This is a genomic window from Pseudomonas sp. Irchel s3a10 (assembly GCF_900187525.1).
Lineage (GTDB): Bacteria > Pseudomonadota > Gammaproteobacteria > Pseudomonadales > Pseudomonadaceae > Aquipseudomonas > Aquipseudomonas koreensis_G.
The window spans coordinates 1-230,686 of sequence record NZ_FYDR01000004.1 but is presented as its reverse complement, the minus strand read 5'-3'; the positions used below and the strand labels follow the sequence as shown (position 1 = coordinate 230,686).

Here is a 230,686-nt window from a genome sequence, read left to right as displayed (position 1 = left end):
CTTGCCTTTGGCTTCTTCCCATTGCCAGTCGGCGGTCAGGCAGCGATTGAGCACATCGACATTGCCGTCCGGTCTGAGCGAGTAATGGGCTTCGGACTGCGCGCAGTTACGCTGGAAGTACATCGGCAGGCGCGCCAGTTCATACCAGGTGCCCTGATAACGCTTGAGGTTGACACTATGAGCCGTCTTGGGCGCCAGCGGATCTTCACCGTGGGTGGCGCAGCCGGCCAGTACCAGGCCGGCAAAAAGGACGAACAATAACCGCTTCATTATTTTTCTCCCGTGGGCGCGTAGCCCCGGTTTACTTCAGGCCTTGGCCGGAAAACATCAGCACTTTGTCACCGGCGTACTGCACGCTGATAAAGCTGTTTTTGTCGCCCCAGGTGCAACTGGACATGCCGAGCGCGCCCGAACAGTCGGTGGGTTTGCCGAGCAGCGTCTCAACCTCGGCCTTGGCCATGCCGGCCGAAAGCTTGGAATAGTTTTCCTGATTGACCTTGCTGCACGCGGCCAACAGCACGCAAAAAGTCAGAAGGGCGATAGATCGCAGCGACATGAAGTAACTCCTGGAGCGGAAGGGGGATGGCATGGTGCCAACCAGAAGCTTAGAAGAGAAAACCCTCATCTGGTTCCCTTCAGAAAGGCCTATTTATTGCTCCGCTCGTCTGGCATTTACCGGTAAATCAGACACTTTCTGCGGCTAATGAGCATTTCGTCGCATTTCATCCAAGACGCCTAATCTTTGGCGCGTTGCGGTCGAAATAAGAGCAGCGCAAAGCCCCCGAGTGTGGCAAATTGCCGCCCTTTCTCGACCAGCCCCTTCGCGGTAGTTCATTCGATGACCAGAAACATGAAATTCAGCCACAAGATCTTGTTGGCTGCCGCCCTCGTGGTGGCCGTTGCATTCGCCTGTTTCATTTTGTTCAACGACTATCGACAACGCGAAGCCCTGAGCAGCAGCACCGAAGCCTCGATGCAGGAACTGGGCAGCCTGACCACCAGCAACATCCAGACCTGGCTGGAAAGCCGTATTCAGTTGCTGCAATCGCTGTCGCAGCAGGTCGCCGCCGACGGCAGCGCCCCGGCCAGCCTGAAGCGCATCATCGACCTGCCCGCCTACACCGGCAATTTCCAGCTCAGCTACTTCGGCGGCGCTGACGGCGTGATGTTCTCGGTACCCGCCGGCAATCGCGCACCGGACTACGACCCGCGCGCCCGTGGCTGGTACAAGGCGGCCAACAGTGCCCAACAGACCATCGTCACCGAACCCTACATCGCCGCTTCGTCGGGCAAACTGGTGATCACCGTCGCCACCCCGGTGCAGCGTCAGGGCCAGATGATCGGTGTGGCCGGCGCGGACATCGATCTGACCAGCGTCAGCGCGATCATCAACTCGCTCAACTTTGGTGGCCACGGCCATGCGTTCATCGTCAGCGCCGATGGCAAGATCCTGATTCATCCGGACAGCAAACTGGTGCTGAAAACCCTTGCCGAGGCCTATCCGAACGGCGCACCAAAAGTCAGCCCGGGCCTGAAAGAAGTCGATTTCGACGGCAAGACGCAGTTGATCTCCTTCACCCGCGTCAACGGCGTGCCATCGGCCGACTGGTACGTGGCGCTGGTGCTGGACAAGGACACCGCATTCTCGATGCTCAGCGAATTCCGCACCTCGGCGCTGATCGCCATGGTGATCGCCGTGGTGATCATCATCGCCCTGCTTGGGATGCTGATCCGCGTGCTGATGCAACCGCTGCTGACCATGGGCCGCGCCATGCACGACATCGCCGAAGGTGAAGGCGACCTGACCAAGCGTCTGGTGATCCACGGCCACGACGAGTTCGGCGCGCTGGGCCTGTCGTTCAACCGCTTCGTCGAGCGCATTCACACTTCGATCCGCGAGGTGTCCTCGGCCACCGGCCAGGTCAACGAAGTCGCCCTGCGTGTGGTCGCCGCATCGAATTCGTCGATGTACAACTCCGATCAGCAGGCCAGCCGCACCAACAGCGTGGCCGCGGCGATCAACCAGCTCGGCGCCGCCGCCCAGGAAATCGCCCAGAACGCCGCCCTCGCCTCGCAGCATTCCAGCGATGCGCGCAGCCTGGCGGTCGACGGCCAGCAGGTTGTGGATAAAACCATTCACGCGATGCAGCAGTTGTCGGCAAAAATCAGCGACTCCTGCGGCAACATTGAAACCCTCAACAGCAACACGGTGAACATCGGGCAGATTCTGGAAGTGATCACCAGCATCTCGCAGCAGACCAACCTGCTGGCGCTCAACGCCGCCATCGAAGCGGCCCGCGCCGGTGAGGCTGGCCGTGGTTTCGCCGTGGTCGCTGACGAGGTGCGCAACCTCGCCCACCGCACTCAGGATTCGGCGCAGCAAGTGCAGAAGATGATCGAAGAACTGCAAATCGGCGCACGCCAGGCAGTGAGCATCATGACCGAGAGCCAGCGCGAGAGCGAAAGCAGCGTCGGCATCGCCAACCAGGCCGGCGAACGCCTGGGCAGCGTGACCCAGCGCATCGGCGAGATCGACGGGATGAACCAGTCGGTGGCTACCGCGACTGAGGAGCAGACGGCTGTGGTCGAGTCGATCAACGTCGACATCAACGAGATCAACACGCTGAACCAGGAAGGTGTCGAGAACCTGCAGGCAACCTTGCGCGCTTGTTCGGATCTGGAGCAGCAGGCGGCACGCTTGAAGCAGTTGGTAGGCAGCTTCAGGATCTAAGGCGCGGCCACTGGCCTCTTCGCGAGCAAGCCCGCTCCCACAGGGATCTTCGGTGTTAACACAATGTGTGTTCCACCATGAGGCACTGTGGGAGCGGGCTTGCTCGCGAAGACGGCAGCAGCCTTAACGCAAGTTTAGAATCGGGAACCTGGCCCGGCGAGGAACTCAAGTTCCTCCGCCGTCGACTCCCGCCCCAACACCGCATTGCGATGCGGAAACCGTCCAAACCGCGCAATCACTTTCTGATGCCGCTCGGCATAGTCCAGATTGTTGGCAAACACCGCCCGCTCGGCTTCCGGCTGTTCAGCCACCAGATCGATAAAGCGCGAAACGGCTTCGTTCTGCACCGCGAGGTTTTCGCAGTGTTCGAACACCAGATAAATGAATACCCGCTGAATCGGCTTCAGTTGCCGGTCGAAGTCCGCCGCAATGCCCTGCGCGACGAGTTTCTGCGCGCGCAGATCACCGGAAAAGGCTTTGGGAGTGTCGCGAAAGATCATTCGCGGCAATTGATCGAGCAGCAACACCACCGCCAGCCAACCTTCGGGACGTTGCGTCCACTCGGTCAATTCGCCGGCGAGGGCCTGATCGACAAAGACCCCGAAACGCTCACGCGCTTCGAGGTCCTGGCTGTCTTTCTTGCCGAACCACAACTTGCCCTTGTCAGCCGCAATCTCGTCCGGTGATTCGGCATGTCCGAACCACCAATCTAGCAACGGCTGCCAGGGCGCAGTCATGGTTTATTCCTTGTGGTAAGCCGTGGCGCGGGCGACTTCTTCTTTCGAGCCGAGGAACACCGCTACGCGCTGGTGCAGGCCTTCCGGCTGGATGTCGAGGATGCGCTGGTGACCGTCGGTGGACGCGCCGCCGGCCTGTTCCACCAGGAACGACATCGGGTTGGCTTCGTACATCAGACGCAGTTTGCCCGGCTTCGACGGCTCACGGCTGTCGCGTGGGTACATGAACAGACCGCCACGGGTCAGGATGCGGTGCACGTCGGCCACCATCGCCGCGACCCAACGCATGTTGTAGTTCTTCTTCAGCGGGCCTTCTTCGCCGGCCAGCAGTTCGCTGACATAGCGTTGTACCGGGGCTTCCCAGTGGCGCTGGTTGGACATGTTGATCGCGAATTCCTGGGTGGTTTCAGGAATGGTGATGTCTTCGTGGGTCAGCACGAAGCTGCCCATCTCGCGATCGAGGGTGAAGCCTTTGACGCCGTCGCCCAGGGTCAGCACCAGCATGGTCTGCGGGCCGTAGATCGCGTAACCGGCAGCAACCTGCTGGGTGCCTGGCTGCAGGAAGGCTTTTTCGTTCAGCGGCTCGTTCTGGCTCAGGTATTCGTTCGGGCAACGCAGTACCGAGAAGATGGTGCCGACCGGGGCGTTGATGTCGATGTTCGACGAGCCGTCCAGTGGGTCGAACACCAGCAGATAGGCGCCTTTCGGGTATTTGCCCGGGATCTGGTAGGCATTGTCCATTTCTTCGGACGCCATGCCGGCCAGGTGACCGCCCCACTCGTTGGCTTCGAGCAGGATCTCGTTCGACAGCACGTCGAGCTTCTTCTGCACTTCGCCTTGGACGTTTTCAGTGCCCATGCTGCCCAGAACACCACCCAGGGCGCCTTTGGACACGGCGTGGCTGATCTCTTTGCAGGCACGCGCCACCACTTCGATCAGGAAGCGCAGATCGGCAGGAGTGTTATTGCTGCGGGTCTGCTCAATCAAATAGCGACTCAGGGTAACGCGGGACATGGACGGCTCCGGTGGAATGGGGGGCTAAAAACCCGCGCAGTTTACAGGGAGTCTGAAAACCTAGCGAGCGATGACGCCCGGTAACGTGCATTGGGGCGCAATTGCTTGTATCAGACGTGATCGGGTCGAGAGAGTTCAGGTGCCGGATTGAGCGTAGTTCGAAACGGGACGGGTGGTGCGTGGCGCAAACGTCCGGACAGAAATTTTTGTCGGCTGACCGGACGCCTTCGCGAGCAAGCCCGCTCCCACAGTGATCGCATCCATCAAGGCTACTCGGTCAACTGTGGGAGCGGGCTTGCTCGCGAATGGCGCGCAGCGCCAGCCATTCTCAGGAATTGGTGGGCGGCTTGCGCAACAGACTCGCCGCCATCATCCCCAGGAACACCACACTCACCAGCAGCACCGCCCACAGGCCAATCTTCTTCCAGTTGGTCTCGGCTACCGCCGTCGTGGTTGCTGGTGCAGCCTGCGTGGCAACCACCTCACCCTGCACAGTCGCCTTGCCCAGCGTCGCGAGTTTTTCCGGCTTGAAATCCGGAATCAGCGTACTCAGCGGCAGGTTCGCGGTTTTCACCGTCGGATTGCCCAGCGCCAGGCTGTAAGGCCCGTCACCGCGCGCAAGGAAAATCACCTGCGTCGCTCGCACCGCGTATTTCAGGCTCGGTGCCTGCTCGCCCAGACCACCGCCGCGCTCGTCCACGCTCAGTTTCAATTGCTGCACAGTCTGCCCGTACAACTGCAATTCGTTTTGCACCACGTCCTGACCGTTCTGGGTCAGGCGATACAGCAAACCGTTGCTCAGTGTCTGCCACGGCAGGCTGCTTTCGCGCCGGCCCGCGAGCGTGACCGGAGCCAGACTGTTCGGTTGTTTCAGCTCGACCTGCACGCGCTCGACATTCAGGCCCATCGGCAACTGCCAGGTGTACTCGCCGGACTTGGTGCTACTGCCCACCAGCGCTTGCGACCAGACCAACGGCAGCGGCACGTTGCGTGGGTCGCTGCTTTTCAGTTGCGCCGACGTGAGGATTGGTGCCGAGGTTGGCGCATCCCACAGCAGACGCAGATAGCGAGCGGATTGCCCCGGCAGCGTCACTTCGTGCTGTTCGATGCGTTCGTCGGAAAAGGTCAGCCGCGCGACCTGCCCCTCGCCCCACGCCTGCCAATGCTGCAAGTCATCACTGGCCTCGATGCTGAAACGCTGGAAGCCGTCACGCTCGCTGGTCCAGTCAAGAATCAGTTGCTGCAGCGGCGCCTTGATCGCACTGGCATCGAGCAGCCAACCACGCAGCACTTCTTCACCAGCCTCCAGCTGAGTCGACGGCTGCACTTCCACCAGGGTGCCGGTGGTGGTCGATTGCACGCGCACGTTCGGCGCGCGCTCGCTGGCATCGGCAGCGTTGTACAACGGAAACCACTTCACCTCATGCAACTGCCCGTCGTCGCGGGTCTGCGCCGATTCCCGAGCCAGGGCGTAGGCCTGCGGCTCGCCAGCAGCGTTGAACACGCGCAGATCACTGAGATCGGTCTGGCGAGCCTGCAATTGCGCGCTCAGCGGAAGATCGAGGCGATACCACGGGCCGTTGCCGCTCACCGTCAGCGGCACCTGCGTGGCGAAGTCCGCCGGTTTTTCCTGGGCGCCGGCAGCCATCACCACGCCCAGCGCCAACCACCCCAGATTCAGCATGCGACTCAAGATGAAACTCCTTCGGTATCCGGCACGGGTTTGTCCGCCGCCGGTTCGGCTTCGACACGTTTAGGCGGCAGCGGCGCAAAGTAGCCCACCACCAACAGCAACACGCCGACCCCGATAAACGAGACGATCCGGGCGAGGCCGCCACGGTTGCTCAATTCGACAAAAATCAGTTTGGCCACCACCAGCGCAATCAGCGCCGCGCCGATCAGCCAGACTTCGCGACGATGGCGCAGATGACCACCGATCATCAGACCCAATGCCATCAGGGTCCAGACGATGGACAACCCGGCCTGCACCAGCATCGATTCGAGCAGCAGATCCAGCTCGAACGGAATCCCTGCCCAATGGTGCGCAGCGCGGGTCACCAGCGCGGTGCAGAAAGCGAACAGCGAAACCCCGGCGACCAGTTGCGTGGTGTACTCGGCGTAATCCTTGCGCAGGGCAAACTGCGTCACCGCATGACGCGACCATACATACACCCCGAACAGAGCGAACAGCAGGCCCAGCTCCAGCGGGTTGAGCAGTGGCACGTACGGCAGCGGTTCGGCGTTACCGTCGCTGAAGCCGTTGGCCAGCCAGAACCACGCCAGCATCAGCACTGCCAAGGGCGCCGCGGCGTACAAACGATATTCGCGCGGGAATGCCGCCACCGGCCATGGCCAGTTGCGCGGAGCCGCCGCCAGCAACAGGTACAGGCTCGGCAGGATCGCCCAGCCCAGCCAGCGCCACGCGTTGTATTGCTCGGACAACAGCAGCAAGCCGTAGCGCAACTCCAGCGCCAGCACGCCGATCAGCAGCCAGCAACCCAGCACGTGCGCCGCGCTCAAGGCGCGTGCCGGCAGCATCGGCGCCAGACGCCGCAAGCTGAAGAAGTGCACGACGAACACCAATACCCACGCCAGCCAGCCGAAGTTCGCCGCCGGGTGATAACGCGTATGCCACGCCGCCAGCAGCACCAGCCCCGCCGCCGGAATCAGCAAGGTGCAGAGCAGGCCCAGCGCCGGCCATTTCAGGCGCAGCGCCAACAGCGTCCACAACGCCACACTCAGCGCAGCGACCAGCAGCAACAGCGTCGCCTGCAGATTCAGCGGCGCAAAACGCAGCACCTCACTGACCCACGCCAACGCCCACCAACCGGCGCCCCACACCAGCAGTACTTCAGACAGGCGTTGCAAACTCAGCGCATCGAAGGCCGAGGCGTGATTGCCCAATTGCAGGCGCCAGGCACCGACCAGCGCGGCCAGCCCCAGCACCAGCGGCGTCCAGAAGCCGCCATGGGCCAACGGCCGCAGACCTTCGCTGGACAGCAGCCCGAGCAACTCGGGGCCGGCCAACAAGAACGCCGCGCCACCGATCAACTGCAACAACAGGCCGAAGACAAAACTCACGCGCTGCTTGAGGTACAGGCTCAGCCAGATGATCAGCAGACCACTCGCCGCCCACACCGCACTCGCGGTTTGCCACGGCAGCACGAACAGCACCGCCAGATTGATCAGCACCAACCCCGCCAGCAACACCACCGACAAGCCACGCAGCAGCCGCACATCGCCGCGCACCATCTCGTCGCGCGCCGCCAGCAGCATCCCGCCGATCAATGCCAGACCGATCACGGATGCGCTGAGCAAACCGCTCCACCCGGCGCTGAACACGGCCGCCGAATCCTCACCTGCACCTTGCAGACGCAACAGGAACAACGCACCACCGAGCAACTGCACAGCGAATGCGGTGAACAGGAACGTGCGCGATTGCAGGCGCAGGCCGACAAACAGGGTCACCAGCCCGGCCAAGGCCCAACTGATCGCTGTCGCCTGAACCAGGAAAAACAGCGGCGCCAGCAGGTACAGGAACGTCAGGCCTAGTGCCGCCAGCACCGGCAAACTCTGGCGCTCCCACGGCGAAGCCTGTTCCGCCGCGGCTTTGCGCAATTGATAGAAGCTGAACAGCAGCGCGATGCCGAGCATCAACGCCCCCAGCGGTGCGCCGTCGAGCAGGCTACTTTCGCCGACACGCAACTGACTGAGGAACGCCAACGCCGAACCCAGTTGCAGCAGCAGGGCAAACGCTCGGGCGAACGGCCGCTGCTGACGCAGGCCGAGCCAGAAAATCCCCGCGCCCTCCACTGCCCAGGCCGCTGAAGTCCAGCGCGCATCGAGGCCCAGCGGGATCGCCAGACTGGCGAAAATCACCCCCAGCGCCAGACAGGTTTCGCCCAGCAACAAAGCGCGACCGCCCATCAACACCCGGGCCAGGCACATGTAGATCACGCCCAGTGCGAGTGCGCTGAACGCGGCGGCGAACTCCAGGTGCTGCACCAGCGCAAACTGCAAGCCGAAGCCAACGATCGGCGGGCCGAACAGCATCGTGCCGTCGACGTAGTCGCCCTTGCGCGCCGACCAGTGCAGCAGCGCCTCGCGATCGGCGTCCGCCGGCGCATCGGGTATGTCGAGCAACTTGCGCCGGGCAAACAACAGGCCGATGCCCAGGTACATTAGGAAGAACAGAATCAGGAACGGTTCGGTACTCCACAGCAGCTCGGGCGCATACGAACGCAGGCCCCAAGCGAAACCGATGCCGAAGGTACCGACAAAACCGATCAGGTTAAGCAGGCGCCAGGCCTTGAACCAGGCAATGGCGAGGATGCCGGCATTGAGCAACGCGAAATAGCTGAACAGCGCGACATGGTTGCCGGCACCGGTCGAGGTCAGGATCGGCGCGGCGAAACCGCCGAGCGCAGCGGCGGCGGCCAGTCCAAGAGCATCCTGAGAGATGGCGAGAATCGCCGAGAACACCGTGACCGCCACCAGCAAACCCAGCGCGGCGGACGGATCGAGCAACGGATGCAGACGCATCGCCGCAAACACCGTCAGGTACAGCACCGCGATCCCGGTGCCCTGCAAGATCAGCGCATAACTGCTGTTGCGCGTACGCAGCCACCAGCCCAGCGCCAGCAGGGCCAACGCCGCCGCCGCGACGCCGGCATAACGCAATTCGATTGGCACCACCATGCCCTCGGTGGCGTAGCGCAGCAGGAACGCCAAACCGAAAAACAGCAGCACTACGCCAACCCGCAGTACGGTGTTGCCGCCGAACAGCCAATTGCGAGCAGCATTGATGCCACGCTCGATCAGGTTCGGGCCACGGGGTTCGGCAGGTTGTGCCGGGGCTGCTGGCTCGTCGGTGACTGCATCCAGACGCCAGACATCGGCCGGCAGCGGCTGACTGGTTTCGCTGGCGACGGCAGAGATCGGTTCGAGTTCGGGCGGCAGTTCCCAGACCAGATCCGGCGGGGGGGTGGATGATTGTTCGGCAACGATGACGGGGTCGACGATGGCGTCCGGGGTCGGTGCCACGCTAGGTGGTGTGGTGCGCACGTCGGCACCTTCCAGCAGAAACAGACGCTGCTCGACGGCTTGCAAGGCGACCTTGGCCTGTTCCAGTTGACGCTGTTGTTCGGTGGCCTGCGAGCCAAGACGGGCGATGCGCAGCGTTTGCCCGATCGCCAGCCCGAGCAGTGCACCAAGCAGCGCGGCACTGAACGACTCATCGAACAGCCAGCCGAGCAGCAGCCCGATCAACATGAACATCCATTGCATGGTCGATATCCCTAAGCGGCCCCAAGGCGGGGCGAGTCCGGCGATTGCTTCAGTCTAGGCACAAACCCTTGTAGGAGTGAGCCTGCTCGCGATAGCGATTTGTCAGTCAACGAAGCTGTTGAATGTGACGGCGCTATCGCGAGCAGGCTCACTCCTACATTGGATCAGTGGTGACTGAACAGCCCGGTAACCGGCGCTCAGTATATCGATCCGGCCCAACAAACGTTGGGCCTTACGCACATTTGTTGCAGAAAATCACTCCAGTGCCTTCCAGATATCCGTGGCGTACTCGCGAATCGTCCGGTCGGACGAGAACCAGCCCATCCGTGCCGTGTTGAGCACCGCCGAACGCCACCAGTTGTTGGCGTCGTGCCAGTGCGCGTCGACGCGTTTTTGCGCTTCCCAGTAGGAATCGAAGTCCGCGCAGACCAGGAAGCGGTCGTAGTCCACCAGCGAGTCGATCAGTCCGGTGTAACGCGAGGTATCGTCCGGCGAGAACACACCACTGCGGATCGCTTGCAGCACATCGTTCAGACGATGAGACGCAGCGATGTCCGGTACGGCGCTGAACTCGTGGTTCTGTTTGCGCGCCTCGACCTGCTGTGCGCTGAGGCCGAAGATGAACATGTGCTCGGCACCGATGCGCTCGCACATCTCCACGTTGGCACCGTCGAGGGTGCCGATGGTCAGCGCACCGTTGAGGCCGAACTTCATGTTGCTGGTGCCCGAGGCTTCGAAACCGGCGGTGGAAATCTGCTCGGACAAGTCCGCCGCCGGAATGATGCTCTCGGCCAGGCTGACGTTGTAGTTGGGCAGGAACACCACTTTGAGCAGGCCGCGCACCGTTGGGTCGTTGTTCACCACCCGGGCGATGTCGTTGGTCAGCTTGATGATCAATTTGGCCTGGTGATAACTGGCCGCCGCTTTACCGGCGAAGATTTTCACCCGGGGTACCCAGTCGACTTCCGGCTCGGCACGGATTGCCTGATACAGCGCCACGGTGTGCATCAGGTTGAGCAACTGGCGCTTGTATTCGTGGATACGTTTGACCTGCACGTCGAACATCGCCGCCGGGTTGACCGCGATCCCCAGCCGCTCGTGAATCAGATAGGCCAAGGCCTTTTTGCTGTGCAGGCGCTGTTCGGCGAAGGCTTTGCGGAAGGCGGGTTTCTCGGCGAACGGTTCCAGATCGAGCAAGCGCTCTTCCGGGTTATCCAGCACCTCCGGGCCGAGGGAGTCGACCAGCATCGAGGTCAGTTCGGAGTTGGCCTGGAACAGCCAGCGGCGGAAGGTGATGCCGTTGGTTTTGTTGTTGATCCGCTCCGGGTAGAGCTTGTGCAATTCGGCGAACACGGTCTTGCGCATCAACTGCGTGTGCAGCCCGGACACGCCGTTGACGCTGTGCGAACCGAGGAACGCGAGGTTACCCATGCGCACCCTGCGACCGTTGTCCTCTTCGATCAACGACACCGCGCGCAGCACGTCGAAATCATGAATGCCTTTGGCGCGCAGCGAGTCGATGTGCTGCGCATTGATCAGATAAATGATCTGCATGTGCCGCGGCAGCATGCGTTCCATCAGGCCGACCGGCCAGGTTTCCAGCGCTTCGGGCAGCAGCGTGTGGTTGGTGTACGACAGCGTGTCGACGGTGACTTGCCACGCGGCATCCCAGGCCACGTCGTAGACGTCGACCAGTTGGCGCATCAGTTCGGCGACGGCAATCGAAGGGTGGGTGTCGTTGAGCTGGATCGCCGCGTGATCGCCCAGGGTCAGCACCGAGGTGTGCATGTTGCGATGGCGACGCAGCAAGTCCTGCAAGGACGCGGCAACGAAGAAGTATTCCTGACGCAGGCGCAGTTCCTGGCCCGCCTCGGTGCTGTCGGCGGGATAGAGAACCCGGGAGATACTTTCAGCCCGGGCCACTTCGGCGACGGCACCCAGGTGGTCACCGGCGTTGAAACGCTCCAGGTGCAGATCTTCCATGGCGCGCGCGCGCCACAGGCGCAAGGTGTTGACGCTCGCCCCGCGCCAGCCGACCACCGGCGTGTCGTAGGCAATCGCCCGTACGGTTTCTGCTGGCGACCAGACCTGTTTGGTTTTGCCGCTGGCATCGGTGACGGTTTCGACACTGCCGCCGAAGCCGATGGTGTACACCACCTCCGGACGTTCAAATTCCCACGGGTTGCCGAAGTCCAGCCAGTGCTCGGTCTGCTCCTGCTGCCAGCCATCGACGATGGCCTGCCGGAACAGCCCGTGCTCGTAGCGAATGCCATAGCCGTGCCCGGCGATGCCGAGGGTCGACATGCTTTCCATGAAGCACGCCGCCAGGCGTCCGAGGCCGCCGTTGCCGAGAGCCGCATCGGGTTCCAGCAGACGGATGCGTTCCAGATCGACACCGAGTTCGGTCAGCGCTTCACGGGCGACGTCGAGCAGGCCGAGGTTGCTCAGGCTGTCGTAGAGCAAACGGCCGATGAGAAATTCCAGCGAGAGGTAATACACCCGCTTCTGGCCTTTGCGGTAGATCTGCCGGGTGTGGTCCATCCAGTGTTCGACCATGTGGTCGCGCGCAGCCAGGGCAATGGCTTCGAACCAGTCATGGTCGAAGGCGTGATCCGGGTCTTTGCCCACCGCGTAGGTGAGTTTGGTCAGGACGGCATCGCGGAATGCGGCCACCTCTGCTTCGCGAACTAGTGGTTCTTGAGTCATCGATAGGACCTCGAGCGAGCGGGGAAATGTCTGAGCCTAGACGGTCTGACCGACGGTAGAGGCGCAGGTTCGGCAGTTTTTCCGAAGACGTTGAGATAGCCCGGCATTACCTTGGCGAGTGGGCTAATGAATGCAGGGGCCGTGCCGGACTGAATGGCATTTGCGTGGCGTTTGCAAAAATCTGGCGAAAGGTTGTTCAAAAATCCACCAGTCCCGGTATGATCGCGCGCCCTGATGCACACACGCCTGGTAACCCCCGATGATGAAGCCCAACCTGATTGCCGCCGCCGAGATCGACCGTCTCGATACGTGGGCCAAATATTCGGCCCCGATGTGCGGCTCTTGTGTCTCCAGCTGCTGCACCCTGCCGGTCGAGGTCAAGATCAAGGACCTGGTACGCATCGGTGTGGTCGACGAGTTCGAGCTGGGCGATCCGCCGAAGAACATCGCCAAGCGCCTGCAAAAGGAAGGTCTGGTCGAGCGCTTCAATCAGAAGTCGGGGATCTTCACCCTGCAGCGCATGAGCAACAACGATTGCTACTACCTGGATCGTAAAAGCCGCCTGTGCACCATTTATGACAAGCGCCCGGACACCTGCCGCAACCACCCGAAGATCGGCCCGCGTCCAGGGTATTGCGCGTACAAGCCGAAAGAAGTCGAGCGGGTGCAGAATTCGCGGTCGATCGAGAAGTTTTGATCTTTCCTGAAATTTGTGGCGCCTGTTAGGCCGCCTTCGCGAGCAAGCCCGCTCCCACAGGGAATAGATGGCGTACACAAGAGTTGTGTTCACCAAAGATCTACTGTGGGAGCGGGCTTGCTCGCGAATAGGCCAGCACCAACACCGCACAACCCTCAGTTGAACCCCAGACAAACAAAAACGCCCCCGGTCTCGCGACCGGGGGCGTTTTTTTCAAGCTCGGGCTAAATTACGCCTTGGCTTTCTTGGCAGCGCGGGTACGCTCGCTTTCGTCCAGGATCTTCTTGCGAAGACGGATGGACTTAGGAGTCACTTCGCACAGCTCGTCTTCCTGGATGTATTCCAGAGCCTGTTCCAGAGTGAAGCGAACAGGTGGTACCAGAGCGATGGTTTCGTCTTTACCCGAAGCACGCATGTTGTCGAGCTTCTTGCCTTTGGTAGGGTTCACACCCAGGTCGTTGTCGCGGCTGTTCTGACCAACGATCTGACCGTTGTAGATCTCCTGGCCGTGTTCTACGAACAGCTTGCCACGAGCCTGCAGGGTTTCCAGCGAGTAGGTCAGTGCCTTGCCGGTTTCAACCGAAACCAGAACGCCGTTCTGACGGCCGGACATGTGGCCCGACTTCACTGGAGCGTAACGATCGAAGATCGAGGTCAGGATGCCAGCACCGTTGGTCAGGGTCAGGAACTGGTTACGGAAACCGATCAGACCGCGAGCAGGGATGTTGTATTCCAGACGAACACGGCCCTTGCCATCCGGCACCATGTTGCTCAGGTCGCCCTTACGCAGACCCATCTCTTCCATGACCTTGCCCTGCGATTCTTCAGGGATGTCGATGGTGACGTTTTCGAACGGTTCCTGCTTCACGCCGTCAACTTCACGGATGATCACTTCAGGACGGCCCAGGGCCAGCTCGAAGCCTTCGCGACGCATGGTTTCGATCAGTACCGAGAGGTGCAGCTCACCACGGCCGGAAACCTTGAACTTGTCAGCCGAGTCGCCTTCTTCAACGCGCAGTGCAACGTTGTACAGCAGCTCTTTGTCCAGACGATCCTTGATGTTACGGGAGGTCACGAACTTGCCTTCTTTACCGCAGAATGGCGAGTCGTTTACCTGGAAGGTCATGGAAACGGTTGGCTCGTCAACGGTCAGCGGCTTCATGGCCTCGACGGTGTTGATGTCGCACAGGGTGTCGGAGATGAACAGCTCGTCGAAGCCGCTGATGCAGACGATGTCGCCAGCTGCTGCTTCTTCAACGTCAATGCGGTGCAGACCGTGGTGACCCATCAGCTTCAGGATACGACCGTTGCGGCGCTTGCCGTCGGCGCTGATAGCGACAACCGGGGTGTTCGGCTTGACGCGACCACGAGCGATACGGCCAACACCGATAACACCCAGGAAGCTGTTGTAGTCCAGAGCGGAGATCTGCATCTGGAACGGACCGTCACGGTCAACGGCCGGAGGCGGAACGTGGTCGACAACTGCCTGGTACAGCGCAGTCATGTCTTCGCCCATGGCGGTGTGATCCAGACCGGCGATGCCGTTCAGGGCCGAGGCGTAAACAACCTGGAAGTCCAGTTGTTCTTCGGTAGCACCGAGGTTGTCGAACAGGTCGAAGATCTGATCCAGAACCCAGTCCGGACGCGCGCCTGGACGGTCAACCTTGTTGATAACCACGATTGGACGCAGGCCGGCTTCGAACGCCTTCTTGGTCACGAAACGGGTTTGCGGCATAGGGCCGTCTTGAGCGTCAACCAGCAGCAGAACGGAGTCAACCATCGACATTACGCGTTCTACTTCACCGCCGAAGTCGGCGTGGCCCGGGGTGTCCACGATGTTGATGTGGTAGCCGTTCCAGTTGATGGCGGTGTTTTTCGCCAGAATGGTAATACCGCGCTCTTTTTCCTGGTCGTTGGAGTCCATCACGCGCTCGTCGTTGAGCTCGTTGCGCTCCAGGGTGCCGGATTGACGCAGGAGTTTGTCTACCAGGGTGGTCTTACCATGGTCAACGTGGGCAATGATGGCGATGTTACGTAGATTTTCGATCACTTGTGTATCTCGATCAGAGGATTCGGTTTGCTGACAAGTCTTGGCAGCGATTAACAGTAGTGTCCGGCATGGCCGTTACAGCTTGACGGCGGTGTCGGGGGGCCGGTGACGCAGGCCACAGGCAAACAGCCCCGGGCACTTAGCTCGGTCGATAAACGCGCACATTGGCATGCCCCTCACTGAGCAAATGGTGAGCATGCAGGCGACTCATCACGCCTTTGTCGCAATACAGCAGGTACTGGCGAGTCGGATCCAGCTCCTTGAAACGAGCGTTCACTGCGTAGAACGGCATCGTCTGTACTTCTATGCCGGCGAGTTCCAGCGGGTCATCCTCGGCCGCATCCGGGTGACGGATGTCGATGACGATCTGACCGGCCAGCGCTTCGCCGACTTCTTCGATCTGCAAATCCTGGCCCAATTCGTCGATCACTCGATCGATCGGCACCAGCTTGGCGTTTTCGAGCGCACGCTCGAGAACCGCCATGTCGAATTCTTTCTCTTCGTGCTCAACACGGTGGCGCTTGGCGGCGGTCTTCGGATTGACCGAGATGACCCCGCAGTACTCCGGCATGTGCCGGGCGAAATCGGCGGTGCCGATCTCGTTGGCCGTGTCGATGATGTCCTGCTTGTGCGCGACGATCAGTGGGCGCAGGACCAGTTTGTCGGTCACGCAGTCGATCACCGACAGGTTCGGCAGCGTCTGGCTCGATACCTGGGAGATCGCTTCGCCGGTGACCAGCGCATCGATGTGCAGCCGGTCGGCGATGGCCGACGATGCGCGCAACATCATACGCTTCAATACGACGCCCATATGACTGTTATCGACTTTGCCGAGAATTTCGCCCAACACTTCTTCGAACGGAACACTGACAAATAGCACGCGTTGCGAGCTGCCGTACTTCTTCCAGATGAAATGCGCGACTTCCATCACGCCCAATTCGTGGGCACGCCCGCCGAGATTGAAGAAGCAGAAATGCGCCATCAGGCCGCGACGCATGATCTGGTACGCGGCAACCGTCGAGTCAAAGCCGCCGGACATCAATACCAGCGTCTGCTCCAGGGCGCCGAGCGGGTAACCGCCGATGCCGTTGTGCTGGCTGTGGATGACAAACAACCGTTGGTCGCGAACTTCGATGCGAACTTCGATTTCCGGGTCTTTGAGGTCGATTCCGGCCGCACCGCACTCACGACGCAGCTTGCTGCCGACGTATTTTTCAACGTCCATCGAGCTGAACGGATGCTTGCCGGCACGCTTGCAGCGCACCGAGAAAATCTTCCCGGCCAGCACATCGCCGTAGTGCTGTTTGCACTTCTCGGTGATGTCGTCGAAGTCGCCCAGCGGGTACTCGTCGATCTGCAGAAAGTGCGCGACACCCGGGGTGCAGGTCAGGCGCTCCCCCATCTCTTTCAAGGCTTTGGGGTCGGTAACGCGGGTTTCCAGCTCGAGATTGTCCCACACACCGTTCACCACCACGGCCGGGTCCAGATCGCGGAGCACGGCGCGGATGTTCTTGGCCAGCTGGCGGATGAAACGCATCCGGACAGGGCGGCTCTTGATGGTGATCTCGGGGAAGACTTTTACGATTAGTTTCATGAAAACAGCGCGCGCAGGGCCAGCCGAAAAAGGGGGGCGCGGATTATAGCGGAAATTGCTCAAGGTTTAACCAGTTAATATGCAGAAGGTTTCACATGCACCAAAACGGGTCATTTCTGATTTGAAGCGCTACATTAAGGGGCGAGATTTTCGCCTTTATGGCGCTTTGCAGTGCTGCAAGCGTGAATTTGGGGCAAAAAACCCATGCTGGGGCACTGGCATGCAATTTGCTCCCTTGTGAGGCAGGTTGCCTTGGCAGAGTATCTGCGCCGGCATCACCCCTATTAAGGGCATCCACTACCAAGCCCTAAGCCACCCGGAGGACACTATGTCGAAGTCGGTTCAACTCATCAAAGATCATGACGTCAAGTGGATTGATCTGCGCTTCACGGACACCAAAGGCACTCAGCACCACGTGACCATGCCGGCTCGCGATGCGCTGGAAGACGACTTCTTCGAAGTCGGCAAGATGTTCGACGGTTCCTCCATCGCTGGCTGGAAAGGCATCGAAGCCTCCGACATGATCCTGCTGCCGGACGACGATACTGCCGTTCTCGACCCGTTCACCGAAGACGCGACCCTGATTCTGGTTTGCGACATCATCGAACCTTCGACCATGCAAGGTTACGATCGCGACCCGCGCGCCATCGCTCACCGTGCCGAGGAATACCTGAAGACCACCGGTATCGGTGACACCGTCTTCGCCGGTCCAGAACCAGAATTCTTCATCTTCGACGAAGTGAAGTTCAAGTCGGACATCTCCGGCTCGATGTTCAAGATCTACTCCGAACAAGGCTCGTGGATGTCCGACCAGGACATCGAAGGCGGCAACAAAGGTCACCGTCCAGGCGTCAAAGGTGGCTACTTCCCGGTTCCGCCGTTCGACCACGACCACGAAATCCGTACTGCCATGTGCAACGCACTGGAAGAAATGGGTCAGACCGTTGAAGTTCACCACCACGAAGTGGCGACTGCCGGTCAGAACGAAATCGGTGTCAAGTTCAACACCCTGGTGAAGAAAGCTGACGAAGTTCAGACTCTGAAATACGTTGTCCACAACGTTGCCGACGCTTACGGCCGCACCGCGACCTTCATGCCGAAGCCACTGTACGGCGACAACGGCTCGGGCATGCACGTGCACATGTCCATCGCCAAAGACGGCAAGAACACCTTCGCTGGTGAAGGCTATGCCGGCCTGTCCGAAACCGCCCTGTACTTCATCGGCGGTATCATCAAGCACGGTAAGGCCCTGAACGGCTTCACCAACCCGGCCACCAACTCCTACAAGCGTCTGGTGCCAGGCTTCGAAGCCCCGGTAATGCTGGCCTACTCGGCGCGCAACCGTTCCGCCTCGATCCGTATTCCTTACGTCAACAGCCCACGCGGCCGTCGTATCGAAGCCCGTTTCCCGGATCCAGCTGCCAACCCGTACCTGGCTTTCGCAGCACTGCTGATGGCCGGCCTGGACGGTATCCAGAACAAGATCCACCCAGGCGATGCCGCTGACAAAAACCTGTACGACCTGCCGCCTGAAGAGGCGAAAGAGATCCCGCAAGTTTGCGGCAGCCTGAAAGAAGCCCTGGAAGAGCTGGACAAGGGCCGTGCGTTCCTGACCAAGGGCGGCGTGTTCTCCGACGACTTCATCGACGCTTACATCGCGCTGAAATCCGAAGAAGAAATCAAGGTGCGCACCTTCGTACACCCACTGGAATATGAGCTGTACTACAGCTGCTGATCCGGTAGCGCCGCACCACGCGGCGTGACAAAAAGAGGCCTCCTTCGGGAGGCCTTTTTTATTGCCCCCGATTTATGAAGCTACGCAAACCCCCTGTGGGAGCGGGCTTGCTCGCGAATGCGGCGTATCAGTCGCCATCTCTGTCAATGACCCACCGCATTCGCGAGCAAGCCCGCTCCCACAGGGAATTTTTGGCATCTGAATGATCTCCGGATATGGCCCGGGTTGGGCCAACCGCCGCACCTGGCCTATGCTGCACTCCATCGTTTTCTTTCCCGGTCGATTTCATGGGTCGCACCTTTCTCTACATCCTGCTGCTGCTCGCCCTGCCCGCCGCCGCGCAGATTTACAAGTACACCGACGCCAACGGCAACACGGTTTACAGCGATCACTCGCCGGACGGTGTTCAGGCGCAGCCGGTCGAGTTGCCGCCACTCAACCGCGTCGAGCCACAGGCACCGAGCGCGCCAGCGCCCTCCAGCACCGACACACGCCCCGCGGCACGCAGTGTTTATGAAGTGCTGGAACTGACCGGCCTGCCCGACGAGGAAGCGCTGCGTGCCAACAATGGCACTTTCACTGTCAACGTGCTGATCAAGCCGCGCCTGCAGGCGCCGCACCAATTAAGGCTGGTTCTGGACGACGCGCCTTATGGCCAGCCGAGCAACGTGCCGATCCTGCAACTGGTAAATGTCGATCGCGGCGAACATCGTCTAGCGGTACAGGTGATCGACGGCGAAGCGATCATCCAGCAGAGCCCGGCGGTGGTGTTCACCGTGCAGCGGGTGCACAAACCATGAGAGTTGCCTGGCTGATCCTATGTGCGCTGGCACTGCCCGTTTCAGCGGAGGTATTCACCTACGTCGATGCGCAGGGCAATCGCGTCTACACCGACCAGCCGCGCGGCAACGCCAAGCGTGTACCTGTTGCGACCAGCAATCGCATGTCGGCCAACCCCACATCTGCTGCACCGATCAGCGCTGCAAAAAAGGTCGCGGAACAACCGCTGTTCCACTACGACATGCTGCGCATCCTGATCCCCGAGCCGGACGCGACCCTTCGCAGCAGCGCGGGCGAGGTGATCGTCAGCGTCACCAGCGAGCCCGGCCTGCAGCAGGGCCATCGCTATCGCCTGCTGCTGGACGGCCAAGCCACTGGCGAGCCGAGCCTGAGTCCGGTATTCCCGCTGAGCAACATCGACCGGGGCAGTCACAACCTGTCGGTGGAAATCCTTGATGAACAGGGTCGCACTGTCGAGCGCACCGCCAACCAGCCATTCCACATGCTGCGCATCTCGCTGGCGCAGAAACGCCAGGTCAAACCCTGCGTCAGCGAGGACTACGGCGTGCGCCCGGAATGTCCGCTGAAAGACAAACCCGCCGAAGAAAAAAACCCCTTCCTGCGCTTCTTCTAACGCCATTCAGCTTTACGCACTATATTGGTGCAATAGACTGCACCGTACCCAGATTCCAACCCATTTTGGTTCGAAACTTCCCGTTCGAGCTGGCACCCTGCCACTCAAACGAGCGTCAAACGCCTGTTTCACGGGTTGAACGCTTCTTTTCGGAGCCTTGGTTTGGTTTTTGCATTTTCCGTTTAACGACGCCTGCTTCTTGCGCACGCTCCGCCCCCAAAAGAGGCTCCGATGACTATTAGCGACGCAATCCACCGTTTGCTGCTCGACAACCTGACCACCGCTACCATTCTGCTCGATGCCGAACTGCGCCTTGAGTACATGAACCCGGCGGCCGAGATGCTGCTGGCCATCAGCGGTCAGCGCAGCCATGGACAGTTCATCAGCGAGTTGTTCACCGAGTCCACGGAGGCGCTCAACTCGCTGCGCCAGGCGGTCGAACAGGCACACCCGTTCACCAAGCGCGAAGCGATGCTCACCGCCCTCACCGGCCAGACCCTGACCGTGGACTACGCGGTGACGCCGATCCTCAGCAACGGCGCGACCATGCTCCTGCTGGAAGTGCACCCGCGTGACCGTCTGCTGCGGATCACCAAGGAAGAGGCGCAACTGTCCAAGCAGGAAACCAGCAAAATGCTGGTGCGCGGCCTCGCCCACGAGATCAAGAATCCGCTCGGCGGGATCCGGGGCGCCGCGCAGTTGCTGGCCCGCGAACTGCCGGAAGACAGCCTGCGCGACTACACCAACGTGATCATTGAAGAGGCCGACCGCCTGCGCAATCTGGTCGACCGCATGCTCGGCTCGAACAAGCTGCCGTCGCTGGCGCTGTGCAACGTCCACGAAGTGCTGGAGCGCGTCTGCCAACTGGTCGAAGCGGAAAGCCAGGGTTGCATCACCTTGGTGCGCGACTACGACCCGAGCATTCCCGACGTATTGATCGACCGCGAACAAATGATTCAGGCCGTGCTGAACATCGTGCGCAACGCGATGCAGGCGATCAGCAGCCAGAACGAGCTGCGTCTGGGCCGCATCAGCCTGCGCACCCGGACCATGCGCCAGTTCACCATTGGCCACGTCCGCCATCGTCTGGTGACCAAAATCGAGATCATCGACAACGGTCCGGGGATCCCTGCAGAACTTCAGGAAACCATCTTCTTTCCCATGGTCAGCGGCCGCCCGGACGGTACCGGGTTGGGCCTGGCCATTACCCAGAACATCATCAGCCAGCACCAGGGCCTGATCGAGTGTGACAGCCACCCCGGCCACACCACGTTCTCGATCTTTCTGCCACTGGAACAAGGAGCCACATCGACATGAGCCGTAGTGAAACCGTGTGGATCGTCGATGACGACCGTTCTATCCGTTGGGTTCTGGAAAAAGCCTTGCAGCAGGAAGGCATGACCACGCAGAGCTTCGACAGCGCCGATGGCGTGATGAGTCGTCTGGCCCGTCAGCAGCCCGATGTGATCATTTCCGACATCCGCATGCCGGGCGCCAGTGGCCTCGACCTGCTGGCACGCATCCGCGAACAGCACCCACGGTTGCCGGTCATCATAATGACCGCTCACTCCGACCTGGACAGCGCCGTCGCGTCCTATCAGGGCGGCGCGTTCGAGTACCTGCCCAAGCCGTTCGACGTCGACGAGGCGGTATCGCTGGTCAAACGCGCCAATCAGCATGCGCAGGAACAGCAAGGCCTGGAAGTGGTGCCGGCGCTGACCCGCACCCCGGAAATCATCGGCGAAGCGCCGGCGATGCAGGAAGTGTTTCGCGCCATCGGCCGCTTGAGCCACTCCAACATTACCGTGCTGATCAACGGCGAATCCGGTACCGGTAAAGAACTGGTGGCCCACGCCCTGCACCGCCACAGCCCGCGCGCGGCCTCGCCATTCATCGCGCTGAACATGGCGGCGATTCCCAAGGACCTGATGGAATCCGAGCTGTTCGGCCACGAGAAAGGCGCATTCACTGGCGCGGCCAACCTGCGTCGCGGCCGCTTCGAGCAGGCGGACGGCGGCACGCTGTTCCTCGACGAAATCGGCGACATGCCGGCCGACACCCAGACCCGTTTGCTGCGGGTGCTGGCCGACGGCGAGTTCTATCGCGTCGGCGGGCATGTGCCGGTCAAGGTCGATGTGCGGATCATTGCCGCGACTCACCAGAATCTGGAAACCCTGGTGCACGCGGGGAAATTCCGTGAGGACTTGTTCCACCGCCTCAACGTGATCCGCATCCACATTCCGCGCCTGTCGGACCGTCGCGAAGACATCCCGACCCTGGCCAAGCACTTCCTCAGCCGCGCCGCGCAAGAACTGGCGGTGGAGCCGAAGCTGCTGAAAAGCGAAACCGAGGAATACCTGAAGAACCTGCCATGGCCGGGCAACGTGCGGCAGTTGGAGAACACCTGCCGCTGGATCACCGTGATGGCCTCCGGGCGCGAAGTGCACATCAGTGACCTGCCACCGGAACTGCTGAGCCTGCCGCAGGATTCGGCGCCAGTGACCAACTGGGAGCAGGCGCTACGCCAGTGGGCCGATCAGGCGTTGGCCCGTGGCCAGTCGAGCCTGCTCGACAGCGCGGTGCCGGCGTTCGAGCGGATCATGATCGAGACTGCACTGAAGCACACGGCCGGTCGTCGTCGCGATGCGGCGGTATTGCTCGGCTGGGGGCGTAATACCCTGACGCGCAAGATCAAGGAACTGGGGATGAAAGTGGATGGCGGGGATGACGATGAGGGGGATGAGGGCTGATCAACGCCCCCTGTGGGAGTGGGCTTGCTCACGAAAGCGCTGTTCATGAAACGTATCAGTGACTGACGCGACGCCTTCGCGAGCAAGCCCGCTCCCACAGTGGCCCCGCCGTGCACCAACCTAATGCACTTGACCCGTGATCGGGCATCGCAGCCTGTGCAAAAACCATCCAGGCAAGACTGAAAAAACCAGCCAGTAAAAACACGAAAGCCCCGATTTACGGGGCTTTCGTGCATCTGAAGCTTTTTTCTGTTTCCAAATACTAAAACTGGCACGCCCCCTGCAATAACCTTCACAGGTAATTCGATTCACCACCCGTTTCGGGGACCTTGGTACAGGCAGGCCGGGGATTCCCCTCTTTACACCGGGTTCAAACCGCAACGCGGCGAACCCACCCTTTTGGGATCCTTGGTACAGGCAGGCCGGGGGTTCCCTCTTTACACCGGACCGACGCTCTCAGCGAAGTCCACCCCGTTTTGGGAACCCTGGTACAGGCAGGCCGGGGATTCCCGCTTTTATTGCTCCCGGAGATGGATCTCCAGCCGCCAGCGGTCATCGACCTGGCTGCCGGCCCAGTCCCCCCGCAGCGGCCGCGCCGCCAGCACCGTCAACAACAGCCCACCGTCACTCACTCGAGTACGCCAGTTCACATCCTTGCCATTGAGCTTGAGCTGGCCCTTTTGCGCGCGGCCTTCTGCCTGGAACAACAGGGCCACGGTGCCATCGATGATTTCGCCATGCAGCTTCGGCTCGTTGTTGAACCACACCACCAGGCCGTCATCGGTAACCTCGACCTGCTGCAGCACACTGGGGTCCGGCATGGTCAGGCGACCGATCATCAAACCGACCATCAAGCCGACAATCGCCAGCGAACCGATCACCCGCGGGAATAGTTTCGAACGGTTGTCCACAGGCGGCGTAGAATGCCGCTCATCTTTACCTTCGGAGCCGTGCATGTTTCACGTCATCCTTTTTCAACCAGAAATTCCGCCGAACACCGGCAACGTTATCAGGCTGTGCGCCAACAGCGGCTGCCACCTGCATTTGATCGAACCGCTGGGTTTCGAGATGGACGACAAGCGCTTGCGCCGGGCCGGTCTCGACTACCACGAATATGCCACGTTGCAGCGCCACGCCGACCTCGCCAGTTGCCTTGAGAGTCTAGGCAACCCTCGGCTGTTCGCATTTACCACCAAAGGCTCGCGGCCGTTTCACGATGCCGCATTCGTCCCGGGCGATGCATTCATCTTCGGCCCGGAAAGCCGTGGCCTGCCGCCGGAAGTGCTCGACGCGCTGCACGCCGAACAGCGCCTGCGCCTGCCGATGCGTGAAGGCTGCCGCAGCCTGAACCTGTCCAACACCGTGGCGGTGGCCGTTTACGAAGCGTGGCGGCAGAACGACTTTAAATAACACCGAATAACAAATGTGGGAGCGGGCTTGCTCGCGAAGGCGTCGGATCAGATGACATTGATGTCGCCTGACACTGCGCTTTCGCGAGCAAGCCCGCTCCCACATTGGACTTGCGTCGTCGCTCAGATACTTACTGAACGGTCGGCGTCTCGCCCGCAGCCTGCATGCGCTGCAGCTCTTGCGCGTACAGGGCGTCGAAGTTTACCGGAGCAAGCATCAGGGCCGGGAACGAACCACGGGTCACCAGGCTGTCCAGGGTCTCGCGAGCGTACGGGAACAGGATGTTCGGGCAGAACGCACCCAGAGTGTGGCTCATCGAAGCCGCGTCCAGGTTCTTGATCAGGAAGATACCGGCCTGTTGCACTTCAGCGATGAAGGCCACTTCGTCACCGTTTTTCACGGTCACCGACAGGGTCAGCACGACTTCGTAGAAATCGCCTTCCAGCTCTTTCTGGCGAGTGTTCAGATCCAGACCGACGGTCGGGTCCCACTGCTGGCGGAAGATCGCCGGGCTTTTCGGGGCTTCGAAGGACAGATCGCGTACGTAGATGCGCTGCAAGGAGAATTGCGGTGCGGTTTCTTCTTCGCTGGCTGCAGTGTTCTGTTGGTCAGTCATCTCAGATCCTTTCTGATCTTGGGTCTTTTAGGGATTGCTGTACGTGGGTGCAGCCGTTCAGGCCTTGAGCAACGCGTCGAGCTTGCCCGCGCGCTCCAGGGCATACAAATCATCACAACCGCCGATGTGCTTTTCGCCGATCCAGATCTGCGGCACCGACGTGCGTCCGGCCTTCTGGCTCATGGCAGCACGAATCTGCGGCTTGCCATCGACCTTGATCTCTTCGAAGGCCACACCTTTGTTCGCGAGCAATTGCTTGGCTCGCATGCAATAAGGGCAGTAGTCGCTGGAGTAGACGATGACTTCGCTCATATCACTTCACCAGCGGCAGGTTGTCGCCTTTCCAGCTGGAGATCCCGCCGGACAGCTTGGCAGCGGTGAAGCCGGATTTCATCAGCTCGCGAGCGTGGGTACCAGCAGTCTGGCCCAGGGCATCGACCAGAATGATGGTCTTGGCCTTGTGCTTTTCCAGCTCGCCGGTACGCGCAGCCAGTTTGTCTTGAGGAATGTTGATCGCGCCAACGATATGGCCGGCGGCGTAATCTTTCGCCGGACGGATGTCCACCACCACGCCTGCGTCCTTGTTGACCAGTGCGGTCAGCTCGCCGGTGCTCAGGCTTTTACCGCCGCCCTGCATCGTGTGCGCCAGCAGCAGAGCCAGCAGTACGACGAAGATACCGACAAGAATGTAGTGGTTAGTGGCAAATTCAATCAGGTGAGCAACCATCGAAGGAGGTTCCAGGGCGTTAAAATGTCGGCCAGTATACACAGCCACTATGGTGGGCCAAACCCCGTCCGGCGGTGACGTGATCGGAACTAAGCATTAAACTCGCCACTCCCTTTTCCATCGCCCTCTTCTTTATTAGCCACGAGTGGATTCCATGACTACCACGCCTAAACCTTTGGTCCTGATGATTCTCGACGGCTTCGGTCACAGTGACAGCCACGAATCCAATGCCGTGTATGCGGCGAAGAAGCCTGTGCTCGATCGTCTGTGGGCCACGGTGCCGAACGGCCTGATCTCGGGCAGCGGCATGGACGTTGGTCTGCCGGACGGCCAAATGGGCAACTCCGAAGTCGGCCACATGAACCTCGGCGCCGGGCGCGTGGTGTATCAGGACTTCACTCGCGTGACCAAAGCGATCCGCGACGGTGAGTTCTTCGACAACCCGACCATCTGCGCGGCGGTGGATAAAGCCGTGGCCGCCGACAAAGCCGTGCACTTCATGGGTCTGCTGTCCGATGGCGGCGTGCACAGCCACCAGGATCACCTGATCGCCATGGCCGAACTGGCCTTCAAGCGCGGCGCCGAGAAAATCTACCTGCACGCTTTCCTCGATGGCCGCGACACGCCGCCGAAAAGCGCTGCTTCGTCGATCGAACTGCTCGACGCGACCTTCCAGGCGCTCGGCAAGGGCCGTATCGCCAGCATCGTCGGTCGCTACTACGCGATGGACCGTGACAACCGTTGGGACCGCGTATCCCAGGCCTATAACCTGATCGTCGACGGCAATGCCGAATTCAACGCGGCCACCGCCCAGGAAGGCCTCGACGCCGCCTACGCCCGTGGCGAGAGTGACGAATTCGTCAAAGCCACCACCATCGGCGAGCCGGTCAAGGTCGAAGACGGCGACGCCGTGGTGTTCATGAACTTCCGCGCCGACCGCGCCCGCGAGCTGACCCGCGTATTCGTCGAAGACGACTTCAAGGAATTCGAACGTGCGCGCCAGCCGAAACTGGCCGGTTTCGTCATGCTGACCCAGTACGCCGCCAGCATCCCTGCGCCATCGGCCTTCGCCGCCGGCAGCCTGGAAAACGTGCTCGGCGACTATCTGGCGAAAAACGGCAAGACCCAGCTGCGTATCGCTGAAACCGAAAAATATGCACACGTGACCTTCTTCTTCTCCGGTGGCCGCGAAGAGCCGTTCCCGGGTGAAGAGCGCATCCTGATTCCGTCGCCGAAAGTCGCCACTTACGACCTGCAACCGGAAATGAGCGCGCCGGAAGTCACCGACCGCATCGTCGACGCCATCGAGCATCAGCGTTACGACGTAATCGTGGTCAACTACGCCAACGGCGACATGGTCGGCCACAGCGGCGTGTTCGACGCTGCGGTGAAAGCCGTGGAATGCCTGGACACCTGCGTCGGGCGCATCGTCGAGGCGCTGGAAAAGGTGGGCGGCGAAGCGCTGATCACCGCCGACCACGGCAATGTCGAGCAGATGTCCGACGCCTCCACTGGCCAGGCGCACACTGCGCACACCACCGAGCCGGTGCCGTTCATTTATGTCGGCAAGCGCGACCTCAAGGTCCGTGCAGGCGGCGTACTGGCGGACGTGGCACCGACCATGCTGATGCTGCTGGGCCTGGAAAAACCGGCGGAAATGACTGGTACCTCGATTCTGGTCTGACCGAATCCATAAAACGCCGCAAAACCCTGTAGGAGTGAGCCTGCTCGCGATAGCAATCTGACAGTCAACTACTCTGTTGAATGTGAGAACACCATCGCGAGCAGGCTCACTCCTACATTGGTTTATGGTGGCTTCATAGATTATTTTCAGCTGTATCTCCAGCCAGTTATCACACAAGCCCAATTGGGCGTTTTTTTTGCAGCCCCGGGCGGGCATACTAGGCCGTCCATTACCCTGGTGCCGCCCGCCTCTATGCTCCGCGTCCTGATCGCCCTCGCTCTGACCTGCCTGCTCCAACCGGCCTTCGCTGACGAGCGCGCGCAAACCCAACAGCAGCTGGATGCCACGCGTCAGGACATTGCCGAGCTGAAAAAGCTGCTGGGCAAGCTGCAGGAAGAAAAATCCGGTGTGCAGAAAGAGCTCAAGGGCACTGAAACCGAGATGGGCAAGCTCGAGAAGCAGGTCGATGCCCTGCAGAAAGAGCTGAAGAAAAGCGAATCCGAGCTGCAACGACTCGATGCGGAGAAAAAAAAACTCCAGAGCGCGCGCACTGAACAGCAGCGACTGATCGCCATCCAGGCCCGCGCGGCCTACCAGAACGGCCGTCAGGAATACCTCAAGCTGCTGCTCAACCAGCAGAATCCCGAGAAGTTCGCCCGCACCCTCACCTATTACGATTACCTGAGCCAGGCCCGCCTGGAGCAGTTGAAGAACTTCAACGAAACCCTGCGCCAACTGGCCAATGTCGAAAAAGACATCGCCATGCAGCAGGCGCAATTGCTGGTGCAGAAAAGCAGCCTCGACACCCAGCGCGACGAACTGGAAAAGGTCCGCAAGGAGCGCCAGCAAGTCCTCGCCAAGCTCAACGATGACGTAAAGGCCCGCGACCAGAAACTGGCCGCCCGCGAGCAGGATCAGGCAGACCTGTCTAAAGTCCTTAAAACCATTGAAGAAACCCTGGCCCGCCAGGCCCGTGAGGCAGAAGAAGCGCGGCAGAAAGCGCTGATCGCCCAGCAGGAAGCGGAAAAAAAGCGTTTGCGTGAGGCGCAGGCTGACAACAGCGACGCCCCACGAAAACCAGTCAAATCAACCCCCGGCGCGCTGGTGTCCAGCAGCGGCGAGACCTTCGGTGGCCCTTTTGCTGCAACCCGGGGAAAACTTCCGTGGCCGGTTGATGGTCGATTGCTGGCACGCTTCGGCGAAAGCCGTGGCGACGATGCCCGCACCAAGTGGGATGGCGTGATGATCAGCGCCGCCGCCGGCAGCCAGGTGCATGCCGTGCACGGCGGGCGCGTGGTGTTCGCCGACTGGTTGCGTGGCGCCGGGCTGCTGGTGATCCTTGATCACGGCAATGGTTATCTGAGTCTTTACGGTCACAACCAGACACTGCTCAAGTCGGCCGGTGACGTGGTAAAAGCCGGTGAGTCGATCTCCACTGTGGGTAACAGTGGCGGTCAGGACACACCAGCACTGTATTTCGCAATTCGTCAGCAGGGTCACCCGAGTGATCCGGCGCAATGGTGTCACGCGCAAGGATAAGCGCGTCGCCTAATTCAGGAGTTCGTTCGACATGCTGCATTTGTCCCGCCTTACCTCGCTGGCCCTGACGATCGCCCTGGTGATCGGCGCGCCTCTGGCGTTCGCCGCTCAACCGGCCCCGGCCGTCGCCCCGGCAGGCACTGCCGCGACCGCCAAGGCACCGTTGCCGCTGGAAGAGTTGCGCACCTTTGCCGAGGTCATGGACCGGATCAAGGCGGCGTATGTCGAGCCGGTGGACGACAAGACCCTGCTGGAAAACGCGATCAAGGGCATGCTCAGCAACCTCGATCCGCACTCCGCGTATCTCGGCCCTGAAGACTTCACCGAACTGCAGGAAAGCACCAGTGGCGAATTCGGCGGTCTGGGCATCGAAGTCGGTTCCGAAGACGGTTTCATCAAGGTCGTCTCGCCGATCGATGACACGCCAGCATCGAAGGCCGGCATCCAGGCCGGTGACTTCATCGTCAAGATCAACGGCGCGCCAACTCGCGGCCAGACCATGACCGAAGCCGTGGACAAGATGCGCGGCAAGATCGGCCAGAAGATCACCCTGACCCTGGTGCGCGACGGCGGCACGCCGTTCGACGTGACCCTGGCCCGCGCCGTGATTCAAGTGAAAAGCGTCAAGGCGCAGCTGCTGGAATCGGGCTATGGCTACATCCGCATCACCCAGTTCCAGGTCAAGACCGGCGAAGAGGTCTCCAAGGCTCTGGCCAAGTTGCGCAAGGACAACGGCAAGAAACTCAACGGCATCATCCTCGACCTGCGCAACAACCCGGGCGGCGTGTTGCAGGCGGCAGTGGAAGTGGTCGACCACTTCATCAAGAAAGGCCTGATCGTCTACACCAAAGGCCGGATCGCCAACTCCGAACTGCGCTTCTCCGCCACCGGCAAGGACGAAAGCGAAGCGGTGCCGATGGTCGTGCTGATCAACGGTGGCAGCGCCTCGGCTTCGGAAATCGTCGCCGGCGCCTTGCAGGATCAGAAACGCGCCGTGGTCATGGGCACCACCAGTTTCGGCAAAGGCTCGGTGCAGACCGTGCTGCCGCTGAACAACGACCGCGCGCTGAAGATCACCACGGCGCTGTACTTCACGCCGAACGGCCGCTCGATCCAGGCGCAGGGCATCGTCCCGGACATCGAAGTGCGCAAGGCCAAGATCACCAACGAAGCGGACGGCGACTACTTCAAGGAAGCCGACCTGCAAGGCCACTTGGGCAACGGTAACGGCGGCGCGGACAAGCCGACCGGTTCCGGCGCGAAGGCCAAGGCCATGCCGCAGGATGACGATTACCAACTGGCCCAGGCCCTGAGCCTGCTCAAAGGCCTGAGCATCACATCCGGCCGTTGAGGATGTCGTTGCGTTTGCTCTTCGTCCTGCTGTGCTGTCTGGCGGGTGCTGCTCACGCAGAACCCGCCAGGAACACCGCGCAAAAAGCCTACCTGACGCTGATCATCGACGACCTGGGGCAGAACCTGCCCCGGGATCGCCGCGTGCTGGCCCTGCCCGGCCCGGTGACCACGGCGATCATGCCCGACACCCCGCACGCCACCGAATTTGCCCGCGAAGCCCATCGCGCCGGCAAGATCGTGATCCTGCACATGCCCATGGACCCGGCCACCGGCCCGTATGCCTGGCATCCCGAGCTACCGCTCGAGGAACTGCAAAAGCGCCTCGACGCCGCGTTCAAAATGGTCCCCTACACCGCCGGCATCAACAACCACATGGGCAGCCGCATGACTGCACAACCGGGGGCGATGGCGTGGCTGATGGGTGAGTTGCAGCGCCGACACAAGTTCTTCGTCGACAGCCGCACCAGCGCGCAGACCGTGGCGGCGCAGCAGGCACAGAAGATCGATCTGGCGAGTGTATCGCGGGATGTGTTCCTTGATGACGAGCGCACCGAAGCCGCCATCTTCACCCAGTTGCAGACGGCGATCAGCCTGGCCCGCAAGCAGGGCTCGGCGGTGATGATCGGCCACCCTTACCCGCAGACGCTGGCGGTATTGGAACGTGAATTGCCCAAACTCAAAGCCCAAGGCATCGAGTGGATCGATATCAAGCAGATGATCAGTGTGCGCAGTAACAAGGCGACAGCTGCACACGGGAAAAATGGTATTTATCGTTAAACTATCAAGTCATTAAGTTTTCATAAGCCCCTACAACCAAAACAAGTAGCAATAACTTATGGAACCGACTCAAACCTAACTGTCTTATTCTGCGCCAGTCTTGCACCCCTATATTAGCCAAGGACTGGCCATGAATTTCAAATATATCCACCCAAGCTTTTTATTACTGACTGCCTTCTCACTTCCTGCCTGTTCCAGCCCCGTCGATTACGGCAAGGGCGCTGAGAACTTCTCACCGTCGCAATACCTGACTAACAAAAATGGCGAAAATAACCACTGGATGGGAATCGGCGAGTACAAAAGCCGCGAGCACGGCTCCTGCACCGCCTTCCTGATCGACACAAACAGCTCTCGCCCGTCCGATTCCGCCTATGCACTGACCAGTGCGCACTGCGTGGGCAAGGAAAACGGGGTCATGCGAATAGATGACCCTATCGAAGCCACCATTACCTTAAACAACTTCATCGATACGACTGCTGCCTCCTGGACTGTTCCTCTGAAGAACGTAGCCTGGAGCAGTATTCAGGGTGTCGACCTGGCTCTGTTGGAGCTTGGAGTGTCACAGGGCGAACTTCTGGCACAGGGCATCACGCCCATGAAACTGGCCCGGCAGGCGCCGGCAGAAGATAGCGACATTCTGATTGTGCACAAACCCGTTGGTTCTCCATTACAAATGTCAGCCTGCACCCACATGCCCTCCCCGGCGATTTTCGAAAAGCCCTGGGTTTGGCGGCATACCGTCAGCAACCAGTGCAAAGATATTGCTTCCGGAAGCTCGGGAAGTCCGGTCATCGCTCGAACGACCAACGAGGTCTATGGCGTCCTTGGGACCTTGGCTCACCATCTGACGCCACTGCCTGGATACGGTCAGATGCCGAGCGGCAGTTACGGCAGCCCGACCTCGGTTTTCAACAATTGCTTTATCGATGGCAAACTCAATACGGATCCGCAGGTGTGCGAATTATTTCCGGCTGCCTCTATCAGACTGCCCGCCCAACTGCCAACGCATGCAAAGATCAGCGTAAGCGCTCAGGGCAACTACGTTTATCCAGAATGGAACTTCGAAGTAACCGCCAGCACCCGGTTTATCCGGACTAAACGGACGGCTGACCCGGTCGACTGCGAAGTTCCGCAAGGCTACAGCCAGCCGATCAATACTGGCACTACTCCCACCCAGTTAAATATTCCAATGGGACCTGAAACCGGGCTTAACAACCTTTGTATCATCGCCACAAACAGTACTGAGGACATATTACCGGCAGGCACTTATCGAAATGCCGTGACTGTTCCCACTTATCTGATTGATGCGGGCCCGACGCCTGTTCCGACCATAGAGACTTCGTTTAACAAAGAAATAAACAGAGCGCAGATTCTTTGGCCAGAGCGCAGGAACGAGGGCCTTGATCGATACGAGGTAAAAGGCGGCCTTGCTGAAAAAGTCAGTTGCGAAGACCCGCAGGGTTATAGGCATGTGACCTCCAATTGGCTACGCCCGGAAAGCAACTTCCCCCTCAAGCTCTGCGTTTACGCTGTCGCCCCCAACAATCAGCGCTCAGAATTGAAGGAATACATCCTGGAATGGGAGGCGCTCAAAAACAGCGCCCCCTGAGCTGATCAGTGACGTTGGCCTTGTGCTTCTGCATCAATAGTCAAAACAGGAGCGCAAGGCTGCCAATGGCAAGGAACGGATTTTTGGAAATAACTGGTCACGACGTCATACATAGTTACCGCCAGAGGCCGGATGCGAATACCGATAGTGAAACCTGCAAAGGGTCGCGACTCCCTTGAGTCGCCGTTCAACTATCAGGAGTGACCATGACCATTGATGACCAGGCCGCAGCGCCATCCGGGCAAATCGAACCGATCAGACACGACAATCTGCTGATCCATTTCACCACGGAATTTCACCGGATCTGGGACAGCACCGGCTCACGGGCTAAACCTGCGGCCTTCTGGCGCCCGACTCCGGCTCCGGATGTATTGCCGGGCTATTTCCCGCTCGGCGACGTGTTCGTCGCCGGGCACGACAACATTAACGGCAGCACCGTGGTAGCTGTGGTTTGCGAAGGCGATGCACCCAGTGCAGATCCGGCCATGGGCCCGGCATTAAGGCGCCCGGACGATTTCGAGCTGATCTGGAAAGATTCCGGCTCAGGCTCGAAGAAAGACGGGGCCGTATGGCGACCGATCGCCCCGCAAGGTTATGTGGCCATGGGCGCGGTCTGCTCCAATGATCACGAAAAACCTTCACTCAACGCGGTTCGCTGTGTACGCGCCGATCTGGTGGTCGCCTCGGACGTTGGCGAACTGATCTGGAATGACAGGGGCAGCGGCGCCAAGCAGAGCTTCAGTGCATGGAGTGTCATACCACCCAATGCACCGCCGGGAGAGATTCATTTCGCACCGGGAACATTTGTTGCGGCCAGCAGTTTCAACCGGCCAGAGGGCAATGTCGGTGCCTATTCACTAAGCATGCAGATCGCGCCGCTGATCCAGTCACCGCCACAGCTACCAACGCTCTCCGCAGCGCAAGCCCCAGAAACCAAAGGCGCGGCCACGCTCTCCCAAGTCATCAAGCTGCCATGGTTCGTGGTCAAGGATGACTTGTCGCCAATTGAGCAATTACGCACCACGCCGTTTTATCGCCTGGAAAGAACCGACCAGTACTATTTGGTGGGGAGCGGACATAACACGGGCGAGGAGGCACGGGCTTTCAAGTGGACTGCGCAGCGGCTGCAGAATCCGAAGACGTTGCGTCTGTTCACTCAACTTACCGCGATCAGTTTTGTGAGTCCGTGGGCATCGAAGGCAGACGCTCCTCCGTCACTCCCATTCTCGGCAAGACTGGACAGCCAGTTCACTCACAGCGAGACGTCAACCAGTGGTTGGCAGACTCCATTTGTTACCCATGTGATCGCGATGGCCGGCAAAGGCAAATTCGTCGCGGTTTATCAGCTGGAGAGTTTCTACGAGCTGCGTCGTGCTGACGGCTCGCAGGCGGGGATCAATCTGGCTTACACCCAGAACGAAAACCTGAGTCTGCTGCAGTATCCGCCGCAAGAATGCACCCACGATGCAGCGGACCAGTCGTTGCCGACGGCTACAGATAGCGCCCCATGATTTCGTCGACAATCCCGTCCTTGCGCATCTGATCCAGCGCCGCCTGCAGCCTGGCGACCGTTGCGTCCGACACGTCCTTGTTCAGCGCCAGGTACAACTCGGCGCTGTTGAAGCGCAGCACGGTCTTGAGCCCGGTGACCCCGTCCTGCCGCGCCAGATAACGCCCGGCAGGATCACCCGTGGCCCACAGGTCGATCTGGCCGTTGACCAGTTTTTTTGCGTTGTCCTGATCGCGCAGCACGACCGTGGGTTTCAAACCCTGCTTGGTCAGCGTCTCGGCAATCGCGTCGCCCTTGTAGGCGCCGATCTTGTATTTGCGTGCATCGTTGAGGGTGTCGAGGGTGATCTTGCTGTCGGCCCTGGCCAACATGATCCAGTCGTCCGGACCGATCGGGCCGACCCATTTGAAGAGTTTTTCGCGGTCCGGCAGGCGGGCCATCACGAAGGCGCCGTAACCGGGGTTTTCCAGCGCCAGTTTGTAGACGCGTTCCCATGGGAAGCGCAGCGTCAGGCTGTAGGTGAGCCCGGCGCGCTTGAACATTTCGCGCACGATGTCGGCGGCAATGCCGTTGATGTTCTCGCCCTTGGCGAAGTTCTTGCCGTCTTTCGCCATGTTGTAGGGCGGAAAGTTTTCGGTAAGGAGCACCAGATCGGTGTCGGGACTGTTTTCGGCCCGCGCCGTGTTGAGCAACAACACAGAGGCACTGGCGAGAACAAGAAGCAGGCGTTTGATCATGTCGGGCTACCGGAATCCATGGCGTGCCCAAGAGTGCCTTGGGTACGCCATGCTGTCCACTGGCCTGTACGGTTTAGCGCATCACGATGCCGCGTTTGGCCATATACGCTTTCGCTTCCTGCACGGTGTATTCGCCGAAGTGGAAAATACTCGCCGCCAGTACCGCGCTCGCGTGGCCTTCGAGGATGCCGTCGGCCAGATGCTGCAGGTTGCCGACGCCGCCGGAAGCGATCACCGGGATGCCCAGCGCATCGCTGATCGCGCGGGTCACGCCGAGGTCGAAGCCGTTTTTCATGCCGTCCTGATCCATGCTGGTCAGCAGGATCTCGCCGGCACCGAGGCCTTCCATTTTCTTCGCCCACTCGACCGCGTCGAGACCGGTCGGCTTGCGCCCGCCGTGGGTGAAGATCTCCCAGCGCGGGGTTTCGCCCGGGCCGGAGACTTTCTTCGCGTCGATGGCGACGACGATGCACTGCGAGCCGAAATGCTGCGCCGCTTCGCCAACGAATTCCGGGTTGAACACGGCAGCGGTGTTGATCGATACCTTGTCCGCACCGGCGTTGAGCAGGTTGCGGATGTCCTGCACGGTGCGCACGCCACCGCCGACGGTCAGCGGAATGAACACCTGGCTGGCCATGCGCTCGACGGTGTGCAGCGTGGTGTCGCGGCCATCAACGCTGGCGGTGATGTCGAGAAAGGTAATCTCGTCGGCACCCTGCTCGTCATAGCGACGAGCGATTTCCACCGGGTCGCCGGCATCGCGGATGTTCTCGAACTTCACACCTTTAACGACTCGGCCGTTGTCCACGTCCAGGCAAGGGATGATGCGTTTGGCCAGCGCCATGATCAGTCCTCAGCCTTGGTACGAATCGCAGAAAGCTTGCGCTTCAGCGACGTCGAGGGTGCCTTCGTAGATCGCCCGGCCCGTGATTGCACCGATGATGCCCGGCGCCTTGGCGTCGAGCAGCGACTTGATGTCCCCCAGATTGTGGATACCGCCGGACGCGATCACCGGGATCTTCGTCGCTGCAGCCAGCGCAGCGGTGAACGGTACGTTGCAGCCCTGCATCATGCCGTCTTTGGCGATGTCGGTATAAACGATCGACGATACGCCGTCGGCTTCAAACTGCTTGGCCAGGTCGATGACCTGCACGGTGCTGATTTCAGCCCAGCCATCGGTGGCGACAAACCCGTCTTTGGCGTCCAGACCGACAATGATTTTGCCCGGGAACGCGCGGCAGGCTTCAGCGACGAACGCCGGATCTTTAACAGCTTTGGTGCCGATGATCACGTAGCTCACGCCCGCCTTGACGTAATGCTCGATGGTTTCCAGCGAGCGAATGCCGCCGCCGATCTGGATCGGCAGGTTCGGGTAGCGCTTGGCGATCGCGGTAACCACTTCACCGTTGACCGGCTGACCTTCGAATGCGCCGTTCAGATCGACCAGATGCAGACGACGGCAACCGCCCTCCACCCACTTGGCAGCCATGCTCACCGGGTCATCGGAGAACACTGTGGAATCTTCCATGCGGCCCTGGCGCAGACGTACGCAGGCACCGTCCTTGAGATCGATAGCGGGAATAATCAGCATCTGGCAAACCTTCAAATTTGAATGTTCAGCTTGGCTCGGAAATCAGTTTTTCTCGAGCGCCCACAGGTCGCTTTCGATGCTTTCAAACCGCTCTTTGAGGTGGGTCTGCACATCGAAAATCGCCCTGTTGTAATAGTGCGGAGCAATTTCGCGGGTAAACAGCTCAAGAATTTCCGCCGCCTCGAACGAACCCAGGTCGAGTTCGAACCGATCCTCCATGAACCGCTGGATCTTGCGGTTGGCCTCGCTCTCCTGTTCGGGAGTGAGGGTCAGGATCGGCGGCTTGGACTTCTTGGCAGCCATTTACCAGCGACCGTCCCACGCGGCGAAGTTCTGCAGCAATTGCAGGCCATGGGTATGGCTCTTCTCCGGGTGGAACTGCACGGCGAAACGCGAACCTTCGGCCAGCGCGGCAGCGAAATCGACCCCGTAATGACCGCTACCGACCACCTGCCGCGCGTTGGCAGCGGCGATGTAGTAGCTATGCACGAAGTAGAAACGCGCCATGTCCGGAATGTCGTGCCACAGCGGGTGACTGACCTTCTGCTTCACCTCGTTCCAGCCCATGTGCGGGACTTTCAGGTGCTCGCCATCTTCATGCAGGTCTTTGCCGAAGAACTTCACCGCGCCCGGGAACAGGCCGATGCAGTCGACGCCGTCGTTCTCTTCGCTGCTGTCGAGCAGGGCTTGCATGCCGACGCAGATGCCGAGAAACGGACGATCCTGGCTGACTTCACGCACCAGCGAGTCGAACCCGAGGCGACGGATCTCCGCCATGCAATCGCGAATCGCGCCAACGCCAGGGAATACCACGCGGTCGGCTTCGCGAATCACGTCGGCATCGCTGGTGATCAGCACCTTACCGGCGCCAACGTGCTCGAGGGCCTTGGCCACCGAGTGCAGGTTGCCCATGCCGTAGTCGATAACTGCAACCGTCTGCATTACAGAACGCCTTTGGTCGATGGCATTTGCCCGGCCATGCGCTCATCCAGCTCAACGGCCATGCGCAGCGCGCGGCCGAAAGCCTTGAACACGGTTTCGATCTGGTGGTGGGTGTTGGTGCCACGCAGGTTGTCGATGTGCAGGCTGACCAAGGCGTGGTTGACGAAGCCCTGGAAGAATTCCTGGAACAGGTCGACGTCGAAGCCGCCCACGGTGGCGCGGGTGTACGGCACGTGCATCTGCAGGCCTGGACGGCCGGAGAAGTCGATCACCACGCGCGACAGCGCTTCATCGAGCGGCACGTAGGCGTGGCCGTAGCGACGGATGCCTTTCTTGTCGCCGATGGCTTTGGCGAAGGCCTGGCCGAGGGTGATACCGACGTCTTCCACGGTATGGTGGTCGTCGATATGCAGATCGCCCTTGCATTCAATATCCAGGTCGATCAACCCGTGACGGGCGATCTGATCCAGCATGTGCTCAAGAAAAGGAACACCGATATCGAATCGGGCCTTTCCGGTGCCATCAAGGTTGATCGAGGCTTTGATCTGGGTTTCCAGAGTGTCGCGCTCGACAGACGCCTTACGTTCGGCCATCACCAGCTCCGCAAAATCATTGGGCGAAAAAGGCAGCCATTATAGGCACGCGGGGCCGAAACAGAAACACGCGACGTTAGATGCCTGACGGATAGAACGCCCGGCTGTCGCGGGTAGACATGTCCATACAAGCCATTACAGGCACCCCGAAAACAACTGTAGGAGTGAGCCTGCTCGCGATGAGGGCGTGACAGCCAACATTTCCGTGACTGTCAGACCGCTATCGCGAGCAGGCTCACTCCTACAGGGGTACTACGTTTTGCTTAGTGAAACAGTACCGCCGTCTTCTGCAGGGTCACCCACACACCCCACGCCAACGGAATGCCCACCACCAGCCATGCAGCGATTGCCAGCGGCTTGCTGCCCGGTGCGGCTTTCCACTCCAGCACGGTGCTCGCATCAGCACCTTTGTCGTGGCCCAGCGCCTGTTCGGCAGCCAATTCAGCGTCGGTCATGAAGTACTTGTCGGCCACCGGACGCACCATCAGGTTGCACAGGAAACCCAGCACCAGCAGGCCGGCGAGGATGTACAGAGTGATGTCGTAAGCGGCAGCGCGTTCAACGCCGATGCTCAACTGATACTCACGCAGGTAGTTCACCAGCACCGGACCGAGCACGCCGGCCGCAGCCCAGGCAGTCAGCAGGCGACCGTGGATCGCGCCAACCATCTGCGTACCGAACAGGTCGGCCAGATACGCCGGAACGGTCGCAAAACCGCCGCCGTACATCGACAGAATGATGCAGAACGCCGCCACGAACAGCGCAACGTTGCCCAGATGGCCCATGTTCGGGATCAGCGCGTACAGGGCAAAACCGAGGGCGAAGAACACGAAGTAGGTGTTTTTGCGACCCAGGTAGTCCGAGAACGAAGCCCAGAAGAAGCGGCCACCGATGTTGAACAGGCTCAGCAGACCGGTGAAGCCGGCAGCGATCGCAGCGATCGAAGCCAGTTGCCCGGCGTCCAGTTGACCGAACGGCACGTCGACGCCCAGCAGCTTGCCGCCGAACACTTCCTGCAGCAGTGGCGAAGCCATGCCGAGGATGCCGATACCGGCCGATACGTTCAGGCACAGCACCAGCCAGACCAGACGGAATTGCGGGGTTTTCCACGCCACATTCACGTGCACGTGACGGTGGGTGATCATCGCGTTCGAGGCTTTCTTCGCCGGAGCAGTCCAGCCTTCAGGCTTCCAGCCGGTTGGCGGCACGCGGTAAGCCAGGGCGCCACCGATCATGAACACGAAGTAGATCGCGGCCATGGCCACAAAGCTTTGCCACACGCCGACACCGGCAGGCGAAGCGAAGTGGCTCATCAGCGCAGTCGCCAACGGTGCACCGACCATCGCGCCGCCACCGAAACCCATGATCGCCATGCCGGTCGCCATGCCGCGCTTGTCCGGGAACCACTTGATCAGGGTCGATACCGGCGAGATATAGCCCAGGCCCAGACCGATACCACCGATCACGCCAGAGCCGATCCACATCAGCCAGATCTGGTGGGTATAAATCCCCAGTGCCGAAATCAGCAGACCGCCGCACCAGCACAGCGCCGATACCACACCGGCCTTGCGTGGCCCAGCGTGTTCCAGCCAGCCACCCCAGATCGCTGCCGAGCAGCCGAGGAAGATGAAGAACAGGGTGTAGATCCAGCCGAGCATGGAGATCGGCCAGTCGCATTGCGAAGAGAAGATCTGAGCGATGAAGCTCATGTCCGGTGCGCAAGCCACTGGTGCAGTGACGCCCAGCGCCTTGGACAACGGCAACCAGAACACCGAGAAGCCATAGGCCATGCCGATGCACAGGTGGATGGCCAGAGCGGCCGGTGGAACCAGCCAACGGTTGAAACCGGGCTTGGCGATGATGCGTTCCTTGGACAGGAACGCAGGCTGGTCGGCGCGCAGACCGTCCGCCGTGATGCTCGTGCTCATTGTGTATCCCCCAATTATTAGTATGGTTCGCCAGCCACTGCTCACCCTCGGCCTTTATGCACGCAGGCATGACCGTTTTTTCGGGTGAAGCTCCTTGAAGGCGCGACGTTAAGTCGCAGAAGGACGGACGAACCGGCGAAGGTTACCATTTGCACGTGACAGAAAAACCAAACTGATATCACCTTTTTCATGTCATCTGATCCAGTCCCGTGCAGGAGCTGCGGAACGCTGCGATTTTTTGACCTTGTTTTGAAAGGCAAAATCAAAAGATCGCAGCCTGCGACAGCGCCTACAGGGGGCACTTCTGAGGAGGCATCAATGCCTGTCACCGTTCAAATGCTTGAAGACGCCAGTTACCAGGATCAACAGGATCTGCAAAAAATCTATCGTGACGCTCCGCAATGGCTGTTCGCACTGTATTCCGGGGACGCTCAACTGATCGAAAGCAGCCTGGCTGACGGCTCTTTGATTGCAGGACGTTTCAACGATCGCCTGCTCGGTGCAGCACGCCTGACACGGCACGACAAGGTTTGGTACTTGTCACATTTGTGTGTACGAAAAGTCACCCGACGCCGTGGGGTGGCTGAGCGACTGGTGAGCCAAGCACAGAAAATGGCGTCGCAAGCGGGTGCCCAACTGCGCCTGCTGGCACCGGCCGGACACCTTGAAACCCAGGCGCTGGCCGCCAGATTGCAATTGCCGCTGGACGTCATCGCGACATGACAGCGCCCCGAACCGGGCGGATGCAGCGCTATACTCCCCGGCTAAATTACGAATTCGACTAACTACAAGGACTCGCCCATGAAAGCGTTCGGCAAAATCCTGGGTCTGGTACTTCTCGGGCTGTTGCTGATCATTGTGGCGGCGGGCTTCGCCCTGACCCACCTGTTTGATCCCAACGACTACAAAGACGAGATCCGCCAGATTGCCCGCGACAAGGCCCACATCGAGCTGACGCTCAATGGCGATATCGGCTGGAGCCTGTTCCCGTGGCTCGGCCTGGAACTGCATGAAGCCAGCGTCGCCACCCTGATCAATCCGACTGAACCGTATGCCGACCTGCAGATGCTTGGACTGTCCGTGCGCGTGTTGCCTCTGTTGCGCCGCGAAGTGCAGATGAGCGATGTGCGCGTCGAAGGCCTGAACCTGCGCCTCAAACGTGACAAGAACGGCCACGGCAACTGGGAAGACATCGGCAAGCTGCCGACAGCCGCTGCACCTGCCGGCAGCTCGGCACCCGCCAGCGCACCTGCAGCAGAGGCCGCCGCACAGCCGGAAAAACCGCCGCAGCCGATCCGCCTCGACATCGACAGCCTGACCGTCAACAACGCCCGCGTTGAATACAACGACGAGCAGACCGGCAAGCAGTACAGCGCCGAAAGCATCCAGCTGAGCACCGGTGCGGTACACGATTCGACCAACATTCCGCTGAAAGCCACGGCGTTCCTCAGCACCAATCAGCCTGTGCTGCGCGTGCGTACCGAACTCAACGGCGAGCTGCGCATCGAGCGCGCCTTGCAGCGCTACAAGTTCGAAGACATGAAACTGTCCGGCGAACTGACCGGCGATCCGCTGCAGGGCAAGGCCATGACCTTCTCCGCCCAAGGGCAGATCTTGCTGGACAAGGCGGCGAACGTCGCCGAATGGACCGGGATCAAGATCTCCGCCAACCAGTTGCGCGCGCTCGGTGAGCTGAAAGCCAACGACCTCGACAAGACCCCGCAGATCACTGGCGGAATCTCGATCGCCCAGTTCGATCTGGCGAAATTTGTCGACAGCATCGGCCAGACGTTGCCAGCCATGGCGCCCGGCAGCCTGAGCAAGGTCGAACTGGTCAGCCGCGTGGCCGCCACGCCAACCAGCGTCGCCTTCGACAACATCAACCTGAAACTCGACGACAGCAGCTTCAGCGGGCGCATTGCCGTGGAAGATTTCGCCAAGCAGTCGCTACGCGCGATCCTCAAGGCTGACACCTTCGACGTCGACCGCTACCTGCCGCCGAAATCGGAAAAAGCCAAAAACGCCACGCAAGTGCGTCAGGCCGAAGTCGCCAGCACCGAAGCCGATGCCATGGCCGGCGCCGGCAGCACACCGTTGCCGGACAAACCAAGCAAAAGCGCCTGGAGCACCGAGCGTCTGCTGCCGGTCGAGCGTCTGGCCAAACTCGACGTCGATGCCGACCTGACCTTCGGCCATCTGACCCTCGACAAACTGCCGATCCAGAACGCCGCGCTCAAAGCCACCGGCCAGGGCGGCCTGCTGACCCTGGAGAACCTGCGCGGTGGCCTGTACAACGGCGACTTCGAAGCCAAGGGCACCCTCGACGTGCGCCCGAGTGCGCCGGTGCTGAACCTGCAAACCAGAATCAACCGCGTGCCGGCCGAGAAAATCCTCGAAAGCCAGGGCAAGAACCCGCCGGTCAAAGGCCTGGTCACGCTGACCAGCAGCCTCACCGGCAGCGGCAACAGCCAGCAGGCGCTGATCGAAACCCTCAACGGCAACGCCAGTTTCGTGATCAACAACGGCGTGCTGCTCAACGCCAACCTTGAACAGCAACTGTGCAAAGGCATCGCCACCCTCAACCGCAAAACCCTCAGCGGCGAGCCGCGGGGCAAGGACACGCCGTTCCAGGAACTCAAGGGCAACCTGACCTTGCGCAACGGTATCGCCAGCAACCCGGACCTGAAAGTGCGCATCCCGGGCATGACCGTCAACGGCGATGGCGACATCGACCTGCGGGTGCTGGGCATGGATTACCGCGTCGGCATCATCGTCGAAGGCGACACCAGCGCGATGCCGGATCCGGCCTGTCAGGTCGGCGAGAAATTCGTCGGCATCGAGTGGCCGCTGCGTTGCCGTGGCCCGCTGGAGCTGGGCGCCAAGGCCTGCCGTGTGGATAACGAACGTCTCGGCCAGGTCGCGACCAAAATGGCCGGTAACAAACTCAGCGAGAAGATCGATGAAAAACTCGGTGACAAGGTCAGCCCGGAATTGAAAAACGCATTGAAGGGGCTGTTCAAGCGATGAGAGCGGAGCAGTTTTCCACGGCGGTGCTGGAATGGTTCGACCGCCACGGCCGCCACGATTTGCCTTGGCAGCAAGACATCAACCCGTATCGGGTGTGGGTGTCGGAGATCATGTTGCAGCAGACCCAAGTCAGCACCGTGCTCAATTACTTCGACCGCTTCATGGCCGCGTTGCCAACGGTGCAAGCGCTGGCCGAAGCGCCGGAGGACGAAGTGCTGCACCTGTGGACCGGACTGGGTTACTACACCCGCGCGCGCAATCTGCAGAAGACCGCGAAGATCGTCGTCAGCCAGTACGGCGGCGAATTCCCGCGGGACGTCGAAAAACTGACGGATCTGCCGGGGATCGGCCTGTCCACCGCCGGGGCCATCGCCAGCATCAGCATGGGCCTGCGCGCACCGATCCTCGATGGCAACGTCAAACGCGTTCTCGCGCGTTTCACTGCGCAAGAGGGTTACCCGGGTGAACCGAAGGTCGCCAAACAGCTGTGGGCCAACGCAGAGCGTTTCACGCCGCACGATCGGGTCAACGCCTACACCCAGGCGATGATGGATCTCGGTGCCACGCTGTGTACGCGGAGCAAACCGAGCTGCCTGCTGTGTCCGCTGGAAAAGGGCTGCGAGGCGCACATGCTCGGCCTGGAGACACGCTACCCGATCCCCAAACCGCGCAAGGCGATCCCGCAAAAACGCACGCTGATGCCGCTGTTGGCCAATGGCGAAGGCGCGATTCTGCTTTATCGCCGCCCGTCCACGGGGCTGTGGGGCGGCTTATGGAGCCTGCCGGAACTCGACGATCTCGACGACCTGCAGCATCTGGCCGATCAGCACTCGCTGACCATGGGCGAGCAGCAAGCGCTGCCAAGCCTCGTCCACACCTTCAGCCACTTCCAGCTGTCCATCGAACCCTGGCTGGTTCAGGTGCAGGAGGCAGGCCACCACGTGGCCGAGGCCGACTGGCTCTGGTATAACCTCGCCACCCCGCCGCGCCTGGGCCTTGCCGCCCCGGTCAAAACCTTGCTCGAACGCGCGGCCGCCGTATTGAACGCAGGAGAGTCGTCATGACCCGCACCATCATGTGCCGCAAGTACAAAGAAGAACTGCCCGCGCTGGAACGCGCTCCTTTCCCGGGCGCCAAAGGTCAGGATATTTTTGACCACGTCTCGGCCAAGGCCTGGGCTGACTGGCAGAAACACCAGACCCTGCTGATCAACGAAAAGCGTCTGAACATGATGAATGCCGAAGACCGCAAATATCTGCAGGGCGAAATGGACAAGTACTTCTCCGGCGAGGATTACGCCAAGGCTGAAGGCTACGTTCCGCCTGCTGAGTAAACCCGCAAAATCGGGGGGCGGATCGTAAGCGACGGAATTAATTTAAGAAATTTTAAAAAAGTCGTTGACGTAAATCCGAAAAACCCTTTTAATGCGCCCCGTTGCCCAGATAGCTCAGTCGGTAGAGCAGGGGATTGAAAATCCCCGTGTCGGCGGTTCGATTCCGTCTCTGGGCACCAAATACCGAAAACCCTGAATCGCAAGATTCAGGGTTTTTTTATGCCTGCAATTTGATGACGGCTCTCTTGATCCTTTTTTCCGGGCTGCGCAAATGCGCGACGGGTTTCGAACAAAGGCGATCCGCGCTACTTTGGCCGCACCTTAAGGAAGAGGGTCATCCGCTCGATGAACCAGAAAAGAACCCGCGTCCCCCTGCCCCATCCGCCACCCTATCGTCAGAGCCGGGTGGCATTCTGGCTGACGGTGCTGGTCGGCATACTGATCGCCTTCCTCATCGGTGCGTCGATTTACCTGATCATCCACAGTTTGATCAGCGGATCCATCACTACCTGGAACCGATCGGGCCCACGCCATACCTACACCCTCGCGCTGCAACCCCGAATGTTCTGGTTCGAGATCGTGTCGCAGTGCGTCGGCACGTTATTCCTGATAGCCGTCGGCTGGATCGGATTATGGATTCACCGAATGGCGCAAGAGCCCAGTGACAAGCAGAAGGCCAGGCGCAAGCGCTAAATGAAGACCGGCCTCAGAGGGTGTTGACGTAGTCGACCGGCAACAAAACCGTGTCGAGCGCAGCGTCTACCGGCAGCGATACCACGGTAATCAGCGGGCAAACGATCATCATGTAGCAGATGACCGCTGAGGGCATGCCGTCGCCCCCTCTCACGCCAAGCAAGTGCAGGTTGCCATCGACACCTTTGTAGTACGGCTCTGCTGAATCACCATTCAGGCGCCCCATCATCGTTCCACAACCGGCCAGCAGCAAAACCAGGCTCATCACTGAGCCAATACGCAAAATCCCTTTCAAACCAGTACTTCCTTGCATCACAAAACATAAGGGCGCGGGATTGTACCCGCGCCTCGATTCTTCAATACACCCAACGTTATCCAGCGTCATTCCAATGGAACACCAGATTGCGCTCAGTGCCGCTGCCAACGTCTGTCACGTCACGCCGTGTTTCGCCATTGCGCGTGGCGACCACGGTGTACTTACCGGGTGGCAGTTGCACGTACACCAGCGGACCCGTTTGGGTGAGGGTCAGCACGGTTTGCCCCGGCGACTTTTCAATCATCACATCGACATCAGCGGTGTACTGGTCTTGCGCGCCCACCGCGAACGTCATGTGCAGGTTATAACCGGTGGATTGTTGAATGGCTTTTGACTCGTCCAGACCGATCCCGCCGGACAGGTAATTGATGCCGTTTTGCTGTTGTTGCTGGACCTGCACACCGGCACTGTCGATCGGGTCGAGGTTGGCCGCCTGCAACATCGCCGGAAAGACCAATGCAGCCACCGCCGCGATGGGCAGCAGGAATGAAAGAACGCGTTTCATGATGACAACTCCCGGGCTCTTGTAGAGCCCAATCGTTAATCCTTATTTACAGCTTCGGCGGTTGCGCGGCTGGGCTCGGCGAGTCCGGGCAGGTCATTCGTCGGCTGGTGACGGTCGGCGCGCAGTTCGCCTACTGGCGCGACTATGCGCCGGCACAGCGCTGGCGCATGTTTGGTCAATGGCATTTGCTGATGCCGCTGCTGACGCGGCTCTGTGGCTATTTCCCGGGCAAACGCCTCGGCTGGCTCGAGGACACGCCAGCAGGTGTCGTACGCGACTGGAGCACGCCTGCCGCGCGCTACGAGCAGCGCCCGAGCGGGCGCAGACTGCTTAAGGCAAGCTGTCGCCTGCCCTTCGCCAACGTCCGCGCACAAACCCTGGCGATCAGCATCAGCGACGACCCTTACGGCACGATTCCGGCCATCGAACGCCTGCTCGGCTACTTCAGCCATGCGCACAAAACCCACTTGCGCATCGCGCCACAAGACATCGGCGAACAACAAGTCGGACATTTCGCCTTTTTTCGTAGCGCATACCAAGCCACACTATGGCCCATCGCTCTGACCTGGCTGCAAACCGGCAAGCTGGCCCCCGCCACACCCGGGCGGCCAGTGGCACGCAGCTGAGCCCTTTCAACGCACGACGGAACACACCATGGCCTCCGCCAACAAGCAGCAAAAACGCGCCGCCCGGGCCAAGACCAAGGCCAAGCAGAACCGCACCAAACGCGCCGAGGCGCCGGTCGAACTGGACCCGAACGATGACCGCATCGACTTCGAGTCGGTGGACCTGACCGAGCTGTTCAAGAAAATGATCGACGCCGAGAAGATCAGCCAGCAAGCCATGTGCACCGCATTCCTCGAAGACCCGCTGCTGGAGCTGGTTTACGAGCAGGAAGGCGAAGAAGGCGCGATGGACTTCATCCTTGCCGCGCTGATCGAGTATCGCCAGTGGTCGCAGGAAACCGACGAAGCCGGCGCTCTGGCGTGGATCGAATCCCCGGCCTTCCAGGCCGACTATGTGGCGGCGTCCGACGCGATTGCCGCACAAACCCAACAGAAAAACTGAGTTCCCATGGCATCCCTGAACAAGCAACAGAAACGCGCCAAACGCGCCAAGGCCAAAGCCAAGCACATCCGCATGGTCGGCCGTAAGCCGCTGGACCAGGACGACAACCTCGGGCATCTGGACGAGCCGATCCCGGAATACACCCTCGCAATGTTCAGCAAAATGCGCGATGCCGAAGCCGTCAGCCGCAACGAAATGCTACTGACCCTGCTGCGCGAACTGGCGTTCATCATCGTTGACCATCCAGAGCTGCTGGACATGGAAAATGCCGAGAACGAAGGCATGGCCGCCACTCACCTGGCCGCCGACATGCTGATCGACTACCGCATGTGGGCCGACGGCATGGACATCGAAACCGCCCAGGCCTGGCTGACCGAGCCACAGTTCATCACCGATTTCGGGATTGCGCTGGATACTTACGGCAAATCGCTGGATGCCCAGGAAGACAAGAACGAATAAACCCCGCGCACAAACAAAAACGGCCGCTCGTCATCACTGACAGCGGCCGTTTTGCATTACGCGTTGCGGATCAGTTCAACACCACCGCACCACGGTTTTCCAGCTTGCGACGGCGTGCCACCAGCAGGCCGGCGGCAACGACCATGAGGCTCAGCAGGCCGGTTGCGAGGATTTCCACGCGATGGGCTTCCTGGAACAGCATGATGGTCAGGGCCGCGACGATGAAGATGATCACCGCGTAGGTCAGGCTCGGGAACAGCCACATGCTGAAGACGATTTTCTCGCCGCGGGCCATGCGCTGTTTGCGCATGCGCAGTTGCGAGAACGCGATCACCAGGTACACCAGCAGCGCGATGGCGCCGGAGCTGGCCAGCAGGAACTCGAACACGGCAGCCGGGGCCACGTAGTTGGCGAAGGTGCAGAGGAAAGCCGCGCCGGTCGACAGCATCACTGCCCAGTAAGGCGTACCGCTTTTGTTGACCCGGGTCGACATCGCCGGTGCATCACCGCGCTTGCCGAGGGAGAACAGCATGCGCGACGAGGTGTACAGCGCCGAGTTCAGGCAGCTGGTTACCGCGACCAGAACCACGATGTCGACGATCATTTTCGCGTTCGGAATGCCCATGCGCTCAAGCACGGTCTGGTAGGAACCGAGGCTGGCCAGTGCAGGATCGTTCCACGGCACCAGGGCCACAACGATGAAGATCGATACGAGGTAGAACAGGCCGATCCGCCAGATCACCGAGTTGGTGGCCTTGGAAATCTGCTTGCCCGGGTTCTTCGACTCCGCGGCCGCGATGGTCACGATTTCGGTACCCATGAACGAGAACATGGTGGTCAGGATTGCACCCAGTACCGCGCCCATGCCGTTTGGCAGGAAGCCGCCGGAATCAAACAGGTGCGAAACACCGCTGACCTGGCTGGTCGGCAGGAAGCCGAAAACAGCCGCAAGACCCAGCGCGATGAAGCCGATGATCGCCAAGACTTTGATCAGAGCAAACCAGAATTCGAATTCACCGTAATTTTTCACGCTGAACAGGTTGGTGACCGTCAGCAGCATGGTGATGATCAGTGCGAACGCCCAGATCTCGATCCCCGGGAACCAGGCATGGAGGATGGTCGCGGCGGCGTTGGCTTCCAGCGGAATCACCAATACCCAGAACCACCAGTACAACCAGCCGATGGTGAAACCGGCCCAGTGCCCGATGGCACGGTCGGCGTAAGTCGAGAACGAGCCGGTGTCGGGCGAGGCGACAGCCATCTCACCGAGCATGCGCATCACCAGCACCACCAGGGTACCGGCGGCGGCGTAGGCCAGCAGCACAGCGGGGCCGGCGGCAGCGATCGCGTGGCCGGAGCCAACGAACAGACCTGCGCCGATAACACCGGCGATCGACAACATGGTCACATGACGCGGTTTGAGCCCCTGTTCGAGGCCATTGGAGCTTGGTGTACTGCTCATCGGAACTACCTTTGCGAGGAAAGCGATTGCGTCCGTCCTGTCTGGATTTCCTTCTCGTAAAAAGAAACCAACAGGGCGTTCCAGATTCTGCACGCAATAAATGCGCCAAAATGTTTCAAACTCTTCTGGGCCGCGGTTTTCAGCGAGACCGGACAGTCATCGCAAGTCATTGGAATGAATGGCAATTCGCCAGAGCGTTACCCTGCGACTCACTTTTCAGACGATTCAGCGCACCAGAAACACACTGAAAAAGTGTGGGATGCACAATAAAAGGGCGATTCAGGAACGTTCGGCCGGATAGCGCTTCCAACACCCCGCCAAAGCTGGCAACATCGCGCCTTTTTTTACGCGACGCCCACGGGTTTGCACGATCAAACACCCGTTCGGTTGTTGATGGGGCGACAGTCTGCTGTGCCGATGCGACAACCTGCCACACGCCATCCGCTTACCGCTCGTAGCGCTGTTGGCTGCCATTGAAACGCTATGCTAGCTTGGCCGCCTCGCCAGGAAGGCCCGCCAACAGCAGGAGCGCAACATATATGAGGAACGCACATGGCTGAGGCCACGCCCGCGCTTGAAATCCGCAACTTGCACAAACGCTACGGACAGCTTGAGGTGCTCAAAGGTATCTCGCTGACCGCCCGCGACGGCGATGTGATCTCGATCCTCGGTTCCTCCGGTTCCGGCAAGTCCACGTTCCTGCGTTGCATCAACCTGTTGGAAAACCCGCACCAGGGCCAGATTCTGGTGGCCGGTGAAGAACTCAAGCTCAAGCCCGCCAAGAATGGCGAACTGGTTGCCGCTGATGGCAAACAGATCAACCGTCTGCGTTCCGAGATTGGTTTTGTATTTCAAAACTTTAATCTGTGGCCGCACATGAGTGTGCTCGACAACATCATCGAAGCCCCGCGCCGCGTGCTCGGCCAGAGCAAGGCCGAGGCGATCGAAGTCGCCGAAGCGCTGCTGGCCAAGGTCGGCATCGCCGACAAGCGCCACGCCTACCCGTCGCAACTGTCCGGTGGTCAGCAACAACGCGCGGCGATTGCCCGCACGCTGGCGATGCAGCCGAAGGTGATTCTGTTCGACGAGCCCACCTCCGCGCTTGACCCGGAAATGGTTCAGGAAGTACTTAGTGTCATCCGCGCACTGGCCGAAGAAGGCCGCACCATGCTGTTGGTGACCCACGAAATGGGCTTTGCCCGTCAGGTCTCCAGCGAAGTGGTGTTCCTCCACCAAGGGCTGGTGGAAGAGCAAGGATCGCCTCAGCAGGTGTTCGAAAACCCGCTTTCGGCGCGCTGCAAACAATTCATGTCCAGCAACCGCTAACGGAGCAACATGCATGCAGAATTTTAAAAAGGTCTTCCTGGCCGCCGCCGTCACCCTCGCGTTCAGTGCCGGTGCCATGGCCGAGACCCTGAAGATGGGCATCGAAGCGGCTTACCCGCCGTTCAACAACAAAGACGCCAGCGGCAACGTGGTCGGCTTCGACAAAGACATCGGCGACGCCCTGTGCGCCAAGATGAAAGTCGAGTGCAGCGTGGTTACCTCCGACTGGGACGGCATCATTCCTGCGCTGAACGCCAAGAAGTTCGATTTCCTGGTCTCCTCGCTGTCGATCACCGAAGAGCGCAAGGGCGCGGTAGATTTCACCGACCCGTACTACTCGAACAAGCTGCAGTTCATCGCGCCGAAAGATAAAGAGTTCAAAACCGACAAAGATTCGCTCAAAGGCAAGATCATCGGCACCCAGCGCGCAACGCTCGCCGGTACCTGGCTGGAGGACACCTACGGTAGCGATATCGAAGTCAAACTCTATGACACTCAGGAAAACGCCTATCTGGACCTGACCTCCGGACGGGTCGACGCGATCCTCGCCGACAAGTACGCCAACTACGACTGGCTGAAAAGCGACGCCGGCAAGAACTATGAGTTCAAGGGCGACGCGGTCGTGGAAAGCGACAAAATCGGCATCGCCGTGCGCAAAGGCGATCCGTTGCGTGAGAAGCTGAACGCCGCACTGAAGGAAATCGTCGCTGACGGTACCTACAAGAAGATCAACGACAAGTACTTCCCGTTCAGCATCTATTGATCTGACCTGCGGGACTGGCGCCGTGATCCGACGGCGCCGGCTCCCGGCCTTGCCTGCCGCGATTTGAAAAGAAATCCATGATTATCGACCTCTACGGATTCGGCCCGGCCCTCGCCGCCGGTGCGCTGATGACCGTCAAACTGGCGCTGACGGCCCTGTGCCTGGGACTGGCGCTCGGTCTGCTCGGCGCCTTGGCCAAGACTTCCCCGTACAAGCCGCTGCAATGGCTTGGCGGTACTTATTCGACCCTGGTGCGTGGCGTCCCGGAATTGCTCTGGGTGCTGTTGATCTACTTCGGTACGGTCAACCTGATGCGCAGCCTCGGTGAGCTCTTCGGCAATCCCGACCTGCAACTCAGCGCCTTCGCCGCTGGCGTGATTGCGCTGGGCCTGTGCTTCGGCGCCTACGCCACGGAAGTGTTCCGCGGCGCGATCCTTGCCATTCCCAAGGGCCATCGCGAAGCGGGTGTGGCGCTGGGTCTGTCGAAATGGCGGATCTTCACCAAGCTGATCATGCCGCAGATGTGGCGCATCGCCCTGCCAGGCCTGGGCAATCTGTTCATGATCCTGATGAAGGACACCGCGCTGGTCTCGGTGATCGGTCTGGAAGAAATCATGCGTCACGCACAGATCGGCGTGACCGTGTCGAAACAACCGTTCACCTTCTATCTGGTGGCGGCGGTCATGTACCTGGGCCTGACGGTGCTGGCGATGACCGGCATGCACTTCCTGGAAAAACGCGCCGCTCGCGGCTTTGCGAGGAGCGCTTCATGAACTGGGAAGTGATCATCAAGTGGCTGCCGAAACTGGCGCAGGGCGCGACCCTGACCCTGGAGCTGGTGGCGATTGCCGTGATTGCCGGTCTGTTGCTGGCAATTCCACTGGGCATCGCCCGCTCTTCGAAGCTGTGGTACGTGCGCGCCTTGCCCTACGCCTACATCTTCTTTTTCCGTGGCACGCCGTTGCTGGTGCAACTGTTTCTGGTCTATTACGGCCTGGCGCAGTTCGATGCGGTGCGCAACAGCGCACTGTGGCCATACCTGCGCGATCCGTTCTGGTGTACCACCGCAACCATGACCCTGCACACGGCGGCGTACATCGCGGAGATTCTGCGCGGCGCGATCCAGGCAATTCCGCCCGGCGAGATCGAAGCGGCGCGAGCGCTGGGCATGTCCAAGCCCAAGGCGATGTTCTACATCATGCTGCCGCGTGCGGCGCGCATCGGCCTGCCGGCTTACAGCAACGAAGTGATCCTGATGCTCAAGGCCAGCGCACTGGCGAGCACCGTGACCCTGCTGGAACTGACCGGCATGGCCCGCACGATCATCGCCCGCACCTACCTGCCGGTAGAAATCTTCTTCGCCGCCGGCGTGTTCTATCTGCTGATGTCCTACGTGCTGGTGCGCGGCTTCAAGCTGCTGGAGCGCTGGCTGCGCGTCGATGCCTGCCAAGGGCGTTGAAACTTCCCACGTGCTGACGGGCGAGGCCCTACTCGCCCGCTTCACCGCACTGGATGCTTTTCTGATTGAGCATCAGGCGCTGTGGAAACCTCGTCCGTTCACCTATCTTTCGCTTCCATGGGAAACCGCCTACCCCGAATTGTCCAAGTGGCTACGCGGACGATCGCTGGAAGATGCAGAGCGGGCGCATAACCATCCTGCCGATCTCGTCGATGCCCCGGAGCCATTCGCTGCATTGGCGGCGCTGTCGATTGAGCTGAGCGCGGTTGGTGAGCTGCCGGAGCATACGCTGGAAACCCCAGGCCACCGATTGAATGTCGATGTGCCGGGGCGCAAGTGGCAGCAGATCGAAGCCTTCGCCAGTCGCTTGTCTTTCGCCTCGCAGCCGACGCACTGGCTGGACTGGTGCTCCGGCAAGGGACATTTGGGCCGACGCCTGTTGGGTACGGGGCAACAACTGACTTGTGTCGAATACGATCCGGCGTTGGTCGCCAGTGGTCAGGCATTAAGTCAGCGCCATCATTTGCACGCCCTGCATGTCGAGCAGGATGTACTGGCGGCAGACGCAGCGAGCGTTATAAGTGCTCAGCACACCCCGGTCGCCCTGCATGCCTGCGGCGATCTGCATGTGCGCTTGATGCAACTGGCGAGCGCGGCCGGGTGTCAGCAGATGGCCATCGCCCCGTGCTGCTACAACCGGATCAAGCGCAACGAGTACCAGGCATTGTCCTCAGCGGGTTTGCGATCCGCCCTCCAGCTCTCGCTCGAAGATCTGGCGCTGCCCATGAGCGAAACCGTCACCGCCGGTGCAAGAGTCCGACGTCAGCGCGACACCTCCATGGCCCGGCGCCTGGCGTTCGATTTGCTGCAACGGCAAGTGCGCTGCGTCGATGAATACCTGCCCACCCCGTCCCTGCCGAGCGCCTGGCTGGACAAATCCTTCGCCGATTACTGCCGCGATCTGGCAGCGCTGAAAGAGTTATCCACAATCGGCACGCCAGATTGGCGGGCACTGGAAGCCGCCGGTTGGCAGCGGTTGGCCGAAGTTCGCAACCTGGAATTACTGCGCGGATTGTTCCGACGACCACTGGAGCTTTGGCTGAATCTTGATCGAGCCATTTTCCTCACCGAACAGGGATACGTCGTACGCCTCGGCACCTTCTGCGACGCACCGCTGACTCCGCGTAATTTTCTGCTGCTGGCCGAGCGCGATTAAAATCTTTACAGCCTGTGGATAACTCTGTTGATGGTTTTCCCGTGGATCCAATATCTACGGCTATTGCATGGCAAAAACACCATTGGTCATTTTTTGTTCATATAGATAAAAAACCTGTAAAACAGGGCTTTGCGCGCAAAATGAGAATGTGTCCACAAAATCCCCTGCAACACCGCCGTGGCGCCCATCCGTTGTGCATAAGCTTCCAATCAAAAGGACATAAACAAGGGAAATGAGTGGCGGAACGGTGCGTAAATCCTGCCATCACGCTCACGTTGGGTTGACGTCGAACAGCCCGATTTGGCGGCTTAAAACCCAGTGACAAAGCCCACACCGCCCCTGATCCAGCGCCTGCGTAAAAATAGTCTGAATTCAGGGGTTTACAGAACCAACCCAATCGCTATAATCGTCGCCCACACGCCGGTATAGCTCAGTTGGTAGAGCAACTGACTTGTAATCAGTAGGTCCCGGGTTCGACTCCTGGTGCCGGCACCATACAAAACAAAGCCCCTGCAGAAATGCAGGGGCTTTGTTGTTTCTGGCGTTTGAATATGAAAAGCGCAACAGCTGAGTGTTCATGACTTTGACCCTGAGGTTATGAGCGCTCACCCTATTTAAAAGATCTTTGCTGTAGATCGCGGCAACCCACACAAGACCGCCTGACTTCATCAGCGCAAAAGGCCTCCCCATGGAGCAAAGCCAACAATCTGCAGACACGCCATTCAGCACCTTGTCAGCAGTTGAGATATCGAACTCCCCCACCGACAAAATTCAAATAAGCGAGCGCTGAAGGTCCGTCACAAGTTGATACGCGAAGTTGATTTTGACGCAGAGCTTTGCGCATAAACTCGCCGCCGACAACATGGAACAGGGAGTCAACTGATGTCTACATGCAAAAAAGCCTTGGAAATCCGCGAAGCATTTGAGGAGGCCGGAAACGCGCTCTCGTTATTCATCGATCTGTGCACATCTGATATTCAACTCACCCAACGCAGCATACTGGCCTTGTCGGCTTATGGCAGAACCTGCATGAACACCTTTGAGGACGCCGAACGCTGGTTGCGCAGTCAAGACGAGGCACGAGCCAACTTCCTCCCTGAACAGACCAAAGCAGGGAAATAAGGAGGAAATAAGGGTCAGACCACGTTTTGAGCTGAGACTGTGGTCTGACTCTATTTTTCCCCGCCTTATTTTGCTCGTGTCACCACGGAGCTAAGGTCGGTGAAAACGCTTTGAGAAACCCCGGCCTTCCTTTGCTCTTCAGTGGCCGCCGAGAGCGGCAGCAGCGTTACGCGCGAGGCCTTTCCAGCCTTCATCTGACGTACAGATTCCATCAAGTCCGTCTGAAATCGCTCTAGCTCATTTGCCATGCCTTTTCTTCGCCTTCAGCTATTTTCTCCAACGCTCGCTTGCTGAACTTATGCAGCTTGAACCGAAAGCGAAATCCGCCTTCCAAGTTGCTGCAACGCACGCTCAACATTCTCGATTTTGGAGTGATGCAGGAAATCTACCAGGCGATCAACCTGAGGCCGTTGTACGCGGAGACGACGTGCCAACTCGGCCTTGCTTACACCTGACTCCAAAAGCGTATTCCACAGAGCAACCTTTGCTGCAGTCAGCGCAGGCAGACGCAATACGACGTCACTTGCCTGTTCTCCTGCCTGCCCGGTCGGAATCAACCGGCGATCATCAACGTATATCGAGAGCGCCGTCTCGATTGCATCAATGGCGGTGTCCAACGCTTGCTCGAGGGTGTCGCCAACGGCGTGCATCTCAGGAATTTCTGCGCAGGTCAGCCAGACACTGCCCGGCTCTTCGTGAACTTCCAACGCATATTCGAACATCGCACTTCCTCAGATGGGTACAGCCGGGTCTCAATCCTTGAGGCCCAGCTGTTTGATTATCGATTTGCTCAACCCTTCGCCCATTTCCTTGCCTCCATGGTCAGGAAACACAGTTGATTTGCCATTCAAGGAAACCTTGAAGAGACTGCCCTTGCCGGTTTGAAACTCAACGCCTTGGGCTTTCAACCATCGCCGAAACTCGCTGTACTTCATGTGCATCACTCGCCGTTTCGGTAAAGCGAATGTGCAACATATTTGCTGCATTCGCAACATAAATGTTGCACTACACAGAGATGGCAACGGCCACCACCTGGCCACGATTGCGCATCAGTCCTCCGCAAGCTACCGTCAATCCCATCGCTGCCAATTCAGCGACCGGGCCTGATAACCCGAGTAAGATACAGGCGCACCAGCGCCCCAACTCACGTTTGCCGGCGCATTTTTTGTGTCTGCATTACCGTGCAATGGCGGCTGTGCGTGGGAGACCTTCGGGTCTGCCGGGTTCCTGTATCTCCGGTTTATCAGCCCGCGCATAGCTGCCACCCATTCGACTGATAACGAATTGGTAGCTCTCATTTGATACAGGGAGTGTCACAAATGAACGCCTTTGATCCATCCGTAATCCGCCGCGCTGCAGCACCGGTCACCGCACTCCACTTCCTTACGTACGGCAGGTGAAGCGAAATGACCAACTACCTCGATCTGAAAACCCCAGGCCTCACGCACTTTTCCTTCCAGGCCAATCAAGCGCTGTTCCGCACCAATCGTGGTGTTCCAGTGATTGCCGCACTCTCGCACGCCTCACACTTGCTTCACATCTCCAAGCTACTGACCGCTGACTCCACAGTCTCTCGCGATCCTGACCTTCACGCTTATGCCTCCCAGTATCTGCAGGAGTTAAGCAAGGCACTGATAGATGATGTAGTGAAAGTGATGGATGCGCCGCCGGGCAAGCCGTTGATGTAACCACCGATGTAAGGCCCTCGCTGATGCGAGGGCCTTTTGCGTTTCAGACTTGACTGATCTCAAACACAAACGAAATCTTCTGCTGGCTCGCACTCCACACATACCGCAAATGCTTGCCCTGCTTCGGAATCGATACCGCTGGTGGCCGGAACGCAGCGACGCATTCGTGGCCCGGCAGGCGAACGCTGTTGTAGAGAAGTCCCCAGGATTCAGACTCGCGCAGTTGCCGGGCAAACGCCTGGGACGGGCCATAGGCGTCTGGATCAGGTTGATGCAAATGTGCAAAACCATCACGAACATCATGCAGCGGCTTAACCACACGATTGACGTAAGTACGCATGGTCAACTCAAGATCCGCCTCGTTGGTGGCCGCGAGGAAACGTTCCTGGTGATAGCAGGTTTCGGCGATGGCCGCGGCCTGGCTGCTGGCGGCGTAGTAGACGCCGAAGGTGCCATCGGTGAAGCGGCTGCTTTTGCCGATGTGGGTGAACGCCGCCATCACCGGGGTTGAACCGGGGCCGGAGAGTCGGTCTTCTGGACGCACGCGGGCGAGGACGCCGGCCTGTTCGATCAGGCGATCGTTGGTCAGCGCTTCCAGCGCGTAGGCGATTTCCAGGTCTTCGGGGTCGAGCACGTCTTCGAACAGCGCAATCGGCGGGAAGCTGCTGTTGACGATCCGATAAGCCTTGGGCCATTGCGGTTCGGCCAGCGGCGGCGCCTTCACCCGCGCACCCCGTCGAGGTAACGGCGCACATCGGCGATGTCGACCACCCTCCCCGCCAGCATGTAATCCAGCGCGGTCCGGCCATTGAATGGCGCCGCCGTGTTCGGGCTGCTGACCCACGTGTAGGCGCGCTCGCGGCTGTTGCTGAAGATGATGCTCAACGCCTTGTGAATGCCCATCAGATACGAGATGCGCTCCAGCGTGTCGTGCGGCAGGCGAATGTTCGGCGGCAGGTGCTTGTACTTGTAGAACGTGGTGTTGCCGACGCCGCCCAACAACCTGCGCTGCTGCTCGGCGTTGCAGCCCCAGCGCTCCATGAGGTTGAAGAAGAACTTCAACGCGACGCGCCCGGCTTCGGGGACGTCGAGTTGTTCGCGCGGGTTGAGGACTGGGGATGAGGTAGGCAAGGCCGTCTCCACTGCTGAGTGACATGCCTTCAAGACTAGTACAGATACGGATGTTTGTTTTCTTTTAATCCGTAAATGAATCAATTCGTCCCTTTGATCAAATCCTGAAAAAAGTCACGAATTGTTATTCCAAGTCAGTATTTTTTGACCTTCATCACCCCCAGGTCATCAAAAATCCCGATCCTGTGTCAGCTTCCAGCCATCGGCGGGGACATCAATTCGCTACTAAACCCGCGACAACTATGCTCAGGTGCTGGAATATAGCCGGCATATGACGCCGGATCGGCAGTCTCGTAAACAACAATACCCAGCCCACTTCAGAGGGCATTACCCATGGATAGCAGAACCTTACGCAACCTCATGCGCATCGTGCAGACCGGCTCGTTGTCGGCCGCAGCCGAGCATTCGTGCCTGACTGTGCAGGCCTTGGCCGCGCAGTTGAACAAGGTCGAAGAGCAGTTCGGTTTCCGCTTGTTTCGTCGTTCCAACAAGGGCCTGACGCTGACGCCGCAAGGCACTGAGCTGACGCCCTACATGGACAAAGTGCTGATTGCCACGCGACAGATGGAAGAAAAGGTCGAGGCGCTCAAGGTGCCCGGCCAGCGCACATTGAAGGTTGCGTTGAACAACACGTTGTCGTCTGACTTCAACCGGCGAATGATCGGACGCCTGATCGAGGTGTTTCCCGATTACCAGATGGAATTCAGCTACGCCGAGTCGATGGAGAACCTCAGCAAGCTGAAGAATGAAGACTTTGATCTTGCGGTGCTGATCGGCCCGCAGCGGCCGGGTCTGCCGAGTATCGTCCTGCCGGATGTGCAGGTGCAGGTGGTCGGTGCGCATTGCGGGCAGGAAAACGATCCACTGACGTTGCTAGGCAACAAGTTTCAGGTGCGTCCTGCGGAAGATTGTCCGTATTCCCACAGCTTCCTGCGTTTTCTCGACGCCGGGCTGGGCAATCACGAGAACGGTCAGCGCATGGTCTATTCCTGCAGTGAAACTCTGACGCTGTCCTTGATCACGCAGATGGACGCAGTGGGCATGGTTTCTCGTGAGGCCGCGCAAAAGAACGGCCTGACGATTTTTCCCGGTTTTGAGGATTTCCTCGAAGTGCGTCTGGCGGTGAATAACCCGAACCTGTCGGGCCAGGCCCTGAACGACGTGGTCGATCTGCCGCTACATGATCGAGCCGAGCGCAATGTACGCAGCCGTCCCAACCGCCACACTGAGAAAGAGGTTTTTGCTGAAATACGCACATAGCAACGTCGGAATGGCTGCATAAAATTCCGGGCGATCGAGCTGTATGTGCTGATCCTTGATCAACAAGGGTGTCAGGCTGATCGCAGCGACGATCGCCACCGGCAGGTACTCCAGCGCCCGCGCAACGAATGGCGGCCAGTGCTCGGTGTTGACCTGCAGCGGCAACGCGCGTGGCAGGAAGGTCACGGCCATCATCAGCGCGACCACCAGAATCAGGAACGTTTGGTCAGGCATACACCCACTCCGCAGCCCACAAACGTGGCGATGAATACGTTGAATGGCGAAGTGCCGACCAGGCTCAGCGCGCCCATGCAGGCGACAGCAGCCGCGGCGGCGATGAGTTTGTTGCGGGTGTTGCACAGCGACACCAGCACATAGAGCATCATTGCGGTCAGTGCGTAGTCGAGCTGATATTTGATCAGGTGCGACGCGTATTGCGCGCAGACGGCGCCCAACAAACCGCCCAGCACCCAAGAGGTGTGGCAGAACAGGTTGAAGCCGATCAGGTAACGGATGTTGACCGGCGCGCCGGTGCCCAGTTTGACGCTGTGGAACGCAAAGGATTCGTCGGTCAGGCCACCGGCGTAGGCCCAGCGTTCCATGCGGCTGAGCCCCAGTGCGCGCAGGGCCTTGGCCATGTACACCGACATCAGCATGTGCCGCGCATTGATCAGGAAGGTGGTCAGCACGATGGTGGTCAGCGAAGCACCGCTGGAGATCAGCGCCAGCGCGGCAAATTGCGAAGCCCCGGCGTAGACGAACAGACACATCGCCACCGGCAGCCACATTGGCAGCCCGGCGTTCACCGCCATCAGCCCGAACACGAACGACACCGTGAAGTAACCGGCCACCACCGGGCTGGCTTCGGCAAACGTGCGCGATGGCTGATGAGCAGCCATCAGCGGCGCACTGCCGGACGTTTCATTCATAGATCCCTCTCAAATGTCCGCTCGCCGTGGGGTTCGCAAAAACCCTGGGCAGTCCAGAATCGCTTGCCCGCGAGGTTAGCATCGTCGACGAACAGAAACATCCGTAATACACCGACCCGTTTCATGTCGGATGACGCCGCTTCCACCAGCCGTTGGCCGACGCCCTGACTGCGATAGCGCGGGCTGACCGCGAGGTGGTTGATGGTGCCGCGACTGCCGAGCATGCCGCCGAGCACCGCGCCGACGATTTCGCCTTCGACATCGAAGGCCAGATAGGCCGTGGTGGTCTTCTGGATCAATACACCGCGCAGGCATTTGGCGTCCTGCCATTCGCAGAACGACACTTCGTCGAACTGCCGGAAGAAGCGCTCCATGCGCTGCGCGTCCTTGGCGGTGGCGCGTCGCAGCACCACCGGCGTCGAGCACTCGACGCCATCGATTGGGGTGATCTGATTAGCGAACAATGTCGAAAGCGGTCCCGGGCCGCGAGAAGGAAATCGCCAGAATCTGCCGATACGCCATGGCATGCGTGTGGGTGTTGCGCGCCGGGGTCACGTAGTGGCGCATGTCGCGATCAAGGAAGTAGGTGGTGTCGAGGATTTCCTGGTAGGTGGTCGACGCCAGTTGATGCTCGTGCACATCGTACAAACGGCTTTCCGCGCCCTCGACATTGTTGCGCCCCCAGAAGTGCACGCCGCTGAACGGATAGCCGTCGCAGTGAATCCCTTCCGGAGTGATTTCCAGTTGCTTGCCGGGTTTGATCTCGATGCGGATCTGATGGATCTGGCACTGCCAGATCTCATCGTGCAATTCTTCCGGCAACACGCTTTTGTACACTTCGAAATCGGTGTCGATCAGGCTGCGCATTACCGGCGAAGTGATTACTTCATCGGAGAAGTCCTGAAAGTGCCGCACAACACCGCCCACATAGGCGTTGTTCTCTTTCGACTGCACGTACGCGCGATGCTCGAGTTGCTTCAATTCACGTGTTTTCGGGTTGTACTCGAAGTCGCTGTAACGACGGTAACGCATGCCGGCTTCGGCCTGACCGTAGTAACTGTCTGGCTCCATGTTTTCCCAACTTTTGGTCAGTCTGACGAAGTCGGCAAAATGACCGTAGAGATTGAAGTCACCACCCTGGACGTTGACATATTTGTCGCGCCGTAGCGATTCGCCCACTTCTCTGTTCAAAACGATCATTACCAAATTCTCCGCTGCGTTGAGCGGCCTAATCTATTAGGTGGAGAATTTGCGTCCATGAGAAAGAATTTCAGGCATTTAAAGCCCTGTTTGAAACGGTACTTGAAGACGCCTCAAAACAACTTTTACGTGACAAAAACACGGGTTTTTTACGGTTTACGCAGAAAAGACCTCGAAAAAAAACCCCGAGCCAGTCGGGGTTTTCTCATGTTTCTTACACCGCATCGTTCATCAGAAGATGTTGATCGGGTAGTCGACGAATACACGCACTTCGTTGCCGCTGACGTTGTACTCGCTGGATTTCTGCGACACACGCAGGATCGAGCTGCGCAATTTCACGCTCAGGTCTTTCGCCGGACCACTTTGTACGACGTATTTGAACTGGTTGAAGATTTCGCGCTCGGTACCGCCGGTGCTGGTAGAAGTGGTGATGTTGTCGCCACGCACGTACGCGAAGTTGTAGCTCAGACCCGGTACGCCGAATGCGCCGAAGTCCAGGCCGTAGCCCAGCTGCCAGCTGCGCTCGTCTTCAGCGTTGAAGTCCGACCAGTAGGAGTTGGCCAGGTAGATGGTGTTGCCACCGTCGCCAATCCGCTGCTGATCTTTCTGATAACCGCCGTACGCGTAGCCCAGGTTGCTATCGCCGGTGGAGCGCTGGTGCGCTACGGTGAACGAGTGCGGGCCAGTGGCGAAAGTCGCTGCCAGGCTCCAGATCTTGTTGTCCTGACCGGTCACGATGCTCTTGCCCGGAACAGTGTTCTCACGAACATAAGAGCTGTCCAGCTTGGTGCGGTAGCCGTTGAAGTCCAGGGTCAGCGACTGATCCTTGTTGAACGGCAACACGTAGTTTGCGTTTACGTATTGTTTCTTCAACACATCTTCAACGTCGGATGCGTACAAGGCGCCCTTGAAGTTTTCAGTGAACTGGTAGCTACCACCCAATACGTTGATCGACTTCAGGCCACCGCTGTCACGACCCTCATCGCTCTTGCGCGATTCGGCGGTGAAGCGACCGGCATTCAGCTCCAGACCCTTGATCTCTTTGGAAGTGATCAAAGTACCGGTGTAGCTTTCCGGCAGCAGACGCGAGTTGTCGTAGTTCAGCACCGGCAGCGCCGGCATCTGGTCACCGTAAGTCAGCACGGTGTTGGAGAAGCGGAATTTTACCGCTGCGCCAGCCTTGGCCAGATCGCTGGAAGCATCGCCATGCTCGCCTGCAACGTTGCCGTTGTCTTGTTTGAAGAAGTCGATACCACCGGCGCCGCTACGACCCTTGCCGCCATCCAGACGCAGTGCGTACAGACCGAAGGCGTCAACGCCGACACCGATAGTGCCTTGGGTGAAGCCGGAAGAGAACGTACCGATGGCCGCCTGGCCCCACTCGGCTTTGTCTTCGTTACCATCTTTGTAATCACGATTGATGTAGGCATTGCGCAGCAGCACTTTCAGGCTGCTGTCTTCTACAAAACCCTTGGATTCGGCCTGGCCGTCAGCCATTGCCGAAGTGGCACTCAACATCCCCAGTGCGATCAGACTGATTCGCTTGTTCAACATTTTGTTTTCCTTATTACGGGTTGAAACGCGCTGTGTCGAACGGCTGAAACGGCGCTATTGCACTCTTTTTTCACCCCGAAACAAAAAGACCCGCCCACGACAAAGTCATGGCGGGCCTGCTTGTTATTCTTGAGTCATGGCGGTTGGCCACAGGCGTTGGGCCGAATCGTAGCCGCGCCCTCAATAATGTGTCAATTTCAAGAATCGTCTTTAAATAGGTAAAAATCGTCTAAGAATCGTAAATTTTGCGATAGCACATTGCTCGGAAATGCGCTCAGCCAGTGAATCCAGCGCAATTACGCGCAGCCGTCGAGGCCGCATTGCGCGGAGGATTGCCCCGGCTCATCAACCACAACCGCTTGCTCCAACCAGTCGGCGAAAGCCTGCGGTTTGCCTAGCCATGGGCTGATGTCGATCAAGGTGAACTGCCCATCCTGCTCCAGCGCCAACGTCGGAAAACCCTGCCCACCGAGTTGTGCCAGCAATCTGCGACTGGCTTTTACGTGCGCTGTCGTATCAACGGTTTTAAACGCAGCCGCAAAGGTGTTCTCCGCGTAGCCCAAATCACTGGCGAGTTCGAAAAGTATGGATTCATCGGCAATCCGCCGTCCTTCAACGTAATGCGCCGTCTGCAAACGTCCGAGCATCTGCAAACCGCGACCGTCGATGGCCTCTGCCGCCATCACCGCCGCAATCGGCGGCGTCGAATCGAAAACCGCCGAGTGATCACGCAGCAGACCTTCGAAATACGCTTCGCCAAAGGGTTGTCCGGTGTATTCGGCAATGCGCCGATCGTGGGGCATGACGTAATCGCGCAGTTGCGGCGAAACGCGCTGGCGATTCGCGCCGCTCATCATTCCGCCCGCATGGGCAATGACCGGCAACACTTGCTGCGCCGCTTGCACCAGCGGTTTGGCGCCGTAGCACCAGCCGCACAATGGATCGTAAATGTAGTGAAGGATCATGAGAGAACTCCGGCAACAAAGTAGAAAAATTCGATGCCGGCAGACTATTCCTACGCGTGTTGGGGAAAAACGCCGGAATGGCTCTCAGACTGTTTCGAGAATCGGTCGAATGGAACGACCGGTCAGGATGTATCCAAATCGACATAAATTGAAACAATCTGACAGGGGAACTTATCAGGAATAAATTACAGGAGCAAATGTAAAGCATTACCATTCGCGCGTTTGAATTTCCTTACCCTTTCGGATGCGCTTTTCCATGCCTGCCCCGTTCCGCCTCACGCCTGTCACCCTTGGATTGTCTGCCTTTCTGTCCAGCGGTTTTGCTTACTCCGCTACCGAACTGCCCGCCACCGCGATCAGCGCCGAAGAACAAGCCGAGGACCCGCGCGTCAAGATCAGCAACACTGCGACTCGCACCTCGACACCGGTGCGCTATGTGCCGCAGGCCATCGACTCGATCAAGACCTCAAACGTCGCCGACTACGGCACCAATGACATCGGCGACGCCCTGAGCGGGATTCCCAACGTCAGCAGCAGCGCCGACACGCGCTTCGACAGTCTGCGTATCCGCGGCTTCGACGCCAGCAACGACTTCTATCTGGACGGCATTCGCGACGACAGCCAGTACAAGCGCGACCTGCACAACATCGAGCGGGTCGAAGTGCTCAAAGGTCCGGCGGCGGTACTTTACGGCCGTGGCAGCCAGGGCGGGATCGTCAACCGCGTGAGCAAGCTGCCCGAGTTCGGCCGTCGTTCGACCATCGAGGCCCAGGGCGGCAGCGAAGACTTGCGCAGCCTGTACGCCGACCTCAGCACCGACCCCAGCGAAAACCTCAGCCTGCGCCTGAACATGGGCAACATGGATGAAAACAGCTTCCGCGACGGCGTCAGCGGCAACCGCCAGCTGTTCGCGCCGTCGATGAGCTGGCAACTGACCCCAGACTTGAACTGGCTGGTGCAATACGAATACAGCCGCTACAACCGCACCCCGGATCGCGGTATTCCCGGTGTGAATGGCCGCCCGGCGGACGTCGGTCGCGACACCACCTACGGCAACGATCACGACTTCATCGACGACAAGGCGCAGTCCCTGCGTTCGAAACTCACCTACGAGATCAACGACAACTGGCAGCTGCGCCAGACCTTGGGTGTGTTCAAGCTCGACAGCGATTTCGACAACACCTATCTCACCGGTTTTGACCCGAAAACCAACAAGGTCGCGCGCCAGCACTGGCAGCAGGATCTGACCACCCGCAACGTCTACAACAACCTCGAACTGGAAGGTGGTTTCGATACCTTTGGCCTCGAGCATCGCCTGTTGACCGGCGTCGAGATCGGCAGCCAGCGCCGTGATCCGAAGTTGTACAACGCCGCGACTGGCAAGACCCCAGGCGCACAACCGGTGCCATCGCTCCACCTGTTCAACCCCAACCGCGAGCTCCGTCATACCGGCAGCATGCAGGTGTTCAGCGACAGCCACACCGAAGTCGAAAGCCGCGCGGTGTACGTGCAGGATCAGTTGCGTCTGAACGATCAATGGCAACTGCTGGCCGGCCTGCGTTACGACACCTTCGATATCGAGTCGACCAACCAGCTCAAGAACCTCACTGAAGATCGCGACAGCCACAGCACCAGTCCACGCTTCGGGATTGTCTGGACGCCGCTGCAGAATCATTCGTTCTATGCCTCGTGGTCGAAGACCTTCTCGCCCGTTGGCGGCGGCCTGATCGGCATCACCCCGGGGGCTGCCGGCAATAGCAACGACTTGAGTCCGGAGCTGACCAAACAGAAAGAAATCGGCGTGAAAAGCGACTGGCTGAATGATCGTCTGAGCACCACGCTGGCGGTCTACGACCTGGAACTCTACAACCGCCGCACCAGTGATCCGAACGATCCGACCCTGACCGTCATGACCGGTCTTCAGCGCTCGCGCGGTATCGAGCTGACCGCCACCGGCAAACTGGTCGGCAACTGGTACATGCGCGGTGGCGTCGGCGTGCAGGACACCACTATCGAGAAGGATAACAACGGCCTGGAAGGCAAGCGCGTCAACAACGTGGCCAAACACAACGGCAGCCTGTTCCTGACCTGGAAACCGGAAATGGGCTGGTACGGCGAAACCGGCTTGACCCTGGTCGGCCAGCGTTATGCCGACAACGCCAACACCACCGTGCTGCCAGGGTATGGCCGCTGGGATGCACTGGTCGGCTACCGCTTCAAGGACTGGGACTTGCGCGCGGCACTGAACAACATCACTGACCGCGAGTATTACGCCTCGGCCACCAGCCAATATCAGATCCAGCCAGGCGCACCGCGCAGTGTGGTGATGACCGGTACCTACAGTTTCTGAATGCACACAAACCCTGTGGGAGGGGGCTTGCTCCCGAAGGCGTCGTGTCAGGCAACACCATCGTCACTGACTGATTGCATTCGGGAGCAAGCCCCCCTCCCACAGGTCCAATGTTCGCAGTGGTTTTTGTGTCGTGCATAAAAAAGCGCCGCCATCCCGGCAGCGCTTTTACCAATCCTTGTTGTTGTTCTTATCCTTCCATTACAGCCCATAACGCTTCCAGTTCGGCCTCGCTGAACAGGCCAGCGGGGTAGCGCTCGATCATCATCCGGCGCGGATCAGGTTCCCTGATCTGACGCGTTCCATTGGACTTCAAAAAGTGCGCGACAATCTGGAGCGATTCGCCGTTGACGGCCATGGGATGCAAAGTCCGCTCGCTGACTACGTTCACTTCGGCGTTCATTTCAGCGCTCTCTCCCCGTTCGTGAGCGGCTAAGTTATCCAAGGTATATGACAGAACTGTTGAAGTTCCCCCCTCTCCCTAGTGCACTTTGTCCGATACAAGAGCTATGCCAAGGTTTCCGATTTGTCGACAGGCGGATACAAACAAGCCCGCGGTCCAACAGGGCCGCGGGCTTGTTTGAATGTGTAGCAAGCTAATCTTTGCCTGGCCGATTTATGAATCAACTCAAGCTGTTACGTCTCAACTCACTCTTTGTGCGGGGCTGGCTGTTGTTGGGTAAGGCAGTGGATATTGCCGCCGCCCAGTAACAGTTCACGGCCCGGCACCATCACCACTTCGTGTTGCGGGAACAGCTTCTGCAGGATTTCCCGCGCAGGCGCGTCCATCGGATCGTCGAAGCTCGGCGCGATGATGCCGCCGTTGACGATCAGGAAGTTCACGTAGGAGCCGGCCAGGCGCACGGACGGATTGCGCTCCTGCGTACCGTCGACCGGATCGACACCGGCGCACTCTTCTTCGGTCGCATACAGCGGCCCCGGAATCGGCATCTTGTGCACCGTGAACGGGCGCCCCTTGGCATCGGTGCTGCTTTGCAGCACGTTCATCGCCGCCTGGCAGCGCGGGTAGTTCGGATCCTGCGGATCGTCGGTCCACGCCAGCATAACTTCGCCCGGGCGCACGTAGCAGCAGAAGTTATCCACATGACCGTCGGTTTCGTCGTTGAACAGACCATCCGGCAGCCAGATGATCTTATCTACAGACAGATTGTCGCGCAGCACCGCTTCGATCTCTTCGCGGCTCAGGTGCGGGTTGCGGTTGTGATTGAGCAGGCACTCTTCAGTAGTGATCAGCGTGCCTTCACCGTCGACATGAATCGAACCGCCTTCAAGCACAAAACCTTCGGTGCGATAACGCGGGCTGCGCTCGATTTCGAGAATCTTGCCACCGACCTGCGAATCACGGTTCCACGGCGAATACAGACCGCCCTCAAAACCGCCCCAAGAGTTGAAGTCCCAGTTCACACCGCGCACTTCGCCGCTGTTGTTGATGACGAACGTCGGGCCGGTGTCCCGCACCCAGGCGTCATCGCTGGACATCTCGACCACACGGATATTCGGCACATCGAGGCGCGCACGGGCGTTTTCGTACTGGCCAGCCGACACGGCAACCGTCACCGGTTCAAAACGGGCGATGGCCTTGGCCACTGCAACGTGCGCGGCCTGCGCCGGCTTGCCACCCAGGCGCCAGTTATCCGGACGCTCAGGCCAGATCATCCAGGTCTGGGTCTGCGGCGCCCACTCGGCCGGCATGTAGAAGCCATCGTCACGCGGGGTACTTTTCAAAGTGGTCATCGGAACAGGACTCCAGGGAACCGTCGAAGGGTTGCAAAGCAATGGCGACTTTATAACCGATAAATATCGTATTTTAAATGCTTAAAGATGCAGCAACCTTAAAAAAAATCGATAAATACCGATACAAATCGAATTAACACGAATTCCTGTGGGAGCGGGCTTGCTCGCGAAGGCGTCACAGCACTCGATATCACGTTTGAATGAAAAACCGCCTTCGCGAGCAAGCCCATTCCCACAAAAGCAGCGTTTACAGACCTTCTTCGAGCACCCGATCCAGCATGTCGACAAAGAAGTCGACACTGCGCCGCGAGGTAACCATCGGCGGTTTGATCTTGAGAATGTTCAGGTCATCCCCGGTTGGCTGCATGAAGATCCCCAGCTCACGCAGGCGATCGCACAGCAAGGCGGTTTCCTCGGTGGCCGGCTCCAGGGTCTGGCGATTGCGGATCAGCTCCAATCCCAGATAGAACCCGGAACCATGCACCGCGCCCACCAGTGGATGTTTATCGATCAGCGCTTCCAACCGCGCCTTGAAATGCCCGCCAACCACCTGGGCATTTTCCCAGAGCTTTTCTTCCTCCATCACATCCAGCACCGCCATGCCGATCTGGCAGCTCACCGGACTGCCGCCGGCCGACGAGAAGAAATAACCTTCAGCCTCCAGCGCTTCGGCGATTTCCCGGCGGGTAATGACGGCGCCTAGCGGCTGACCGTTGCCCATGCCCTTGGCCATGGTGATGATGTCCGGCACCACGCCCTGCTCTTCGAACCCCCAGAAGAAGTGGCCCATGCGCCCGTAACCGACCTGTACTTCGTCGGCGATGCACACCCCGCCCTGGGCACGCACCAATGCATAGACCTGCTTCAGATAACCGGGCGGCAGAGAAATCCCGCCGGCGTTGCCGTACACCGGTTCACAGATGAAACCGGCCAATTGGCGCTGCTGTGCGGCGATATGCGCCAGTTGCGCTTCTACGCTGCGCACATAGTGCGGCGCAGAATCCAGGCCACGGAATTCACCGCGATAGATATTCGGCGCGGTCACTGGGTGCACCCAGTCCGGGCGGCTTTCCAGCGCTCGCGGATTGTCGGCAATCGAGGTCGACACCGCATCGGCGCCGACCGTCCAGCCGTGATAGGCCTCCAGCACGCTGAGCATGTCGCGCCCGCCGCTGTAGGCCCAGGCCAGGCGAATCGCCAGGTCGTTGGCCTCGCTGCCACTGTTGACCAGAAACACCCGGTCCATGCCTTCCGGCGCCAGTTTCAGCAAACGTTCTGAGAACTCCGCCACGGCTGCATAGTTGAAGCGTGAGTTGGTGTTGAGCAGCGACCACTGCCGCGCCGCCACCTGGGCCATGCGCGGATGGCCATGACCGAGCACCGCGACGTTGTTGAGCATGTCGAGGTAGGAGCGGCCCTGCATGTCGATCAGGTGATTGCGCCAGCCACGCTCGATGCGCGGCGGGTCAACGTAATAGTGTTTTTGCGTGCGGGCGAAACTGGCGTCGCGCCGTTCGAGCAAGGTTTTCGCGTCCAGCTCCGGCTCGGCATCGCAGGCCAGCCCCAGCAGCGCCGCTGGCGACGGGCACAACGCCTGCCACGCAGCCGCGCGCGAAGGGCTGCAGAACAACGGCGCATCCAGCGATGCAACGCGGCTCAACTGCACAATCAACGGGCCGCTGACCGCACCCAGCACCTGACCTTTGACCAGCGCCGCGCCGCTGTGCAACGAGGCGTTCACGCCCCACAGGCGCACACTGAGCTGTGGCCCGTCGAGTTGCAGCACACCATCTGTCGCGTGATGCAGCACACCGGCAAACGGCGCTTCCACCGCCGAGCCCTGCGGCACGCGCAACTCAACGTGCAGCGGGAAAGTCTCCGGTTCGACCGCTGTGTCCACTCGCGTCTGCGACAAGCGATATTGCCCGTAACGACTCGCCGCCAGCCCATGCGCCGCGGCGGCTTCCGTCAGCAGTCGTTGATCGATCCCCTGCTGCTCCCAGTTGCCCGCCTCGAAATGCGGACTCAGGACGCCAAGGTCGATCAGCGCAAATTCCCGCCCGACCAGCTCTGGCAACAGCGGCGCAAAACCCTCGCTGCTGATCGCCGGCAAACGCTGGCCGACTGACGTGAGGATCGCCGCTTCCATCAATGCCAGCGGCACCGAAGTCGCCACCTGGAAAATTTCCCATTCGTGGGCAAGATTGTCACGGCTGTAGATATTGCCCGGATCGATACTGACCTGCTGCTCGCCACTGAGCACCAGCACCGCCGCCCGCGCCACGATCAATGGCCACAGCGCCTGCAACTCTTCGTGCTGCAGCGGATTGACCGCATGATAGGCCTGCACCGCCGGCAGAATCACGAACGGATCACCACCGGCATGGTGCAGCAGCGCCGCGCACGTCACCGACAGATCGGTGATGCGCCAGGTGCGCACCAGATCACCGAAGTCGATCACGCCCTGCAATTGCCAATGACGCTTGGCATCGCGTAGCCAGACAGCATTATCGTCGGTGATGTCCATGTGGATCGCCTGCACCGGCAGTTTGTCCTGCAACGGCTGCAAACGGCGCTCGGCCTGTTCGGCGGCGTCAGCGATCAGTGTGCGCTGGCGTTCATCCTTGATCACCGGTAGCAAATGGCTGATCAGTGCACTGGCATGCCGCGCGTCCCATTGCAACGTACGCTCAAGTCCCGGATGGTCGAAGCCGGCCAGCGCCAGGTCCATCTCGCCGCACAGCTGACCGAAACCGGCCACCACGTCGTGGCCCAAGTAATCAAGATGAGTCAGCGGCTGGCCTTCGATGTAGTCCAGCAGCCGCACATGCACCGGCTCGCCATTGGCTTGCAGCGACAACAGATCCGCGCCGTTATTGGCCGGGATCACCTTGGGTACGTTTACCGACGAATGCTCGGCGAGGTACTTGAGACCGGCATGTTGGGCCTGCAACTCCACCAGCGCGTAATCGCCGCGGCAGATTTTCAGGACAAAGCGCCCGCGTTCGCTGTCGACCCGGTAATTGAGATCCTGCTGACTGCCCAGCGCCTGTAATGTGCCGCTGAGCCCGTAATGCTCGGCCAACCATTGCCGGGCCAGCGCCTCGGAGACCTGCGGGCTGGGCAGACTGGCGCGATGAATCAACGTGGCGAGCGGCATGGAACGACCCCTGAAATTTTATTAGGCGCCTATATCGCCATTGCACCGAGGGATAATCAACCCCCGACCGGTGAACACACCCCAGCCCCTGTGCGAACCGGCAACGCCCGTGCGTCGAATATCCAGCAGCAAAACACAGCGCAGACAAAATAGCGGGGGCATCCCTCTTGCACCGTCCCTCACCTGCCGACAAGCTATGCTCCACTCGCTTTATCGTCTTACGGAAAAAGGCCAACCTGCATGCGTATTCTCATCACCGGTGGTGCCGGTTTCATTGGCTCCGCACTGGTTCGCCATCTGATTCGCAACACTGACCACGAGGTGCTTAACCTCGACAAACTGACCTATGCCGGCAATCTGGAGTCCCTGACCAGCATCGCCGACAACAGTCGTTACGAATTCGTCCAGGCCGACATCGTCGACCACCCAACGGTGAGCGCCATACTGCAGCGCTTCCAGCCTCATGCGATCATGCACCTGGCTGCCGAATCCCATGTCGACCGCTCCATTGACGGTCCGTCGGAATTCATCCAGACCAACATCGTCGGCACTTACAGCCTGCTGGAAGCGGCCCGAGCCTACTGGTCGGGGCTGAGCGAGCCGCAGAAAAGCGCTTTCCGCTTTCACCATATCTCCACCGACGAGGTCTATGGTGACCTGCATGGCGTCGATGATTTGTTCACCGAGACCACCCCCTACGCCCCAAGCTCCCCTTATTCAGCGAGCAAGGCCGCATCCGACCATCTGGTCCGCGCCTGGCACCGAACTTACGGCTTACCGGTCCTGCTGACCAATTGCTCGAACAACTATGGGCCGTACCACTTCCCGGAAAAACTGATTCCGCTGGTGATCCTCAATGCTCTGGCAGGCAAACCGCTGCCGGTGTACGGCAACGGCCAGCAAGTTCGGGATTGGCTGTTCGTCGACGATCACGCGCGGGCACTGCTCAAGGTGGTGACTGAAGGCGTGGTCGGCGAAACCTACAACATCGGCGGTCACAACGAGCAAAAGAACATCGATGTCGTCCACGGCATCTGTACGTTGCTTGAAGAACTCGCGCCCCATAAACCTGAAAACGTCGCCCGGTTCGCCGACCTGATCACTTTCGTCGAGGATCGTCCCGGCCATGACCTGCGTTATGCGATCGACGCCGGCAAAATCGAACGCGACCTTGGCTGGGTACCGGAAGAAACATTCGAGACCGGACTGCGCAAGACCGTCCAATGGTATCTGGACAACCTCGAATGGTGTGGTCGTGTCCAGGACGGCAGCTACCAGGGCGAACGCCTCGGTTCCACGGGTATCAAGGATCTTCACGCATGATGAAAGGAATAGTTCTGGCCGGTGGCTCCGGTACACGTTTGCATCCGATCACGCTGGGTGTATCGAAACAACTGTTGCCGGTCTATGACAAACCGATGATCTATTACCCGATCTCGGTACTGATGCTGGCCGGCATCAAGGACATCCTGGTGATTTCCACCCCACAGGATCTGCCGCAATATCGCAACCTGCTGGGCGACGGCAGCCAGTTCGGCGTGTCGTTCAGTTTTGCCGAACAACCGTCCCCGGACGGTCTCGCCCAAGCCTTTTTGATCGGCGAGCAGTTTATCGGTAACGATCCGGTCTGCCTGATCCTCGGTGACAACATTTTCCATGGCCAGTATTTCGGCGAGCAGTTGAAGAAGGCTGCCCAGCAAAAGGCTGGCGCAACCGTATTCGGCTACTGGGTCAAGGATCCGGAGCGCTTCGGCGTGATCGACTTCGACGGCGAAGGGCGCGCGCTGTCCATTGAAGAAAAACCGGCGAAGCCAAAGTCCAGCTACGCCGTCACCGGGCTGTATTTCTACGACAACGATGTGATCAGAATTGCCAAGGCAGTCAAACCCTCGCCCCGTGGCGAACTGGAAATCACCGATGTGAACAATGCCTATCTGCAGCGAGGCGATCTGCAGGTCGAGCGCTTCGGTCGTGGATTCGCATGGCTGGATACCGGTACGCATGACAGCCTGCTTGAGGCTTCTCAATACGTGCAGACAATCGAACACCGTCAGGGCCTGAAGGTCGCGTGTCTGGAAGAAATCGCCTATCAGAACGGCTGGATCACTCGCGATTATCTGCTCGAACGCGCTCAGTATTTCGGCAAGACCGGATACGGCCAGTACCTGTTCTCGATTGCTGGAGACAACCAATGAACGTGATTGAAACCGGCCTGCCGGGTGTCGTGATCATCGAACCGAAGGTATTCGGTGACGAGCGCGGTTTTTTCTATGAAAGCTTCAACGCCAGGGCATTCGCTGAAGCGACGGGAGTTCACGCACAGTTCGTCCAGGATAACCACTCGCGTTCGCAAAAAGGCGTGTTGCGTGGCCTGCACTATCAGTTGGAAAACACCCAGGGGAAACTGGTACGGGTAACCGTAGGGGAAGTACTGGATGTAGCCGTGGATATCCGCCGCAGTTCGCCGAACTTTGGCAAATGGGTCGCCGTGCGCCTGTCCGCCGACAACCATCGTCAGCTATGGGTCCCGGAAGGCTTTGCCCACGGTTTCGTCGTGCTGAGCGAGGTGGCCGAGTTTCTCTACAAGACGACCGACTACTACACGCCGTCGGCCGAACGCACCATTCGCTGGGATGACCCGACACTGGCCATTGACTGGCAACTGCAGCAAACCCCGAAGCTGTCTGCCAAGGATCAGGACGGCAAAAGCCTGCAAGAGGCCGACCTGTTCCCATGAAAATCCTTATCTGTGGTCAGAATGGACAGGTCTCGCAGGCGTTGCAGGCGTGTCTGGCCGGTCTCGGCAGCCTCGTAGTACTGGGGCGCGACCGCCTCGACCTCGCGCAACCGGCGCAAATTCGCCAGCAAGTCAGGCAAGTCGCGCCCGACCTGATCATCAATGCAGCGGCATACACAGCCGTTGACCAGGCACAAAGCGAGCCAGAGCTGGCGTTCGCCATCAACGCAACCGGCCCCGGGGTACTGGCCGAAGCGGCCGCCCTGCTGGACGTTCCGCTGATCCATTACTCCACCGATTATGTGTTCGATGGCAACAAACACGCGCCTTACGTTGAATCTGACGCGACCAACCCGCTCGGGGTCTACGGCGAGAGCAAGCTGGCGGGTGAGCAGGCTGTCGCTGCCGCTCATGCGCAGCATTTGATCCTGCGCACCAGTTGGGTCTATTCAACCCATGGCCGCAATTTTCTGTTGACCATGCAGCGTCTGCTTCAGGAAAAACCCGAGTTGCGGGTTGTCGCTGACCAGATCGGTGCGCCGACCTGGGCCGGCAGCATTGCCCGCAGTACCCTCGAACTGATCGAGCGCTGGCAAGAAAGGCAAGCGGGTGCCTGGGGTACCTACCACCTGACCGCGCAAGGTGAGACTTCCTGGTTCGGCTTTGCCCAGGCCATCGGTAACGCGCTACTTGAACAAGGGAAGCCTTGCGCAACGCTATTGCCGATTCCCTCGAGCGACTATCCGACGCCTGCCGCCCGGCCATTGAATTCGCGACTCGACTGCAGTCGCTTGCAACGGGAATGGGGGGTCAGTCAACCTGACTGGCAAACTGCGCTGCATGAGTGTCTTGCCCGGCAAGCCTAGGCATAATGCGCCTGTCACCACAGGCGCATCCGGCTCATGAAACCTACCCTTCCCCGCAGACCTCGCTGGCGCAGCCTCGCGCTGCTGGCCCTGTGTCTGGCGCCGCTGCTGTGGCCGCTGGAGCATCTGGCCGAGCGCTATTACCGCAGTGAACTGGCCGGACAAAACCGCCAGACCCTCGACCTCTACGTCGCCAACCTGCTGGGCACCCTGCACCGTTATGAAGTGTTGCCGCAGATCCTCGGCGACCTGCCGGCCCTGCGCGCCGTGCTCGGCGCACCGGACGACGGTGTCACCCAGGGCAACGCCAACCGTCTGTTGAAAAACATCGCAGCGCAGACCGGCGCCGAAGTCATGTACCTGATGGACACCAGCGGCCAGACCCTGGCGGCGTCGAACTGGGACAAACACGACAGCTTTGTCGGACGCAATTTCGCCTTCCGTCCGTATTTCAGCGAGGCCATGGCTGGACGTCTGGGACGTTTCTTTGGTCTGGGCACCACCTCGGCCAAGCGCGGTTATTTCTTCGCCGCAGCAGTGCGCAACGGCGAAAAAATCATCGGCGTGCTGGTGATCAAGGTCGACCTCGACCACACCGAAAGCCTCTGGGGCAAAACCCCGGAACAACTGTTGGTGACCGACCATAACGGCGTGGTGATTCTCACCTCGCGCCCGGAATGGCGTTTCCGTTCGACCCGCACCCTGAGCGATACCGAGCGCTCGGCAATCACCGCCATCCAGCCCTATCCGACCCGCGAGCCGCGCCCACTGAACCTCAGCGACAGCGCCTGGCTGACCCAAACCGTCGATATCGCTGAAACCGGCTGGAGCGTCAGCATCCTCGCTCCACGCACGCTGATCGACCGTCCGGTACGCACTGTGGTGGCGATCGGCGGCGCCACGCTGTTGGTGGTGATGCTGTTGCTCGGGCTGATGATGCAGCGCCGTCGGCATTATCTGGAACGCATCGCCTTCGAAGCCAAGGCCCGTCGTGAACTGGAAGGCCGTGTGGCCGAACGCACAAGCGATCTGGAAGGCCTCAACCGCCGCCTGAAGCAGGAAGTGCTGGAGCGGGAACAGGCCCAGCAGGAGCTGGTGCGTGCCCAGGACGATCTGGTCCAGGCTGGCAAACTCTCGGCACTGGGCACCATGTCGGCGAGTATCAGCCACGAACTCAATCAGCCGCTGGCGGCGATTCGCAGCTATGCGGAAAACGCCGAAGTGCTGCTCGATCATCAACGTACCGACGACGCCCGTGGCAACCTCAAACTGATCAGCGAGCTGACCGGGCGCATGGCCTCGATCATCGCGCACCTGCGTGCCTTCGCCCGCCGCGATCGCCACGCCCCGGAAAGCGTGGCCCTGCAACCGGCGCTGGACGATGCGCTGGCATTGCTCGCCAAACGGCGCCGCAGCATGGAAGTCGAGCTGATCCGCGACCTGCCCGCCGCCACGCTGTGGGTCGAGGCCGGGGAAACCCGTCTGCGCCAGGTGCTCGGCAATCTGCTGGCCAACGCCCTCGATGCGCTGACCGAAAAAGGCCCGCCGCGCAAACTGTGGCTGAGTGCCGAATCCACGGCCGAGGGCGTCAATCTGTACATTCGCGACAACGGCCCGGGCTTTTGCATGGAAGCCCTCGGCCGCGCCAGCGAGCCCTTTTACACCACCAAGACCCGCACTCAGGGTCTTGGCCTGGGGCTGGCGATCTGTGAAACCCTGATGCGCGCCTTCGGTGGTGAACTGTCGTTCGCCAACCACAAGCAAGGTGGCGCCTTGATCACCCTGCGGCTGCGCGCCGGCGCGCCCGGGGTCAGCCTGCAACCGTCCGAGGATCGAAGTGCATGACCATCGACAATCGCATTCAGGTGGTGTTGATCGACGACGATCCGCACCTGCGTCAGGCCCTCGGCCAGACTCTGGATCTGGCCGGGCTGAAAATCCTCCCGCTGTCCGAAGCCAAAGGTCTGGCCGGGCAACTGGAGCGTGACTGGCCCGGCGTGGTGGTCAGCGATATCCGCATGCCAGGTATGGACGGCCTGGAACTGTTGAGCGAACTGCACGCGCAGGATCCGGAACTGCCAGTGCTGCTGATCACCGGCCACGGCGATGTGCCGCTGGCGGTGCAGGCGATGCGCGCAGGCGCCTATGATTTTCTGGAAAAACCGTTCGCCAGCGATGCCCTGCTCGACAGCGTGCGCCGCGCCCTGGCCCTGCGCCGGCTGGTGCTGGACAACCGCAGCCTGCGTCTGGCCCTGAGCGATCGCAACGAACTGAGCGCACGACTGGTCGGCCATTCGGCGCCGATGCTGCGCCTGCGCGAACAGATCGGTGCGCTGGCGGCGACCAAGGCGGACGTGTTGATCCTTGGTGAAACCGGCGCCGGCAAAGAGGTCGTGGCCCGTGCGCTGCACGATTTGTCGAGTCGGCGCAACGGCCCGTTCGTGGCGATCAACGCCGGGGCGCTGGCCGAATCGGTGGTCGAGAGCGAGCTGTTCGGGCATGAGCCGGGCGCGTTCACTGGCGCGCAGAAACGCCGGATCGGCAAGTTCGAATTCGCCAACGGCGGCACGCTGTTCCTCGATGAAATCGAAAGCATGAGCATGGACGTGCAGGTGAAACTGCTGCGCATGCTGCAAGAGCGTGTGGTCGAACGTCTGGGTGGCAATCAGCTGATCCCACTGGACATCCGCGTCATCGCCGCGACCAAGGAAGACCTGCGTCAGGCCGCTGATCAAGGGCGTTTTCGCGCCGACTTGTATTACCGCCTGAACGTTGCACCGCTGCGCATTCCGCCACTGCGCGAACGCGGCGAGGACGCGCTGGTGCTGTTTCAGCATTACGCCGATGAAGCCAGCACCCGCCATGGTTTGCCGCCGCATGAACTGCAGCCGGCGCAACGCGCCTTGCTCCTGCGCCACACCTGGCCGGGCAACGTGCGCGAACTGCAGAACGCCGCCGAGCGGTTCGCCTTGGGGCTGGAACTGGCGCTGGATAACAGTGGAAACGAAGGCGGCACCACCGTGGAAGTCGTCAGCGGCGGACTGAGCGAGCAAGTGGAAAACTTCGAGAAATCGTTGATCGCCGCTGAGCTGGCGCGCTCGCACAGTTCGGTGCGCAGCCTCGCCGAAGCCTTGGGTATTCCGCGCAAGACCCTGCATGACAAGCTGCGCAAGCACGGCTTGAATTTCGCCGACAGTGGCGCCCATGGAGAAGAAGCCGAATGAACCGCGACAGCCGCTATCTGGAATCGGTGCTGCATCACGACATTCCGCTGACCCGCGAGATGGGCCTCAAGGTCCTCGCCTGGCATGAGCAGCAGTTAAGCCTGCACTTGCCGCTGGAGCCGAACGTCAATCACAAGAGCACCATGTTCGGCGGCAGTCTCTACTGCGGCGCGGTGCTGGCGGGCTGGGGCTGGCTGCATTTGCGCCTGAAGGAAGAAGGCATCGATGACGGGCACATCGTGATTCAGGAAGGCCAGATCAGTTATCCGCTGCCCGTGACCGGTGATGCCACGGCGATTTGTCCGGCACCGGAAGCGGCGGTCTGGAAGAGGTTTCTGGCGATGTATCAGCGTTATGGGCGCGCACGGTTGACGCTTAATACGCGGATCGTCAACGCCGGCAGCGATGAGGATGCAGTGACGTTCAGCGGCCAGTACGTTCTGCACCGCTGAAGCAAAAGATCGCAGCCTTCGGCAGCTCCTACAGGGGGATGCGAAATCCTCTGTAGGAGCTGCCGCAGGCTGCGATCTTTTGATCTCAGGAGCGAGCCAGCTGCAACAGTCTTGAACGCCACGCCGCTTTCGCCGGCAACGCCAGAAAGAACGCATTGAGCAGCGATTCCCGCGCCGGATAACAGAACGCTTCGCCCTGCAGATCCAGCACCTCGCCGCCGGCACCTTCGAGTACGCCCTGCGCCGCCGCGGTGTCCCATTGCGAAGTCGGCGCCAGTCTTGGATAACAATCCGCTGCCCCTTCAGCCAACAGACAAAACTTCAGCGAACTGCCAATGTTCGCCAGTTGCAACTCGCCCAGGCTAGCGCTCAAACCGGCGAGCAGACGTTCCTGCTCCGGACTGGAGTGTCGGCGGCTCGCCACCACGGTGAACGCTTCGCCGGGCGCGAGCGCGTCACGCACCTGAATCGCCACCGGCGAACCACCTTTGTCGCCTCGCCACGCACCTAACCCGGCACCACCGACATAGAAACGACCGTTGGTCGGCATCGACACCACGCCAAACACCACCCGACCGTTTTCGATCAGGGCGATGTTGACGGTGAATTCTTCACTGCCACTGATGAACTCCTTGGTGCCATCCAGCGGATCCACCAGCCACCAGCGCTGCCACCCGGCGCGCACGCTCTGCGGAATGTTGGCGTCCTCCTCCGACAGAATCGGAATACTGGAGTCCAGTGCGGTCAGCCCGGCGACGATTACATGGTGCGCGGCCATGTCCGCTGCGGTCACCGGTGAATCATCGGACTTGGCGGTGACCTCCACGCCAGAGCGCCAGAACGGCAGAATCGCCTCGCCAGCCTGCAATGCCAGCTCAACCACCGGCGCCATCAACGGATGGGGAAAAATCATCGACATCTCACTCATGACTGAAAGAACCCGCGCTGCGTCAGCAGGTCACGCGCCAGATACAGCGCCGCCAGGGCACGGCCTTCGGTAAATTGCGGGTTCTGCGCCAGCGCCGCCAGTTCACGCAGGTTGACCTTGTCGACCCGCATCGGCTCGGGCTCGTCTCCCTCCAGGCGTTCCTCGTAGAGATCGGTGGCCAGCACCACCTGGATCTTTTGGCTCATGTAACCGGGCGACAGCGACAACTCGGTCAGATGCTCCAGTTGACGCGCACCGAAACCGGCCTCTTCCTTGAGCTCGCGCTCGGCCGCTGCCAGTACATCCTCGCCCGGCTCGATCAGGCCTTTGGGCAGGGACAGTTCGTACTCGTCAGTGCCGCCGCAGTATTCCTCGACCAGCACCGCGTGTTCGCTGTCGAACATCGCCACAATCATCACCGCGCCATAACCCGCGCCTTTGCCGACCAGACGCTCGTAGGTGCGCTCCACGCCATTGGAAAAACGCAGCTTCAGTTCTTCGACGCAAAACAGGCGACTGGTGGCGACAATCTCGCGGGCGAGTACAGTGGGTTTCTGGCGCATGCAAAGCTCCTTGGCGTGAACGCGCTACTATAACGCGGCTTTCCCGATTGTTTGTGTCGGATATCTTTCTACCGCTCGAGACGTTGCCATGCCTTCTTTACCGTGGTCTGACATCGATACCGTCCTGCTGGACATGGACGGTACGTTGCTGGATCTGCACTTCGACAACCATTTCTGGCTGGAACACCTGCCGCAACGCTACGCCGAACTGCACGGGGTGAGCCGGGCCATGGCCGATATGGAATTGCAGCCGCTGTTCGAGCGCCATGCCGGGCAACTGCAGTGGTACTGCCTGGATTTCTGGAGCACCGAACTGAAACTCTCGGTGCGTGAACTGAAACTGGAAACCGCGCACCTGATCGCGCTGCGCCCGGATGCCGACACCTTTCTGCAGGCGATCAAAAAGGCCGGCAAACGGGTGATCATGATCACCAACGCCCACCGCGATTCACTGTCGTTGAAACTGGAACGGATCGAACTGGCGCCGTATTTCGAACGGCTGATCAGCTCCCACGATTACGGTTTCCCCAAAGAGAATCCGCAGTTCTGGGATGCCTTGCAGGCGGATATCGGTTTCGATCCGGCACGCAGTCTGTTCATCGACGACACGTTGCCGATTCTGCGCAGTGCGCGGGAATTTGGTGTGACGCATTTGTTGGCGGTGAAAGAGCCGGACAGTCGCAAGGGGCCGAAGGACACGGCTGAGTTTGCGGCGGTTGAAGACTACCGCGATTTGATTCGGGGACTCTGATTCCTGTAGGAGCTGCCGAAGGCTGCGATCTTTTGACTTTGATTGTTTAAAAAACAAGATCAAAAGATCGCAGCCTTCGGCAGCTCCTATAGGAGTTTTGAGTTACTCAGGGATACGCAGGGTTTGGCCCGGGTAGATTTTGTTTACATCCTTGAGCATTGGTTTGTTGGCCTCAAAGATCTTGTTGTACTGATTGGCGTTGCCATACACCGCGAGGGAAATGGCACTGAGGGTGTCGCCTTTTTTCACCACGACAAAACGTGCGGCAGCCACAACCGGCCCGGTCACCGTGATCTGATCATCAACACTGCCAACGCCTTCGATGTTACCCACCGCCAGCAGAATTTTTTCCTTCTCCTCCTGGCTCGCTACCTCACCGGTAACGGTCACCTTGTCGCCGTCCACGGTTGCCTGAACATTGGGATTGCCCAACCCGACCTTGCTGATATGTTCCTTCAACTGCTCGCTGGCATTGGCATTACCTGGGGTCAGCAGGTCGATCAGCTTTTCACCAGCTTCTTTCACAAAGCTCAACAGACTCATAGCGCACACTCCTTGATTTGGGTTCCAGACGTGAAAGCCTAGACCACCTTTGCCGAACCCGGTTCCAGACCGACCAATGACCCGTCAACGCCGCGTACTCAAGCCTTCGGCGTGCCGCCCGGCCAATTGCGGAGTCGCTTGATCGACGCCATCTATCAATAGATCGACAGTACCGATTAGACGCGACAAGTTGCCGCGCCTAGTCTTAGCGTTGATCAATCCGTCGGTGATGCCATGAACGCCAAGCGCCCAGCCTGCGCGGCGCCTGCACTCGAAACGCCCGCGCCCGCCGCCAGCCAGACCTACAGCTACAGCGATCTGCCCCTTGTGGAATCGGCCAGCACCGCGCTTGCCGAGGAAGTCGCGCTGGCGATTGCCTACAACGGCATCAGTCAGGCAGTGATGCTGGTGACGCCGACGGATCTGGAAGATTTCATCGTCGGTTTCAGCCTCGGCAGCGGCATCATCGAAGACGCCAGCGACATTTATGACCTGCAACTGACCGGCGCGGGCTCGGCGCAATACGCGCAGGTGACCATCGCCAACCGCGCGTTCTGGAACCTCAAGCAACAGCGCCGACAACTGGCCGGCACCAGCGGTTGCGGGCTGTGCGGCGTCGAGGCGGTGGAACAGGCCTTGCCTGACCTCAAAGTATTGCCCGGCGCACCGTTGCCGCCCGCTGCCTGGCTCGACGGTCTGCGCCAGCGCATCGGCGCGTTCCAGCCGCTCGGCCAGCACTGCGGCGCGGTACACGCGGCGGTGTTCATGAACGCCAGCGGTGAATTGCTGCTGGGGCGCGAGGATATCGGCCGGCACAACGCCCTCGACAAACTGATCGGCGGCCTGATCCGCCAGAAGATATCCACAGAGGGTGGACTGGCGATTGTCACCAGCCGTTGCAGTCTCGAATTGATCCAGAAAGTTTTACGCGCCGGCATCCAGACTCTGGTCAGCCTGTCCGCGCCCACGGGCCTTGCCGTGCAATGGGCCCGTCGCCACAACCTCAATCTCATCCACCTGCCGCAGAAGAATGCGCCGCGGGTCTACAGCCCAGCGATGGAGAATCAAGCGTGAGCCAACATCATCAAGCCGACCAGAAACCCGTCCCGCGCTACAAGCCTTACAAGGGCCCAGCCGGCGGCTGGGGTGCCCTGATCAGTGTGGCTCAGGCCTGGTTGACCAGCGACAACGCGCTGAAAAACCTGCGCATGATGCTCAAGACCAACCAGAACGGTGGCTTCGACTGCCCGGGCTGCGCCTGGGGCGATTCCCCGGAAAGCGGCATGGTCAAGTTCTGCGAGAACGGCGCCAAAGCAGTGAACTGGGAAGCAACCAAGCGCCGAGTGGACGGCAAGTTCTTCGCCAAACACAGCGTGACGTCGTTGCTGGAGCAGAGCGACTACTGGCTTGAATACCAGGGTCGCCTGACCGAGCCGATGGTCTACGACGCCCAGACCGATCGCTACAAACCCATCGCCTGGGACGACGCCTTCGCCCTGATCGGCAAGCACCTGCAAGCGCTGTCGAGCCCCGATCAGGCCGAGTTCTACACCTCGGGCCGTGCCAGCAACGAAGCGGCGTACCTGTATCAGTTGTTCGTGCGCGCCTACGGCACCAACAACTTCCCGGACTGCTCGAACATGTGCCACGAGGCCAGCGGTGTGGCGTTGGCACAGAGTGTCGGCGTCGGTAAAGGCACGGTGACCTTCGACGACTTCGAACACGCCGACGCGATTTTCGTCTGGGGCCAGAACCCCGGCACCAACCATCCGCGGATGCTCGAACCGCTGCGTGAAGCGGTGAAGCGCGGCGCGCAAGTGGTGTGCATCAACCCGCTGAAAGAGCGCGGTCTGGAACGCTTCCAGCATCCACAACATCCGTTGGAAATGCTCACCAACGGCGATAAGCCGACCAACACCGCGTATTTCCGTCCGGCACTGGGCGGCGACATGGCAGTGCTGCGCGGTATGGCCAAATTCCTCTTGCAGTGGGAGCGCGACGCGCAGAAAGCAGGCGCTCCAGCCGTGTTCGACCATGACTTTCTCAATGCCCACAGCGCCAACGTGCTGGAATACCTCGGGGTTGTCGACGACACCTCATGGGAGCAGATCGTCGAGCAATCCGGCCTGACCCTGGTCGAGATCGAGCAAGCGGCGCGCATGTACGCCAAAGGCAAGAACGTGATCATGTGCTGGGCGATGGGCATCACCCAGCATCGCCACTCGGTGCCGACCATCCAGGAAATCGCCAACCTGATGCTGCTGCGCGGCAACATTGGCAAGCCAGGCGCGGGTCTGTGTCCGGTGCGCGGCCACAGTAACGTGCAGGGCGACCGCACCATGGGTATCAACGAGCGTCCACCGGTGGCGTTCCTCGACTCGCTGGAACGGCGCTTCCAGTTCAAGGTGCCACGTGAAAACGGCCACAACGTGGTCGAGGCGATCCACGCCATGGCCGAGGGCCGCGCCAAGGTCTTCATCGGTCTGGGCGGCAACTTCGCCCAGGCCACACCGGATAGCCCGCGCACGTTCGCGGCGCTGAGCAACTGCGACCTGACCGTGCAGATCAGCACCAAGCTCAACCGCAGCCACCTGGCCCACGGTAAAGACGCGCTGATCCTGCCGTGCCTGGGTCGAACCGACATAGATATCCAGACCGAAGGCCCGCAAGCGGTCACCGTGGAGGACTCGTTCAGCATGGTTCACGCCTCCAACGGCCAGTTGCAGCCGCTGTCGAACCAGATGCGCTCGGAGCCTGCGATCATCGCCGGCATCGCCGCCGCCACGCTGGGCAGCAAGCCGGTGGACTGGAACTGGCTGGTGGCCGATTACCGGCGCATCCGCGACCTGATCGCCGATACCATTCCGGGCTTCAAGGACTTCAACGAGAAGGTCAAGAACCCGGGCGGGTTCTACCTCGGCAACAGTGCCGGTGCACGCAAGTGGAACACGCCGTCGGGCCGGGCCAATTTCCGCGCGAACATGTTGCCCAAGGACCTGGTGCATGAACGTACCCGTGCCACCGGACAACTGCCGGACCTGATCCTGCAATCGATGCGCTCCCACGATCAGTACAACACCACGATCTATGGTCTCGACGACCGTTATCGCGGGGTCAAGGGCCAGCGCGATGTGCTGTTCGCCAACGAGGCCGACATCATTCGCCTGGGCTTCCGCCCGGGGCAGAAGGCCGACATCGTGTCGATCTGGGACGATGGCCGTGAGCGTCGGGTGAAGGGCTTTACGTTGCTGGCGTTTGATATTCCTGCGGGGCAAGCGGCGGCTTATTACCCGGAAGTGAATCCGCTGGTGCCGCTGGAAAGCACCGGGGATGGCAGCCATACGCCGACGTCGAAGTTCATTGCGATCCGGCTGGAGGCTGCAAGCGAGACTGGGTTGATCATGGCCAAATCTGCGTAAAGCGTTGCCTGGACTGATCCCTTCGCGAGCAAGCCCGCTCCCACATTGGAATGCATTTCAATTGTGGGAGCGGGCTTGCTCGCGAAAGCGGTGGCACATTCAACAAAACTCTTTGTACCCTGCACCATTCCAACGCCCACAAAAAAGGCCGCTTTTTCACAAAAGCGGCCTGTCCGAAGTAGCTAAAGACCGGCGAAAATCGCTTAAGTTCCGCATACAAAACAGCAACTTGCATAATTGTATACAAGTCGTGTTATTCGTCGGATTTCGATTGTCAGCCATGATACAGAGCCTCAGGATCGCGCCGTCATCCCTTTGAGGCTCCTCTATGAAGTTCTCCTCGATTCTCTTGTTGTCCCTTGGCCTGGTCAGTGGCTTCGCTTCTGCCGGAGGCACCACCGAAGCAGGTGTGGGCGGCGCATTGGGCGGGGTTCTTGGCTCGGTCGTCGGTCAGTCTTTAGGCGGCAGCACAGGTTCAACCATTGGCGCGGCCCTGGGCGGCGCGGGTGGTAGCGCGGTCGGCGCGAACAAACACAGCCGTGGCGAAGCGGCCATTGGCGGTGCGTTGGGCGCAGCTGGCGGTAACGTGGTCGGCCGCAGCATGGGCGGCACCACCGGCAGCCTGATCGGCGCCGCAGCAGGTGGCGGCGCCGGTGGCGCGCTGGGTAACTACATGGGTAACAAGAGCAATGACGATGATCGTCATTACGATCGCGGCCGTGACGACCGTCGCTACTACCGCGACCGTCACCCTGGCCGTGGCCACGCTTACGGCCATCGCAAGCATCACCGCTACTATCGCGACTAACCCGTTGCGTTAAGCGCGAAAGCAAAAATCGCAGCCCAAGGGCTGCGATTTTTTTTGCTCAGGTTCAAACCACCAGACGCTCCAGCGCATCACGCAATCTGCCTGGAATCGGCACCGGCTGATTGCTCGTCCGGTCCACGAATACATGGACGAAACGCCCCGCCGCACACGCCTCGCTTTCACCGACCTTGAACACCGCCAGTTCATATTGCACCGAACTGTTACCCAGCTTGCCGACCCGCAGACCGATCTCGATCAGGTCCGGAAAAGCGATCGAGGCGAAGTAGTCACAGGCCGAACTGACCACAAACCCCACCACTTCGCCGTCATGAATATCCAGCCCGCCGACCTGGATCAGGTAGGTATTAACCGCCGTGTCGAAAAAGCTGTAATAGGTGACGTTGTTAACGTGCCCATAGGCGTCGTTATCGTGCCAGCGGGTGGTGATCGGCTGGAAATGTGGGTAATCGGCGCGTTGCGCCATGGTGCTGGACATCGGTATCGACTCCTTGAGTTATCTGTCCAGTCTAAAGGTAAAAACCTTTGCCTCGCGCCGCCAGCTCGCCAATCAGTGGCGCCGGCCGCCATTGATCGCCCTGTCGCGTCTCCAGCGCCAGCAAGCGCTTGTGAATGTCCGCCAGTCCCTGATCGTCCGCCCAGGCCATCGGGCCGCCTCTGTCCGCCGGGAAGCCGTAGCCATTGATGTACACCTGATCGATGTCATGCGCCGATTCGGCAATGCCTTCCTGCAGAATTTTCGCGCCCTCGTTGACCAGCGCCAGAAGGCAGCGCTCGAGGATTTCCTCGGACCCAATCTCGCGGCGCTGAAAGCCGAGGCCTTCGCTAACGCTCAATATCAGCGCATCGACCTCGGGATCATGCTCGGCCTGACGACTGCCCGGCTCGTAGTGGTAGTAACCGTTGCCGGACTTCTGCCCGAAACGCCCCAGTTCGCATAAACGGTTGTCGACCTGAACCTCTGGCGCATCCTGGCCCTCGCCGGCCAATTCGCGCGCGCGCCACTCCAGATCGATGCCGACCACGTCGTACATGCGAAACGGCCCCATGGCAAAACCGAAACCCTGCAACGCTGCATCGACCTGCTGTGGATAAGCGCCTTCGAGCAGCATCTTGCGCGCCTCAAGCACATACGGATGCAACATGCGATTGCCGATAAAACCGTGGCAGTTGCCCGACACCACACTGACCTTGCCCATGCGTTTGCCCAGCGCCAGCGCCGCTTCCAGCGTCGCCGGTGAAGTCTGTGCTCCGCGGACGATTTCCAGCAGTTTCATGATATGCGCCGGGCTGAAGAAATGCAGACCGAGCACTTGCGATGGGCGTCTGGTTGCAGCGGCAATCGCGTCGATATCCAGTGCCGAGGTGTTGCTCGCCAACAACGCCTCAGGCTTGAGCAGGCCATCCAGCTCGCGAAAGATCTTTTGCTTGAGCGCGAGGTTTTCGTACACCGCTTCGATCACCAGATCGACATTACGGATCGCCGGGTAATCCGCCGCCGCGCTGATCCGGGCAAGACGTGCATCCGCTTCGACCTGATCGAGCCGGCCCTGGCGCACGTTGTGTGCATAAGTCTGCGCCACTGCGTCCAGCGCCTGTTCAAGCATCTGTGTGTTGTTATCGACCCATTGCACGGCGATGCCGGCATTGGCCAGGCACATGACAATACCGCGGCCCATGGTACCCGCGCCGATCACGGCAGCTTGCTGAATATCGAAGGATGTCTGGCTCATGTTGTTCTCTTGTTGGCGATCCGAAGACAGCCTTCACCATAGTCAGGCACCGGGCATTTTTGAAGTTTATTACCGTGATGAGCGACATTCAGCGCATGGATACAATGCGCCATGGCGCCACAATTCCCTGTGGGAGCGCGAAAACGGAGTGTCATGCATGGGAATTTCAACTGTCATGACGCCTTCACGAGCAAGCCCGCTCCCACAGGATTTGTATTTACTCGAGCAGATGATTGTCAGCCCAACTGCGGACTTGCGCGTACGGATACTCCTCCAGCGCCGCATACCCCGAGATCGTCCGCGCCTTCAGCTTGGTAAACAGCGGCACACTGATCCCGCACAGAAAACGCGTCAGGCGCTCCGCCGTCGGCATGCTGCCGGTGTGCTGTTCGTGCCTGTGGATAAAATCACCGCACAGCGCCGAGAAACTTTTATCCACAAGCGCTGGCAACTCGGGAGGTGCCGGCAGCCGCGCGACATTACCGTGGCACACCGAACAGTGTCCGCAGTGCTCGGGCGCATTGTGGTCGCCGAAGTATTCAGCCAGGCGATAACCCAGGCAGCGCTCAGTGGCGAACAGCTCAAGCATTGCGTGGATCCGCGCGATTTCAGCCTGCTCGTGCCGGGTGAAGTACTGGTGCAACTCGGCGCTCAACACAGCGCTGTCGAAATCGCTGTGCAGCACGTTGTAGACCTCGGTCATCTGCTTGCTCTCAAGCTCGACCCAGCCCTTTTCCTGGAAGTAATCCAGCGCCGTCACCACCCGATTGCGCTCAGCTGAATATTGCGTGTACATCGCCTCGAAATTCACCGTGGCCCAGGTGCGTGCGCGACTGGAGGTGTGGATGATGGCCGCGACAAACTCCCTGCGCTCACCCTCGAAACGCTCAAGCAACGCGTCGGGTTCCAGCAGGTACTTGAAGCGGTACTCGGCGTAATAGGCATAGCGCGGCGCAATCAGGCCCCGCAGCTCCAGCTGCACCAGCAGCGTCTTGAGTGGCAGCGAGCGAATATTGCTCTGATCGGCCAGCGGTCCGAGCAGAAACTCCCACTGCCCTTCGGGCGCGGCAGCCTGCATTTCCTCCAGCACACAACGAATCCCCTCGCGCTCCGGGGTATCGCCGTAGACGAAGTTTTCCAGCACGTTGAGGCTGTCGCGGTTGGCCAGCACCAGGCAATCCGAAGGCTGTCCATCGCGTCCGGCGCGACCGATTTCCTGACTGTAGTTTTCGATGGATTTGGGCAGGTCGAAATGCACCACGTTGCGGATGTCGCTCTTGTCGATGCCCATGCCGAAGGCAATAGTCGCGACAATGCAATTGGACTGCCCGGCCATGAAGCGCTTCTGTATCGCCTCGCGCTGATCGTTGGGTAAACCGGCGTGATAGGCCTCGGCCTGTATCCCGTTACGTCCCAGATGCTCGGCAATGTGTTCGGCGGTTTTCTGCAGGGTGACGTAGACGATGCTCGGTTGCCCCGCACGCTCGCTCATCCACTCCACCAGCCGCCGGCGCTTGTCCTGCCCGCGTACCGGCTCGACCAGCAGATTGAGGTTCGGCCGATAGAAACCGGTGGTCACCACATCCGCTTCGGCGATGGCGAATTTGGCCTGCATGTCGGCAATCACTTTCGGTGTGGCCGTGGCCGTCAGCAGTAGGGTTTGCGGGATGTTGAACTGACGCTGGTAGTCCGGCAGCTTCAGGTAGTCGGGGCGGAAGTTGTGCCCCCACTCCGAGATGCAGTGCGCCTCGTCGACCACCAGCAGCGAGATCGGCACCTGCTGCAAAAAGTTGCGGAAACGCTCGTTCTTCAGGCGCTCCACCGAGATCATCAGAATCTTCAATTCACCCGAACGGGCGCGGGCCATCACGTCATTGGCGTCATCGCGGCTTTGCGCCGAATCGATACTGCCGGCGCTGATGCCATGGCGTTTGAGGAACGCCAGTTGATCCTGCATCAACGCCAATAGCGGCGAGACCACCAGGGTCAGATGCGGCAGCAATAGTGCCGAAACCTGGTAGCAAAGCGACTTGCCGGAACCGGTGGGAAAAATCGCCGCCGCCGAGCGCCCCGCCAGCACGGCGCTGATCGCCGCTTCCTGTCCGGGTCGAAACTGTGGATAACCGAAAACCTGTTCCAGGGTGTTGTGCATGCGCTGTCACTCCGTTGACCGCTGTGATGCCAACAGCCTAGCGGGCGATCGCAGCGAGTCGAGAAAAGGCCGGGGTCAATTCGATACGGGATGATACAGCCATTGGCGCAGACAACTCGGCCCACTGTAGGAGCGAGCCTGCTCGCGAAGAGGCCCGCAACAGCAATACAAACTTACCGGTTCAGGGTTGCAAAATTGCCACTCGCAGGTGCTCATTCAACACCTGCTCATGCACACCCAGGCTCTTGCTCGCCCACAACGCATGGGCCGGAGTGATGTCACCGGTAAAGGCCGCCGCCAATTGACGCAGCTGCGCGACACTGCGCACGCGAGGACAGAACGGTTGCCCGTCACAGTCCTGACTGGCGTTGCGATAGGTGCTCAGCAAGCGATCCCACAGACCGTCACGCACCTGCCTGATCGACTTGAGCTGCACATGCGGCACACCCAGTCGCTGCTCAAGCCCCACCTCGTCCAGCGTTTCACTGGCGAGCAGGACTTTGCCGAACATCAACACCTCGGCGCGCGAGGCGGTATCGATGCTGGTCTGGCTGGAAAGCGCATCGGGCCAGCCGGTGCGCTCAGGACCAGCAAACATCCAGCGGTTGTCGGCATCTGATGCCATGGCCAAACGCCAACCACTGGCCAACAGCACTGAAATCGAGGCCATACGTAGCCATTGCATACTCAATTCCCTTTAAGCGCGTATCGGACGTTTGCAAACGTCCTACAGATTCTGGCGCGCACCATACATAGATCTGCCAAGAAACGCCTGTGAATCCTGTGGGAAATTTCTGCGCTAGGGGTTTCACCCCGAAAAAACCGCAAAACCTTGTAGGGCATATGCCCGGCCCTCGGAAAATCCCCTACGAACGGCGTCCATTGCGGCGCTCTTGTGAGTGCTCGCCACCCACTTCTATAGTGGCCGGCGCGACTGACCACTGAATCAGCCCCGCCCGAGTGCCTTTGTAAAGGACAAGCCTCACCATGATTACCCGCTATCGCCCCTTGAAGACTTGCTACAACGAAAATCCCGTATTGGTCATCGATACTCACTCCAGTCATCGCGATCTGCTTGATGCCGCTGACCAGCGACTGCGTGCCGCCAGCGATCTGCTGGAAACCCTTTACTGTTTATGTTTCAAACAGGCCGACGTGAAAGATATACCTAACATCGTTAATGCTCTTTATTTATTAGTGCAGGACGGTTGTGATTTGCTCGAAGTAGCAAAACATAAACCCCAACAATCAGACCCACACTGAAAACAACTAAAATCCAGAAACAACCGAATGCTTTAATAAACAACCAAAAAAGACCTAATTTGTTGACTCTTACTTTCACCGAGAGCAACACAATGACTGTTTTAACCATATTTTTCTGCGGCACAGGCTCCAACAAGTTTGATACCACCCACGAAAACTTCTGGAACGGCGAACTGATTTCCACCCTGGCTTCCAATCATTTGGGGCACGAGTTTGCCGAGTGGATCGTGGTGGATGGCCCCGGGAGCGGCAACTTGCAGGCCGACGATCTATTCACCAGGACCAAGGAATACGGCTTGAGCGGAACTCTGTTCGGCAAAGGCTGGGAAGAAAACGTGTTGCACGCGCTCAATATCATCAAGGGCAAGTGTGACTGGCAGCGCGAACAACTGACTGAAGCCGAATACAATCGCCTTAAAGCCGCCGGCATTCCGATCGAAGATGTAAAAGTCGAAGGATCCTGGTTCTGGCGCAAATATAATTACGGTGATCGCAGCATTACCCAGCAAAAATTACAGGAACAAATCATCAAGACTTTTCGCAAGGACGGTATTATTCCCACGCAAGTCAATCTGGTGGGTTGGAGCCGTGGCGGCATCAGTTGCCATATGCTGGCCAATGCAATGTTCAAGGACAGCCTGCTGAAAAACATTCCGGTCAATATCTTCGCGCTCGACCCCGTGCCGGGTATTGGTAACTTTCAGGAAGAGCGCGTCAAACTCGCGGCCAACGTCAAAGAGTATGTAGCCTTCTATGCTCGCGACGAACGCTCCAAAGGTTTCAGCTGCGTCATCCCACAGACCGCTACCGGCACTAAAACCTGCATCTATCCGATGGCTGGGCGCCACGCCACCATGGCTGGCAATGCCACCAGCAGCGGCGGCGTCCCGACCGATGCCAGCGATCTGAAAGTGCTGTTCGAGCCCGGACACATCGTGCGCCACCTCGCCGAAACCTGCCTCAAACGCTGGGGCGTGCAACTGCAAAAAAACCTGGATCTGACTCAGGCCGACCTGGAAAACCTCACCAACGGCATCGTACGCGATGAAGCCAAATACAAACTGATGCACAAATATTCCTACACCTATTTCACCGAACTGGACCAAGGCGAACGCTACGTTTCGCTGGGCAGTAAAGGTGTGCCGTTCAGCAGCGTGAAAGGCGAGATCTACAAGCCGGCGACCGGCCTGGCAACCAGCTTGCTGGATATTTCCGCGTATCAGCATTTGCGTTGAAAAATGATGAAAGAAAGGTAGGAACATCCGATGAAATCTTCATCCCGTTCCTACACGCCACGACTCTTTGTCGCCTATCGCGGCTTGAGGGCACAAATCTATAGTCGTGGCTGTCGCTGGCAAATCAGCGGCTCGGGCTTGGTCACCTGAATGGATCGTGCATACGCGTCCGCTGTATGCTGCCGGCACTCAATTGCCTGCAGTTTATGGTGGCTGTGTTTGGGACACCTTCGGGTGTGCCGGGTCTGTGCACGATCCTCACCGGTTGACCAACCCGAACACAGTCGCCTCCTGTCGCTTGGTCACGATGTGGTGGCTTCACTTGAAGCATTTGAGGATCAACCAAATGAAACCATGGAATCAATTAGCCGCTGAACGCTACTACTCACTCGAATCCAACCTCACCGACACCAAGCCCCTGATAATCGATACAGAGGCCGACCCGCAAGACATCCTCGAATGCGCCGTCCAGCGCCTGCGCGCCTCCAGCGATCTGCTGAAAACCCTCTACTGCCTCAGTTTCAAACAAGCCGACGTCGAAGACATTCCCCACATAACCCACGCCCTGTATCTGCTGACGCAGGATGGCTGTGACCTGCTGCAGGTCGCGCAGCAGCAGATGCTCGGCTGGAAAGCACCGGCCTGAGACTGACAATGTTCGGATCGCTCTGCCGCCTCACCTGAGAGCGATCAATAAAAACGTGATCAAACATTGGAGCAACCATGAGCGAGTTTTTTGATGCACTGATGGAAAGCGTTCAGGAAATGGACGAGATCTTCCGCGCGCAGCGCTGCAACTCGCCCCTTGCTCCGAAAATATCTGAAAAGAACACGCTGACTTTTCAGCAGAAACAAGCCTGTTACGAAAAGGTATGCCGCTCGAATTATCTCGCCAGTTTACGCATTGAAGGCTTTGAAACGGTGCCTGCCAATGCGGCTGAATCATTGCCTGATCGGCAGCAAATCCTTGATCGATACCGTCACAACACTAGCTGACCCCAGAGAGTGATCTGCGGCGCTTAAGTGGTATTATTCTGGCTGTTTACATGAGAAAAATCTTGAATAATGGCAGTTAACAGGAGCCGTTATTGCCGACCCCACGCCAAGAGGCAACCTTCTACTTAAGTGCTATTATTCTGGCAGTTAAGAAAAAAAAAAGAAGGAATACTGCCACATGGCCAAGAAAACAGCGCCACTTCTGCCCGCCTCCGCTCGGCTGCTGTCCGAATTTGGCGAACGGCTGAAGCTGGCTCGTCTGCGCCGCAAGCTGACGGCAAAGCAGGTCGCTGAACGGTCAGGCATGTCGCTGACCACCTTGCGCAATCTGGAGTCAGGCGAATCAGGAGTAACCATCGGCGCTTATCTGTCGGTCATGCAGGTGCTGGGCCTGGAAAAGGATTTGAGTCAGCTTGCCGCGACCGATGAAATGGGCCGACAGCTACAGGATGCTCAGTTAATGCCTGCATCAAGATCCCCAATCAAAAAGCCACAGCGAGTACGCGGAGTCAGCGCGTTAAAAAAAGCTGCATCCGATCACAGCGAGACTTCAAGCGTCATCGATGCCGCTACTACAACAAAACTTCCGGACGATTTTCCAATCAACACGCACACTCTCTCCAATCTGTTGAAGAAGAAAAAGCCACGCTTCACGACAGGTGAAAAATGACGCTGATCGCTGTTTATGCAGATTGGGAATCGTTGAACGGCGCCAGGCGTCTCGGCTTCCTGCATGCCCGTAAGACACGCAATACCAACGTATTCGAGTTTGAATACGATCCCGTAGCGCTGGCCGACCCCGAGTTAAGCTTCACACAGCTGGACCCACGAATCGGACTTTTTCAAGGACGTCAGTTTCCTGGTCAACATCAGACTCGTTTTGGCGTCTTCGCTGACTCAAGCCCTGATCGTTGGGGCCAACTGCTAATGAAGCGGCGCCTGGAGAGGGATATCCGGGACGGTTTGATTCCCAAGGGCAGCAAGCTATTCGAGTCTGACTATCTCCTTGGCGTGCATGACCAGTTCCGCGTCGGCGCCATCCGCTACAAGCTCAACGACGAGGGTAATTTTCTCGACGATCGCGATGGCGTTGCTGCCCCACCCTTTGTTGAATTGCGTACGCTGGAACAGGCGAGTCTGGCCTTGGAAAACGACACGGACAACACCGCACTCGATGGCCGCGAATGGCTAAGAATGCTCATCGCGCCAGGCGGCTCACTGGGCGGCGCCAGACCAAAAGCCAGTGTGGTCGACGAGCATGGCCAACTGTGGATCGCCAAGTTTCCCAGTACGCGAGACGACTACGATGTAGGTGGCTGGGAAATGCTGGTGAACGCCTTGGCGGTCAACTGCGGGCTACGTGTCGCAACCGGCATGGCACGACGTTACGCGAGCGACCACCACTGTTTTCTGGTCAAACGCTTCGACCGAACTGAACGCGGTGGGCGCCACCACTTCGCCTCAGCCATGACCCTGACCAACCGCACCGACGGCGACGACGCTTCAACAGGCGCCAGCTACCTTGAGTTGGCGGAAGTGCTCATGGAACACGGTTCGGAGCCCAATGCAGACCTTCGCGAGTTATGGTCGAGAATCGTCTTCAACATCCTGGTATCCAACACCGACGACCACCTGCGTAATCACGGATTTATTCTGGATCCCGGTCGGGGATGGCGCATGTCGGCAGCGTATGACATGAACCCCGTAGCGCATGCAGATGGGTTGAAGCTGAACATCACTGATGCTGACAACGCGTTGGATCTGGAGCTGGCGAGGGAAGTGGCGGGGTATTTTCGAGTGAGCTCGATACATGCAGAAGAAATAATTGAGCACTTTAAATCCGAGATCAGCAACTGGCCGGAAGTAGCACGTGTATTGGGACTATCCAAGCGTGAACAGGACCTTATGGCAACAGCGTTTAGTGCCCTTTAATGCCCACAAAAAAGCCGCCCCTGGAGGCGGCTTTTTTGTTCACAACGAACCAATCTTACAACTTGGGACCCGCAGCCTTGATCGCGTCGCTCACTTCGAACTTCTTGAAGTTCTCGATAAACAGACCGGCCAGCGCCTTGGCAGCTTCGTCGTACGCAGCCTTGTCAGCCCAGGTGTTGCGTGGGTTGAGCAGGTTGGTTTCAACGCCCGGTACGGCCAGTGGCACGTCGAGGTTGATGGTGTCCAGGTGTTCGGTGGCTGCACCGATCAGCGCGCCGCTCTGGATCGCTGCGATCACCGCACGGGTGGTCGGGATGTTGAAGCGTTTGCCGACGCCGTAGCCGCCGCCGGTCCAGCCGGTGTTGACCAGGTAGACCTTGGAGCCGAAGCCGCGGATGCGCTTGATCAGCAGTTCTGCGTACTCGCCAGCCGGACGCGGGAAGAACGGTGCGCCAAAGCAGGTGGAGAAGGTCGACTTGATGCCGCTGCCCGAACCCATTTCAGTCGAGCCCACCAGCGCGGTGTAGCCAGACAGGAAGTGGTAGGCCGCTTGCTCTTCGTTGAGGATCGACACTGGCGGCAGTACGCCGGTCAGGTCGCAGGTCAGGAAGATCACAGCGTTTGGCTCGCCGCCCAGGTTCTTCTCGGAACGCTTGGCAACGTGCTCCAGCGGGTAGGCCGCGCGGCTGTTCTGGGTCAGGCTGACATCGGCGTAGTCGGCGTGCTTGGCGTCGTCGATGACCACGTTTTCCAGCACAGCGCCGTGCTTGATGGCTTTCCAGATGACCGGCTCGTTCTTCTCGGACAGGTCGATGCACTTGGCATAGCAACCGCCTTCGATGTTGAACACCACGCCTTCGCCCCAGCCGTGTTCGTCGTCACCGATCAGGTAACGGCTTTCGTCAGCCGACAGGGTGGTTTTACCGGTACCCGACAGACCGAAGAACAGGGTCACGTCGCCTTCTTCGCCGATGTTGGCAGCGCAGTGCATTGGCAGCACGTCAGCGGCCGGCAGCAGGAAGTTCTGCACGGAGAACATGGCTTTTTTCATTTCACCGGCATAACGCATGCCGGCAATCAGCACTTTCTTCTGCGCGAAGTTGATGATCACGCAACCGTCGGAGTTGGTGCCGTCACGCTCAGGCACGCACTCGAAGTTGGCCACGTTGAGCACTTGCCACTCGTCACGACCGGCCGGGTTGTACTGGGCCGGGTTGATGAACAGGCAACGACCGAACAGGTTCTGCCAGGCCGTCTGGGTGGTCATTTTCACGGCCAGGTAGTGATCTTCAGCCGCACCTACATGCACGTGGGAAACAAAGTGCTCTTGCGCGTTGTTGAACGCCTCGACACGAGCCCACAGCGCGTCGAACTTGTCGGCCGGGAACTTGCGGTTGATCGGGCCCCAGGCGATAGCGGCCTGGGTGGAAGGCTCTTCAACGATGAAACGATCGACTGGCGAACGACCGGTGCGATGACCGGTGCGAACGACCAGAGCGCCGGTATCGGCAAGCTCGCCCTCACCGCGTTGCAGGGCTTCTTTTACCAGATCATCAACACTCAGATCGGTGTACACGGCGTTATTGGCTTGCGTCATGAGGTTCCCCGTCGGCCAGTGGCCGAGTGTGCTCCAAACGTTTTGTAGTAGAAAGTCGTGCACTACTACCGCGAAAAAAGTGGGCCGGATTATGCCAGAAAAGCCCAAAAAGAGTAGGGTCCTCCCGTCGTAACGGCGAAATTCCGTCGTTACGCAGTGAATTTACCTGCGCTGAACCGTTTTAGTGCCGGGTATCTGACGGCGTGTCGACGCCTGCGCCAGCGAACAATTGAGCAATATCGGCCGCATCGAACAGGTAACGCTGGTTGCAGAACTGGCAATCGATCTCGACTTCACCACCGCGCTCGGCCACCAGTGCCTGCGCATCTTCCAGACCCAGACTGACCAGCGCATTGCCTGAGCGTTCCCGCGAGCAGCTGCAACGGAAGCGCAGGTTCTGCACATCGAACAGGCGCACCTGCTCTTCGTGGTAGAGGCGATGCAGGACGGTTTCGTTGTCCAGGCTGAGCAATTCATCGGCGGTCAGGGTGCTGGCCAGAGCGGTGATGTGCTGCCAGCTGGCAGCACGGTCTTCTTCGTCTTTCAGACGGTCGGCCGGCAGTTGCTGCAGCAGCATGCCACGGGCACGACGGCCGTCGGCGAACAGCTTGAACCGCGTGCCGACCTGTTGCGACATGACGAAATAGTTGGTGAAACACTCAGACAGGGTTTCGCCGTCGAGATCGACGATGCCCTGGTAACGCTGGCCGACAGTCGGGTCGACGGTCAGGGTCAGGTCACCGCCCGGCATCAGGTCGGCGAGAGTGGCATCGGCAGCGATCTGCTCGGCGTTGTAACGCGCCAGGCCACGGATCTCGCGCTCGCTGGAGCATTCGATCATCAGCAGCGGAATCGGCCCTTCCGAGCGCGCCTGCAAAATCAGCAAGCCATCGAATTTCAGCGTGCCTACCAGCAACGAGGCGGCCGCCATCAATTCGCCCAGCAATTGCGCGACCGGTTCCGGGTACGGGTGCTTGGCGAGGACTTCGGCGTAGCTGCGTTCAAGCGCAACCAGTTCGCCGCGCGTGTCGCTGTCATCGAAGATGAAACGTTGAGTGAAATCGGTATCCGCTAGGTCGGTCATAATTTTGGGTATCTGAATGTGGTGACAAAATGGTTACAAGACGTGAAAATTTGCGCTTCTTGGCACTCTTTTTGGTGCCGACTGCTCTGCCATGGGAGGCATTTTATGAACAATCCGGGTTTGTTCCAATCAAGGTGGAACCTCGGCCGGCTGGTTCTGTGCAACGTAGTGCCACTGGCGCTACTGGCTTTCTGGTTATGGCCTACGGGCAACTCGCTGTGTGTGATTTTCGACGAGTGGCTGTTCCGCTCGCTCAATGCACCTCTGGCCAGCAACTCCATATGGCTCCACATCTGGACAATTGCAAGTCTGCGGCCGTTTGACATTGTCGTCGGACTGATCCTGCTGACGCTGCTGATCAAGGGCGACTGGGTGTTCAAGGCGATTGACGTGCGTCGCGCCTTTTTCGGTTTTTTCTCGATTCTGCTGCTGATGGTGGTGATCCGCGCGCTGTTTTCCAAATTCGCCGACTACATGGACTGGCAGCACAGCAGTCCATCGATGGTGCTGGAAGGCGCGGTGCACCTGAGTGACTACTTCCCGCATCTGGAAAAAGCCTGGGAGCTGAAGGATCGCTCGAGCCAGAGCTTCCCCGGTGATCACGCATCGGTGCTGCTGATCTGGGCGCTGTTCATGGGTGTATTCAGCCGCACAGTCGGCCAGTTCCTGACGGTCTGGGGCCTGGCGTTGCTGTTCATGCTGCCACGTCTGGTGGCCGGCGCGCATTGGGGTCAGGACGATTACATCGGCGGCATGCTGCTGGCGGTGTGGGCGTTGGGCTGGGGTTACTACACGCCGTTTGCCTATCACGCCGCCAACTTCTGGCTGAAGGTGACTGCGCCGATTTTCGCTTTGCTGGGCAAGCTGCCGCTGGTTTCGCGGATGAGTGTGGTGTCTGCCGCAAACTGACACTTTGCGCAAACCTGTGGCGAGGGAGCTTGCTCCCGCTTGGCTGCGTAGCAGTCACTGAACCAGTCGACTCGGTTGTACTTTGAAATACATGATCGACTGGATAGGGAGTCCTTCGGACTCCAGCGGGAGCAAGCTCCCTCGCCACAATGGTGTGCCGTGCCGGTCAATCGCTGGTGCTGTTCCCACGAAATTTAAACAGATCCCGCCGCTGCTTCTTGCTCGGCTTGCCATCAGTGCTCACGCCTAACGCTCCGGCCTTGCGCATCGCCGCTGCCGCTTCACGTTTGGCAATACTCGCCTCGGTCTCGGTATACAGCGTCTGCGCTTCGGGCGCGCCGCGACGCACGATCGACAAGGCCTCGACCCTCACCGTGCGTTCTTCAAAGCCGGTACGAATTTCGAACTCATCACCAATGCGTGGCTCTTTGCCAGGCTTGCAGCGGTCGCCTCGGCAATGCACCTTGCCACTCTCGATCGCGGCTTTGGCCAAGGCCCGGGTTTTGTAAAAACGCGCCGCCCACAACCATTTATCGAGACGGACCTTGTCGTCCTCTTCGCTTTTTTGTGCCATGGAATTTCCTCATTCTGAAATATTGATGAACTGTACTACCGTTTCTGTCGTGCCATGAATGACCCCGTCCCGGATTACAATGCACACCAGCCGACACCTGCTTGAGGGGTCGGCGATCCGGGCCGTAGATATCTGTCGCCTTTTAACCCTTATTCTGCGTGAATACCGCGAATTCGGCCGTACGCGGCCCGAGCGGTTTCTGCCGGTTGAGTACCTTTGAAGACATTTGACCATTTGACCGTTGTTGGTCTGCGCGAGTGGGTGGCGCTCCCTGATCTGGGAGTCGCCGGCCTGCGGGCGAAAATCGACACCGGCGCCAGCACCTCCAGCCTGCATGCCACCGACATCGAGCCGTTCGAACGCGACGGCCAGAAGTGGGTGCGTTTCACCGCGCACCTGGGCACGGTGGTGCAGTTGCGTCACCGGCGCTGCGAAGCACCGCTGGTGACGCGCAAAACCATCAAAAGCTCCAACGGCCAGGCGCAGGTGCGTTATGTGATCAGCACCACCCTGGCCCTCGGTGATCGGGTCTGGGCAGTCGAGTTCACCCTCGCCTGTCGCAAGTCCATGCGCTATCGCCTGTTGCTCGGCTCCAAAGCCCTGATCGATGGCCAGCTGGTGGTCAATCCGGGCATCAAATATGTACAAGACAAGCCGGTGTTCCCGGTATCTACCTCCTCCACAGGTGTTGCATGAAGATCGCTGTGCTGTCGCGGAATCCGCGTCTGTATTCCACCCGTCGTCTGGTCGAGGCCGGCACCGAGCGCGGGCATGAAATGGTCGTGATCGACACCTTGCGCGCCTACATGAACATCGCCAGCCACAAGCCGCAGATCCACTATCGCGGCAAGCCGCTGGAAGGCTTCGACGCGGTGATTCCACGGATCGGTGCGTCGGTGACGTTCTATGGCTGCGCGGTGTTGCGCCAGTTCGAAATGATGGGGGTGTTTCCGCTCAACGAATCGGTGGCCATCGCCCGCTCGCGAGACAAACTGCGTTCGTTGCAATTGCTGTCGCGTCGTGGCATCGGCCTGCCGGTCACCGGCTTCGCTCACTCGCCGGATGACATTCCCGACCTGATCGACATGGTCAACGGCGCGCCGCTGGTGATCAAGGTGCTGGAAGGCACCCAGGGTATCGGCGTAGTGCTGTGCGAAACCGCGACCGCAGCCGAGTCGGTGATCGAGGCATTCATGGGCCTGAAGCAGAACATCATGGTCCAGGAATACATCAAGGAGGCCGGCGGTGCCGACATCCGCTGCTTCGTAGTCGGCGACAAGGTCATCGCAGCGATGAAGCGTCAGGCCAAACCTGGGGAATTCCGCTCCAACCTGCACCGAGGCGGCAGCGCCAGCCTGATCAAGATCACCCCGGAAGAACGCATGACCGCCTTGCGTGCGGCCAAGGTCATGGGCCTGTCAGTAGCGGGTGTAGATATCCTGCGTTCCAATCACGGGCCGCTGGTGATGGAAGTGAACTCGTCGCCGGGCCTGGAAGGGATCGAGACCACCACCGGCAAGAACGTAGCGGGGATCATCATCGAACACCTTGAGAAGAATGGCGGGCCGAACATGACCCGGACCAAAGGCAAAGGTTGATCCGTTGGAAATGTGGCGGCTGACAGGCCGCCTTCGCGAGCAAGCCCGCTCCCACATTTTGGAATGCGTTCCCCTGTGGGAGCGGGCTTGCTCGCGAAGGGGCCATCAGCCCCGCTGAATATCCCGACTGTCAGACGGCATCCCGCGGCAACATCAGCCCCAACGGCAATCGAACGCGCGCTTCCAGTCCACCCCCGGAGCGGTTGCGCAGCTCGACATTGCCGCCATGCATCGAAGCAATCCGCTTCACGATCGCCAACCCCAGCCCGGTACCTTTCCCGCCCCGGGCACGATCGCCACGGGTGAACGGGTTGAAGATCGCCTCAAGCTCCGACGGATCGATCCCCGCGCCACGGTCCATCACGCTTAGCACCACGTACGGCGCGCTGGTATCGCCGGACACATAAGCCGCGACCTCGACGCCGCTGCCGGCATGATTCAGGGCGTTGCCGATCAGGTTGTTCAGCAGGCGTTTCATCGACACCCGGCGCAGCGGAAACGGCTGGATCGGTTCCAGACGCAGACGCACTTTCTCTTCGCTCTGGTTGTACGGCGCGGCCACTTCACGCACCAGATCGCTCAGATCGACTTCCTCCACCGACTCGTCACGACCGTCGCGAATGAACGCGAGGAACTGATCGAGAATCGCGTCCATGTCTTCGATGTCGCGCACCATGTCGTCGGTCAAATCGTTGCGATCGCCCATCAGTTCCAGCGACAGACGCAAGCGGGTCAACGGTGTGCGCAAGTCATGGGACACCCCCGCCAGCATCAGCTCACGCTCGCGACCGGCCTGTTCGACGTCTTCGGCCATCTGGTTGAAGGCGCGATACACCTCGGTCATCTCGCTCGGTGTGTCGCTGATCGGCAGACGCACGCTGCGGCCCTGACCAAGTTGTCGGGCGGCGTACACCAGACGCTTCAAAGGCTGGTTGAGCTGGCTGACGAAAATCCACGCCGAGGCCGTGGACAGCAAGCCGATGGCGAGGAACCAGCCGAGTACGTTCCAGATTTTCTGGCCGCGCAATGGATGCGGGTACAGCGGCACTTTCAGCCAGCCGTCACCGAGGCTTGGCGCACGCACCCACAGCGCCGGCGGCGAGTGCATGCGCAAGCGCACTTCGGTGTCGGCGCCCAGCTCCGCCTGCATCTGCCGCTGATAGATTTCACTGTAGGGCCAATGCTGTTCGCCCTCAGGTACACCGGCACCGACCACCCTGATCAGGGTCGCGGCATCGGCGATCTTCGCGCGATTTTCTTCATCGGCCGCCCAATAGGCGCGCAGCGTCAGGGCGACGCCGTGGCTGTATTGGCGATCCACCAGCACGTCCTCGTTCATCAACAGATAAACCAGGGTCAGCGCCTTGGAAAACAGCACGACGATGAGCACCAGCCAAAGGGTGCGGGAGAAAAAACTTTGGGGGAACCAGACGGGGGTTTTCATCGATAACCGTTACACACTTGCAGGAGCGAGCCATGCTCGCATATTGCGGATTGCGAGTCTGCGTAGAGGGTCGATCAACCCGATCTGCGCAGACCCGCTCCTACAAATCGCCGATCACTTGGTGGCGGCGCCATCCGGTACGAACACGTAGCCCACGCCCCAGACCGTCTGGATGTAGCGCGGTTTCGACGGATCCGGTTCGATCATCCGGCGCAGACGGGAAATCTGCACGTCGATGGAGCGCTCCAGCGCATCCCACTCGCGGCCACGGGCCAGGTTCATCAGCTTGTCGCGGGTCAGCGGCTGACGAGCGTTCATCACCAAAGCCTTGAGTACCGCAAACTCACCGGTGGTGAGCATGTGCACTTCTTCGCCACGTTTCAGCTCGCGGGTGGCCAGCGACAGCACGTAATCACCGAAGGTGACGTTTTCGTCTTCGCTGCCCGGCGCGCCCGGCACCGGTGCGGCCTGACGACGCAGAACGGCTTTGACCCGCGCCATCAGCTCGTCCGGGTTGAACGGCTTGGCCAGGTAGTCATCGGCGCCCAGTTCCAGGCCCTTGATGCGGCTCATCTCATCGCCTTTGGCGGTGAGCATGATGATCGGAATCTGATTGTTCGCCGCCCGCAGGCGACGGCATGCGGTCAGGCCGTCTTCGCCCGGCAGCATCAGGTCGAGGACGACCAGATTGAACACTTCACGCGACAGCAGACGGTCCATTTGCTCGGTGTTCGGTACGGCACGGGCACGGTAGCCCTTGCTGACGAAAAAGCGTTCCAGCAGGCTGCTCAGCCCCGGATCGTCGTCAACAATAAGAATTTTTTCGCCTTCAGCATTGTTTGCAGTGCTGCTCATTGGATGCTCCTTTTAGCTCGGCGCGCATTATGGCGTAGCTGCCGTTATACGCACCGTGTGCATTGTTAGCAGATTTTTCCTTCACTGCCAGAAAACCGGGGTTTCTACCTACAGACTGCTACACCCCCGAATGACAGAACGCTGGTTATAATGCGCGGCGTTTTGTGCCAGGCAACGTCTGAATCGTTACCGCAGGTGGCCGCGATATTTTCCGGGCCTGCGCAGTAATTATTCGATTTCACGGGTCAATGGGGTGCCTTTTGACCCAGGCAGCGGCAATTTTCTAGCCGCTCAACCAGACTCCGGGCCTTTATTTCCGTGCCTGCGAGCCTGCTTTCACAATATGTCAGGTGGTTTTATGGACAGCATCAACAGCCGCATCGCCGAGGAACTCGGCGTACGCCCGCAACAGGTCGAAGCGGCCGTCGCGCTACTCGATGAAGGCTCTACCGTTCCTTTCATCGCCCGTTACCGGAAAGAAGTCACCGGCAGCCTCGATGACACCCAGTTGCGTCATCTGGAAGAGCGTCTGCGCTACCTGCGAGAACTCGACGAACGGCGCATCAGTATCCTCGCCAGCATCCAGGAGCAGGGCAAACTCACCCCTGCCCTCGAGCGCGATATCAAGCTCGCCGACACCAAGACCCGCCTCGAAGACTTGTACCTGCCGTACAAGCAGAAGCGCCGCACCAAGGGTCAGATTGCCCTGGAAGCCGGCCTCGGCGAGCTCGCCGACGGCCTGTTCAATGACCCGAACCTGACCCCGGAAACCGAAGCCGCACGCTTCGTCGACGCCGAAAAAGGCGTAGCCGACGTCAAGGCTGCGCTGGAAGGCGCCAAGTACATCCTGATGGAGCGCTTCGCCGAAGACGCCAGCCTGCTGGAAAAACTGCGTAACTTCCTCAAGCAGGAAGCGACCATCAGCGCCCGCGTGATCGCCGGCAAGGAAGAAGAAGGCGCGAAGTTCCGCGACTACTTCGAACACGACGAACCGCTGAAAAGCATGCCGTCGCACCGCGCACTCGCGATTTTCCGTGGCCGCAACGAAGGCATCCTCAGCTCCGCGCTGAAGGTCGGCGACGAACTGCCGGGCACCATGCACCCGTGCGAAGGCATGATCGGCCAGCAATTCGGCATCCAGAACCAGAACCGCCCGGCCGACAAATGGCTCGGTGAAGTGGTGCGCTGGACCTGGAAGGTCAAGCTCTACACTCACCTGGAAACCGACCTGCTCGGCGAGCTGCGTGACGGCGCCGAAACCGAGGCGATCAACGTCTTCGCCCACAACCTGCACGACTTGCTGCTGGCCGCGCCGGCCGGCCCGCGCGCCACTCTGGGCCTCGACCCGGGCCTGCGTACCGGCTGCAAGGTCGCGGTGGTCGACTCCACCGGCAAACTGCTCGATCACGCCACGGTTTACCCGCACGTGCCGCACAACAAGTGGGATCAGACCATCGCGATTCTGGCCGCCCTGTGCGCCAAGCACTCGGTTGACCTGATCGCCATCGGCAACGGTACTGCCAGCCGCGAAACCGACAAACTGGCGATCGAGCTGATCAAAAAATACCCAGCGATGAAGATGACCAAGGTCATGGTGTCCGAGGCCGGCGCATCGGTGTACTCGGCATCGGAACTGGCGGCCAAGGAATTCCCGGATCTGGACGTGTCGATCCGTGGCGCGGTGTCGATTGCTCGCCGCTTGCAGGATCCGCTGGCCGAGCTGGTGAAGATCGATCCGAAATCCATCGGTGTCGGCCAGTACCAGCACGACGTATCACAACTGAAACTGGCGCGTGGTCTGGATGCGGTGGTCGAGGACTGCGTGAACGCCGTCGGCGTCGATGTGAACACCGCCTCGGTGGCCTTGCTGGCGCGGATCTCCGGCCTCAACGCGACCTTGGCGCAGAACATCGTCGCTCACCGTGACGAGCACGGCGCCTTCAAGACCCGTGCGGCGCTGAAGAAAGTTGCGCGTCTGGGCGAGAAAACCTTCGAACAGGCCGCAGGCTTCCTGCGCGTGATGAATGGCGACAACCCGCTCGATTCCTCGGCCGTTCACCCGGAAGCCTATCCGCTGGTACAGCGCATCGCCGCTGAAACCGACCGCGACATTCGCTCGCTGATTGGCGACGCCGCGTTCCTCAAGCGTCTGGATCCGAAGAAATTCACCGACGAGACCTTCGGTCTGCCGACCGTCACCGACATTCTGCAAGAACTGGAAAAACCCGGTCGCGACCCGCGTCCGGAGTTCAAGACCGCCGAGTTCCAGGAAGGCGTCGAAGACCTGAAAGACCTGCAACTGGGGATGATCCTCGAAGGCGTCGTCACCAACGTGACCGCGTTTGGCGCGTTCGTCGACATCGGCGTGCATCAGGACGGTCTGGTGCACATCTCTGCGCTGTCGGAGAAGTTCATCAAGGACCCACGCGAAGCAGTGAAGGCCGGTGACGTGGTGAAAGTGAAGGTCATGGAAGTCGATATCCCGCGCAAACGCGTCGGTCTGTCGATGCGCATGAGCGACACCCCGGGCGAGAAGATCGACGGTGCCCGTGGTTCGCGTCCGGGCTCGGCACCGCGCCAGTCGTCCAACAACGCGCCACGCAAGGAAACGGCCACAGCCGCTCCGGTGAACAACGCCATGGCTTCGCTGTTCGCCAACGCCAAGCAGTTGAAGAAACGCTGATGGAGATTCCGGCCGGGCTCGTCGAGAGCGCGTTTTTCAAGCTGTTGGGCTGCCGCCTGCACAGCCTGGAAACCGGGGTGGCGCAAGTCGCCCTGGTGCTGGAACCGCAACTGCGCAATCGCGGCGGCAAATTGCACGGCGGCGCGCTGTTCAGTCTGGTCGATATCGCCATGGGGCTGGCCTGTTCCAGCACCCACGGCTTCGATCAGCAGAGCGCGACCATCGAGTGCAAGATCAACTACATCCGCGCCGTATCCGACGGCGAGGTGCTGTGCACGGCGCGGGTGATCCACCCGGGCCGCCGCACGCTGGTGGTCGAGGCCGACGTGATGCAAGGCGACAAACTGGTCGCAAAAGCGCAAGGCACGTTCGCTGTCCTGTAGATGTTGTTCATCATTTTGAGTTAATTTCGGCGCTGTGAACGCAGCGTCGAGCTTTTCTGTGGGAGCGGGCTTGCTCGCGAAGGCGGTGTGTCAGGCAAATTGATGTTGACTGACACGCCCTCTTCGCGAGCAAGCCCGCTCCCACAGGGATCGCATAATCTTCGCGTGCATCTGCCAGATTCAGGGATTGAAGTCGGCGGTTCGAAAGGGGCTTCGTGAGCCCGAAAAACCAGGCGATAACGCCAGTTTCAACTTCACCCTTGTAGACCGTCCTGCCCACCCCCATATTGGGGCGACTGACGCGTGAAGGAATCCAAATTGAGCGAACTTCTCAACCGCCGCCTGGCTCTGCTCGGCGAGCGCGCCAACCTCTCTCTGCTCGAACAGTGCCTCCACGGTATCGAACGTGAATGCCTGCGCGTGACCAGTGAAGGTCGTCTGGCGCAAACGCCGCACCCGGAAGCCTTGGGTTCCGCGCTGACCAATGAACAGATCACCACCGACTATTCCGAGTCGCTGCTGGAATTTATCACCCCTGCCCTGCCCGATCCGGCTGACACCTTGGCGAGCCTGGACAAGATTCATCGCTTTGCCTACAGCAAGCTCGGCAACGAGTATCTGTGGAGTCCATCGATGCCGTGCCCGTTGCCGGCCGAGGAAGATATCCCGATCGCTTATTACGGCACCTCCAACATCGGTCAGCTCAAGTACGTCTACCGCAAAGGCCTGGCCCTGCGGTACGGCAAGACCATGCAGTGCATCGCCGGGATTCACTACAACTTTTCCCTGCCGGAAAAGCTCTGGCCGCTGCTGCGCGAAGCCGAAGGTTTCGTCGGCACCGACCGCGATTTCCAGTCGTCGTCCTACATCGCGCTGATCCGCAACTTCCGCCGCTACAGCTGGCTGCTGATGTACCTGTTCGGTGCTTCGCCAGCGCTGGACGCGGGCTTCCTGCGCGGCCGTTCGCACCAGTTGGAGCAACTGGACCCGGACACTCTGTACCTGCCGTACGCCACCAGCCTGCGCATGAGCGACCTCGGTTACCAGAGCAACGCCCAGGCCGGCCTGACGCCGTGCTACAACGATCTGGCGAGCTACACCGACAGCCTGCGCAAAGCCGTAGCCACACCGTACGCGCCGTACGTGGAAGTCGGCACGCACCAGGATGGCGAGTGGGTACAGCTCAACACCAACATCCTGCAGATCGAAAACGAGTACTACTCCAACATCCGTCCGAAACGCGTGACCTACACCGGCGAGCGGCCGATCCAGGCGCTGATGGCCCGCGGCATTCAGTACGTCGAAGTGCGTTGCCTGGACATCAACCCGTTCCTGCCGATGGGCATCGACGTCACCGAATCGCGATTCCTCGATGCGTTCCTGCTGTACTGCGCGCTGAACGACAGTCCGCTGCTGACCAACACTTCGTGCGGCAATGCCACTTCGAACTTCCTCAGCGTGGTCAAGGAAGGTCGCCGTCCGGGCCTGCAATTGCAGCGTGACGGCGAAGCGGTCGAGCTGAAGGTTTGGGCAGCCGAGCTGCTGGAAAAAATCGCACCGCTGGCAGCGTTGCTCGATCAGAGCCATGGCGGCGACGCGCACAGCAAGGCGCTGGATGCGCAACTGGCCAAGGTCAAGGATTCGTCCCTGACCCCTTCGGCCCAAGTGCTGGCGGCCATGGCCGAGCTTAAGGAAAGCTTCGCGCAATTCTCCCTGCGTCAGAGCCAGGCGCATGCCGAGTTCTTCCGCAGCGAACCATTGGCGGCGGATGAACAGGCGAAGTTTGAAGAGCTGGCGCGTTCGTCGCTGGCTCAACAGGCGGAGCTGGAACAGAACGAGGTTGGCGATTTCGATGTGTTTGTCGGGTCGTATCAGGCGAGCATTCTGGCGATCAGCAACTAACCACTATTACCTGTGGCGAGGGAGCTTGCTCCCGCTCGGCTGCGCAGCAGTCGCAATCTCAGTCCCCCGGTGCATCAGCAGCACCGCGATGAATTGATATGGGAGTCCTCCGGCCTCCAGCGGGAGCAAGCTCCCTCGCCACAATGGCCTCACCAACAATCCCTCACGGTTTAGATTTTTCCGCTCATAAGCTAAGTCTAAAAAGTTATTTATTTTTAGATTCTTAGATCATTTAGTCTCCTTTCACGCCGATCGTCGGTCGCCTGATTTGGAGCACTCCCCATGAAACTGAATTTCCCGCTTCGCCTGCTGGCCGTGGCCTCGTTGGCTGCTGCGAGCTTTCTGGCGCAGGCCGCCGACCTCACCGTCGCCTACCAGACCACCGTTGACCCGGCGAAAGTCGCCCAGGCAGATGGCGCCTACGAGAAAGCCACCAAGACCGACATCAGCTGGCGCAAATTCGACAACGGCGCCGACATCATCGCCGCCATCGCCTCCGGTGACGTGCAGATCGGCTACCTCGGTTCCAGCCCGCTGACCGCAGCAATCACCCGCAAGGTTCCGGTGGAAACCTTCCTCATCGCCACCCAGATCGGCGCCGCTGAAGCCTTGGTCGCCCGTGACGGTTCCGGGATCAAGACCCCGCAGGATCTGATCGGCAAGAAAATCGCCGTGCCGTTCGTGTCCACCGGTCACTACAGCCTGCTTGCGGCGCTGAAGCACTGGAACATCGATCCGTCGAAAGTTACCGTGCTCAACCTCGCCCCGCCAGCGATTATTGCTGCATGGAAACGCGGTGATATCGACGCCACTTACGTGTGGGATCCGGCCCTCGGTGTGGCCAAGGAAAACGGCAAAGTGCTGATCACCTCCGGCGAACTGGCCAAGTTCGGCGCGCCGACCTTCGATGCCTGGATCGTGCGCAAGGACTTCGCCGAGAAGCACCCGGAAATCGTCACCGCGTTCGCCAAGGTCACCCTCGACGCCTACGCCGATTACCGCAAGGATCCACAAGCCTGGCTCGCCGACCAGTCACACGTCGACAAGCTGGTGAAGCTCTCCGGCGCCAAGACCAGCGACATTCCATTGCTGCTGCAAGGCAACGTCTACCCGCTGGCGGCTGATCAGGTGATCACACTCGGCGCGCCGACCACCAAAGCCATTACCGACACCGCCGCGTTCCTCAAGGAGCAAGGCAAGGTCGAAGCCGTACTGCCGGACTACGCGCCGTACGTCAGCGCCAAATACATCACCCACTGATCGGGAGTTAACTGCGATGGCCTTGCTACAGCTGGAGCGCATCAGCGCACAGTATCCCGGCAGTCCGGAACCGGTACTGGCGGACATTTCCCTGACCCTCGGGCCGCAGCAATTGCTGGTCGCCCTCGGCCCGTCCGGCAGTGGCAAGACTTCGCTGTTGAACCTGATTGCCGGTTTCGTCGAACCTAGCGCCGGGCGCATCACCCTCGACGGCGTGCCGGTCAAAGGCCCGAGCGCCGAACGCGGCGTGGTATTCCAGGACGACGCGCTGCTGCCATGGCAGGATGTGCTGGCCAATGTGGCTTTCGGTCTGGAACTGGCTGGTGTTGCCAAAGACAAACGCGAACAACGCGCCCGGGAAATGCTCGCGCTGGTCGACCTCACAGGTTTTGAACACCGCCGGATCTGGCAACTCTCCGGCGGCCAGAAACAACGCGTCGGCCTGGCCCGCGCCCTCGCCGCCGACCCGCGTGTGCTGCTGATGGACGAGCCCTTCGGCGCCCTTGACGCATTCACCCGCGAGCAGATGCAGGAGCTGTTGCTGCAGGTCTGGCAGCGCACCGCCAAACCGGTGTTCCTGATTACCCACGACATCGAAGAAGCGGTGTTCCTCGCCACTGACCTGATTCTGCTGGCACCGAATCCGGGGCAGATCGTCGAGCGCCTGCAACTGGATTTCGGTCAGCGTTACGCTGCCGGTGAATCGGCGCGGGCGATCAAATCCGACCCGCGTTTTATCGAAACCCGCGAGCACGTGTTGAGCAAAGTGTTCTCGCAACGCAGCGCCGTACAACGGCAGGAGCGCGCATGAGCAGTTACGACGTTTCCGCCCCGGCAGTGAAAAGCCCTTCGGTGGTGATTCCCGTGCGCCGCAGCCTCAGCACGCGGTGGATCAGCCTGCTGACCCTGTTGGCCTTGCTGGTGATCTGGTGGGCGGTGACCGCCAGCGGTTTGATCGAACCGCTGTTCCTGCCGCCACCGTCCGCCGTGCTGCAAAAGGGCTGGTTGCTGGCGACTACCGGTTACATGGATTCCACCCTGTGGCAGCACTTGGGCGCGAGCCTGAGCCGCATCGGTCTGGGCCTCGGCTTCGCGATTCTGACCGCAGTGCCGGTGGGCATCGCCATCGGCGCCAACCGTATTGCTCGTGGTGTGCTTGATCCGTTGATCGAGTTCTACCGGCCGATTCCGCCATTGGCTTATCTGCCGCTGATCGTGATCTGGTGTGGCATCGGCGAGTTGTCAAAAGTGCTGCTGATCTACCTGGCGATTTTTGCGCCGATCGCCATCGCAACAGCCACCGGTGTGCGCACTGTAGACCCGGCGAAATTGCGCGCTGCGCAGTCGCTCGGTGCCACTCGCGCACAACTGATCCGCCATGTGATTTTGCCCAGCGCCCTGCCGGACATTCTCACCGGTGTGCGCATTGGTCTGGGCGTTGGCTGGTCGACCCTGGTCGCCGCCGAACTGATCGCCGCCACCAGCGGTTTGGGGTTCATGGTGCAGTCGGCTGCGCAATTTCTGGTCACCGATGTGGTGGTGCTGGGGATTCTAGTGATCGCCCTGATTGCCTTCGCCATGGAAATGGGCCTGCGCGCCTTGCAGCGCAAACTGGTGCCGTGGCACGGCCAGGCGCACTGACATATTTGATGTGAATCCCCTGTAGGAGTGAGCCTGCTCGCGATTGCGGTGTGTCATTCACCCCAGCATTGACTGCCAGCCTGCAATCGCGAGCAGGCTCACTCCTACAAAAGCTCTATCCCCGAATTCGAAGAGTAAGACCATGAGCAGCCTGACCATCACCCCATTAAGCTCGGCCCTCGGCGCGCAGATCAGCGGCATCGACGTCAGCCAGCCGTTGAACCTGGAACAGCGCGACGCGATCGAGCAGGCGCTGCTCAAGTACCAGGTGCTGTTCTTCCGCAACCAGCCGATCGAGCCTTCGCAACAGGCACGTTTCGCCGCGTATTTCGGCGACCTGCACATTCACCCGATCTACCCGAACGTGCCCGAGCAGCCCGAAGTGCTGATCCTCGACACCGCCGTCACCGACGTGCGCGACAACGCGATCTGGCACACCGACGTGACCTTCCTGCCGACCCCGGCGATGGGCGCGGTGCTCAGCGCCAAGCTGTTGCCGGAATTTGGCGGCGACACCCTGTGGGCCAGCGGAATTGCCGCCTATGAAGCGCTTTCGGCGCCGATGAAAAAGCTGCTCGAAGGGCTGACCGCGACTCACGATTTCACCCGTTCGTTTCCGCTGGAGCGTTACGGCAACACCCCAGAAGCCCTGGCGCAGTGGGAGGAAGCGCGGCGCAAGAATCCGCCGCTGTCGCACCCGGTGATCCGCACTCACCCGGTGAGCGGACGTCGTTCGTTGTTCGTCAACGAAGGCTTCACCTCGAAGATCAACGAGCTGTCGGATACCGAGAGCGAGGCGATATTGAAGTTCCTGTTCGCCCACGCAACGCGGCCGGAATTCACCATTCGCTGGCGCTGGCAGCAGGACGACATTGCGTTCTGGGACAACCGCGTGACTCAGCATTACGCGGTGGATGATTACCGCCCGGCACGACGGGTGATGCAGCGGGCGACGGTGTTGGGGGATGTGCCGTTCTTCAAATAAGGCCTGATTGCTGTGTTGTTTTCAAAGGCCCCTTCGCGAGCAAGCCCGCTCCCACAGGTAACTGTGTTCCTCCTGAAGAAACACGATCAAAATGTGGGAGCGGGCTTGCCCGCGAAAGCGTCAGAGCAGGCGCCGAATAATTCGGCGCCAGTCACTTATTCAGCAGTCGAAGGTTTCTCCCACAGATTGATCCCGCCCTCCTGGGCAAACCGGTCGATCTCCGCCAGTTCTTCGGCACTGAAACTCAGGTTGTTCAACGCCCCGACGTTCTCGATGATCTGCTCCGGCCGGCTCGCGCCGATCAGCGCCGAAGTCACCCGCGGATCACGCAGGGTCCAGGCCAGCGCCAGTTGCGCCAGGCTCTGGCCGCGACGTTTGGCGATCTCGTTCAACGCACGCACGTGCGCGATGTTGGCTTCAGACAGATGCGAAGCCTGCAACGAACCACCGCCCGGACGATTGACCCGCGCATCCGCCGGCACGCCGTTGAGGTATTTGTCGGTCAGCAGACCTTGCGCCAGCGGGGTGAAGGCGATGACGCCAGTACCGAGCTCGTCGGTGGTGTCGAGCAGGTCTTTTTCCACCCAGCGATTGAGCAGGTTGTATGCCGGCTGATGAATCAGCAGCGGCACTTTCCATTCCTTGAGCAGCGCGGCGATCTCGCGGGTTTTCACCCCGGAGTACGACGAGATGCCGATGTACAGCGCCTTGCCCTGTTGCACGGCGGTGGCGAGGGCGCTGGCGGTTTCTTCCAGCGGAGTGTCCGGGTCGAAGCGGTGCGAGTAGAAGATATCCACATAGTCCAGACCGAGGCGCTGCAGGCTCTGGTCCAGACTGGCCAGCACGTATTTGCGCGAGCCGCCGCCCTGACCATACGGGCCGGGCCACATGTCCCAGCCGGCCTTGCTGGAGATGATCAGCTCATCGCGGTACTGCTTGAAGTCTTCGCGCAGCAATCGACCGAAATTGACCTCGGCGCTGCCGTACGGCGGGCCGTAATTGTTGGCCAGGTCGAAGTGGTTGATGCCCAGGTCGAACGCGGTGCGTAGCAGGGCACGCTGGGTGTCGATCGGCGTGCTGTCGCCGAAGTTGTGCCACAGGCCCAGCGACAGCGCCGGCAGCACCAGACCGCTGCGGCCGACGCGGCGGTAAGGGATGGAGTCGTAGCGGTTTTCGGCAGCGGTGTAAGTCATCGAATCCTCTCTTGTTTGATTAACAGCAAATTGAGGGTGAATCCCAACCCTGTGGCGAGGGAGCTTGCTCCCGCTCGGTTGCGCAGCAACCGCAAAACCATCCAGCGCGGTATGCCTGTCTGAATGCGATTGCAGGTTTTGGGTCTGCTTCGCAGACCAGCGGGAGCAAGCTCCCTCGCCACAAAAGTGATCTACACAAATCTGTTTCGCGGTCGGGCAAGGCCCAGGTTTTCGCGCAAGGTCCGGCCCTCATACTCGGTTCTGAACAGCCCGCGCCGTTGCAGTTCCGGGACCACGCCATGGGCGAAGTCTTCGAGCCCGCCCGGCAGGTGCGGCACCAGCACGTTGAAACCGTCCGCCGCGCCCAGTTCGAACCACTCCTGCAAGCGATCGGCGATCTGCGCCGGCGTGCCCACCAGGCTGTAATGCCCGCGCCCACCGGCAATCTTTCGGCCCAATTCGGCGAGGGTCAGATTTTCCCGGCCCGCCAATTCAGTCAGCAGTTTCTGCCGGCTCTGCTGGCCGCTGTCGGTCAGCGGCAAATCCGGTAGCGGTCCGTCCAGCGGGTACTTCGACAAGTCGAAGTTGCCCAGCATACGCCCAAGCAACGCCACGCCAACCTCCGGTTCGACCAATTGCTGAAACGTTTCACATTTTTCCTGCGCTTCGGCCTCCGTCTGCCCGACGACGACAAACACCCCGGGCATGATTTTCAGCGAGTCGGCACTGCGCCCGTACTTGGCCAGGCGCCGCTTGAGGTCGGTGTAGAACGCCTGCGCGCCCGCTAGCGAAGTCTGCGCAGTGAACACCACCTCAGCGGTCTGTGCCGCCAGTTCACGCCCGGTCTCCGATGAACCGGCCTGCACGATCACCGGTTGTCCCTGCGGCGAGCGTGCGACGTTCAGCGGGCCCTTGACCCGAAAGTGCTCGCCGACGTGATCCAGCACGTGCAGCTTCGACGGGTCGTAATACGCGCCACTTGCCTTGTCGCGGACAAAGGCATCGTCCTCCCAGCTGTCCCACAGCCCGGTGACCACCTGATGAAACTCCCGGGCGCGGCTGTAGCGTTCGGCGTGGCCGATGTGTTCGTCGCGACCGAAATTCAGTGCTTCGGCGGCGTTGTCCGAGGTCACCAGATTCCACCCGGCGCGGCCGCCGGACAGATGATCGAGCGAAGCGAATTTGCGCGCCACGTGATACGGCTCGTTGTAACTGGTAGTGGCCGTGGCGATCAGGCCGATGCGCTCGGTCACCGCGCTCAGAGCCGAGAGCAAGGTCAGCGGTTCGAAGTGATCCGAGCGCGCCATGCGGCTGGCGATATCCTGGGTCGGCGCGGCGACGCTGTCGGCGACGAACAGCGTGTCGAATTTCGCCGCCTCGGCAATCTGCGCCAGACGCTTGTAGTGGGCGAAATCCAGCCCGGCATTGGCCGGCACCTGCGGGTGCCGCCACGCGGCGACGTGGTGCCCGGTGGCCATGAGAAAGGCGCCGAGTTTCAGCTGTCTGCTCATCTCAGAAATCCTTGCGCAGTTGCACGCCGAAGTAGCGCTCGTCATCCCGTGGCACGGCGCGGTAGATGTAGCTGCCGCCGCTGGCCAGCAGCGGTGAGTAGGACTTGTCGGCGAGATTCTTGCCTAGCAGCGCCACGCGCCAGCCGTTGCTGTAATCGGCCAGTGCCACGCTGGCATTCCAGATGCCGTAGGCACCTTGTTTGGTGTCGGCGTTCTGGCTGATGTCGTACTGCACCTCGCTCTGCCAGCTGTAGTCGGTGCCGAGCTCGATATCGAGGCCGTTGTCCAAGGGGATGCTGTAGTCGGCGCGCACGTAGCTTTTCCAGTCCGGGCTGAACGGCAATGGCTTGCCATTGACGTTGCAGGACGCTGCCGCACCGGCCGGGCAACTGAATTGGTCGATGCGCGCGCGGGTATAGGCCAGTGCACCGGAGAACTTCAGTTGCTGGGTCGCCTGCAAGGCGTAATCGAGTTCGACGCCTTCGGTGCTGACGCTGCCGGCGTTGATCAGGCGCGTTACCACTTGCCCGGCAACGGTGTCGAAAAAGTTCGCCTGGTAGTTGTCGTAATCGCTGTGGAACACGGCGAGGTTGGTGGTCAGCCGGTTGTTCCATCTGGTGGCCTTGATCCCCGCTTCCCAGGTGTTGGAGGTTTCCGGTTTCAGCGCTTCGGTGTCACGCGGCTGCATGTTGAAAAACACGTTGTAGGCCGGGCCTTTGTAGCCGCGCGAGTAGGTCAGGTACGTGGTGACTGCATCACTGAGGTCGTACTGCACGCCGAGCCGGCCGGACCAGCCGTCCTCGTCCACCGAGCCGGAACTGCTGGTGGCCGGCTGGATGCCGCTGACCGTGGTCGCCGACGTGGAGACGCGGCGGTGATCGTATTCCAGCTCATCGTGGGTGTAGCGCAGGCCGGCGATGCCACGAAAGTCCGAGGTGAAGTTCAGCGTGGCTTCGCCGAACGCGGCGTAGCTGTCGCTGGTGGTGCTGTAATCGGCGACGCCACGGTCGGTGCGCGTGGTGGTGGTCAAGGTGCGCTGATAGGTCTCGTCATCCTTGCCGTGCATGTAAAACAGGCCGCCAACGTACTCGAGGAACTCACCTTTCGGCGAGGCCAGGCGCAGCTCTTGCGAGTACTGGTCGAAGGCCAGATCGCCTTTGTCGGCGGTGCCGGGGAACGCCGGGGTGATCGTGCTCAGTCGATCGCCGTCCTGATACTGCGTGTTGTCCCAGCCGCGCCACGCGGTGATCGACGTCAGGGTGTAATCGCCCAGTTGCCAGTCGAGCTGGCCGGACAGGCCCTTGTTGGTGTCCTCGACATGGCTGCGGGTATCGGTGTTGATGTCGCGGTTGTGGTTGCTCGCATAGACCGGGCTCAGCGCGTTGGCGAAGGCCGGGGTCAGCGACTTGCTGACCACGCCGCTGGGGCCGTCGTCGTGGGACTGCATGTAGTCGGCGATCAGGGTGAAGGTCACGTCATCGTTCGGGGTGAACTCGAGTTTGCCGCGCACCCCGCGATGGTTGTAGCCGTTGACCTCCTGGCCGTTGTGCTGGTTATCGACGTTGCCGTCGTAAGTGCCGAACAGGGTGCTGATCGAACCCTTGAGCGTGTCCGGAATCAGGCTGCCGCCAATGCCGAAGCGGGTGCGGCTTTCGTTGCCGCTGTAGAACGACTGATCAATGTAGCCGTGGGTCTCGTTAGTCGGCGCCTTGCTGGTGATGTTGAGCACACCGGCCGAGGCGTTCTTGCCGAACAGCGTGCCCTGCGGGCCGCGCAGCACTTCGACGCGCTCCAGATCCAGCAGATCAAGGGTCGATTGACCGGGACGCGCATAGACCACGCCATCGATCACCGTGGCCACCGTTGGCTCGACGCCGGGCGAGGTGGAAATCGTGCCGACGCCTCGCACAAACAACGAGGTGTCCTTGTTCGACGCACCGGTACGGAAATTCAGCGACGGCACTTGCTGAACGATGCTCGCCACGCCGTTGCGGTTGTCGCGCTCCAGTTGTTCGCCGTCGATCACCGACACTGCCACCGGCACCTTCTGCAGCGACTCTTCGCGGCGGGTGGCGGTGACCGTGACGGACTTGAGGGTCGGCTCTTGATCGCTGCTGTCGGCGGCGAAAGCATCGGGCAGCGGCAACACCGCCAGCCCGGTAAAGATCCAGCCAGCGGCACGAATCGACTGCGCCAGTTTGTGTGTCGCCCCAGGAATGTTGTGCATGGTTGCCCGCTCGAAATTGGCCCTGAACCGCTGCCGTTCTGCGACGACAGCGCCTGAATCGGTGTCTTGGGCATTCGCTCGAGCGAGTAGCAGACAATGCGCCTTGTTAGCGCTAACATCGCCAGTATTGGCAAGCTCGACATAGAGCGTCCAATACTGAAAAATTACTTTTATATGCGTTTTGGTTTTTAAGAGGGAGCGAGCCTTGAGCCAGGAAAAGCCCCGCAAACGCCGTGGCGCCGGACGTGTGACCCTGAATGCGGTGGCGCGCGAAGCGGGAGTTTCGGCAATCACCGTGTCGCGCTATTTCAATCAGCCGGAAACCGTCTCGCCCGAGCGCCGCGAGCGCATTGCAGCGGTAGTGGCCGAGCTGGGTTATGTGCCGAATCTGGTGGCCGGCGGACTGGCCTCGGCGCGGGGCAAAATCGTCGGCATGGTGATTCCGAACATCTCCGGACCGATCTTTGCCAACACCATTCAGGGCTTCAGCGACACCCTCAGCCGCCACGGTTATCAATTGCTGCTGGCGTCGAGTTACTTCAGTACCGAACAGGAAGAAAACGCCGTGCGCGCATTTCTCGGCTGGTCGCCGGCAGCGCTGGTGCTGACCAGCCACTTCCACAGTTCGGGCACGGAAAAGATGATCGCCGAGGCGGAGATTCCGGTGATCGAAACCTGGGATTACCAGCCGGATCGCGAGCCGATGCAGATCGGCTTTTCGCACTATGAAGTCGGCGTGACCGCCGCACGTTATCTGCACGACAAAGGCTATCGCCGCATCGCCTTTGTTCAGAACAGCGCCGCCGGCGACCTCAGTGCACTGGAGCGCCGCGACGGTTACGCCGCCACCCTGCGCGAATTCGGGCTGGAGCCGTGGGTGTTCGTCCCGGACGCCGACCGCGCACCGTTCGAGGCCGGTAAGCAAGCGATGGAAGCACTGATGAACGCCGCTGCCCGCCCCGACGCGATCATCTTCGCCAACGACAACCTCGCCGCCGGCGGCCTGCTCGCCGGGCAACGCGCCGGCACCAAGATCCCCGAAGACTGCGCCGTGCTCGGCTTCGGCGATTACCCGTTCGCCGAGATGCTGTTGCCGAGCCTGAGCACGATCAAGCCACCGGCACTGGAGATTGGCGTGCTGGCGGCAACGCGGGTATTGGAAAGCCTTGGAGTGTTGCCGAGCGATGATGTGCAGCGCCTGAATCTGTTGCAGTGCGATGTGATCGAGCGCGAGAGCACCTGATCAAAATGGCCTAGGCTGGATTGGCTATGCTCCAAGTAACACCGAGGTGGCCCCTTCGCGAGCAAGCCCGCTCCCACAGGATTTTGGTTGTACACAGAATCTGTGAATGACCGAGATCACTGTGGGAGCGGGCTTGCCCGCGAAGGCGTCCGATCAAGCACCGCATGACCCGCAGGCACGCCTATGCACACCGCAATCATCATCTTCTTCGGCCTGGTCCTGCTCGCCCTGATGCTCTACATCGGCGAGCGCGTTGGCTTCAGCCGGCAGACTCTGGCCTACAGCTTCGCCGCGCTGTGGCTGGCGTTGACGGTGATCAATGGCGCGGTGGGGGTGGTGCATGCCGGGCAGCCGCTGGGTTCGGAGATCGCGGTGGGCAGTGCGGTGTTCGGGGTGCCGATGGCGGCGATGGTGTTGTTTATGGTGCTGAGCGCCGAGTCGTGAAACGTCCCGGCGCTCAGCCGCCGATCAACGCACCAGATGCAGGAACTGCATGTGGCGTTCGTACTGGTCGAGGATGTCGTTGATGATCTGTTCCTTGGTGTAGCCGACCAGATCGTAGTCCTGACTGCCCTCGCTCAAGTGCACTTCAGCGCGGTAGTAGCGGCGGTTGTTGAGTTGCTTGGAACCCATGCCGCCACGGGCGAACGACGGCGTGAAGTAGCCGCGCATCTGCACCTGGTAGATGAACGGATGCTGCTCACCGTGGCCTATTTCCAGGCTGATGTTGTCGTGCGCCGGATCCGGCTGGGTGACAACGTTCAGACCCTTCTCGACAAATACCGCCGTCACTTCTTCGATCGCCGGGCGCACCGTGGTGTCCATGAAGCGGTACACCTCGTCGCGTGACGGGAAGTGCACCGCCTGACTCAGGCGCTGGCGCCAGCCGCCCGTGCCACGCCGCGAACCGGAGACCGGTGCCAGCGAATGCAACTGCGCGATCTGTTTCTGCGACTCCAGATAGAACGCCTTGTGCAGGCCCCACATCATCAGCAGCAAGATCAGTGAGAACGGCAATGACGTCAGCACCACTGCTGACTTCAATGCATCGATGCTGCCGGAGAACAGCAACGCACTGGTGATCAGCGCGGTCATCGCGCCCCAGAACACTCGCAGCCATTTCGGCCCGTCTTCGTCCGGGTTGCCACCCTTGGCCGACAACGTCGAGAGCACCACGGTGCCGGAGTCGGCAGAAGTGACGAAGAACACGAAGCTGATGAACACCGTCACCGCGATGACGGTCTTGCTCCACGGGTAGGTTTCCAGCAGCAGGTAAAGGCTCATCGACGGATTGTCGAGGGCTGACATGCCCAGTGCCGACATGCCGTGGTTGAGCACCTGATCGATCGCGCTGTTGCCGAAGATCGACATCCACGCCAGGGTGAAACCGAGCGGAATCAGCAACACGCCGAAGACGAATTCGCGGATGGTGCGGCCACGGGAAATCCGCGCGATGAACAGGCCCACGAACGGCGACCATGCGATCCACCAGGCCCAGTAGAACACGGTCCAGCCGCCGAGCCAGTCGCTTGGCTTGTCGTAGGCGTAGAGGTCGAAACTCTTCATCGGCAAGGCGCCAAGGTAATCGCCGAGGTTCTGGATCAGGGTGTTGAGCAAGTGCTGAGTAGGCCCGGCGAACAACACGAACAGCAGCAGCGCACAGGCCAGCAGCATGTTGATGTCGGACATCACCCGCACGCCCTTGTCCACACCCGACACGGCGACGATGATCGCCGCGCCCATCATCAGCGTGATCAGGCCGACCTGAATCCATTGGGTGTGAGCGATGCCGAACAGGTAGTCGAGACCGGAGTTGAGGTGCAATACGCCGAAGCCCATGTCGGCACCCAGACCGAACACCGTAGCGATGATGCCGAAGCCGTCCACCGCGTAACCGATGGGGCCGTTGATGCGCTTGCCGATCAGCGGGTACAGCGCCGAACGCAAGGCCAGCGGCAGGTTATGCCGGTAGGCGAAATAGGCCAGCGCCATGCCGACAAAGGCGAACACGCCCCAGCCGTGCAGACCCCAGTGCAAAAACAGAATCTGCATCGCCTGGCGCGCCGCATCGGCGGTGCCGGCTTCGCCTTGTGGCGGTTGGGCCAGGTGCGTCAGTGGCTCGGATACGCAAAAGAAAAACAGCGTGATGCTGATCCCGGCGGCGAACAACATACCGGCCCAGGACAGGTAACTGAACTCGGGTTCGTCGTGGTCGGCACCGAGTTTTATCTTGCCGTAGCCCGATAACGCGGTGACCACCACGAAGACCAGATACAGGGTCATCGCGAGCATGTAGTACCAGCCGACCGTATTGGCCGCCCAGTTTTGCGCAGCCAGCAACCAGGCTCCGGCCTGCTCCGGCATGGCGATGACAACCAGACCAAACAGCAGAATGACCGTCGCGGCGAAGTAGAACACCGGCGGATTCATGCGGACCAGGCCGCTGGTGGGAGTAGACGATGCACTCATGAAACGTGCACCTCGAGGGGTTGAAACGTGGCTGAAATGATCGGACTCAGCAAAGGCAAGCCTCCTGTTGTGAGCGGGCAGCGAACCACCGGTTTAACTTGAATGAACGTTCAAGTTAAACATGGATAGGGTGGTAAGGACTAATCGCAGGGCCAGGCGGTAGTTTTCCTACAATAGCCCAAGGAGGGGTATGACGCGGGTTTGAGGGGATTCGTTCAATGGAGAATTGGCTGAATGCCATCAACCTGATTCGATGGGCAAATTGTGGCGAGGGAGCTTGCTCCCGCTGGACGGCGCAGCAGTCCCAATCCGGCGTCAGTCTCAATTGGGAGTCCTGCGGCCTCCAGCGGGAGCAAGCTCCCTCGCCACAAACGAACTGGAAATCTTACTTCTGCGTCCCGTCATCATGCTGCAGATTGGCCTGAGTCAGGTTGCTCCCTGCCGGCACGCTGCGCGTCAGCCACACATTACCGCCGATGGTCGAACCCTGGCCGATGGTGATCCGTCCCAGAATCGTTGCGCCGGCATAAATCACCACGTCGTCCTCGACAATCGGATGGCGTGGATGGCCCTTCTGCAACTGCCCGTCTTCATCCGCCGGGAAGCGCTTGGCGCCCAAAGTCACGGCCTGATAGATCCGCACCCGCTCGCCGATGATCGCGGTCTCGCCGATCACCACACCCGTACCGTGATCGATGAAGAAACTGCGGCCGATCTGCGCGCCTGGATGGATATCGATGCCGGTGGCCGAATGCGCAATCTCCGCGCTGATCCGCGCCAGCAACGGCAACCCGGCGCGATACAGATGGTGCGCCAGGCGATGGTGAATCACCGCCAGAATCCCCGGATAGCACAGCAACACTTCATCGACGCTGCGTGCCGCCGGATCGCCGTGATAGGCGGCCAGCACGTCGGTGTCGAGCAGGCTGCGCAGGCCCGGCAAGGCCAGGGCAAAATCCTGAATGATACGGATCGCCTGAGCTTCGACGTCGGCATCGCCTTGAGCGCTGTGCCGGGCGACATATCGCAATTCCAGCCGCGCTTGCGCCAGCAAGGCATTCAACGAGGTATCGAGGGTGTGGCCGACATAGAAATCCTCACTCTCTTCACGCAGATCCACCGGCCCCAGTCGCATCGGGAACAACGCACCACACAGCGCCTCGAGAATCTCGGCCATCGCCGCGCGGGACGGCAACTCGCGACCGCCCTGCTCGCCGCTGGCCCGGCCATTCTGGGTACGCCACTGATCCCGCGCGGTACGCAGTTGGCTGACGATGGTCTGCAATTGCCAATGGCTGGAACGCTCGCTCACGGTAAAGACTCCTCACGGGCGGCCGGACGGTCGGGCCGCGTCAACGGCGACTACTTTACGGCATGCCCGCGAGTGCGAATTAAGAACCGATAGTGCTGGCCTAAGCACATTTGGCTATAAGCAATTCCCGGTTGCCCCGCTAAAACGGCCTGCCTATAGTCCTGTCATCTTCCTCCGCCAGTACGGGCTCATGATCAAACAACAGCTGGATCGCTTTAACCGTCTCGACCTGCTCGGCCAACCCACGCCTCTGGAAAAACTCGAACGCCTGTCCGCCTGGCTGGGCCGCGATGTGTACATCAAACGCGATGACCTGACGCCGCTGGCCATGGGCGGCAACAAGCTGCGCAAACTCGAATACCTCGCCGCCGACGCCCTCGCCCAGGGCGCCGACACGCTGATCACCGCCGGCGCCCTGCAATCGAACCATGTGCGCCAGACCGCCGCGCTTGCAGCCAAACTTGGCTTGGGTTGCGTGGCGCTGCTGGAGAATCCGCTGAGCACCGACGACAGCAACTACACCGGTAACGGCAACCGCCTGCTGCTCGACCTGTTCGACACCAAGGTCGAGCTGGTGGACAACCTCGACAACGCCGACGAACAACTGGCCGCACTCGCCGTGCGCCTGCGCAGCAATGGCAAGAAACCGTATCTGGTGCCGATCGGTGGCTCGAATGCTCTCGGTGCATTGGGCTACGTACGTGCCGGTCTCGAACTGGCGGAGCAGATCAAGGACACCGGCCTGGAATTCGCCGCCGTGGTGCTGGCCTCGGGCAGCGCCGGGACCCACAGCGGTCTGGCGCTGGCGTTGAGCGAAGCGCTGCCGCAATTGCCGGTGATCGGCGTGACCGTCTCGCGCAGCGAAGAAGATCAGCGCCCGAAAGTGCAGGGGCTGGCCGAGCGCACGGCGGAGCTGTTGGGCGTGAAATTGCCGGAGCACTTCAAGGTCGAGTTGTGGGACGAATACTTCGGCCCGCGTTACGGCGAGCCGAATGCCGGGACACTGGCGGCGGTGAAACTGTTGGCCAGTCAGGACGCGGTGCTGCTCGATCCGGTTTATACCGGCAAGGCCATGGCCGGCCTGCTCGACGGGATCGGCCGCCAGCGTTTCAACGAGGGCCCGATCATCTTCCTGCATACCGGTGGGGTGCCGGCATTGTTTGCCTACAAGGATTCTCTGACAAGCTGATCCGCCCTGCTGCAAGAATTTCTGTAGTGAGGGGATTTATCCCCGTTGGACTGCGCAGCAGTCCCCTGCTCTTCAAGTCAGAAGAGAGGGCCGCTTCGCGCCCCATCGGGGATAAATCCCCTCGCCACAATTGATCATATATATTCGAAATTGGAATAACAGAAAGATCATTAAGTATTTTCAAGTCTAAAGCAGACATCTTATAGTCTCGCCGCAGGCGAATTTCGGGCAAGACGCATAAGCTGCTTTAGGGCACGATAACGCAGTCGTTCAATTCCCGGATTCGCCAACTTTCCTTAAGCGTCTTCCATAAGAAAACACAGGGGCTTGTCATGAATTTTTCCGCACTACGTCGCAATCTGCTGGTAGGTTCGCTGGGCCTTGCACTGAGCGCCGGCCTGATCGGCCAGGCAACCGCCGGTGAGCAGCTGCAACAGATCAAGGACAAAGGCGTTATCAACGTCGGCCTGGAAGGCACTTACCCACCGTTCAGCTTTGTTGACGAGAACGGCAAACTGTCCGGTTTCGAAGTCGAGTTCTCCGAAGCGCTGGCCAAAGAGCTGGGCGTCAAGGTCAAATTGCAGCCGACTAAATGGGACGGCATCCTCGCCGCACTGGAATCCAAACGTCTGGACGCAGTCATCAACCAGGTGACCATCTCCGAAGAGCGCAAGAAGAAGTACGACTTCTCCGAGCCCTATACCATCTCCGGAATCCAGGCGCTGGTGCTGACCAAAAAAGCCGCCGACCTGAACATCAAGACCGCTTCCGACCTGGGCGGCAAAAAAGTCGGCGTAGGCCTGGGTACCAACTACGAACAGTGGGTCAAGGCTAACGTGCCAACCGCTGACGTGCGTACCTATGAAGATGATCCGACCAAGTTCCAGGACCTGCGTGTCGGCCGTATCGACGCCATCCTGATCGACCGTCTGGCCGCATTGGAATATGCTCGCAAAGCCAAGGACACCACTGCCGCAGGCGAACCGTTCTCTCGCCAGGAAGCCGGCGTCGCCCTGCGCAAAGGCGAGCCTGAATTGCTTGCTGCAGTGAACAAGGCTATCGAAAAGCTGCGAGCCGACGGCACGCTGGCCAAGCTTTCGGAAAAGTACTTCAGCGCTGACGTCACCAAATAATGGAAGAAACTTTCCAAATCGTACGGGAGGCCCTGCCCTTTTTGTTCAAGGGCATGTACTTCACCGTCATCCTCAGCCTGGGTGGCATGTTCTTCGGCTTCCTGCTGGGCTTCGGCCTGGCGTTGATGCGCCTGTCACGCTTTAAGGTGTTGAACTGGATTGCCCGCATCTACGTGTCGTTTTTCCGCGGCACACCGTTGCTGGTACAACTGTTCGTGATCTATTACGGCTTGCCACAGGTGGGACTGGAACTCGATCCGATACCGGCTGCCCTGATCGGCCTTTCGCTGAACATGGCGGCCTACATCTGTGAAATCCTGCGCTCTTCGATCAGTTCGATTGAACGTGGTCAGTGGGAAGCCGCTGCGAGCATTGGCATGACTCGCGCGCAAACCCTGCGTCGGGCCATCCTGCCGCAGGCGATGCGTACGGCATTGCCGGCGTTGGGTAACAGCTTCATTTCACTGGTCAAGGACACGGCACAGGCTGCCACCATTCAAGTGCCGGAGTTGTTACGTCAAGCGCAGTTGATCAGCGCCCGTAACTTCGAAATTTTCACCATGTACCTTAGTGCAGCACTGCTTTACTGGATTCTGGCCACGGTGCTGTCGCACCTGCAGAACAAGCTGGAAGAGCGGGTCAATCGGCACGACCAGGAGTCCTGACCCATGATTGTCGTGGAAAAACTGACAAAGCAGTTCAAGGGTCAAGAGGTGCTCAAGGGCATTGATCTTGAGGTGAAGGAAGGCGAGGTCGTGGCCATCATCGGCCCCAGCGGTTCGGGCAAGACCACGTTCCTGCGCTGCCTGAATTTCCTCGAGGAGCCCACCAGCGGCCGGATCAAGGTCGGCGATATCGAAATCGATACCCGCCGCCCGCTGAGCCAGCAACAGAGCCTGGTGCGCAACCTGCGCCAGCACGTGGGTTTCGTGTTCCAGAACTTCAACCTGTTCCCCCACCGCACTGCACTGGAAAACGTCATCGAAGGGCCGATCGTGGTCAAGAAGATGCCGCGCGAGCAAGCCGTTGCCCTGGGCATGAAGCTGCTGGCCAAGGTCGGTCTGGCCGGCAAGGAAGATGCGTATCCGCGTCGTCTGTCCGGTGGTCAGCAACAGCGCGTGGCGATTGCCCGGGCGCTGGCGATGGAGCCGGAAGTGATCCTGTTCGACGAGCCGACTTCGGCCCTCGACCCGGAACTGGTGGGCGAAGTACTGGCGACCATTCGCGGTCTCGCTGAAGAAAAACGCACCATGGTCATCGTCACCCACGAAATGGGTTTCGCCCGCGACGTGGCTAACCGTGTGGTGTTTTTCGACAAAGGCGTGATCGTCGAGCAAGGCGAAGCCAAGGCGTTGTTTGCCAACCCGAAAGAAGAACGCACCAGACAGTTTCTCAGCAAGTTCCTGAATCACGCCTGAGGTATTTATTACCTTGAATCATAACTTCCATGGACGGAAGTTTTATCTCCCCCACCTGAATAACTTTTAAATCCTTCCAGCTTAAAATCTGTCAAAACAATACATATATGTTCTGCAACAGATAAAAGTTATCTTCAGCGCGCTTCCGTGCCTGTGAAATGATCTAAACGGGCCAGCACAAAATCACAAAAATTCGCGAAAAACCGTAGTTCCATTCGCCATCACCGCTAGGCAGCATGCCTCATCAGCGTAGGACGCTTCTGATTAACCGGTAATTCACGGATTAACTAAGCCGCTCTATTGACACTCTTTCCGGCACGCTCTTATCTAGTCGCCAACCGGCACCCATTAGTTGAATCAATCCGTACTCAGCCCGAACAGAAGTTCACGGTTGTATTACCGATTCATCACGCCTTTTGTTGTTTCAAGAAACGGAATTCGCTGCAAGACTTCAAGGAGAGAACCCGATGACCCGCACTTCGCACGCCCCCGAACTGGCAGCGCCGAATCTGGCGTCCGCATCCAAAAACGCCATCAATCTGGCCGCTGCCGCGCATTTGCTGATCGATGTCCTGCCCTACTCCGGCATGGACGCCGGTGATCTGATCGAACTGTTCTGGAACAACTGCTACGTCGCCTCGCGAGTCTTGACCTGCGAAGACGTCGGCGCCTCGATCAGCCTGCGGGTGCCGGAAAGCTTTATCGCCAGTGGCACCGCACGGATTCACTATCGAGTGATGCAAGTCGGTCAGGGGCCGGCGCTGTCGGCGGCCACGCGGGTGCAGGTCAAGCTCGACTGCCCCGGCGGCCAGCCTTCGCCGCTGTGCGGTGACGAGAATCAGCAACTGGCGCCCGTCACGCTGCCCGACACCATCCGCCGCCAGGGCGTGAACCCCAATCAGATCAAACGCGGTGTGCCGCTGACCATCGAACCCTACCTGAACATGGCCGAGGACGACGCCATCACCCTGCGCTGGGGCGACGTGCGCATGGACCTGGCACCGATCACCGCAGCGGATGTCGGCCTGCCGATTCAGGTCTGGGTGCCACCGGCAGTGATCGTCGAGGGCGGTGAGGATCTGCGCCTGGACGTGACCTACTGCGTCATCGACTGGGTGGGCAACAACTCACGCTGGGCACCGCCACGGACGCTGAAGATCGGTTGCGTGAATCCTTATCTGAAGGTGCCGCTGCGCCAAGCGCTGAAGGCCGCTGAATCGACCAAGGATTGAAACCGCATCCCTGCCCTCATGGTGCTCTGTAGCGAGGGAATCCAGTGAAAAGTCGCACCGCCCCCGATGGACTGCGCAGCAGTCCAACTTTTCAGGACTCAGAGAAAGGCTGCTGCGCGGCCTGTCGGGGATAAATCCCCTCACCACAGGTTGTATGCGACGGCTTAAAGCCTGTTAACCAGCCGGGCCACTCACCCTTCTATACATATTCCTAAAAGTTAGTTTATTTAATATTTATACACGCTTAGGGTATATGAACCGGACCACCGGACATTCTTTCGTTCGCCGCACTTTTGCGGCGTTTTTCATGAGATGTGAGGTAGGTAGTATGGTCCGGAACACAATCACCCCAGTGCAGATCGCCAGGGCATTGCGTGCAGCCAAGGAGCGGCACTGATGTCCAGTCTGGCAGACGCAAACGTCCAGTCGGATCTGGACATCGCCCCGTTGTTGTTGCCCGCGCAGGTCTTGCGCAACGACGCCCAAGCCATCAAGGCTGCCCACGATCTGGCGCAAGTCGCCCGCGTGCAGGCCGCCAAACGTGATCGTCAGCGCAAGCTGCCGTGGTCGGAAATCGAACAGTTCACCCGCAGCGGCCTCGGCAGCATTGCCATCCCGCGCGAATACGGTGGCCCACAGGTTTCATTCGTCACATTGGCCGAAGTGTTCGCGATCATTTCCGCGGCCGATCCGGCGCTGGGACAGATCCCGCAGAACCAGTTCGGCATCATCAATCTGGTACTCGGCAGCGCCACCGAAGCGCAGAAAAAACAGCTGTTCCAGAGTGTTCTGGAAGGTTGGCGCATCGGCAATGCGGGTCCTGAGCGCGGCACCAAAAACACCCTGGAATTGAAAGCGCGCATCACCGCCGACGGCGACGATTACGTGATCAACGGCCAGAAGTTCTACTCCACCGGCGCGCTGTTCGCGCACTGGGTGGCGGTCAAGGCGCTCAATGACGACGGCAAGCAGGTGCTGGCCTTCGTCCGCCGTGGCACCCCGGGCCTGCGCATTGTTGATGACTGGTCGGGCTTCGGGCAGCGCACCACCGCCAGCGGCACGATTCTGCTGAACAACGTGCGCGTCGAGTCGAGCCTGGTCGTCGATAACTGGAAGATCAACGAAAAGCCCAACACTCAAGGCGCCGTGTCACAGCTGATTCAGGCAGCCATCGACGCCGGCATCGCCCGTGGCGCCATCGACGACGCCATCGAATTCGTCAAAACCCGCGCGCGGCCATGGATCGACGCCAAGGTCGAACGCGCCAGCGATGACCTTTACGTGATCGCCGACATCGGCAAACTGAAAATCGAACTGCACGCGGCTGAAGCACTGTTGCGCAAGGCCGGCAAAGTGCTCGACCAAGTCCACGCCGCGCCGCTGACCGCCGAGTCCGCCGCCCGCGCTTCAATTGCGGTGGCCGAAGCCAAAGTACTGACTACCGAGATTTCCTTGCTCGCCAGCGAGAAGCTTTTCGAACTGGCCGGCAGCCGCGCGACCCTCGCCGAATTCAACCTCGACCGCCACTGGCGCAACGCCCGGGTGCACACCCTGCACGACCCGGTGCGCTGGAAGTATCACGCGGTCGGCGCCTATCGCCTGAACGGTACTTTGCCGGCCCGCCATTCCTGGATCTGACGACCAGACATCTGGAGAGAAACCCATGCCTTTTTCCCACCCCGTCGCGGTTATCACCAGCGATGAGCAAGCCCTGATCGTCGCCAGCGACCTGGCCGAAGATTTCAAACGCGACAGTGCCGTGCGCGACCGTGAACGCCGCCTGCCACTGCCGGAACTCGACGTGTTTTCCCGCTCCGGCCTGTGGGGCATCAGCGTGCCCAAGGAATACGGCGGCGCCGGTGTGTCCAACGTGACCCTGGCCAAAGTCATCGCCCTGATCGCTCAGGCCGACGGCTCTCTTGGGCAGATTCCGCAGAACCATTTCTACGCCCTCGAAGTGCTGCGCGTTAATGGCAGCCACGAGCAGAAACAGCGGCTGTACGCCGAGGTGCTGGCCGGCCAGCGCTTCGGCAATGCTCTGGCGGAACTGGGTACCAAAACCGCTCACGACCGCGTCACCAGCCTCAAGCGTGACGGCGACGGCTACCGCATCAACGGGCGCAAGTTTTATGCGACCGGCGCGATCTACGCGCAGCGCATCCCGACGTCCGTGGTCGATGAAAATGGCGTGCAGCAACTGGCCTTCGTCCCGCGTGACAGCCAAGGCCTGACGGTCATCGACGACTGGAGCGGCTTCGGCCAGCGCACCACCGGCAGCGGTTCGGTGGTGTTCGAAGACGTCTACGTCGCCGCCGAGGACGTGATCCCGTTCCAGAGTGCCTTCGAGCGTCCGACCACGGTCGGCCCGCTGGCGCAGATCCTTCACGCCGCCATCGACACTGGCATCGCTCGCGCCGCTTACGAAGATGCCCTGCACTTCGTGCGCAGCAAGACCCGTCCGTGGATCGACTCCGGTAACGACAAGGCCACCGAAGACCCGCTGACCCTGAAGAGCTTCGGCCACTTGAGCATTCGTCTGCACGCCACCGAAGCACTGCTGGAACGCTCCGGCGAATTCCTCGACAAGGCCAAGGCCGAGACCAACGCCGAAACCGTCGCTGCCGCCTCGATTGCCGTCGCCGAAGCACGGGCGATCAGCACTGAAATTTCCCTGGCGGCCGGCAGCACCCTGTTCGAACTGGCCGGCAGTCAGGCGACCCTGATCGAGCACGGCCTCGACCGTCACTGGCGCAACGCCCGGGTGCACACCCTGCACGACCCGGTACGCTGGAAGTATCACGCGGTGGGCAATTACTACCTCAACGATGAAAAGCCTCCGCTGCGAGGAACGATCTGATGAGCGCCGCAAAAAAGAAGATCCTGCTCAACGCGTTCAACATGAACTGCATAGGCCACATCAACCACGGGTTGTGGACGCATCCACGCGATACCTCGACGCGCTACAACACCATTGAGTACTGGACAGAACTGGCGCAGTTGCTGGAGCGCGGACTGTTTGACGGACTGTTCATCGCCGACATCGTCGGCGTGTACGACGTCTACCAGAACTCGGTGGACGTCACGCTCAAAGAGTCGATCCAGTTACCGGTCAACGACCCGCTGCTGCTGGTGTCGGCGATGGCTGCGGTGACGAAAAACCTCGGCTTCGGCCTGACCGCCAACCTCACTTACGAGCCGCCGTATCTGTTCGCCCGGCGCATGTCGTCGCTCGATCATCTGAGCCGTGGTCGGGTCGGCTGGAACATCGTCACCGGTTATCTCGACAGCGCCGCCAAGGCCATGGGCCTGCGCGAACAGGTCGAGCATGACCGTCGCTACGATCAGGCCGACGAGTACCTCGAAGTGCTCTACAAACTCTGGGAGGGCAGTTGGGAAAACGGCGCGGTGCTCAATGACCGCGAGCAGCGCATCTACGCGCAGCCGGAGAAGGTGCACAAGGTCGAGCACCACGGCGAGTTCTATCAAGTCGAGGGTTATCACCTCTGCGAACCGTCGCCGCAGCGTACGCCGGTGCTGTTCCAGGCCGGCAGTTCCGATCGCGGTTTGCTGTTCGCCGGACGTCACGCCGAGTGCGTGTTCATCAGCGGGCAGAACAAACCGTCGACCAAAGTGCAGGTGGACAAGGTCCGCGCCAGCGCGGTCGAGGCCGGGCGCAATCCCGAGGACATCAAGGTGTTCATGGGCCTCAACGTGATCGTCGGCGCGACCGAAGAAGCCGCGTGGGCCAAGCACGCCGAGTACCTGAGTTATGCCAGCGCCGAGGCCGGCGTCGCGCATTTCTCGGCCTCCACCGGCATCGACTTTTCCCGGTATGAAATCGACGAACCGATCCAGTACGTCAAAAGCAACGCCATCCAGTCCGCAACCAAGAACCTGCAGAACAACGACTGGACCCGACGCAAATTGCTCGATCAGCACGCCCTCGGTGGCCGCTATATCACCGTGGTCGGTTCGCCTGAGCAAGTGGCGGATGAACTGGAAGCGTGGATCGCTGAAACCGGCCTCGACGGCTTCAACCTCACGCGCATCGTGACCCCGGAAAGCTATGTCGATTTCATCGAGCTGGTGATTCCGGAGTTGCAGCGGCGCGGGTCGTACAAGACTGCGTATGAGAGTGGCAGCTTGCGCGAGAAGCTGTTTCACGGGGCGGCACAGTTGCCCGAGCAACACACCGGCTCTTCGTACCGCCGCTAAAAGCATCGCGAGCAGGCTCACTCCTACAGGGGAACGCATTCCAAATGTAGGAGTGAGCCTGCTCGCGATGAGGCCCGACCAGACACCACAAAATTCATGCACTGACTGGAAAACACACCATGATCAAGAAACGCCTGTCCCACCCAGTCAAAGCACTGGCCCTGGCCTTCGGCCTGTTCAGTTCGGCGGTGTTCGCCGCCGATGCACCACTGAAAATCGGCACCACCGCCGCGTTCGCGATTCCACTGGAAGCCGCCGTCGAAGAGGCCTCCAAACAAGGCCTGAAAGTCGAGCTGGTGGAGTTCACCGACTGGATCGCACCGAACGTCAGCCTCGCCGCCGGTGACATCGACGTGAACTACTTCCAGCACATCCCGTTCCTCGAAAACGCCAAGGCCGCCTCTGGTTTTGACCTGGTGCCGTTCGCTCCGGGGATCATCAACAACGTCGGCCTCTATTCGAAAAAATACAAAAGCTTTGACGAGTTGCCTGAAGGCGCCAGCGTGGCCATCGCCAACGACCCGATCAACAGCGGTCGCGGTCTGCAACTGCTGGCCAAGGCTGGCCTGATCACCCTGAAACCGGGGGTCGGCTACAAGGCCACCGAAGACGACATCGTCGCCAACCCGAAGAAGATCAAGATCCTGCAAGTCGAAGCCGTGCAACTGGTGCGCGCCTACGATGACGCCGATCTGGTCCAGGGCTACCCGGCCTACATCCGTCTGGCGAAGACCTTCGACGCCGGCTCGGCGCTGCTGTTTGACGGCCTCGACCACAAGGAATACGTGATTCAGTTCGTGATCCAGCCGAAGAGCAAGGACGACCCGCGCCTGATCAAATTCGTCGACATCTACCAGCACTCGCCGGCCGTTCGCGCGGCGCTGGATAAGGCCCACGGCAAGCTGTACCAGGCCGGTTGGGAAAGCTGAGCATGACGGCCGCGATCCAACGGCGACTGGAGATTCCAGAGCCAGAAAATGCTGAAAAAACCGAACTGCATCCCGAGCTGAATCGTGCCCACGTGCGCTTCATCGGCCTGGGTAAAACCTACGAGGGTCGGCAAGGCCCGGTCGCGGCCCTGCAAGGCATCGATCTGGCGATCCAGCGCGGCGAGGTGTTCGGCATCATCGGCCGCAGCGGCGCCGGCAAGTCGTCGCTGATCCGCACGATCAATCGTCTGGAACAACCGACTGCGGGGCGCGTACTGATCGATCAGGTCGACATCGGCGAGTTCGATGAGGATCGTCTGGTCACGCTGCGGCGGCGCATCGGCATGATCTTCCAGCACTTCAACCTGATGTCGGCCAAGACCGTGTGGCAGAACGTCGAACTGCCGCTGAAGGTCGCGGGTGTGCCGAAGCCGCAACGTGAGCAGAAGGTTCGTGAACTGCTCGAACTGGTCGGCTTGCAAGCCAAGCACAAGGCCTATCCGGCGCAGCTTTCCGGCGGGCAGAAGCAGCGTGTCGGCATCGCCCGCGCATTGGTGCATGACCCGGACATTTTGCTGTGCGACGAGGCCACTTCGGCGCTCGATCCCGAGACCACCCAGTCGATCCTCGGCCTGCTGCGCGAGATCAACCGACGCCTGGGCCTGACCATCGTGTTGATCACCCATGAAATGGCGGTGATCCGCGAAATCTGCGACCGCGTGGTGGTGCTGGAACACGGGCGGATCGTCGAGCAGGGCCCGGTCTGGGAAGTGTTCGGCAATCCGCAGCACGAAGTCAGCCAGACCTTGCTCGCACCGCTGCAACACGCTCTGCCGGAAGAACTGCAAAGCCGTCTGCATGCCTTGCCGCCCTCTTCAGAGGCCGCGGTAGTGCTGCGCTTGCAGTTCACCGGCAGTGCCAGTGACGAGCCGGATCTGGCGGCATTGTTCGCCGCTCTCGGCGGACGCGTGAAGTTGCTGCAGGGCGGCGTCGAGCGGATTCAGGGCCACGCGCTGGGACAACTGTTGCTGGCGGTCAGCGGCTCGGCCCTGAGCGCCGATCAATTGCGCGAGCGCGCCGGGCAGTGGGCGCAACGGGTGGAGGTGCTGGGTTATGTGGTTTGATCGTTTGCTCCAGGGATTCATCGACACCTTCCTGATGGTCGGCGTGTCGTCGCTGATCGCGTTGCTGGTGGGGATCCCGATGGCGGTGATTCTGGTCACCAGCGACAAGGGCGGGATCTATCAGGCGCCGCTGCTCAACCGGGCGTTGGGCGCGTTCGTGAATCTGTTCCGCTCGATCCCGTTTCTGATTCTGATGGTCGCGCTGATTCCGTTCACCCGGCTGATTGTCGGCACCACGTACGGTGTGTGGGCCGCGGTGGTGCCGCTGACCATTGCCGCGACGCCGTTCTTTGCGCGGATTGCCGAAGTGAGTCTGCGTGAGGTCGATCACGGCTTGATCGAGGCGGCGCAGGCCATGGGCTGCCGGCGCTGGCATATCGTCTGGCATGTGCTGTTGCCTGAAGCGCTGCCGGGGATCGTCGGCGGGTTCACGATTACGCTGGTGACCATGATCAACTCGTCAGCCATGGCCGGGGCGATTGGTGCCGGCGGTTTGGGCGATATCGCTTACCGCTATGGTTATCAGCGTTTCGACAGCCAGATCATGTTGACAGTGATTGTGTTGCTGGTGGCGTTGGTGGCGGTGATTCAGTTGGGTGGAGATCGTCTGGCACGGGGCCTGAACAAGCGTTAAGGCATGCCGCGCCTCTGAAACCGCTATCGCGAGCAGGCTCACTCCTACAGGGGAACGCATTTCAAATGTAGGAGTGAGCCTGCTCGCGATGGGCTGCGCAGCGGCCCCGCTGGTTGGCGTATATTCGGCAAATCCCAACTGCCGCGCAGCCCTCGACCATGAAACAGACTCCCACCGATCTGGAACAGATCACCGCCACCACCCTCGGCCACTACAACTCGGTGGCCGAAGACTTCCGCGAAGGCACCCGCGACCACGATGTCAGCCAGAACATCGACGCGCTGCTACGGCATATCCATGGCACTGCGCCGTTCACCCTTCTCGATTTTGGCTGCGGCCCGGGGCGCGACTTGCAGACGTTCACCCGCCTGGGCCATGTCGCGGTCGGCCTCGACGGCGCGGAAAAATTTGCGCAGATGGCCCGCGAAGACAGTGGCTGCGAGGTGTGGTGTCAGGACTTTCTGAAGCTCGATCTGCCGGCCGAACGCTTCGACGGGATCTTCGCCAATGCGGTGCTGTTTCATGTGCCGTTGCAGGAGTTGCCGCGTGTGCTCAAGCAGCTGCATGGCACGCTGAAGCCGGGTGGGGTGTTGTTCAGCTCCAATCCACGCGGGGATAACCGTGAGGGCTGGAATGGGCCACGCTACGGCTCATATCACGACCTGGACGCGTGGCGCGGGTTGCTCACGGCAGCGGGGTTTGTCGAGCTTGAGCATTACTACCGGCCGGCGGGATTGCCGCGCGAGCAACAGCCTTGGCTGGCCAGCGTCTGGCGTAAATCTGCGTAGTCCATTCTGACGCCATCGCGAGCAGGCTCACTCCTACAGTTGGAATGCGCTCCCCTGTAGGAGTGAGCCTGCTCGCGATGAGTGCGCAGCACTCGCTTTTAAGCGGTCTCTTTCTGCGGTTCGCGAATCTTGTACCAGGCCACATACAGCGCCGGCAGAAACAGCAGCGTCAGCAACGTCGCGACCACGATCCCGCCAATCATCGCGTAGGCCATCGGCCCCCAGAACACTTCCCGGGCAATCGGGATCATGCCCATGCTCGCCGCCGCCGCGGTCAGCAGGATCGGCCGGCGCCGGTGCTCGGTCGCTTCCACCACCGCATCCCACGGCGCGGAGCCGTTGCGCTCGAACTCATCGATCTGCGTCACGAGGATTACCGAGTTGCGGATGATGATACCGATCAGCGCCAGAATCCCGAGGATCGCCACAAAGCCCATCGGCGTCCCGGTCGGCACCAGCGCCAGCACCACGCCGATCAGCCCCAGCGGCGCGACACTGGCCACCAGGAACATCTTCTGCACGCTGTGCAACTGGATCATCAGGAAGGTCGCCATCAGGAACAGCATCAACGGCAAGACCTTGGCAATCGGCCCCTGGGCCTTGCCGCTTTCCTCGACCGTACCGCCGGTGGCGACCTTGTAGCCGACCGGCAGTTTTTCAGCGAAGGCATCGATCGACGGTTTGAGCAATTTCACCAGGTCGGTCGGCTGGATCTCGTCACGCACCGAAGCCTTGATGGTGATGGTCGGCAAACGGTCGCGACGCCACACCAGCGGCTGCTCAAGCTCATAACGCACGGTGGCAAAGGCCAGCAGCGGGATCGACGTGCCGTTGGGTGTGACGATCTGCAGGTTCTGCAGGGTTTCCGGCGTGCCGCGTTCCGAGTTCACCGCCCGGCCGACCACGTTGATCAGGTAGATGTCGTCGTTGACCTGGGTCAGCGGCGCACCACTGACGATGCTGTTCATCAGTTTCGCCACATCTTCGGACGACAGCCCGAGCTGGCGCGCCTTGTCCTGGGCGATGTCGATGCGCAGGACTTTGCCCGGCTCGTTCCAGTCGTAAATGATCTCGCCGATGTGCTCGTTCTTGTCCAGCTCGGTCGCCAGATCGATGGCGTGCTTGCGCACCTGATCGATGTCCTTGCCGCTGACCCGGTACTGGATCGGACGTCCCACCGGCGGGCCCATTTCCAGCGCCTGCACGTAACTGCCGATGCCGACGAAGTCTTTGTGCAAGCGCTCGCGCAGGCGTTGGCTCAACGCCTCACGGGCCTCGAAATCCTTGCTGACGATCACCAGTTGCGCGTAGTACGGGTTCTGCAATTGCTGGTCGAGCGGCAGGTAGAAACGGATCGCACCCTGACCGATGTAGGTGCTCCAGCGCACGATGTCCGGATCGCCCTTGAGCGTGGCTTCGAGCTTGTCCACGGCCTTGCGGGTTTCGTCGATCGAGGCGTTTTGCGGCAGGTTCAGGTCGACGAGAATTTCCGGGCGATCCGACGACGGGAAGAACTGGTTCTGCACAAAGCGCATGCAGAACACCGCCAGTACAAACAGCAGCACGGTGATGCCGATCGCCCACCAACGATTGCGCATGCACCACAGCAAACCACCGTTGAACGCCCGGCCGATGCGGCCCGGCTCGGCTTCATGGGGTTTCACGTTGGTGCTGAGGATGTGCACGCCGATCACCGGCGCAAAGAACACCGCCACCACCCACGACACCAGCATCGCCACCGCGATCACCGCAAACAGGGTGAAGGTGTACTCGCCGGCGGAGCTGGCGTTGAGGCCGATGGGCACGAAACCGGCGACGGTCACCAGCGTACCGGTGAGCATCGGGAACGCCGTCGAGGTGTAGGCGAACGTCGCCGCTTGTTCCTTGGTCTCACCCATTTCCAGGCGCGTGACCATCATCTCCACGGTGATCATCGCGTCGTCCACCAGCAGGCCGAGGGCGATGATCAGTGCGCCGAGGGAAATCCGCTGCATGGTGATGCCGCTGTATTCCATGAACACGAAGACCATCGCCAGCACCAACGGAATCGAGCACGCCACCACCAGCCCGGCGCGCACGCCGAGGCTGATGAAGCTGACCACCAGCACGATCACCACCGCCTCGAACAGCGCACTGGTGAAACCGCCGACTGCCTCTTCCACCACCACGGCCTGATCGGACACCGTATGGACGCCGACGCCAACCGGCAAATCAGCGGTGATCTGGTCGATCCGCTGATGCAGCGCCTTGCCGAATTCCTGGACGTTACCGCCCTTCTGCATGGCAATCGCCAGACCGATTGCCGGCTTGCCGTCGAAACGGAATTCCGGCGTGGCCGGGTCGACGTAACCGCGACTGATGTCGGCAACGTCCGCCAGGCGATAGAAGCGGTCATTGAGTTTGAGATTGACCTCGGCCAGATCCTTCTCCGAAGCGAACTGCCCCGAGGTGCGCACCGAAATGCGCTCCGGGCCGGCCTCGATCACCCCCGCCGGGGTCACGGCGTTCTGCGATTGCAGGCTCTGCACCACCTGACGCTGGTCGATGCCCAGCGCGGCAAGTTTGCGGGTGGAGAAGTTCAGGTAAATCACTTCGTCCTGCTGGCCGATCATTTCGATCTTGCCCAGCCCCGGGACGTTGCGAATCTCGGCGCGGGCCTGCTCCACATAGTCGCGCAACTGGCGCATGGTCAGGCCGTCGGCGGTAAACGCGTAGACCGAGCCGTACACATCGCCAAACTCGTCGTTGAACCCGGGGCCTTGAATGCCCTGGGGAAACTGGCCGCGAATGTCATCGATCTTCTTGCGCACCTGATACCAGATCTCTGGAATGTCCTTGGCGCTGGTGGTGTCGCGCAGGTACACGTAAACCGTTGATTCGCCCGGGCGCGTGTAGCTTTTCACGTAGTCGAGGGAGTCGAGCTCTTCGAGTTTTTTCTCGATGCGGTCGGTGACCTGCTTGAGGGTTTCCTCCTGGGTCGCGCCCGGCCATTTGGTCTGGATGACCATGGTCTTGATGGTGAACGAAGGGTCTTCTTCGCGCCCCAGATTGAAGTACGAAAACACCCCCATCAGCAGCGCGACGAACATCAGATACCAGACGAACGACTGATGCTTGAGGGCCCATTCGGAGAGATTGAAAGAGCCTTTCATTGACTGTCCTCGTCGAGTTTCACGGCTTGTCCGGGTTTGAGACTGTTGACGCCTGCGGTGACCACTTGCTCGCCGGACTTGACCCCGCCGGCCAGCACCACCGTGCCGTCGGTACGGCTGATCACGCTTACGTCACGGGGCGCGACAGTTTTGCTTTGGGTGTCGATCACCCAGATGCGGGTCTTGCCGTCGGTTTCCTGCAGGGCGGTGGCGGGTAATTCGATGCGCGGCTTGATCGCCGAACTGAGGGTCACGCTGATCGCCGTGCCGAGGCGGAAACCCTCCGGCGTATTGGCCAGGGTCAGCCGCGCGCGGCGGGTGCGCGTGGCGCTTTGGGCCTGCGGTTCGATTTCGCGAATGGTTGCGGTGGTGTTGATGCTCGGGTCGAGTTGCCCGGCCACCAGAAACACCACGTCGGCAGGAATCTCGTCGACCAGTGTGGCTGGCAGGTCGATCACCGCTTCCTTGATGTCCGGTTGCGCCAGGGTCACCACTTGCTGACCTGCTGTCACCACTTGCCCGGCCTCGGCATTCCACGCGGTGACCACGGCTTTATGGTCGGCGCGCAGTTCGGTGTAAGCGAGTTGATCCTGGCTTTGGTTGACCGCCGCCCGCGCCTGATCGAGCGAGGCCTGAGTGGTTTTCAGATCCGTAGTGGCGATGTCCAGTTGCGCCTGCGCGCCAACCCCGCGATCGAACAGCGCCTGCTGCCGGCGGGCATTGGCCTGGGCGTTGATCAGTTGCGCCTGGACCTTGGCCAGGTCGCCCTGGGCCGAGCGCAACTGGTTCTGCTGATCGGACGGGTCGAGGGTCGCCAGCAGCGTCCCCTTTTGCACCTCGGCGCCGACATCGACGTTGCGACTGGCAATGCGCCCGCCGACACGGAACCCGGTGTTGCTCTCGTAACGTGCCTGAATGCTCCCGGCGAAACGCCCGAGGGTTTCTTCGTTCAGCGCCTGCACCTTGATCGACAGCACCGGCCGCACCGGCTCCGGCGGTGGCTCGCTTTTCGAGCAGGCGGCCAGCAGCACGCCGATGGACAACAGCCCCAGACGCTTCATGGCTGCGCTCCCGGTTGCAGACCTTCGTAGGTGTTTTCGGCGATTTCGACTTTCATGCCCGGGTGCAGCAATTGCCCACCCGCGACAATCACTTTCTCACCGCCCTTGAGGCCGTCGCTGATGATGACCTTGCCGATCAGGTAGCGGCTGACGGTGACGTTGTGCAGTTGCGCTTCACCCTTGTCGTCGACCATCCACACCGCCGGATCACTGATGTTTTTGGTCAGCGCCGACCACGGCAATTCCACCGCCGACTTGCCGCTGCCCTTGGCCGTGGCGCTGACCACCGAGCCGAGCTGCATGCCCTGTGGCAGGCTGTCGAGGGTGACTTTGACTTGCACCGTGCCAGACTGCGCCGACACCGCCGGGGTGATTTCACGCACCGTGCCGGTGGTCTTGATGTTGGGGTTGTCGAGCAGGCTGACGACAATCGAACGCTCCGCCGGACGCTCAGCCAGCAACGACTCATAAACGTTGAACACCGCGTCACGATCGCCATCGCGGGCCAGTTTGAAAATCGGTGCGGTGGCCTGGACCACCTGGCCGACTTCGGCTTGGCGCTCGGTAATGATGCCGGGGGCGTCAGCGATCAGCGAGGTGTAACTGAGTTGATCCTTGGCATTGGCCAGTTGCGCCTGCGCCGCGCTCAGGGCGCTCTGGCTGCTGCGCAACGCGGCTTGTGCGGAATCGAATTCGCTCTGGCTGGTGTAGCCCTTGGGCAGCAGCTTCTGCTGACGCACGAACGCCGCCGCACTCTGCTTGACCCGCGCCTGTTCGGCGATGACCTGGGCTTGCGCGGAATCGACGTTGGTCTGCAAATCCTTGGGATCGAGCTTGGCCAGTACCTGTTTGGCGCTGACCCGGTCGCCGACATCGACCATGCGCTTAATGATCTTGCCACCGACCCGGAACGACAGTTCGGTCTGCACCCGCGCCTGCACATCGCCAGTGAGGGTCACGGCAGCGGCGTAATCGGCCGGTTTGACCTCTTGCACAAAGACCCGTGGCAGGTACTCCTGAGGAGCCTTTTTTTCGCCGCAAGCGGTCAGCAATGTGAGCAGGCTCAGCACGACAACTGTTTTCAATCCGGGACTCGCCATGCAGACTCCTTCCTGTGTACGAACGTGCAAGTGACGATACGACTGTGAGCTTAGAACAGGGTTCAACCTTCGCTCGCGGGAATAACGCATTTTCAGAAGGATTTTTGTGGCGAGGGAGCTTGCTCCCGTTCGGCTGCGCAGCAGGCGCAAAACCTGTCGAATCGGAGGCTGGGGCAGCTTCGCAACCCAGCGGGAGCAAGCTCCCTCGCCACAGGGGTACAGGCACGGCACACTATCGGCTCCGGCAAAGGAAACGCCCATGCTCAAGACCCTCGCGGTGGCCAATTACCGCTCGATCAACAAACTGGTGATTCCGCTGGGCCGGCTGAACCTGATCACCGGCCCCAACGGCAGCGGCAAGTCCAATCTCTATCGCGCCCTGCGCCTGTTGGCGGAGACCGCCCAGGGTGGCGTGGTCAATGCGCTGGCCCGCGAGGGCGGGCTGGATTCGACGTTCTGGGCCGGCCCGGAAACCATCAGCCGGCGCATGCGCAACGGCGAAGTGGCGATCGAGCCGACGGTGCGTCAGGGCGTCAAACGGCTGCGCCTGGGGTTTGCCGGCGAGGATTTCAGCTATTCGATCAGCCTCGGCTTGCCCGACTCCAACGGACATTTCATGCTGCCGGGGGACACTCGTCCCAGCCCCTCGCGCTTCAGCCTCGATCCGCAGATCAAGCGCGAATGCATCTGGGCCGGGCCGCTCTATCGCCCGGCCAGCCTGCTGGTGGATCGCAACGGCCCGATGATTCGCGCCCGCGAAGGGCGCAGCTGGGACGTGCTGGCGCAGCACACACCGAATTTCGACAGCCTGTTCGATCAGATCGGCAGTCTGCGCAGTTCGCCGGAAGTGTTCCAGATGCGCGAGTTCATTCGCCGCTGGCGCTTCTACGATCACTTTCGCAGCGACGCCGACGCCCCGGTGCGCCAACCGCAACTGGGTACGCGTACGCCGGTTCTGCACCACGACGGCCGCGACCTCGCAGCAGCCCTGCAGACCATCAATGAAATCGGCGACCCCGAGGCGTTGCAGGCGGCGATCAGCGACGCGTTTCCCGGCGCACGGCTGAACATCGCACCGCTGGCCGGCGGACGTTTTGCCATCGAGTTCTTTCAGGAGGGGTTGCTGCGGCCATTGTCGGCGGCGGAGCTGTCGGACGGCACGCTGCGTTATCTGTTGCTGATCGCCGCGCTGCTGACGCCACGCCCGCCGTCACTGATGGTGCTCAACGAACCGGAAACCAGTCTGCACCCGGATCTGTTGCCGGCGCTGGCGCGCTTGATCATTCGCGCATCGCAGGCTTGTCAGGTGTGGGTGGTGTCCCATGCGCGACGGTTGATTTCGGCGTTGCAGGAAGATCCCGAATGCAACTGCATCGTGCTGGAGAAGACACTGGGGCAGACCGGAATTGTCGGGCAGCGGGTGCTGGATGAGCCGGCGTGGAACTGGCCGGATTGAGCGGCACCTGAGCGAGCCCTTTCGCGAGCAAGCTCGCTCCCACAGTTGGAATGCGTACCCCTGTGGGAGCGGGCTTGCTCGCGAAGAGGGCCTTCAGGTCACCGCAGATTTAACGGCCAATCAACCCTGCCATTTGCCACCCTCGACAATCACACTCTCAGGCTGGGTGTCATCGCTCAGTTCTTTACGCACATATTGGTCGTACAGCTTGAGCAGGTACTTTTCTTCACCCAACTTGGCCAGCTCGGTATTCACCCAGTCACGCAGCTCGACGTTGCCCTTCTTCACCGCCGGAGCAATCGGTGCTTCTGCGCCGAGTTTTTCGTCCAGCACGCGGTAACCCGGGTTCTGCTTGGCCCAGCTGAAAAGCACCAGGTTGTCCTGCGCGTAGGCATCGCCGCGACCGTTGGCCAGGGCTTGCAGCGACTCGGAGTTTTTCTCGAACTTCAGCAGTTTCCAGTCCGGATGATTCTTGGTCAGCCAGATGTCGGCGGTGGTACCGGTGGTGACGATGGTGGTGCGAGTGGCCAGGTCATCCAGATTTTTTACCGCGCTGCTTTGCGGCACCAGCGCCTGCACCGCGACCTTGAGGTTCGGGTTGGTGAATTCCACCGCTTCCTTGCGCTCCGGGGTCACGGTCATGTTGGCGAGGATCAGGTCGACCTTGTCGCTCTGCAGGAACGGAATGCGGCTCGCCGGCTCCACGGCCACGAACTCGACCTTGTTTTCATCACCCAGCAGATCCTTGGCAAAGCGCCGGCCGATGTCGGTGTCGAAGCCGACGTAGCGCCCGGCTTCATCAACGAAACCGAACGGCGGCTTGTCGGTGAATACACCGACGATCAGTTTGTCGCGGGCCTTGATCTTGTCCAGGTAGCTGGCCGGCGCAGCGCTTTCGCTGGCGACTTTCGGCTTCGGCGGTTCTTCGGTTTTGCTGCAACCGGCAAGCAAGGCAAGGCTGAGCAGAGGCAGTAAAAAAGCGGCAGTTTTCATAGCGGTTCCAGTTCCTTTGTCGGATTCGTGTCAGGCAGTGTTGCAACGAAGGAGAACTTCTCCAGAAACTGCTGCGCGCGTGCGGTTTGCGGGTTCGTAAAGAAAATCTCGGGCGGGTTCTGTTCAAGGATGCGTCCGGCATCCATGAACACGATGCGGTCGGCCACCGCGCGGGCGAAGGCCATTTCGTGGGTGACGATCAGCAGGGTCATGCCCTCGCGGGCCAGGCCCTGAATCACTTGCAGCACTTCCTTGACCATCTCCGGATCAAGGGCGGCGGTGACTTCATCAAAGAGCATGACCCGTGGGTTCATGCACAACGAGCGAACGATGGCGATGCGTTGCTGCTGACCGCCGGAGAGCTGGCGTGGAAACGCATCACGCTTGTCCGCCAGGCCCACCCGCTCGAGCAAGGCTTCGGCCTGCTGCTGCGCTTCACGGCGCTGGCGCTTTTGCACCTTGAGTGGGCCGAGCAGCAAATTGTCGAGCACGCTCATGTGCGGGAACAGGTGATAACTCTGGAACACCATGCCGATCTGCTGGCGCACTTCACGCCAGTCGGTGGCCTTGTCCAGCAGCTCGCGCCCGGCAAATTTCAGGCTGCCGCTGTGTGCGCTTTCCAGCCCGTTGAGGCAACGCAGCAACGTGCTTTTGCCACAACCGCTGGGGCCGAGGATGACGATCACTTCGCCGCTGCGCACTTGCAGGTCGATGCCCTTGAGCACCTGCTGTTCGCCGTAGAATTTGTTGAACCCCTGAAACTCGATCAATGCGCTCATGCTTGCGTCCAGCGCCGCTCCAGCACGCGCGAAGCGGCCGAGAGCGGGTAGCAGATGAAAAAGAAAAACAGAAACAGTGCGCCGTAGATCAGTACCGATTCGTATGTGCGCTCGATGATCTGCTGGCCGACCTTGATCACATCGACCACGCCAATCAGCACCGCCAGCGAGCTGGTCTTGATGATCCGCGTGTAGACGTTGATGGTCGGCGGCGTCATGCGTTTCAGCGCCTGCGGTAGCAGCACGTAGCCGTACAGTTGCGCCGCGTTCAGGCCGATCGACAGCCCCGCCTCACGCTGCCCGCGCGGCAACGAATGCAGCGCACCACGCGCCACTTCGCCGACCTCGCTGGCGCCCCACAGCGACAGCACCAGCACCGCACACCAGAAACTCGGCAGGCTCAGGCCGAAGAAAATCGGCAGGCCGAAAAACAGCAGGTACAACCAGACCAGCACCGGGATCGCCCGGAACAGTTCCAGATAGATCCGCAGGATCGCGTTCAGCCACGCCACGTTGAGCGTGCGCAGTACGCCGTAGAGCACCCCGCCAACGGTGCTGATAGCGATGCTCAGGAACGAGATCGACAGGGTTTGCCCGGCGCCTTTTGCCAGTTGCGGCAACGACACCCAGAGCAGTTCAAGACCCGAACTGGCCATGCTGGAGCCTCCTTTCCAGACGGCTGAGCAACAGCGACAGCGGCAAGAACAACAGCACGCAGATCAGCGTCAGCACGGCGAGCATTTCGTAGGTTTTGTAATAGAGCGCGATGTAGCTCTTGGTGGTGTAGAGGATTTCCGGCACGGCCACCGCCGAGACCACGGTGGTTTCCTTGAGCAGGAAAATGAAATTGGCGAACAGCGACGGCAGGCTGAGAATCCCCGCCTGCGGCAGGATCACGTAGCGCAGTAACTGGCCGTGGGACAGGCCGATTGAGCGCCCCGATTCCAGTTGCGCCTGCGGTACCGCATCGACGCCGGCGCGCAGCACTTCGGTGAGGTAGGCGCCGCCGAGAAAAGTCATGGTGATGATTGCCGCGGTGAATCCGGAAACCTGGATGCCGATGGCCGGCAAGGCGAAGTAGACGAAGAACAGTTGAATCAGCAGCGGCGTGTTGCGCGCCAGTTCCACATACAGGCCCACCAGTTTTTGCAGGTACGGTGTGCGGAACACCAGGATCGTTGCATTGAGCAGCGCCACCAGCAGCGACGTGCCGATCGCGATGAACCCGACTTGCAGCGTCACGCCCACGGCCTTGAGAAAGGCCGGCAGGGTGCTGAGGATAAAGGCGTAATCGAAAGTCATGAAGCATCCTGGACGTCGCTCGGTAAGCGACGGTCATGCAGTCCATGGACAGCGGGTAACTGTCCGGCAGGCGCTGACTTTATAGGTATAAAAACAAGAATTTAAATACCGTTAAAGCATATTGATATCACGCAAAAAACTATCCTGTGGGTTTGCCGGGAAGGAATAAGAAGGCTATTTTCCCTTGCGCTGTAGGAAGGATCTTTTTTGCATGAAAGCCCTCCAAGGACGAACAGCTTTTGGCCAGACTCCCCCGGCCAAACCATTACAAGGAAGACAACATGGACGTAAAAGTGCCGCAGCGACTGGATCCGCAGGACATCGTGAAATTGCTCGTGGCGTTGCGCCGGGCGTTGAAGACTCAAGTGGCCTGAGTTACACACATCAAGATCAAAGATCGCAGCCTGCGGCAGCTCCTACAGGAGATCGCGTTCCCCTGTAGGAGCTGCCGCAGGCTGCGATCTTTTGCTTCTGGCTTGTGATGTCATGGCCCCCAAAATCGAGCACAAAAAAAACGCCGATGACCCTCACTGGCCATCGGCGTTTTCATACCTTGAAGGGGTGGTTCACGCGTCGGATCAGAACGCCGGCAATACCGCGCCGTTGTACTTCTTCTCGATGAACGCTTTGACTTCCGGGCTGGTCAGGGCTTTGGCCAGTTTCTGGATCGCGTCGCTGTTCTTGTTGTCCTCACGGGCCACCAGGAAGTTCACGTAAGGCGAGTCAGCGCCTTCGATCACCAGCGCATCCTTGGTCGGGTTCAGCTTGGCTTCCAGCGCGTAGTTGGTGTTGATCATGTCCAGATCAACTTCCTTCAGCACACGTGGCAGCAGGGCTGATTCCAGTTCCTTGAACTTGAAGTTGTGCGGGTTCTTGGCGATGTCTTTCGGGGTCGCCAGGGCGTTTTTCGGGTCTTTCAGCTCGATCAGACCAGCCTTCTGCAGCAGGATCAGCGCACGGCCGCTGTTGCTGCCTTCGTTCGGGATGGCGATGGTCGCGCCGTCCGGCAGTTCGGCCAGGGTCTTGTACTTGCTCGAGTAGCCACCGAACGGTTCAACGTGCACGCCTTGCACGGTCACCAGGTACTTGGATTTGTCGTCCTTGTATTTGCCGGCGTTGAAGCTGTCCAGGTAAGGCTTGGTCTGGAAGTAGTTGGCATCCAGACGCTTCTCGCCAACCTGCACGTTCGGCTGCACGTAGTCGGTGAAGACCTTGATTTCCAGATCCACGCCTTCTTTGGCCAGGGTCGGTTTGATCAGCTCGAGAATTTCCGCGTGCGGCACCGGAGTCGCCGCCACCACCAGTTTCTCGCCGGCCTGGGCCAGGGAAGCAGTCAGAGCAGCCGCCAATGCGGTAAACAACAGAACCTTTTTCATGCAGTGTCCTTATCGAGAATCACGGTCGCGAATGGCGACGGCTATTAATACGAGTGCCAGTGAAGTGCTATCTCTGGCGTGATGCGGACAATACCGGGATTTTTTATTCCCGGACAATAACGTTTATTCACTTTGATATTCCATTTCGTTCATACAGAACCAGACGGCTACAACTGCTGGCTCAAACCAATCAGCAGATCTTTCAAAGCCTTACGTTCGTCGACGCTACCACCGATGTTGATTTGTGCCACCAGTCGTTCGATCTGAAGCTGCGGCCCAGACACTTCGGGCAGGTTCAGGTGCTCCGGCAGGATTTCATCGCCGGTACTGACCAGCAGCGCAAAGTGAATGACGTTTTCCAGCTCACGGGTGTTGCCCGGCCAGCTGTGGCGCTCCAACAGGTGCTGCGCCGCTTCGCTGATCAACGGCACCGGCAGATCAAGGCGCTGGCTGTAGATGCCGAGGAAATATTCCGCCAGCGACAGGATGTCGCCGATTCGCTCGCGCAGGGCCGGCAATTCCAGCTGACCTTCGCTGAGGTAGTGGTAAAGCCGTTCGTGAAATTTCCCCGCGTCCACCGCCTGTGCCAGATCAATGCTGGTTGCCGCCACCAGCCGCACATCCACCGGGCTTGGCTGATGTGCGCCGACGCGGGTGACCTCGTGGTTTTCCAGGGCGGCGAGCAGTTTGATCTGGATCGGCAGCGGCAAGTCGCCAATCTCGTCCAGATATAAAGTGCCGCCGTTGGCCGAACCGAACCAGCCGGCGCGACTGCTTGCCGAACCGGTGTAATTGCCGGCGGCATAGCCGAACAGTTCGGCATCGGCGTAGGTCGGACTGATCGCACCGCAGTTGACCGAGACGAACAGGCCGCTGCGATCACTGGCTCGGTGGATGTGACGGGCGAGCAACTCTTTACCGGTGCCGGTCTCGCCGCGAATAAGCACCGAGATGGCACGCGGCGCCAGGTGTTCCAGCTCTTCGCGCAACTGGCGGGAGCGGGGATCGACGAACACCAGCGCCTTGGCGCGAATGCTCAGGGGACTTTTTTCCGCATCGGGAAAGGTCAGCAACGGCTGACCGAACGTTTCGAAACTCATGGCAGACTCCCGCCCAGAACCGCCGGCAGACGGGGGCGTTCAGAAAAGAAAAAGGTTCAAGCGCGACGCCGGGCGTGGTGTTCCATGCGATTCTGCAGGCGATACAGATAAGCGAAGCCCTGCTCCCAACGCTGATGCCCGGACTTGACGTTGATGTGCCCGGCCCCGGCAAGAATCCCCGCTTCGGCGCCCCAGTTGCGCGCCAGCTCCAGGGCACGCGGGGCGCTGACGGCGGCGTCGTTGTCGGAACTGACCACCTGACTGGGGAACGGCAGCAGGTCGGTGGGGATCGGGGCGAAATTGCGCAGTGCGGGCGCGCAGGCCGGACGCTCGACATCCGCCGGCGCCACTAGCAACGCGCCGCGAACCTGACGCAGGTATTGCACGGGCGCGGTGGCAGCCCAATGCGCAACGGTGATGCAACCCAGGCTGTGAGCTATCAGGATTACCGGTGTGCTGTCGGCGGCAATCGCTTCGGCCAGCGCCGCAACCCAGTCTTCACGACGCGGTGTCAGCCAGTCGGCCTGTTCCACGCGTGCGCTGTTGGGCAGGCTGTGCTGCCAGTGGGTTTGCCAATGATCTTCTGGCGATCCTTGCCAGCCCGGCACAATCAGGTAGCGGATTGATTCGTTGCGCATGGGGGAGCTCTCCTGCGTCGTGTCTGTTCCTGATCGAGTATAGGGACGGGATTTATATTCGTTAAGGAATAAGAAGCTATTTATTAAGACCCGAAAAGAATATTAGACACACACCTGTGGGAGCGGTGGTGAGGCTGGTTTTGCGGAATAAAAAAAGGGCCGCACCCTGCCAAGGAGACGGCCCCGGAAAAACGAAAATCTGGTTACCGCGCAGTGATCACCGACAACTTGGTAATTCCCGCCCGTTCAATCGAAGCCATGGCCCGCGCCACTTCGCCGTAGTTCACCCCATCGTCGGCCTGCAATTGCACGCGCACTTCCGGGTCCTTGGCCTTGGCCGACTTGAGGTTGAATTCCAGCAAATCCGGCTGAATTTCATCCTTGTTGATAAACAGTTTGCCAGCACCGTCGATGCTCACCACCAGCGGATCTTTTTGCTCGACCGGCGCCACCGCTTCGGTCTTCGGCAGGTTGATCGGGATCGCGTTGGTCAGCAGCGGCGCGGTGACGATAAACACCACCAGCAGCACCAGCATCACGTCCACCAGCGGTGTCACGTTGATCTCGCTCAGTACCTCGTCGCTGTCTTGCGTGGAGAAGGCCATATCAGGACGCCTCCTTCACTTTTGTCGCGTTGCCCGGTGCCGCGACCTTGTGCGCCGTCGGGTGGATCAGCACGCGGAACGAGCTCTTCTGCGCCAGGCTGTAAAAGTCGTGGGCGAAGTCATCCAGATCTGCCGCCGTCAGTTTCAGACGACGCAAAAAGTAGTTGTAAACCAGCACCGCCGGCACCGCGACGGCGATCCCCACACCGGTGGCAACCAGTGCCGCGCCAATCGGACCGGCGACGGTTTCCAGGCTCGCCGAGCCTGCCGCGCTGATGCCTTTCAACGCCTCCATGATTCCCCACACCGTGCCGAACAGACCAATGAACGGCGACGTACTACCAATACTCGCGACCACCGCCAGACCGGTTTCCAGCGAACGCCGTTCGCGGACGATCTGCTGACGCAGGGCACGCTCCAATCGATCCTGATGGTTGATCGCCTGGCTCAGGTCATTGGCCTGCGGCGCCTCACCCACCTGAATCGCCGCGTACCCGGCCTGAGCGACTCGTGCCGCAGCACCGGGCTGGGTTTCGCTCAACTCGGCGGCGGAATCCAGACTCGATGCCGCCCAGAAGCGTTTATGAAACTTGCGATCCTGCACCTTCAGACGACCGAACTGCACAGCCTTGAGCAGCGCCAGTCCCCAGGTGGCAACGGAAAAAACCACCAGCAGCCAGATCACCGCGCTTTCGATGGATTCCAGTGGAGAGGCCAGTAACGTCATGATGTATTCCCTCGTGTAAACATTTAGCGCGAATAGGTTTCGGTTTAATGAATCTTGAAATCGATGGGCACGCTGACCCAGCCGTCCTGGGCGACATCACCCTGCTTGGCCGGCACGAAGCTCCACTGCTTGACGGCATTGAGTGCCGCATCGTCGAGCTGTTGCCGACCACTGCTTTTCTGAATCTGGATCTCGCCCGGTTTGCCATTGGCCAACACGTGCACCCTTAACATCACCGTGCCTTCCCAGCCGCGACGCTGGGCCAGCGACGGATATTCCGGCGCCGGATTCTTCAAATACGCGGCGTTGGCCGAAGCCGGCGTCACGGGCGCCGGGGCCGGTGGTGCAGGTGGCGCCGGGGCGGCAGCCGGAGCTGCCGGTTGCGGCGGCGCGGGTGGTTGTTCAACAGCTTTCGGTGCCGGTTTCGGAACCGGTTTGGCCACCGGTTTCGGTTTGGGCTTGGGAATCGGTTTGGGCGGTGGCGGCTTTACGGCCAACTCGTCTTCGACCGGTGGCGGTGGCTCAACGACCGGTGCCGGTGGCGGCGGTTCGACCACCGGCGGCAAGGGTGGCGCCGGCCGCGAAAACTCGATGGTCATCGGCGGAATTTCCGGCGGCACGATTGGCAACGCCGGCGTCGGATGCTGGTTGATCCAATAGATCACCGCGCCGTGCACCAGCAGCGCCAGCACGCCGAGCAGAATGGTTTCACGGCGGCTCAGAATGCCCTTGGGCGCACGCTGCAAACGCAGCTGCCCCAGCGGCACACGATGCGGCCGGCCGAGATCGACCAGTTCGCCACTCGGCGTCTGACGCCACAGCAATTCCTGTGCGCTGGCGGCGGTCTGGACATTGCCCATTGATTCACTCCCTGCGGTCTCTTTGCGAAGTACCCGACAGGTCGCCGCAAACATCCCCCGGGCGACCGGTCGTTGGGTGAATCATTGGAGCAATCGCTTATCTCCGAAAGTAACTTTTATCGATGTGTTTAGATCTTTTACGAATATAAATTTTCGTAGATTGTCGCAAAGCCACGGCCTGCAAGGGCTGGCGCCGAGGGCTGAATTTACAATGCTTTTCAAGCATGAAAAGTATTCGGCGAAGGCATGCGAAACCCGCTCATTTCAAGCTTCTTCAGCGGTTTTGCCGAATGAATTCCAGGCCGTTCAACCCGATGTTGCCCATCATGTCCGCCGCGCTGCCCAGTGCCCGCAAGCGTGTGTAGGCCTGATCGGGCGAGAACATCACCCAGGCTTGCGCCGTGCCATCGGCCGTCAGCGTATTGAAAGAGATGGCGACCGGGCCTGTTGAAAAACCATGTCTGAAATGGAAATTGCCAAATGCGATCGGGTAATCGGTGCCGGACACGGATAACGTGCCGGTGAAACTGCCGGTGCGGTCATCGCCCTCGGTCAGGGTCAAGGCTGTATCTGAAGGTTCATGACGATAAACGCCATTGATCGTGGACATGTGCAGCATCCTTGCTGGGTGTTTTGAAGGAGAAACCTGGCGCGGGCTGCGCCTCATGCATGGCGAACGAAGTCGCCCGGCAGGCTGCTGACCACGCCGTCATAGGTAACGCGCACGCAGTGCCCCTGCAGTTCATGAGTGCCGCGACTTGGCGAGAACAGGGTCAGGGCGAAATAACCGTGATCCTGGTTATTGGCAATCAGCGTGACCACGGTTGGCGGCTGGTAGCCGTTGAGGCTGGCGTAACGGCCATTGACGATGCCGTAGCTGATGCCTTGGTGATGCAACGTGCCGGCGAAGACCCCGGTGCGGTCATCGGAATCGACAATGGTCAGAGAGGGCCCATCGAGGGTGTTGGAATAAAGCGCGTTTTGCATGCAAGCGTCCTGATCGAATGATTAAGTCACCGCGAGCTTAGAATCAGACGCCAGCAAACGCTGTCATCCACAGGAAGCACAACCAACATGAAAACGACTTATTTCATGTAAGAAAAAAGCCGCCAGGCTTCATTAGCCGGGCGGCCTTTTTGTGACACACAATTACTGTTTAACAAACTCTCCAGCCAGGTTAACAACATCACCATCAAAGTTGGTGCGCGAACCCGCAGCACGAATTTTCGAATAGTTGTGATCCGGCGAGAACAGCGCCCAGGATTGATAACCCGTGCCGTCATTCAGAGCCGCGAAGGTGATGATCGTAGGCTGCCCGGTGCTGTTCTGGAAATGGTAATGCCCGTAGGTGATGTCGTAGTTCACGCCGTTCTGGTTCAACTTGCCGCTGAAGGTGCCGTTGGAGTCGTTGCCATCGGTAATCGTCAGTTTGGCGCCAGCGTTAGCGTTTACATAAGTTCCATTAATGCTCGACATAACGTGATTTCCTTTATCGTTGGATAAGTGTCTTCCACTGAGAGCAAGTTTCCTCCTGGAAACTCACGACACTCAGGATGGTTGGCCATTCACTTATTGTCCACGCGACTTTTCAACGAAATTGCAATAAGCACTATTGAAACCGCACATAACTTATCGCCATTCCTTCGTGCATTAATTCCGTTTCAACTAACGACTGACGCTGGTCTGCTGCGTCGCCGATGTCGGGGCAATCACTGCGGTTTCGGAGCGCGGCGTACCCTTCGGCACCCAGTCGTAATTCACGGGCAACGCCCGATAGACCCAATTGCTGATCGCGTCGCTGCCCGGTGCTTTACCCAGATAAGGGCTGACGTATTCCCAGACGTTTTCGCCACTGGCCGTGACCTGGAAAAACCGCCCGTTCATGCCTTCGTCGATCAGCGTATTGCCGTTGGGCAAACGTCGCGCGCTGCTGATGAACGAGCTATAGAACGCCCACCCCGGCTGCTTCGAATTCGCCGCGCTGTACTGCCAGACGATTTCATTTTTCTGCGGGTCGATTTCCAGCACTCGCGAGCCGGAAATAAGCCCGAGGGTGACGTTCGGGTACCCCGCCGAACCCTGGTTGTCGAACACCAGCAGGTTGCCCGCGCCGGGCAACCCGGCAGGGATGATGTGCGCGTCGTGCTGGCCGACAAATTGATCCACCGGACGCGGCAGTTTCTGCGCGGTTTTCGGGTTGATCAGCGGCAGGTTCGGGCCGAGGCGCCAGACCACTTTGCCGCTGTGTTTGTCGATGATCGCGATGAAGTTGGCGTTGCGCGAATCGAGCAACAGGTTGTCCGGATTGAAGCGTTTGTCCCCGGCATCGAACCACTTGTTCGGCCCGACCACGCTGAGGTTGTTGATGTGCAGGTAATCCGGGTTGTCGCTGGCGCGTACCAGTTTCAGTTGCTCCGGGGTGAAGCCGAATTCGTTGAGGTGTTCCGAGGCCAGCCACTGCCATTTCACCTGCCCGTCGGGGCTGACTTCATAGATTGCATCGTCGATCACCTCTGGGACTTTGAAGCCTTTGACCTTATGCACCTTGTTCGCCAGCACCACGGTGTTGCCGTTGCTCAGGCGCCGCTGATCATGGTGTTGCTGCGCTGCGCCGCCGGGCGCCTTGTCGCCCCACTGCCAGATAACCTTGCCGTTCCAGTCCAGCTCGCCGACGCTCTGATTGCCCAGGCCGTTGCCGGCGGAGCCGAGCTTGCCCGGATCCTTGTCACTCAGTTGCAACAGCACATGCCCGCGCTCGCCGCCGACCAGTTGCGGGTCGATGATCGCTGATGGGAAGCCCGCGTGCGGCCAGGTTTTCACCTCGTTGCCGTTCATGTCGATCAGGTGCGTCTGCTTGTCGGCACCACTGAAAATCACGTATTGGTTGAACGCCTTGTCCGGGTCGTAACGGGTGACGCCGGTCGGGTACACGCTGGGGGCGGCGAACGCCCCGCTGCTTGAGACTGCGCCGGATAACAACAGGGCTAAAGCGGTTTTGCCTGGCAACATGATGCAGCTCCTTGAATGACAGATCAGAAGTCGTAGCGACCGGTAACGCCGAGGGTGCGCGGCGTGCCGAGCAGGCCTTCATAACCGCCGTTGCCGCCGGTCCACAGGGTCGTGTAGTAAGTCTTGTCGAAGGCGTTTTTCAGCCACAGCGAAACGTCCCACTGGCCCTGATTGAAATCGCCACGCAGACCGGTGGACAGGTTGACCACCGCATAACTCGGGATCTGCCCGTAGTCGGAATCCTCGACCGTACCCACCGCTTTCGAGCGGAACGCGTAGCTGCCGGTGACGTAGGGTTGCAGACCGTTGGCCAGATTCCATTCGTATTTGCCGTTGGCGTTGCCGATCCATTTCGACGCGCCGACCACCTGGTGCCCGCTGAGGTCGCAAGAGGCCGGCGCGCCCGGTGCCTGGCTGACTTCCGGCGGGCACGGTGCATCTTTGTACGAGAGGTAGCTGACGTCGTTGTAAGAGCCGTTGAAGTTCAGGGTCAGGCCGCGCAGCGGGACCACCGTGCTTTCAAACTCGACGCCGCGCGAGCGCACCGAACCGGCGTTGGTCAGGTACTGCACGCGGTTGACGTCGTCGTAGGCGTTGGTCTGGTAGGCGTTGACCTGAGTCCAGAAAACGTTGGCGTTGAGTTGCAGACGCCGATCCCACAGGGTGCTTTTGAAACCGAGTTCGGCGTTGTTGGCGCGCTCGGTGCCGATCAGCAGCGAGTCGGCGCCGGCGGTTGGCGCCGACCCCACTGCGAGGTTCACCCCACCGGATTTTTCCCCGTGAGACAGCGTGGCGTAGCCGAGCAGATCATCGGTAATGCGATAGCTGAGGTTGAGCAACCCGGACGGGCTGGAGCTGTACTGATTCAGATCGCCGGAATCATAGGCACCAGTGCGTCCGCGGCGTGCCGTGGCCGCTGCGCCGGTGACAGTGGCGCCACCGATCGGAGCATCGCGAGTGACCCAGGCGTTCTTCTCTTCATAGGTGCCGCGCACCCCGGCGGTGAAGTCCAGGCGCTCGGTGAGGTGCCAAGTGCCTTGGGCGAACAGGGCGAAGCTGTCGGTCTTGATGTGGCCGTTGCCGACGCTGCCGACGTTGGCCAGCGCACCGCGTGGCGTGCCGTTCCAGATGTCGGCCTGCGGGCCGTAATAGGCGAAGGATTTGTTGTCCAGATCCGAGCCGAAGTAGTACGCGCCCACCACGTAATCGAAGAACTCGCCCTTGGGCGAGGCCAGGCGAAATTCCTGCGAGTACTGTTTGTCTTCGACCGAAACCCCGGCGTTGTAAGTCGCCGCGACGTTGAGACCATCGTCGTTGGCCGGAGTGAAATTCCAGAAGCGATACGAGCTGATCGAGGTCAGGGTGAAATCGCTCGGCAACGTCCAGTTGGCCTCTACCGACGTACCGCCCTGATGCACGGTGACGTGCTGGTCGTTGTCCAGATTGACCTTGCGGTGCGAGCCATTGACCAGCGTCGCACCGGCAGCATTGGCCCGCGATTGGTAGAGATTGACGCCGTTGATGGTCGGCCCGGTGTTGTACAGCACGCGGGTGCCGGCGCTGGAGTCCTCTTCGTTGTAGTCGCCGATCCAGCGCAGGTTGAAATCTTCGTTGGGCTTGAACAGCAACTGCGCACGGAAGCCATCGCGCGAGCCACCGTTCAGCTCATGGCCGTTGTATTCGTTCTTGATGTCGCCGTCGCTGCGGGTGCGATAGGCCGAGAAACGTCCGGCCAGTTGATCGTTAAGCGGCCCGGAAATCGTGCCCTTGGTCTGGAAGTAGCCGTCCTCGCCGAACGAGGTTTCGATGCTGCGTTCAGGGGTGAACGTAGGCGCGCGGGTGCTGATGTTGATCACCCCGGCGGTGGTGTTCTTGCCGAACAGTGTGCCCTGTGGCCCGCGCAGGACTTCGAGCTGTTCGATGTCCATCAGGTCGAACACCGCCATCCCCGGACGGCCCAGATACACGTTGTCAATGTACAGACCGACACTGCCTTCAAGACCGTCGCTGGCCGGGTTGTTGCCCAGACCGCGAATCGACACGCTGGACTGACGCGCATGCATGTAGGCGACGTTGACGCTGGGCACCAGTTGCTGCAAATCCTGAATCCGGTAGACACGTTGCGTTTCCAGATTCTGCCCGCTGACCACGCTCATCGGCGTCGGCACATCTTGCGAACTTTCCTCGCGACGGCGCGTGGTGACGGTCACGGTTTCCAGCTGCGAGCTGTTGGCCGCCGGTTTGCCGGCCGGCGCCGGCGGCGGGGTTTCGGCCTCGGCTGCGTAGCTGTGTGTCCAGCTGGCGCTCCCCGCCAGCAACAGGGCCAGAGGCAGGCGTTTGAGCCGTCGTGGCGTTAAGGGTGACGCAAGGTTCAACGGACTCATGGCGCGGCTCCTGGTCAAAAAACACACAGACATCTTCAGCGCTGCATATTCTTTTCAGTTATTTATTTATGGATTTACAAATATTTACTGCATAAGAGATTGCCTTTATAAGGAGTCGACCTAATGCATATCCAATGCATTTCCCGGATATTTTTTATGTGAAAAATGCATATCGACTTGCGCCAACTTCGTCACTTCATCGCCCTCGCCGAACAACGCAGCTTCGTCGCCGGCGCGCAGGCGGTGAACCTGTCGCAGTCGGCGTTCAGCCGCAGCATTCAGGCGCTGGAACACAGCGTCGGCTGTCAGTTGGTCGATCGCGGGCGCAAGGATCTGCCGCCGACCAAGCAGGGTCAGGTGCTGCTCGAACATGCACGGCGACTGGTCAGCGGGGCGCAGCAGATGGCCAACGAGATCAGTCAGTTCAATGGTCTGGAGGCGGGCGAGCTGCGCTTCGGTTGCGGCCCGGCGCCGGCAGCCGGATTGATCCCGCGCGCGATCGGCGCATTCATCGGCCGCTATCCGAAAGCGCGGGTGCAATTTCAGGTCGATGACTGGCAGAGCCTGAGCAAACGCCTGCTCAGCGAGGAGTTCGAGTTCTTCGTCGCCGACACCCGGCACTTCGAAGCCGATCCGGATTACCTGACGTATCGCTTGCGGCCGCGCAAATGGCATTTCTGTTGCCGTGCCGGGCATCCGTTAGCGGCATTTGAACGGGTTTCGGCCGAACAATTGATGAGCTATCCACTGGCGGTGAGCATTCGTCCGCCGAACCTGCGCAAGGTCATCGTCGACCTCAGCGGCCGCCCGGACTTCACCCCCAATGTCGAATGCGAAAACAGCTCAAGTCTGCTCAGCGTGGTGCTGCGTTCGGATGCGATCGGCATTGTCGGGGCGTATTCCGATGCGTTGCATCAGGCCAAAGGTGAGCTGGTGTGTTTGCGGATCGACGGCCTGGCGGATGATCTGGAGGAGCTGTACACGCGCTACGGGATTGTCAGTCGCGCGGGGTATCGGTTGTCGCCGTTGGCCGAGGCGATGATTGAGCAGATCAAGGCGATTGATGCGGTGGATGAGGAAGTGTGTTCGCTGGAGAATTTTGCAGTCTGATAAATCGATATCGCGAGCAGGCTCACTCCTACAATGGATCGCATTCCAATTGTAGGAGTGAGCCTGCTCGCGATGGCGCCAGCCCAGGCACTGATGCATCCACTGCATAAAACCCATTCCCCAAATGCACTTGCCGAACACCCCCGCCGAAAGCGAAAACCCTCGCCTGTCTTTCTGACCGGTGAACCCCATGTCCAACCCGCAAAACCCCGTGCGCAATGTGCTGTACATCATGTGCGATCAGCTGCGCCGCGATTACCTGTCCTGCTACGGCCATCCGCATCTGCACACGCCGAACATCGATCGCCTGGCCGCCGCCGGCGTGCGCTTCAGCCGCGCCTACACCCAGGGCACGATCTGCGGCCCGTCGCGGATGTCGGCCTACACCGGGCGCTACGTCAGCAGCCATCAGGTCGCGTGGAACGCCGTGCCGTTGCCGCTGGAAGAACTGACGATCGGCGATTACCTGCGCCCCCACGGCATCCGCACCGCGCTGGTCGGCAAGACCCACGCCACGGCCAATGTCGACGCCCTGCAGCGTCTGGCGATCAACCCGGACAGCGCGCAGGCCGAAGTGCTCAACGAGGTCGGCTTCGAACCGTACTTTCGCCACGACGGAATTTTCCCCGACGACCCGCTGTTCGACGACAAACGCGAATCCGCGCCCTACACCCATTACCTGCGCGAGCAGGGCTTCGACGGGCGCAACCCCTGGCACGACTGGGCCAACGCCGCCGAAGGCGAGAACGGCGAAATCCTCAGCGGCTGGCAGATGCGTCATGCGCATTTGCCAGCGCGAATTCCCGAGCAGTTCTCAGAGACTGTCTACACTACTAATCGAGCCATCGACTTCATCACCGAGCAAGGTGAGAAATCCTGGTGTTTACACCTTTCCTACATCAAACCGCACTGGCCCTACATCGTACCGGCGCCATACCACGCCTTGTACAGTACGAAATCGATTCTCGAACCGGTCCGCGCGACGCCCTCCGAAGCCAGCAAACACCCCGTATACACTGCGTTTCGCCAGCATGAGGAAAGCCTCAACTTCTCCCGTGACTCAGTACGATTGAATGTAATCCCCACCTACATGGGCCTGATCAAGCAAGTGGATGATCAGCTCGGGCGGCTGTTCGATTTTCTGCAGAGCAACGGTCGTTGGGATGACACCTTGATCGTGTTCACCAGCGATCACGGCGACTTTCTCGGCGATCACTGGCTGGGCGAGAAGGAGTTTTTGCTGGAACAGGCAGTGGGCGTGCCCCTGATCGTGCGCGACCCGCGCGCAGCGGCGGACATCACTCGGGGCACGGTGGATGAGCGGCTGGCAGAAACCATCGACGCTTTGCCGACATTTCTGCAGGCGCTGGGCTTGCCGGGCGCCGAACATCGGCTGGAAGGACGCTCGCTGATCCCGCTTCTACACGGAGAAAATCCCGACTGGCGTCGCTACGCCATCAGCGAATACGACTACGCCTTCCAGGCCCCGGCACGCGAGCGACTTGGCCAGCCGATCGACCGTTGCCGCATGACCATGGTGCGCAGCGAGCGCTGGAAATACCTGGCGTACGACGGCTTCCGGCCACAGTTGTTTGACCTGTTGAATGACCCGCAGGAGCTGCGCGATCTGGGTGAGGACCCGGCGTACGCGGCGGTGCGCGAGGAGCATGCGGGGTATCTGTTCGAGTGGGTGCGCGGATTGAAGCGGCGGACCACGATCAGTCATCAGGAGATCGATTTGCGCGGACAGCGGTTTCGCTATGGCGAGCCAGAGACCGAGAAAGTCGTGCAGATCGGTGTGTGGTGAATCAAAAGCTTCGCGAGCAAGCCCGCTCCCACAGGGCCATATGTTGTTCACATCCATTGTGCTCAACACACCTCCACTGTGGGAGCGGGCTTGCTCGCGAAGAGGCCCGATCAGACGCCAACGAGCTCGGCACCTTTAATGGTCTGACTACGCTGCCCCGAAGCCCCGACCGGCACCTCACCCTTGAGCGTCACCCGCCGCACGATGCGATCCTGAGTCCCATAATCATCAATCGCATAATGCTGGGTCGAACGGTTATCCCAGATCGCCACATCACCCGCCTTCCAGCGCCAGCGCACGGTGTTTTCCTGACGGATCACATGGCTCTGCAACAGGCCGAACAGGTGCGCCGAATCGGCTTGCGAATAGCCCTTGATACGTTTGACGAAGTGCCCCAGCAACAAGCTCTTCTCGCCACTGATCGGGTGCACACGCACCACCGGGTGCTCGGTCTCATAGACGGTAGAAGTGAAGACTTTGCGATAGCGCTCAAGCTTCTCCGCCGAGACGTCTGGCTTGGCTCCGGCGTAGTCGTATTCGTTGCTGTGCACGGCGACCAGTTTGTCCGCCAGTTCACGCAGCTCGCTCGGCAGTTCGTTGTAGGCAGTCGCGGTGTTGGCCCACAGGGTGTCACCACCGAAGGCCGGGGCCACCACCGAGCGCAGGATCGAGGCTTTCGGGTAGGCCTCGACGAAGGTCACGTCGGTGTGCCAGGAGTTGGCGCGCTGTCCCTCGGCGCCGTCCAGTTCCAGCAGATACCGCGTGCCCTCACGCACCGGCACGGTCGGATGCGCCACCGGCTCGCCGAGCAGATGGGCGAAGGCTTCCTGGCGCTGATCGTCGAGCTGGGTCTGCTCGCGGAAGAACACCACCTTGTACTGGATCAGCGCCTGCTGAATGGCTTCGACGGTAGCGGCGTCCAGTTCACCGGACAGGTGCACGCCACGGATCTCGGCGCCGATACGGCCGGCCACCGGATGGATTTCCAGCGCGTGGACAGCGGGTTTTACAGCGAGTGCGGCATTGCTCATGGGTAGACCCTCATCGACTGCTTGCGGTTGGGCGGCAGCGAAACATCGCTCTATCTATATTCCATTTACATCTAATAGATATTCACATGCTTCGTTGACGGAATAAGAGCTTGCATTTAAAACCTCAAGCAACCCTCGTCGCAAATGCCTTCGAGCTATTTTTAGGATGCCGGAAAAGCATATGGATCTTCGCCAGTTGCGCTACTTCATCGCCCTCAATGAACACCGCAGTTTTGTCCGTGCGGCGGACGCGATGGGCATCACTCAACCGGCATTCAGCCGCAGCATTCAGGGGCTGGAGCAGGAGTTCGGCTGCGTGCTGGTGGATCGCGGCAACAAGGATCTGCGCCCGACGCCCGAAGGCCAGGTGGTGCTGCAACACGCCCTGACCCTGGTGCAAGGCGCGGCGCTGCTCAGCGCGGAAGTGACGCAGATGACCAAGCTTGATGCCGGTGAACTGCACTTCGGCTGCGGCCCGGCCCCGGCGGTGAAACTGGTGCCGGATGCGGTGGCGCAATTCATCAACGCGCACCCGAAAGTGCGCACCTGTTTTCAAGTGGATAACTGGGAAAAACTCAGCCGCGCGCTGAGCCGCGAAGAAATCGAATTCTTCATCGCCGACATCCGCCACTTCGAAGCCGACCCGAACTTCCAGACCCAGGCCCTGACGCCCAAGCGCGGGGTGTTTTTCTGCCGGCCCGGGCACCCGCTGCTGGCCAAGGAAAGCCTGTCGACCAACGACATGTTCGACTACCCGCTGGCGACCACGCTGATCCCGCCGGGAATTCGCAAACTGCTGGCGAATCTCAGCGGCCGGATCGACTTTTCGCCAACCATCGAGACCGAGCATTTCCCGGCGCTGGTGAAAGTGGTGCTGCAATCCAATGCGATTGGCATCGGTACGGAAGAGGCGTTTTACGAGGACATTGCCCAAGGGTCACTGGCGCTGCTGCATTGGCGCAATCTGCCGCAGAATCTGGAGAGCATGAACGCGCGCTGCGGGATTGTCAGTCGCACAGGATTTCGCTTGTCGCCGGCAGCGAGAGCGATGGTCGAGACGCTGGTGGCGGTGGATAAACAGGCGATCAGCGTCGCGGTTTGAGGACGCCTTCGCGAGCAAGTCCCCTCCCACAGGGGATCGTTGTGAATACAAAATCTGTGTTCACTGAAGATCCCTGTGGGAGCGGGCTTGCTCGCGAAGAGGCCCGTCCAGACACTGCAGATTCAGAGCTTGGCCGCCGCCAGTTCAGGCGCCACCCAATCGCTGACCTTGAACGGTTTGCGAATCAGCTTCTGCTGCGCCGCCAGATCCACCGAGTCCTGTAACTTGCCGAGGAACACCGGGTCCAGCGTCGACGGGAACACTTCGCTGAGTTTCTGATCCGCCAGATCCTGGGTCAGGATCACCGGTGGATAACTCGCCAGCCCCGACACCAGTTGCACATAAGCGTCCTTGTTGCTGTCCTGGGTCAGCCACTCCACCGCCTGCTGCTGCGCCTTCAGCAGTTTCGCCACGACCTCCGGGTGCCCGTCGACAAACTTGCCGGTGCCGACCAGCACCGATTGCACGCTACCGGCGCCGCCCAGATCCTTGGTGTTCAGCGGCAATTCCGCCAGCCCCTTGGCTTGCAGCGCCGTCAGCCCTGAGCTGCCCCACGACGCGTCGATCTGTTTCGCCGCCAGTGCCGCGACCGCGCCGCTGAAGTCGAGATTGATCACTTTCAGATCCTTCTCGCTCAAGCCCTGACTGGCCAGCGCCGCATCAAACGACAGCTGCGTGGCGGTGCCACGGAAGATCGCCACGCGCTTGCCTTTCAGATCCTGCAGGGTCTTGATCCCCGACCCCGGCACCACGCCCAGATATTGTTTCACCCCACGCGCACTGGCGCTGAGTAGCCGCGTGTCGAGGCCATTGGACTTGCCGATGATCGCCGCCAGGTCGCCCAGATACGCCAGATCGACCTGACCATTGGCAAACGCCTCGTTGATTACCGGCCCGGCGCCCTTGAAGAAGCTCCACTGAATCTTGATGCCCTGATCGGCGAAGGCTTTTTCGAAGATCTGCTGATCTCGCAGCACGTCCACCACACCGCCGCCGCTGTGCTGGGTGCCGGCGCTCAGGTCAGGCACGGCGATCCTGATTTCCTTGAGCTCGTCGGCCTGCGCGGTAAACGCCAGCAGACCCGCCAGTGCCGGAATGGCAAACAGACTGAAGACTCGTTTGAAGGGAAGGTTCATGGGTGCGGCTCCTTGATCACGACGGGTGTTGAGGAGCCGAAAGTAGGCCGAAGCGTGACCTTCGCTTAAATACTATAAATGCACATTTTTATAGCTTTTGACGCTAAGCAAGCACTGACGCGGGCTGCAGCGGCGTATGCATTAACAGCATCGAAAATATTCTTCGAATGCATTGGATGCGCGATGCGCTGGAAGCCTTAAATGGCGCTGCTTATCTCCAAATTCAATATTTTACATATCGCTTATAACAATTTGTTTTTAGCTAATACCACTAGAGATCGCAGCCTTCGGCAGCTCCTACAGGGGGCGAATTCACGGACGCGTCCCCCTGTAGGAGCTGCCGAAGGCTGCGATCTTTTGATCTTGCTCCCGATCCAACCCGACAACGGAGGTCACCCATGGCCCGTGATTCCCTGCTCAGCCTGCCGCTGCCCGCGCCGCCCCTGAAAAGTCGACGGGTGTGGCCAAGCCTTAACCGACGTCTGTTGCCGTGGCTGTTGCCGATCAGCCTGTTCGCTCTGTGGTGGCTGGCCGCACGCAATCAATGGATGAGCGAGCAGATCCTGCCGGCGCCATCGCTGGTGTGGAACAGCGCCATCGAGCTGTCCCAAGGCGAGTTGTGGAGTCATTTGTGGATCAGCCTGCAACGTCTGCTCTGGGGCTTGCTGGCAGGGATCTCAGCTGGTGCGCTGCTGGGTACCGCGCTGGGCTTCAGCCGTCGCCTCGAACGCCTGGTCTTCCCGACGTTCGCCGGTCTGGCACAGGTACCGACGCTGGCGTGGATTCCACTGTTCATGGTGTTTTTCGGCATCGGCGAAGTGCTGAAACTGGTGGTGCTGATCAAGGCCATCGTGGTGCCGGTGACCCTGCACACCTTGGTCGGCGTTCGTGATGCGCAACCGAAACTGCGCGAAGCCGCCGCCGTACTGCGCCTGCCGTCGTACTTGCTGATCCGGCGTCTGGTGTTGCCTGCCGCGCTGCCGGCGTTCATGGCCGGCGTGCGTCTGGCCCTGGCCGCTGGCTGGACTTCATTGCTGGCGGTGGAGCTGTTGGCGTCCAGCGAAGGCATCGGCTACCTGATGGTCTGGGCACGGCAACTGTTCATGCTCGACATCGTGTTCGTGTGCATCGTAGTCATCGGTGTCCTCGGTGTCGCGATGGATCGCGGCATCGGTTTTCTCGACCGCAAACTGGTGCACTGGCCGCACCCGGCGACTGCGGAAATCCGCCGAGGCCCACGTTATCAAGGCTGGCAACGGCTGCAACCGTGGCTGTTGCCGCTGAGCCTGATCGGCGTCTGGCAAGTGGCGAGCGATCAGCAGTGGGTCGATGCGAACATTCTGGTCAGCCCGCTGGCGGTGCTGGAAACGACCAGAAACGGTCTGCTCGACGGCACGTTGATCAGCGGCATGGCGTTGAGCCTCGGTCGCACCCTGGGCGGGTTGCTGCTGGGCGGCGGACTCGGTTTCGCCCTCGGCCTGCTGCTGGGGCTGTCGCGCACCAGCGAACGACTGCTCGGCCCGACCCTCGCCGCCATCCGCCAAATCGCGATTTTCGCCTGGGTGCCGCTGCTCACCGCGTGGTTCGGTTTGGGTGAATTGGCGAAGTGGGTGTTCGTCGCCCTCGCCGCATTTTTCCCGCTGTTCATCGCCACCCAGCGCAGCGTCGCGAACCTCTCGCCACACCTCAACGAAGCCGCGCAGGTGCTACGCCTGAGCCTCGGCCAGCGCCTGCGCCGACTGGTGCTGCCGGGGGCGGCGCCAGGGATTTTCGCCGGGCTGCGCCTGAGCCTGATCTACGCCTGGCTCGGCACCATCGGCGCCGAATATTTCATGCCGTCCAACGGCGGTATCGGCAGCCAGATGATCGGCGCCCAACAACTGCTGCGCATGGATCTGATCATGGCCGGGATGCTGCTGGTCGGCCTCACCGGCGCCCTGCTCAACCTCATCGGCCAACGCCTGGAAATTCGCGCCACTCGCTGGAGACACGCATGAACGCACCGATTGTCAGCTTCACCCACGTAGGCAAATCCTTCGACGTCGACGGTTTCGAACTGGAGGCGATTCGCGAATTCAACCTCGACATCGCCGAGGGCGAATTCGTCGCCATCGTCGGCTCCAGCGGTTGCGGCAAATCCACTTTGCTGCGTTTGCTGGTGGGTCTGGATACGCAGTTTCGCGGGCAGATCACCGTCGATGGCAAAGCCGTCAGCGGCATTGGCGGCGAGCGCGGCATCGTGTTTCAGGAGCATCGCTTGTTTCCGTGGTTGACCGTGGCCGACAACATCGGTCTGGGCCTGGTCAACGAGCCGCTGAGCACCGCCGAAAAGCAGCAGCGCATCAACGATTTCATCGATCTGGTCGGCCTGCGCGATTTCACCCGCGCCTATCCGCACCAGCTCTCCGGGGGCATGGCTCAGCGCGTGGCAATTGCTCGCGGGCTCGTCGCCAGCCCACGGATTCTGCTGCTCGACGAACCGTTCGGCGCGCTCGATGCGTTGACCCGTCAGCAAATGCAGGACGAGCTGCTGGCGATCCGCGACCGGGCGAAAATCACCACGATCCTCGTCACCCACGACGTCGAAGAAGCGATCTTTCTCGCCGATCGCGTGGTGGTGATGGAGCCGCGTCCGGGACGGATCAAGCAAGTGGTCGACATTGCCTTGCCGCACCCGCGTCAGCGCAGCAGCTTCGACTTCCATCAGTTGCGTGAAGAGTTGCTGCACGAACTGACCAGTGACGACCATTACCAACCGAGCCTGCCGGTCCAGATCCGCGATCTGCCGCTGTCGTTCATTGCCTGCTGAGAGGAGCTTTTCGATGCCGCAACGCCCCAACTTTCTGGTGATTCTGGCCGACGATCTCGGCTTCTCCGACATCGGCGCCTTCGGTGGCGAAATCGCCACGCCGAACCTCGATGCCCTGGCCAACAACGGCCTGCGCCTGACCGATTTCCACACCGCACCGACCTGCTCGCCAACGCGTTCGATGCTGCTGACCGGCACCGACCACCACATCGCCGGCATCGGCACCATGGCCGAAGCGCTGACCCCGGAGCTGATCGGCAAACCGGGTTACGAGGGCTATCTCAACGACCGCGTCGTCGCCCTGCCGGAGCTGCTGCGCGAGGCCGGTTATCAAACCTTGATGAGCGGCAAATGGCACTTGGGCCTGATCGCTGAACTGGCGCCGCAGGCCCGTGGTTTCGAGCGTTCGTTCTCGCTGCTGCCGGGTGCGGCCAACCACTATGGTTTCGAGCCGACTTACGACGAACACACCCCTGGCCTGCTGAAATCGACCCCGGCGCTGTATATCGAAGACGACACCTTTGTCGACGAGTTACCCAAGGATTTCTACTCGTCGGACGCCTTCGGCGACAAGCTGCTGCAATACCTCAAGGAGCGCGATCAGAGCCGGCCATTCTTCGCTTATCTGCCATTCTCCGCACCGCACTGGCCGTTGCAGGCACCGGCCGACATCGTCGAAAAATACCGTGGCCGCTACGACGCTGGCCCCGAAGTCTTGCGCCTCGAACGCCTGGAAAAACTCAAGGCGCTGGGCCTGATCGAGCCGGATGTCGAACCGCATCCACTGATTCAACTGAACACGCAATGGGCTGCGTTGAGCGACGAGCAAAAACAGATTTCCGCGCGGGCCATGGAGGTCTATGCGGCGATGGTCGAGCGCATGGACTGGAACATCGGCCGGGTGGTCGATTACCTGCGCCAGCAGGGCCAACTCGATAACACCTTCATCCTGTTCATGTCCGACAACGGTGCCGAAGGCGCGCTGCTGGAAGCGTTCCCCAAGTTCGGCCCGGAACTGCTGACCTACCTCAATCAGCATTACGACAACAGCCTCGACAACATCGGCCGCGCCAATTCCTACGTCTGGTACGGGCCGAGCTGGGCGCAGGTGGCGACCGCACCGTCACGGCTGTTCAAAGCCTTCACCACCGAGGGCGGGATCCGCGTACCGGCGCTGCTGCACTATCCGCAATTGCCAATCAAAGGGCAGATCAGCCACGGCTTCGGCACGGTGATGGACATCACCCCGACGATTCTCGATCTGGCCGGCGTGCGCCATCCGGGCAAGCAATGGCACGGCAAACCGGTGGCGACGCTGCGCGGTAAATCATGGCTGGGCTTTTTGTCTGGCGAGACGGCGCAGGTGCATGACGAGCACACCGTGACTGGCTGGGAGTTGTTTGGGCGGCGGGCGATTCGTCAGGGCTCGTGGAAAGCGGTGTGGATCCCCGGGCCGGTGGGGCCGGCGACCTGGCAGCTGTATGACTTGAGCAGCGATCCGGGGGAGATTCATGATCTGGCGTCGAGTCAGCCGGACAAGCTCAACACCTTGATCGGGCACTGGCAGAAATATGTGGAGGAGACCGGGGTGATTCTCAGTGCTTCGCCGTTTCAGCCGGATTGAGGTTGCCTGATCCGACGCCTTCGCGAGCAAGCCCGCTCCCACAGTTGAAATGCGTTCCCCTGTGGGAGCGGGCTTGCTCGCGAAGAGGCCCGCAAACTCACCTGTCAAGCCCGAGCCGTACGCGCCTCCTCCGCTACCACCTCATCCCGCCCAGCAAACCGGTTCGCCCGCCCAAACGTGCCGAAATCATTGAACCGCACGCCCATCTCGCGCATCACCTTGTGCGCCACCGGCACGGTCATCTGCCGGATGTAAAACGGCTCCTTCACCACAAAATGGTGAATCCCGTGGCTGCTGCCGAAGTTGAAGCAGAACGCCTGCAACGGCCACAACCACCAAGGATTCAACACCTGGCATTGTTGCAGCACATTGCCCGCCTCGATGTCGCCGTAGTAATGCATGTTCGAGCTGATGAAGTGCAGGCAAAAGGTGCGCAGCACGTTCGGGCCAATGATCACCACTGCCGCGATGTCGATCACCTGCATCACCGACAGCGTGGTCGCCGACCATTCAATCGGCGAACCCATGAGGTAGGCAATGCCATTCGCCGCATGGAAGCCGAGAAACACGTACCACGCCCCCCAATGCACCAGCGCCAGTGGCGCATAGACCTTCAGCGTGCGTTTGATGATGTTGATTTTGTGCGCCCAGGTCCTGGCCCGCAGCATGCGGATGAACGCCGACATCACGTTGTCGCCGACCATCAGCAGCCGCGCAAATCCCCATGGCTCGCCATTGGTGATCGCCCGCTCTTCCAGGTCGGTTTCGGTACCGGAGACCTTGTGGTGATTGAGGTGCAGATGACGACGGATCCACGGATTGATCGTGCTCGGCCGCGCCAGCCACACCAGGCCCATCATCAGGTTGTGCGGCAGCCGTTGTTTGCGGAAATACATGCTGTGGATCAGGTCGTGTTCCAGCTCATGGGTCAAGGAGGCGAAAAACGCATTCAGCAGCAGGCACACCCACCACGCCATATGGCCAGTGATGTACAGCGCCGCCGAGCCGATCATCCCGGCCAGGGCGAAGGCCAGAATGCCCGCGCCGAGGGCGTCCTGGTGCCGCAAAATCGGGTAGCGCTGACGCAACTCGACGCCCTTGGCCAGCACCACTTCGCGAATATGCGCTGATCGCTGGGCCGCATTGTGTCGTTGGGGACTTGCAGAAGTACCATCCATGCTTCCATCCTCTGTTTATGGATGTTCGCATCGTGCCTCGTCAGGCCCTGTATCGCGGTAGCCGAGAACGCCAACCTGTTGACCGGAAGCGCCAATCAGCATGAAGGAACCGACCTCGCTCGCCAGTTGGACCCGTGCCTTGCGCAAGCAACTCGATGCGCTGGGGCTGGACAGTATCGGCCTGTGCCAACAGGCCGGACTTGATCCGCAGTGGATGGACGACCCGAACGCGCGTTATCCGTTGTCCGGCACCACGCGCCTGTGGCAACTGGCGGTGCAGTTCAGCGGGGATCCGGCGATCGGTCTGCGAGTGTCGCGCTTCGTCAGCCCGACCACGTTCCATGCGCTCGGTTACGCGCTAGTGGCCAGCGGCAGCCTGCGTGAGGTGTTCGAGCGCATCGTGCGTTATCACCCGGTGGTCAGCGATGCGCTGGAACTGGAGCTGAGCCGCAGCGATGATCGCTATCTGTTTCGCCTGAAAATTCCGTCAGGCAATCCGGCGCCGGCGTTCGAAGCCATCGACGCGTTTGCCGCGATCTACGTGCGCACCTGCCGCAATCGCCTCGGTCGTGATTACGCGCCGCTGGCGGTGTACCTGCGCCGCCCGGAACCGTCCGATGCGCATCAGTGGCACAAAGTGTTCCGCGCCCCGGTGCATTTTTCCTGCGCCGAAGATCGCCTGGAATTCGCCCTCGCCGACTTCGACAGCCACCTCGACGACGCCAACCCGGAACTGGCCGAACACAACGAAGCGGTGCTCAAGCGCACCCTGGCCCAGTTGCAACCGCTGACCTGGGAGCGCAAGGTGCGCGACGCCATCGAAGAACAACTGCCCGAAGGCGAACCCAGCGCCGAACGCATCGCCCAGGCCTTGCACCTGAGCCTGCGCAGCCTGCAGCGGCATCTGGCGGATGAGGGTTGTCGCTTCGACACGCTGCTCAACGAAAGCCGCGAAAACCTCGCGCTGCTGCACCTGCGCGACCCGCAGTGTTCGTTGAGTGAAGTCAGTTATCTGCTGGGGTTTGCCGACACCAGCAGCTTCAGCCGCGCGTTCAAGCGCTGGACGGGAATGACGCCGGGGCAGTTTCGCGATCAGTTGCGCTGAACATCAGCCCTTGATCAAGCTGCGTTGCAGCCCGGATGTCCACTGTTCGATCATCACCTCGCCCACTTCGGCAAACCCGGGATGCTTGCGACTGTATTCGGCCATTTCCTCCATCGCCATCTGCATGCCATGAGCCACTTGTTGCAGTAATTCGCTGCAACGTGCCTCTGTCAGGTTGCAAGCCGTACGACCGAACCGCACCAACATCTTGTACTTGGGCCAGGCTTTCGAGCCGCCTAGCAGCAGCGCCATGCTGTCGCTCCGGATATAAACCGAAGTCGTGATGATGTCGTAAGCCGGCGCGAGCCTGACGGATGAGTGCTCTGCACAATTTTCATAAAGCACGCCGAAGTTCTTCAGATGCGCGTCACCGTTTTTCAGCCCCGCAGACAACGCGACAATCTTGAAAAACGCTTCCAGAGCAGAGCCCAGCAACTGCGGCGAAACGAATGCCTTGATCTGCCGTGCGGCACCTTCATAGGAACCGTCATATTTGGCCTTCGACGGCCACCCGTTCAGTACACAGAAATCTTCGAAACCGAGGTACCCCGAATCGCTCAGGTCAAAACGCTCGATCACCAGAAATTTGCCGCGCTCGCTGAGCTCGAATTTTGGCACTTCGAGACCGCAGTGCTGCGCCGCCCGCATACAGAAATATTCATTGGTTGCCAGCTGCGGATACTCTTCGGAACGAAAGGCCTTGACCAGATGAGTCGCCCCCCGATGAGTCAGGCGATCAATCGCGGCAGCGCTGTCACGCACCAGCACTTTGGGCTGCACGCCTGACACTCCGGAATACTGACCGTAGGTCTGTAACAGATCTTCGAACAGCCCCTGAGCACCATCGTGTACCAGCAGATCGCTGAGGGATGCTGCCGGAGGCTGATCAGTCGCCGGTGCGCTGGCAATTGCCAGACGGCCGAGCTGATGAGGCCCGACGATAGCCAACAAAGCAAAATCATCGAAGCCACGCACTGCTTTACTGAAGCGTCGCATCAACTCCTCACGCAGCGCGCCTTCGGGCAAGTTCATCTCGAAGACGGGGTGAATGCCATGTTCCCAGCCATAGCTGTCCAGGCGAGTGGGCATTGTCAGCGATACCGCATTGTCCGCGCTGGCGTCTTCGCGGTAACTGAACACGCTGTCGTCGCGAACTTGCCCGCGCCCCAGCGTCCCGACCACCTGTTCACCCACACGGATTTGCAACCTGTCCGGCGTTTCAGTCATGGAAATTCACTTTTTGCAGAGTGTCGAGAGTTGGGCGATTGGACTGGCGGGGAACGGCAACCAGCTCGTAACCGAAGCCATTAAGAATTGCCTCAACCTTGCGCAGTCCGATTTCGGAGACCGTATTGTTTTCGATCCCTGAGATAGTGGCGCGGCTCATGCCATATTGTTGAGCCAGTGCCTGCTGGGAGAGTTTGCGCGCCTTGCGCAAGCTTCTGATCAGTTCGCCGATCTGTTCCATTGCGCAAACCTGCACTATTTACGATGCATTTAAAGATAAATAAAAAAAATGCATCACATGCGATGCACTAATTGCCACACTCTAGCTGAGTTTCAGAGTACTTGCACGGCGCATCATTGGCTCAGGACAAACCCCAATTCGAACACTGTGCCACTCGCATCACTGCTCACCGCCACCCGCCCACCATGCAATTGCATGATCGACTGCACAATCGCCAGCCCCAGCCCACCGGAATCCCCAGGTTGCGCCCGTGAAGGGTCGACGCGATAGAAGCGGTCGAACAGTTTGCCCAGATGTTCTGGCGCAATCGCCGGGCCGTGGTTGTGTACCTGCAACCAGCACACACCCGGCTCATCGCGGCGGCGCAGGCTGATCAGCGTGCCTTCATCGGCGTGACGCACCGCGTTGGCCAGCAGATTACCCAGGGCGCGTTGCAGCAGTTGCTGGTCGGCCAGCAGTTCGCCGTGCAACTGGTTTTCCAGGCGCAACTGGCGGTCATCGGCCAAGGCTTCGAAGTAATCGCACAGCTCGCTGCCGACGCTGTGCAGATCCAGGGTTTGCAAGTCGAGCGCGCGCTCCGCCTGCTCGGCGCGGGCGAGGAACATCAGGTTCTCGGCCATGCGTTTGAGGCGTTCGAATTCTTCCATGTTCGACGCCAACAACTCTTGATACTCCGCCGTGCTGCGCGGGTGGTTCAGCGCCTGGCCGTTGCTGGCGAGCAAGGTGTGCAGCGGGGTGCGGATCTCGTGGGCCAGATCGGCAGAAAACTGCGACAGCCGCTGCACGCTGTCGTCCAGCCGCGCGAGCATGCCGTTGAGCGCCTGCACCGGTTCGAGCAGTTCGGCGGGGGTGCCGCCGGCGGGCAGACGCTGGTCGAGGCTGCGCAGATCAATGCCGCGCACCGCCGCGCTTAACTGGCGCAACGGTTGCAGACCACGGCGCAGCAGGACCAGTCCCAGCGCGAACGCGAGCAACGCGCCGAGCCCGACCGCCAGATAGAGACGCAAGCGATAACTGCCGAGCATCTGCTCACGCTCAGTGAGCACCTTGCCGGCAACCACCGTCAGCGGCTCGCCGTTCGGCCCTTGGGCGTCACCGGACAACAGCGCCAGCTCGGCGCCGTCCGGCGCCTGCCAGGTCAGCACGTCGTGACGCTGCGGCGTCTGCTCGCGGGGGATCGCGTTCAATGGCGGCAGCTCGCGCTGGCGCGGGTTGATCGCGATCACGTTCGAGCCATCGGCACGCCGCACCAGCAACAGGCTGTCGAGGTTACCGAGCATGTTCTGGTACAACCGTGGCCGCGCTTGCAAGGCGCCGAGGCTGTCGCTGTCGGCAAGTAAGGCGCGCACCTGCTCCAGGCGGCCAAGCAACGCCAGATCATCCCGATAGGCGATCTCAGAGGCGAGCGAACGGTAGAGAAACACGCCAATCGCACTCAGCACCAACGCGCAGACCACGGCGAACGCCAGCGCCAGACGCCAGGCGATCGACCTAGACCGCATCGTCGGGCGCCTCCAGCTGATAGCCGACCCCGCGCACGGTGTGGATCAGTTTCGGCATGTACGGGTCATCGACTTTCGCCCGCAGGCGGCGCACCGCGACTTCGACCATGTTGGTATCGCTGTCGAAATTCAGGTTCCACACCTGCGAGGCGATCAGCGTGCGTGACAACACTTCACCCTGACGACTGGCGAGCAATTGCAGCAGGGCAAATTCCTTGTTGGTCAGGGCAATGCGCTGGCCGCCGCGACTGACCCGACGCCGCAGCACGTCGATTTCCAGATCGGCGATGCTGTAGGACTCGGCCTCGCGCAGCGGCCCGCGGCGCAGCAGGGTGCGCACTCGCGCGAGCAATTCGGCGAAGGCGAAGGGTTTGAGCAGGTAATCATCGGCGCCCAGTTCGAGGCCGCGCACGCGGTCTTCGATGGCGTCCTTGGCGGTGAGGAACAGCACCGGGGTGGCGCCGCGCTGGCGGATCAGTTGCAGCAGTTGCCAGCCATTGAGGCCCGGCAGCATTACGTCGAGGATGATCAGGTCGTATTCCTGCTGCTCGACGAAATAGCGCCCGTCAAGGCCATTGAGCGCCACGTCCACGGCAAATCCCGATTCGCCCAGGCCCTTGGCCAGGAAATTCGCGGTTTTGGCTTCATCTTCTACGACCAGCAAACGCATGGCACACCTCGATTGATCAGGCACACAGGCTAGGCGCCTTCGGCGACGTTGCCCATTACAAACTTGTAATCCGACTGACGGGGTTCTGACGAAGAGCGGCGGCTAAGGTGATGTCCTTCGCTTTCGGAGCCTGTTCATGACCGTCAAATACCTTGCAGCCAGCCTCGCCCTCAGCCTCAGCGCCAGCGTTTTCGCCGCCCCTGAACTGCCGCGCCACGCTGACCTCGATCTGAAAACCGCACGCCTGCTGGCCGACACCGCGCTGAGCAATTGCACCGCCACGGTATCGGTGCTCGACCGGGGCGGCAACACGCTGGTGACCCTGCGCGGCGACGGCATCGGCCCGCACAACACCGTCGCCAGCCAGCGCAAGGCCTACACCGCGCTGTCGACGAAAACCCCGACCCGGCTGTTCGCCGAGCGCGCCCGTAGTAATCCGGAGACCGCCAACCTCAACACCCTCGATGAGCTGCTGTTGCTCGGTGGCGGGATTCCGTTGTTCGCCGCTGATGAACTGGTCGGCGCCATGGGCGTGGCCGGTTCCGGCGGCGGCGAGCAGGACGAAAACTGTGCCATCAAGGCCGCCGAAAAGGCCGGCCTGACCATTACCCGTTCCCACTAAGGAGACTGACCATGACCACCCTGCGCATGACCTTCGCTGCACTCGGCCTGAGTGCCTTCTCCAGCCTGGCGCTGGCCGCCGGCAACCCGCTGAGCGTGCACGTGCTCAACCTGGAAAACGGCCTGCCCTCGCCGGGCGTCAACGTGACCCTGGAAAAACACGTCGGCCAGAACTGGCAGCCACTGGCCCAGGGCACCACCAACGAACAGGGGCGCATCGCTGAACTGTTCCCGGCCAAACAGCCTTTCGAAGCGGGCGAATACCGGGTGGTGTTCAAGACCGGCGAGTATTTCGAGAAGAACCAGCGCGAGACGTTTTTCCCGGAGATTCCGGTGATTTTCCAAGTGAAGCAGACTGACCAGCACTACCACATCCCGTTGCTGCTCAGCCCTTATGGTTTCTCGACCTATCGCGGCTCCTGACTACCGCACAAATACCCTGTAGGAGTGAGCCTGCTCGCGATAGCGGTATATCCGTTCATGATGTGTCGGCTGACACACCGCTATCGCGAGCAGGCTCACTCCTACAATGGATCGGTGTGAAGTTTTAGAGCGTGGCGAGGGCCCGCAATCGCTCGGCATCAAGAATCTCGATCTCGCCATATCCCAACCCGATAATCCCCTGCCCCTGCAAATCCTTGAGGATCTGGTTGGTGGTCTGCCGTGACAGCGACAGCATCGACGCCAACTGCTCTTGCGGCAGTTGCAGGACCCGGCGTGGCGCATCAATTTCACCGTAGCCCTCGGCGATCATCAGCAAGCGATGGGCCAGGCGTGCCGGAGCCGGCAGCAGGCTCAATTGTTCGAGATTGATAAAGGTCAGGCGCAGTTTGTGGCTCATCAGCAACGCAAGATGGCGCCAGTACACCGGCTGTTCGTCGAGGATTTTCAGCAGCGTGGCCTGCGGGATATTCAGCAGGCTGCACGACCCGACCGCATAAGCATCGTGAGTGCGAGGCTGTCCGTCGAACAGGCAGATTTCGCCGAACCAGTGCGGCGCCTCGACCAGGCTCAGCAACGCCTCCTTGCCCTGCTCGCTCACCGCCCCGATCCGGATCGCGCCGTCGAGCACCGCGTACAACCCGCACGGCGCATCGCCGCGCTGGAATAAACGCTGCCCCGCCGTCAGCCGTCGCTCCCGGGCCGCCGCCAGCAGACTATCCTGAAAGGATGCTGGCAGATGACTGAACCATTGCCCGGTCATCAGCCGTGAACGCTTATCCATGATCACTCCCAATTGTCGCCTGCCTGACAGAGCGAACGCCGAACCCGGGGCATGCTGCTCTCACCCTACAGGAGGAACAACAATGAAAAGCCTCGTCGACCATCTCAGTCAATATGCCGCCTACCACCGCGACCCGCGCAACATCGCCAGCCACTTTATCGGCATTCCGCTGATTGTGGTGGCAGTGGCGGTGCTGTTGTCGCGACCGGAATGGTCAGTGGGCGGCTTGTGGATCTCTCCGGCGGTGCTGCTGGCGCTGGCGTCGGCGTGGTTCTACCTGCGCCTGGAACTGAAGCTGGGCGTGCTGATGAGCCTGTTGATGGGGCTGTCGGTCTGGGCCGGGCATGCGCTGGCGCAGCAGAGCACCATGGTCTGGCTGAGCAGCGGGCTGGCGATGTTTGTGATCGGCTGGGTGATCCAGTTTGTCGGGCACCACTACGAGGGGCGCAAACCGGCGTTTGTCGATGACGTGAGCGGGTTGATTGTCGGGCCGCTGTTTGTGGTGGCCGAAGTGGCGTTCCTGCTCGGCATGCGCCATGAGTTGAAAGAGCAGATCGAGGCGCGAGCGGGGGGGGTGCGGATCAATCCGAATCGCGCAGCTGTGTAGAGCGCTTTCGCGAGCAAGCCCGCTCCCACAATGGAATGCGTTCCAAATGTGGGAGCGGGCTTGCTCCGGGCGGCGATCCGACGAAGCTTTTGATCTTAAAGGCTGGCGACTTTCTGCCAGACCTTCGGCTTGAAGAACAGGGTTTCACCCTTGGCCAGTCCGATCAGGCTGTCGTGATCCTTCACCACTTCCGCCTCGATCAGATCGGTCTGCCCTTCCACCTTCAACGTCACTCGCGTGGTCGCACCCAACGGGCGAATATCGCGCACTTCCGCGGCGTGGTGATCTTCCAGCTCATGTCTGGACAACGACACTTCGTGCGGACGGAACAGCACATGGTTGTCGTCGCTGAGCAGCAAGCGGTTGGAGTCGCCGAGGAAGTGATAGACGAAATCGCTGGCCGGGTTTTCGTAGACGTCGCCCGGTGAGCCGATCTGCTCGATCACGCCCTTGTTCATCACCACGATGCGGTCGGCGACTTCCATCGCTTCTTCCTGGTCGTGAGTCACGAACACCGAAGTCAGGTTGATGTCTTCGTGCAGGCGTGCGAGCCAGCGGCGCAGCTCTTTACGCACCTTGGCGTCGAGGGCGCCGAACGGCTCGTCGAGCAGCAGCACTTTCGGTTCCACCGCCAGCGCGCGGGCCAGGGCGATGCGCTGACGCTGGCCGCCGGACAGTTGCTCCGGATAGCGATCCGACAACCAGTCCAGCTGCACCATGTTCAGCAGTTCGTGGACCTTGGTCGCGATCTGGCTTTCGCTCGGGCGCTGGTTTTTCGGTTTCATGCGCAGGCCGAAGGCGACGTTGTCGAACACCGTCATGTGGCGGAACAGCGCGTAGTGCTGGAACACGAAACCGACGTTGCGATCACGCACGTCGTGGCCGGAGACGTCTTCCCCGTGAAACACGATGTTGCCCTGATCCGGGGTTTCCAGGCCGGCGATGATCCGCAGCAGCGTGGTCTTGCCACAACCGGACGGGCCAAGCAGCGCCACCAGTTCACCGCTCTGGATGTCCAGGCTAATGTTGTCCAGCGCCTTGAACGCATTGAAATTCTTGCTGACGTTACGCACTTCGATCGACATGAATTATTCCTCCGCGGCGCTGGCGCGCAGGCGGTTGATACGGTTTTCGCTCCACTGCTTGAGCAGCAGGATGAAGAGCGCCAGGATCAGCAACAGGCTCGCCACGGCGAACGCGGCCACGTGGTTGTATTCGTTGTAGAGGATCTCGACGTGCAGCGGCAAGGTGTTGGTCACCCCGCGAATGTGCCCGGAAACCACCGACACTGCACCGAACTCACCCATGGCCCGCGCGGTACACAGCACCACGCCATAGATCAGGCCCCATTTGATGTTGGGGACGGTGACATGCCAGAACATCTGCCAGCCATTGGCGCCGAGCAGCCGCGCGGCTTCCTCTTCCTGCGTGCCTTGTTCCTGCATCAGCGGGATCAGCTCGCGCGCCACGAACGGCACGGTGACGAAGATCGTCGCCAGCACGATGCCCGGCAGGGCGAAGACGATCTGGATGTCGTGATCCTGCAGCCACGGCCCGAACAGGCCCTGAGCGCCGAACATCAGCACGTAGACCAGACCTGCGATCACCGGCGACACCGAAAACGGCAGGTCGATCAGCGTCACCAGCATGCTCTTGCCGCGGAACGAATATTTGCTCACGCACCACGCGGCGCTGACGCCGAACACCAGGTTCAGCGGCACCGAAATCAGCACGGCGATCACCGTGAGTTTCAGTGCCGACAAGGCGTCCGGTTCGAAGATCGCCGTGAAGAATGCGCCAAGGCCGTTCTTCAGACCCTGCGAGACCACGATGAACAACGGCAGTACCAGAAACAGGAAAAAGATCAGCCAGCCGAGGCCGATCAGCACGCGCCGTGACGTAGCACTGCCACGCCGCGCAGCGTTGGCCGAGGACGCGGCCGCAATAGACGATTGGGACATGTTCGCGCCTCCTTATGGGGTTTCGATGCGCCGCTGCAACAGGTTGATCAGCAGCAACAGGACGAAGGAAACCACCAGCATCAGCACGCCGATGGAAGTGGCGCCGGTGTAATCGTACTGGTCAAGCTTGACCATGATCAGCAGCGGCAGGATCTCGGTTTTCATCGGCATGTTGCCGGCAATGAAAATCACCGAACCGTACTCGCCGACACCCCGGGCAAACGCCAGGGCAAAACCGGTCAGCCAGGCAGGCAACAGCGCTGGCAGCAGGATATGGCGGAACACCTGCAACGGTTTCGCGCCGAGGCAGGCGGCGGCTTCTTCGACTTCACGGGGAATGTCAGCCAGCACCGGTTGCACTGTGCGCACCACGAACGGCAGCGTGACGAAAGTCAGCGCCAAGGTGATGCCCAACGGGGTGTAGGCGATCTTGAAACCGAGGTCGGCGGCGAACTGTCCGACCAGACCGGTCGGGGTGTACAGCGCGGTCAGGGCGATACCGGCCACCGCCGTCGGCAGGGCAAACGGCAGGTCGATCATCGCGTCGATCACCTTGCGCCCGGGGAAGGTGTAGCGCACCAGCACCCAGGCCAATAGCGTACCGATGATGCCGTTGATGATCGCCGCACACAGCGCGGTGCCGAAGCTCAGCTTCAAGGCTGCCAGCACGCGTGGCGCGGTGATGATCGTCCAGAACTGATCCCAGGTGAGTTGGGCGGCGTGGACGAACATCGCCGCCAGCGGGATAAGCACAATCAGGCTGAGGTACACCAAGGTGTAACCCAGCGTCAGCCCGAAGCCGGGTATGACGGGGGAGATACGACGCGACATAAAAGTCCTTGGTTGAAAAGCATTCCGCTGAACGCACCAATGTGGGAGCGAGCTTGCTCGCGAAGAGGGAGTATCAGCCAACTCTACGTCGTCTGACACTCCGCTTTCGCGAGCAAGCTCGCTCCCACATTTTCCGCGCCTGGCTTCAGGCTTGATGTGTGGCTGAAGTCAGATTACTGCGCCTGATAGATCTGGTCGAACACGCCACCATCGTTGAAGAATTTCGGCTGCGCGGTTTTCCAGCCGCCGAAGTCCTTGTCGATGGTCACCAGCTCCAGTTTCGGGAACTGCTGGGCGTACTTCGCCGCCACGTCCTTGTCACGCGGGCGGTAGAAGTTCTTCGCGGCGATCTCCTGACCGGCCGGGCTGTACAGGTGCTTGAGATAGGCCTCGGCGATCTGCTCGTTGCCCTTCTTCTCGGCGTTCTTGTCGACCACCGCCACCGGTGGCTCGGCCAGAATCGACAGCGACGGCACGACGATGTCGAACTTGTCGGCGCCGCCGTCTTCTTTCAACGCCAGGAACGCTTCGTTTTCCCAGGCCAGCAAAACGTCACCCTGACCGTTGTTGACGAAGGTGATGGTCGAGCCACGGGCGCCGGTGTCCAGCACGGGAACGTGCTTGAACAGGGTCTGCACGTACTCTTTGGCTTTTTCTTCGCTGCCGCCATTGGCTTTCAGGCCATAGGCCCAGGCGGCGAGGAAGTTCCAGCGCGCACCGCCAGAGGTTTTCGGGTTCGGGGTGATTACCGAGACGTCGTTCTTGATCAGATCGCCCCAGTCCTTGATGCCTTTCGGGTTGCCCTTGCGCACCAGGAACACGATGGTCGAGGTGTACGGGGTGCTCGCGTCCGGCAGACGCTTCTGCCAGTCGGCCGGCAGGGTCTTGCCGAGCTTGGCGATTTCATCGATGTCGCCGGCCAGTGCCAGGGTCACGACGTCGGCGCGCAGACCGTCGATCACCGCGCGGCCCTGCTTGCCCGAACCGCCGTGGGATTGCTGGATTTTCACCGTGTCGCCGGCATGATCTTTCTGCCAGAACTTGATGAATTCGGCGTTGTAGTCCTGATACAGCTCGCGCGTCGGGTCATACGACACGTTGAGCAGTTCGTAATCCTTGGCAACCGCGGAACCGGCAAACACAGCGCTGGCCAGCGCGGCCAAAGCGTAACGGCGAATCGACGACATGGTGAAAGCTCCTGGAATTCTTGGTGGTGGCTTTTTCTTATGTATTTCGGGAATCGTGTTGCCGGTTCAAAGATCGCAGCCTTCGGCAGCTCCTACGCACAGCCCCCTGTAGGAGCTGCCGCAGGCTGCGATCTTTTAGTTCGGTTGTTTGCCCGGCTGCTGCAAACGGAATTTCTCTTTGCGTTCGATCTGCACGACCTGGGCGTTGTGCACAGTAATTTCCACCGCGCCGAAACGCAGATCGCGCAGGGCGCTCTGGATTTCACGCAAGATGGTGGTTTCGTCCTGACCGTCAACGCTGCGAAGGGATGCGCTCATGGTGCTGCTCCTTTGAATGGGATATGCCTGGCAGTGGGCGGCACTGCGTTCGGCGTGGGAGCAATATAAGAGAGGCGCAGATATTCTTAAAAAGACTATTTAAGAATGTTTATATAACTGGAAAACATTATGTGGCGGAGCAAGGGTTTGCGCGGTATTCACGGGTACAAAAGAACACCGCAACCCCTGTGGCGAGGGAGCTTGCTCCCGCTCGAGTGCGAAGCACTCGCCGTTTTTTTGGGCCTGCAACGCAGTCCAGCGGGAGCAAGCTCCCTCGCCACAGAATCGGGCTCAATCAATAAAAGGCGCATTGCCCCAATCAATCTCCCCCGCCGGCACCGGCCGCCCAAACCAGTAGCCCTGGCCCAGATCACATTCCTGCGCCAGCAGAAATGCCGCCTGCTCGGCCTGTTCGATCCCCTCGGCATGCACCTGCATGCCCATGCTCCGCGCCAACGCGACAATCACTCGAACGATGGCTGCGTCATCCTCGTCCCACGGCAGTCCGGCGACAAAACCCTGATCGATCTTGAGCTTTTGTACCGGCAGGCGCTTGAGCCGCAGCAACGACGAGTACCCGGTGCCAAAGTCATCGATGGCCAGGCGAATACCCAACTCCCGCAAACGATGCATTTGCTCCAGCGCCACTTCCGGATCATCCATCACCGCGCTTTCGGTGACTTCCAGTTCCAGATACGCCGGATCCAGCCCGGTCTCGTGCAGCACCTGCGCCACCTGCTGATACAGCTCACGCCGGGCAAACAAGCGCGAGGACACGTTCACCGCGACAAACGACAACTCAATCCCGGCCTGCTGCCACTGGCACATCTGCAAACACGCCTGGCGCATCACCCAGGCGTCGATTTCGGCGATCAGCCCGGTGCGTTCGGCAATCGGAATGAATTCCGCCGGCGACACCAGCCCGCGCTGCGGATGCTGCCAGCGCACCAGCGCTTCGACACCGATCAGGCGACTGCTGCGCAAATCGTGAACCGGTTGGTAATAGACCCGCAGCTCCTGTTGCTCCAGCGCGCGACGCAGTTCGAAGGCGATCTCGACCCGTTGCTGCGCATGTGCGGTCAGCTCTTCGGTGTACAACGCGTAACCATTGCGCCCACTGCTCTTGGCCTTGAACAGCGCGGCGTCGGCGTTGCGCAGCAATTGATCAGCGCTCAACGCATCACTGGGGAACAGGCTGATACCGATACTGGCGTTGATGAACAGCTGATGTTGTTCGATGCCGAACGGCTCCTTGAGCGCATCAAGAATGCGTTGCGCGAGCGCCGCCGCCTGAACCAGTTGTGGACAACTCTCCGCCAGCACCGCGAATTCATCACCACCGAGCCGCGCCAGGGTAATCCCGGGGCCGAACAGGTCCTGCAGGCGCGCCGCCACCGCTTTGAGCAGGCGATCGCCGACGTTGTGCCCGAGGCTGTCGTTGATCATCTTGAAGTGATCCAGATCGACCATCAGCAGGGCGCAGCCGCGCTTGTGAAGCTGCGCCGAGGCCAGCGCCTGCTCGGCGCGGTCGCTGAACAACAGGCGATTGGGCAAGTCGGTCAGCGGGTCGTGATGGGCAAGGTGCTTGAGTTCGTGTTCGGAGTCCTTGATCGCACTGATATCGGAAAACACCGCTACGTAGTGACTGAGCCGACCTTGATCATCGTGAATCACGCGGATGGTCTGCCACTGTGGATAAATCTCGCCGCTCTTGCGCCGGTTCCAGATCTCCCCGCTCCACTCGCCTTCGCTCTCCAGCGTGGCGAACATCGCCTGGTAAAAACCTGGCGGATGGTGACCGGACTTGAACAGGCTCGGCTGATGGCCGAGAACTTCGTCGTACTGATAGCCGGTGATTTCCATGAACGCACGGTTGACGTGCACGATCAGGCCCTGACGGTTGGTGACCAGCACCCCTTCGCGGGTGCAATCGAACACGGCTGCTGCCTGACGCAGGCGCTCACGATCGGACTGACGCTCGCGTAACCGCGCTCCAATGCCGAGAAATTCGCACAATCTGGCCCGTGCCAGGAAAATCAGGCCAGCGCTGACGGCAGCCCAGACGTAACCGTTGATCAGTTGCCATCGCTGCAGATCGACAGACTCATCAAAGAAACTGTTCAATAAGTAACCAGTGCCCTGCAACCAGACCACAGCAAGCAACAGGTAAAGCAGCGCTGCACGCAAGGCATCGCGATAAGTGGCAGACATTCGGCCGTCCATGTCCCTACAAAAAGGTTGGAATTATAGGTGAAGAAACATCCAGCGACTCTTATCTGAAAGGGCGACTGGTTTTATCTGTGTGCTTGGTGATAATGCAACGGCTGTTTTTATCTTTATCGAGGGCCCTATAGCCTATGTGGTACGAAGGTTTTCTTGGCTTGTCGGCCTGGTCTCTGGTCGCGGTCACCCTGCTGATGACCCACGTGACAATTGTCGCCGTCACGGTCTACCTGCACCGTTACTCGGCCCATCGCTCGCTTGAGCTGAATGCCGGCCTGAAACACTTTTTCCGCTTCTGGCTGTGGCTGACCACGGCGCAGAACACCCGCGAGTGGACCGCTATCCACCGCAAACACCACGCCAAATGCGAAACCGAAGATGACCCGCACAGCCCGGTCATCAAGGGTCTGTCCACCGTGCTGCGCAAAGGCGCCGAGCTGTATCGCGCCGAAGCCGAGAACCCGGAGACCCTGCGCATCTACGGCAAGAACTGCCCGGAAGACTGGATCGAGCGCAATCTCTACAGCCGCTACCCGTTGCTGGGCGTGGCGATCATGGGCGTCATCGACCTGTTGCTGTTCGGCACCATCGGCATCACCATCTGGGCGATCCAGATGATGTGGATTCCGGTCTGGGCTGCCGGCGTGGTCAACGGTTTGGGTCACGCCATCGGCTACCGCAACTTCGAATGCCGCGACGCGGCGACCAATCTGGTGCCGTGGGGCATCCTGATCGGCGGCGAAGAACTGCACAACAACCATCATACTTACCCCAACTCGGCCAAGCTGTCGGTGAAGAAGTGGGAATTCGACCTCGGCTGGGCGTGGATCAAGGTCTTCAGTTTCTTCAGGCTGGCCAAGGTGCAGCGTGTAGCACCGATCGCCCACCGCGTCGAAGGCAAGGGCCATCTGGACATGGACACCGCCATGGCGATCCTCAACAACCGCTTCCAGATCATGGCCCAGTACCGCAAGTTGGTGATCGGCCCGCTGGTCAAGCAGGAGCTGGACAAGGTCGATCATTCGGTACGCCATCAATTCCATCGGGCCAAACGCCTGTTGTCGCGGGAAACCAGCCTGCTGGAAGACCGTCATCACTTGCGCATCCAGAACATGCTCGAGCACAGCCAGGCGCTGAAGGTCATTTACGAAAAACGTCTGGCCCTGCAGCAGATCTGGGTCAAGACCAGCGCCAATGGCCACGACATGCTCGCCGCCATCAAGGAATGGGTGCACGAAGCCGAGGCCAGCGGCATCCAGTCCCTGCGTGAATTTGCCGACCAGTTGAAAACCTACTCGCTGCGCCCCGCCGCAGCCTGACCGCCATGAACGAATCCCCTGTTGCGAGGGGATTCATCCCCGATCGGTAGCGCAGCTACCGCAAATCTGACGACGCGTTCTCATTGCTGAAACGCGTCATCCCTACCGCCCGGCGGGAGCAAGCTCCCTCGCCACAAAAGCGCGGAACTTAGCATCGAAAGCCCTATCTCAAAGACACTTCGCCACCCCGGCGGGCTGTACTGTGGCCGTTGTCGAAATCGCGGCACGCCCTTTGAGATATGTGCCGATGGTCAACAACAATCAAAAAGACTCGTCCCTTGCGCAGTGGCCCGAGGCCGCGCAAACCCTGATGGCGCTGATGCACGCCCAAGGCGAAGTTGCCCGGCTGAGTGAGCGCGAACAGCTGTTCAGTTCATTGCTGGTGAGCGTCAACGCGGTGCTCTGGGCGTTCAATTGGGAAACTCGTCAGGTGCTGTATGTCAGCCCTGCCTACGAACGAATTTTCGGCCGCTCCGCAGGCCTGTTACTGGCCGACTACAACCAGTGGCGCGACAGCATCTACCCTGACGATCTGGATTACGCCGAACGCAGCCTTGCCGAAGTGCTGCACAAAGGTGCTGTGGAAGACCGCGAATACCGGATCATCGCCGCCGACGGTCAAGTGCGCTGGCTCAGCGACAAATGCTTCATCAACCGTCAGGACGAACCCGGACAACCGGTGATCATTGTCGGCATCGCCGAAGACATCACCGACAAGAAGCGCATGGAAACCGAACTGCATCGCCTGGCGACCACCGACGTGCTGACCCAGAGCAGCAACCGTCGACACTTCTTCGAATGCGCCCATCGTGAATTCGAGGAAGCACGCCTGCAAGGTGCCCCACTGGCCTTTCTGCTGCTGGACATCGATGACTTCAAGCTGATCAACGACAGCTACGGCCACCCGGAGGGTGACAACGTGCTGCAACGGATCGCCGAATGCGGACGTGGGTCGTTACGCCGGGGCGATCTGTTCGGACGCATTGGCGGTGAGGAGTTCGCCGCGGTATTTCCCGGTTGCGCACCGGACATGGCGCTGCAAGTGGCCGAGCGACTGCAGCAGGAGATTCAGCGCCTGATTTTCAACCATGAGGGTCAGACGTTCGGCATCACCGTCAGCCAGGGCCTGACCAGCCTCAGGGATGGCGACGACAGTCTCGAGAGCCTGTTCGCCCGGGCGGATGCGGCAATGTATGAGGCCAAGCGTCAGGGCAAGAACCGGATCATCTCTGCCTGATCCAGAATTTCAGCCACCCAAATATCCAGTGTGGGAGCGGGCTTGCTCGCGAAGGCGGTAAGTCATTCAGCATTTCTGTTGGCTGATACACCGCTTCGCGAGCAAGCCCGCTCCCACAGGGTTTTGTGAAAAGTCAGGTTATTTACGCATCCGCATCAATTCCGGCAGCCCGATCTTCAGCAGCCGTGCCGTACGACTCCTGGCCAGCTCCTCAACACCCTCATGCTCGGTCAGGCGGGCCATTTGCGCCGCCATGTTCATCACCAACGCTTCACGGGAGTAAACCCCGCCACCGAGTTGATAGACCGACGCAATCAACTCTCGCAGCTCCAGCGGCAAGCGCCAGCGTGTACGCAACGCCGAACCGTAGGCCGCACCAAACTCCGCCAGCGCATCACCGATTTCCTCCCACTCATCCAGCTCGCCACCGGCCTGCTTCCACTCCTGCAAACAGCGCAGCAACGCCAGGTCACCGAGACGATGCAGCATGCCCGCGCAGTAGCAGCGCTCCTGATCCAGATCGAGCAGGCGCGCCAGGGTGCGGGCGTATTCGGCGGTGTGCAGCGACAGCCCCCAATAGCGCTCGGCGTAGTCCGCCAGGCACGGGTCACTGAGTCTGGCGCTGCGTTTGAGCGCCAGGCCGAGAATCAGGTTCATGCTCTGCCCAGTGCCGAGGCGATGCAGCGCCTGCCCCAGGGTCTGCACCGCCACACCATGATGCTGCGCCGCGCTGTTGGCGGCGGCGATCAGCACGGCGGTGATCTGCGGATCGGTGCGGATCTCTTCTTCCAGCAGCTTCAGGTCGAGGCCATTCGGGTTGAGGCTGCGTTTGACCGCCACTTGCACATCGGTCATCAACGGCGCGCCATCGGCTTGTTCGCGGCGCCGCTCAAGGAACACCGACAAGGTCATGCCCGGCGCCAGCGTCGGCACTTCGCAGAACACCTCTTCGCCGGCATCCAGCAGTAATCCTTGAAGGCGCTCGGTCAGGGTTTCCATGTTCAGGGGCTTGGTCAGATACGCCGTCGGCGCCAGCGGCAGAGCTTCGCGCACGCTGGCACTGTCAGCGCGACTGCTCATCAGAATGAACGGCAGCGGCGGATTACGTTTGCGCTGACGCACGCTGCGCAGCACGCTCAAACCATCGATGCCCGGCAACTCCCAATCGACAATGGCCAGGTCATAGGGCACTTCGCTGAGCAGTGACAGGGCTTGCTGGCCATCGGCACACAGATCCAGCCGCGCGTCACAGCGCACATTGAGCAGCACTTGTTTGAGCAGGTCACGAGACCATGGATCGGCCTCGGCAATCAGCACTCGGGGTACGGCGGGTAAATCAACGGCGGTCATGCGCGCTCTCCCTTGCAATGCCTGAACCTTAGCCAATGCTGGCCTTTCGATACAGCGCAAAAGGGTTTCCGAGGCATAAAAAAACCCGCCGAAGCGGGTTTTTTCTCAATCCGATCACACAGTGCCCGAAATTACAGCTCCGAGAAGCACTCTTCGATGATCGCCAGACCTTTGTCCAGTTGCTCGTCCGGCGAGGTCAGCGGTACGAGGACGCGCAGCACGTTGCCGTAGGTGCCGCAGGACAGCAGGATCAGACCCTTGTCGCGAGCCTTGGCCACCACCGCCGCAACGGCGGTCGGGTTCGGCTTGTGGCTGTCGCCGTTTTCGAACAGCTCGACCGCGATCATCGCGCCCAAGGCACGCACTTCACCGATCACCGGATACTTGGCCTGGATGGCCTTCAAGCCGGTTACCAGACGCTCGCCGACAGCCTTGCAGCGGTCCAGCAGTTGCTCTTCTTCGAACACTTCCATCACGGCCAGCGCCGCAGCGCAAGCGATCGGGCTACCGGCGTAGGTGCCGCCCAGGCCGCCTGGAGCGATGGCGTCCATGTATTCGGCCTTGCCGCAGACACCGGCCAGCGGGAAGCCGCCAGCGATGGATTTGGCAAAAGTGGTCAGGTCGGCAGCAACGCCCATCTGTTCCATGGCGAAGAAAGTGCCAGTACGGCCAGCGCCGGTCTGCACTTCGTCAGCGATCAGCAGGATGCCGTGCTGGTCGCACAGGGCACGCAGACGCTTCATGAATTCTTTCGGCGCGACGTAGAAACCACCTTCACCCTGCACCGGCTCGATGATGATCGCGGCAATGTCTTTCGGCTCGGCGTCGTTCTTGAAGATGCGTTCGATGGAAGCGATCGAGTCGTCGATGCTCACACCGTGCAGTTCGTTCGGGTACAGCGCGCGGAAGATGCCGCCTGGCATCAGGCCCATGCCGGCCGAGTAAGGCACGACCTTACCGGTCAGGCCCAGGGTCATCATGGTGCGACCGTGGTAAGCACCGGTGAAGGCGATCACGCCGGCACGGCCAGTGGCGGCACGGGCGATTTTCACGGCGTTTTCCACGGCTTCGGAACCGGTGGTCACCAGCAGGGTTTTCTTGGCGAAATCACCTGGCACCTTGGCGTTGATCTTTTCGCACAGCTCAACGTACGGCTCGTAGGCCAGTACCTGGAAGCAGGTGTGGGTCAGCTTGTTCAGCTGTTCGGTCACGGCGGCGATGATTTTCGGGTGCACGTGGCCGGTGTTCAGCACAGCGATACCGCCGGCGAAGTCGATGAATTCACGACCTTCAACGTCAGTCACGGTAGCGTTCTTCGCCGATTCAGCGAAGATCGGGTGAATCTGGCCAACACCACGTGGAACAGCTGCGGTACGACGGGCCATCAGTTCAGCGTTAGTCTTGCTCATTACAGTCCTCATTCACCGCTCATCGGGCGGCGTGGTTCAAGGATTAAGCGGGAGAAATCGGCGGTGGCAGCATGCGATGATCGACTGCCACGGCGTTCCCGGCCGCAGAGAAAATTCCGGTTTGAAACGACGCAAAGGGACAGCGCTCTCGTGCCCTTTGCGTTTACAGCGATCTTCTACCGAGGCTTAGATGCCCAGGCAGAGGTATTTGATTTCCAGGTAATCCTCGATGCCGTACTTGGAGCCTTCACGGCCCAGGCCCGAAGCCTTGATGCCGCCGAACGGCGCGACTTCGTTGGAGATCAGCCCGGTGTTGACGCCGACCATGCCATATTCCAGGGCTTCCGCCACACGGAACACACGACCGAGGTCACGAGCGTAGAAGTAGGAAGCCAGACCGAACTCGGTGTCGTTGGACATGGCGATCACTTCGGCTTCGTCTTTGAAGCGGAACAGCGGCGCCAGCGGGCCGAAGGTTTCTTCCTTGGCCACAGCCGCGTCTTTCGGCACGTTGGTCAGGATGGTCGGCTCGAAGAAGTTGCCTTCTATCGGCTTGCCACCGGCCAGCACGGTGGCGCCTTTGGCCACGGCGTCAGCGATGTGCTCTTGCACCTTGGCCACGGCTTTTTCGTCGATCAGCGGACCCGTGGTGGTGCCTTCCTCCAGACCGTTGCCGATCTTCAGCTTGGCCACCGCCACTTTCAGCTTCTCGGCGAACGCGTCGTAGACCGAATCCTGAATGTACAGACGGTTGGCGCAGACGCAGGTCTGGCCATTGTTGCGGTATTTGGAAATGATCGCGCCTTCGACGGCCTTATCCAGGTCCGCGTCGTCGAACACGATGAACGGCGCGTTGCCGCCCAGTTCCAACGAGACTTTCTTGATGTCCTTGGCGCATTCCGACATCAGCTGACGGCCGATTTCGGTCGAGCCGGTGAAGGACAGCTTGCGCACGATCGGGTTGCTGGTCAGCTCGCTGCCGATGTCGCCGGCGCTGCCGGAGACCACGCTGAACACACCTTTAGGGATGCCGGCGCGCTGCGCCAGTTCAGCCAGTGCGAAGGCGGAGAATGGGGTTTGCGAAGCCGGCTTGAGCACCATGGTGCAACCGGCGGCCAGCGCAGGGCCGGCTTTACGGGTGATCATCGCCGCCGGGAAGTTCCACGGGGTGATCGCTGCGGTCACACCGATCGGCTGCTTGATCACGATCAGGCGCTTGTCCGGCTGGTGGCCCGGGATCACGTCGCCGTAGATGCGCTTGGCTTCTTCGGCGAACCACTCGATGAACGAAGCGGCGTAAACGATTTCGCCCTTGGCTTCGGCCAGCGGCTTGCCCTGCTCGAGGGTCATCAGACGCGCGAGGTCGTCCTGGTTCTCAATCATCAGCTCGAACCAGCGACGCAGCTTGCCTGCACGCTCCTTGGCGGTCAGTGCACGCCAGGCCGGCAGCGCTTTGTCAGCGGCTTCGATGGCGCGGCGGGTTTCGGCAGCGCCCATTTTCGGCACGGTGCCGAGGATTTCGCCGGTGGCCGGGTTGTTGACCTTGATCGTCTGACCGTTGTCCGCATCGACCCAAGCGCCATCAATGAAGGCTTGCTGGCGGAACAACTGGGTATCTTTAAGCTGCATGTCGGCTTTCCTTAACAGCACCGCGGCCTGCGCGGAGCAAAATTATGATTGTAGAAAGGCGCCTCGCAAGGCTGCCGTCAGGGAAATCATCTACCGGGTGAGGCGCAGTGATCGTGCGTTATTCACAGCACCAGCGCTCCAACACCCCGTCAAAGAGCGTTTGAAATCTCAAACGGATCGTAGGATCAAAGGGGGTAAAGGACAATAGGTCGTTCGAAAAAAAGAACAAAAACCCAGTGTTTGCTGGTTTTTTCAGATCAACGAGCAAAAAGCCCCGGCCGCAGCCAAACCATAGATCAGCCGGTAAAAAGCGCCAAGCGAGGGTTTTGCAGGACGTTACAGCTTTAAGGAATGCAGCGTTTCACAACGACACGCGCACTGACAAAACCCGCCAAAACCCGGCATGGACGCCCCGAGCCGACCTAGGTATGATGTCGCCCGCTGCACCAGTAGCTCAGCTGGATAGAGTACTGCCCTCCGAAGGCAGGGGTCGTGGGTTCGAATCCCGCCTGGTGCACCACTGATTTAAACGAGAAAGCCCCGGACTGTGATGGTCCGGGGCTTTTTTGTGGGCGCGGTGTTTCATGCGACGGCGGTCACTCCGTCGTCCAGTCAAACTCGTCGTAATCGTCGTCTTCCTCTTCTTCCCCAACCTCCTCAAAAACCTCGTCTTCTTCCACGACGTCTTCTTCCGACTGGTTCAGCAGAAACTCCTTGCGCGCCTCGGTAATCGCGCGCCGCATCTCCTCGCCCTTCTGCGGGCAGTTGAGGAGTTGGGCGATGCGGTCGATTTTTGCTGCCACTTTGTTCTCCAGCGATTCAGCTATGGCCCGATAGTGCGCGTTTTTGCGGGGCAATGCCAAATGGCTGGGCGAACAGGGCGGTCAGTTCTTCTGGATTTTTTCCAGTCGGGCGTCGAGGTCGGCGTTCGGGTAGCGTTTGTGCAGGTTGTTGAACAGGGTGTCGGCCGCTTTTGGTTGGCCGGATTCGCGCAGGCGCAAGACTTCGCGCAGTTGTGCGTCAAGGCCGTTGGCCGGGGCGGCGGCGCGTTTGCTGGTTTTGGCTTCATCGGCGCTGAACGCCTCGCTGTGCATTGGCGCGGCCATTTCTGCCATCGGCGCGGGGGCTGACAATGCTTCGGGGGCTTGTTTGCGAGCCATTGGTGCGGCGGGTTTGGCCGCCGGGGCGAAGTCGAATTGCGGCTGCGGTTCGGGGGCGCGTTGCACCAGCGACAGCATCAGTGCCACACCGACCAGGCTGGCGAAGGCGACCTGCCAACGCGGTTTCTGGCAGGCCTGCAGCCAGCGTTGCCAAAGCCTTGGCTTGGGCGCCGGGGTTGCGCGGCGGGCAGCGGCGAGAATCAGTGCATCGAGCTGTTCTGAAGGTTCGCCGGTGTGTTGCTCGCGATAATGCTTGAGCAGTTGCTCTTCGGATGTCTGGCGGGCGTCAGTCATGTCAGTACCTCCTCGGCCAGCAGCCGACGCAGTTTTTGCTGGGCGTAGCGCAGGCGGCTTTTGACGGTTTCCAGCGGTGTTTCGGTGAGGCTGGCGATTTGTGCCAGGTCGAGGTCGCCGTGGGCGCGCAGCAGGAACACTTCGCGCTGGTCGGCGGGCAGGGTTTGCAGTGCGTTTTCCAGGCGCTGGCTGTCGCGGCTGAGGTTCAGCAGTTGTTCGGGATCGCTGCTGTCGTCGCCAACTGCATGAGCCTGTTCGTCATAGCTGTCGTGCAGCGGCTGATACACGCCGTGTTTGCGCCAGTGATCGATCAGCCGATTGCGGGCAATCTGGAACAACCATGTACGAAACGTCGCCCGGCCCTGTGGCTGACTGGCGCTGCGGATCAGGCTCAGCCAGGTGTCCTGAAAGACTTCGTCGGCCAGTTCCGGTTTGCCGCTCAAGCCGAGCAAAAACCGATACAAACCCTGACGATGACGGGCGTATAGAATCTCGAACGCCGCGCCGTCGCCCTCGCGATAACGCGCCAGCAGCGTTTCATCGCTGCCGGCGGCCGGGCTGTCTGGTGAAGCAAACAGCTGACTGATGAAGCCTTTCAGACGACTCACTATTCAATCCGTCGCTCAGTGGGCAGCGTATTCGATGCGGTTGAGCTGCGCAGGCTCTGCGCCAGTTCGACCAGTTGCACGAACTCATTGCGCAGACCGAAACGGTCATCGCCACGAGCGCCCCGGGCCAGTGCTTCGGTGTCTTTCAGGCCGAAGTCGCCAGTGTAGCGAGCGTCCTTGAGCTGCTGGGAAAACGCCGCCACCGCCGCCGCGAAACGCAGATCCTCGCTGGCTGGTGCAACCTGATTGGCAATCGGCCGCTCGATCAGCAGACTTTTCCCACCTTCAGGCTGTTGATAACGCACGCGCAACATCGCCAATTCTCCATCCTTCGCAGCAACCACCTTCTCCGATTTACCGTAGCGCAGCGGTTCCAGCCAGCCCTGCTCACCTGCCGGAACAATTTCATACAGCGCGGTCACCGTGTGTCCTGCGCCGACTTCCCCGGCATCAACCTTGTCGTTGCTGAAATCCTCACGCTTAAGAGCGCGGTTTTCGTAGCCGAGCAGGCGATATTCACTGACCTGCGCCGGGTTGAATTCCACCTGCAATTTGACGTTTTTCGCCACCACCGCCAGGGTCGAACCGAGTTGATCCACCAGCACTTTGCGCGCCTCGCGCAGGTTGTCGATATAGGCGTAGTTGCCGTCGCCGGCGTCGGCCAGTTGTTCCATTAAGTGTTCATTGTAGTTATCCACACCAAAGCCCAGGGTGGTCAGGGAAATCCCTGTTTTGCGTTTATCCACAGCCATTTGCTTGAGGCTATCGAAGTCGCTGATGCCGACGTTGAAGTCACCGTCGGTGGCCAACAGGATACGGTTGATGCCTTTGGGGATGAACGCTTGCTGCGCCATTTGATAGGCCAACTCGATGCCCGACGCGCCAGCAGTTGAACCGCCTGCGGTCAATTGCTCGATAGCTGTGCGAATTTTCGCTTTCTCACGTCCGGAAGTCGGCTCCAGCACCACGCGGGATTCGCCGGCATACACCACCAGCGACACCCGATCCTGTTCGCGCAACTGATCGACCAGCAGTTTCAATGTGCTTTTGACCAGCGGCAGCCCTTCGCGGCGATCCATCGAGCCGGACACATCCACCAGAAACACCAGATTCGCCGGGGCCAGCTCCGCCACAGCCCGGTCAGAGGCCTTGATGCCGATGCGCAGCAGGCGGGTGTGCGGATTCCACGGGGTGGCGGCCAGTTCGGTGGTAACGCCGAAGGGCGAACCATCGGTCGGCAGCGCATAGTTATAGGGAAAATAATTGACCAACTCTTCCAGCCGCACCGCGCCTTCCGGCGGAAGACGTCCCTGATTGAGCAAACGCCGGACATTGGCGTAGGCGCCGGTATCGACGTCGGCGCTGAAGGTCGAGACCGGAGCCTCGGCCACGCTGTGAATAGAATTGTCGGCCAGCGCCTGATATTGCTCGCGCTGCTCGTCGCGATAGCCTTGTGGATAACTTTCCGAAGCCGGCATCGCCGCGAAACTGGCAATCGGCGCCGGACGCGCACTGCGCTTGGCCAGCGCACTGTCGGTAACGAGCGCCTCATGCTGAATCGACGCCTGTGGCTGGGCCGGCGCCGGAACGGCAGCCGATTCGGGATTGGAAGACACGCCGCAACCGGCGACGGTCAACAACACACCGACGGCAACGGGTCGCAGAAAAGGCAGGGAGCGGGACATGGGGTCTGACCTCGGGATGAAAGTGATCCATTCATCCACTGAGACGGGCAGCCCCTTCAGATCGGGTTAAGCGCCGCTGAAAATATTTTCAGCGGTGATAACGCCGCACCACGCTGCTGTTACGCAGTACGTGGCCTTTGATTTTGTCCATCAGTTCGGCGCGGGTCAGGCCGGCGGGCAAGGCGTCCGGGGCCAGATCCAGAGCGTAGATCTGAATGATGTAGTGGTGCGCGCTGTCGCCAACCGGCGGGCATGGCCCGATGTAATGGGTGGTGCCTTTGCTGTTGGTGCCGCCCACACCCTCAAGACTGGATTTGGCGCCGACGCCAGCAGGGATCTGCCGGGTAGTGGCCTTGATGCCGTAGTGAATCCAGTGATCGACGCCAGCACCTTTCTGGCCGTCCGGGTCGTGCATGACGATCGCGTAGCTCAGAGTGCCGGCAGGCCCCGCGTTCCAGGCCAGTGCCGGGGACTGGTTCTTGCCACCGCAACCGGCCGCATCGCTCGCGGCGGCCGAGGTGAACAGGCGATTGTCCGAGACACCGGGGATGTCGAGGGTAAAGCGCTCGGCCGCCTGCGCCGGAAACTGCACGCAAAGGGCGACGGCGACGGCCGCCAGCCAAGGGTTGAGAGAGGTCAATCGGGTCATTCCGGGAGCACCTTGTGCGGTTGGGCCTTCGTCGGCCTGCAAACTATAGCTGTACCGTTCGTACCTTGGCAGTGGCAATTGGCTGAACCTCGCACTGCGGCGCAAACTCGTATGAGAAATGCCTGCGAGGAGCTCGAACATGAGCCTGCACCGTGTTGCATGTGTCGCCGATGTCCCCGAAGACCGTGGCCTGCAAGTGGAAATCGGCGAGCTCAAGATTGTCCTGCTCCACGCCAATGGCCAACTGCGCGCATTTCAAGGCGAATGCCCACACGCCGGCGCGCCATTGGCTGACGGCGCGCTGTGCAACGGACGCCTGATCTGCCCTTGGCACAAAGCCGCGTTTCGCACCGAGGATGGCGCGTTGTGCGAACCGCCGGCCCTCGACAGTCTCAAGCGTTATCCGCTGGAACTGCGCGGCGAGGAAGTCTGGGTCGATGATCAACCGCTGCCGGACGCACACACGCCGCCGGCCGATGATTCGCGCACCTTTGTGATTGTCGGCGCAGGTGCAGCGGGCACGGCATGTGCGGCGGCTCTGCGGGAGAAAGGTTTCGGTGGCCGGATCATCATGCTCGACCGCGAAGCGGACGCCGGTTACGACCGCACGGTGCTGAGCAAATTCGTCCTCGCCGGCGAGATGTCGGCGCAGGAAACCCCGTCGCTGCGCGATGAAAGCTTTTATAAGCAGCAGCGCATCGAACGCCGGCAAGGCGAAATTGCGGCCCTCGACGCACCAACGAAAACCCTGCATTTGAAGGATGGCCAGACCCTTGGTTACGACGCCGCGGTGCTCGCCACCGGTGGCGAGCCCAATCAGCTGCAACTGCCCGGCGCCGATCTGCCGCAGGTGTTTGTTCTGCGCTCGAAAGCCCAGGCCGAACAGATCATGCGCGCGGCCAAACCCGAGCAGCGGGCGCTGATCATCGGCGACAGCTTTATCGCCCTCGAATGCGCCTCGGCCCTGCGCCAGTTCGGCCTCGACGTCACGGTCATCGCCCGCCATGCGATTCCGTTTGCCGCGCAATTCGGCGAAGCGGTGGGCAAGGCGATCCGTGCGCTGCATGAACAGCATGGGGTGAAATTCATCACTGATCACGAAGCCCGGGAAATCACCGGTGACGGCAAGGTCGAGGCGGTGCTGCTGGACAACGGTTTGCGCGTCTCGGCAGATCTGGTGCTGGCTGGGGTTGGTGTGCACCCAGCGACAGAAGCCTTCGCTTCGCTGCCAAGGGAGAAAGACCAGTCGCTGCGCGTCGATGCCGGTCTGCGGGTCTGCGAAGGTCTATGGGCGATTGGCGATATCGCCACGTTCCCCCTGAGCAGCCAGCCGCAACGCATTGAGCATTGGCGCCTGGCCCAGCAGCACGCACGCATCGCTGCTGCCAACATGTTGGGTGCCGATGAGCATTATCTGGATGTGCCGTTTTTCTGGACCTGGCACTTCGGCAGGAACTACGACTACCTTGGCCACGCCAGCCAGTGGGATGAAATCGAGTTCAAGGGCGAACCCGAGCATCCGCCCTTCATCGGCCTGTTCGGCCACAACGGCGTAGTGGTTGCCGCCGTGGCTTGCGAGGAAGAGCGGGCCATGGCGATGTTGGCCGAACGGATGAAACAACCGTTGGCGATGGAAGAGGCGTGGAAGCTGATTCGCAGCTGAATGCTGAACAATGTAGGAGCTGCCGCAGGCTGCGATCTTTTGATCTTCAAAAACAAAGTCAAAAGATCGCAGCCTGCGGCAACGCCTACAGGTGCGTTGTCGCTCAGGTGGGGCGGTTTACCGGGTTGCGATTGTCGTCATCCTCGGCGTGCAGAAAGATCACTCGCGGGCGCTCCAGCGGCGCCAGCGGTGGCGGCGACTCCGCTGGTTGCAGCGGCCGGAAGTTCAGCACCACATGGCTGATATCTCCTTCCTGATCGTTGTGGATGGTCATCACCCCAGGCGTGCGCAGCTTCTGCAAACGGTCATCGCACAGGCGGAAACTCTTGGTCAGCCCTTCGTCATCGACCACCGGCGCCGGCAAGCGACGCTGGGCGAAGCTTCTGCTTTTGCGCTGCTGATAGCGCGCCCAACCAATCAGAATCACTGCGTTGACCAGCGCTACCCACAGGTAGATTTGCAAGGTGCCGAGGGCGTCGAACGCCGAGCTGTCGATGCGTGGCCCACCGGCGTGAGTCTCGATCAGCGGCCACAACCCGCGAATCAGCAGAAACAGCAGGCCGACCCAGGCCACGACCGTGAGGATCACGTCGATCACGACCAGAAACGGCCGCTGGCGGGTCCGGATGATTTTCATTTGATGACCTCCTCTTCGTCGTCGCCGACCGGCTTGATGCCGCGGTCAGGGCTGACCCAACGCGCACGCTTCTGGTGTTGGCCAAACAGAACCTTGGGGAAACTGACCAGGGTGGTGAGCAGGCTTACCAGCCAGAAGGCGATCGGATACCAGACCACCCAGAACATGGTTCTGCCCAGACCCGGTTCATAGCGCCGGTCGATGATGATGCTGACGGCGAACTGCACCAGACAGACGATCGCCAGCAGCAATCCGGTGAACGCCGGCGGCATCAGGTGATGCACGGCAATCGACTCCGGCATGACCACGAACTTGCCGACGCCCCAGAAGATCACCGACAGCAGGAAGGTGAAGGCCCACCCGGTCGACAGGCAGTATTCGAACAGCAGCGGCCACAGATAACGATGGCGGTACTGCCAGATGCCGCGAATGTTCTTGAACAGCACCTCGGCACCGCCCTGGGCCCAGCGCAGGCGCTGCTTCCACAGACCGCGCAGGGTTTCCGGCATCAGGATCCAGCACAGCGCGCGCGGCTCGTAGAAGATGCTCCAGTGATCGAGTTGCAGCTTCCAGCTGATGTCGATGTCTTCGGTGATCATGTCCGGGCTCCAGTAGCCGACCCGGTTCAACGCGGTACGGCGGAACGCGACGATCACCCCGGACACGGTAAAGATCCGCCCGAACACCCGCTGCGTGCGCTTGATCAAGCCGATGATCGACGAGAACTCACCGACCTGTACCCGCCCGACCAGGGTCGAACGAGTGCGAATCCGTGGGTTGCCGGTCACCGCGCCAAGCCGCGCATTGTCGAGCATCGGCGCCACCAGATAGGCCGCCGTGTTCGGCGCCAGCAGCGCGTCACCGTCAATGCACACCAGATATTCGCTGCGCGCAGCAATGGCGCCCATGCGCAGGGCCACGGCCTTGCCCTGGTTTTCCGCCAGATGCAGCACGCGCAGGCGTGGGTCTTCCTGAGCGAGCCGGTCGAGCACTTCGGCGGTGTTGTCCTTGGAGCCGTCGTTGATCGCGATGACTTCGATGTTCGGATAGTGCTGGGCCAGCGCCGCGTGAATCGTGTCGGCAGCGTTTTCGCCTTCGTTGTAGCAAGGGATCAGGATCGAGATCAGTGGTTCGCCTTCCAGTGGCGGCGGCAGGGTGTCGTCCTTCCACGGCCAGTGGCGTTCCCAGTGCAGCCAGAAATACAGGCCGCCGGCGATCCACAGACCGGACATGAACAAGGGGTAGAAGAACACGAAGTCCATCAGGAACTGCCCGGTGACCAGGAAGATCAACCCCAGCGGCACGCCGAGGACGAGCGCCAGAACAAGCAGGGCTAACAGTCTATCCAGCATGTCATGGGTTCCATTTGTTGGAGAGCGCAGGCCTTACGGTTTTCAGGTCCGGCAGGTTGTCGAGGAAGTTGTCCGGGTAGTAACCGAAACTGGTCGCACCCTGACGCTTGAGCCGGCCCATCCAATCGGCCAGTTGGGCGCCATCGATGTCGGACTGATCCTTTTTCGTCCAGTCGCGGGCCTGCAGTTCGAACACCGTGCGATCCAGCGCGCCGGGGCGCTGTTTGATCTTCGCCACCAGTTGTTCGAGCCACGGGCCAGATTGCGCCTGGGTCTGTTTTTCCATCAGCGGCATGGCCATCGGCGCCGTCCAGTCGTAGGTCACGAGGAAGTCGTCGAGGTTCTGCGCAAACCAGGCTTCGCTTTCAGGATTGAGCACCGGTTCGGCGAAGATGTTGCGTGCGGTCAGCACCTGCGGGCCACGGATCGCACGCACCTTGGCAGTCAGTTCGTTGGTGAAATCGATCAGGTATTTACTCTTGAAGCGCGTCCAGCGCTGCATCGCCGCCGGATCATCGCGCAGGGCGGCGATCGAACCCGGCAAACCCTGCGCCGTATAGACTTTCAGGGCCTCCGGACTGGCATCTTCGAAGTCCGAGAGCACCGCGTCGTCGTGATAAAGGATGCCGTCGACCGAGGTCAGGCGCGCCACGTCTTCGTAGATTTCACCGATGATCTGCCGTACTTGCGGATCGAACGGCGACAGGCGCCGATACTGATCCGGATCGACCGCGGTGGTGCCGGTCTTCGGATCCCAGCGCGTGACACGCGGCAGCTTCGAATCGAGGCCGAAACTCAGCACCGGCATCCAGGCGAACACTTTCACGTGCGCCCGAGTGCGCAGTTGCCAGGCGACACGGTCAAAGATGTCGGCGCGCACCGGCAGGTGACGGTTAGGGAAGTACAGCGAGTGCACCAGTCCGTCGCCCTTCGGATCAGCGAAGGCCTGCAGGAACACAGTGTTGGCACCCATGTCGGCCATGCGCTGGATCAGCTTGCCGAGGTTGATTTCCTGTTGCGCCGGATCCGGGTCATAAACGTTGTCGAGATCGACGTGCACCACACGCATGGCGAAATCCGATTGCACGCCAACGATGCTGTTGGCGAAATGCTCGCCGTCAGGATCGGAGGCCACCAGGAAACGCGGGCTGCTCATCAGGTTGTCGAGGGCGTCGAGACCGTCGTCCAGGGTCAGGGCCATTTCGTAGCCCTGCTCGCCGACCACGGTCAGCGAAGTGCCGTCCGCCGTGCCGTACGGCCAGACCCAGACGCGCGGTTTTTTGCCGGTGACTTTGCGGATCTTTTCCGAAATGGCCGCGACGTCATTGCGGATCCGGGCACGGAACTCCTCTTCGGATTCGTAGCGTTTGGTGAGCGGATCGTAGCGACGCGTCGCCGCCGCCGGCTGCAGGTTGCCCTGCGGGTTGGCAAGAACGCCTTTGTGGTTGGCGTCGGTGTGCGCGGCGATTTCCACCAGCCCCGATCGCGAGATCTCGCGCACCTGATCCCAGGTCAGGAAGTCGGAGCGTGCGCGGGGTGCACCGGCAAAATCCACCGGTTGATTGAGCGGGGTGTCGATCCAGGTGCCGACCGGTGCCAGCAAGGCGTGCCAGTTGTAGGCGCGCAGCACCGGCAGCACGCGGGTATAGAAGCTTGAATAACCGTCGTCGAAGCTGAGCAGGATCGCTTTGGCTGGCAGTTCCGGGCCGCCCTTGCGCGCGGCCATGATCTGGTCGACGGTGACCGGTTGATAGCCGTTCTCGCGCAGCCACGCGAGCTGCTCGATCATGCGCTCGGTGCGCACCGCCACCACGGCCTGATCGGGGTCACGGTCTTCGACGTCGTGATAGGCGATGCCCAGCACGTGGTTTTTCGGCCACGGTTTTTCATTGGCCGCCACCGGACGTTGCGACGGCGGCGCGAAGGCCGGGGCTTGCTGGGCGCAGGCGCTGATCAGCAGCACTCCCAGCAGAAGGATGAAACGCGTCATCAAAGGCATCTTCAAACTCTTCTAGAAGCGGAAAGTGAGGTCGACAAGCAGACGCAGATCGGTCTCCCGATCACCGTCGTAGGGCCGGTTGATCACACTGAACAAGCCGCCCACCTCGAACACGTCGTTCCAGGCATAACGCTGACCGTAGCCGAGCATCGCCATGCCGCCGGTGCCGTGATCACGTTGGCTGTAGGTGCCCGCACCCGCCTGGAATTGCTGGCTCCACGAGGTTTCGTAGCGGTGATAGAGCACATGGTTGACGTTGACCGTCGGCATCACGCTGAAGTCCGACTTCGGGTTGAAGTACGGCACGTCATCGGATTTCGAGTTGTGGCTGGTGCCGACTTCCAGACCGGCATCGACCTGCACGTTCGGCGCGCTGTAGACACCCTCGCGCCCGGTGAGCAAGGCCTCGAGGCGGTTGTTGCCATCACTGAAGTGCGACGGGCTGACCGACAGCCGCCACTCGCGGCTCTCGTTGGCGCGCCAGCGGATGAACGCGTTGCCGCCGTTGGCCTTGATGTCGCTGTTGAGCGCACGCAACGGCGTCTCGGCCGACAGGTATTCGAGGCTGCCGCCGTACTGCCAGTGGTCGTTGATGTCACGGGCGATTGCCAGATGTGCGCCCTGTTTGTCGCCAAAGCCATAATCATGATTGGAAACTTCGGCTTCAAGCGTCATGTCGCGGGTTCGACGTTCCAGACCGACACGTTGAAAACGGTGATGGCCGGTACCTTCGGCGAAGTCGCCAGTGGCATAACCCGCGCCGGCAAATACGCGCCAGTCTTCATCGATCGGAGGGCTGTACAACGTAGTCTGAATGCCGAAGTCGCGACTGCCACTGACCGCGCCGGCATCACCGCTGCCACCGCCATTGGCTTTGCCGCCGTAGGCTTCGACGCGCAATTCGGACATGTCATGGACTTCACGCTCGCGGGCCAGACGCTGCACCTGCCGGTTGTCCGGGAAGCGCGCCACCACATCGTCGGTCAGCGCATCCATCTGCCGCCATTCCTGCAATTGCATGGCGGTGCGCGCCTGGGCGATTTCCAGGCCCATGTCGCGGGGGGCCATGCTCTCGGTTTCCTTGAGCTGGTTTTCGGCGCGGCGTGGCCATTGGCGGGCCAGGTACAGATCGGCCTGGGCCAGACGCAAACCGAGGTTGCCCGGGGCCTGATCGACCAGTGTCTGCAGGCGTTCCTCGCCATGCGGCAGGTCAGAGCCGTAGGTGCCGGCCTGCGCCGCGAGCTGCTGGGCGTCCATCCATTCGTCGTTGGGGTTGCCGATCGGCAAGCCCTTGAGTTCGACTCGCGGTTTCTGGGTCTCGGCCAGATCCTCGGCGACTTTGCGCGCTTCATCAGCGCGGTCGCTTTCCAGCAGCGAGTAGTACAACGCAGTGGTGTCTTCGAGACGATCACCGACATCGGCATCCGGTGCCGACAGCACCTGGCGATACAGGTCGGTGGCGATTTCCGGCTGGCGCTGATCCAGATACGACGCCGCCACCCAGCGCATGGCGTAGGTCGGAATCTTCACGCCTTCGCTTTGCAGCTTCTGATATTCGTTGATCACGTCGGCGGTGCGCGCCCGGGCCTTGAGTGCGCCCATGCGGTCGATGCGCCAGCGAATCACGTCATCGTGGGCACTGGCGTCCGGGGTCCAGGTGGCGAGCAATTTGTCGTAATCGGCCAACGCGCGGTCGGCGATCACGTAGCGTTCTTTTTCGCTGCGGGTGGCGAGTTCGGCCAGACGCACCCGTTCGGCAGCCAGATCGCCTTCGAGGCGGCGCAGGGTGACCGGGTCGATCAACCCCGGACGTTGATTGGCCAGGCGCAGTGCCGGTTCCGGCAGCCGCGCCTTTTGCAGGGCGACCACGTATTCACGGGCAACGTTCGGCTTGCTGCCGGCACGCATGAACGCCTGATCGTATTCAAACAGTGCGTCGTACTGCTTGCCGGCGCGGCTCAGGGCATAGCCCAGTGCGAGGCGGCGCGAGGGATCGTCGGGTTTGGTGGCGACCAGAGCCTTGGCGCGGGTCACGGCTTCGTCGGGTTTGCCCGCGTCAGCCTGGGTCAGGGCCAGCCCCAATTGCAGATCAGCGTTGTCCGGCTCCAGCGCCAGCGCCTTGTTATAGACCTGGGTCGCCTGCTCCCAACGCTTGAGGTTGCGATAGGCGCGGGCGGTGGCGGTCAGTGCCTGCACCGGCAGCATCCGGTCACGGCCCTGGGTTTCATAGACCTGCACCACTTCGGCATCGAGGCCGGCCCAACTGGCGATCTGCAGGTGATCGCTGATCTGGCCGGTGGTCGACTGCCCCGGCGGCACCTGGCGCAGCACATTCAGCGCGGGCGTGGTCTGCCCGGCACGAGCATCACGCACCATCTGATCGTAGGGCGTATCGGCAAACGCCAGTGCCGGCCAGAGCAACTGGCTGCACAGCGCAACGCGAAACAACGGGCGTAAACCACGATGTAAAACAGGAACATCAATACGCGGCATTCGTCAGCATCCTTACATGGCCAGCCGGGTCGCAATGCCCCCCTTGCCCATTCGTAACGGAGACCGAGTCAAAACAGACCCAGCCAAGCTTAGTCAGGCAGTCTTGCATGCAAGCGTAGTCGAATATCCAGAACGCAATAATTGTTCAGAATCGTGGCGCCGGCTCAGACGAAAACCCGAACACCAGACAGCAAAACGCCCGGTGTCTGCGGGATACAGAGACCGGGCGTTGCTATTTAGAACGCAGTATTACTGCACTTGCGTGACGCCAGCGAACTTGCTCATCAGGAAGCCGACGAACTGCTCGACGGTCATCTTCTGGCCGTTGAACTCCACCTGATTGGCGGCGTAATGCAGCTTGGTCACGACATTGGTGCCGTCGACGGTCGCCAACTGCGAACCCACCGCCATGCCGGAGAACATGTCGGCACCGGCGCTGGCCTGGTCGACGATGGCTTTGGCGTCAGTCTGACCGTCGAGCTGCGCTTGCACGCTGAGCAGATCGATCAGCATCGGCTTGGACACCTGAATGTTCAGGTCCAGCAGCGCGATCAACTGTTTGCCCAGTTGATCCGGCGGCAAATCCATCGACTGTGGCTTGGTCAGGTCAATCACCAGGCTGGCGCGGCTTTCACCGTTGGCGGTTTTCAGCGACAGGTTTTCCAGCGCGATCTGTGGACTGGCAGCCAGCAGTTTCTGCAGATCAGCTTTGACCTGTGCCGACTCGGCTTCGGTCAGGTTCAGTTCCGGTGCCGGCAGGCCAGCTTCGGCAGCGGCCGCCGCTTCCTTCTCGTACGGCTGCAATTTGCTCTGGTAGATCTGCATCAGCGACATCGTCGACGGGATGTCGAGGTTCTTCAGGCTCATGGCCATATTGGCCGAACCGATTTTCTTGTCGTTGAGGGTGACTTCACCCACCTTGTAGTCAGCACGGCCCGAGGCATTGCTGCCGCTCTCTTCGGTGAGGTTCTTCATTTCGAAGTTCTTCACGCCGAGCACCGACTGCTTGGGACCGAAGGTGGTTTTGCTGTTGGTCAGCTCCAGGGTGTTTTCCCCGGTGTAGTAGCCGTAGCTGCTCTTGGTGAGGTTGCTGGCCAGGGTCAGACCGTTGAGTTCGACCTGCACCGGCGCCTGATCCTGCGACACGGTGACCAGTTTCAGGTTGTCCATGTAGCCGTCAGCCTTGACCTTCTGCGCCTGGGCACTGGCGGAAATGTTCATGGTCAGGCCGGAAAACTTCAGGCTCGACTGCTCGTCCAGCGCGGTTTCCAGCGGCAGCAACTCCAGGCTGCTGGTGGTGGATTCGTCGTAGCCGATGTTGGTCACACCTTTAAGCGGCGCAGCGCCCTTGGTGGCGGCAAACCATTTTTCGGTGGCCGGGCTCTTTTCCAGCTCGTAATTGCTGGTGGCCATGACTGGCAGCCACTTCAGCGACACCAGGCGCGAGAACGGCAGCGGGCCGTGCTCGATGTGGTCGACGAACAGCAGCTCGACCGGCTGGTCACCGAACATCTCGCCCTCGCCCTTGAGGCGGTAGTGCGCGGTGCTGGTGAAAGTGTGACGCTCCAGCGACACCAGCTCCAGCGACGCGGTGCCATTGGAGCCGGCCATCGCGGTCTGCAGCTCTTTGTTGGCGTTGCTGACGGCGTTGTTCAGCACGCCTTCAATCTTGGTTCCGGTGTACCAGGCCCCGCCGGCGCTGATCGCACCGATGGCAACTACAATCCCGAGAAGCACGCCTGCTGATTTATTCATGAATGACCTGATCAATGTCCGTGGCTGAAAGTGTGGTCGTCTTCCCTGAACCCGTGACCGGGTTGCGGCTCGACTCCGCTGAAATTAGCGGTGGAGATTAGCACTGGCAGCGCAAGGCGGCCCAATGTTTAAAGGTTAAAGAGTGTCTATGGGGAGTGTGGACAGCTGACAGGCCGGGAGAGTTGCAGTGTTTTTGATGACGCTATCGCGAGCAGGCTCACTCCTACAATTGAAATGCGTTCCCCTGTAGGAGTGAGCCTGCTCGCGATAGGGCCACTGGATTCCCAGAAGATCAGGAATACTGCACCTCGATCTCATCGAGTTGATGATCGAAGCTCTTCAACCGCGCAGTCCAGGTGTAGACCAGCACTTCAAAGTCGCGATCGATCACCGCCCCGCTCGGCCCGTCGGCCCGGGGATCGCAGAAATCCAGTTGATAGCGCTCGCGGGCCATGGCCGTCGCGACGTCGGACAGTTCACGGGCATTGTTCAGCCAGTGCCAGCCCTCGCTGTCGATTTGCTTGTCGAGTTCCAGACACTGCTTCTTCAGCGCTTCGAGGCTTTTTTCCAGCGGGGTGCCGGTGAGTTCGCCCATGACTTCGGCGAAGGTGCGTCCCGGTTGCCAATAGCTGCCCCAGAAGTAGCGGTCAAATACGGTTTCGACCTTGCGCAGGGCGACTTTGGTGTCCCAGATCAGCACCAGGGTTTTGCCCTGTTCGAGTTGGCGTTTCTTGACCCGCTGCACCTGGACCGAGGCCCAGGCCACGACAACGATGGCCATCACTGCAATCAGCGCGACGGCGCTGTCGAGGAAAACCATGGCCTTGTCGATCTGGTGGGCCAGCATGATGCCGTAGAAATAGGTGGCCGATAGCAGCACCAGCGCTACCAGGGCGCACCAGAAGCCGAGAGCGTAAGGGTTTTTCATTATTGGTTTCCCCTAGACCAGCGCTAGCAATGTGCGCTGAAAGGGTGCGTTGCACGTGGCACCCTTTCAACACTTCAAAGCATAGCAACGGGTTCAGGGTTTGCTGGCGCTTGAGGCTTGCGTTCGTCCGCTTTCCCAACCGCCACCGAGGGCGAGGAACAAATCGATCTGGCTCATGGCGACCTGGGTGTTGGCGGCGGCCAGTTGCGCGGTGACGTCGGTGTAGGTGCGGGTCGCCTGCAGATCGGCGAGGAACGACTCGCGCCCGGCCTGAAAGAAGCGGTGGGTCTGGTCTGCCGCCAGTTTTGCCGATTGCTCGGCATCGGCCAGGGCGTCGCGGCGTTGCAGCAACGCGCTGTACTGGGCCAGACCGGTCTGGGTTTCGCGGATGGCGTTGAGCACCACGCCGTCGAAATGCGCCAGCGCGCCCTGAGTATTGGCCTCGGCTTCACGGATCCGCGCGCGGGCGCCGTTGGTCGGTACCTTCCAGCTCAGCGACGGGCCGAAACCCCAGCGGTTGGTCGATGGATCACCCAAGTCGTCAATAAGACCGACGGTGCCGATGGTCGCGCCGATGCTGATGTCCGGGTACAGCTCGCCTGTGGCGACGCCGATGCCCGCTGTCGAGGCCGCCAAGCGACGTTCCGCCTGACGGATATCGGGACGACGCTTGAGCAGCGCAGCGCCATCACCCACCGGCACCAATTGGGCGATTTTCGGCAACTCGGCACAGGTGGCGGTGCCGGCCGGCAATTGCTCGACCGGTTTGGCCAGCAGCATCGACAGGCGGAACAACCCGGCCTGACGCGCTGCCTCATAGCGCGGCAGGTCGGCGCGCAACGACTTGAATTGGGTTTGCGAACGGGTGACCTGGGTTTCATCACCACGCCCGGCATCGCGCAGTCGCTGGATCAGCGTGGTGCTCTGCGATTGCAGATCGAGTGAATGCTGGGCAATTTCCCGCTCTTCGTTGGCCGCGCACACTTGGGTGTAGGCGCGAACCACATCGGCCACCAAAGTGATGCGAGCGGTGTCAGCCGCCGCTTGCGTCGCATCGGCGTTAGCCTTCGCGCCTTCGATACCACGTTGCAGGGTGCCCCACAGATCGAACTGATAAGACGCGCTGATGCCAATATCGCCGACGTTGTCGACCGGGACTTTTTCCGGCAGCAAGAACGCCTGACCGGATTCCTGCAAACGCTGCGCGCCCATCTTCACGCCTGCGCTCCAGCCACCCGCCGCTTCGGCCTCATCGACTTGCGCGCGAGCCCGTTGAAGGTTCGCCGCCGCTACGCGCAAATCAGTGTTGGACGCCATGGCTTGCTGCACCAGTTGATCCAGTCGCGGATCCTTATACAGCCGCCACCAGTCAGCCGGTACCGGCGCTGACACCACCGGTTTGCCTTCCACCGCCAGTTCGCCCTGAAAGTCCTTGCGCTGCACCGCTGCGTCAGCGGGCAGATGATAGTCCGGCCCAACCATCTGACAGGCCGAGAGCATCACGCCCAACCCGGCGATCATCAGGGCCTTGTTCATTGCGCGGGCTCCTGCGTTTTGTCGTCGATGATCGACACGGTGGCGGTACGCCCGGCGATCATGCGGAAGTCTTCCGGCACCTCGTCAAAGGCGATGCGCACCGGAATCCGCTGCGCCAGCCGCACCCAGCTGAACGCCGGGTTGACGTTCGGCAGCAGGTTGTTGCCGCTGGTGCGGTCGCGGTCTTCGATACCGGCGACGATGCTTTCGACATGCCCGCGCAGCCTGGCCTTGTCGCCGATCACGCGGATATCCACCGACTGCCCGACATGGATGCCGTCGAGTTTGGTTTCTTCGAAATAGCCGTCGATGTGGAACGAGTTGCTGTCGACCACCGACAACACCGGTCGCCCGGCGGTAACGAACTCCTGCACTCGCGGCGCGCGGTCGTTGACGTAGCCGTCCACCGGGCTACGGATCACCGAACGATCCAGGTTGAGCTGCGCGCTGTCCACCGTCACCAGCGCTTCGGCCAGCGCCGATTGCGCCCGGGCGACTTTCGACTGGCTTTCTTCCAGTTGTTCGGCCGGCACCAGGTTGCCCAAGCCACGGTTACGCTTGGCTTCGCGCTGCGCCTGGGCCAGGGTTTCCTCGCGATCGGCGACCGCGGCTTTAGCCTGACGCAGAGCCAGTTTGAAACGGTCCTGGTCGATGCTGAACAGCACCTGGCCGCGTTTGATCAACTGGTTGTCCTTGACCTCGACCTGCTGGATCAGCCCGGACACGTCCGGGGCGATCTGGATGATGTCGGCACGGATGTGGCCGTCGCGGGTCCACGGCGCAAACATGTAATACATCACCATGCGCCAGACGAGGACGACGGCAAAAGTCACGATCAGCAGGGTCAGGACCACGCGACCGATAGTCAGAAACGGTTTTTTCATGTCATCAGGTATCGACTGAGTGAGTCCACGCCGTACAGCAGCACGGCGTAGAGCGCCACGTTGAACAATGCCCGGTGCCAGACCAGACGGTAAAAGTGCACACGCGTGAGCACGCCGTGCACCAGCAAAAACAACACATAGGTGATGCCCATCAGCACCAGCAGGGTCGGCAGGAAAATCCCGCTGATATCCAGATCACCGATCATAGGGGCGCTCCATCGGGCAGCGGTTCTTCGGCATCGCTGGTGCTGACGAATTCCACGCCGGGCAGCAGCGCCAGGCGCAAACCGCTCAGGGCATGCAACAGGTTTAGCCGGGTTTCTTCGTCGCCGTGGCCTTTGAGGGCGCGGCGCGCGCGGTCCATCGTCATCAATAAGGGACTCGGCGCAGGCAAGCGTTCGCCGGCTTTCAGACACGCGCGAAAATACTCGCCGACCTCAGCCACCACTTGCTGCAGCAGGGCCTTCGGCGCGCCGCTGACCCGTGGCGTGTAAGCCAGCAGATCGAGCAGGTTCAGGCCGACGCGCACTTCACGCATGGCAATCCCGGTGTCCTGGCCGGTCATGGCCAGACGCGGCAAGTGCTGCATCAGACGATCGAGCAACTGCACGCCCAGATGCCGATGTTCGGCCAGATTGGCCGGCTCGGTCATGCGCACGATGTCTTTCCAGCTGAAGCGGGTCAGACGTTTGGCGGCCAGCTCGACGCCGAACGGGCGGGCGATCAGGGTCCAGATAAACGCGAACAACAGGCCCAGAGGGCCGGCCAGGTTGGAGTTCACAAAGGCGAAGAAGTCCGCGTCGTACGCGCCCTGAATGCTGATGAACGACGAGGTGTTGACCAGCGTCAGGAGCATGCCGAGGAAGAAGCGTGGCTGCACCGTCAGGGTGCCGACGCAGATGAACGGAACCGCAAACGCCAGTACCAGCATCGGGAAATCGTGCAGGTTCGGCAAAATCAGAAACAGATAGAGACTGGCGAACAGCACCGACATCCCGGTCCAGAAAAAGAACCGGTAGATCTGTGGCGCCGGGTCGTCCATCGAGGCGAAGAAACTGCACGCTACCGCCGCCAGAATCACCGCGCTGCCACCGTCCGGCCAGCCGAGCAGAATCCACAGCACCGAAGCGACGATGATCGCCAGAACGGTCGAGGCCACCGAATACAGCATCATCCCGCGGTCGAGAAACGGCGTCAGCCGCCCGAGGCGCCAGTGCCGGTAAACCGCACGCCAGCTGTCCTGGCGCTCGCAGAGAATCGCGTCCTGCAGACTGCGGCAGTCCTGCCACAGATCGATGAATTCGCCGAGGCGATAAATCGCGTTGGAGAACAGCAATTGCTTGCGATCTTCCAGCGCCTCGCAGCTTGGCTGCAGGGCCTGAAGTTGATCCTTGAGCGCCTGCCACCGATCAAGATCGGCGTCGTTATGGCCGAGCCATTGCTGGGTCGCGGTCAGCAGCGGGGCAAACTTTTCCACCAGTTCCGGCGTGCGCCGTTCGAGGGCGTAGAGCGAGTCTTCCAAAGCGTCGATCACCGGCAACAGGTGAATCATCCGCCCGCGCAGTTCCTTGGTGTTGCGCACGGTTTGCGGCCGGGCGCCTTCGTGGGGCAACTGGCCGATCATCAATTCGAGGCTGTTGAAATTGGCGACCATGGCCATGCGCAGCGTGGCGATCTGTTCAGGCTGCACGTCGCGGCTGAGAAACTTCAGGCTGTAGGTGGTGGCGTCGGCGAACCACTTGCCCACCGCGTCGTTGAACACCGGCGCCAGACGCCGCGGCCAGAACATCGCGCCGACCACTGCCGCCACGGCGATACCGAGAAAAATCTCTTCGGTACGCGCTTCCGCCACATCCCACACCGCCAGCGGATTATCCACCGTCGGCAAGGCAATCAGCGGCAAGGTGTAGCCGGCCAGCATCAGTGCGTAGCTATTGGCGGTACGCAGGTGCAGCGACAGGAACAGCAAAATCCCCGTCCACAAGGCAATCACCACCACCAGCACATAGGGACTCTGCACGAACATCGGCACGAACAGCACCGCCGCCGCCGCGCCGAGAAAGGTACCGATGGCGCGGTACAGCGCCTTGGAACTGGTCGGCCCGAGAAACGGGCTGGAGACGATGTACACCGTGGCCATCGCCCAATACGGACGCGGCATTTGCATGAGCAAGGCGATGTACAGCGCAATCATCGACGCTGCAAAGGTACGAACCCCGTAGAACCAGTCACGGGCAGGCGGGATGCCAGAGAAAAAACCGTTCAAGAATTGATCACCACAGGCGGATTGGCCGCCTCAAAAGCTCGCAGTACCCGAAGCGTAGCCTCCAGATCACTCTGGTCGATGCCTTCGAGCACTTCATGACGCAGACGTACCAGCTCGCTTTCCACCGCTTGTACCAGCTCACGGCCGGTGTCGGTCAGGCTCAGGCACTTGGCCCGGCGATCCTGCGCATCTTCGGTGCGGCAGACATAGCCGGCGTGGCACAACTGATCGAGCAGACGCACCAGCGACGGACTCTCCATCCCGGCTGCCTGCGCCACCTGCACCTGACGCACACCCTCGCCCAACCGCCCGATCATCAACAACGGCACGGCGCAGGCTTCGGAGATTCCATAGTTGACCAGCGTGGTCTGGCAGATCTTCCGCCAATGCCTGGCGGCCACCACCATGGCACTGCTGATGTTCATCTGGAGAGCGTCGAGGGAATTCGGCACGGGAAAATGCACACTGTTAGTTTGCTAACTATCAATATCGCATTGGCGGGGAATTTCAGTCAAGTTTTGAAACAAATAGGTTGTCAGGGAAGAAAAAAAGGCCGAGGTCTGGACGACTCAGCGTTTTTTGGCTTTCTCATAGACACTGCTGCGCTCGCGTTTTCCCACAGCGACTACCGAAACGACGATTCGCTCATCTATCACTTGATAGACCAGACGGTAACCAGAAGCCTTCAGTTTGATTTTGTAGCAGTCAGGCATTCCATGAAGCGCATCAGCCGATACCCTTGGTAGCGATAACCTTTCAGCGAGCTTTTTCTTGAATTGATCTCGCAACGTATGACCCAGCTTGTTCCACTCCTTATGAGCAGATGGCAGAAATTCGAGCTTATAGGTCATCCAGGCTTACCGAAATGGGTGTTTCATTACTGCGGGAACGGACGATCTCGGCCAGTTCCAAATCATCAAGCCGCTCCATCATGGCTTCGTAAACATCGGCTGGCACCATGTAACCCATGACGCGATTATGGTTCAGCACAGCAACAGCACCACCATGTGCGCCACTCAACACTGCTGACGGATTTTTCTTCAATTCGGAAACACTGACCGCCATATCGGCAAGAACACTTTGCATAATAAAAGACCTCAATTGAGGTCGTTATATTGGTCTATTTAGAACTTTCAGACAACCGCAAAAACGATCAGCCGCTAAATGGTTGCCAAATAGTCATCCCTCCCGCCCCTTGCGCAACAACACATCCAGCTGATCAACCACCTCCGCCCAGTCCGCATCATCGAGAATCTCATCCCGCAAAAAATCCGCCTGGCTCTTGCTCCAGAAAAACGCGTCCGCCAGGTGCAGCTCGGGTTTGAGTGGTGAATGGGTGGCGATGAATTGGTCGATGCTGGTCGGGTCGTTGTCCAGTCCCAGTTGTTTGAACAGGGACGGCAGGCTGTGGGTGGGCTGCTCCATGGAGGACTCCTTCAAGAATGCGGTGGGTGGGAGATCATTCGCGAGCAAGCCCGCTCCCACAGGGGAACGCGATCAACCTGTGGGAGCGAGCTTGCTCGCGAAGGCGCCGGCGAAAGCGCTACAGAACCTAATGACTCAACTCCCGCACCTCGGCATGCGGCACCATTTTCAGAAACTCGGGCATGCTCATGTGCAGCAGGTAGTTGTGGTTGCCGGCTTCCAGGTAAATGTCTTTCTGCCGGGTCAGCAGCGGGTCGATGACCATGTCCAGGCCGTAGGAATCACCGAGCGGCGGCACCGCACCGCGTTCGCAGTCATCGAAGATGTGCGCCAGGTTGCTCTCCCGGGTGATCTGCCATTCACCGCGGTTGCGCACTTTACTCAAGTCCAGGTGCCGGCTGGCCGGCAGCACGGCCATCAGGTAATGCCCGTGGTGGTCGTCGAGGATCACCGACTTGGCCACGCGTTCGGCGGGCACCCCGGAAACCCGCGCGGTTTCTAGGCTGCTGGCCGAGTGGCGGTGGGCCACGACGTCATATTCGCAGTGCGCCCGATTCAGGCTGCTCTGCACTTTTTTTGCCATACGCATGCTGCACCTCGGTGTCCCGCTGAACGTTGTACCTGTTCTGCTGAGTCTAGTCCGGCAAGGCATTGGCGAAGGGAAATCCGCTCACTGGACACATCTGCTCATTGAGCAGAATTCATCCAGCGCCAGGCTCAACTAGACTTAAGGAAACACCCCCATGACTCTCCCGGAGGGTCACGTGAACAGCCGATGTTGCACGTTTTTCCTGATACTGCTGGCCAGCGGCTCGGCCCTCGCGGCTGACGGCCCGCTGACCGCATTCAATCCGCTCGGCCTGTGGCTGATCACCCTCGGGATTGCCTTTCTGATCGCCGAAGCCGCGCTGCCCAACTACGGGGTGATCGGCCTCGGCGGGATCATCATGTTCGTCATCGGTGCGCTGATTCTGGGCAACGCCGAGTTGCCGGTGCCGATGATCATCGGCCTCGGCCTGCTCAGCGCCCTGCTGCTGATCGCATTGATCGTTCGCGCCTTGAAAACCCGCCCGCGCCACGCCGTCAGCGGCGATGCCGGGCTGGTCGGCAGCGTGACGGCGGTGACCACCGTGCAAGCGCAAAACGCCCACAACGGTTGGGTGCAATTGCAGGGTGAACACTGGCAAGTGCACAGCACGACACCGCTGCACGCCGGGCAATCGGTGCGCGTGGTCGGGCGAAATGGCTTATTGCTGAAAGTCGCCGCGACTGACGCGGTGCGACACGGAGAGTGATCATGGGTCTGCAAATCGGTTTCGTTGCACTGCTGCTGTTGGTGATCGCCCTCGCCGGGTCGACCTTCCGCATCCTGCGTGAGTACGAGCGCGGCGTGGTGTTCCAGCTCGGACGCTTCTGGCAGGTCAAGGGCCCGGGGCTGATCCTGCTGATTCCGGTGGTGCAGCAAATGGTCCGGGTCGACCTGCGCACCGTGGTCCTCGACGTGCCGCCACAGGATGTGATCACCCGCGACAACGTCTCGGTGAAGGTCAACGCGGTGCTGTACTTCCGAGTGCTCGACCCGCAGAAGGCGATCATTCAGGTCGAAGACTTTCTTTCGGCTACCAGCCAACTGGCGCAGACCACCCTGCGCGCGGTGCTCGGCAAACATGAGCTGGATGAACTGCTGGCCGAACGCGAGCAGTTGAACATTGACATCCAGCAGGTGCTCGACGCCCAGACCGATGCCTGGGGTATCAAGGTGGCCAACGTCGAGATCAAGCACGTCGACCTCAACGAGTCGATGGTGCGCGCGATTGCCAAACAGGCCGAAGCCGAACGTGAACGCCGGGCCAAGGTGATCCACGCCGAAGGCGAACTGCAGGCTTCGGAAAAACTCATGCAGGCCGCCGAAATGCTCGGCCGCCAGCCCGGCGCCATGCAGTTGCGCTACATGCAGACCTTGAGTTCGATTGCCGGCGACAAGAGCTCGACGATCGTCTTTCCGTTGCCGATCGAGTTGCTCAAGGGGATGGCGGATTTGTCGGGCAAATCCTGAGCCTGCGATCACCCGCCCGGTTTATCGGCGCTCGGTACCCTCACATACAAGCGTGCAAAAGCACCGCCTGCATGGACATCGCTCTGCCGTTGCCAGCCTTCAGGCAACGCCGCAAACTCATCGGGTTCATCCAGCGTGCCGATCAGCCACATCCGCGTGCTGCCCTTGGACACGTCGCCAAGCTGATCGAGGAAAACCTCTTCGCCGACCAATGTGCCAAATCCGTAGGCATTGGGACGCGTGGAACGCCCATCCGCCGCTGGTGGCGTATACAGACGGACCTGCGCTTCGGTGCGGTTGTAGTAGATGTAGCTGAGGTACCACGTCATGTCGCTGGTAACGATCCGGTCACCCTCGGTGAAGTGTCGATTGACGTAGTCGACCAGCACGCTGAACTGATCATTGCTGTCGACCGTGGCGTTGTTCTTCACACCCACCAGCTCGACACCCGCAAAAAGCGCCAGAATCGCCAGCGCCAGCACGCGAGAGCCTGTGTACAAACGATCGACCGCCAACGCCACCAGCATTGGCAACCCCAGCGCATAGGCCGTCACATAACGCTCGATGAACACCGGCGAGATGAACGACACGCCAAACACCAGCAGAATCGGCACCACGCTGTAAGACAGCAGCAACAGGCTGCCGCGAAACACACTGCGATCACGTCGCAATGCGACGCCGATCACCCCCACCAATGCCAGTGGCAGCAGCCAGAACAGCCACGCGGGCAAGGACAAACCGTCGTCCTGAATCAGCAACGACCAGACCATCGACGGCAACGAAACGAGGGTCACCGGATCTTCCCAGCCAATGTCATTACTAGCCTTGAGTTCCGGGATGTGTTGCAGCAGATCAAGCAGATTCGGCACCCACGGCAAATACAGCAACGCGATGCCCAGGTTGGTCAGCCACCACGCCGGACGCTGGATATGCCGCAGCCGATACCCCGGCTGCACGCGCACCGCCGTCAGATACAGCCAGTGGCTGATCACGCACAGAACAGTGAAATAGTGGGTGTAGAACGCTGCCGTCATCAGCAGCGCATAGGCCACCAGATAGCGATGCCGACGCGGCTGGCGCACCCAGTAGACCAGCGCGATCGTCGCGCCGATCAGCCACATGCCGAGCAGCGAATACATGCGCACTTCCTGGCTGTAGCGCACGGCCGTGGGCAACAGCGCCAGCAGCAAACCGGCCAACAGCGCGGCACGACGGGTGGCAAGCAGATCCACCAGCCACACACCGAGGCCGACGGTAATGATCCCCGGCACAGCGCTCATCAGGCGAATCGACAGGATGCCGTCACCGAACAACCCGATCCAGCCGTGCAGCAACATGAAATACAGCGGCGGGTGCACGTCATGGGCCGCATGCCCCCAGATCTCAGGCAGGGAAAACCGGCTGAGCAAAACACTGGAGCCTTCATCGAACCAGATCGACGCGGCCGTCAGGTCGTAGAAACGCACCGCCGCCGCCAGCAGCATGATCGGTAACAGCCAGTGCTCCCGGGCCCAACGAATCAGGCGCAAGGCAACCAACCATGCTCCGGGGACAGCACGTGGATCCTGCGTGTCGCCGACTGGCGTTTCTCTGTGTGCCGCCATTGCGTCCTCTTGCTGTGCCGGAATGTCGCGAACGGATGGAGCAGAGCCTGTCCGTCACTTTAGGTCAGCCACGGGAGGGTCGTCGATGGCGGTGTGCGCTTTCACGACATCCGGCAGCCCGGCCCATGCAAAAACTGCCATCGGCATTTTCAGTTCACGCCATCAGCGTTGCACCATCCCCTCCGCCGGATACACCGACTCCCAGCCCCCGCCCAACGCCCGGTACAACCCGACCATCGCCAGCGACACCCCGGTCGAACTTTCCACCCACTGCTCCTGCGTAGTGAGCAACGCGCTCTGCACGGTGAGAACGTTGACGAAATCGACCACGCCTTCGACGTATTGCTGTTGCGCGGTGCGCAGGGCGATCTGGTTCTGGCGGACGGCTTCGGCGAGGCTGTCGCGGCGGCGTTGGCTGGCGTTGTAGGCCGTCAACTGGTCGTCGATTTCATGCCAGGCGCGCAGCACGGTCTGCTGGTAGGCGATGGCCGCTTCCTGTTGCTGGGCTTCGCGCAGTTGCAGCATGCCGCGCAGGCGTCCGCCGTCGAACAGCGGCAGGCTGAATTGCGGGCCGATGCCGAACGCGCGCGAGCCCCAAGAGCCGAAATCGCTCAGTTGCATCGCTTGCGAGCCGAGGTTGCCGGACAGGGTGATGCGCGGATAGAAATCACCCTTGGCCACGCCGATGTTGGCGGTGGCGGCATGCAGACGCGCCTCGGCCTGTCGGATGTCCGGACGGCGTTCGGCCAGTTGCGACGGCAGGCCGATGGCGACTTGCAGCGGTGACTGCGGCACCGCAGCGTCTGTGGATAACTCCTTGGCCAGGGCTTGCGGTGGCTCGCCCATCAACAGACTGATCGCGTTGATCAGTTGCGACTGACGCTGCTCAAGGGCCGGCAGGCGCGATTCGATGGCGGAAACCTGCGCGGCAGCTTCGGCGACGTCCAGATCGGTCGCCACACCGTCATTGAGGCGTAGTTGCGACAGCTTGAGGCTGTGCCGGGCGACGTCGAGGTTCTGCTCGGTGACGGCGCGAGTGTTCTGCACGCCGCGCAGCTGGATGTAGTTCTGTGCGGTGTCGGCGAGGACCGCGAGCAGCACGCCGCGACGGTCGTTTTCGGAGACTTCGAGGTTGGCATCGGCGGCTTCGGTTTCGCGGCGCACGCGGCCCCAGAAATCCAGTTCCCAGGAGGCGGAGAAACCGGCGTCCCACAGGTTGAAAGCGGAATCGCCGTTGTGCCCGGACGGATCATTCAGGCCTTCGCCACTGTTGCGTTTACGCGCGTAGCTGCCGGTAGCGGCGGTGTTCGGGTAGCGATCCGCGGTGATCACCTGGCGCGCAGCACGGCTTTGTTGCAGACGGCTGCTGGCCCGTTGCAGATCGAGATTGCTGTTCATCGCCCGCTGGGTCAGAGCCGAGAGTTGCGGGTCGTGGAAAACCTCCCACCAGCGTTCGTTAAGCGGTTCGCTGACGGCTTGGCTGGGAGCGGATTTGGCGGGTTTGGCCCAATCGGCGATCTGTGTGGTTTCGGGCTTCTGAAAGTCGGGGCCGACGGTGCAGGCGCTGAGGCCAAACAAGCTCACCATAACAAGTGACTGAAACAGACTTTTGTGGCGAGGGAGCTTGCTCCCGCTCGAGTGCGTAGCACTCGCGATTTTTGGGGTCGCTTCGCAACCCAGCGGGAGCAAGCTCCCTCGCCACAGGTTTTTACCCAGAATCATCGCTGAGTCACCTCGCGCTCCGCCGCCGCCGAGCTGCGGGTATCGATACTCGCCTCCACCGACATGCCCACACGCAAACGCTCGGCCAATGGCTGACCCGGCTCAAGCACGATTTTCACCGGAATCCGCTGCACGACCTTGGTGAAGTTGCCCGTGGCGTTATCCGGTTTCACCGCGGCGAAGGTCACGCCGGTGGCCGGGGCGATGCTTTCGACGCGACCACTCAAGGCCTCACCGCCGAGGCTGTCGACGCGCACCTGTACCTGCTGCCCCGGCTGCACGTCGGTAAGTTGGGTTTCCTGGAAGTTGGCAACCACATACGCCTGCTGCAACGGCACCACCGCCAGCAGCTTGCTGCCCGGCGTCACATAGGCGCCGACGCGCACCGCGCGCTCGCCGACCATGCCGTCCTGCGGCGCGGTAATGCGTGTATACGACAGCTCGAAACTGGCGATTTCCAGCGCCGCTTGCGCATGCTTCAGATTGCCTTCGGCAGCATCGCGCTGCGCGGTGAGAATCTCCACCTGCTTGCGCTCGGCCGCCAGTTTCGCGCTGGCGGTGTCGAGCCGAGCGCTCGCCTGATCGATGCGCGTACGGGCCTGTTGCGCATTCTGCACCGTGCCGGCACCAACGCCGGCGAGGTGGTTGTAGCGATTGAGTTCCTGCTGGGCGAACGCCATTTCTGCCTTGGCCGAGACCACCGAAGCTTGGGCCTGAGCGATCACCGAGGTCTGCCGCTCCAGCGTGGCCTTGGCATTTTGCAGCTGAGCGCGGGCGACCAGGGTTTGCGCATCGGCCGCTTCAGCGGCGGCGCGCAAATCACGATCATCGATCAACGCCAGCAGTTGCCCGGCCTTGACCCGCTGGTTATCTTCCACCAGCACTTCCTTGATGAACCCCGCCACGCGCGGCACCACCAAGGTGAAGTCGGCGGAAACGAACGCGTCGTTGGTATTTTGCTGGGTACGCTTGCCGAACAGTCCCGGCACCGCCAGGTACAGCAACACGCCAACGGCCAGTGCGACCACCACGGCCACCGCGAGTTTTTGCTTTGCTTGAGTCGTCATAAAAACCTTCTGTTTCAGTACAGCCATCAGGTCGGCGCGCGCGGTGGAAAGATCCGCGTCGGCAGCCAGAAAATCAGCAGAATCAGCGCCACCGCGACGCCGGCCATGCACACATAGAGATCGGACGAAGTCAGCACCACGGCCTGTTCATGCAGGCGATGGGCGAGCGCCGGATCGCTGCGATCGGCCAGCGGTGAGTTGCCGAGGTTGTCGATCAACATGGTCGAGTGGAAATGCAGGCGCGCGGTGGTCAGTGCTTCGATGACTCCGGTGGCGACCACCGCCGCCAGGCCTTTCACCGTGTTGAACCACGCCGAGGCAAACGGCCCGTCCTGCGGCTGGATGCTGCCGGTCGAGAGCATCAACAGCGGCAGCACCGACATCGGCTGACCGAAAATCTGCAGCCATTGCAGGACGTAGAAATTGTCGCGGATCCACTCCGAAGTCAGCAGCGAGCCACCCAGGCAGGACAGGGTCAACATGCTCAAACCGATGCCAAGCACCCAGCGGCAATCGACCCAGCGCAAGTTGCACAGCGCCGCCACCAGCGGCAGCGCGATCAACTGCGGCAACGCAGCGATCAGCATGATCGGCGCGGTCTGCACCGGGCGATATCCCTGGACCTGCGCCAGATAGCTCGACGGAATCAGCACCACCGCCTGCAATACCACCAGCACTCCAGCCAGAGTCATCAACGCGAACGCCAGGTTGCGGATGCCGAGCATCTGCAACTTGAAAAACGGAATCGGCTGCGACCATTCATTGATCAGAAACGCCACCAGCAACAGCGAGCCGGCGCCGAGCAAAGCGCAGATCAGGCTCGACTCGAACCAGTCCAGCCGGTTGCCCTGGAGCAAGCCGATCACCAGCATGCAGATCGCCGGAAAGCCCAGCAGCAGGCCTTTCCAGTTGAATGTCTTGAGGCGTTCCAGACGCAGCGGATCCTGCGGAATGCCCCAAGCGACCATTGCCATGGCAATCAGGCACGGCACGATGATTTGCCAGAACGTCCATTGCCAGCCGACGTACTCGCTCCACAACCCGGCCAGCGGCGTGCCGAGACCGGGGCCGAAAGTTGCGGTCAGGGCGTAACCGGCCAGGCCATAGAGTTTGAAATTGGCCGGTAGAAAACGCAGGGCGACGGTCATCAGCATCGGCGGCAACGCGCCGCCGGCCAGCCCTTGCAGGGTGCGCATCAGCAGCAGGCTTTCGTAGTTGGGGGCGAACGGGCACAGCACGCCGAGCAGCGTGAACAGGCTGATCGCGCAGAGGGTGAAACGGCGCAGCGAAAAGGTCACCGAGCACCAGGGCGCGAACGCCATCGCCGCCACCGAGGTCGCGGCGTAGCAGGACACCAGCCAGGTGCCTTCGTCATAACCGATGTTCAGCGCGCCACGGATGTCGGCCAGCGCGACTTTGGTCACCATCTCGTTGAGGCCCGAGACCAGCACGGCGAGCAGCACTCCGACCAGGCCGGTGATGATCCGCGCGCCGAACACCGGTGGCGCAGCCGCCGTCGCCGGACTGGCCGCAGCGATGGGCGCCGGGACCGTCAGGGATGTCATGGATACACACTCCGGAAGAAAAAATACCGGAGCATTTTAGTAAGGCTTAGTGCTGACGAAAATTGACTTATTGGCAGGTTATAAGTGTGTCAGACACAACGATTTCACTGTAGGAGTGAGCCTGCTCGCGATGGCGCCATTTCAGTCGATACTTTTGGCGACTGATACACCGCTATCGCGAGCAGGCTCACTCCTACAGAGATTTGCGTGGTTTGTGGGATCAGGGTTGCGCGGCCAGCCAGGTTTCGTCGCAACACGCCTTGAGGGTTTCACGCAGCCAGCGGTGCGCCGGGTCTTTGTCGAAGCGCGGGTGCCAGGCCTGAGTCAACATCAGCGTCGGCAATGGGATCGGCAGGTTGAACGAGCGCAGTTTCAAGCCGAGTCGGCGCACGCTGAGCAACGCTTCTTTGGGCACCGGCAGGATCAGATCGGAATCGGGCAAGGCAAACATCGCCGCATGGAAACTCGGAGCGATCACCGCCACCCGCCGCTCCAGGCCCAGGGCGTTCAGTGCAGTGTCGATGGGGCCGCGAGCAATGCCACGACGGGACATGCTGATATGCGAGTAGCCGGCATAGCGCTCGGCGGTGATCTCGCCGTCGAGCAACGGATGATCCTCACGCACCAGACCGACGAAATGCGTGGAGAACAGGTTCTGCACTTTGACTTCCGGGGTTACCGGACGGGTGTTGCTGACACTCAGATCAATCCGTCCTTCACGCAGCGCTTCATCGTCGCCATCACCCTCGGGGACGAAGCGCAATTCGCAGTGCGGCGCTTGCTGATCGAGGGTATCGAACAATTTGCCGCCGTACACACCGACGAAAAAGTCGTTGGCGCGGATGCTGAAACGCCGGCGCAGGGTGCCGAGTTCCACATGGTCGGCAGAGCGGAACAGCAGCGCCGCCTGCTCCACCACATCGCGCACCTGCTCGCGCAGCTCGAGGGCTTTGGGAGTTGGCACCAAGCCGCGACCGGCGCGCACCAGGATCGGGTCGCCGATCGCCTCGCGAATGCGCGTCAGGGTGCGGCTCATGGCGGCGGGGCTTAGGTTCATCCGCCGCGCGGCGCCGACCACACTGCCCTCGTCGAGCAGGGCGTCGAGAGCGACCAGAAGGTTCATGTCCGGGAGTTGCATGCTGAGCACTCTTGGCTGATCTTGATTGATTCAGGCGCAATGCTAGCAAACATCCTTGCAATCGGTGATGCATGAACCGACGCCTTCGCGAGCAAGCCCGCTCCCACAGGGGAAACGCATTTCAAAATGTGGGAGCGAGCTTGCTCGCGAAGGGGCCAGTGGGAGCACCACAAATTACCGCTGCATGCCCCAGCGTTTTACGGTGACTCGCTCCAGCGTATCGAACACCAGATTCTCCACCAGCAACCCGATCAGGATCACCACCGCCAACCCGGCAAACACCTTGTCGGTGTACAGCTCGTTACGATTCTGGAAGATGTACCAGCCCAACCCGCCCTTACCGCTGGTGGCACCGAATACCAGTTCGGCGGCGATCAGCGTGCGCCAGGCAAACGCCCAGCCGATTTTCAGCCCGGCAAGAATCGACGGCAGTGCTGCCGGGATCAGGATGAACAGCACAAAACGCATACCCTTCAGCCCATAGTTGCGCCCGGCCATGCGCAGGGTTTCCGAGACACCGAGAAAACCGGCGTAGGTGTTCAACGCCAGCGCCCACAGCACCGAATGCACCAGCACGAAGATCAGGCTGTTCTGCCCCAGCCCGAACCAGAGCAAGGCCAGTGGCAGCAAGGCGATCGCCGGCAACGGGTTGAACATCGAGGTCAGGGTACTCAGCAGATCGCGACCGAACTGGGTCGATACCGCCAGCGTGGTCAGGGCGAATGCCAGCACGATGCCGATCAGGTAACCCTTGATCAGCACCACCAGCGATATCCACACCTTGCCCAGCAACTCACCACTGAGCAGGCCGTCGTACAGCGCATGACTGGTCTGCAGAAAACCTGGCAGCAGCAGGTCGTTGTTCTGCACCCGGGCGATCACCTCCCAAAGGATCGCCAGCAGAATCAGGATCAGGCTTTTGCGCAGCCAGCCCTGTTGCCACAGGCGTTGGCCCAGCGGCAATTCGCGCTCGAGCGGCACGCTGGTCAGTGGTTCAAGGACCGTTTCAAACTCTTGTCGTACAGACGATGGTTGGCTCATCGGGCAATCCTCCAGAACGCTCAATAAGCGATACGAATGTCGTTGAAGTCATGGTCACGTTCGGTTTCCGGCGACTGGCCTTCATCGAACAGCAAACGGTGAATGCGCCGCGCCGATTCCTGAAACGCCACGCCGCCGAGGCTTTGCAAATCGTATTGATGGCTGTGCACTTCGGCGCGTACCCGCCCCGGATGTGGCGACAGCAGCAGGATGCGATTGCCGACCACCAGCGCCTCTTCGATCGAGTGGGTGACGAATAGCAAGGTGAAGCGCACCTCTTCCCAGAGCAGCAGCAATTCTTCTTGCATCTTGCGCCGGGTCAGCGCGTCCAGCGCGGCAAACGGCTCGTCCATCAGAAGGATTTTCGGCTGCATCGCCAGCGCCCGGGCAATCGCCACCCGAGCCTTCATGCCGCCGGACAGGGTGTGTGGATAAGCATCGGCGAACGCCGCCAGCCCGACCTTTTCCAGATAGTGCAACGCGCGTTGTTCGGCGTCTTTTTTATTCAAGGTGCGCGAGGCCAGCAGCGGAAACATCACGTTCTGTTTGACGGTTTTCCACGGCGGCAGTTGATCGAATTCCTGGAACACCACGATCCGGTCCGGACCGGGTCCATCGACCCGCTGCCCTTGCAGGCGAATCTCGCCTTCACTCGGGGCAATGAACCCGGCGGCCGCCTTGAGCAAAGTCGACTTGCCGCAGCCGGACGGGCCGAGCAGGACGAAGCGGTCTGCCGGATCAATTTCGAAACTGACCTGATGCGTGGCGCGCACCACCCGTTGCGGGGTGCGGTATTCGAGGCTGACGTTATCCACCGCCAGCAGCGCTTGCGTACTGGCGACCGGGTTGCTGGCCGCGTGGCCTTGCAAAGGGGCATTCATCTCGATCAGCTCCCCTGCAGCGGTTTGGCGTCCTGGAAGAAGTAGTCCTTCCACGATTCCGGTTTGTTCTTGATCGCACCGACGCGGTAGAGGAATTCGGCCAGTGGATAGGTATTTTTCGGCGTGACGCTGAATTCGAATTGTGGGTTGTCGATGATTTTCAGCAGCTCGGCGCGGTCGATCTTGGCCTTGGTCACGCGGATGTAGGTGTCCGCCGCTGCGCCCTTATTGTTCTGCGCAAATTGCGCGGCTTCGGTCAGCGCTTCGACGAAGGCTTTGTAGGTTTTCGGGTTGTCGTTGCGGAATTTCTCGGTGGCAAACAGCACCGTCGGCGAGTTCGGCCCGAGGATGTCGTAGGAGTTGAGCACCACGTGCACGTTCGGGTTCTGCAGCGCCTGATCCTGGAACGGCGGGTTGGAGAAATGCCCGGTCAGTTCGGTGCCGCCGGCGATCAACGCAGCGGTCGCATCCGGGTGCGGAACGGCGATGGTGTACTTGTCGAGGCGATTGAATTCCTCGTCACCCCACTGCTTGGCCGCCGCGTATTGCAGGAAGCGCGACTGCACCGACACGCCCACCGCCGGCACCGCAATGCGGTCCTTCTCGGTGAAATCGGCAATGGTTTTGACCTTGGGATTGTTGCTCACCAGGTAGTACGGGAAGTTGCCGAGCGAGGCGACTGCCTTGACGTTCTGCTTGCCGTGGGTGCGATCCCAGATGGTCAGCAACGGGCCGACGCCGGCGCCGGCAATGTCGATAGAGCCGGACAACAGCGCATCGTTGACCGCCGCGCCGCCCGAGAGCTGCGTCCAGTCGACCTTGATGTCGAGGCCTTGCTGCTTGCCGTACTTCTCGATCAGGCCCTGATCGCGCACCACGTTGAGCAATAAATAGACGATCCCGAACTGTTCGGCGATGCGGATTTCACCTTCGGCGTGGGCCACGGTTGGCGCCACCAGGCTGCCGACAAGCAGGCTGAAACCCAGGCCGATGGCCGCCGCCAGCGGTGCAAATGGAAGACGTTTGGACATGATCGAATCTCCGGCAAATCAGAAAGGCGCGTCGCCCTGGATGGTCGTGCGATACAGCTTGCGGCGCAGGTGCGCGGGGCAGCCGGCGGCGAGGTGGATCAGCGAACGGTTGTCCCAGAACACCATGTCGTGGGGCTGCCACTGATGGCGGTAGATGTTTTGCGGCAGCACGCTGTAGGCGTAGAGCTCGGCGAGCAGTTGTTTGCTCTCGTCTTCCGGCAGGCCGACGATGCGGGTGGTAAAGCCTTCGCTGACGAACAACGCCTTGCGGCCGTTTTCCGGATGGGTACGTACGATCGGGTGCACCACTTCGGCGACCTGCGCCAGTTGTTCCGGGGTCAGGGTCGGACGCCAGTTGCCTTCGAATTTGGTCTCGCTGTAACGCGCAGTGTAGGAATGCGCGGCCGAGCGGCCTTCCACCGCTTTGCGCAGGGCCTCGGGCAGGTTGTCCCAGGCTTTGTGCATGTCGGCGAACAGCGTGTCGCCGCCCTCGGACGGTAATTCCTGCGCATGCAGCATCGAGCCGAGACTCGGCAGCTCTTTATAGGAAAGGTCGGAGTGCCAGAACTTGCCGGCATCGCCGAGGCCGATGTTCTGGCCGTTCTCGACGATGTTGGAAACGATGAGGATTTCCGGGTGATTGGCCAGCAGGAACTGCTTGAGCACGTGAATCTGCAACACGCCGAACCGACGGCTGAAATCGATCTGCTGTTGCGGGGTGATGCGCTGGTCGCGGAACACCACAACGTGGTGATCCAGATGCGCGCGATGAATGCGCGCGAAGTCCTGGTCGTTCACTGGTCGGGTCAGATCCAGGCCGATGATCTCGGCACCGACGGCACCGCTGAACGGACGAATTTCAAAGTTTTGCGGCGCGGCGGTCGCGGCGCTTGGGGTGGCAGTAGCTGCGGACATCTTTCAATCTCCCACGCACGGCGCGCTCACAGGCGCGCACGTCGATCAGACACTCACGCTGGATTGCGTGTCGGTTCAGGTCGTGCGGCGCGCCGATTGGTCGGCAGGTACGCAGGTGGATGACTTTAAAGCTATAAGAACTGGAAATTAAATACCGTTAGTGAATAACGATATGGCGGTTGGTGTGGAATGGACTGTTTAGTGAGTGACGATTTGTGTCACTTACTGACAGGAGTGTGGTGATGGGTCTGGCCCCTTCGCGAGCAAGCCCGCTCCCACAGTGGATCCCGGTCGAACACAGAACCTGCGTCCACTGAAGATCAAATGTGGGAGCGGGCTTGCTCGCGAAGAGGCCAGCCGCCGCGCTGAAGATCTAGCGCTCGTGCAACGCCTCGGCCCGCGCCCGAATGATCGGCTTGAGCAGATAGCTCAACACCGATTTCTTGCCGGTGATGATATCCACCGACGCGACCATCCCCGGAATGATCAGCAATGGCTTTTCATCAGTGCCCAGGTGGCTGCGCTCGGTGCGCACCTTGATGATGTAATAGGTGGTTTTCTTGTCTTCGTCGGTGATGGTGTCGGCGCCGATCTGCTCGAGTTTGGCTTTCAGCCCGCCATAAATGGTGTAGTCGTACGCGGTGAATTTGACAATCGCTTCCTGCCCCGGATGGAGGAACGCAATGTCCTGCGGACGAATCTTGGCTTCGACCAGCAAGGTGTCATCCAGCGGCACGATTTCCACCATGTCGCTGCCCGGCTGGATCACGCCACCGATGGTGTTGACCAGCAACTTGTTGACGATACCGCGTACCGGCGAGGTGACCAGCGTCCGGCTGACCCGGTCTTCCAAGGCCTTGCCGGTGGCCTGGGCCTTGTTCAGGTCGGTGCGGGCTTCATTGAGCTGAGTCAGCGCTTCGCTGCGGAATTTGCCGCGAGTCTCGTCGATCTTGCGCTGGACTTCCTTGATTGCCGATTCGGCGCGCGGGATCGCCAATGTGGTGGCGTCGAGCTGACCACGGGTTTCGACTTCGGCACGCTTGAGTCGCAGCACTTCAACAGGTGACACCGCGCCCTGCGCCACCAGCGGCTCGGACATGTTGATTTCCTGACGTTGCAGGCCCAGTTGCTGGCGGTATTGCGCCTGTTTGGAGCTGAACTCGCGTAGCTCTTGCTGACGCTGGATCAACTGCTCCTGCAAACCACCGATCTCGTCGTGCAGTTGCTGACGCCGGCTGATGTACAACGATTCTTCGCTTTTCGCCTGACCCGGCACGGCTTTGAGCACGTCTTCCGGGAAATTCAGCGGACGGTCATCGACCTCGGCGCTGAGACGTTCGACGCGCAGCAGCATCGACAGCCGGTCGGCCTCGGTTTCGCCGACGTTGGAAGCAAACCGCGTGTCGTCCAGGCGAATCAGCGGTGCGCCGGCCTCGACGATCTGACCTTCCTTGACGAACATTTCCGAGACGATCCCGCCCTCAAGGTTCTGGATTTTCTGGATCTTCGACGACGGAATCGCCTTGCCGTCGCCCTTGGTCACCTCGTCGATAACGGCGAAGTTGGCCCACAGCAGCAAGAACAGGAAGAAGCCGATGATTGCCCAGATGGTCAGGCGCACGACGCGCGGGGCGTCCTCGATCAGCGCCTTGTTGACCTCCGGCAGCGGCTGGCCCTGCAGCGAGGCAGAACCCTTGAAGTAGCGACGGATCGACTCTTTGACACCCGACTTAAGCAACACTGATCTGCCCCTTCTTCAACGCTTCCATCACGGCGGCTTTCGGGCCATCGGCGAGAATCTGTCCACGGTCGACCACCAGCAGGCGGTCGACCAGCGACAGCAGCGAGGCCCGGTGCGTCACCAGCACCACGGTCTTGTTTTCAACGACGGCAGCCAGGCGTTGCTTGAGGCGTTCTTCGCCGGTGTTGTCCATGGCGCTGGTCGGTTCGTCGAGCAGCAGGATCGGCGGGTTGAGCAACAGCGCCCGCGCCAGTGCAACGTTCTGCCGCTGGCCGCCGGACAGGTTCTGCCCGCGCTCGCCGACTTGCAGCTCATAACCCTGCGGGTGCAGGCGGGCGAATTCGTGCACGCCGGCCAGTTCGGCGGCTTGCAGTACCAGCTCGTCTTCTACATAGCGCGCGCCGGAGACCAGGTTGTCACGCAGGGTGCCGGCCAGCAGCTGGATGTCCTGCGGCACGTAGCCGATGTTGTAGCGCAGCTCGCTGACATCGATCTGACGGATATCTACACCGTCCACCAGCAACGCGCCGTCGTCCGGTTGGTACAGGCCGACCAACAGTTTCGCCAACGAACTCTTGCCCGAGCCGCTGCGGCCGATGATGCCGATCTTCTCGCCGGGACGAATCACCAGGTTGATGTTCTTCAGCGCCGGGTTCTGCTGTTCCGGGTAGGTGAAGTTCAACTGACGGCACTCGATCGCGCCCTGCAGCACCTTGCGGCTCAGCGGACGCTCTTCGAAATTGCGTTCCTGCGGCAGCTCCATCATCTGGTCGACCGAGGTCATGGTCACCCGCGCCTGCTGATAACGTGTCAGCAAACCAGACAGCGAGGCCAGCGGGCTGAGCGCGCGGCCGCTGAGCATGTAGCAGGCAATCAGACCGCCCATGCTCAGGTTGCCGGCGATGATCTGATACACGCCGAAGACGATCATGATCACCCCGGCCAGTTGCTGGATCAGCAGGGTGATGTTCATCGCCAGACCGGAGAGCATTTTCACTCGCAGCTCGAGGCGGCTGAGGGTGCCGATGGTCTGTTCCCACTGGTATTGGCGTTCGCTTTCGGCGTTGTTGACCTTCACCGCATCGAGGCCGGCGAGGGTTTCGATCAGGCTCGACTGACGTTCGGCGCCGAGGGCCATGGTGCGCTCCATGGTCGCGACCAGCGGTTTCTGCAGCGCGTAGCCGATCAACAGCGCAATCGGGAACGCCAGCACCGGAATCCACACCAGATGCCCGCCGAGAATCGCGATGACGATGAAGATCAGGATGGTGAACGGCAGGTCGATCAGGCTGGTCAGGGTCAGCGAGGCGAGGAAGTCGCGCAGGCTCTGAAACTCATGGATGTTCTGCGCGAAGCTGCCGACCCGCGCCGGACGGTACTTCATGGCCATGCCGACGATGCGCTCGAACAGCGTCGCGGAGATGATCAGGTCGGTTTTCTTGCCGGCCAGGTCCAGGCACAGACTGCGCAGGCTCTTGAGGATCAGGTCGAAAATGTAGGCACCGGTGATGCCCAGCGCCAGCACCCACAGGGTCGCTTCGGCCTGGTTCGGCACCACGCGGTCGTAGACGTTCATCACGAACAGCGGCGCGGCCATGGCGATGATGTTGATCAGGAAACTCGCGGCGATCGCATCGGCATACAGCCAGCGTGAACGCTTGAGGGTGTCGCGAAACCACGAGCGTGCACGCGGGATCAACGTGCCGTGGTTGACGTCGAATTTGTGCTGCGGCTGAGCGAAGAACACTTTGCCGGTGTAGTCGTCGGCCAACAGTTCGCGGCTGACCACCGATTCGCCGCCATCGCTTTCGCTGAGCAGCACCCGAGCTTCGTTGTCACCTTGCCAGCCGAGCAGAACAGCACTGCGGCCATCCTTGAGCAGCAACAGCGCCGGCATGGCAATCGCCGGAATCTCTTCCAGCTTGCGTTGCAGCACCCGGCCCTGCAGCCCGGCGCGAGCCGCTGCGCGGGGCAGCAACTCGATACTCAGGCGCTGCTTGGGCAGCGGCAGGCCAGTGGTGAGCATCGCCGCACTGGCGGGTTTCTGGTGCAGCATGCACAGAGCGAGCAGACCATCCAGTAACGGATCGTCGTGCATCGCGCGCGGATCATGAATGAGTTGAACTCGACTGACTTCTGATTCCACGCTCGGCACTCTTGGCTAACAATTGAACAATGAAGGTTCTGCTCAATTCATACCGGGCAGTTGAACCTTCGGCTTCACATCGTTCTGCACGACGGATGCCAATGGTGCGACCACTCCCTGGCTCTTGAGCAACTCGCCCATGGTCGCCTTGATTCGATACTGAGTAAATAACTGAATGTTCTTGATTTCGGCCAAACGGCGCGAAGCGGTGAACAACTCGTTTTCGCTGTCGAGCAAATCGAGCAGGGTGCGCTCGCCGAGGCTGAACTGACGCTGGTAGGCGGTGCGCACGGAAGTGCTGTGATCAACGTACTGCTGAGCAATCGGCACCTGCGCATTGGCGTTGTTCAGGGCGTTCCAGGCCAGGCCCAGCTCTTCGTTCAATTGACGCAGGGCGTTGTTGCGGATGTCCAGCGCCTGGTTCGACAGGTACGATTTGGATTCCAGATCGGCCTTGTTGCTGCCGCCGGAGTACAGGTTGAAGCGCATGCGCAGCATCGCCTGCCACTCGTTGTTGTGGCCGTTCTGACCGTCGAGATCGTTGTCGGCGGTACGCCCCAGCTCGGCGTCGAAACGTGGGTAGAACGTCGACTTGGCGGTTTCGTACTGCTTCTCGGCCGCAGCGATGTCGGACTCGGCCGAGCGCAGGATCGGACTGTTTTCCAGCATCTGCTGGCGCGCTTCATTGAGGTTGGCCGGCATCATCGCCATGAACGGCGCCGGACGCTCCAGCTGGTCTGGCATCTGGCCGACGGCACTGAGGAAGTTGGTCTCGGAGTCGGCGAGGTTGGTCTGTTCGGTGATCAGGTTGTTGCGGGCCTGAGCCATCCGCGCTTCAGCCTGATCGAGGTCGGCACCACTGCCTACGCCGCGCTGGGTGCGCAACTGGATCTGGTCGTAAATGCGCTGGTGGCTCTTGAGGTTTTCCTCAGCCAGACGCACAAATTCGCGGCGGGTGAGCACGTCCAGGTACACCTGGGCGACGGTCAGCGCGGTGCGCTCGGAAGTGCCGAGCAGCGAGTAGGCGCGGGAGTTGACGGTGGCTTGTTGACGCCCGACTTCACTCGACGTCGCAAAACCGTCAAAAACCATTTGCGAGAGACGTAAACTTGACTCGCTGCGGTTCAAGGTTTCCCAGTGGTTGCCGCCACCGTTGGCGCGGGTGGTCACGCTGTCGGTGCCCTCACGACCATAACCGCCCAGCAGATCGACCTTGGGCAGGTATCCCCCTTTCGCTGCCTTTAACTGATAATCCGCGGCCAAACGACTGTTGACCCCTGCCTGGATTTCCGGATGGACATCCAGTGCCTGCTGCATGGCTTCTGGTAAGGATTGTGCTTGTACAAATGAGGCGGCGAGGGCGAACGGTAGAGCCTTGAACAGGTGCAAACGCATGGTAAAGATTTCCCAGGACTTCTTGTCTTGAATCACAGCAAAACGTGCTGCTGCGTCGGATGATTGGCAACCGGAATGACCGTATGTCGGAAAGTTCAAATTAGGAACTGGATCACACGCTAAGGGACAGGTCGCCGCGGAAATATCAATGTGACATTAGTGGGGCGATTGTTTAGGATGGCACCCAGAAGGTCAATAGTTTGGCATAAACTTAATAGCGAAAGAATCTAGCCAAAATATTGACGAAAAGCAGCGTCAAACTTGATTCGCAAATTTTAAAAGTACGTCCAGACTGAATCGGCGCCGAAGCCATCAGGCTATGGAAGTCAACTGAACGTGACACCCGGAGAGTCTTCAATGAGCAGTGTTGTTGCCATCGTCAAAAGCATTGTCGGTCAGGTATTCGTGGTCTCCCCTGAGGGTGTACGCCGCGTGCTCGTTGAAGGCGATCGCCTGTTCGTCGGCGACCAGATCGATACCGGCCTCTCCGGCGCCGTGTCGCTGGAACTGGCGGATGGCCGCACCCTGGACCTGGGCCGTGAAACCCAGTGGAGCGCCAACGCGCCCGACTCCAGCACTGACCTGGCCGAGGCCACCGCGCAGGCCGCGCCTTCTGTAGCCGAGCTGCAGCAGGCCATTGCCGCCGGCGCCGACCCGACCACAGCCCTTGAAGCCACCGCTGCCGGCGCTACCGCCGCAGGAACTGGTGGTGCGGCGGGCGGCGGCCACAGCTTCGTGATGCTCGATGCCACCGCCGGCCGCGTCGATCCGACCATCGGCTTCCCGACCGCGGGCATCAACGCCGGCGCACAAGTGGCGCAGAACATCACCGGTGGCCAGACCACCGACACCACCACCAACGCCCTGCGTGAGTCGACCCTGAGCCTCAGCGCCACGCCGACCATCACCGAAGCCGGCGGCGTGCTGGTGTACACCGCGACCCTGACCCAGGCGCCGCTGACCGACCTGACCATCACTCTGTCCAACGGCTCGGTGATCGTGATTCCGGCCGGCTCCACCACCGGCACCGTCAACGTGCCGCTGGCACCGAACGACACCGTTTATAACGACCCGACCCAGATCAACGTGACCGTCACCGGCACCACCGGCGGCAACGGCATTACCGTGACCCCGCCGACCACCCCGGCCACGACCCAGGTCACCGACACCATCGACACCACCACCGTCACCCTGACCGCTGGCAACAGCGTCACCGAAGGCGGCCAGATCACTTACACCGCGACCCTGACCAACCCGGCGCAGACGCCGGTGACCGTCACTCTGTCCAACGGTTCGACCATCACCATCGAAGCCGGCCAGACCACCGGCACCGTCAACGTGCCGACCGCGCCGAATGACGTCTACAACAACGGCAGCACCGTCAGCACCACCATCACTGGTGCCACCGGCGGCAACTTCGAGAACCTGGTGCCGAACACGACGCCAGTCGTGACGAACATCGTCGATTCGCGCGATACCACCGGCCTGACACTGACCGCCACCGGCACCGTGGTCGAAGGTGGCCAGATCACCTACACCGCGACCCTGACCAACCCGGCGCAGACGCCGGTCACCGTCACTCTGTCCAACGGCTCGACCATCACCATCGAAGCCGGCCAGACCACTGGCACGGTCAACGTGCCGACCGCGCCGAACGACGTCTATAACAACGGCGGCACCGTCAGCACCACGATCACCGGCGCGACCGGCGGCAACTTCGAGAATCTGGTGCCGAACACGACGCCGGCGACCACCACCGTCACCGACTCCATCGACACCACCAACCTGTCGCTGAGCGCTACCGGTACCGTGGCTGAAGGCGGTTCGATCGTTTACACCGCGACCCTGACCAACCCGGCCGGCACCCCGGTGACCGTGACGTTGAGCAACGGCTCTGTCATCACCATCGACGCCGGCAAAACCACTGGCACCGTGACCGTTCCCGCGCCTGCCGATGACGTCTATAAAGATGCCGGCAAAGTCGAAGTCAGCATCACCGGCACTACCGGTGGCAATTTCGAGAACCTGGTGCCGAGCACCGTTCCGGCGGTCACCGAAGTCACCGACACCATCGATACCTCGACCGTCAAACTGACTGCCGATCCTTCGGTCGCTGAGGGCGGCACCGTCACTTACACCGCCACCGTAGGCGCGCCTGTCACCGGTTCGCCAGTTGTTGTGACCCTGGCCAACGGCCAGACCATCACCATCGAAGTCGGCAAAACCACCGGCACGGTGACCACCACAGCGCCGAACGATGCGTTGACCGGCAACCCACCGCTGACCAACGCCATCACCAACGTCAGTGGCGGTAACTACGAAAATCTCGTCGCCGACAAAACTCCGGTTTCGACCACCGTTACCGACACCGTCGACACCACCAACCTGTCGCTGAGCGCGACCGGTACCGTGGCTGAGGGCGGTTCGATCGTTTACACCGCAACCCTGACCAACGCTGCCGGCTCGCCGGTCACCGTGACCCTGAGCAACGGCGCGGTGATCACCATCGAGGCCGGTAAAACCACCGGCACCGTGACGGTTCCGGCGCCTGCGGATGACGTCTACAAAGACGCCGGCAAAGTCGAAGTCACCATCAACGGTGCAACCGGCGGCAACTTCGAAAATCTGGTGCCAAGCACTGTCCCTGCGGTCACCGAAGTGACCGATACCATCGACACTTCGACGGTCAAACTGTCCGCTGACACCTCGGTCGCCGAGGGCGGCACCGTCACTTACACCGCCACCGTTGGTGCGCCTGTGACTGGCTCGCCGGTTGTCGTGACCCTGGCCAACGGTCAGTCCATCACCATCGAAGTCGGCAAAACCACCGGCACCGTGACCACCACCGCACCGAACGACGTGCTGAACGGCCAGGCGCCGTTGAGCAACTCGATCACTGGCGTGAGCGGTGGCAACTACGAGAATCTGGTCGCCGACAAGACGCCGGTCAGCACCACCGTGACCGACACCGTCGACACCACCAACCTGACGTTGAGCGCCACTGGCTCCGTCGCTGAAGGCGGTTCGATCGTCTACACCGCGACCCTGACCAACCCGGCCGGTACGCCGGTGACCGTGACCCTGAGCAATGGCTCCGTCATCACCATCGAAGCCGGTAAGACCACCGGTACCGTGACCGTTCCAGCGCCTGCCGATGACGTTTACAAAGATGCCGGCAAGGTTGAAGTCAGCATTACCGGTACAACCGGCGGCAATTTCGAGAACCTCGTTCCGAGCACCGTTCCGGCTGTCACCGAAGTCACCGACACCATCGATACTTCGACCGTCAAACTGACCGCCGATACCTCGGTGGCCGAGGGCGGCACCGTCACCTACACCGCGACTGTCGGGGCCCCGGTTACCGGTTCGCCAGTGACCGTCACGTTGGCAAACGGCCAGACCATCACCATCGAAGTGGGTAAAACCACCGGCACCGTCACCACTACTGCGCCGAACGATGCGTTGAACGGTCATGAGCCACTGACCAACGCGATCACTGACGTAAGCGGCGGCAACTACGAGAATCTCGTAGCGGATAAAACCCCGGTTTCGACCAACGTCACCGACACCGTCGACACCACCAACCTGTCGCTGACTGCGACCGGCACCGTGGCGGAAGGCGGTTCGATCGTCTACACCGCTACCCTGACCAATCCGGCCGGTACTCCGGTGACCGTGACCTTGAGCAATGGCTCGGTCATCACCATCGAGGCCGGCAAAACCATTGGCACCGTAACGGTTCCAGCACCTGCCGATGACGTCTACAAAGACGCCGGCAAAGTGGAAGTCAGCATTACCGGAACAACCGGCGGCAACTTCGAGAATCTGGTGCCGAGCACCGTCCCTGCGGTCACTGAAGTCACCGACACCATCGACACCTCGACCGTCAAACTGACCGCCGATACTTCGGTGGCTGAAGGTGGCACCGTCACTTACACCGCCACTGTCGGTGCGCCGGTGACTGGCTCGCCGGTTGTTGTGACCCTGGCCAACGGCCAGACCATCACCATCGAAGTGGGCAAAACCACTGGCACTGTGACCACCACCGCACCGAACGATGCGTTGACCGGTCACGAGCCACTGACCAACGCGATCACTGAAGTGAGCGGTGGCAACTACGAAAACCTGGTCGCTGACAAAACCCCGGTTTCGACCAACGTCACCGACACCGTCGACACCACCAACTTGACCCTGAGCGCCACCGGCACCGTGGCGGAAGGCGGTTCGATCGCCTACACCGCGACCCTGACCAATCCGGCCGGTACTCCGGTGACCGTGACCTTGTCCAACGGCTCGGTGATCACCATCGAAGCGGGTAAAACCACCGGCACCGTGACCGTTCCAGCTCCAGCCGATGACGTCTACAAGGACGCCGGCAAAGTCGAAGTCACGATCAAGGATGCGTCCGGCGGCAACTTCGAGAACC

208 protein-coding genes, 3 tRNA genes and 2 pseudogenes (1 of these 213 cut by a window edge) are annotated in these 230,686 nt (G+C 60.5%); 93 read left to right on the top strand and 120 right to left on the bottom strand.

Going from position 1 to position 230,686, the window contains the following annotated elements; genetic code table 11:
* Both CKW11_RS13970 and CKW11_RS13965 read right to left on the bottom strand, forming a co-directional pair.
* Positions 1-270, bottom strand: partial view of a lipocalin family protein gene (locus CKW11_RS13970; RefSeq protein WP_041071454.1) — the beginning only. Its footprint begins 300 nt before the window's first position; the window shows 270 of its 570 coding nt (coding positions 1-270); its start codon is at positions 268-270; the stop codon falls past the left edge of the window.
* A 31-nt stretch (positions 271-301) separates the two neighbouring features.
* Positions 302-556: a hypothetical protein gene (locus CKW11_RS13965; RefSeq protein ID WP_003220802.1), complete on the bottom strand. Its 255-nt coding sequence runs from the start codon at positions 554-556 to the stop codon at positions 302-304.
* Between the two features lie 282 nt (positions 557-838).
* On the opposite strand from CKW11_RS13965, the pseudogene CKW11_RS29120 reads away from it, so the two are divergent.
* Both CKW11_RS29120 and CKW11_RS29115 read left to right on the top strand, forming a co-directional pair.
* A pseudogene (locus tag CKW11_RS29120) lies at positions 839-1,873 on the top strand (sensor histidine kinase); the annotation flags it as partial.
* 93 nt (positions 1,874-1,966) lie between these two features.
* A complete protein-coding gene (locus CKW11_RS29115) occupies positions 1,967-2,731 on the top strand; it encodes a methyl-accepting chemotaxis protein (protein WP_371917874.1) in 765 nt (254 codons plus the stop codon).
* A gap of 134 nt (positions 2,732-2,865) precedes the next feature.
* Here the strand turns inward: CKW11_RS29115 and CKW11_RS13955 are convergent, their stop codons facing one another.
* The 5 genes from CKW11_RS13955 to CKW11_RS13935 form a co-directional block, all read right to left on the bottom strand.
* Positions 2,866-3,468 carry a DUF924 family protein gene (locus CKW11_RS13955; protein ID WP_095137974.1) on the bottom strand — a complete coding sequence of 201 codons (603 nt, stop codon included), beginning with the start codon at positions 3,466-3,468 and terminating at the stop codon, positions 2,866-2,868.
* A 3-nt stretch (positions 3,469-3,471) separates the two neighbouring features.
* Positions 3,472-4,482: a class 1 fructose-bisphosphatase gene (locus CKW11_RS13950; RefSeq protein ID WP_007961744.1), complete on the bottom strand. Its 1,011-nt coding sequence runs from the start codon at positions 4,480-4,482 to the stop codon at positions 3,472-3,474.
* Positions 4,483-4,810: 328 nt separating this feature from the next.
* Positions 4,811-6,175, bottom strand: a complete 1,365-nt coding sequence (locus CKW11_RS13945) for a DUF3999 domain-containing protein (protein WP_095137973.1) — start codon at positions 6,173-6,175, stop codon at positions 4,811-4,813.
* Positions 6,172-9,768 (bottom strand): DUF2339 domain-containing protein, encoded by a 3,597-nt coding sequence (locus tag CKW11_RS13940; protein WP_095137972.1) that lies wholly within the window; start codon positions 9,766-9,768, stop codon positions 6,172-6,174. Before CKW11_RS13940 ends, CKW11_RS13945 begins: the two co-directional genes overlap by 4 nt.
* A 255-nt stretch (positions 9,769-10,023) precedes the next feature.
* Complete coding sequence (locus CKW11_RS13935; protein ID WP_095137971.1) at positions 10,024-12,474, bottom strand: glycogen/starch/alpha-glucan phosphorylase; 2,451 nt, start codon at positions 12,472-12,474, stop codon at positions 10,024-10,026.
* Positions 12,475-12,733: 259 nt separating this feature from the next.
* Here CKW11_RS13935 and CKW11_RS13930 point away from each other — a divergent pair, with 259 nt between their 5' ends.
* Positions 12,734-13,171, top strand: coding sequence for a YkgJ family cysteine cluster protein (locus CKW11_RS13930; protein ID WP_007961740.1), 438 nt, complete (start codon positions 12,734-12,736; stop codon positions 13,169-13,171).
* A 229-nt stretch (positions 13,172-13,400) separates the two neighbouring features.
* Here the strand turns inward: CKW11_RS13930 and typA are convergent, their stop codons facing one another.
* Together typA and thiI are read right to left on the bottom strand one after the other, a co-directional pair.
* On the bottom strand, positions 13,401-15,221 hold the full coding sequence (typA, locus tag CKW11_RS13925) for a translational GTPase TypA (protein WP_007961739.1): 1,821 nt from the start codon (positions 15,219-15,221) through the stop codon (positions 13,401-13,403).
* A gap of 139 nt (positions 15,222-15,360) precedes the next feature.
* Positions 15,361-16,815 (bottom strand): tRNA uracil 4-sulfurtransferase ThiI, encoded by a 1,455-nt coding sequence (gene thiI, locus CKW11_RS13920; protein WP_027611269.1) that lies wholly within the window; start codon positions 16,813-16,815, stop codon positions 15,361-15,363.
* A gap of 328 nt (positions 16,816-17,143) precedes the next feature.
* On the opposite strand from thiI, the gene glnA reads away from it, so the two are divergent.
* The 5 genes from glnA (at position 17,144) to ntrC (ending at position 22,714) form a co-directional block, all read left to right on the top strand.
* On the top strand, positions 17,144-18,550 hold the full coding sequence (glnA, locus tag CKW11_RS13910) for a glutamate--ammonia ligase (RefSeq protein WP_007961736.1): 1,407 nt from the start codon (positions 17,144-17,146) through the stop codon (positions 18,548-18,550).
* A gap of 287 nt (positions 18,551-18,837) precedes the next feature.
* Positions 18,838-19,350 (top strand): DUF4124 domain-containing protein, encoded by a 513-nt coding sequence (locus CKW11_RS13905; RefSeq protein ID WP_095137970.1) that lies wholly within the window; start codon positions 18,838-18,840, stop codon positions 19,348-19,350.
* A complete protein-coding gene (locus CKW11_RS13900) occupies positions 19,347-19,964 on the top strand; it encodes a DUF4124 domain-containing protein (RefSeq protein ID WP_095137969.1) in 618 nt (205 codons plus the stop codon). The genes CKW11_RS13905 and CKW11_RS13900 overlap by 4 nt, the downstream gene beginning before the upstream one ends.
* 231 nt (positions 19,965-20,195) lie before the next feature.
* Complete coding sequence (glnL, locus tag CKW11_RS13895; RefSeq protein ID WP_007961730.1) at positions 20,196-21,281, top strand: nitrogen regulation protein NR(II); 1,086 nt, start codon at positions 20,196-20,198, stop codon at positions 21,279-21,281.
* The gene (ntrC, locus tag CKW11_RS13890; protein WP_007961729.1) at positions 21,278-22,714 is read left to right on the top strand and encodes a nitrogen regulation protein NR(I); all 1,437 of its coding nucleotides are present in this window, start codon (positions 21,278-21,280) and stop codon (positions 22,712-22,714) included. Before glnL ends, ntrC begins: the two co-directional genes overlap by 4 nt.
* 515 nt (positions 22,715-23,229) lie before the next feature.
* Here ntrC and CKW11_RS13880 read toward each other — a convergent pair.
* Entirely contained in the window at positions 23,230-23,670 is a 441-nt protein-coding gene (locus CKW11_RS13880; protein WP_095137968.1) for a hypothetical protein, read from the bottom strand.
* On the opposite strand from CKW11_RS13880, the gene CKW11_RS13875 reads away from it, so the two are divergent.
* Positions 23,669-24,124 carry a tRNA (cytidine(34)-2'-O)-methyltransferase gene (locus CKW11_RS13875; RefSeq protein ID WP_095137967.1) on the top strand — a complete coding sequence of 152 codons (456 nt, stop codon included), beginning with the start codon at positions 23,669-23,671 and terminating at the stop codon, positions 24,122-24,124. The genes CKW11_RS13880 and CKW11_RS13875 overlap by 2 nt on opposite strands.
* Positions 24,125-24,254: 130 nt before the next feature.
* Here CKW11_RS13875 and secB read toward each other — a convergent pair whose 3' ends face one another.
* Genes secB through CKW11_RS13860 form a run of 3 tightly spaced genes read right to left on the bottom strand, consistent with a single transcriptional unit; the run spans position 24,255 to position 25,467 of the window.
* The gene (gene secB / locus CKW11_RS13870; RefSeq protein WP_025110924.1) at positions 24,255-24,740 is read right to left on the bottom strand and encodes a protein-export chaperone SecB; all 486 of its coding nucleotides are present in this window, start codon (positions 24,738-24,740) and stop codon (positions 24,255-24,257) included.
* A gap of 57 nt (positions 24,741-24,797) precedes the next feature.
* Positions 24,798-25,052 (bottom strand): glutaredoxin 3, encoded by a 255-nt coding sequence (gene grxC, locus CKW11_RS13865; protein WP_003220774.1) that lies wholly within the window; start codon positions 25,050-25,052, stop codon positions 24,798-24,800.
* Between the two features lies 1 nt (position 25,053).
* Positions 25,054-25,467 carry a rhodanese-like domain-containing protein gene (locus tag CKW11_RS13860; RefSeq protein WP_007961724.1) on the bottom strand — a complete coding sequence of 138 codons (414 nt, stop codon included), beginning with the start codon at positions 25,465-25,467 and terminating at the stop codon, positions 25,054-25,056.
* A gap of 154 nt (positions 25,468-25,621) precedes the next feature.
* Here CKW11_RS13860 and gpmI point away from each other — a divergent pair, with 154 nt between their 5' ends.
* From gpmI to CKW11_RS13830, 6 genes are all read left to right on the top strand, one after another.
* Positions 25,622-27,151 (top strand): 2,3-bisphosphoglycerate-independent phosphoglycerate mutase, encoded by a 1,530-nt coding sequence (gene gpmI, locus CKW11_RS13855; protein WP_095137966.1) that lies wholly within the window; start codon positions 25,622-25,624, stop codon positions 27,149-27,151.
* Between the two features lie 252 nt (positions 27,152-27,403).
* Positions 27,404-28,690, top strand: coding sequence for a murein hydrolase activator EnvC (locus CKW11_RS13850; RefSeq protein ID WP_027611262.1), 1,287 nt, complete (start codon positions 27,404-27,406; stop codon positions 28,688-28,690).
* A 31-nt stretch (positions 28,691-28,721) separates the two neighbouring features.
* Entirely contained in the window at positions 28,722-30,041 is a 1,320-nt protein-coding gene (locus tag CKW11_RS13845; protein WP_047600888.1) for a S41 family peptidase, read from the top strand.
* 2 nt (positions 30,042-30,043) lie between these two features.
* A complete protein-coding gene (locus CKW11_RS13840) occupies positions 30,044-30,820 on the top strand; it encodes a divergent polysaccharide deacetylase family protein (protein ID WP_095137965.1) in 777 nt (258 codons plus the stop codon).
* A 130-nt stretch (positions 30,821-30,950) separates the two neighbouring features.
* Complete coding sequence (locus tag CKW11_RS13835; RefSeq protein ID WP_095137964.1) at positions 30,951-32,429, top strand: serine protease; 1,479 nt, start codon at positions 30,951-30,953, stop codon at positions 32,427-32,429.
* 206 nt (positions 32,430-32,635) lie between these two features.
* On the top strand, positions 32,636-33,940 hold the full coding sequence (locus CKW11_RS13830; RefSeq protein WP_095137963.1) for a Vps62-related protein: 1,305 nt from the start codon (positions 32,636-32,638) through the stop codon (positions 33,938-33,940).
* On the opposite strand, the gene CKW11_RS13825 is transcribed toward CKW11_RS13830, so the two are convergent.
* The 7 genes from CKW11_RS13825 to CKW11_RS13795 all read right to left on the bottom strand — a co-directional run bounded on the left by CKW11_RS13825 (position 33,921) and on the right by CKW11_RS13795 (position 39,730).
* Complete coding sequence (locus CKW11_RS13825) at positions 33,921-34,676, bottom strand: ABC transporter substrate-binding protein (RefSeq protein ID WP_095137962.1); 756 nt, start codon at positions 34,674-34,676, stop codon at positions 33,921-33,923. The two genes, CKW11_RS13830 and CKW11_RS13825, sit on opposite strands and share 20 nt — an antisense overlap.
* Before the next feature lie 73 nt (positions 34,677-34,749).
* Complete coding sequence (gene hisF / locus CKW11_RS13820; protein WP_007909211.1) at positions 34,750-35,520, bottom strand: imidazole glycerol phosphate synthase subunit HisF; 771 nt, start codon at positions 35,518-35,520, stop codon at positions 34,750-34,752.
* Positions 35,521-35,529: 9 nt separating this feature from the next.
* Positions 35,530-36,267 carry a 1-(5-phosphoribosyl)-5-[(5-phosphoribosylamino)methylideneamino]imidazole-4-carboxamide isomerase gene (hisA, locus tag CKW11_RS13815; protein ID WP_095137961.1) on the bottom strand — a complete coding sequence of 246 codons (738 nt, stop codon included), beginning with the start codon at positions 36,265-36,267 and terminating at the stop codon, positions 35,530-35,532.
* Positions 36,268-36,309: 42 nt separating this feature from the next.
* Complete coding sequence (locus tag CKW11_RS13810; RefSeq protein ID WP_007952545.1) at positions 36,310-36,570, bottom strand: DUF2164 domain-containing protein; 261 nt, start codon at positions 36,568-36,570, stop codon at positions 36,310-36,312.
* Positions 36,571-37,209: an imidazole glycerol phosphate synthase subunit HisH gene (gene hisH, locus CKW11_RS13805; RefSeq protein WP_095137960.1), complete on the bottom strand. Its 639-nt coding sequence runs from the start codon at positions 37,207-37,209 to the stop codon at positions 36,571-36,573.
* The gene (gene hisB / locus CKW11_RS13800; RefSeq protein ID WP_007909204.1) at positions 37,209-37,802 is read right to left on the bottom strand and encodes an imidazoleglycerol-phosphate dehydratase HisB; all 594 of its coding nucleotides are present in this window, start codon (positions 37,800-37,802) and stop codon (positions 37,209-37,211) included. Before hisB ends, hisH begins: the two co-directional genes overlap by 1 nt.
* A gap of 263 nt (positions 37,803-38,065) precedes the next feature.
* Entirely contained in the window at positions 38,066-39,730 is a 1,665-nt protein-coding gene (locus tag CKW11_RS13795; protein WP_095137959.1) for an OFA family MFS transporter, read from the bottom strand.
* Between the two features lie 318 nt (positions 39,731-40,048).
* Here CKW11_RS13795 and CKW11_RS13790 point away from each other — a divergent pair, with 318 nt between their 5' ends.
* The 6 genes from CKW11_RS13790 to CKW11_RS13765 all read left to right on the top strand — a co-directional run bounded on the left by CKW11_RS13790 (position 40,049) and on the right by CKW11_RS13765 (position 44,783).
* A complete protein-coding gene (locus CKW11_RS13790; protein WP_095137958.1) occupies positions 40,049-40,453 on the top strand; it encodes an acetyl-CoA sensor PanZ family protein in 405 nt (134 codons plus the stop codon).
* Between the two features lie 78 nt (positions 40,454-40,531).
* Complete coding sequence (locus tag CKW11_RS13785) at positions 40,532-42,757, top strand: AsmA family protein (RefSeq protein WP_095137957.1); 2,226 nt, start codon at positions 40,532-40,534, stop codon at positions 42,755-42,757.
* On the top strand, positions 42,754-43,821 hold the full coding sequence (gene mutY, locus CKW11_RS13780; protein WP_095137956.1) for an A/G-specific adenine glycosylase: 1,068 nt from the start codon (positions 42,754-42,756) through the stop codon (positions 43,819-43,821). Before CKW11_RS13785 ends, mutY begins: the two co-directional genes overlap by 4 nt.
* On the top strand, positions 43,818-44,090 hold the full coding sequence (locus CKW11_RS13775) for an oxidative damage protection protein (RefSeq protein WP_003220737.1): 273 nt from the start codon (positions 43,818-43,820) through the stop codon (positions 44,088-44,090). The genes mutY and CKW11_RS13775 overlap by 4 nt, the downstream gene beginning before the upstream one ends.
* A gap of 103 nt (positions 44,091-44,193) precedes the next feature.
* Positions 44,194-44,269, top strand: a tRNA-Phe gene (locus CKW11_RS13770).
* A gap of 166 nt (positions 44,270-44,435) precedes the next feature.
* Positions 44,436-44,783: a hypothetical protein gene (locus tag CKW11_RS13765; RefSeq protein ID WP_095137955.1), complete on the top strand. Its 348-nt coding sequence runs from the start codon at positions 44,436-44,438 to the stop codon at positions 44,781-44,783.
* A 13-nt stretch (positions 44,784-44,796) separates the two neighbouring features.
* Here CKW11_RS13765 and CKW11_RS13760 read toward each other — a convergent pair whose 3' ends face one another.
* Both CKW11_RS13760 and CKW11_RS13755 read right to left on the bottom strand, forming a co-directional pair.
* Complete coding sequence (locus CKW11_RS13760) at positions 44,797-45,078, bottom strand: YceK/YidQ family lipoprotein (RefSeq protein WP_095137954.1); 282 nt, start codon at positions 45,076-45,078, stop codon at positions 44,797-44,799.
* A 76-nt stretch (positions 45,079-45,154) separates the two neighbouring features.
* Positions 45,155-45,604, bottom strand: coding sequence for a hypothetical protein (locus CKW11_RS13755; protein ID WP_095137953.1), 450 nt, complete (start codon positions 45,602-45,604; stop codon positions 45,155-45,157).
* Between the two features lie 47 nt (positions 45,605-45,651).
* Here CKW11_RS13755 and CKW11_RS13750 point away from each other — a divergent pair.
* The 3 genes and pseudogenes from CKW11_RS13750 to CKW11_RS13740 form a co-directional block, all read left to right on the top strand.
* Positions 45,652-46,230 (top strand): annotated as a pseudogene (locus tag CKW11_RS13750) (alpha/beta hydrolase); the annotation flags it as partial.
* 28 nt (positions 46,231-46,258) lie between these two features.
* The gene (locus tag CKW11_RS13745; protein ID WP_042608625.1) at positions 46,259-46,672 is read left to right on the top strand and encodes a hypothetical protein; all 414 of its coding nucleotides are present in this window, start codon (positions 46,259-46,261) and stop codon (positions 46,670-46,672) included.
* Positions 46,673-46,678: 6 nt separating this feature from the next.
* Positions 46,679-47,131 carry a hypothetical protein gene (locus CKW11_RS13740; RefSeq protein WP_095137952.1) on the top strand — a complete coding sequence of 151 codons (453 nt, stop codon included), beginning with the start codon at positions 46,679-46,681 and terminating at the stop codon, positions 47,129-47,131.
* Positions 47,132-47,201: 70 nt separating this feature from the next.
* Here the strand turns inward: CKW11_RS13740 and gabP are convergent, their stop codons facing one another.
* Positions 47,202-48,593, bottom strand: a complete 1,392-nt coding sequence (gabP, locus tag CKW11_RS13735) for a GABA permease (protein WP_095137951.1) — start codon at positions 48,591-48,593, stop codon at positions 47,202-47,204.
* A 552-nt stretch (positions 48,594-49,145) separates the two neighbouring features.
* Here gabP and CKW11_RS13730 point away from each other — a divergent pair.
* The 7 genes from CKW11_RS13730 to CKW11_RS13700 all read left to right on the top strand — a co-directional run bounded on the left by CKW11_RS13730 (position 49,146) and on the right by CKW11_RS13700 (position 54,479).
* Positions 49,146-49,919: an ABC transporter ATP-binding protein gene (locus CKW11_RS13730; RefSeq protein WP_041071351.1), complete on the top strand. Its 774-nt coding sequence runs from the start codon at positions 49,146-49,148 to the stop codon at positions 49,917-49,919.
* Positions 49,920-49,932: 13 nt separating this feature from the next.
* Positions 49,933-50,682, top strand: a complete 750-nt coding sequence (locus tag CKW11_RS13725; RefSeq protein WP_095137950.1) for an ABC transporter substrate-binding protein — start codon at positions 49,933-49,935, stop codon at positions 50,680-50,682.
* A 77-nt stretch (positions 50,683-50,759) separates the two neighbouring features.
* Positions 50,760-51,455: an ABC transporter permease gene (locus CKW11_RS13720; RefSeq protein ID WP_095137949.1), complete on the top strand. Its 696-nt coding sequence runs from the start codon at positions 50,760-50,762 to the stop codon at positions 51,453-51,455.
* Positions 51,452-52,141, top strand: coding sequence for an ABC transporter permease (locus CKW11_RS13715; protein ID WP_007961692.1), 690 nt, complete (start codon positions 51,452-51,454; stop codon positions 52,139-52,141). The genes CKW11_RS13720 and CKW11_RS13715 overlap by 4 nt, the downstream gene beginning before the upstream one ends.
* Complete coding sequence (locus CKW11_RS13710) at positions 52,122-53,357, top strand: methyltransferase (RefSeq protein ID WP_095137948.1); 1,236 nt, start codon at positions 52,122-52,124, stop codon at positions 53,355-53,357. Before CKW11_RS13715 ends, CKW11_RS13710 begins: the two co-directional genes overlap by 20 nt.
* Positions 53,358-53,776: 419 nt before the next feature.
* A tRNA-Thr gene (locus CKW11_RS13705) sits at positions 53,777-53,852 on the top strand.
* Between the two features lie 387 nt (positions 53,853-54,239).
* Entirely contained in the window at positions 54,240-54,479 is a 240-nt protein-coding gene (locus CKW11_RS13700) for a hypothetical protein (RefSeq protein WP_095137947.1), read from the top strand.
* Between the two features lie 296 nt (positions 54,480-54,775).
* Here the strand turns inward: CKW11_RS13700 and CKW11_RS13690 are convergent, their stop codons facing one another.
* Both CKW11_RS13690 and CKW11_RS13685 read right to left on the bottom strand, forming a co-directional pair.
* Positions 54,776-55,201: a type II toxin-antitoxin system HicB family antitoxin gene (locus tag CKW11_RS13690; protein WP_095137946.1), complete on the bottom strand. Its 426-nt coding sequence runs from the start codon at positions 55,199-55,201 to the stop codon at positions 54,776-54,778.
* A 30-nt stretch (positions 55,202-55,231) separates the two neighbouring features.
* Positions 55,232-55,414 carry a type II toxin-antitoxin system HicA family toxin gene (locus tag CKW11_RS13685; RefSeq protein ID WP_095138243.1) on the bottom strand — a complete coding sequence of 61 codons (183 nt, stop codon included), beginning with the start codon at positions 55,412-55,414 and terminating at the stop codon, positions 55,232-55,234.
* Positions 55,415-55,885: 471 nt separating this feature from the next.
* On the opposite strand from CKW11_RS13685, the gene CKW11_RS13680 reads away from it, so the two are divergent.
* Entirely contained in the window at positions 55,886-56,167 is a 282-nt protein-coding gene (locus tag CKW11_RS13680) for a DUF3077 domain-containing protein (RefSeq protein WP_095137945.1), read from the top strand.
* 43 nt (positions 56,168-56,210) lie between these two features.
* Here CKW11_RS13680 and CKW11_RS13675 read toward each other — a convergent pair whose 3' ends face one another.
* Both CKW11_RS13675 and CKW11_RS13670 read right to left on the bottom strand, forming a co-directional pair.
* Positions 56,211-56,891, bottom strand: a complete 681-nt coding sequence (locus CKW11_RS13675) for an RES family NAD+ phosphorylase (RefSeq protein WP_095137944.1) — start codon at positions 56,889-56,891, stop codon at positions 56,211-56,213.
* A complete protein-coding gene (locus CKW11_RS13670; RefSeq protein WP_095137943.1) occupies positions 56,888-57,298 on the bottom strand; it encodes an MbcA/ParS/Xre antitoxin family protein in 411 nt (136 codons plus the stop codon). Before CKW11_RS13670 ends, CKW11_RS13675 begins: the two co-directional genes overlap by 4 nt.
* Before the next feature lie 333 nt (positions 57,299-57,631).
* Here CKW11_RS13670 and CKW11_RS13665 point away from each other — a divergent pair, with 333 nt between their 5' ends.
* Positions 57,632-58,558 (top strand): LysR family transcriptional regulator, encoded by a 927-nt coding sequence (locus CKW11_RS13665; RefSeq protein WP_095137942.1) that lies wholly within the window; start codon positions 57,632-57,634, stop codon positions 58,556-58,558.
* On the opposite strand, the gene CKW11_RS13660 is transcribed toward CKW11_RS13665, so the two are convergent.
* From CKW11_RS13660 to CKW11_RS13635, 6 genes are all read right to left on the bottom strand, one after another.
* Entirely contained in the window at positions 58,475-58,792 is a 318-nt protein-coding gene (locus tag CKW11_RS13660) for an AzlD domain-containing protein (protein ID WP_095137941.1), read from the bottom strand. The genes CKW11_RS13665 and CKW11_RS13660 overlap by 84 nt on opposite strands.
* Positions 58,771-59,487 carry an AzlC family ABC transporter permease gene (locus CKW11_RS13655; RefSeq protein WP_003220701.1) on the bottom strand — a complete coding sequence of 239 codons (717 nt, stop codon included), beginning with the start codon at positions 59,485-59,487 and terminating at the stop codon, positions 58,771-58,773. Before CKW11_RS13655 ends, CKW11_RS13660 begins: the two co-directional genes overlap by 22 nt.
* Complete coding sequence (locus tag CKW11_RS13650) at positions 59,484-59,861, bottom strand: GNAT family N-acetyltransferase (protein WP_003220700.1); 378 nt, start codon at positions 59,859-59,861, stop codon at positions 59,484-59,486. The genes CKW11_RS13655 and CKW11_RS13650 overlap by 4 nt, the downstream gene beginning before the upstream one ends.
* A gap of 79 nt (positions 59,862-59,940) precedes the next feature.
* Positions 59,941-60,687: a 2OG-Fe dioxygenase family protein gene (locus tag CKW11_RS13645; protein WP_064585516.1), complete on the bottom strand. Its 747-nt coding sequence runs from the start codon at positions 60,685-60,687 to the stop codon at positions 59,941-59,943.
* Between the two features lie 231 nt (positions 60,688-60,918).
* Positions 60,919-62,241, bottom strand: a complete 1,323-nt coding sequence (locus CKW11_RS13640; protein ID WP_095137940.1) for an OprD family porin — start codon at positions 62,239-62,241, stop codon at positions 60,919-60,921.
* Between the two features lie 296 nt (positions 62,242-62,537).
* The gene (locus CKW11_RS13635; RefSeq protein ID WP_095137939.1) at positions 62,538-63,206 is read right to left on the bottom strand and encodes a DsbA family protein; all 669 of its coding nucleotides are present in this window, start codon (positions 63,204-63,206) and stop codon (positions 62,538-62,540) included.
* Positions 63,207-63,462: 256 nt separating this feature from the next.
* Between CKW11_RS13635 and CKW11_RS13630 the strand changes: the two genes are divergently transcribed.
* Positions 63,463-65,556 carry a TonB-dependent siderophore receptor gene (locus CKW11_RS13630; protein ID WP_095137938.1) on the top strand — a complete coding sequence of 698 codons (2,094 nt, stop codon included), beginning with the start codon at positions 63,463-63,465 and terminating at the stop codon, positions 65,554-65,556.
* A gap of 190 nt (positions 65,557-65,746) precedes the next feature.
* On the opposite strand, the gene CKW11_RS13625 is transcribed toward CKW11_RS13630, so the two are convergent.
* From CKW11_RS13625 to CKW11_RS13615, 3 genes are all read right to left on the bottom strand, one after another.
* Positions 65,747-65,959 (bottom strand): hypothetical protein, encoded by a 213-nt coding sequence (locus CKW11_RS13625; protein WP_007961849.1) that lies wholly within the window; start codon positions 65,957-65,959, stop codon positions 65,747-65,749.
* 245 nt (positions 65,960-66,204) lie between these two features.
* The gene (aguA, locus tag CKW11_RS13620; RefSeq protein ID WP_095137937.1) at positions 66,205-67,311 is read right to left on the bottom strand and encodes an agmatine deiminase; all 1,107 of its coding nucleotides are present in this window, start codon (positions 67,309-67,311) and stop codon (positions 66,205-66,207) included.
* 247 nt (positions 67,312-67,558) lie between these two features.
* Positions 67,559-70,471: an aminotransferase gene (locus CKW11_RS13615; protein ID WP_095137936.1), complete on the bottom strand. Its 2,913-nt coding sequence runs from the start codon at positions 70,469-70,471 to the stop codon at positions 67,559-67,561.
* Positions 70,472-70,711: 240 nt separating this feature from the next.
* Between CKW11_RS13615 and rfbB the strand changes: the two genes are divergently transcribed.
* From rfbB to CKW11_RS13580, 7 genes are read left to right on the top strand one after another with little or no spacing between them, the layout of a single operon-like run.
* Entirely contained in the window at positions 70,712-71,794 is a 1,083-nt protein-coding gene (rfbB, locus tag CKW11_RS13610; protein WP_095137935.1) for a dTDP-glucose 4,6-dehydratase, read from the top strand.
* Positions 71,791-72,666, top strand: coding sequence for a glucose-1-phosphate thymidylyltransferase RfbA (rfbA, locus tag CKW11_RS13605; RefSeq protein WP_095137934.1), 876 nt, complete (start codon positions 71,791-71,793; stop codon positions 72,664-72,666). The genes rfbB and rfbA overlap by 4 nt, the downstream gene beginning before the upstream one ends.
* Entirely contained in the window at positions 72,663-73,208 is a 546-nt protein-coding gene (rfbC, locus tag CKW11_RS13600; protein ID WP_095137933.1) for a dTDP-4-dehydrorhamnose 3,5-epimerase, read from the top strand. Before rfbA ends, rfbC begins: the two co-directional genes overlap by 4 nt.
* Positions 73,205-74,074: a dTDP-4-dehydrorhamnose reductase gene (gene rfbD, locus CKW11_RS13595; protein WP_095137932.1), complete on the top strand. Its 870-nt coding sequence runs from the start codon at positions 73,205-73,207 to the stop codon at positions 74,072-74,074. The genes rfbC and rfbD overlap by 4 nt, the downstream gene beginning before the upstream one ends.
* 36 nt (positions 74,075-74,110) lie before the next feature.
* On the top strand, positions 74,111-75,919 hold the full coding sequence (locus CKW11_RS13590; protein ID WP_095137931.1) for an ATP-binding protein: 1,809 nt from the start codon (positions 74,111-74,113) through the stop codon (positions 75,917-75,919).
* On the top strand, positions 75,916-77,298 hold the full coding sequence (locus CKW11_RS13585; protein ID WP_095137930.1) for a sigma-54 dependent transcriptional regulator: 1,383 nt from the start codon (positions 75,916-75,918) through the stop codon (positions 77,296-77,298). The genes CKW11_RS13590 and CKW11_RS13585 overlap by 4 nt, the downstream gene beginning before the upstream one ends.
* On the top strand, positions 77,295-77,750 hold the full coding sequence (locus CKW11_RS13580; protein WP_095137929.1) for a YiiD C-terminal domain-containing protein: 456 nt from the start codon (positions 77,295-77,297) through the stop codon (positions 77,748-77,750). Before CKW11_RS13585 ends, CKW11_RS13580 begins: the two co-directional genes overlap by 4 nt.
* 85 nt (positions 77,751-77,835) lie before the next feature.
* Here the strand turns inward: CKW11_RS13580 and cysQ are convergent, their stop codons facing one another.
* Both cysQ and nudE read right to left on the bottom strand, forming a co-directional pair.
* Complete coding sequence (gene cysQ / locus CKW11_RS13575; protein ID WP_095138242.1) at positions 77,836-78,663, bottom strand: 3'(2'),5'-bisphosphate nucleotidase CysQ; 828 nt, start codon at positions 78,661-78,663, stop codon at positions 77,836-77,838.
* A gap of 11 nt (positions 78,664-78,674) precedes the next feature.
* On the bottom strand, positions 78,675-79,241 hold the full coding sequence (gene nudE / locus CKW11_RS13570; protein ID WP_027611223.1) for an ADP compounds hydrolase NudE: 567 nt from the start codon (positions 79,239-79,241) through the stop codon (positions 78,675-78,677).
* 88 nt (positions 79,242-79,329) lie between these two features.
* Here nudE and yrfG point away from each other — a divergent pair, with 88 nt between their 5' ends.
* Positions 79,330-79,992, top strand: coding sequence for a GMP/IMP nucleotidase (gene yrfG / locus CKW11_RS13565; protein WP_095137928.1), 663 nt, complete (start codon positions 79,330-79,332; stop codon positions 79,990-79,992).
* Positions 79,993-80,094: 102 nt separating this feature from the next.
* Here yrfG and lysM read toward each other — a convergent pair whose 3' ends face one another.
* Positions 80,095-80,535 (bottom strand): peptidoglycan-binding protein LysM, encoded by a 441-nt coding sequence (gene lysM, locus CKW11_RS13560; protein ID WP_027611221.1) that lies wholly within the window; start codon positions 80,533-80,535, stop codon positions 80,095-80,097.
* A gap of 234 nt (positions 80,536-80,769) precedes the next feature.
* Between lysM and fdhD the strand changes: the two genes are divergently transcribed.
* The 3 genes from fdhD to CKW11_RS13545 all read left to right on the top strand — a co-directional run bounded on the left by fdhD (position 80,770) and on the right by CKW11_RS13545 (position 84,762).
* Complete coding sequence (gene fdhD, locus CKW11_RS13555; protein WP_095137927.1) at positions 80,770-81,609, top strand: formate dehydrogenase accessory sulfurtransferase FdhD; 840 nt, start codon at positions 80,770-80,772, stop codon at positions 81,607-81,609.
* Entirely contained in the window at positions 81,606-83,954 is a 2,349-nt protein-coding gene (locus CKW11_RS13550; RefSeq protein ID WP_095137926.1) for an FdhF/YdeP family oxidoreductase, read from the top strand. Before fdhD ends, CKW11_RS13550 begins: the two co-directional genes overlap by 4 nt.
* Positions 83,955-84,282: 328 nt before the next feature.
* Positions 84,283-84,762 carry a glycine zipper domain-containing protein gene (locus tag CKW11_RS13545; RefSeq protein ID WP_095137925.1) on the top strand — a complete coding sequence of 160 codons (480 nt, stop codon included), beginning with the start codon at positions 84,283-84,285 and terminating at the stop codon, positions 84,760-84,762.
* 64 nt (positions 84,763-84,826) lie between these two features.
* Here CKW11_RS13545 and CKW11_RS13540 read toward each other — a convergent pair whose 3' ends face one another.
* The 4 genes from CKW11_RS13540 to CKW11_RS13525 form a co-directional block, all read right to left on the bottom strand.
* A complete protein-coding gene (locus CKW11_RS13540) occupies positions 84,827-85,258 on the bottom strand; it encodes a thioesterase family protein (RefSeq protein ID WP_095137924.1) in 432 nt (143 codons plus the stop codon).
* A 31-nt stretch (positions 85,259-85,289) separates the two neighbouring features.
* The gene (locus CKW11_RS13535; RefSeq protein ID WP_095137923.1) at positions 85,290-86,513 is read right to left on the bottom strand and encodes a 3-hydroxyacyl-CoA dehydrogenase; all 1,224 of its coding nucleotides are present in this window, start codon (positions 86,511-86,513) and stop codon (positions 85,290-85,292) included.
* A 217-nt stretch (positions 86,514-86,730) separates the two neighbouring features.
* Positions 86,731-88,665 carry an ATP-dependent DNA helicase RecQ gene (locus tag CKW11_RS13530; protein WP_095137922.1) on the bottom strand — a complete coding sequence of 645 codons (1,935 nt, stop codon included), beginning with the start codon at positions 88,663-88,665 and terminating at the stop codon, positions 86,731-86,733.
* Between the two features lie 181 nt (positions 88,666-88,846).
* A complete protein-coding gene (locus tag CKW11_RS13525) occupies positions 88,847-89,350 on the bottom strand; it encodes a polysaccharide deacetylase (protein ID WP_095137921.1) in 504 nt (167 codons plus the stop codon).
* A gap of 302 nt (positions 89,351-89,652) precedes the next feature.
* On the opposite strand from CKW11_RS13525, the gene CKW11_RS13520 reads away from it, so the two are divergent.
* From CKW11_RS13520 to CKW11_RS13495, 6 genes are all read left to right on the top strand, one after another.
* Entirely contained in the window at positions 89,653-89,928 is a 276-nt protein-coding gene (locus CKW11_RS13520) for a hypothetical protein (protein WP_095137920.1), read from the top strand.
* A 92-nt stretch (positions 89,929-90,020) separates the two neighbouring features.
* On the top strand, positions 90,021-91,163 hold the full coding sequence (locus CKW11_RS13515) for a hypothetical protein (RefSeq protein WP_095137919.1): 1,143 nt from the start codon (positions 90,021-90,023) through the stop codon (positions 91,161-91,163).
* A gap of 346 nt (positions 91,164-91,509) precedes the next feature.
* Positions 91,510-91,809, top strand: a complete 300-nt coding sequence (locus CKW11_RS13510; protein ID WP_095137918.1) for a hypothetical protein — start codon at positions 91,510-91,512, stop codon at positions 91,807-91,809.
* 188 nt (positions 91,810-91,997) lie between these two features.
* Positions 91,998-92,159, top strand: coding sequence for a YhfG family protein (locus CKW11_RS13505; protein ID WP_208101599.1), 162 nt, complete (start codon positions 91,998-92,000; stop codon positions 92,157-92,159).
* 178 nt (positions 92,160-92,337) lie between these two features.
* Complete coding sequence (locus CKW11_RS13500) at positions 92,338-92,829, top strand: helix-turn-helix domain-containing protein (protein WP_095137917.1); 492 nt, start codon at positions 92,338-92,340, stop codon at positions 92,827-92,829.
* Complete coding sequence (locus CKW11_RS13495) at positions 92,826-94,091, top strand: type II toxin-antitoxin system HipA family toxin (protein WP_095137916.1); 1,266 nt, start codon at positions 92,826-92,828, stop codon at positions 94,089-94,091. The genes CKW11_RS13500 and CKW11_RS13495 overlap by 4 nt, the downstream gene beginning before the upstream one ends.
* A 55-nt stretch (positions 94,092-94,146) precedes the next feature.
* On the opposite strand, the gene CKW11_RS13490 is transcribed toward CKW11_RS13495, so the two are convergent.
* Both CKW11_RS13490 and hslO read right to left on the bottom strand, forming a co-directional pair.
* The gene (locus CKW11_RS13490; RefSeq protein WP_027611209.1) at positions 94,147-95,688 is read right to left on the bottom strand and encodes a phosphoenolpyruvate carboxykinase; all 1,542 of its coding nucleotides are present in this window, start codon (positions 95,686-95,688) and stop codon (positions 94,147-94,149) included.
* Between the two features lie 181 nt (positions 95,689-95,869).
* Positions 95,870-96,772: an Hsp33 family molecular chaperone HslO gene (gene hslO / locus CKW11_RS13485; RefSeq protein ID WP_095137915.1), complete on the bottom strand. Its 903-nt coding sequence runs from the start codon at positions 96,770-96,772 to the stop codon at positions 95,870-95,872.
* A gap of 105 nt (positions 96,773-96,877) precedes the next feature.
* Between hslO and CKW11_RS13480 the strand changes: the two genes are divergently transcribed.
* Positions 96,878-97,681, top strand: coding sequence for a phosphatase PAP2 family protein (locus tag CKW11_RS13480; RefSeq protein ID WP_095137914.1), 804 nt, complete (start codon positions 96,878-96,880; stop codon positions 97,679-97,681).
* A gap of 166 nt (positions 97,682-97,847) precedes the next feature.
* On the opposite strand, the gene CKW11_RS13475 is transcribed toward CKW11_RS13480, so the two are convergent.
* Positions 97,848-98,255: an RNA-binding S4 domain-containing protein gene (locus tag CKW11_RS13475; RefSeq protein ID WP_095137913.1), complete on the bottom strand. Its 408-nt coding sequence runs from the start codon at positions 98,253-98,255 to the stop codon at positions 97,848-97,850.
* Positions 98,256-98,489: 234 nt separating this feature from the next.
* Here CKW11_RS13475 and CKW11_RS13470 point away from each other — a divergent pair, with 234 nt between their 5' ends.
* Both CKW11_RS13470 and rimK read left to right on the top strand, forming a co-directional pair.
* Positions 98,490-98,951: an ATP-dependent zinc protease gene (locus CKW11_RS13470; RefSeq protein ID WP_177408985.1), complete on the top strand. Its 462-nt coding sequence runs from the start codon at positions 98,490-98,492 to the stop codon at positions 98,949-98,951.
* Entirely contained in the window at positions 98,948-99,853 is a 906-nt protein-coding gene (gene rimK / locus CKW11_RS13465) for a 30S ribosomal protein S6--L-glutamate ligase (protein WP_007952690.1), read from the top strand. The genes CKW11_RS13470 and rimK overlap by 4 nt, the downstream gene beginning before the upstream one ends.
* 130 nt (positions 99,854-99,983) lie before the next feature.
* Here rimK and CKW11_RS13460 read toward each other — a convergent pair whose 3' ends face one another.
* Both CKW11_RS13460 and ompR read right to left on the bottom strand, forming a co-directional pair.
* Positions 99,984-101,297: an ATP-binding protein gene (locus CKW11_RS13460; RefSeq protein ID WP_027611205.1), complete on the bottom strand. Its 1,314-nt coding sequence runs from the start codon at positions 101,295-101,297 to the stop codon at positions 99,984-99,986.
* 114 nt (positions 101,298-101,411) lie between these two features.
* The gene (ompR, locus tag CKW11_RS13455; protein ID WP_003220637.1) at positions 101,412-102,152 is read right to left on the bottom strand and encodes a two-component system response regulator OmpR; all 741 of its coding nucleotides are present in this window, start codon (positions 102,150-102,152) and stop codon (positions 101,412-101,414) included.
* A gap of 358 nt (positions 102,153-102,510) precedes the next feature.
* Here ompR and CKW11_RS13450 point away from each other — a divergent pair, with 358 nt between their 5' ends.
* The 7 genes from CKW11_RS13450 to tauD all read left to right on the top strand — a co-directional run bounded on the left by CKW11_RS13450 (position 102,511) and on the right by tauD (position 111,006).
* On the top strand, positions 102,511-104,835 hold the full coding sequence (locus tag CKW11_RS13450; RefSeq protein ID WP_007964702.1) for a Tex family protein: 2,325 nt from the start codon (positions 102,511-102,513) through the stop codon (positions 104,833-104,835).
* Complete coding sequence (locus CKW11_RS13445) at positions 104,835-105,218, top strand: PaaI family thioesterase (protein WP_086793980.1); 384 nt, start codon at positions 104,835-104,837, stop codon at positions 105,216-105,218. The genes CKW11_RS13450 and CKW11_RS13445 overlap by 1 nt, the downstream gene beginning before the upstream one ends.
* A gap of 318 nt (positions 105,219-105,536) precedes the next feature.
* Entirely contained in the window at positions 105,537-107,120 is a 1,584-nt protein-coding gene (gene gshA, locus CKW11_RS13440) for a glutamate--cysteine ligase (RefSeq protein ID WP_095137911.1), read from the top strand.
* Between the two features lie 282 nt (positions 107,121-107,402).
* Complete coding sequence (gene tauA, locus CKW11_RS13435; protein ID WP_095137910.1) at positions 107,403-108,380, top strand: taurine ABC transporter substrate-binding protein; 978 nt, start codon at positions 107,403-107,405, stop codon at positions 108,378-108,380.
* Between the two features lie 16 nt (positions 108,381-108,396).
* A complete protein-coding gene (gene tauB / locus CKW11_RS13430) occupies positions 108,397-109,191 on the top strand; it encodes a taurine ABC transporter ATP-binding subunit (protein ID WP_095137909.1) in 795 nt (264 codons plus the stop codon).
* Positions 109,188-110,021, top strand: a complete 834-nt coding sequence (tauC, locus tag CKW11_RS13425) for a taurine ABC transporter permease TauC (protein WP_095137908.1) — start codon at positions 109,188-109,190, stop codon at positions 110,019-110,021. Before tauB ends, tauC begins: the two co-directional genes overlap by 4 nt.
* A gap of 142 nt (positions 110,022-110,163) precedes the next feature.
* A complete protein-coding gene (tauD, locus tag CKW11_RS13420) occupies positions 110,164-111,006 on the top strand; it encodes a taurine dioxygenase (RefSeq protein WP_095137907.1) in 843 nt (280 codons plus the stop codon).
* A gap of 155 nt (positions 111,007-111,161) precedes the next feature.
* Here the strand turns inward: tauD and mgrA are convergent, their stop codons facing one another.
* The 3 genes from mgrA to CKW11_RS13405 all read right to left on the bottom strand — a co-directional run bounded on the left by mgrA (position 111,162) and on the right by CKW11_RS13405 (position 115,937).
* Positions 111,162-112,199: an L-glyceraldehyde 3-phosphate reductase gene (mgrA, locus tag CKW11_RS13415; RefSeq protein WP_095137906.1), complete on the bottom strand. Its 1,038-nt coding sequence runs from the start codon at positions 112,197-112,199 to the stop codon at positions 111,162-111,164.
* Positions 112,200-112,390: 191 nt separating this feature from the next.
* On the bottom strand, positions 112,391-113,710 hold the full coding sequence (locus CKW11_RS13410) for an LLM class flavin-dependent oxidoreductase (protein WP_095137905.1): 1,320 nt from the start codon (positions 113,708-113,710) through the stop codon (positions 112,391-112,393).
* Between the two features lies 1 nt (position 113,711).
* Positions 113,712-115,937 carry a TonB-dependent receptor gene (locus CKW11_RS13405; RefSeq protein ID WP_095137904.1) on the bottom strand — a complete coding sequence of 742 codons (2,226 nt, stop codon included), beginning with the start codon at positions 115,935-115,937 and terminating at the stop codon, positions 113,712-113,714.
* A 205-nt stretch (positions 115,938-116,142) separates the two neighbouring features.
* On the opposite strand from CKW11_RS13405, the gene CKW11_RS13400 reads away from it, so the two are divergent.
* Positions 116,143-117,180 carry a LacI family DNA-binding transcriptional regulator gene (locus tag CKW11_RS13400; protein WP_095137903.1) on the top strand — a complete coding sequence of 346 codons (1,038 nt, stop codon included), beginning with the start codon at positions 116,143-116,145 and terminating at the stop codon, positions 117,178-117,180.
* A gap of 183 nt (positions 117,181-117,363) precedes the next feature.
* Positions 117,364-117,624: a hypothetical protein gene (locus CKW11_RS13395; RefSeq protein WP_003220613.1), complete on the top strand. Its 261-nt coding sequence runs from the start codon at positions 117,364-117,366 to the stop codon at positions 117,622-117,624.
* Between the two features lie 24 nt (positions 117,625-117,648).
* Here CKW11_RS13395 and betT read toward each other — a convergent pair whose 3' ends face one another.
* Together betT and epsC are read right to left on the bottom strand one after the other, a co-directional pair.
* Positions 117,649-119,610, bottom strand: a complete 1,962-nt coding sequence (betT, locus tag CKW11_RS13390) for a choline transporter BetT (RefSeq protein WP_177440004.1) — start codon at positions 119,608-119,610, stop codon at positions 117,649-117,651.
* A gap of 424 nt (positions 119,611-120,034) precedes the next feature.
* Positions 120,035-120,961, bottom strand: a complete 927-nt coding sequence (gene epsC / locus CKW11_RS13385; protein WP_095137901.1) for a serine O-acetyltransferase EpsC — start codon at positions 120,959-120,961, stop codon at positions 120,035-120,037.
* Between the two features lie 190 nt (positions 120,962-121,151).
* Here epsC and CKW11_RS13380 point away from each other — a divergent pair, with 190 nt between their 5' ends.
* The 12 genes from CKW11_RS13380 to CKW11_RS13325 all read left to right on the top strand — a co-directional run bounded on the left by CKW11_RS13380 (position 121,152) and on the right by CKW11_RS13325 (position 133,623).
* On the top strand, positions 121,152-122,150 hold the full coding sequence (locus tag CKW11_RS13380) for a D-cysteine desulfhydrase (protein ID WP_095137900.1): 999 nt from the start codon (positions 121,152-121,154) through the stop codon (positions 122,148-122,150).
* 332 nt (positions 122,151-122,482) lie between these two features.
* Entirely contained in the window at positions 122,483-123,283 is an 801-nt protein-coding gene (tcyJ, locus tag CKW11_RS13375; RefSeq protein WP_095137899.1) for a cystine ABC transporter substrate-binding protein, read from the top strand.
* Positions 123,283-123,948, top strand: coding sequence for a cystine ABC transporter permease (tcyL, locus tag CKW11_RS13370; RefSeq protein ID WP_095137898.1), 666 nt, complete (start codon positions 123,283-123,285; stop codon positions 123,946-123,948). Before tcyJ ends, tcyL begins: the two co-directional genes overlap by 1 nt.
* A 3-nt stretch (positions 123,949-123,951) precedes the next feature.
* Positions 123,952-124,701, top strand: a complete 750-nt coding sequence (gene tcyN, locus CKW11_RS13365) for an L-cystine ABC transporter ATP-binding protein TcyN (RefSeq protein ID WP_095137897.1) — start codon at positions 123,952-123,954, stop codon at positions 124,699-124,701.
* 467 nt (positions 124,702-125,168) lie between these two features.
* Complete coding sequence (locus CKW11_RS13360) at positions 125,169-125,933, top strand: hypothetical protein (RefSeq protein WP_095137896.1); 765 nt, start codon at positions 125,169-125,171, stop codon at positions 125,931-125,933.
* Between the two features lie 396 nt (positions 125,934-126,329).
* Positions 126,330-127,571 carry an SfnB family sulfur acquisition oxidoreductase gene (locus CKW11_RS13355; protein WP_095137895.1) on the top strand — a complete coding sequence of 414 codons (1,242 nt, stop codon included), beginning with the start codon at positions 126,330-126,332 and terminating at the stop codon, positions 127,569-127,571.
* Positions 127,572-127,596: 25 nt separating this feature from the next.
* A complete protein-coding gene (locus CKW11_RS13350) occupies positions 127,597-128,790 on the top strand; it encodes an SfnB family sulfur acquisition oxidoreductase (protein ID WP_095137894.1) in 1,194 nt (397 codons plus the stop codon).
* Positions 128,790-130,148, top strand: coding sequence for an LLM class flavin-dependent oxidoreductase (locus CKW11_RS13345; RefSeq protein WP_095137893.1), 1,359 nt, complete (start codon positions 128,790-128,792; stop codon positions 130,146-130,148). The genes CKW11_RS13350 and CKW11_RS13345 overlap by 1 nt, the downstream gene beginning before the upstream one ends.
* A gap of 119 nt (positions 130,149-130,267) precedes the next feature.
* On the top strand, positions 130,268-131,077 hold the full coding sequence (locus tag CKW11_RS13340; RefSeq protein ID WP_095137892.1) for a MetQ/NlpA family ABC transporter substrate-binding protein: 810 nt from the start codon (positions 130,268-130,270) through the stop codon (positions 131,075-131,077).
* A 2-nt stretch (positions 131,078-131,079) separates the two neighbouring features.
* Positions 131,080-132,201 carry a methionine ABC transporter ATP-binding protein gene (locus CKW11_RS13335; RefSeq protein WP_095137891.1) on the top strand — a complete coding sequence of 374 codons (1,122 nt, stop codon included), beginning with the start codon at positions 131,080-131,082 and terminating at the stop codon, positions 132,199-132,201.
* Complete coding sequence (locus tag CKW11_RS13330) at positions 132,191-132,835, top strand: methionine ABC transporter permease (protein WP_027611182.1); 645 nt, start codon at positions 132,191-132,193, stop codon at positions 132,833-132,835. The genes CKW11_RS13335 and CKW11_RS13330 overlap by 11 nt, the downstream gene beginning before the upstream one ends.
* A gap of 158 nt (positions 132,836-132,993) precedes the next feature.
* Positions 132,994-133,623, top strand: coding sequence for a bifunctional 2-polyprenyl-6-hydroxyphenol methylase/3-demethylubiquinol 3-O-methyltransferase UbiG (locus CKW11_RS13325; protein WP_095137890.1), 630 nt, complete (start codon positions 132,994-132,996; stop codon positions 133,621-133,623).
* Positions 133,624-133,721: 98 nt separating this feature from the next.
* On the opposite strand, the gene CKW11_RS13320 is transcribed toward CKW11_RS13325, so the two are convergent.
* Genes CKW11_RS13320 through CKW11_RS13310 form a run of 3 tightly spaced genes read right to left on the bottom strand, consistent with a single transcriptional unit; the run spans position 133,722 to position 138,936 of the window.
* The gene (locus tag CKW11_RS13320; protein WP_095137889.1) at positions 133,722-136,775 is read right to left on the bottom strand and encodes an efflux RND transporter permease subunit; all 3,054 of its coding nucleotides are present in this window, start codon (positions 136,773-136,775) and stop codon (positions 133,722-133,724) included.
* On the bottom strand, positions 136,772-137,836 hold the full coding sequence (locus CKW11_RS13315; RefSeq protein ID WP_095137888.1) for an efflux RND transporter periplasmic adaptor subunit: 1,065 nt from the start codon (positions 137,834-137,836) through the stop codon (positions 136,772-136,774). The genes CKW11_RS13320 and CKW11_RS13315 overlap by 4 nt, the downstream gene beginning before the upstream one ends.
* Positions 137,833-138,936, bottom strand: a complete 1,104-nt coding sequence (locus CKW11_RS13310; protein WP_095137887.1) for an efflux RND transporter periplasmic adaptor subunit — start codon at positions 138,934-138,936, stop codon at positions 137,833-137,835. The genes CKW11_RS13315 and CKW11_RS13310 overlap by 4 nt, the downstream gene beginning before the upstream one ends.
* 259 nt (positions 138,937-139,195) lie before the next feature.
* Between CKW11_RS13310 and CKW11_RS13305 the strand changes: the two genes are divergently transcribed.
* Positions 139,196-140,392: an AAA family ATPase gene (locus tag CKW11_RS13305; RefSeq protein WP_095137886.1), complete on the top strand. Its 1,197-nt coding sequence runs from the start codon at positions 139,196-139,198 to the stop codon at positions 140,390-140,392.
* 120 nt (positions 140,393-140,512) lie between these two features.
* Here the strand turns inward: CKW11_RS13305 and CKW11_RS13300 are convergent, their stop codons facing one another.
* The 15 genes from CKW11_RS13300 to CKW11_RS13230 form a co-directional block, all read right to left on the bottom strand.
* Complete coding sequence (locus CKW11_RS13300) at positions 140,513-141,385, bottom strand: transporter substrate-binding domain-containing protein (protein WP_095137885.1); 873 nt, start codon at positions 141,383-141,385, stop codon at positions 140,513-140,515.
* A complete protein-coding gene (locus CKW11_RS13295; protein WP_095137884.1) occupies positions 141,382-142,164 on the bottom strand; it encodes an amino acid ABC transporter ATP-binding protein in 783 nt (260 codons plus the stop codon). Before CKW11_RS13295 ends, CKW11_RS13300 begins: the two co-directional genes overlap by 4 nt.
* Positions 142,161-142,820: an amino acid ABC transporter permease gene (locus CKW11_RS13290; protein WP_095137883.1), complete on the bottom strand. Its 660-nt coding sequence runs from the start codon at positions 142,818-142,820 to the stop codon at positions 142,161-142,163. Before CKW11_RS13290 ends, CKW11_RS13295 begins: the two co-directional genes overlap by 4 nt.
* Positions 142,801-143,466 carry an amino acid ABC transporter permease gene (locus CKW11_RS13285; RefSeq protein WP_027611173.1) on the bottom strand — a complete coding sequence of 222 codons (666 nt, stop codon included), beginning with the start codon at positions 143,464-143,466 and terminating at the stop codon, positions 142,801-142,803. Before CKW11_RS13285 ends, CKW11_RS13290 begins: the two co-directional genes overlap by 20 nt.
* Before the next feature lie 578 nt (positions 143,467-144,044).
* On the bottom strand, positions 144,045-144,842 hold the full coding sequence (locus CKW11_RS13280) for a MetQ/NlpA family ABC transporter substrate-binding protein (RefSeq protein WP_095137882.1): 798 nt from the start codon (positions 144,840-144,842) through the stop codon (positions 144,045-144,047).
* Between the two features lie 167 nt (positions 144,843-145,009).
* Positions 145,010-145,942: a sigma 54-interacting transcriptional regulator gene (locus CKW11_RS13275; protein ID WP_095137881.1), complete on the bottom strand. Its 933-nt coding sequence runs from the start codon at positions 145,940-145,942 to the stop codon at positions 145,010-145,012.
* A 56-nt stretch (positions 145,943-145,998) separates the two neighbouring features.
* Positions 145,999-146,580 carry an alpha/beta hydrolase gene (locus tag CKW11_RS13270; RefSeq protein ID WP_095137880.1) on the bottom strand — a complete coding sequence of 194 codons (582 nt, stop codon included), beginning with the start codon at positions 146,578-146,580 and terminating at the stop codon, positions 145,999-146,001.
* Positions 146,581-146,783: 203 nt separating this feature from the next.
* Positions 146,784-147,185 carry a biopolymer transporter ExbD gene (locus CKW11_RS13265; RefSeq protein ID WP_003220570.1) on the bottom strand — a complete coding sequence of 134 codons (402 nt, stop codon included), beginning with the start codon at positions 147,183-147,185 and terminating at the stop codon, positions 146,784-146,786.
* A 1-nt stretch (position 147,186) separates the two neighbouring features.
* Positions 147,187-147,912 (bottom strand): MotA/TolQ/ExbB proton channel family protein, encoded by a 726-nt coding sequence (locus tag CKW11_RS13260; protein ID WP_095137879.1) that lies wholly within the window; start codon positions 147,910-147,912, stop codon positions 147,187-147,189.
* 44 nt (positions 147,913-147,956) lie between these two features.
* Complete coding sequence (locus CKW11_RS13255) at positions 147,957-148,772, bottom strand: energy transducer TonB (protein WP_095137878.1); 816 nt, start codon at positions 148,770-148,772, stop codon at positions 147,957-147,959.
* A gap of 274 nt (positions 148,773-149,046) precedes the next feature.
* Entirely contained in the window at positions 149,047-149,382 is a 336-nt protein-coding gene (locus CKW11_RS13250) for a hypothetical protein (protein ID WP_095137877.1), read from the bottom strand.
* A gap of 53 nt (positions 149,383-149,435) precedes the next feature.
* Entirely contained in the window at positions 149,436-149,759 is a 324-nt protein-coding gene (locus CKW11_RS13245; RefSeq protein ID WP_095137876.1) for a hypothetical protein, read from the bottom strand.
* Positions 149,760-149,921: 162 nt separating this feature from the next.
* The gene (locus CKW11_RS13240) at positions 149,922-150,248 is read right to left on the bottom strand and encodes a hypothetical protein (protein ID WP_095137875.1); all 327 of its coding nucleotides are present in this window, start codon (positions 150,246-150,248) and stop codon (positions 149,922-149,924) included.
* Between the two features lie 189 nt (positions 150,249-150,437).
* The gene (locus CKW11_RS13235; RefSeq protein WP_095137874.1) at positions 150,438-151,781 is read right to left on the bottom strand and encodes an aryl-sulfate sulfotransferase; all 1,344 of its coding nucleotides are present in this window, start codon (positions 151,779-151,781) and stop codon (positions 150,438-150,440) included.
* A gap of 23 nt (positions 151,782-151,804) precedes the next feature.
* Positions 151,805-154,165 (bottom strand): TonB-dependent receptor, encoded by a 2,361-nt coding sequence (locus CKW11_RS13230; protein WP_095137873.1) that lies wholly within the window; start codon positions 154,163-154,165, stop codon positions 151,805-151,807.
* A 165-nt stretch (positions 154,166-154,330) separates the two neighbouring features.
* Between CKW11_RS13230 and CKW11_RS13225 the strand changes: the two genes are divergently transcribed.
* Together CKW11_RS13225 and CKW11_RS13220 are read left to right on the top strand one after the other, a co-directional pair.
* Positions 154,331-155,275 carry a LysR family transcriptional regulator gene (locus tag CKW11_RS13225; RefSeq protein WP_027611164.1) on the top strand — a complete coding sequence of 315 codons (945 nt, stop codon included), beginning with the start codon at positions 154,331-154,333 and terminating at the stop codon, positions 155,273-155,275.
* A gap of 190 nt (positions 155,276-155,465) precedes the next feature.
* Positions 155,466-157,082: an alkaline phosphatase family protein gene (locus CKW11_RS13220; protein WP_095137872.1), complete on the top strand. Its 1,617-nt coding sequence runs from the start codon at positions 155,466-155,468 to the stop codon at positions 157,080-157,082.
* Positions 157,083-157,192: 110 nt separating this feature from the next.
* On the opposite strand, the gene CKW11_RS13215 is transcribed toward CKW11_RS13220, so the two are convergent.
* Complete coding sequence (locus CKW11_RS13215) at positions 157,193-158,113, bottom strand: TauD/TfdA family dioxygenase (protein WP_095137871.1); 921 nt, start codon at positions 158,111-158,113, stop codon at positions 157,193-157,195.
* 181 nt (positions 158,114-158,294) lie between these two features.
* On the opposite strand from CKW11_RS13215, the gene CKW11_RS13210 reads away from it, so the two are divergent.
* Complete coding sequence (locus tag CKW11_RS13210; RefSeq protein ID WP_095137870.1) at positions 158,295-159,215, top strand: LysR family transcriptional regulator; 921 nt, start codon at positions 158,295-158,297, stop codon at positions 159,213-159,215.
* A 122-nt stretch (positions 159,216-159,337) separates the two neighbouring features.
* Here the strand turns inward: CKW11_RS13210 and CKW11_RS13205 are convergent, their stop codons facing one another.
* Entirely contained in the window at positions 159,338-160,351 is a 1,014-nt protein-coding gene (locus CKW11_RS13205) for an ABC transporter substrate-binding protein (RefSeq protein ID WP_095137869.1), read from the bottom strand.
* Between the two features lie 398 nt (positions 160,352-160,749).
* On the opposite strand from CKW11_RS13205, the gene CKW11_RS13200 reads away from it, so the two are divergent.
* Genes CKW11_RS13200 through CKW11_RS13190 form a run of 3 tightly spaced genes read left to right on the top strand, consistent with a single transcriptional unit; the run spans position 160,750 to position 164,784 of the window.
* Positions 160,750-162,348 (top strand): ABC transporter permease, encoded by a 1,599-nt coding sequence (locus CKW11_RS13200; RefSeq protein WP_095137868.1) that lies wholly within the window; start codon positions 160,750-160,752, stop codon positions 162,346-162,348.
* Positions 162,345-163,160: an ABC transporter ATP-binding protein gene (locus tag CKW11_RS13195; RefSeq protein WP_095137867.1), complete on the top strand. Its 816-nt coding sequence runs from the start codon at positions 162,345-162,347 to the stop codon at positions 163,158-163,160. The genes CKW11_RS13200 and CKW11_RS13195 overlap by 4 nt, the downstream gene beginning before the upstream one ends.
* Before the next feature lie 13 nt (positions 163,161-163,173).
* Entirely contained in the window at positions 163,174-164,784 is a 1,611-nt protein-coding gene (locus CKW11_RS13190) for an arylsulfatase (RefSeq protein ID WP_095137866.1), read from the top strand.
* 104 nt (positions 164,785-164,888) lie between these two features.
* Here CKW11_RS13190 and CKW11_RS13185 read toward each other — a convergent pair whose 3' ends face one another.
* Entirely contained in the window at positions 164,889-165,962 is a 1,074-nt protein-coding gene (locus CKW11_RS13185) for a fatty acid desaturase (protein WP_095137865.1), read from the bottom strand.
* A gap of 100 nt (positions 165,963-166,062) precedes the next feature.
* Here CKW11_RS13185 and CKW11_RS13180 point away from each other — a divergent pair, with 100 nt between their 5' ends.
* A complete protein-coding gene (locus CKW11_RS13180) occupies positions 166,063-167,067 on the top strand; it encodes an AraC family transcriptional regulator (protein ID WP_095137864.1) in 1,005 nt (334 codons plus the stop codon).
* 3 nt (positions 167,068-167,070) lie between these two features.
* On the opposite strand, the gene CKW11_RS13175 is transcribed toward CKW11_RS13180, so the two are convergent.
* The 4 genes from CKW11_RS13175 to CKW11_RS13160 form a co-directional block, all read right to left on the bottom strand.
* A complete protein-coding gene (locus tag CKW11_RS13175; RefSeq protein ID WP_095137863.1) occupies positions 167,071-168,294 on the bottom strand; it encodes a type II toxin-antitoxin system HipA family toxin in 1,224 nt (407 codons plus the stop codon).
* Positions 168,287-168,535, bottom strand: coding sequence for a helix-turn-helix domain-containing protein (locus tag CKW11_RS13170; protein ID WP_095137862.1), 249 nt, complete (start codon positions 168,533-168,535; stop codon positions 168,287-168,289). The genes CKW11_RS13175 and CKW11_RS13170 overlap by 8 nt, the downstream gene beginning before the upstream one ends.
* A 113-nt stretch (positions 168,536-168,648) precedes the next feature.
* Entirely contained in the window at positions 168,649-170,037 is a 1,389-nt protein-coding gene (locus CKW11_RS13165; protein ID WP_095137861.1) for a heavy metal sensor histidine kinase, read from the bottom strand.
* Positions 170,027-170,707: a heavy metal response regulator transcription factor gene (locus tag CKW11_RS13160; RefSeq protein WP_095137860.1), complete on the bottom strand. Its 681-nt coding sequence runs from the start codon at positions 170,705-170,707 to the stop codon at positions 170,027-170,029. The genes CKW11_RS13165 and CKW11_RS13160 overlap by 11 nt, the downstream gene beginning before the upstream one ends.
* Positions 170,708-170,843: 136 nt before the next feature.
* On the opposite strand from CKW11_RS13160, the gene CKW11_RS13155 reads away from it, so the two are divergent.
* Complete coding sequence (locus CKW11_RS13155; protein WP_095137859.1) at positions 170,844-171,329, top strand: heme-binding protein; 486 nt, start codon at positions 170,844-170,846, stop codon at positions 171,327-171,329.
* A gap of 11 nt (positions 171,330-171,340) precedes the next feature.
* Positions 171,341-171,751 (top strand): hydroxyisourate hydrolase, encoded by a 411-nt coding sequence (gene uraH / locus CKW11_RS13150; RefSeq protein WP_095137858.1) that lies wholly within the window; start codon positions 171,341-171,343, stop codon positions 171,749-171,751.
* A 124-nt stretch (positions 171,752-171,875) separates the two neighbouring features.
* On the opposite strand, the gene CKW11_RS13145 is transcribed toward uraH, so the two are convergent.
* A complete protein-coding gene (locus tag CKW11_RS13145; RefSeq protein ID WP_095137857.1) occupies positions 171,876-172,553 on the bottom strand; it encodes a Crp/Fnr family transcriptional regulator in 678 nt (225 codons plus the stop codon).
* An 82-nt stretch (positions 172,554-172,635) separates the two neighbouring features.
* Between CKW11_RS13145 and CKW11_RS13140 the strand changes: the two genes are divergently transcribed.
* Entirely contained in the window at positions 172,636-173,160 is a 525-nt protein-coding gene (locus CKW11_RS13140; protein WP_095137856.1) for a DUF962 domain-containing protein, read from the top strand.
* Positions 173,161-173,255: 95 nt separating this feature from the next.
* Here CKW11_RS13140 and CKW11_RS13135 read toward each other — a convergent pair whose 3' ends face one another.
* The 6 genes from CKW11_RS13135 to dibA form a co-directional block, all read right to left on the bottom strand.
* On the bottom strand, positions 173,256-174,245 hold the full coding sequence (locus CKW11_RS13135) for a sulfate/molybdate ABC transporter ATP-binding protein (protein WP_041071059.1): 990 nt from the start codon (positions 174,243-174,245) through the stop codon (positions 173,256-173,258).
* 3 nt (positions 174,246-174,248) lie between these two features.
* The gene (cysW, locus tag CKW11_RS13130) at positions 174,249-175,121 is read right to left on the bottom strand and encodes a sulfate ABC transporter permease subunit CysW (protein ID WP_003220512.1); all 873 of its coding nucleotides are present in this window, start codon (positions 175,119-175,121) and stop codon (positions 174,249-174,251) included.
* A 12-nt stretch (positions 175,122-175,133) separates the two neighbouring features.
* Positions 175,134-175,952, bottom strand: a complete 819-nt coding sequence (gene cysT, locus CKW11_RS13125) for a sulfate ABC transporter permease subunit CysT (protein ID WP_027611147.1) — start codon at positions 175,950-175,952, stop codon at positions 175,134-175,136.
* A 173-nt stretch (positions 175,953-176,125) separates the two neighbouring features.
* A complete protein-coding gene (locus CKW11_RS13120) occupies positions 176,126-177,139 on the bottom strand; it encodes a sulfate ABC transporter substrate-binding protein (protein ID WP_095137855.1) in 1,014 nt (337 codons plus the stop codon).
* Between the two features lie 135 nt (positions 177,140-177,274).
* Complete coding sequence (oscA, locus tag CKW11_RS13115) at positions 177,275-177,457, bottom strand: sulfur starvation response protein OscA (protein ID WP_095137854.1); 183 nt, start codon at positions 177,455-177,457, stop codon at positions 177,275-177,277.
* Positions 177,458-177,748: 291 nt separating this feature from the next.
* On the bottom strand, positions 177,749-179,668 hold the full coding sequence (dibA, locus tag CKW11_RS13110; RefSeq protein WP_095137853.1) for a phosphodiesterase DibA: 1,920 nt from the start codon (positions 179,666-179,668) through the stop codon (positions 177,749-177,751).
* A 146-nt stretch (positions 179,669-179,814) separates the two neighbouring features.
* On the opposite strand from dibA, the gene desA reads away from it, so the two are divergent.
* Complete coding sequence (gene desA, locus CKW11_RS13105; protein WP_095137852.1) at positions 179,815-180,999, top strand: delta-9 fatty acid desaturase DesA; 1,185 nt, start codon at positions 179,815-179,817, stop codon at positions 180,997-180,999.
* Between the two features lie 247 nt (positions 181,000-181,246).
* A complete protein-coding gene (locus CKW11_RS13100) occupies positions 181,247-182,236 on the top strand; it encodes a sensor domain-containing diguanylate cyclase (protein ID WP_095137851.1) in 990 nt (329 codons plus the stop codon).
* A 138-nt stretch (positions 182,237-182,374) separates the two neighbouring features.
* Here CKW11_RS13100 and CKW11_RS13095 read toward each other — a convergent pair whose 3' ends face one another.
* The 3 genes from CKW11_RS13095 to gabD form a co-directional block, all read right to left on the bottom strand.
* Entirely contained in the window at positions 182,375-183,586 is a 1,212-nt protein-coding gene (locus CKW11_RS13095; RefSeq protein ID WP_095137850.1) for a response regulator, read from the bottom strand.
* Positions 183,587-183,717: 131 nt separating this feature from the next.
* Positions 183,718-184,995: a 4-aminobutyrate--2-oxoglutarate transaminase gene (gabT, locus tag CKW11_RS13090; protein ID WP_003220503.1), complete on the bottom strand. Its 1,278-nt coding sequence runs from the start codon at positions 184,993-184,995 to the stop codon at positions 183,718-183,720.
* A gap of 186 nt (positions 184,996-185,181) precedes the next feature.
* Entirely contained in the window at positions 185,182-186,624 is a 1,443-nt protein-coding gene (gene gabD / locus CKW11_RS13085; RefSeq protein ID WP_095137849.1) for an NADP-dependent succinate-semialdehyde dehydrogenase, read from the bottom strand.
* Positions 186,625-187,067: 443 nt separating this feature from the next.
* On the opposite strand from gabD, the gene CKW11_RS13080 reads away from it, so the two are divergent.
* Positions 187,068-187,144 (top strand) — tRNA-Arg (locus CKW11_RS13080).
* Positions 187,145-187,220: 76 nt separating this feature from the next.
* On the opposite strand, the gene CKW11_RS13075 is transcribed toward CKW11_RS13080, so the two are convergent.
* The 5 genes from CKW11_RS13075 to CKW11_RS13055 all read right to left on the bottom strand — a co-directional run bounded on the left by CKW11_RS13075 (position 187,221) and on the right by CKW11_RS13055 (position 191,020).
* On the bottom strand, positions 187,221-187,451 hold the full coding sequence (locus CKW11_RS13075) for a hypothetical protein (protein ID WP_371917873.1): 231 nt from the start codon (positions 187,449-187,451) through the stop codon (positions 187,221-187,223).
* 57 nt (positions 187,452-187,508) lie between these two features.
* Complete coding sequence (locus tag CKW11_RS13070) at positions 187,509-188,078, bottom strand: hypothetical protein (RefSeq protein ID WP_095137848.1); 570 nt, start codon at positions 188,076-188,078, stop codon at positions 187,509-187,511.
* Positions 188,075-188,656 (bottom strand): RNA polymerase sigma factor, encoded by a 582-nt coding sequence (locus tag CKW11_RS13065; RefSeq protein ID WP_256582077.1) that lies wholly within the window; start codon positions 188,654-188,656, stop codon positions 188,075-188,077. The genes CKW11_RS13070 and CKW11_RS13065 overlap by 4 nt, the downstream gene beginning before the upstream one ends.
* 29 nt (positions 188,657-188,685) lie before the next feature.
* On the bottom strand, positions 188,686-190,371 hold the full coding sequence (locus CKW11_RS13060; RefSeq protein WP_095137846.1) for a VWA domain-containing protein: 1,686 nt from the start codon (positions 190,369-190,371) through the stop codon (positions 188,686-188,688).
* Positions 190,372-190,459: 88 nt separating this feature from the next.
* Positions 190,460-191,020: a YbhB/YbcL family Raf kinase inhibitor-like protein gene (locus CKW11_RS13055; protein ID WP_027611137.1), complete on the bottom strand. Its 561-nt coding sequence runs from the start codon at positions 191,018-191,020 to the stop codon at positions 190,460-190,462.
* A gap of 139 nt (positions 191,021-191,159) precedes the next feature.
* Here CKW11_RS13055 and CKW11_RS13050 point away from each other — a divergent pair, with 139 nt between their 5' ends.
* Complete coding sequence (locus CKW11_RS13050) at positions 191,160-192,683, top strand: FAD-dependent oxidoreductase (RefSeq protein WP_095137845.1); 1,524 nt, start codon at positions 191,160-191,162, stop codon at positions 192,681-192,683.
* 103 nt (positions 192,684-192,786) lie between these two features.
* On the opposite strand, the gene pgaD is transcribed toward CKW11_RS13050, so the two are convergent.
* The 15 genes from pgaD to CKW11_RS12975 all read right to left on the bottom strand — a co-directional run bounded on the left by pgaD (position 192,787) and on the right by CKW11_RS12975 (position 208,547).
* Positions 192,787-193,320, bottom strand: a complete 534-nt coding sequence (pgaD, locus tag CKW11_RS13045; RefSeq protein ID WP_095137844.1) for a poly-beta-1,6-N-acetyl-D-glucosamine biosynthesis protein PgaD — start codon at positions 193,318-193,320, stop codon at positions 192,787-192,789.
* Positions 193,317-194,672, bottom strand: coding sequence for a poly-beta-1,6-N-acetyl-D-glucosamine synthase (gene pgaC, locus CKW11_RS13040; RefSeq protein WP_047601041.1), 1,356 nt, complete (start codon positions 194,670-194,672; stop codon positions 193,317-193,319). The genes pgaD and pgaC overlap by 4 nt, the downstream gene beginning before the upstream one ends.
* A gap of 1 nt (position 194,673) precedes the next feature.
* Positions 194,674-196,671: a poly-beta-1,6-N-acetyl-D-glucosamine N-deacetylase PgaB gene (pgaB, locus tag CKW11_RS13035; protein WP_095137843.1), complete on the bottom strand. Its 1,998-nt coding sequence runs from the start codon at positions 196,669-196,671 to the stop codon at positions 194,674-194,676.
* A gap of 12 nt (positions 196,672-196,683) precedes the next feature.
* On the bottom strand, positions 196,684-199,164 hold the full coding sequence (gene pgaA / locus CKW11_RS13030) for a poly-beta-1,6 N-acetyl-D-glucosamine export porin PgaA (protein ID WP_095137842.1): 2,481 nt from the start codon (positions 199,162-199,164) through the stop codon (positions 196,684-196,686).
* A 249-nt stretch (positions 199,165-199,413) separates the two neighbouring features.
* Positions 199,414-200,919, bottom strand: coding sequence for a YdgA family protein (locus CKW11_RS13025; protein WP_095137841.1), 1,506 nt, complete (start codon positions 200,917-200,919; stop codon positions 199,414-199,416).
* A gap of 292 nt (positions 200,920-201,211) precedes the next feature.
* Complete coding sequence (locus CKW11_RS13020; RefSeq protein WP_095137840.1) at positions 201,212-201,847, bottom strand: NADH:ubiquinone oxidoreductase subunit N; 636 nt, start codon at positions 201,845-201,847, stop codon at positions 201,212-201,214.
* Positions 201,848-201,940: 93 nt separating this feature from the next.
* The gene (locus tag CKW11_RS13015) at positions 201,941-203,383 is read right to left on the bottom strand and encodes an efflux transporter outer membrane subunit (protein ID WP_095137839.1); all 1,443 of its coding nucleotides are present in this window, start codon (positions 203,381-203,383) and stop codon (positions 201,941-201,943) included.
* Entirely contained in the window at positions 203,380-204,267 is an 888-nt protein-coding gene (locus tag CKW11_RS13010) for an HlyD family secretion protein (RefSeq protein WP_041070994.1), read from the bottom strand. Before CKW11_RS13010 ends, CKW11_RS13015 begins: the two co-directional genes overlap by 4 nt.
* Positions 204,264-204,473 (bottom strand): DUF1656 domain-containing protein, encoded by a 210-nt coding sequence (locus tag CKW11_RS13005; protein ID WP_047601052.1) that lies wholly within the window; start codon positions 204,471-204,473, stop codon positions 204,264-204,266. The genes CKW11_RS13010 and CKW11_RS13005 overlap by 4 nt, the downstream gene beginning before the upstream one ends.
* A complete protein-coding gene (locus tag CKW11_RS13000; protein ID WP_095137838.1) occupies positions 204,470-206,533 on the bottom strand; it encodes an FUSC family protein in 2,064 nt (687 codons plus the stop codon). Before CKW11_RS13000 ends, CKW11_RS13005 begins: the two co-directional genes overlap by 4 nt.
* Positions 206,530-206,958 carry a MarR family winged helix-turn-helix transcriptional regulator gene (locus CKW11_RS12995; RefSeq protein ID WP_047290742.1) on the bottom strand — a complete coding sequence of 143 codons (429 nt, stop codon included), beginning with the start codon at positions 206,956-206,958 and terminating at the stop codon, positions 206,530-206,532. The genes CKW11_RS13000 and CKW11_RS12995 overlap by 4 nt, the downstream gene beginning before the upstream one ends.
* Positions 206,959-207,102: 144 nt before the next feature.
* A complete protein-coding gene (locus tag CKW11_RS12990) occupies positions 207,103-207,384 on the bottom strand; it encodes a type II toxin-antitoxin system RelE/ParE family toxin (protein ID WP_007961475.1) in 282 nt (93 codons plus the stop codon).
* On the bottom strand, positions 207,374-207,619 hold the full coding sequence (locus CKW11_RS12985; RefSeq protein WP_095137837.1) for a type II toxin-antitoxin system Phd/YefM family antitoxin: 246 nt from the start codon (positions 207,617-207,619) through the stop codon (positions 207,374-207,376). The genes CKW11_RS12990 and CKW11_RS12985 overlap by 11 nt, the downstream gene beginning before the upstream one ends.
* 93 nt (positions 207,620-207,712) lie before the next feature.
* Complete coding sequence (locus CKW11_RS12980; protein WP_095137836.1) at positions 207,713-207,958, bottom strand: DUF2789 domain-containing protein; 246 nt, start codon at positions 207,956-207,958, stop codon at positions 207,713-207,715.
* Between the two features lie 127 nt (positions 207,959-208,085).
* Entirely contained in the window at positions 208,086-208,547 is a 462-nt protein-coding gene (locus CKW11_RS12975; RefSeq protein WP_095137835.1) for an aminoacyl-tRNA deacylase, read from the bottom strand.
* 154 nt (positions 208,548-208,701) lie between these two features.
* Here CKW11_RS12975 and CKW11_RS12970 point away from each other — a divergent pair, with 154 nt between their 5' ends.
* Both CKW11_RS12970 and CKW11_RS12965 read left to right on the top strand, forming a co-directional pair.
* The gene (locus CKW11_RS12970) at positions 208,702-209,253 is read left to right on the top strand and encodes an NfeD family protein (protein WP_095137834.1); all 552 of its coding nucleotides are present in this window, start codon (positions 208,702-208,704) and stop codon (positions 209,251-209,253) included.
* A 2-nt stretch (positions 209,254-209,255) separates the two neighbouring features.
* Complete coding sequence (locus CKW11_RS12965; RefSeq protein ID WP_003220464.1) at positions 209,256-210,014, top strand: slipin family protein; 759 nt, start codon at positions 209,256-209,258, stop codon at positions 210,012-210,014.
* An 8-nt stretch (positions 210,015-210,022) separates the two neighbouring features.
* Here CKW11_RS12965 and CKW11_RS12960 read toward each other — a convergent pair whose 3' ends face one another.
* From CKW11_RS12960 to CKW11_RS12905, 12 genes are all read right to left on the bottom strand, one after another.
* A complete protein-coding gene (locus tag CKW11_RS12960) occupies positions 210,023-211,618 on the bottom strand; it encodes a glycosyltransferase family 39 protein (RefSeq protein WP_095137833.1) in 1,596 nt (531 codons plus the stop codon).
* A gap of 162 nt (positions 211,619-211,780) precedes the next feature.
* Positions 211,781-213,205 (bottom strand): efflux transporter outer membrane subunit, encoded by a 1,425-nt coding sequence (locus CKW11_RS12955; protein ID WP_095137832.1) that lies wholly within the window; start codon positions 213,203-213,205, stop codon positions 211,781-211,783.
* Between the two features lie 131 nt (positions 213,206-213,336).
* On the bottom strand, positions 213,337-214,407 hold the full coding sequence (locus tag CKW11_RS12950; RefSeq protein WP_095137831.1) for an HlyD family secretion protein: 1,071 nt from the start codon (positions 214,405-214,407) through the stop codon (positions 213,337-213,339).
* 26 nt (positions 214,408-214,433) lie between these two features.
* The gene (locus CKW11_RS12945; protein WP_095137830.1) at positions 214,434-215,972 is read right to left on the bottom strand and encodes an MFS transporter; all 1,539 of its coding nucleotides are present in this window, start codon (positions 215,970-215,972) and stop codon (positions 214,434-214,436) included.
* Positions 215,973-216,192: 220 nt separating this feature from the next.
* Positions 216,193-217,110: a LysR family transcriptional regulator gene (locus CKW11_RS12940; RefSeq protein ID WP_095137829.1), complete on the bottom strand. Its 918-nt coding sequence runs from the start codon at positions 217,108-217,110 to the stop codon at positions 216,193-216,195.
* Between the two features lie 174 nt (positions 217,111-217,284).
* Positions 217,285-218,151, bottom strand: coding sequence for an ABC transporter permease (locus CKW11_RS12935; RefSeq protein WP_095137828.1), 867 nt, complete (start codon positions 218,149-218,151; stop codon positions 217,285-217,287).
* A gap of 20 nt (positions 218,152-218,171) precedes the next feature.
* Positions 218,172-219,032 carry an ABC transporter ATP-binding protein gene (locus CKW11_RS12930; protein ID WP_095137827.1) on the bottom strand — a complete coding sequence of 287 codons (861 nt, stop codon included), beginning with the start codon at positions 219,030-219,032 and terminating at the stop codon, positions 218,172-218,174.
* Positions 219,033-219,037: 5 nt separating this feature from the next.
* Positions 219,038-220,063, bottom strand: coding sequence for an ABC transporter substrate-binding protein (locus CKW11_RS12925; protein ID WP_095137826.1), 1,026 nt, complete (start codon positions 220,061-220,063; stop codon positions 219,038-219,040).
* A gap of 18 nt (positions 220,064-220,081) precedes the next feature.
* Positions 220,082-220,978, bottom strand: coding sequence for a TauD/TfdA family dioxygenase (locus CKW11_RS12920; protein WP_095137825.1), 897 nt, complete (start codon positions 220,976-220,978; stop codon positions 220,082-220,084).
* A 373-nt stretch (positions 220,979-221,351) separates the two neighbouring features.
* A complete protein-coding gene (locus tag CKW11_RS12915) occupies positions 221,352-222,719 on the bottom strand; it encodes an HlyD family type I secretion periplasmic adaptor subunit (protein ID WP_027611115.1) in 1,368 nt (455 codons plus the stop codon).
* Positions 222,709-224,865 carry a type I secretion system permease/ATPase gene (locus CKW11_RS12910; RefSeq protein ID WP_095137824.1) on the bottom strand — a complete coding sequence of 719 codons (2,157 nt, stop codon included), beginning with the start codon at positions 224,863-224,865 and terminating at the stop codon, positions 222,709-222,711. Before CKW11_RS12910 ends, CKW11_RS12915 begins: the two co-directional genes overlap by 11 nt.
* 42 nt (positions 224,866-224,907) lie before the next feature.
* On the bottom strand, positions 224,908-226,260 hold the full coding sequence (locus CKW11_RS12905; protein WP_095137823.1) for a TolC family outer membrane protein: 1,353 nt from the start codon (positions 226,258-226,260) through the stop codon (positions 224,908-224,910).
* 357 nt (positions 226,261-226,617) lie between these two features.
* Here CKW11_RS12905 and CKW11_RS12900 point away from each other — a divergent pair.
* The coding region (locus CKW11_RS12900) for a retention module-containing protein (RefSeq protein WP_143499989.1) at positions 226,618-230,686 on the top strand (4,069 nt) is incomplete at its 3' end.

Coding starts and splice junctions, on each gene's coding strand:
- CKW11_RS13025 (WP_095137841.1), bottom strand. CDS start 200,919: ATGAATAAATCAGCAGGCGTGCTTCTCGGGATTGTAGTTGCCATCGGT.
- cysQ (WP_095138242.1), bottom strand. CDS start 78,663: ATGATTTTTCCCCATCCGTTGATGGCGCCGGTGGTTGAGCTGGCATTG.
- grxC (WP_003220774.1), bottom strand. CDS start 25,052: ATGAGCGAAGTCATCGTCTACTCCAGCGACTACTGCCCTTATTGCATG.
- betT (WP_177440004.1), bottom strand. CDS start 119,610: ATGAATCCGCCGGTGTTCTACTTCGCCGCGACGGTCATTCTGCTGTTT.
- CKW11_RS12940 (WP_095137829.1), bottom strand. CDS start 217,110: ATGCAACTCCCGGACATGAACCTTCTGGTCGCTCTCGACGCCCTGCTC.
- CKW11_RS12935 (WP_095137828.1), bottom strand. CDS start 218,151: ATGAGCCAACCATCGTCTGTACGACAAGAGTTTGAAACGGTCCTTGAA.
- CKW11_RS13720 (WP_095137949.1), top strand. CDS start 50,760: ATGATTATCGACCTCTACGGATTCGGCCCGGCCCTCGCCGCCGGTGCG.
- CKW11_RS13210 (WP_095137870.1), top strand. CDS start 158,295: ATGGATCTTCGCCAGTTGCGCTACTTCATCGCCCTCAATGAACACCGC.
- CKW11_RS12920 (WP_095137825.1), bottom strand. CDS start 220,978: ATGTCCGCAGCTACTGCCACCCCAAGCGCCGCGACCGCCGCGCCGCAA.
- CKW11_RS13280 (WP_095137882.1), bottom strand. CDS start 144,842: ATGAAAAAGGTTCTGTTGTTTACCGCATTGGCGGCTGCTCTGACTGCT.
- CKW11_RS13825 (WP_095137962.1), bottom strand. CDS start 34,676: ATGATCAAACGCCTGCTTCTTGTTCTCGCCAGTGCCTCTGTGTTGTTG.
- CKW11_RS13685 (WP_095138243.1), bottom strand. CDS start 55,414: ATGAAGTACAGCGAGTTTCGGCGATGGTTGAAAGCCCAAGGCGTTGAG.
- CKW11_RS13215 (WP_095137871.1), bottom strand. CDS start 158,113: ATGAGCAATGCCGCACTCGCTGTAAAACCCGCTGTCCACGCGCTGGAA.
- CKW11_RS13240 (WP_095137875.1), bottom strand. CDS start 150,248: ATGTCGAGCATTAATGGAACTTATGTAAACGCTAACGCTGGCGCCAAA.
- ompR (WP_003220637.1), bottom strand. CDS start 102,152: ATGAGCAGCACTGCAAACAATGCTGAAGGCGAAAAAATTCTTATTGTT.
- CKW11_RS13615 (WP_095137936.1), bottom strand. CDS start 70,471: ATGCCGCTCGCCACGTTGATTCATCGCGCCAGTCTGCCCAGCCCGCAG.
- CKW11_RS13395 (WP_003220613.1), top strand. CDS start 117,364: ATGCACACCGCAATCATCATCTTCTTCGGCCTGGTCCTGCTCGCCCTG.
- desA (WP_095137852.1), top strand. CDS start 179,815: ATGTGGTACGAAGGTTTTCTTGGCTTGTCGGCCTGGTCTCTGGTCGCG.
- aguA (WP_095137937.1), bottom strand. CDS start 67,311: ATGACCACTTTGAAAAGTACCCCGCGTGACGATGGCTTCTACATGCCG.
- CKW11_RS13250 (WP_095137877.1), bottom strand. CDS start 149,382: ATGTCCACGATCAATGGCGTTTATCGTCATGAACCTTCAGATACAGCC.
- CKW11_RS12985 (WP_095137837.1), bottom strand. CDS start 207,619: ATGCAAAGTGTTCTTGCCGATATGGCGGTCAGTGTTTCCGAATTGAAG.
- CKW11_RS13460 (WP_027611205.1), bottom strand. CDS start 101,297: ATGAAAACCCCCGTCTGGTTCCCCCAAAGTTTTTTCTCCCGCACCCTT.
- CKW11_RS13935 (WP_095137971.1), bottom strand. CDS start 12,474: ATGACTCAAGAACCACTAGTTCGCGAAGCAGAGGTGGCCGCATTCCGC.
- CKW11_RS13715 (WP_007961692.1), top strand. CDS start 51,452: ATGAACTGGGAAGTGATCATCAAGTGGCTGCCGAAACTGGCGCAGGGC.
- CKW11_RS13860 (WP_007961724.1), bottom strand. CDS start 25,467: ATGGTTGCTCACCTGATTGAATTTGCCACTAACCACTACATTCTTGTC.
- CKW11_RS13955 (WP_095137974.1), bottom strand. CDS start 3,468: ATGACTGCGCCCTGGCAGCCGTTGCTAGATTGGTGGTTCGGACATGCC.
- yrfG (WP_095137928.1), top strand. CDS start 79,330: ATGCCTTCTTTACCGTGGTCTGACATCGATACCGTCCTGCTGGACATG.
- CKW11_RS13450 (WP_007964702.1), top strand. CDS start 102,511: ATGGACAGCATCAACAGCCGCATCGCCGAGGAACTCGGCGTACGCCCG.
- rfbB (WP_095137935.1), top strand. CDS start 70,712: ATGCGTATTCTCATCACCGGTGGTGCCGGTTTCATTGGCTCCGCACTG.
- CKW11_RS13795 (WP_095137959.1), bottom strand. CDS start 39,730: ATGAGCACGAGCATCACGGCGGACGGTCTGCGCGCCGACCAGCCTGCG.
- CKW11_RS13785 (WP_095137957.1), top strand. CDS start 40,532: ATGAAAGCGTTCGGCAAAATCCTGGGTCTGGTACTTCTCGGGCTGTTG.
- CKW11_RS13305 (WP_095137886.1), top strand. CDS start 139,196: ATGCTCAAGACCCTCGCGGTGGCCAATTACCGCTCGATCAACAAACTG.
- CKW11_RS13690 (WP_095137946.1), bottom strand. CDS start 55,201: ATGTTCGAATATGCGTTGGAAGTTCACGAAGAGCCGGGCAGTGTCTGG.
- CKW11_RS13740 (WP_095137952.1), top strand. CDS start 46,679: ATGGCATCCCTGAACAAGCAACAGAAACGCGCCAAACGCGCCAAGGCC.
- CKW11_RS13900 (WP_095137969.1), top strand. CDS start 19,347: ATGAGAGTTGCCTGGCTGATCCTATGTGCGCTGGCACTGCCCGTTTCA.
- uraH (WP_095137858.1), top strand. CDS start 171,341: ATGACCACCCTGCGCATGACCTTCGCTGCACTCGGCCTGAGTGCCTTC.
- CKW11_RS13360 (WP_095137896.1), top strand. CDS start 125,169: ATGACCCGCACTTCGCACGCCCCCGAACTGGCAGCGCCGAATCTGGCG.
- CKW11_RS13530 (WP_095137922.1), bottom strand. CDS start 88,665: ATGCACAACACCCTGGAACAGGTTTTCGGTTATCCACAGTTTCGACCC.
- CKW11_RS13260 (WP_095137879.1), bottom strand. CDS start 147,912: ATGACGTTACTGGCCTCTCCACTGGAATCCATCGAAAGCGCGGTGATC.
- CKW11_RS13095 (WP_095137850.1), bottom strand. CDS start 183,586: ATGACCGCCGTTGATTTACCCGCCGTACCCCGAGTGCTGATTGCCGAG.
- CKW11_RS13710 (WP_095137948.1), top strand. CDS start 52,122: ATGCCTGCCAAGGGCGTTGAAACTTCCCACGTGCTGACGGGCGAGGCC.
- mutY (WP_095137956.1), top strand. CDS start 42,754: ATGAGAGCGGAGCAGTTTTCCACGGCGGTGCTGGAATGGTTCGACCGC.
- CKW11_RS13940 (WP_095137972.1), bottom strand. CDS start 9,768: ATGCAATGGATGTTCATGTTGATCGGGCTGCTGCTCGGCTGGCTGTTC.
- CKW11_RS13310 (WP_095137887.1), bottom strand. CDS start 138,936: ATGGCGAGTCCCGGATTGAAAACAGTTGTCGTGCTGAGCCTGCTCACA.
- CKW11_RS13330 (WP_027611182.1), top strand. CDS start 132,191: ATGTGGTTTGATCGTTTGCTCCAGGGATTCATCGACACCTTCCTGATG.
- CKW11_RS13580 (WP_095137929.1), top strand. CDS start 77,295: ATGAACCGCGACAGCCGCTATCTGGAATCGGTGCTGCATCACGACATT.
- CKW11_RS13490 (WP_027611209.1), bottom strand. CDS start 95,688: ATGACGCAAGCCAATAACGCCGTGTACACCGATCTGAGTGTTGATGAT.
- CKW11_RS13190 (WP_095137866.1), top strand. CDS start 163,174: ATGCCGCAACGCCCCAACTTTCTGGTGATTCTGGCCGACGATCTCGGC.
- CKW11_RS13160 (WP_095137860.1), bottom strand. CDS start 170,707: ATGCGTTTGCTGGTCGTAGAAGATGAAGCCAAAACCGCGAATTTCCTG.
- tauC (WP_095137908.1), top strand. CDS start 109,188: ATGAGCAGTTACGACGTTTCCGCCCCGGCAGTGAAAAGCCCTTCGGTG.
- thiI (WP_027611269.1), bottom strand. CDS start 16,815: ATGAAACTAATCGTAAAAGTCTTCCCCGAGATCACCATCAAGAGCCGC.
- CKW11_RS13275 (WP_095137881.1), bottom strand. CDS start 145,942: ATGAGTTTCGAAACGTTCGGTCAGCCGTTGCTGACCTTTCCCGATGCG.
- CKW11_RS13255 (WP_095137878.1), bottom strand. CDS start 148,772: ATGGGCAATGTCCAGACCGCCGCCAGCGCACAGGAATTGCTGTGGCGT.
- CKW11_RS13295 (WP_095137884.1), bottom strand. CDS start 142,164: ATGAGCGCATTGATCGAGTTTCAGGGGTTCAACAAATTCTACGGCGAA.
- gabD (WP_095137849.1), bottom strand. CDS start 186,624: ATGCAGCTTAAAGATACCCAGTTGTTCCGCCAGCAAGCCTTCATTGAT.
- CKW11_RS13380 (WP_095137900.1), top strand. CDS start 121,152: ATGATCAAACAACAGCTGGATCGCTTTAACCGTCTCGACCTGCTCGGC.
- cysW (WP_003220512.1), bottom strand. CDS start 175,121: ATGTCCCAATCGTCTATTGCGGCCGCGTCCTCGGCCAACGCTGCGCGG.
- CKW11_RS13010 (WP_041070994.1), bottom strand. CDS start 204,267: ATGAAAAAACCGTTTCTGACTATCGGTCGCGTGGTCCTGACCCTGCTG.
- tauB (WP_095137909.1), top strand. CDS start 108,397: ATGGCCTTGCTACAGCTGGAGCGCATCAGCGCACAGTATCCCGGCAGT.
- CKW11_RS13235 (WP_095137874.1), bottom strand. CDS start 151,781: ATGTTGCCAGGCAAAACCGCTTTAGCCCTGTTGTTATCCGGCGCAGTC.
- CKW11_RS13535 (WP_095137923.1), bottom strand. CDS start 86,513: ATGAGCCAGACATCCTTCGATATTCAGCAAGCTGCCGTGATCGGCGCG.
- CKW11_RS29115 (WP_371917874.1), top strand. CDS start 1,967: ATGTACAACTCCGATCAGCAGGCCAGCCGCACCAACAGCGTGGCCGCG.
- dibA (WP_095137853.1), bottom strand. CDS start 179,668: ATGTCTGCCACTTATCGCGATGCCTTGCGTGCAGCGCTGCTTTACCTG.
- oscA (WP_095137854.1), bottom strand. CDS start 177,457: ATGAGCGCATCCCTTCGCAGCGTTGACGGTCAGGACGAAACCACCATC.
- CKW11_RS13335 (WP_095137891.1), top strand. CDS start 131,080: ATGACGGCCGCGATCCAACGGCGACTGGAGATTCCAGAGCCAGAAAAT.
- gabT (WP_003220503.1), bottom strand. CDS start 184,995: ATGAGCAAGACTAACGCTGAACTGATGGCCCGTCGTACCGCAGCTGTT.
- tauA (WP_095137910.1), top strand. CDS start 107,403: ATGAAACTGAATTTCCCGCTTCGCCTGCTGGCCGTGGCCTCGTTGGCT.
- rimK (WP_007952690.1), top strand. CDS start 98,948: ATGAAGATCGCTGTGCTGTCGCGGAATCCGCGTCTGTATTCCACCCGT.
- CKW11_RS13180 (WP_095137864.1), top strand. CDS start 166,063: ATGAAGGAACCGACCTCGCTCGCCAGTTGGACCCGTGCCTTGCGCAAG.
- CKW11_RS13325 (WP_095137890.1), top strand. CDS start 132,994: ATGAAACAGACTCCCACCGATCTGGAACAGATCACCGCCACCACCCTC.
- CKW11_RS13850 (WP_027611262.1), top strand. CDS start 27,404: ATGCTCCGCGTCCTGATCGCCCTCGCTCTGACCTGCCTGCTCCAACCG.
- CKW11_RS13245 (WP_095137876.1), bottom strand. CDS start 149,759: ATGCAAAACGCGCTTTATTCCAACACCCTCGATGGGCCCTCTCTGACC.
- glnL (WP_007961730.1), top strand. CDS start 20,196: ATGACTATTAGCGACGCAATCCACCGTTTGCTGCTCGACAACCTGACC.
- CKW11_RS13060 (WP_095137846.1), bottom strand. CDS start 190,371: ATGTCCCGCTCCCTGCCTTTTCTGCGACCCGTTGCCGTCGGTGTGTTG.
- CKW11_RS13405 (WP_095137904.1), bottom strand. CDS start 115,937: ATGCACAACATTCCTGGGGCGACACACAAACTGGCGCAGTCGATTCGT.
- CKW11_RS13100 (WP_095137851.1), top strand. CDS start 181,247: ATGGTCAACAACAATCAAAAAGACTCGTCCCTTGCGCAGTGGCCCGAG.
- ntrC (WP_007961729.1), top strand. CDS start 21,278: ATGAGCCGTAGTGAAACCGTGTGGATCGTCGATGACGACCGTTCTATC.
- CKW11_RS13725 (WP_095137950.1), top strand. CDS start 49,933: ATGCAGAATTTTAAAAAGGTCTTCCTGGCCGCCGCCGTCACCCTCGCG.
- CKW11_RS13145 (WP_095137857.1), bottom strand. CDS start 172,553: ATGGATAAGCGTTCACGGCTGATGACCGGGCAATGGTTCAGTCATCTG.
- CKW11_RS13285 (WP_027611173.1), bottom strand. CDS start 143,466: ATGACTTTCGATTACGCCTTTATCCTCAGCACCCTGCCGGCCTTTCTC.
- CKW11_RS13905 (WP_095137970.1), top strand. CDS start 18,838: ATGGGTCGCACCTTTCTCTACATCCTGCTGCTGCTCGCCCTGCCCGCC.
- CKW11_RS13020 (WP_095137840.1), bottom strand. CDS start 201,847: ATGAAAAACCCTTACGCTCTCGGCTTCTGGTGCGCCCTGGTAGCGCTG.
- CKW11_RS13070 (WP_095137848.1), bottom strand. CDS start 188,078: ATGACTGACGCCCGCCAGACATCCGAAGAGCAACTGCTCAAGCATTAT.
- CKW11_RS13510 (WP_095137918.1), top strand. CDS start 91,510: ATGAAACCATGGAATCAATTAGCCGCTGAACGCTACTACTCACTCGAA.
- CKW11_RS13840 (WP_095137965.1), top strand. CDS start 30,044: ATGTCGTTGCGTTTGCTCTTCGTCCTGCTGTGCTGTCTGGCGGGTGCT.
- tauD (WP_095137907.1), top strand. CDS start 110,164: ATGAGCAGCCTGACCATCACCCCATTAAGCTCGGCCCTCGGCGCGCAG.
- CKW11_RS13875 (WP_095137967.1), top strand. CDS start 23,669: ATGTTTCACGTCATCCTTTTTCAACCAGAAATTCCGCCGAACACCGGC.
- gpmI (WP_095137966.1), top strand. CDS start 25,622: ATGACTACCACGCCTAAACCTTTGGTCCTGATGATTCTCGACGGCTTC.
- CKW11_RS13355 (WP_095137895.1), top strand. CDS start 126,330: ATGTCCAGTCTGGCAGACGCAAACGTCCAGTCGGATCTGGACATCGCC.
- CKW11_RS13665 (WP_095137942.1), top strand. CDS start 57,632: ATGGATAGCAGAACCTTACGCAACCTCATGCGCATCGTGCAGACCGGC.
- pgaC (WP_047601041.1), bottom strand. CDS start 194,672: ATGCTGGATAGACTGTTAGCCCTGCTTGTTCTGGCGCTCGTCCTCGGC.
- cysT (WP_027611147.1), bottom strand. CDS start 175,952: ATGTCGCGTCGTATCTCCCCCGTCATACCCGGCTTCGGGCTGACGCTG.
- CKW11_RS13475 (WP_095137913.1), bottom strand. CDS start 98,255: ATGGCACAAAAAAGCGAAGAGGACGACAAGGTCCGTCTCGATAAATGG.
- CKW11_RS13650 (WP_003220700.1), bottom strand. CDS start 59,861: ATGGAGCGCTTCTTCCGGCAGTTCGACGAAGTGTCGTTCTGCGAATGG.
- CKW11_RS12970 (WP_095137834.1), top strand. CDS start 208,702: ATGACTCTCCCGGAGGGTCACGTGAACAGCCGATGTTGCACGTTTTTC.
- hisF (WP_007909211.1), bottom strand. CDS start 35,520: ATGGCGCTGGCCAAACGCATCATCCCTTGCCTGGACGTGGACAACGGC.
- hisB (WP_007909204.1), bottom strand. CDS start 37,802: ATGGCCGAACGTAAGGCGTCTGTCGAGCGCGACACTCTGGAAACCCAG.
- secB (WP_025110924.1), bottom strand. CDS start 24,740: ATGACTGACCAACAGAACACTGCAGCCAGCGAAGAAGAAACCGCACCG.
- CKW11_RS13755 (WP_095137953.1), bottom strand. CDS start 45,604: ATGAAACGCGTTCTTTCATTCCTGCTGCCCATCGCGGCGGTGGCTGCA.
- CKW11_RS13590 (WP_095137931.1), top strand. CDS start 74,111: ATGAAACCTACCCTTCCCCGCAGACCTCGCTGGCGCAGCCTCGCGCTG.
- CKW11_RS13445 (WP_086793980.1), top strand. CDS start 104,835: ATGGAGATTCCGGCCGGGCTCGTCGAGAGCGCGTTTTTCAAGCTGTTG.
- CKW11_RS13625 (WP_007961849.1), bottom strand. CDS start 65,959: ATGAACGCCGAAGTGAACGTAGTCAGCGAGCGGACTTTGCATCCCATG.
- CKW11_RS13680 (WP_095137945.1), top strand. CDS start 55,886: ATGACCAACTACCTCGATCTGAAAACCCCAGGCCTCACGCACTTTTCC.
- CKW11_RS13745 (WP_042608625.1), top strand. CDS start 46,259: ATGGCCTCCGCCAACAAGCAGCAAAAACGCGCCGCCCGGGCCAAGACC.
- lysM (WP_027611221.1), bottom strand. CDS start 80,535: ATGAGTCTGTTGAGCTTTGTGAAAGAAGCTGGTGAAAAGCTGATCGAC.
- CKW11_RS13315 (WP_095137888.1), bottom strand. CDS start 137,836: ATGAAGCGTCTGGGGCTGTTGTCCATCGGCGTGCTGCTGGCCGCCTGC.
- CKW11_RS13225 (WP_027611164.1), top strand. CDS start 154,331: ATGCATATCGACTTGCGCCAACTTCGTCACTTCATCGCCCTCGCCGAA.
- CKW11_RS13765 (WP_095137955.1), top strand. CDS start 44,436: ATGAACCAGAAAAGAACCCGCGTCCCCCTGCCCCATCCGCCACCCTAT.
- pgaD (WP_095137844.1), bottom strand. CDS start 193,320: ATGAAAATCATCCGGACCCGCCAGCGGCCGTTTCTGGTCGTGATCGAC.
- fdhD (WP_095137927.1), top strand. CDS start 80,770: ATGAACGCCAAGCGCCCAGCCTGCGCGGCGCCTGCACTCGAAACGCCC.
- CKW11_RS13205 (WP_095137869.1), bottom strand. CDS start 160,351: ATGAACCTTCCCTTCAAACGAGTCTTCAGTCTGTTTGCCATTCCGGCA.
- CKW11_RS12945 (WP_095137830.1), bottom strand. CDS start 215,972: ATGACATCCCTGACGGTCCCGGCGCCCATCGCTGCGGCCAGTCCGGCG.
- CKW11_RS13845 (WP_047600888.1), top strand. CDS start 28,722: ATGCTGCATTTGTCCCGCCTTACCTCGCTGGCCCTGACGATCGCCCTG.
- mgrA (WP_095137906.1), bottom strand. CDS start 112,199: ATGACTTACACCGCTGCCGAAAACCGCTACGACTCCATCCCTTACCGC.
- CKW11_RS13835 (WP_095137964.1), top strand. CDS start 30,951: ATGAATTTCAAATATATCCACCCAAGCTTTTTATTACTGACTGCCTTC.
- CKW11_RS13050 (WP_095137845.1), top strand. CDS start 191,160: ATGAGCCTGCACCGTGTTGCATGTGTCGCCGATGTCCCCGAAGACCGT.
- nudE (WP_027611223.1), bottom strand. CDS start 79,241: ATGCGCCAGAAACCCACTGTACTCGCCCGCGAGATTGTCGCCACCAGT.
- CKW11_RS13790 (WP_095137958.1), top strand. CDS start 40,049: ATGCCTGTCACCGTTCAAATGCTTGAAGACGCCAGTTACCAGGATCAA.
- CKW11_RS13495 (WP_095137916.1), top strand. CDS start 92,826: ATGACGCTGATCGCTGTTTATGCAGATTGGGAATCGTTGAACGGCGCC.
- CKW11_RS13480 (WP_095137914.1), top strand. CDS start 96,878: ATGAACAATCCGGGTTTGTTCCAATCAAGGTGGAACCTCGGCCGGCTG.
- CKW11_RS13170 (WP_095137862.1), bottom strand. CDS start 168,535: ATGGAACAGATCGGCGAACTGATCAGAAGCTTGCGCAAGGCGCGCAAA.
- CKW11_RS13155 (WP_095137859.1), top strand. CDS start 170,844: ATGACCGTCAAATACCTTGCAGCCAGCCTCGCCCTCAGCCTCAGCGCC.
- CKW11_RS13635 (WP_095137939.1), bottom strand. CDS start 63,206: ATGATCCTTCACTACATTTACGATCCATTGTGCGGCTGGTGCTACGGC.
- CKW11_RS13700 (WP_095137947.1), top strand. CDS start 54,240: ATGTCTACATGCAAAAAAGCCTTGGAAATCCGCGAAGCATTTGAGGAG.
- CKW11_RS13630 (WP_095137938.1), top strand. CDS start 63,463: ATGCCTGCCCCGTTCCGCCTCACGCCTGTCACCCTTGGATTGTCTGCC.
- CKW11_RS13830 (WP_095137963.1), top strand. CDS start 32,636: ATGACCATTGATGACCAGGCCGCAGCGCCATCCGGGCAAATCGAACCG.
- rfbA (WP_095137934.1), top strand. CDS start 71,791: ATGATGAAAGGAATAGTTCTGGCCGGTGGCTCCGGTACACGTTTGCAT.
- glnA (WP_007961736.1), top strand. CDS start 17,144: ATGTCGAAGTCGGTTCAACTCATCAAAGATCATGACGTCAAGTGGATT.
- CKW11_RS13930 (WP_007961740.1), top strand. CDS start 12,734: ATGATGAAGCCCAACCTGATTGCCGCCGCCGAGATCGACCGTCTCGAT.
- tcyJ (WP_095137899.1), top strand. CDS start 122,483: ATGAATTTTTCCGCACTACGTCGCAATCTGCTGGTAGGTTCGCTGGGC.
- CKW11_RS13005 (WP_047601052.1), bottom strand. CDS start 204,473: ATGATCGGTGATCTGGATATCAGCGGGATTTTCCTGCCGACCCTGCTG.
- CKW11_RS13140 (WP_095137856.1), top strand. CDS start 172,636: ATGAAAAGCCTCGTCGACCATCTCAGTCAATATGCCGCCTACCACCGC.
- tcyN (WP_095137897.1), top strand. CDS start 123,952: ATGATTGTCGTGGAAAAACTGACAAAGCAGTTCAAGGGTCAAGAGGTG.
- CKW11_RS13135 (WP_041071059.1), bottom strand. CDS start 174,245: ATGTCGATCGAAGTGCGTAACGTCAGCAAGAATTTCAATGCGTTCAAG.
- CKW11_RS13230 (WP_095137873.1), bottom strand. CDS start 154,165: ATGAGTCCGTTGAACCTTGCGTCACCCTTAACGCCACGACGGCTCAAA.
- CKW11_RS13880 (WP_095137968.1), bottom strand. CDS start 23,670: ATGCACGGCTCCGAAGGTAAAGATGAGCGGCATTCTACGCCGCCTGTG.
- CKW11_RS12930 (WP_095137827.1), bottom strand. CDS start 219,032: ATGAATGCCCCTTTGCAAGGCCACGCGGCCAGCAACCCGGTCGCCAGT.
- CKW11_RS13120 (WP_095137855.1), bottom strand. CDS start 177,139: ATGTCGTCGATTCGCCGTTACGCTTTGGCCGCGCTGGCCAGCGCTGTG.
- CKW11_RS13220 (WP_095137872.1), top strand. CDS start 155,466: ATGTCCAACCCGCAAAACCCCGTGCGCAATGTGCTGTACATCATGTGC.
- CKW11_RS13540 (WP_095137924.1), bottom strand. CDS start 85,258: ATGTCCAGCACCATGGCGCAACGCGCCGATTACCCACATTTCCAGCCG.
- hisA (WP_095137961.1), bottom strand. CDS start 36,267: ATGCTGATTATTCCCGCTATCGATCTCAAGGACGGTGCCTGCGTACGT.
- CKW11_RS12995 (WP_047290742.1), bottom strand. CDS start 206,958: ATGAACATCAGCAGTGCCATGGTGGTGGCCGCCAGGCATTGGCGGAAG.
- CKW11_RS12960 (WP_095137833.1), bottom strand. CDS start 211,618: ATGGCGGCACACAGAGAAACGCCAGTCGGCGACACGCAGGATCCACGT.
- CKW11_RS13270 (WP_095137880.1), bottom strand. CDS start 146,580: ATGCGCAACGAATCAATCCGCTACCTGATTGTGCCGGGCTGGCAAGGA.
- CKW11_RS13965 (WP_003220802.1), bottom strand. CDS start 556: ATGTCGCTGCGATCTATCGCCCTTCTGACTTTTTGCGTGCTGTTGGCC.
- CKW11_RS13775 (WP_003220737.1), top strand. CDS start 43,818: ATGACCCGCACCATCATGTGCCGCAAGTACAAAGAAGAACTGCCCGCG.
- CKW11_RS12990 (WP_007961475.1), bottom strand. CDS start 207,384: ATGACCTATAAGCTCGAATTTCTGCCATCTGCTCATAAGGAGTGGAAC.
- CKW11_RS13300 (WP_095137885.1), bottom strand. CDS start 141,385: ATGAAAACTGCCGCTTTTTTACTGCCTCTGCTCAGCCTTGCCTTGCTT.
- CKW11_RS13730 (WP_041071351.1), top strand. CDS start 49,146: ATGGCTGAGGCCACGCCCGCGCTTGAAATCCGCAACTTGCACAAACGC.
- CKW11_RS12905 (WP_095137823.1), bottom strand. CDS start 226,260: ATGCGTTTGCACCTGTTCAAGGCTCTACCGTTCGCCCTCGCCGCCTCA.
- CKW11_RS13165 (WP_095137861.1), bottom strand. CDS start 170,037: ATGCGGTCTAGGTCGATCGCCTGGCGTCTGGCGCTGGCGTTCGCCGTG.
- CKW11_RS13200 (WP_095137868.1), top strand. CDS start 160,750: ATGGCCCGTGATTCCCTGCTCAGCCTGCCGCTGCCCGCGCCGCCCCTG.
- rfbD (WP_095137932.1), top strand. CDS start 73,205: ATGAAAATCCTTATCTGTGGTCAGAATGGACAGGTCTCGCAGGCGTTG.
- CKW11_RS13810 (WP_007952545.1), bottom strand. CDS start 36,570: ATGGCTGCCAAGAAGTCCAAGCCGCCGATCCTGACCCTCACTCCCGAA.
- CKW11_RS13350 (WP_095137894.1), top strand. CDS start 127,597: ATGCCTTTTTCCCACCCCGTCGCGGTTATCACCAGCGATGAGCAAGCC.
- CKW11_RS13660 (WP_095137941.1), bottom strand. CDS start 58,792: ATGCCTGACCAAACGTTCCTGATTCTGGTGGTCGCGCTGATGATGGCC.
- CKW11_RS12950 (WP_095137831.1), bottom strand. CDS start 214,407: ATGACGACTCAAGCAAAGCAAAAACTCGCGGTGGCCGTGGTGGTCGCA.
- CKW11_RS12980 (WP_095137836.1), bottom strand. CDS start 207,958: ATGGAGCAGCCCACCCACAGCCTGCCGTCCCTGTTCAAACAACTGGGA.
- tcyL (WP_095137898.1), top strand. CDS start 123,283: ATGGAAGAAACTTTCCAAATCGTACGGGAGGCCCTGCCCTTTTTGTTC.
- CKW11_RS13015 (WP_095137839.1), bottom strand. CDS start 203,383: ATGAACAAGGCCCTGATGATCGCCGGGTTGGGCGTGATGCTCTCGGCC.
- CKW11_RS13055 (WP_027611137.1), bottom strand. CDS start 191,020: ATGACCCGATTGACCTCTCTCAACCCTTGGCTGGCGGCCGTCGCCGTC.
- pgaB (WP_095137843.1), bottom strand. CDS start 196,671: ATGCCTTTGATGACGCGTTTCATCCTTCTGCTGGGAGTGCTGCTGATC.
- CKW11_RS13525 (WP_095137921.1), bottom strand. CDS start 89,350: ATGCAATGGCTACGTATGGCCTCGATTTCAGTGCTGTTGGCCAGTGGT.
- CKW11_RS13645 (WP_064585516.1), bottom strand. CDS start 60,687: ATGATCGTTTTGAACAGAGAAGTGGGCGAATCGCTACGGCGCGACAAA.
- CKW11_RS13585 (WP_095137930.1), top strand. CDS start 75,916: ATGACCATCGACAATCGCATTCAGGTGGTGTTGATCGACGACGATCCG.
- rfbC (WP_095137933.1), top strand. CDS start 72,663: ATGAACGTGATTGAAACCGGCCTGCCGGGTGTCGTGATCATCGAACCG.
- CKW11_RS12965 (WP_003220464.1), top strand. CDS start 209,256: ATGGGTCTGCAAATCGGTTTCGTTGCACTGCTGCTGTTGGTGATCGCC.
- CKW11_RS13185 (WP_095137865.1), bottom strand. CDS start 165,962: ATGGATGGTACTTCTGCAAGTCCCCAACGACACAATGCGGCCCAGCGA.
- CKW11_RS13345 (WP_095137893.1), top strand. CDS start 128,790: ATGAGCGCCGCAAAAAAGAAGATCCTGCTCAACGCGTTCAACATGAAC.
- CKW11_RS13290 (WP_095137883.1), bottom strand. CDS start 142,820: ATGGCCAGTTCGGGTCTTGAACTGCTCTGGGTGTCGTTGCCGCAACTG.
- CKW11_RS13320 (WP_095137889.1), bottom strand. CDS start 136,775: ATGAAAGGCTCTTTCAATCTCTCCGAATGGGCCCTCAAGCATCAGTCG.
- CKW11_RS13655 (WP_003220701.1), bottom strand. CDS start 59,487: ATGAATGAAACGTCCGGCAGTGCGCCGCTGATGGCTGCTCATCAGCCA.
- hisH (WP_095137960.1), bottom strand. CDS start 37,209: ATGCAGACGGTTGCAGTTATCGACTACGGCATGGGCAACCTGCACTCG.
- pgaA (WP_095137842.1), bottom strand. CDS start 199,164: ATGCCGCGTATTGATGTTCCTGTTTTACATCGTGGTTTACGCCCGTTG.
- CKW11_RS12955 (WP_095137832.1), bottom strand. CDS start 213,205: ATGGTGAGCTTGTTTGGCCTCAGCGCCTGCACCGTCGGCCCCGACTTT.
- CKW11_RS13340 (WP_095137892.1), top strand. CDS start 130,268: ATGATCAAGAAACGCCTGTCCCACCCAGTCAAAGCACTGGCCCTGGCC.
- CKW11_RS12925 (WP_095137826.1), bottom strand. CDS start 220,063: ATGTCCAAACGTCTTCCATTTGCACCGCTGGCGGCGGCCATCGGCCTG.
- CKW11_RS12975 (WP_095137835.1), bottom strand. CDS start 208,547: ATGCGTATGGCAAAAAAAGTGCAGAGCAGCCTGAATCGGGCGCACTGC.
- CKW11_RS13195 (WP_095137867.1), top strand. CDS start 162,345: ATGAACGCACCGATTGTCAGCTTCACCCACGTAGGCAAATCCTTCGAC.
- CKW11_RS13950 (WP_007961744.1), bottom strand. CDS start 4,482: ATGTCCCGCGTTACCCTGAGTCGCTATTTGATTGAGCAGACCCGCAGC.
- CKW11_RS13545 (WP_095137925.1), top strand. CDS start 84,283: ATGAAGTTCTCCTCGATTCTCTTGTTGTCCCTTGGCCTGGTCAGTGGC.
- CKW11_RS13500 (WP_095137917.1), top strand. CDS start 92,338: ATGGCCAAGAAAACAGCGCCACTTCTGCCCGCCTCCGCTCGGCTGCTG.
- CKW11_RS13410 (WP_095137905.1), bottom strand. CDS start 113,710: ATGAGCAGACAGCTGAAACTCGGCGCCTTTCTCATGGCCACCGGGCAC.
- CKW11_RS13175 (WP_095137863.1), bottom strand. CDS start 168,294: ATGACTGAAACGCCGGACAGGTTGCAAATCCGTGTGGGTGAACAGGTG.
- CKW11_RS13265 (WP_003220570.1), bottom strand. CDS start 147,185: ATGGCCTTCTCCACGCAAGACAGCGACGAGGTACTGAGCGAGATCAAC.
- hslO (WP_095137915.1), bottom strand. CDS start 96,772: ATGACCGACCTAGCGGATACCGATTTCACTCAACGTTTCATCTTCGAT.
- CKW11_RS13515 (WP_095137919.1), top strand. CDS start 90,021: ATGACTGTTTTAACCATATTTTTCTGCGGCACAGGCTCCAACAAGTTT.
- CKW11_RS13640 (WP_095137940.1), bottom strand. CDS start 62,241: ATGTTGAACAAGCGAATCAGTCTGATCGCACTGGGGATGTTGAGTGCC.
- gabP (WP_095137951.1), bottom strand. CDS start 48,593: ATGAGCAGTACACCAAGCTCCAATGGCCTCGAACAGGGGCTCAAACCG.
- CKW11_RS13520 (WP_095137920.1), top strand. CDS start 89,653: ATGATTACCCGCTATCGCCCCTTGAAGACTTGCTACAACGAAAATCCC.